This is a genomic window from Sorangium sp. KYC3313, assembly GCF_052075895.1.
Lineage (GTDB): Bacteria > Myxococcota_A > Polyangia > Polyangiales > Polyangiaceae > Sorangium > Sorangium cellulosum_B.
On record NZ_CP197255.1, the window covers coordinates 975,099 to 1,204,060 of the forward strand.

Annotated in this window: 179 protein-coding genes, 2 pseudogenes and 1 CRISPR repeat array (2 of these 182 cut by a window edge); of the genes and pseudogenes, 82 read left to right on the forward strand and 99 right to left on the reverse strand. The window is 71.9% G+C overall.

Features of this window, described 5'->3' with window-relative positions:
* Window positions 1–278 carry the 5' end (the start) of a serine/threonine-protein kinase gene (locus ACSRUE_RS03835; RefSeq protein WP_441289828.1) on the reverse strand. It extends 3,664 nt beyond the left edge of the window, so the window shows 278 of its 3,942 coding nt (coding positions 1–278); its start codon is at window positions 276–278; the stop codon falls past the left edge of the window.
* A 130-nt stretch (window positions 279–408) separates the two neighbouring features.
* Between ACSRUE_RS03835 and hisC (ACSRUE_RS03840) the strand changes: the two genes are divergently transcribed.
* On the forward strand, window positions 409–1,491 hold the full coding sequence (gene hisC / locus ACSRUE_RS03840; RefSeq protein ID WP_441289829.1) for a histidinol-phosphate transaminase: 1,083 nt from the start codon (window positions 409–411) through the stop codon (window positions 1,489–1,491).
* 16 nt (window positions 1,492–1,507) lie between these two features.
* Here the strand turns inward: hisC (ACSRUE_RS03840) and ACSRUE_RS03845 are convergent, their stop codons facing one another.
* Both ACSRUE_RS03845 and ACSRUE_RS03850 read right to left on the reverse strand, forming a co-directional pair.
* Window positions 1,508–2,245, reverse strand: coding sequence for a hypothetical protein (locus tag ACSRUE_RS03845; RefSeq protein ID WP_441289830.1), 738 nt, complete (start codon window positions 2,243–2,245; stop codon window positions 1,508–1,510).
* Between the two features lie 317 nt (window positions 2,246–2,562).
* Entirely contained in the window at window positions 2,563–3,756 is a 1,194-nt protein-coding gene (locus ACSRUE_RS03850) for a cytochrome P450 (RefSeq protein ID WP_441289831.1), read from the reverse strand.
* A gap of 42 nt (window positions 3,757–3,798) precedes the next feature.
* Here ACSRUE_RS03850 and ACSRUE_RS03855 point away from each other — a divergent pair, with 42 nt between their 5' ends.
* Together ACSRUE_RS03855 and ACSRUE_RS03860 are read left to right on the forward strand one after the other, a co-directional pair.
* On the forward strand, window positions 3,799–4,545 hold the full coding sequence (locus ACSRUE_RS03855; RefSeq protein ID WP_441289832.1) for a helix-turn-helix domain-containing protein: 747 nt from the start codon (window positions 3,799–3,801) through the stop codon (window positions 4,543–4,545).
* Between the two features lie 87 nt (window positions 4,546–4,632).
* Window positions 4,633–5,805, forward strand: coding sequence for an aminotransferase class V-fold PLP-dependent enzyme (locus ACSRUE_RS03860; RefSeq protein ID WP_441289833.1), 1,173 nt, complete (start codon window positions 4,633–4,635; stop codon window positions 5,803–5,805).
* Between the two features lie 167 nt (window positions 5,806–5,972).
* Here ACSRUE_RS03860 and ACSRUE_RS03865 read toward each other — a convergent pair whose 3' ends face one another.
* The 5 genes from ACSRUE_RS03865 to ACSRUE_RS03885 all read right to left on the reverse strand — a co-directional run bounded on the left by ACSRUE_RS03865 (window position 5,973) and on the right by ACSRUE_RS03885 (window position 14,787).
* Window positions 5,973–7,220, reverse strand: coding sequence for a phosphatase domain-containing protein (locus tag ACSRUE_RS03865; RefSeq protein WP_441289834.1), 1,248 nt, complete (start codon window positions 7,218–7,220; stop codon window positions 5,973–5,975).
* 83 nt (window positions 7,221–7,303) lie between these two features.
* The gene (locus ACSRUE_RS03870; protein WP_441289835.1) at window positions 7,304–8,644 is read right to left on the reverse strand and encodes a PAS domain-containing protein; all 1,341 of its coding nucleotides are present in this window, start codon (window positions 8,642–8,644) and stop codon (window positions 7,304–7,306) included.
* A gap of 783 nt (window positions 8,645–9,427) precedes the next feature.
* The gene (locus ACSRUE_RS03875; RefSeq protein ID WP_441289836.1) at window positions 9,428–10,837 is read right to left on the reverse strand and encodes a c-type cytochrome; all 1,410 of its coding nucleotides are present in this window, start codon (window positions 10,835–10,837) and stop codon (window positions 9,428–9,430) included.
* The gene (locus ACSRUE_RS03880) at window positions 10,834–13,182 is read right to left on the reverse strand and encodes a PKD domain-containing protein (protein WP_441289837.1); all 2,349 of its coding nucleotides are present in this window, start codon (window positions 13,180–13,182) and stop codon (window positions 10,834–10,836) included. Before ACSRUE_RS03880 ends, ACSRUE_RS03875 begins: the two co-directional genes overlap by 4 nt.
* Window positions 13,183–13,185: 3 nt before the next feature.
* On the reverse strand, window positions 13,186–14,787 hold the full coding sequence (locus ACSRUE_RS03885) for an Ig-like domain-containing protein (RefSeq protein WP_441289838.1): 1,602 nt from the start codon (window positions 14,785–14,787) through the stop codon (window positions 13,186–13,188).
* A gap of 549 nt (window positions 14,788–15,336) precedes the next feature.
* Here ACSRUE_RS03885 and ACSRUE_RS03890 point away from each other — a divergent pair.
* On the forward strand, window positions 15,337–16,653 hold the full coding sequence (locus tag ACSRUE_RS03890; protein ID WP_441289839.1) for a glycoside hydrolase family 43 protein: 1,317 nt from the start codon (window positions 15,337–15,339) through the stop codon (window positions 16,651–16,653).
* A gap of 58 nt (window positions 16,654–16,711) precedes the next feature.
* On the opposite strand, the gene ACSRUE_RS03895 is transcribed toward ACSRUE_RS03890, so the two are convergent.
* From ACSRUE_RS03895 to ACSRUE_RS03915, 5 genes and pseudogenes are all read right to left on the reverse strand, one after another.
* On the reverse strand, window positions 16,712–18,097 hold the full coding sequence (locus tag ACSRUE_RS03895) for a phosphatidylglycerol lysyltransferase domain-containing protein (RefSeq protein ID WP_441289840.1): 1,386 nt from the start codon (window positions 18,095–18,097) through the stop codon (window positions 16,712–16,714).
* Window positions 18,098–18,201: 104 nt separating this feature from the next.
* Window positions 18,202–19,179 (reverse strand): hypothetical protein, encoded by a 978-nt coding sequence (locus tag ACSRUE_RS03900; RefSeq protein ID WP_441289841.1) that lies wholly within the window; start codon window positions 19,177–19,179, stop codon window positions 18,202–18,204.
* On the reverse strand, window positions 19,176–19,766 hold the full coding sequence (locus tag ACSRUE_RS03905; RefSeq protein WP_437762724.1) for an RNA polymerase sigma factor: 591 nt from the start codon (window positions 19,764–19,766) through the stop codon (window positions 19,176–19,178). Before ACSRUE_RS03905 ends, ACSRUE_RS03900 begins: the two co-directional genes overlap by 4 nt.
* Window positions 19,767–19,883: 117 nt before the next feature.
* A pseudogene (locus ACSRUE_RS03910) lies at window positions 19,884–20,016 on the reverse strand (zinc-binding dehydrogenase); the annotation flags it as partial.
* Between the two features lie 7 nt (window positions 20,017–20,023).
* On the reverse strand, window positions 20,024–20,263 hold the full coding sequence (locus ACSRUE_RS03915; RefSeq protein WP_437769929.1) for a helix-turn-helix transcriptional regulator: 240 nt from the start codon (window positions 20,261–20,263) through the stop codon (window positions 20,024–20,026).
* Between the two features lie 299 nt (window positions 20,264–20,562).
* Between ACSRUE_RS03915 and ACSRUE_RS03920 the strand changes: the two genes are divergently transcribed.
* Window positions 20,563–21,342, forward strand: a complete 780-nt coding sequence (locus ACSRUE_RS03920; protein WP_441289842.1) for an HAD family hydrolase — start codon at window positions 20,563–20,565, stop codon at window positions 21,340–21,342.
* Between the two features lie 140 nt (window positions 21,343–21,482).
* On the opposite strand, the gene ACSRUE_RS03925 is transcribed toward ACSRUE_RS03920, so the two are convergent.
* A complete protein-coding gene (locus tag ACSRUE_RS03925; protein WP_441289843.1) occupies window positions 21,483–22,199 on the reverse strand; it encodes an RNA polymerase sigma factor in 717 nt (238 codons plus the stop codon).
* A gap of 282 nt (window positions 22,200–22,481) precedes the next feature.
* Here ACSRUE_RS03925 and ACSRUE_RS03930 point away from each other — a divergent pair, with 282 nt between their 5' ends.
* Window positions 22,482–23,777 carry an ATP phosphoribosyltransferase regulatory subunit gene (locus ACSRUE_RS03930; RefSeq protein WP_441289844.1) on the forward strand — a complete coding sequence of 432 codons (1,296 nt, stop codon included), beginning with the start codon at window positions 22,482–22,484 and terminating at the stop codon, window positions 23,775–23,777.
* Between the two features lie 112 nt (window positions 23,778–23,889).
* Window positions 23,890–25,173, forward strand: coding sequence for an adenylosuccinate synthase (locus tag ACSRUE_RS03935; protein ID WP_437762728.1), 1,284 nt, complete (start codon window positions 23,890–23,892; stop codon window positions 25,171–25,173).
* 85 nt (window positions 25,174–25,258) lie between these two features.
* Here the strand turns inward: ACSRUE_RS03935 and ACSRUE_RS03940 are convergent, their stop codons facing one another.
* Window positions 25,259–25,777: a hypothetical protein gene (locus ACSRUE_RS03940; protein ID WP_441289845.1), complete on the reverse strand. Its 519-nt coding sequence runs from the start codon at window positions 25,775–25,777 to the stop codon at window positions 25,259–25,261.
* A 453-nt stretch (window positions 25,778–26,230) separates the two neighbouring features.
* Here ACSRUE_RS03940 and ACSRUE_RS03945 point away from each other — a divergent pair, with 453 nt between their 5' ends.
* Together ACSRUE_RS03945 and ACSRUE_RS03950 are read left to right on the forward strand one after the other, a co-directional pair.
* Window positions 26,231–26,917 (forward strand): methyltransferase domain-containing protein, encoded by a 687-nt coding sequence (locus ACSRUE_RS03945; protein ID WP_441289846.1) that lies wholly within the window; start codon window positions 26,231–26,233, stop codon window positions 26,915–26,917.
* 454 nt (window positions 26,918–27,371) lie between these two features.
* The gene (locus ACSRUE_RS03950; protein ID WP_441289847.1) at window positions 27,372–28,217 is read left to right on the forward strand and encodes a DUF4142 domain-containing protein; all 846 of its coding nucleotides are present in this window, start codon (window positions 27,372–27,374) and stop codon (window positions 28,215–28,217) included.
* Between the two features lie 18 nt (window positions 28,218–28,235).
* Here ACSRUE_RS03950 and ACSRUE_RS03955 read toward each other — a convergent pair whose 3' ends face one another.
* Complete coding sequence (locus ACSRUE_RS03955) at window positions 28,236–28,904, reverse strand: hypothetical protein (RefSeq protein ID WP_044967360.1); 669 nt, start codon at window positions 28,902–28,904, stop codon at window positions 28,236–28,238.
* 186 nt (window positions 28,905–29,090) lie between these two features.
* Between ACSRUE_RS03955 and ACSRUE_RS03960 the strand changes: the two genes are divergently transcribed.
* The 4 genes from ACSRUE_RS03960 to ACSRUE_RS03975 all read left to right on the forward strand — a co-directional run bounded on the left by ACSRUE_RS03960 (window position 29,091) and on the right by ACSRUE_RS03975 (window position 33,226).
* A complete protein-coding gene (locus ACSRUE_RS03960) occupies window positions 29,091–30,284 on the forward strand; it encodes a hypothetical protein (RefSeq protein ID WP_441289848.1) in 1,194 nt (397 codons plus the stop codon).
* Window positions 30,281–31,324 carry a tetratricopeptide repeat protein gene (locus ACSRUE_RS03965; RefSeq protein WP_441289849.1) on the forward strand — a complete coding sequence of 348 codons (1,044 nt, stop codon included), beginning with the start codon at window positions 30,281–30,283 and terminating at the stop codon, window positions 31,322–31,324. The genes ACSRUE_RS03960 and ACSRUE_RS03965 overlap by 4 nt, the downstream gene beginning before the upstream one ends.
* Window positions 31,325–31,363: 39 nt before the next feature.
* Complete coding sequence (locus tag ACSRUE_RS03970; RefSeq protein WP_441289850.1) at window positions 31,364–32,653, forward strand: hypothetical protein; 1,290 nt, start codon at window positions 31,364–31,366, stop codon at window positions 32,651–32,653.
* Between the two features lie 120 nt (window positions 32,654–32,773).
* A complete protein-coding gene (locus ACSRUE_RS03975) occupies window positions 32,774–33,226 on the forward strand; it encodes a hypothetical protein (protein ID WP_441289851.1) in 453 nt (150 codons plus the stop codon).
* 160 nt (window positions 33,227–33,386) lie between these two features.
* Here ACSRUE_RS03975 and ACSRUE_RS03980 read toward each other — a convergent pair whose 3' ends face one another.
* Complete coding sequence (locus tag ACSRUE_RS03980) at window positions 33,387–38,735, reverse strand: AAA family ATPase (protein ID WP_441289852.1); 5,349 nt, start codon at window positions 38,733–38,735, stop codon at window positions 33,387–33,389.
* A 252-nt stretch (window positions 38,736–38,987) separates the two neighbouring features.
* Here ACSRUE_RS03980 and ACSRUE_RS03985 point away from each other — a divergent pair, with 252 nt between their 5' ends.
* A complete protein-coding gene (locus ACSRUE_RS03985) occupies window positions 38,988–41,609 on the forward strand; it encodes a hypothetical protein (RefSeq protein ID WP_441289853.1) in 2,622 nt (873 codons plus the stop codon).
* Between the two features lie 28 nt (window positions 41,610–41,637).
* Here the strand turns inward: ACSRUE_RS03985 and ACSRUE_RS03990 are convergent, their stop codons facing one another.
* Window positions 41,638–43,590 carry a protein kinase domain-containing protein gene (locus ACSRUE_RS03990; RefSeq protein WP_441289854.1) on the reverse strand — a complete coding sequence of 651 codons (1,953 nt, stop codon included), beginning with the start codon at window positions 43,588–43,590 and terminating at the stop codon, window positions 41,638–41,640.
* A gap of 77 nt (window positions 43,591–43,667) precedes the next feature.
* Window positions 43,668–45,593 carry a sigma 54-interacting transcriptional regulator gene (locus ACSRUE_RS03995; protein ID WP_441289855.1) on the reverse strand — a complete coding sequence of 642 codons (1,926 nt, stop codon included), beginning with the start codon at window positions 45,591–45,593 and terminating at the stop codon, window positions 43,668–43,670.
* A gap of 514 nt (window positions 45,594–46,107) precedes the next feature.
* On the opposite strand from ACSRUE_RS03995, the gene ACSRUE_RS04000 reads away from it, so the two are divergent.
* Window positions 46,108–46,749 carry a mannan-binding protein gene (locus ACSRUE_RS04000; RefSeq protein ID WP_441289856.1) on the forward strand — a complete coding sequence of 214 codons (642 nt, stop codon included), beginning with the start codon at window positions 46,108–46,110 and terminating at the stop codon, window positions 46,747–46,749.
* 263 nt (window positions 46,750–47,012) lie between these two features.
* On the opposite strand, the gene ACSRUE_RS04005 is transcribed toward ACSRUE_RS04000, so the two are convergent.
* Both ACSRUE_RS04005 and ACSRUE_RS04010 read right to left on the reverse strand, forming a co-directional pair.
* Window positions 47,013–47,909: a helix-turn-helix transcriptional regulator gene (locus ACSRUE_RS04005; RefSeq protein WP_441289857.1), complete on the reverse strand. Its 897-nt coding sequence runs from the start codon at window positions 47,907–47,909 to the stop codon at window positions 47,013–47,015.
* Window positions 47,910–48,029: 120 nt separating this feature from the next.
* Window positions 48,030–49,160: an RNA polymerase sigma factor gene (locus ACSRUE_RS04010; protein ID WP_441289858.1), complete on the reverse strand. Its 1,131-nt coding sequence runs from the start codon at window positions 49,158–49,160 to the stop codon at window positions 48,030–48,032.
* A gap of 346 nt (window positions 49,161–49,506) precedes the next feature.
* Here ACSRUE_RS04010 and ACSRUE_RS04015 point away from each other — a divergent pair, with 346 nt between their 5' ends.
* The gene (locus tag ACSRUE_RS04015; RefSeq protein WP_441289859.1) at window positions 49,507–50,508 is read left to right on the forward strand and encodes a hypothetical protein; all 1,002 of its coding nucleotides are present in this window, start codon (window positions 49,507–49,509) and stop codon (window positions 50,506–50,508) included.
* 20 nt (window positions 50,509–50,528) lie between these two features.
* Window positions 50,529–52,160 (forward strand): hypothetical protein, encoded by a 1,632-nt coding sequence (locus ACSRUE_RS04020; RefSeq protein WP_441293054.1) that lies wholly within the window; start codon window positions 50,529–50,531, stop codon window positions 52,158–52,160.
* On the opposite strand, the gene ACSRUE_RS04025 is transcribed toward ACSRUE_RS04020, so the two are convergent.
* Window positions 52,132–52,761: a hypothetical protein gene (locus ACSRUE_RS04025; protein WP_441289860.1), complete on the reverse strand. Its 630-nt coding sequence runs from the start codon at window positions 52,759–52,761 to the stop codon at window positions 52,132–52,134. The two genes, ACSRUE_RS04020 and ACSRUE_RS04025, sit on opposite strands and share 29 nt — an antisense overlap.
* Window positions 52,762–53,127: 366 nt before the next feature.
* Between ACSRUE_RS04025 and ACSRUE_RS04030 the strand changes: the two genes are divergently transcribed.
* Window positions 53,128–53,766 carry a hypothetical protein gene (locus ACSRUE_RS04030; protein WP_441289861.1) on the forward strand — a complete coding sequence of 213 codons (639 nt, stop codon included), beginning with the start codon at window positions 53,128–53,130 and terminating at the stop codon, window positions 53,764–53,766.
* Window positions 53,767–53,839: 73 nt separating this feature from the next.
* Here ACSRUE_RS04030 and comJ read toward each other — a convergent pair whose 3' ends face one another.
* The 5 genes from comJ to ACSRUE_RS04055 form a co-directional block, all read right to left on the reverse strand.
* Window positions 53,840–54,307, reverse strand: coding sequence for a competence protein ComJ (gene comJ / locus ACSRUE_RS04035; protein WP_441289862.1), 468 nt, complete (start codon window positions 54,305–54,307; stop codon window positions 53,840–53,842).
* A gap of 175 nt (window positions 54,308–54,482) precedes the next feature.
* Entirely contained in the window at window positions 54,483–55,085 is a 603-nt protein-coding gene (locus ACSRUE_RS04040) for a DUF416 family protein (RefSeq protein ID WP_441289863.1), read from the reverse strand.
* A gap of 228 nt (window positions 55,086–55,313) precedes the next feature.
* Entirely contained in the window at window positions 55,314–55,904 is a 591-nt protein-coding gene (locus ACSRUE_RS04045) for an SMI1/KNR4 family protein (RefSeq protein WP_441289864.1), read from the reverse strand.
* Between the two features lie 2 nt (window positions 55,905–55,906).
* Window positions 55,907–57,691 carry an RHS repeat domain-containing protein gene (locus ACSRUE_RS04050; protein ID WP_441289865.1) on the reverse strand — a complete coding sequence of 595 codons (1,785 nt, stop codon included), beginning with the start codon at window positions 57,689–57,691 and terminating at the stop codon, window positions 55,907–55,909.
* A 369-nt stretch (window positions 57,692–58,060) separates the two neighbouring features.
* The gene (locus ACSRUE_RS04055) at window positions 58,061–64,765 is read right to left on the reverse strand and encodes an RHS repeat-associated core domain-containing protein (protein WP_441289866.1); all 6,705 of its coding nucleotides are present in this window, start codon (window positions 64,763–64,765) and stop codon (window positions 58,061–58,063) included.
* A gap of 1,007 nt (window positions 64,766–65,772) precedes the next feature.
* Window positions 65,773–66,528: direct repeats of the CRISPR family, unit length 36 nt; unit sequence CTCTCCGCCGCTGAAAGGCGGCGGCCCCATTGAAGC.
* Window positions 66,529–67,367: 839 nt separating this feature from the next.
* Here ACSRUE_RS04055 and ACSRUE_RS04060 point away from each other — a divergent pair.
* Complete coding sequence (locus ACSRUE_RS04060) at window positions 67,368–68,330, forward strand: hypothetical protein (protein ID WP_441289867.1); 963 nt, start codon at window positions 67,368–67,370, stop codon at window positions 68,328–68,330.
* A gap of 646 nt (window positions 68,331–68,976) precedes the next feature.
* Here ACSRUE_RS04060 and ACSRUE_RS04065 read toward each other — a convergent pair.
* Window positions 68,977–69,819, reverse strand: a complete 843-nt coding sequence (locus tag ACSRUE_RS04065) for a Uma2 family endonuclease (protein ID WP_441289868.1) — start codon at window positions 69,817–69,819, stop codon at window positions 68,977–68,979.
* 432 nt (window positions 69,820–70,251) lie between these two features.
* On the opposite strand from ACSRUE_RS04065, the gene ACSRUE_RS04070 reads away from it, so the two are divergent.
* Together ACSRUE_RS04070 and ACSRUE_RS04075 are read left to right on the forward strand one after the other, a co-directional pair.
* On the forward strand, window positions 70,252–72,090 hold the full coding sequence (locus ACSRUE_RS04070; protein ID WP_441289869.1) for a TolB family protein: 1,839 nt from the start codon (window positions 70,252–70,254) through the stop codon (window positions 72,088–72,090).
* A gap of 256 nt (window positions 72,091–72,346) precedes the next feature.
* Window positions 72,347–74,824: a beta-propeller domain-containing protein gene (locus ACSRUE_RS04075; RefSeq protein WP_441289870.1), complete on the forward strand. Its 2,478-nt coding sequence runs from the start codon at window positions 72,347–72,349 to the stop codon at window positions 74,822–74,824.
* 69 nt (window positions 74,825–74,893) lie between these two features.
* Here ACSRUE_RS04075 and ACSRUE_RS04080 read toward each other — a convergent pair whose 3' ends face one another.
* Complete coding sequence (locus ACSRUE_RS04080) at window positions 74,894–75,622, reverse strand: glutathione S-transferase C-terminal domain-containing protein (protein ID WP_441289871.1); 729 nt, start codon at window positions 75,620–75,622, stop codon at window positions 74,894–74,896.
* Between the two features lie 135 nt (window positions 75,623–75,757).
* Window positions 75,758–76,255: a hypothetical protein gene (locus ACSRUE_RS04085; RefSeq protein ID WP_441289872.1), complete on the reverse strand. Its 498-nt coding sequence runs from the start codon at window positions 76,253–76,255 to the stop codon at window positions 75,758–75,760.
* 58 nt (window positions 76,256–76,313) lie between these two features.
* Here ACSRUE_RS04085 and ACSRUE_RS04090 point away from each other — a divergent pair, with 58 nt between their 5' ends.
* Window positions 76,314–76,685, forward strand: a complete 372-nt coding sequence (locus tag ACSRUE_RS04090; RefSeq protein WP_441293055.1) for a transposase — start codon at window positions 76,314–76,316, stop codon at window positions 76,683–76,685.
* A gap of 257 nt (window positions 76,686–76,942) precedes the next feature.
* On the forward strand, window positions 76,943–77,962 hold the full coding sequence (locus ACSRUE_RS04095; RefSeq protein WP_441289873.1) for an SGNH/GDSL hydrolase family protein: 1,020 nt from the start codon (window positions 76,943–76,945) through the stop codon (window positions 77,960–77,962).
* Window positions 77,963–78,223: 261 nt separating this feature from the next.
* Here ACSRUE_RS04095 and ACSRUE_RS04100 read toward each other — a convergent pair whose 3' ends face one another.
* Window positions 78,224–79,042, reverse strand: coding sequence for a hypothetical protein (locus tag ACSRUE_RS04100; protein ID WP_441289874.1), 819 nt, complete (start codon window positions 79,040–79,042; stop codon window positions 78,224–78,226).
* Between the two features lie 551 nt (window positions 79,043–79,593).
* On the opposite strand from ACSRUE_RS04100, the gene ACSRUE_RS04105 reads away from it, so the two are divergent.
* On the forward strand, window positions 79,594–80,322 hold the full coding sequence (locus tag ACSRUE_RS04105; protein ID WP_441289875.1) for a helix-turn-helix transcriptional regulator: 729 nt from the start codon (window positions 79,594–79,596) through the stop codon (window positions 80,320–80,322).
* A gap of 173 nt (window positions 80,323–80,495) precedes the next feature.
* Here ACSRUE_RS04105 and ACSRUE_RS04110 read toward each other — a convergent pair whose 3' ends face one another.
* From ACSRUE_RS04110 to ACSRUE_RS04130, 5 genes are all read right to left on the reverse strand, one after another.
* Window positions 80,496–81,020 (reverse strand): SRPBCC family protein, encoded by a 525-nt coding sequence (locus tag ACSRUE_RS04110; protein ID WP_441289876.1) that lies wholly within the window; start codon window positions 81,018–81,020, stop codon window positions 80,496–80,498.
* The gene (locus tag ACSRUE_RS04115; protein ID WP_441289877.1) at window positions 81,007–81,363 is read right to left on the reverse strand and encodes an ArsR/SmtB family transcription factor; all 357 of its coding nucleotides are present in this window, start codon (window positions 81,361–81,363) and stop codon (window positions 81,007–81,009) included. The genes ACSRUE_RS04110 and ACSRUE_RS04115 overlap by 14 nt, the downstream gene beginning before the upstream one ends.
* A 129-nt stretch (window positions 81,364–81,492) precedes the next feature.
* Window positions 81,493–81,633: a hypothetical protein gene (locus ACSRUE_RS04120; RefSeq protein ID WP_441289878.1), complete on the reverse strand. Its 141-nt coding sequence runs from the start codon at window positions 81,631–81,633 to the stop codon at window positions 81,493–81,495.
* A gap of 147 nt (window positions 81,634–81,780) precedes the next feature.
* Window positions 81,781–82,893 (reverse strand): M23 family metallopeptidase, encoded by a 1,113-nt coding sequence (locus ACSRUE_RS04125; protein WP_441289879.1) that lies wholly within the window; start codon window positions 82,891–82,893, stop codon window positions 81,781–81,783.
* A 122-nt stretch (window positions 82,894–83,015) separates the two neighbouring features.
* Entirely contained in the window at window positions 83,016–83,804 is a 789-nt protein-coding gene (locus ACSRUE_RS04130; protein ID WP_441289880.1) for a Uma2 family endonuclease, read from the reverse strand.
* A 120-nt stretch (window positions 83,805–83,924) separates the two neighbouring features.
* On the opposite strand from ACSRUE_RS04130, the gene ACSRUE_RS04135 reads away from it, so the two are divergent.
* Window positions 83,925–84,710 (forward strand): HAD family hydrolase, encoded by a 786-nt coding sequence (locus ACSRUE_RS04135; protein ID WP_441289881.1) that lies wholly within the window; start codon window positions 83,925–83,927, stop codon window positions 84,708–84,710.
* A 14-nt stretch (window positions 84,711–84,724) separates the two neighbouring features.
* Here ACSRUE_RS04135 and ACSRUE_RS04140 read toward each other — a convergent pair whose 3' ends face one another.
* Complete coding sequence (locus tag ACSRUE_RS04140) at window positions 84,725–85,666, reverse strand: hypothetical protein (protein WP_441289882.1); 942 nt, start codon at window positions 85,664–85,666, stop codon at window positions 84,725–84,727.
* Window positions 85,667–85,700: 34 nt separating this feature from the next.
* Window positions 85,701–86,258: a glycine cleavage system protein R gene (locus tag ACSRUE_RS04145; RefSeq protein WP_437529497.1), complete on the reverse strand. Its 558-nt coding sequence runs from the start codon at window positions 86,256–86,258 to the stop codon at window positions 85,701–85,703.
* Window positions 86,259–86,471: 213 nt separating this feature from the next.
* Between ACSRUE_RS04145 and hisC (ACSRUE_RS04150) the strand changes: the two genes are divergently transcribed.
* Window positions 86,472–87,569 (forward strand): histidinol-phosphate transaminase, encoded by a 1,098-nt coding sequence (hisC, locus tag ACSRUE_RS04150; RefSeq protein ID WP_441289883.1) that lies wholly within the window; start codon window positions 86,472–86,474, stop codon window positions 87,567–87,569.
* A 119-nt stretch (window positions 87,570–87,688) separates the two neighbouring features.
* Window positions 87,689–88,501, forward strand: coding sequence for an alpha/beta hydrolase (locus ACSRUE_RS04155; RefSeq protein WP_441289884.1), 813 nt, complete (start codon window positions 87,689–87,691; stop codon window positions 88,499–88,501).
* Between the two features lie 115 nt (window positions 88,502–88,616).
* On the opposite strand, the gene ACSRUE_RS04160 is transcribed toward ACSRUE_RS04155, so the two are convergent.
* The gene (locus ACSRUE_RS04160) at window positions 88,617–88,844 is read right to left on the reverse strand and encodes a hypothetical protein (protein ID WP_441289885.1); all 228 of its coding nucleotides are present in this window, start codon (window positions 88,842–88,844) and stop codon (window positions 88,617–88,619) included.
* Between the two features lie 52 nt (window positions 88,845–88,896).
* Here ACSRUE_RS04160 and ACSRUE_RS04165 point away from each other — a divergent pair.
* Window positions 88,897–89,608 (forward strand): annotated as a pseudogene (locus ACSRUE_RS04165) (zinc-binding dehydrogenase).
* A 516-nt stretch (window positions 89,609–90,124) separates the two neighbouring features.
* Here ACSRUE_RS04165 and ACSRUE_RS04170 read toward each other — a convergent pair.
* Window positions 90,125–90,532: a hypothetical protein gene (locus ACSRUE_RS04170; RefSeq protein WP_441289886.1), complete on the reverse strand. Its 408-nt coding sequence runs from the start codon at window positions 90,530–90,532 to the stop codon at window positions 90,125–90,127.
* 231 nt (window positions 90,533–90,763) lie between these two features.
* Window positions 90,764–91,006, reverse strand: a complete 243-nt coding sequence (locus tag ACSRUE_RS04175) for a hypothetical protein (RefSeq protein ID WP_441289887.1) — start codon at window positions 91,004–91,006, stop codon at window positions 90,764–90,766.
* On the opposite strand from ACSRUE_RS04175, the gene ACSRUE_RS04180 reads away from it, so the two are divergent.
* Window positions 90,998–91,432: a hypothetical protein gene (locus tag ACSRUE_RS04180; RefSeq protein ID WP_441289888.1), complete on the forward strand. Its 435-nt coding sequence runs from the start codon at window positions 90,998–91,000 to the stop codon at window positions 91,430–91,432. The genes ACSRUE_RS04175 and ACSRUE_RS04180 overlap by 9 nt on opposite strands.
* Here ACSRUE_RS04180 and ACSRUE_RS04185 read toward each other — a convergent pair.
* The 3 genes from ACSRUE_RS04185 to ACSRUE_RS04195 all read right to left on the reverse strand — a co-directional run bounded on the left by ACSRUE_RS04185 (window position 91,429) and on the right by ACSRUE_RS04195 (window position 94,076).
* The gene (locus ACSRUE_RS04185; RefSeq protein WP_441289889.1) at window positions 91,429–92,256 is read right to left on the reverse strand and encodes a helix-turn-helix domain-containing protein; all 828 of its coding nucleotides are present in this window, start codon (window positions 92,254–92,256) and stop codon (window positions 91,429–91,431) included. The two genes, ACSRUE_RS04180 and ACSRUE_RS04185, sit on opposite strands and share 4 nt — an antisense overlap.
* Window positions 92,257–92,283: 27 nt before the next feature.
* On the reverse strand, window positions 92,284–93,300 hold the full coding sequence (locus ACSRUE_RS04190) for an aldo/keto reductase (protein ID WP_441289890.1): 1,017 nt from the start codon (window positions 93,298–93,300) through the stop codon (window positions 92,284–92,286).
* Window positions 93,301–93,425: 125 nt separating this feature from the next.
* Window positions 93,426–94,076: a glutathione S-transferase family protein gene (locus ACSRUE_RS04195; protein ID WP_441293056.1), complete on the reverse strand. Its 651-nt coding sequence runs from the start codon at window positions 94,074–94,076 to the stop codon at window positions 93,426–93,428.
* 120 nt (window positions 94,077–94,196) lie between these two features.
* On the opposite strand from ACSRUE_RS04195, the gene ACSRUE_RS04200 reads away from it, so the two are divergent.
* On the forward strand, window positions 94,197–95,210 hold the full coding sequence (locus ACSRUE_RS04200) for an AraC family transcriptional regulator (RefSeq protein WP_441289891.1): 1,014 nt from the start codon (window positions 94,197–94,199) through the stop codon (window positions 95,208–95,210).
* Between the two features lie 226 nt (window positions 95,211–95,436).
* Here the strand turns inward: ACSRUE_RS04200 and ACSRUE_RS04205 are convergent, their stop codons facing one another.
* A complete protein-coding gene (locus ACSRUE_RS04205) occupies window positions 95,437–96,114 on the reverse strand; it encodes a DUF4336 domain-containing protein (protein WP_441289892.1) in 678 nt (225 codons plus the stop codon).
* A gap of 50 nt (window positions 96,115–96,164) precedes the next feature.
* Between ACSRUE_RS04205 and ACSRUE_RS04210 the strand changes: the two genes are divergently transcribed.
* Window positions 96,165–96,671 carry a MarR family winged helix-turn-helix transcriptional regulator gene (locus ACSRUE_RS04210; protein ID WP_441289893.1) on the forward strand — a complete coding sequence of 169 codons (507 nt, stop codon included), beginning with the start codon at window positions 96,165–96,167 and terminating at the stop codon, window positions 96,669–96,671.
* On the opposite strand, the gene ACSRUE_RS04215 is transcribed toward ACSRUE_RS04210, so the two are convergent.
* The gene (locus tag ACSRUE_RS04215; protein WP_441289894.1) at window positions 96,607–97,251 is read right to left on the reverse strand and encodes an exonuclease domain-containing protein; all 645 of its coding nucleotides are present in this window, start codon (window positions 97,249–97,251) and stop codon (window positions 96,607–96,609) included. The two genes, ACSRUE_RS04210 and ACSRUE_RS04215, sit on opposite strands and share 65 nt — an antisense overlap.
* Window positions 97,252–97,370: 119 nt before the next feature.
* Between ACSRUE_RS04215 and ACSRUE_RS04220 the strand changes: the two genes are divergently transcribed.
* A complete protein-coding gene (locus tag ACSRUE_RS04220; protein ID WP_441289895.1) occupies window positions 97,371–97,751 on the forward strand; it encodes a hypothetical protein in 381 nt (126 codons plus the stop codon).
* Window positions 97,752–97,769: 18 nt separating this feature from the next.
* On the opposite strand, the gene tam is transcribed toward ACSRUE_RS04220, so the two are convergent.
* Window positions 97,770–98,540 (reverse strand): trans-aconitate 2-methyltransferase, encoded by a 771-nt coding sequence (gene tam / locus ACSRUE_RS04225; RefSeq protein WP_441289896.1) that lies wholly within the window; start codon window positions 98,538–98,540, stop codon window positions 97,770–97,772.
* 308 nt (window positions 98,541–98,848) lie between these two features.
* Between tam and ACSRUE_RS04230 the strand changes: the two genes are divergently transcribed.
* Window positions 98,849–99,460, forward strand: coding sequence for an NADPH-dependent FMN reductase (locus ACSRUE_RS04230; protein WP_441289897.1), 612 nt, complete (start codon window positions 98,849–98,851; stop codon window positions 99,458–99,460).
* Window positions 99,461–99,495: 35 nt separating this feature from the next.
* The gene (locus ACSRUE_RS04235) at window positions 99,496–100,902 is read left to right on the forward strand and encodes a sigma-54-dependent transcriptional regulator (RefSeq protein ID WP_441289898.1); all 1,407 of its coding nucleotides are present in this window, start codon (window positions 99,496–99,498) and stop codon (window positions 100,900–100,902) included.
* On the opposite strand, the gene ACSRUE_RS04240 is transcribed toward ACSRUE_RS04235, so the two are convergent.
* The 4 genes from ACSRUE_RS04240 to ACSRUE_RS04255 are packed head-to-tail and all read right to left on the reverse strand — an operon-like array spanning window position 100,895 to window position 105,472.
* Window positions 100,895–102,295: a sensor histidine kinase gene (locus ACSRUE_RS04240; RefSeq protein WP_441289899.1), complete on the reverse strand. Its 1,401-nt coding sequence runs from the start codon at window positions 102,293–102,295 to the stop codon at window positions 100,895–100,897. The two genes, ACSRUE_RS04235 and ACSRUE_RS04240, sit on opposite strands and share 8 nt — an antisense overlap.
* Window positions 102,292–103,503, reverse strand: coding sequence for an FtsX-like permease family protein (locus ACSRUE_RS04245; RefSeq protein WP_441289900.1), 1,212 nt, complete (start codon window positions 103,501–103,503; stop codon window positions 102,292–102,294). The genes ACSRUE_RS04240 and ACSRUE_RS04245 overlap by 4 nt, the downstream gene beginning before the upstream one ends.
* Window positions 103,497–104,732: an ABC transporter permease gene (locus ACSRUE_RS04250; RefSeq protein WP_441289901.1), complete on the reverse strand. Its 1,236-nt coding sequence runs from the start codon at window positions 104,730–104,732 to the stop codon at window positions 103,497–103,499. Before ACSRUE_RS04250 ends, ACSRUE_RS04245 begins: the two co-directional genes overlap by 7 nt.
* 20 nt (window positions 104,733–104,752) lie before the next feature.
* Window positions 104,753–105,472: an ABC transporter ATP-binding protein gene (locus ACSRUE_RS04255; RefSeq protein ID WP_441289902.1), complete on the reverse strand. Its 720-nt coding sequence runs from the start codon at window positions 105,470–105,472 to the stop codon at window positions 104,753–104,755.
* Between the two features lie 149 nt (window positions 105,473–105,621).
* Here ACSRUE_RS04255 and ACSRUE_RS04260 point away from each other — a divergent pair, with 149 nt between their 5' ends.
* The 4 genes from ACSRUE_RS04260 (at window position 105,622) to ACSRUE_RS04275 (ending at window position 110,226) form a co-directional block, all read left to right on the forward strand.
* Window positions 105,622–106,581, forward strand: a complete 960-nt coding sequence (locus tag ACSRUE_RS04260) for a GlxA family transcriptional regulator (protein WP_441289903.1) — start codon at window positions 105,622–105,624, stop codon at window positions 106,579–106,581.
* Window positions 106,582–106,791: 210 nt separating this feature from the next.
* On the forward strand, window positions 106,792–107,508 hold the full coding sequence (locus ACSRUE_RS04265; protein WP_441289904.1) for a DJ-1/PfpI family protein: 717 nt from the start codon (window positions 106,792–106,794) through the stop codon (window positions 107,506–107,508).
* Window positions 107,509–107,757: 249 nt separating this feature from the next.
* A complete protein-coding gene (locus ACSRUE_RS04270; protein WP_441289905.1) occupies window positions 107,758–108,072 on the forward strand; it encodes a DUF3817 domain-containing protein in 315 nt (104 codons plus the stop codon).
* A 234-nt stretch (window positions 108,073–108,306) separates the two neighbouring features.
* A complete protein-coding gene (locus tag ACSRUE_RS04275; RefSeq protein ID WP_441289906.1) occupies window positions 108,307–110,226 on the forward strand; it encodes a hybrid sensor histidine kinase/response regulator in 1,920 nt (639 codons plus the stop codon).
* Between the two features lie 142 nt (window positions 110,227–110,368).
* Here the strand turns inward: ACSRUE_RS04275 and ACSRUE_RS04280 are convergent, their stop codons facing one another.
* Window positions 110,369–111,082 carry a glutathione S-transferase family protein gene (locus ACSRUE_RS04280; RefSeq protein WP_441289907.1) on the reverse strand — a complete coding sequence of 238 codons (714 nt, stop codon included), beginning with the start codon at window positions 111,080–111,082 and terminating at the stop codon, window positions 110,369–110,371.
* Between the two features lie 250 nt (window positions 111,083–111,332).
* Between ACSRUE_RS04280 and ACSRUE_RS04285 the strand changes: the two genes are divergently transcribed.
* Both ACSRUE_RS04285 and ACSRUE_RS04290 read left to right on the forward strand, forming a co-directional pair.
* Window positions 111,333–112,709 carry a monooxygenase gene (locus tag ACSRUE_RS04285; RefSeq protein WP_441289908.1) on the forward strand — a complete coding sequence of 459 codons (1,377 nt, stop codon included), beginning with the start codon at window positions 111,333–111,335 and terminating at the stop codon, window positions 112,707–112,709.
* Between the two features lie 10 nt (window positions 112,710–112,719).
* Window positions 112,720–114,030: a hypothetical protein gene (locus ACSRUE_RS04290; protein WP_441289909.1), complete on the forward strand. Its 1,311-nt coding sequence runs from the start codon at window positions 112,720–112,722 to the stop codon at window positions 114,028–114,030.
* 34 nt (window positions 114,031–114,064) lie between these two features.
* Here the strand turns inward: ACSRUE_RS04290 and ACSRUE_RS04295 are convergent, their stop codons facing one another.
* From ACSRUE_RS04295 to ACSRUE_RS04310, 4 genes are all read right to left on the reverse strand, one after another.
* Entirely contained in the window at window positions 114,065–114,967 is a 903-nt protein-coding gene (locus ACSRUE_RS04295; protein ID WP_441289910.1) for a PfkB family carbohydrate kinase, read from the reverse strand.
* A gap of 144 nt (window positions 114,968–115,111) precedes the next feature.
* Window positions 115,112–116,701 carry a 5'-nucleotidase C-terminal domain-containing protein gene (locus ACSRUE_RS04300; RefSeq protein ID WP_441289911.1) on the reverse strand — a complete coding sequence of 530 codons (1,590 nt, stop codon included), beginning with the start codon at window positions 116,699–116,701 and terminating at the stop codon, window positions 115,112–115,114.
* A 94-nt stretch (window positions 116,702–116,795) separates the two neighbouring features.
* Window positions 116,796–117,047: a hypothetical protein gene (locus tag ACSRUE_RS04305; protein WP_441289912.1), complete on the reverse strand. Its 252-nt coding sequence runs from the start codon at window positions 117,045–117,047 to the stop codon at window positions 116,796–116,798.
* Window positions 117,044–117,907, reverse strand: a complete 864-nt coding sequence (locus tag ACSRUE_RS04310; protein WP_441289913.1) for a LysR family transcriptional regulator — start codon at window positions 117,905–117,907, stop codon at window positions 117,044–117,046. The genes ACSRUE_RS04305 and ACSRUE_RS04310 overlap by 4 nt, the downstream gene beginning before the upstream one ends.
* An 83-nt stretch (window positions 117,908–117,990) precedes the next feature.
* Between ACSRUE_RS04310 and ACSRUE_RS04315 the strand changes: the two genes are divergently transcribed.
* Complete coding sequence (locus ACSRUE_RS04315) at window positions 117,991–118,779, forward strand: hypothetical protein (protein ID WP_441289914.1); 789 nt, start codon at window positions 117,991–117,993, stop codon at window positions 118,777–118,779.
* Window positions 118,766–119,572: a hypothetical protein gene (locus ACSRUE_RS04320; RefSeq protein WP_441289915.1), complete on the forward strand. Its 807-nt coding sequence runs from the start codon at window positions 118,766–118,768 to the stop codon at window positions 119,570–119,572. The genes ACSRUE_RS04315 and ACSRUE_RS04320 overlap by 14 nt, the downstream gene beginning before the upstream one ends.
* 122 nt (window positions 119,573–119,694) lie before the next feature.
* Here ACSRUE_RS04320 and ACSRUE_RS04325 read toward each other — a convergent pair whose 3' ends face one another.
* From ACSRUE_RS04325 to ACSRUE_RS04335, 3 genes are all read right to left on the reverse strand, one after another.
* Complete coding sequence (locus ACSRUE_RS04325; RefSeq protein WP_441289916.1) at window positions 119,695–120,795, reverse strand: hypothetical protein; 1,101 nt, start codon at window positions 120,793–120,795, stop codon at window positions 119,695–119,697.
* A 235-nt stretch (window positions 120,796–121,030) separates the two neighbouring features.
* Window positions 121,031–122,032 (reverse strand): hypothetical protein, encoded by a 1,002-nt coding sequence (locus ACSRUE_RS04330; RefSeq protein WP_441289917.1) that lies wholly within the window; start codon window positions 122,030–122,032, stop codon window positions 121,031–121,033.
* 109 nt (window positions 122,033–122,141) lie between these two features.
* Window positions 122,142–122,786, reverse strand: a complete 645-nt coding sequence (locus ACSRUE_RS04335) for a glutathione S-transferase N-terminal domain-containing protein (RefSeq protein WP_441289918.1) — start codon at window positions 122,784–122,786, stop codon at window positions 122,142–122,144.
* A 398-nt stretch (window positions 122,787–123,184) separates the two neighbouring features.
* Here ACSRUE_RS04335 and ACSRUE_RS04340 point away from each other — a divergent pair, with 398 nt between their 5' ends.
* Complete coding sequence (locus ACSRUE_RS04340) at window positions 123,185–125,329, forward strand: cytochrome C peroxidase (protein ID WP_441289919.1); 2,145 nt, start codon at window positions 123,185–123,187, stop codon at window positions 125,327–125,329.
* A gap of 109 nt (window positions 125,330–125,438) precedes the next feature.
* Here ACSRUE_RS04340 and ACSRUE_RS04345 read toward each other — a convergent pair whose 3' ends face one another.
* Window positions 125,439–126,179: an SDR family NAD(P)-dependent oxidoreductase gene (locus tag ACSRUE_RS04345; RefSeq protein WP_441289920.1), complete on the reverse strand. Its 741-nt coding sequence runs from the start codon at window positions 126,177–126,179 to the stop codon at window positions 125,439–125,441.
* A 109-nt stretch (window positions 126,180–126,288) separates the two neighbouring features.
* Between ACSRUE_RS04345 and ACSRUE_RS04350 the strand changes: the two genes are divergently transcribed.
* Window positions 126,289–126,906 carry a TetR/AcrR family transcriptional regulator gene (locus tag ACSRUE_RS04350; protein WP_441293057.1) on the forward strand — a complete coding sequence of 206 codons (618 nt, stop codon included), beginning with the start codon at window positions 126,289–126,291 and terminating at the stop codon, window positions 126,904–126,906.
* Window positions 126,907–126,940: 34 nt separating this feature from the next.
* On the opposite strand, the gene ACSRUE_RS04355 is transcribed toward ACSRUE_RS04350, so the two are convergent.
* A complete protein-coding gene (locus ACSRUE_RS04355; RefSeq protein WP_441289921.1) occupies window positions 126,941–127,666 on the reverse strand; it encodes an SDR family oxidoreductase in 726 nt (241 codons plus the stop codon).
* A 72-nt stretch (window positions 127,667–127,738) separates the two neighbouring features.
* Window positions 127,739–127,963, reverse strand: coding sequence for a hypothetical protein (locus ACSRUE_RS04360; RefSeq protein ID WP_441289922.1), 225 nt, complete (start codon window positions 127,961–127,963; stop codon window positions 127,739–127,741).
* A 93-nt stretch (window positions 127,964–128,056) separates the two neighbouring features.
* On the opposite strand from ACSRUE_RS04360, the gene ACSRUE_RS04365 reads away from it, so the two are divergent.
* From ACSRUE_RS04365 to ACSRUE_RS04410, 10 genes are all read left to right on the forward strand, one after another.
* On the forward strand, window positions 128,057–128,833 hold the full coding sequence (locus tag ACSRUE_RS04365) for an ABC transporter ATP-binding protein (protein ID WP_441289923.1): 777 nt from the start codon (window positions 128,057–128,059) through the stop codon (window positions 128,831–128,833).
* Window positions 128,830–130,863 (forward strand): TonB-dependent receptor, encoded by a 2,034-nt coding sequence (locus ACSRUE_RS04370; protein ID WP_441289924.1) that lies wholly within the window; start codon window positions 128,830–128,832, stop codon window positions 130,861–130,863. Before ACSRUE_RS04365 ends, ACSRUE_RS04370 begins: the two co-directional genes overlap by 4 nt.
* A gap of 39 nt (window positions 130,864–130,902) precedes the next feature.
* Complete coding sequence (locus ACSRUE_RS04375) at window positions 130,903–132,336, forward strand: DUF3526 domain-containing protein (protein ID WP_441289925.1); 1,434 nt, start codon at window positions 130,903–130,905, stop codon at window positions 132,334–132,336.
* Window positions 132,337–132,398: 62 nt separating this feature from the next.
* Window positions 132,399–133,847, forward strand: a complete 1,449-nt coding sequence (locus tag ACSRUE_RS04380) for a DUF3526 domain-containing protein (RefSeq protein WP_441289926.1) — start codon at window positions 132,399–132,401, stop codon at window positions 133,845–133,847.
* A gap of 3 nt (window positions 133,848–133,850) precedes the next feature.
* Window positions 133,851–134,648, forward strand: a complete 798-nt coding sequence (locus tag ACSRUE_RS04385; RefSeq protein ID WP_441289927.1) for a methyltransferase — start codon at window positions 133,851–133,853, stop codon at window positions 134,646–134,648.
* Window positions 134,649–134,712: 64 nt separating this feature from the next.
* A complete protein-coding gene (locus ACSRUE_RS04390; RefSeq protein WP_441289928.1) occupies window positions 134,713–136,041 on the forward strand; it encodes an MATE family efflux transporter in 1,329 nt (442 codons plus the stop codon).
* Window positions 136,042–136,128: 87 nt separating this feature from the next.
* Window positions 136,129–137,934, forward strand: coding sequence for an asparagine synthase (glutamine-hydrolyzing) (gene asnB / locus ACSRUE_RS04395; RefSeq protein WP_441289929.1), 1,806 nt, complete (start codon window positions 136,129–136,131; stop codon window positions 137,932–137,934).
* A gap of 182 nt (window positions 137,935–138,116) precedes the next feature.
* Complete coding sequence (locus ACSRUE_RS04400) at window positions 138,117–138,953, forward strand: nicotianamine synthase family protein (protein ID WP_437762800.1); 837 nt, start codon at window positions 138,117–138,119, stop codon at window positions 138,951–138,953.
* 53 nt (window positions 138,954–139,006) lie between these two features.
* Window positions 139,007–140,158, forward strand: coding sequence for a methionine aminotransferase (locus ACSRUE_RS04405; RefSeq protein WP_441289930.1), 1,152 nt, complete (start codon window positions 139,007–139,009; stop codon window positions 140,156–140,158).
* A 101-nt stretch (window positions 140,159–140,259) separates the two neighbouring features.
* Window positions 140,260–141,384: an acyl-CoA dehydrogenase family protein gene (locus ACSRUE_RS04410; RefSeq protein ID WP_441289931.1), complete on the forward strand. Its 1,125-nt coding sequence runs from the start codon at window positions 140,260–140,262 to the stop codon at window positions 141,382–141,384.
* 52 nt (window positions 141,385–141,436) lie between these two features.
* Here the strand turns inward: ACSRUE_RS04410 and ACSRUE_RS04415 are convergent, their stop codons facing one another.
* From ACSRUE_RS04415 to ACSRUE_RS04435, 5 genes are all read right to left on the reverse strand, one after another.
* Window positions 141,437–141,793, reverse strand: a complete 357-nt coding sequence (locus tag ACSRUE_RS04415; RefSeq protein ID WP_437762805.1) for a response regulator — start codon at window positions 141,791–141,793, stop codon at window positions 141,437–141,439.
* Between the two features lie 88 nt (window positions 141,794–141,881).
* Window positions 141,882–142,616 (reverse strand): response regulator, encoded by a 735-nt coding sequence (locus tag ACSRUE_RS04420; protein ID WP_441289932.1) that lies wholly within the window; start codon window positions 142,614–142,616, stop codon window positions 141,882–141,884.
* A gap of 38 nt (window positions 142,617–142,654) precedes the next feature.
* Entirely contained in the window at window positions 142,655–144,232 is a 1,578-nt protein-coding gene (locus tag ACSRUE_RS04425) for a sensor histidine kinase (protein ID WP_441289933.1), read from the reverse strand.
* A gap of 25 nt (window positions 144,233–144,257) precedes the next feature.
* Window positions 144,258–144,992, reverse strand: coding sequence for a sensor histidine kinase (locus ACSRUE_RS04430; RefSeq protein WP_437762808.1), 735 nt, complete (start codon window positions 144,990–144,992; stop codon window positions 144,258–144,260).
* A 46-nt stretch (window positions 144,993–145,038) separates the two neighbouring features.
* On the reverse strand, window positions 145,039–145,653 hold the full coding sequence (locus ACSRUE_RS04435) for a response regulator transcription factor (protein WP_437762809.1): 615 nt from the start codon (window positions 145,651–145,653) through the stop codon (window positions 145,039–145,041).
* A gap of 716 nt (window positions 145,654–146,369) precedes the next feature.
* Here ACSRUE_RS04435 and ACSRUE_RS04440 point away from each other — a divergent pair.
* The 5 genes from ACSRUE_RS04440 to ACSRUE_RS04460 all read left to right on the forward strand — a co-directional run bounded on the left by ACSRUE_RS04440 (window position 146,370) and on the right by ACSRUE_RS04460 (window position 149,608).
* Entirely contained in the window at window positions 146,370–146,861 is a 492-nt protein-coding gene (locus ACSRUE_RS04440; protein ID WP_437762810.1) for a GreA/GreB family elongation factor, read from the forward strand.
* A 156-nt stretch (window positions 146,862–147,017) separates the two neighbouring features.
* Complete coding sequence (locus ACSRUE_RS04445) at window positions 147,018–148,145, forward strand: Spy/CpxP family protein refolding chaperone (RefSeq protein ID WP_441289934.1); 1,128 nt, start codon at window positions 147,018–147,020, stop codon at window positions 148,143–148,145.
* A 29-nt stretch (window positions 148,146–148,174) separates the two neighbouring features.
* Window positions 148,175–148,750, forward strand: a complete 576-nt coding sequence (locus ACSRUE_RS04450) for an RNA polymerase sigma factor (protein WP_441289935.1) — start codon at window positions 148,175–148,177, stop codon at window positions 148,748–148,750.
* Window positions 148,743–149,150: a hypothetical protein gene (locus tag ACSRUE_RS04455; RefSeq protein ID WP_441289936.1), complete on the forward strand. Its 408-nt coding sequence runs from the start codon at window positions 148,743–148,745 to the stop codon at window positions 149,148–149,150. The genes ACSRUE_RS04450 and ACSRUE_RS04455 overlap by 8 nt, the downstream gene beginning before the upstream one ends.
* Window positions 149,147–149,608 (forward strand): hypothetical protein, encoded by a 462-nt coding sequence (locus tag ACSRUE_RS04460; protein ID WP_437762814.1) that lies wholly within the window; start codon window positions 149,147–149,149, stop codon window positions 149,606–149,608. Before ACSRUE_RS04455 ends, ACSRUE_RS04460 begins: the two co-directional genes overlap by 4 nt.
* A 40-nt stretch (window positions 149,609–149,648) precedes the next feature.
* Here ACSRUE_RS04460 and ACSRUE_RS04465 read toward each other — a convergent pair whose 3' ends face one another.
* Window positions 149,649–150,572, reverse strand: a complete 924-nt coding sequence (locus tag ACSRUE_RS04465) for an NAD(P)/FAD-dependent oxidoreductase (protein ID WP_441289937.1) — start codon at window positions 150,570–150,572, stop codon at window positions 149,649–149,651.
* Between the two features lie 138 nt (window positions 150,573–150,710).
* Between ACSRUE_RS04465 and ACSRUE_RS04470 the strand changes: the two genes are divergently transcribed.
* The 3 genes from ACSRUE_RS04470 to ACSRUE_RS04480 all read left to right on the forward strand — a co-directional run bounded on the left by ACSRUE_RS04470 (window position 150,711) and on the right by ACSRUE_RS04480 (window position 154,704).
* On the forward strand, window positions 150,711–151,676 hold the full coding sequence (locus tag ACSRUE_RS04470) for a DUF4349 domain-containing protein (RefSeq protein ID WP_441289938.1): 966 nt from the start codon (window positions 150,711–150,713) through the stop codon (window positions 151,674–151,676).
* Window positions 151,677–152,123: 447 nt separating this feature from the next.
* Window positions 152,124–152,975: a hypothetical protein gene (locus ACSRUE_RS04475; protein WP_441289939.1), complete on the forward strand. Its 852-nt coding sequence runs from the start codon at window positions 152,124–152,126 to the stop codon at window positions 152,973–152,975.
* A 346-nt stretch (window positions 152,976–153,321) separates the two neighbouring features.
* Complete coding sequence (locus ACSRUE_RS04480; protein ID WP_441289940.1) at window positions 153,322–154,704, forward strand: PAS domain-containing protein; 1,383 nt, start codon at window positions 153,322–153,324, stop codon at window positions 154,702–154,704.
* Between the two features lies 1 nt (window position 154,705).
* Here ACSRUE_RS04480 and ACSRUE_RS04485 read toward each other — a convergent pair whose 3' ends face one another.
* From ACSRUE_RS04485 to ACSRUE_RS04515, 7 genes are all read right to left on the reverse strand, one after another.
* On the reverse strand, window positions 154,706–155,716 hold the full coding sequence (locus ACSRUE_RS04485) for a hypothetical protein (RefSeq protein ID WP_441289941.1): 1,011 nt from the start codon (window positions 155,714–155,716) through the stop codon (window positions 154,706–154,708).
* Between the two features lie 26 nt (window positions 155,717–155,742).
* Window positions 155,743–156,840, reverse strand: a complete 1,098-nt coding sequence (locus ACSRUE_RS04490; RefSeq protein WP_441289942.1) for a tetratricopeptide repeat protein — start codon at window positions 156,838–156,840, stop codon at window positions 155,743–155,745.
* Between the two features lie 52 nt (window positions 156,841–156,892).
* Window positions 156,893–158,461 carry a serine/threonine-protein kinase gene (locus ACSRUE_RS04495; RefSeq protein WP_441289943.1) on the reverse strand — a complete coding sequence of 523 codons (1,569 nt, stop codon included), beginning with the start codon at window positions 158,459–158,461 and terminating at the stop codon, window positions 156,893–156,895.
* A 168-nt stretch (window positions 158,462–158,629) separates the two neighbouring features.
* The gene (locus ACSRUE_RS04500) at window positions 158,630–159,376 is read right to left on the reverse strand and encodes a cyclase family protein (RefSeq protein WP_441289944.1); all 747 of its coding nucleotides are present in this window, start codon (window positions 159,374–159,376) and stop codon (window positions 158,630–158,632) included.
* Window positions 159,377–159,441: 65 nt separating this feature from the next.
* Window positions 159,442–160,836 carry a pyridoxal-phosphate dependent enzyme gene (locus ACSRUE_RS04505; RefSeq protein ID WP_441289945.1) on the reverse strand — a complete coding sequence of 465 codons (1,395 nt, stop codon included), beginning with the start codon at window positions 160,834–160,836 and terminating at the stop codon, window positions 159,442–159,444.
* 197 nt (window positions 160,837–161,033) lie between these two features.
* A complete protein-coding gene (locus ACSRUE_RS04510; RefSeq protein WP_441289946.1) occupies window positions 161,034–162,761 on the reverse strand; it encodes a helix-hairpin-helix domain-containing protein in 1,728 nt (575 codons plus the stop codon).
* 48 nt (window positions 162,762–162,809) lie between these two features.
* On the reverse strand, window positions 162,810–163,898 hold the full coding sequence (locus tag ACSRUE_RS04515; RefSeq protein WP_441289947.1) for a formylglycine-generating enzyme family protein: 1,089 nt from the start codon (window positions 163,896–163,898) through the stop codon (window positions 162,810–162,812).
* A gap of 213 nt (window positions 163,899–164,111) precedes the next feature.
* Here ACSRUE_RS04515 and ACSRUE_RS04520 point away from each other — a divergent pair, with 213 nt between their 5' ends.
* Genes ACSRUE_RS04520 through ACSRUE_RS04530 form a run of 3 tightly spaced genes read left to right on the forward strand, consistent with a single transcriptional unit; the run spans window position 164,112 to window position 166,623 of the window.
* Entirely contained in the window at window positions 164,112–164,567 is a 456-nt protein-coding gene (locus ACSRUE_RS04520; protein ID WP_441289948.1) for a hypothetical protein, read from the forward strand.
* A complete protein-coding gene (locus ACSRUE_RS04525; protein WP_441289949.1) occupies window positions 164,567–165,289 on the forward strand; it encodes a hypothetical protein in 723 nt (240 codons plus the stop codon). Before ACSRUE_RS04520 ends, ACSRUE_RS04525 begins: the two co-directional genes overlap by 1 nt.
* Entirely contained in the window at window positions 165,286–166,623 is a 1,338-nt protein-coding gene (locus ACSRUE_RS04530; RefSeq protein WP_441289950.1) for an SLC13 family permease, read from the forward strand. Before ACSRUE_RS04525 ends, ACSRUE_RS04530 begins: the two co-directional genes overlap by 4 nt.
* A 596-nt stretch (window positions 166,624–167,219) precedes the next feature.
* On the opposite strand, the gene ACSRUE_RS04535 is transcribed toward ACSRUE_RS04530, so the two are convergent.
* Window positions 167,220–168,323: a 3-oxoacyl-ACP synthase III family protein gene (locus ACSRUE_RS04535; protein WP_441289951.1), complete on the reverse strand. Its 1,104-nt coding sequence runs from the start codon at window positions 168,321–168,323 to the stop codon at window positions 167,220–167,222.
* A 44-nt stretch (window positions 168,324–168,367) separates the two neighbouring features.
* A complete protein-coding gene (locus ACSRUE_RS04540) occupies window positions 168,368–170,041 on the reverse strand; it encodes a thiamine pyrophosphate-binding protein (protein WP_441289952.1) in 1,674 nt (557 codons plus the stop codon).
* A 1,521-nt stretch (window positions 170,042–171,562) separates the two neighbouring features.
* Between ACSRUE_RS04540 and ACSRUE_RS04545 the strand changes: the two genes are divergently transcribed.
* Genes ACSRUE_RS04545 through ACSRUE_RS04560 form a run of 4 tightly spaced genes read left to right on the forward strand, consistent with a single transcriptional unit; the run spans window position 171,563 to window position 174,962 of the window.
* Window positions 171,563–171,859, forward strand: coding sequence for a hypothetical protein (locus ACSRUE_RS04545; protein ID WP_441289953.1), 297 nt, complete (start codon window positions 171,563–171,565; stop codon window positions 171,857–171,859).
* Window positions 171,860–171,863: 4 nt separating this feature from the next.
* A complete protein-coding gene (locus ACSRUE_RS04550; RefSeq protein ID WP_441289954.1) occupies window positions 171,864–173,078 on the forward strand; it encodes a YcaO-like family protein in 1,215 nt (404 codons plus the stop codon).
* Complete coding sequence (locus ACSRUE_RS04555; RefSeq protein ID WP_441289955.1) at window positions 173,075–174,181, forward strand: TfuA-like protein; 1,107 nt, start codon at window positions 173,075–173,077, stop codon at window positions 174,179–174,181. The genes ACSRUE_RS04550 and ACSRUE_RS04555 overlap by 4 nt, the downstream gene beginning before the upstream one ends.
* Entirely contained in the window at window positions 174,171–174,962 is a 792-nt protein-coding gene (locus ACSRUE_RS04560) for a trypsin-like serine peptidase (protein WP_441289956.1), read from the forward strand. Before ACSRUE_RS04555 ends, ACSRUE_RS04560 begins: the two co-directional genes overlap by 11 nt.
* 115 nt (window positions 174,963–175,077) lie before the next feature.
* Here ACSRUE_RS04560 and ACSRUE_RS04565 read toward each other — a convergent pair whose 3' ends face one another.
* A complete protein-coding gene (locus tag ACSRUE_RS04565; RefSeq protein ID WP_441289957.1) occupies window positions 175,078–176,691 on the reverse strand; it encodes a hypothetical protein in 1,614 nt (537 codons plus the stop codon).
* On the reverse strand, window positions 176,688–179,780 hold the full coding sequence (locus ACSRUE_RS04570; protein ID WP_441289958.1) for a hypothetical protein: 3,093 nt from the start codon (window positions 179,778–179,780) through the stop codon (window positions 176,688–176,690). Before ACSRUE_RS04570 ends, ACSRUE_RS04565 begins: the two co-directional genes overlap by 4 nt.
* Window positions 179,781–180,466: 686 nt before the next feature.
* Between ACSRUE_RS04570 and ACSRUE_RS04575 the strand changes: the two genes are divergently transcribed.
* The 4 genes from ACSRUE_RS04575 (at window position 180,467) to ACSRUE_RS04590 (ending at window position 188,241) form a co-directional block, all read left to right on the forward strand.
* On the forward strand, window positions 180,467–182,110 hold the full coding sequence (locus tag ACSRUE_RS04575; RefSeq protein ID WP_441289959.1) for a SulP family inorganic anion transporter: 1,644 nt from the start codon (window positions 180,467–180,469) through the stop codon (window positions 182,108–182,110).
* A 152-nt stretch (window positions 182,111–182,262) separates the two neighbouring features.
* On the forward strand, window positions 182,263–185,319 hold the full coding sequence (locus ACSRUE_RS04580) for a YbcC family protein (protein ID WP_441289960.1): 3,057 nt from the start codon (window positions 182,263–182,265) through the stop codon (window positions 185,317–185,319).
* Complete coding sequence (locus ACSRUE_RS04585) at window positions 185,309–186,742, forward strand: proton-conducting transporter transmembrane domain-containing protein (protein WP_441289961.1); 1,434 nt, start codon at window positions 185,309–185,311, stop codon at window positions 186,740–186,742. Before ACSRUE_RS04580 ends, ACSRUE_RS04585 begins: the two co-directional genes overlap by 11 nt.
* Window positions 186,739–188,241: a complex I subunit 4 family protein gene (locus ACSRUE_RS04590; protein WP_441289962.1), complete on the forward strand. Its 1,503-nt coding sequence runs from the start codon at window positions 186,739–186,741 to the stop codon at window positions 188,239–188,241. The genes ACSRUE_RS04585 and ACSRUE_RS04590 overlap by 4 nt, the downstream gene beginning before the upstream one ends.
* 3 nt (window positions 188,242–188,244) lie before the next feature.
* Here the strand turns inward: ACSRUE_RS04590 and ACSRUE_RS04595 are convergent, their stop codons facing one another.
* From ACSRUE_RS04595 to ACSRUE_RS04620, 6 genes are all read right to left on the reverse strand, one after another.
* Entirely contained in the window at window positions 188,245–188,676 is a 432-nt protein-coding gene (locus ACSRUE_RS04595; protein ID WP_437762836.1) for a hypothetical protein, read from the reverse strand.
* Between the two features lie 330 nt (window positions 188,677–189,006).
* The gene (locus tag ACSRUE_RS04600; protein ID WP_441289963.1) at window positions 189,007–190,392 is read right to left on the reverse strand and encodes an SIR2 family protein; all 1,386 of its coding nucleotides are present in this window, start codon (window positions 190,390–190,392) and stop codon (window positions 189,007–189,009) included.
* 53 nt (window positions 190,393–190,445) lie between these two features.
* Window positions 190,446–191,570, reverse strand: coding sequence for a hypothetical protein (locus ACSRUE_RS04605; RefSeq protein ID WP_441289964.1), 1,125 nt, complete (start codon window positions 191,568–191,570; stop codon window positions 190,446–190,448).
* Window positions 191,571–191,775: 205 nt separating this feature from the next.
* Complete coding sequence (locus ACSRUE_RS04610; RefSeq protein ID WP_441293058.1) at window positions 191,776–193,902, reverse strand: ATP-binding protein; 2,127 nt, start codon at window positions 193,900–193,902, stop codon at window positions 191,776–191,778.
* A 217-nt stretch (window positions 193,903–194,119) separates the two neighbouring features.
* Complete coding sequence (locus ACSRUE_RS04615; protein WP_441289965.1) at window positions 194,120–195,439, reverse strand: FecR domain-containing protein; 1,320 nt, start codon at window positions 195,437–195,439, stop codon at window positions 194,120–194,122.
* Window positions 195,436–196,188 (reverse strand): RNA polymerase sigma factor, encoded by a 753-nt coding sequence (locus tag ACSRUE_RS04620; RefSeq protein WP_441289966.1) that lies wholly within the window; start codon window positions 196,186–196,188, stop codon window positions 195,436–195,438. Before ACSRUE_RS04620 ends, ACSRUE_RS04615 begins: the two co-directional genes overlap by 4 nt.
* Window positions 196,189–196,524: 336 nt before the next feature.
* Between ACSRUE_RS04620 and ACSRUE_RS04625 the strand changes: the two genes are divergently transcribed.
* Together ACSRUE_RS04625 and ACSRUE_RS04630 are read left to right on the forward strand one after the other, a co-directional pair.
* Window positions 196,525–196,734 (forward strand): hypothetical protein, encoded by a 210-nt coding sequence (locus ACSRUE_RS04625; RefSeq protein ID WP_044967283.1) that lies wholly within the window; start codon window positions 196,525–196,527, stop codon window positions 196,732–196,734.
* A gap of 281 nt (window positions 196,735–197,015) precedes the next feature.
* Complete coding sequence (locus ACSRUE_RS04630) at window positions 197,016–198,101, forward strand: hypothetical protein (protein WP_441289967.1); 1,086 nt, start codon at window positions 197,016–197,018, stop codon at window positions 198,099–198,101.
* A gap of 66 nt (window positions 198,102–198,167) precedes the next feature.
* Here ACSRUE_RS04630 and ACSRUE_RS04635 read toward each other — a convergent pair whose 3' ends face one another.
* Window positions 198,168–199,322, reverse strand: coding sequence for a ferritin-like domain-containing protein (locus ACSRUE_RS04635; RefSeq protein WP_437762843.1), 1,155 nt, complete (start codon window positions 199,320–199,322; stop codon window positions 198,168–198,170).
* A gap of 243 nt (window positions 199,323–199,565) precedes the next feature.
* Entirely contained in the window at window positions 199,566–200,906 is a 1,341-nt protein-coding gene (locus ACSRUE_RS04640) for a serine/threonine-protein kinase (protein WP_441289968.1), read from the reverse strand.
* 437 nt (window positions 200,907–201,343) lie between these two features.
* Here ACSRUE_RS04640 and ACSRUE_RS04645 point away from each other — a divergent pair, with 437 nt between their 5' ends.
* Together ACSRUE_RS04645 and ACSRUE_RS04650 are read left to right on the forward strand one after the other, a co-directional pair.
* On the forward strand, window positions 201,344–202,057 hold the full coding sequence (locus tag ACSRUE_RS04645) for a hypothetical protein (RefSeq protein ID WP_441289969.1): 714 nt from the start codon (window positions 201,344–201,346) through the stop codon (window positions 202,055–202,057).
* 7 nt (window positions 202,058–202,064) lie between these two features.
* Complete coding sequence (locus ACSRUE_RS04650) at window positions 202,065–206,339, forward strand: serine/threonine-protein kinase (RefSeq protein ID WP_441289970.1); 4,275 nt, start codon at window positions 202,065–202,067, stop codon at window positions 206,337–206,339.
* Window positions 206,340–206,367: 28 nt separating this feature from the next.
* Here ACSRUE_RS04650 and ACSRUE_RS04655 read toward each other — a convergent pair whose 3' ends face one another.
* From ACSRUE_RS04655 to aceB, 5 genes are all read right to left on the reverse strand, one after another.
* Window positions 206,368–210,315, reverse strand: a complete 3,948-nt coding sequence (locus ACSRUE_RS04655) for a serine/threonine-protein kinase (RefSeq protein ID WP_441289971.1) — start codon at window positions 210,313–210,315, stop codon at window positions 206,368–206,370.
* A gap of 11 nt (window positions 210,316–210,326) precedes the next feature.
* Entirely contained in the window at window positions 210,327–211,169 is an 843-nt protein-coding gene (locus ACSRUE_RS04660) for a hypothetical protein (RefSeq protein WP_441289972.1), read from the reverse strand.
* Between the two features lie 191 nt (window positions 211,170–211,360).
* Entirely contained in the window at window positions 211,361–213,721 is a 2,361-nt protein-coding gene (locus ACSRUE_RS04665; RefSeq protein WP_441289973.1) for a glutamine--tRNA ligase/YqeY domain fusion protein, read from the reverse strand.
* Window positions 213,722–213,917: 196 nt separating this feature from the next.
* Entirely contained in the window at window positions 213,918–215,216 is a 1,299-nt protein-coding gene (gene aceA / locus ACSRUE_RS04670; protein WP_437296516.1) for an isocitrate lyase, read from the reverse strand.
* Between the two features lie 75 nt (window positions 215,217–215,291).
* Entirely contained in the window at window positions 215,292–216,914 is a 1,623-nt protein-coding gene (aceB, locus tag ACSRUE_RS04675; protein ID WP_437762850.1) for a malate synthase A, read from the reverse strand.
* A gap of 211 nt (window positions 216,915–217,125) precedes the next feature.
* Here aceB and ACSRUE_RS04680 point away from each other — a divergent pair, with 211 nt between their 5' ends.
* Window positions 217,126–218,556 carry a helix-turn-helix domain-containing protein gene (locus ACSRUE_RS04680; RefSeq protein ID WP_437762851.1) on the forward strand — a complete coding sequence of 477 codons (1,431 nt, stop codon included), beginning with the start codon at window positions 217,126–217,128 and terminating at the stop codon, window positions 218,554–218,556.
* Window positions 218,557–218,628: 72 nt separating this feature from the next.
* On the opposite strand, the gene ACSRUE_RS04685 is transcribed toward ACSRUE_RS04680, so the two are convergent.
* Genes ACSRUE_RS04685 through ACSRUE_RS04695 form a run of 3 tightly spaced genes read right to left on the reverse strand, consistent with a single transcriptional unit; the run spans window position 218,629 to window position 221,147 of the window.
* On the reverse strand, window positions 218,629–219,000 hold the full coding sequence (locus ACSRUE_RS04685; RefSeq protein WP_441289974.1) for a response regulator: 372 nt from the start codon (window positions 218,998–219,000) through the stop codon (window positions 218,629–218,631).
* Window positions 219,000–219,689, reverse strand: a complete 690-nt coding sequence (locus tag ACSRUE_RS04690; RefSeq protein ID WP_441289975.1) for a histidine kinase — start codon at window positions 219,687–219,689, stop codon at window positions 219,000–219,002. Before ACSRUE_RS04690 ends, ACSRUE_RS04685 begins: the two co-directional genes overlap by 1 nt.
* 27 nt (window positions 219,690–219,716) lie before the next feature.
* Complete coding sequence (locus ACSRUE_RS04695; protein WP_437762854.1) at window positions 219,717–221,147, reverse strand: sigma-54-dependent transcriptional regulator; 1,431 nt, start codon at window positions 221,145–221,147, stop codon at window positions 219,717–219,719.
* Window positions 221,148–221,760: 613 nt separating this feature from the next.
* Here ACSRUE_RS04695 and ACSRUE_RS04700 point away from each other — a divergent pair.
* On the forward strand, window positions 221,761–222,240 hold the full coding sequence (locus ACSRUE_RS04700) for a hemerythrin domain-containing protein (RefSeq protein ID WP_441289976.1): 480 nt from the start codon (window positions 221,761–221,763) through the stop codon (window positions 222,238–222,240).
* Between the two features lie 101 nt (window positions 222,241–222,341).
* On the opposite strand, the gene ACSRUE_RS04705 is transcribed toward ACSRUE_RS04700, so the two are convergent.
* The 4 genes from ACSRUE_RS04705 to ACSRUE_RS04720 form a co-directional block, all read right to left on the reverse strand.
* Window positions 222,342–222,578 (reverse strand): hypothetical protein, encoded by a 237-nt coding sequence (locus ACSRUE_RS04705; RefSeq protein WP_441289977.1) that lies wholly within the window; start codon window positions 222,576–222,578, stop codon window positions 222,342–222,344.
* Window positions 222,579–222,641: 63 nt separating this feature from the next.
* Complete coding sequence (locus ACSRUE_RS04710; protein WP_441289978.1) at window positions 222,642–222,863, reverse strand: hypothetical protein; 222 nt, start codon at window positions 222,861–222,863, stop codon at window positions 222,642–222,644.
* A gap of 47 nt (window positions 222,864–222,910) precedes the next feature.
* Window positions 222,911–223,468: a hypothetical protein gene (locus ACSRUE_RS04715; protein ID WP_437762858.1), complete on the reverse strand. Its 558-nt coding sequence runs from the start codon at window positions 223,466–223,468 to the stop codon at window positions 222,911–222,913.
* Between the two features lie 228 nt (window positions 223,469–223,696).
* The gene (locus tag ACSRUE_RS04720) at window positions 223,697–223,861 is read right to left on the reverse strand and encodes a DUF1328 domain-containing protein (protein ID WP_012241326.1); all 165 of its coding nucleotides are present in this window, start codon (window positions 223,859–223,861) and stop codon (window positions 223,697–223,699) included.
* Between the two features lie 597 nt (window positions 223,862–224,458).
* On the opposite strand from ACSRUE_RS04720, the gene ACSRUE_RS04725 reads away from it, so the two are divergent.
* The 3 genes from ACSRUE_RS04725 to ACSRUE_RS04735 all read left to right on the forward strand — a co-directional run.
* Window positions 224,459–227,296 carry a PAS domain-containing hybrid sensor histidine kinase/response regulator gene (locus ACSRUE_RS04725; RefSeq protein WP_441289979.1) on the forward strand — a complete coding sequence of 946 codons (2,838 nt, stop codon included), beginning with the start codon at window positions 224,459–224,461 and terminating at the stop codon, window positions 227,294–227,296.
* 85 nt (window positions 227,297–227,381) lie between these two features.
* Window positions 227,382–227,798, forward strand: coding sequence for a response regulator (locus ACSRUE_RS04730; RefSeq protein ID WP_437296506.1), 417 nt, complete (start codon window positions 227,382–227,384; stop codon window positions 227,796–227,798).
* Window positions 227,795–228,962: the 5' portion of an ATP-binding protein gene (locus ACSRUE_RS04735; protein WP_437762860.1), read on the forward strand. The gene runs 470 nt beyond the window's last position; the window shows 1,168 of its 1,638 coding nt (coding positions 1–1,168); the start codon lies at window positions 227,795–227,797; the stop codon falls past the right edge of the window. The genes ACSRUE_RS04730 and ACSRUE_RS04735 overlap by 4 nt, the downstream gene beginning before the upstream one ends.

The following is a 228,962-nucleotide window of genomic DNA, read 5'->3' on the forward strand; positions in this document are numbered from 1 at the left end:
CTCTCGCCCTCGAGCCACTCGAGCGCGAGCCAGGGCTCGCCGCTCTCGGTGGCGCCCTGCGCGATGTACCGGACGATGCCGGGGTGCCGCAGCTCGGCGAGCACCTGCGCCTCGCGCGCGAAGCGCTCGCCGTGCTCGAGGCCGCGGCCCGACATGACCTTGAGCGCCGCCGTCTCGCCCGTGTGCCGGTCGAGGGCGCGGTAGACGGAGCCCATCCCGCCCGACCCGGCGAGGCGCTCGATCAAGAAGCGGTCGGCGACGATGTCCCCGGGTTTCATCGGGACGGCGAGTATCACACGGAGGGCGCGCCCAGAGGCCAGATCCCGGCAACTCCCGGCGACGAACCCGCGGCAGGGCGCCGGCGAGCCGGCTCACTCCCCACGGCCAAGGTGTGATAGGGTGCGCGCTATGCCTGCGCTAGTTCTGCCCTCCGTCGAGCTGCTTTCGCCGTACGAGACGGGGAAGCCGCTCGACGAGCTCGCGCGCGAGCTCGGCGTGACGGACGCCGTGAAGCTCGCCTCGAACGAGAACCCGCTCGGCCCGAGCCCACGCGCCCTCGAGGCGGCGCGCCAGGCGCTCGCGAACGTGCACCTCTACCCGGACGGGGCGGCCTACCGGCTGCGCGAGCGGCTCGCGGCGGTCCACGGCGTCACGATGGAGGAGATCGTCCAGGGAAACGGCTCGAACGAGCTGCTCGACCTGATCGTGCACGCCTTCGCGACGCCCGGGTCGCACATCGTGTTCGCCGACCCGGCCTTCGTCGTCTACAAGCTCGCCGCGCTCGCCTACGGCGTCCCGTTCACGGCCGTGCCGCTGCGCGACCTGCGGCACGACCTCGAGGCCATGGCCGCGGCCGTCACGCCGAAGACGCGGCTCCTGTTCATCGCGAACCCGAACAACCCGACGGGCACGCACGTGGGCCGCGCCGCGGTCGAGCGCCTGCTCAGGGAGCTCCCGCCCGAGGTGATCGTGGTCATGGACGAGGCGTACATCCAGTACGCGGACGCGCCGGACTTCCCGGACTCCATGCGCCTCCGCGGGCTCCGCGAGCGGCTGCTCGTGCTGCGCACCTTCTCGAAGATCTACGGCCTGGCGGGCTTCCGCGTCGGCTACGCCGTGGGCCCGGTCCAGCTCGTCGACTACCTGAACCGGGTGCGCGCGCCGTTCAACGTGAGCGCGCTGGCGCAGGCGGCCGCCGTCGCGGCGCTCGACGACGCCGAGCACGTCGAGAAGAGCCGCGCGCTGAACCTCCGCGAGCGCGACCGGCTCACGCGCGAGCTCACGCGGCTCGGGCTGTCGGTGGCGCCGAGCCAGGCGAACTTCGTGCTCGTGGACGTCGGGCGGCCGGCGCGCCCGGTGTACGACGCCTTGCTCCGGAAGGGCGTCATCGTGCGGCCCTTCGGCAACCTGCCGACCAGCCTTCGGGTCACCATCGGCACCGAGCGCGAGAACCAGCGCTTCCTCGACAGCCTGTCCGCAGCGCTGGCCTGACCCGGCGAGCGGCGCGCTACCAGCGCCTCGCCTCCGGCGGCGCGCAGCGCACTGCAGCGCGCAGCATGCCGCCGAGGCGCAGCGGAACGAGCGTGATGAGCCCGGGCTCCTCCGCGGCGCCGGGGCGCGACGAGAGAAAATAGCGCACCGATGGGTTCTCGTGGACGTGCAGGAAATCGCAGCCGCCCGCCGGCTCGGCCGCCATCTGCCCGACCTCGAAGACGAACGGGCTACCTCGATCGTTCGCCTCGGGGTCGAACGAGGAGGCGAGCCTGGACATGAGATCGTCCGCGCCCTCCAGCGGGCTCGTGCGCGCGATGTCGAGGAAGCGCGAGAACAGCGCATAGCTCGACGGGTGAGCCTGCGAGCACAGGCAAAACACGGGTCGACCCGGGTGGACGAGCATGTACCGGATCAGGCGCAAGAGGACGTGGCGGAGGACGACATCGTCGCCGACGTGCTCGCCGAGCGCCCCGGACTCGCCGCGGAAGATCGCGATCTGCGCGCCGGAAGGCTCCGGATCCATGATCTGAACCGCGAAATAGCCGATGATCTGGCCGCCAGCGCCCCTGTGGACCACGACGGCGCCGTGCTCCGCGCCAGCGTCGATGACGTGGGTGGCGAAGCTCTTCTCCCGCCGCGCGCCCTCGAAGATCACGCGGCGTAAGCCATAGAGCTCGTCGATGAGGCGCTGCCTCTGATCCGGCGACATCTCCCGCGGAACAAGAACCTCGACGGAGCTCTGGTCTTTCATCGAATCCTCCATGCCTGCCCATCCCGATCGCCCACCTCGGCCGCGGGACGGCGGTCCGCTGGGCGCCGTCAGCGTCGTTCATGCGGTCGACGCCGGCGCCATCAGCGCCATCGGATTCAGCAAGGGTGGTGCCACCGGTGCGAGGAGCGGCGATGACGCCACAGCTGTCCCGCGTCGCCGGCGTCCGAGCCGCGCGCGGCGCGCTCGCCCGAGCTCGGCGACGCGGCGGATTCAGGCGTCTATCGCTGTACAGGGGCTGCGTTCGCCGGAACGCACGGCGGAGCGGGTGAGGCCGGCGAGCATCAGGCCGGCAGGCATCAGCCTGGAGCGCCGCCGAGGCGCGGCCCCGGCGTGAAGCGGATCGGCAGGCGGGTCGGGCCGTGCACGTGGATCGCCCGGCGCGGCTCCCACGGCGCGTCGCTCGCGAGCTCGAGGCCGCCGAGCCGCGCGACCAGATCGGAGAGCGCGACCCTCGCCTCGAGGCGCGAGAGCGGCGCCCCGATACAGAAGTGAATGCCGTGCCCGAACGCGATGTGCGGGTTGGGATCGCGCCCGATGTCGAAGCGGTCAGGGTCGCAGAATTGCTGCGCATCTCGGTTGGCCGAGCCGATCATCGCCAGCACCGCCTTGCCGGCGGGGATCACCTGGCCGTGCATCGGGACATCGCGCCTCGTCACGCGGAACATCGCCTGGACCGGCGAGCGGTAGCGCAGCACCTCCTCGATCGCGGAGGGCAGCAGATCGGGCGCGGCGCGGAGGCGGGCGAGCTCGTCCGGGTGCTCGAGGAAACACAGCATCGCGTTGCCGATCAGGTTCGTTGTCGTCTCGTGGCCGGCCACGAGGAGGAGCTGGAAGAAGCCGAGGATCTCGTCCTCGTTCAACCGCTCTCCGTCCACCTCGGCCTCGACGAGCCTGGTCAGGAGGTCATCCTCGGGCGCCGCCCGCCGCTGCTCGATGAGGCCTCTCAGGTAGGCCTGCATCTCGGCCGTCACCGCGGCGAACTCGTCGAGCACCCGGGCCGCCTCCCCGCTGCCGGAGGCCGTGGTGCTGAGGTCCAGGATCACGTCGCTCCAGCGCTTGAACCGCGGCTGGTCCGCGATCGGGGCGCCGAGCATCTCGGCGATCACCAGGAGGGGGAGCGGGACCGTGTAGTCCTCGGCGAGGTCCATCTGGCCGCTCTCGATCGTCCGGTCCAGGAGCTCGCGCGACAGCCGGCGGACGCGCGGCTCGAGCCCCGCGACCGCGCGCGGGGTGAAGGCCCGCAGGACGATCGCGCGCAGCTTGGTGTGGCGCGGAGGGTCGGAGAAGATGAGCCACTCGGCGGTCCTGGAGCCCGACGGCGACACGACCGAGCTGAACGCCTCGTGATCGTGGAGCGCCCGCTTCACGCCGTCGTAATCGAAGATCATCCACGCGTCGGACGGCGCGTAGTGGAGCACGGGAGAGCGGCTCCGGAGCTGGTCGTACGCGGGGTAAGGGTTGCGGCGCATCTCTTCCGAGAACAGGTTCATCACTCACGACCTCCAGCGGAGGCCAGGGTAGGATCAGGGTACGTGGGTCGCTTGAACGAATCCCGGATCGGCGCCGTGATCGCGGACGCCTTCGCGGTGCGCGCCTCGACGGCGATGAGGTCGACCCCCCACGCCGAGCACGGCGCGGCGCTCCTTGTGGGGATCGAGCGCGAGGTGATCGTGACCGAGCCGGGCGGCGCGGTCGTGCGCGGGCGCGCGGTCGTGGTGCCCCCCGACCTGTGGCACGCCGCCGCGAGCCCCGGACCGACGCTCGGGTTCCTGTACGACCCCCACGAGATGCCGCACGTGGCGGCTCATGCGCGCTTGCGCGGCGGCCCCTGTCCGCTCGAAGGCCGGCTCCTCTCGCGCCTCGACGGGGCCGTGACGGCGCACCGCGCGTCCCTGTCGCGCCCCGACGTGCTCGGCGGCCTCGCGCGCGAGGTCGCGTCCTGGCTCGCGAGGGAGTCGCCGCGCGTCGCCCTGGATGGGCGGGTCGCCCGCGTCCTCGAGGCGCTGCGCGATCCGGCCGCGGACCGGCGCCACGCGGTCTCGCGCGCCGGGGTCTCCGAGGCGCACCTGCAGGCGCTGTTCGTGCGCGACGTGGGGCTGCCCATCCGCACCTTCCAGCTCTGGCGCCGGCTGCTCGTCGCGCTCGGGGCGTTCGCGCGGCTCGACGCGACCGGCGCCGCCCACGCCGCGGGGTTCGCCGACCTCGCGCACTTCTCGCGGACCTGCCGCCGCATGCTCGGCTACTCCCCGAGCGAGCTGCGCAGCGGGCTGATGGAATAGCCCTCACCGCGCTCCACCGGCGAGCCGCCGCGATTGACGTGGAGCTGCCCAGCCGGCAGCGTGTCGGCCTCTCGAGGAGACGACGTCATGACGATGGATATCGCCGCGCTGCGCCGCGACACCCCGGCCTGCGCCAGCGTCCTTCACTTCAACAACGCGGGTTCCTCGCTGCCTCCGGCCGTGGTGGTCGACACGGTGGTCGAGCACCTGCGCCGCGAGGCGACCCTCGGCGGCTACGAGGCCGAGGCGGAGGCGGGCGAGCGGCTCGAGGCGGTCTACGGCGCGATCGCCCGGCTGATCGGCGCGGCGCCCGGCGAGATCGCGCTGGTCGAGAACGCCACGCGCGCCTGGGACATGGCGTTCTACTCGCTCCGCTTCGGCCCTGGCGATCGCATCCTGACCGCGCGGACCGAGTACGCCTCGAACTACATCGCGTTCCTGCAGGTCGCGCGGCGCACCGGCGCGGAGATCGTCCCTGTCCCGAGCGACGAGCGCGGCGCGGTATCGCTGCCCGCGCTCGATCGCCTGCTCGACGAGCGGGTCAAGCTGATCGCCGTCACCCACGTCCCCACGAACGGCGGGCTGGTCAACCCGGCGGAGGAGATCGGCCGCCGCGCCCGGTCGGCGGGCGTGCCCTTCCTGCTCGATGCTTGCCAGTCGGTGGGGCAGCTGCCGATCGACGTCGACGCGATCGGCTGCGATCTCCTGTCGGCGACCGGGCGCAAGTACCTGCGCGGGCCGCGCGGCACCGGCTTTCTCTATGTCCGTCGCGCGCTGCTCGACCGGCTGGAGCCGCCGTTCCTCGATCTCCACGCGGCCCGCTGGACCGCGCCGGATCGCTACGAGCTGCGGCCCGACGCCCGGCGCTTCGAGAACTGGGAGAGCTATGTCGCCGGCCGGCTCGGGCTCGGCGCGGCCGCGGAGTATGCGCTCCGGCTGGGCCTGCCGGCGATCCGCGACCGGGTAGGTGCGCTGGCCGAGCGCCTGCGCGAGCGGCTCTCCGAGCTCCCCGGGGTCGCCGTGCGCGACCTCGGCGAGCGGCGCTGCGGCATCGTGACCTTCACCCGGGCCGGCGAGGACGCCACGGCCATCAAGGCGCGGCTCGGCGCGCAGGCGATCCATGTCAGCGTATCGACCGCCTCCGGGACGCTGCTCGACTTCGAGGATCGCGGGATTCCCGATCTGGTGCGCGCCTCGGTCCATTATTACAACGACGAGTCCGAGATCGACCGCTTCGTCGCCGCGCTCGCCGCGGCCTGAGGAGGCCCGGTGCTGCGTCTGCTTTTCGCTCGCCGTTCTCGACGCGCCTGATCATGCCTCGAAGAACCACGCAAGCAGACGTCCCTCGCCGCCCATGATGCCTGTCAGTCTACCATTTCGAGGCCCGGGCGGCTCTCGGCGCGGCTAGCCTGATACCCCCTGCCCCTTCACGGCTGTCCTGTCCGCAGCGAAGGCGGCAGCACCTCGTTCAGCCGCGCGACGTCGCGCGCCATCTCGAGGCGGCGCGGCTCCTGGTCCGCCTGCGACGGGAACGGGATCGCGGCGAACGCCCCCGCGGCGGCCTCGGCCACGCGCGCCGCGCCCTCGGGGCCGAGGAGGCCGAGCTCGAGGGCCACGAGCGCGGCGCCGATGTACGTATCGAACAGGTGAACGCCGGAGGTCGCGAGCTCCCTCCGCGCGAGATCGGGTGTCGCGACCACGTCGTGGATGAAGATCGCCCTGACCACGTCCGGCGCGAGCTCGAGCATGCGCTGGCCGAAGTGGATATCGCCCTGCCCGCTGTCGCCGACGAAGACGAAATCGTACTCCGGGTACAGCCGCCGGTACTCGAGGAAGTTCTCGAGCTTCTTCTCCGCGATCGTGCGGTTGCCGATGAGGCGCGTGAACGAGCCCGCGAGCACGTTCGCGGCGAGCTGACCGCGCTCGGCGAGCGCCTTGATGGTCGCGTCCTCGACGAGGCCGAGGCGGTCGCCGGGGCGGGCCGTGACGAAGGTCAGATCGCCGGCCCGCCCGGGCACGGGGCCAGGGCCGCGGTCGAGCTCCGCATAGAACTGCAGGACGCCGGGATAGACGGTCTTCTTCGGGTACCGGGCGTCCTTCCAGTTCGCATAGAACGTATCGTCGATATCGGACAGGATCTTCACCTCGCGCCCCGAGACCGAGCCTGAGGCCGCCTCCTGCGCGAAGTGCGCGAGGAGCTCCTCGCGCAGGGAGTCGTCGTCGATATCGTGGTAGAAGAGCTGGTGAAGGTCGCGGTAGCCGCCGCGGCCGTCGAGCGCGTTCTTGAGCCGCGTGACGTCCGCGCCGCGCGTGCCGAGCCAGAGGCGGCGCAGCGCCTGCTCGTCGAGGCTCCCCGTCCGGCCGCGCTGCAGCGCCGAGACGAGCGCCGCGCGCGCCGGGATCCCGAGGTCGCCGAGGCGCTCGGCGGTCAGGAGAGCGAGCAGCGCCGTGCGGTTGTCGGGGCCGATGAGGCGATCGTCGATGTCTCCGAGCAGGGCGGGCAGATCGAGCTGGAGGAGCAGCTGATCGAGCTCGACGGCGGTCGAGCGCGCGAGGATCTCCAGGATCCGCCGCTCGTCGTCCCGATCGGTGTGGGAGGCCATGCGCAGCCGGATCTCGTCGAGCTTCGACAGCACCGACGGGATGGGCGCGTCGGGAGAGGTGTCGATCGTCATGGGATCCTGACAACGTAACCGATCCGGCGGGCGCTGGTCGCCTCCCGGTCAGGCGGCCCGAGCTCCTGCTCTCCCAGACGGATTCAACCCGCTGACCGCTGGTTCCCCGGGTGGCGGAGGGCGTGCGCGATGCCGCTTTGCAGGGTGCCCAGCGTGGTGATACCGGACAGATCCGCGCCGAGGGTGACCAGCGTCTGCGCCACCTCCGGGCGCACGCCGGTGAGCACCACGCGCGTGCCGAGCAGCTGGGCGGCGCGCGCTGTCCGCGTCAGCGCATCGGCGACGTGCTCGTCGACCGCGCGCACGCCGGTGACGTCCAGGATCGCGGTGTGAGCGCTCTGGCTGCTGATGCCGGACAGCAACGTCTCCATGATCTGCGCCGCGCGCGCGCTGTCGATCGTCCCCACGAGCGGCATCGCCACCACCCGGTCGGCGATCGGGATGAGCGGCGTGGACAGCTCCCGGAGGGCCGCCTGCTGGGCGACGATGATCTTCTCCTGCAGCGCGGCCCGCTCGGCCTCCGCGTGCCTCAGCGAGGTGGTGTTGGTGACGACGCCGCCGAGGCCGATCGGCTCGCCGCGCCCGTCGAGGATCGGGAACTTGACGGTGGAGAAATGAATGCTCGTGTCGCCGAGCAGCAGGACCTCTTCGTACTGCATCGCCTTTCCCCCGGCCATCACACCGTGCTCTCTCGCCGCGACCTCCTCGATGGCCTCGGGGGCCAGGGGGCTCAACTCGAATTCATCCTTGCCGATCACCTCGACGACGTGCCTCTGGAAAACCTCGGCGTGAGCTCGGTTGACGAAGACATAGCGCCCGTCGGTGTCCTTGACGAAGATCGAATTGCGCGAGTGGTCCAGCAGCTGGAGGAGCAGCTGAAGCCGCCCGAGCAGCACGTCCTCCCTCCACGGTGGGTCGCCGGCGTCCTCGACGATCGCCGCGATCTCACGCGCGCCGCCGCCGTCGTCGCGCAGCGCCGCGTAGGTCCACCGGACGAGGCGCGCCTGCCCGTCTTTCATCCTGCCCTCGCTCGTGGCCGAGGCGAACCGGTTCTCCGCCCAGTCGAGCACGAGCGCACGCACCGCGTCCGGGGACACGGGATCTGCGCCCACGAGCTCGGAGAGCCTGCGGCCGACGGCCTCGCCCTCGCTCCAGCCGAAGAGACGTTCGGCGCCATCGCTCCAGCGCGTCACCACGCCATCGGGACGCCAGTGGATCAGCGCCGGCGCCGGGGTGAGCAGCCACGCGAGCGCGCCGCAGGCGGCGTGAGCGTCCGCGCTCGCCGCGTCGGGCCGCGCTGCTCCCCCGGCCGCGCCGCCGCTCGACCGCTCCGCCAGCGCGCTCTCCAGCTCCTCGACGCGCGCGCGCAGCGCCGCGATCTCTGCCCTGAGCCGCCCGGTTTCCCCCAATCCATCCTCTGTCATTCGCTAGATGCTGGATTGTATCCAGAGCGCGCCCGGCGTTGCAAGATCGATATCCCGAAGAGCACGCGAGATCCGTACGCCGGCACACGACGACGCGGCCGATCGCGACATTCCCCAACCGACCGACGGGGTGGGCGCGGGGCTGCGCGGCTCACCACGAAGCCGTGAGATGCGAAGTTCGACAGGAGAGCCGTGTAGCTGGTCACCTGCGTATTGATCCCGGGGCCGAAGAGGATCGGCGCATGCAAGAAGCCGCCCTCACCCAGGCGTTCAGGCCTGAAGATCGTGTGGTTTCCGCTCGGTCCCGCGCTCCGCTCCACCGTCGTCGCGAACGGCCCCTCGGCGGAGTAATCGGTGATCGGCGGGAGCGGCGAGCCACCGGCTCCGCCCGCTCCGGCGCCGCCGTCCCCTGCTCCCCCCGCGCCCGCTCCGCCCATTCCGCCGTCGCTCACGTCGGCGCCGCCGCTGCCGCTGGCAGCGCCACCTGACCCAGCGGTCACGCTGGTCGACGCCCGCTGGCCGCTGACACGCTCGAGCTGCCCGAGCCCGCGGCTTGCGCCGCGCCGCCGCTCTCTTCGCCGCACGCCAGCAACGCGACGCTCGAGAGCAAGCAGAAGACGTGGAAGCGCCAGACGGCGTTCTTTTCGTGGTACACGGTGCCCCTCGGGTACGTCACGCCAGCGCGAAGCGGGCAAGGCAATGCAGGCCCTGGAGCGCCGAATGTGAGCGCTCACATTGCCGGCGTCAATCCCAAACTGGCGCGCGGCGGCTACGCGGACGGCGCTACTTCGCCAGCTCTTCGATGGCCGCGGCGAGCTCCGCGGGGGGCAGCGCGTCGGCGGCGCGCCACGGCGGCATGCGCAGCGGCGAGGTCGCGGGCTCCTGCAAGCGGAAGATGGCCTTGTCCTTCGCCTCTCGCGACATGCCGTCCAGGTCCTTCACGTTGAACTTGGCGCGGTTCAGCGCCGGGTTCCCGCGACCGTCGTGGCAGCGCGAGCAGAGCTGCGTGAGCACGGCGCGCCCGCTCGCCCCCGGCGGCGGCACCAGGCCGAGCTTCACCTTGGCGTCCGCGGAGAAGAGGTCGCGCAAATCGAGCAGGGATTGTCGCGGGGCCGCCCCCGTCACCACGTCGAGGTAGGACCGGGTCCGCTCCGCGCGGAGCGCGGGATCCGTCACGTCCACGAGCGGGTAAGGCACCGAGATCGAATCACCCGCCAGCGACAGGGCGAACTGCGCCTCCCAGATCGAGCTCGACGAGCCGGCCTTGGCCTCCGCCTCGATGCGCGGGTCGAACGCGTTCGGCTGCGCCGCCTGGCCCTCGGCGACGAGCAATGCCTCGAGCTGCGCGCCGCTGCCCTCGTCGATGGCATTCTGGATGGTCGCGGTGGGGATGCCGCCGTACTGCGCGTCCTCTGCGTGGGCTTCCAGGAACTGCGCCGTGAGCACCCGATCGGACTCCGTCCGCTGCACGAAGCGCTGCGGGAACCAGTGCATCCAGGGGAACTCCAGCTCCTGCATGCGCAAGATCTTCTTCGTGCCATAGCCGCCGGGCTGGTGGCACGAGCGACAGTCGAACGACGTGTTCTCGACGTCTTCCTCGCTGTAAACGCTGAACGCGGTCCAGCCGTGCTCCATCTCTTCGGTGAGCAAGCTCGCGAGATCGCAGCTGCCGTCGTAATCACACGGCCGCTCGAACGTGAACAGGTAGAAATTGTAGTCACCGGTCGAGAGGTCGCGGCTCACGATCTCGACGAAGGGCTCGCCGCGAACGAAGCCGAGCGCGGTCATTTCAGCCGGCCTCTCGCGCATCTCGGTCACGCGCGGAAAGACGATGAGGCGCGGATTGACCGCAGAGACGGCGCCCTTCACGAGCGAGGTGGAGTTGCCGGTGAGCGCGAAGGCGCGATCTTCGTCGAGCTTCGCGACGCTGAGCAAGCTGGCGAAGTCGGTGATGTTCGGCCGGGGCGTGGCGCACACCGCCTGCCAGAAGCTGTCGCCGCGCGGCGTCGCGCACAGCGCGCGGTGCTGCGCCTCGCGCCTGGGTAGGGCCGACAGCTCCGGATCGGGAGCATTCACGGACGGCAGCGTGTCCCAGTCGGTCATCGCCTCGTCCGTGGCAACGCCCCCGCCGATCTCGCCGACGCACGCCGCCAGCAGCAGCGAAACCACGCACAGGCTCTGCGTGCGCCTCACGCGGGCCTCCCTCGGCGGGCGCCGAGCGTCATCAACCCCGCCACGAGCGCGAACGAGAGGAGAGGCGCGTGGCGGTCGCCGCGCCCGCCCGCCGCGCTGCAGCCCCAAAGGCCCTCCTCGCTCGGCTCCTCACCCGCGCCGTCCTCCTCGCTCGGCTCCAGGTCGACGGTGCCGTCCAGCTGCTGCACGTAGGCGATGAGCTGCCCGAGCTCGGCTTCGCCGAGCGCGCTGGTGAAGGCGTGACGATCTTCGGGGTTGGCCGTGACGAGGACATCGCGCAGCGTCGGCGCGGAGCCGTCGTGCAGGTACGGCGCCGTCTCCCAGACGCCGTTCAAGGTCGGCGTGTCGATGCCGAACAGCGGCTCACCAGCGCGCATCCCCGACGACGCCTTCACGGTGCCGACGTCGTGCAGCTTGCCACCCGCGCTGTCGGTCCCGTCGGCCCCCGTGTGGCAGAAGCCGCAACCCAGGCGCTTGAAGATGGCGCGACCCGCGACGCCGTCCTGGGTGAGCGAGCCGTCGGCGTTGCGAAAGGGGCTCGGGGGGTACGTGTCGAGCGAGCCGAGGAACGCCGCCAGCGCGTCGAGCTCGGGGCTCAGGCCGGCCTTCTTGTCGCCGCGCGGCGTGCCGACGGTTCCCACGGCGAGTTGCTCGTCGGTCAGGAAACCCTTGCCGCCGAACAGGTCGCGGATGTTGTCGTCGGCGTCCTGGATCTCGTCGAAGCTGCCGCTCCAGTTGACGTTGCCGTGGCCCGTGCCGCGCCGTCCGAGCAGCGAGACGGTGTTGCGAAGCCCCTCCCCCACGCTGCCGAAGTCCCAGACTCGCCCATCCTCCGCGCCGTCGAAGTGACACGACGCACAGCTGATGTAGCCCTGGTCGCTCATGCGTATGTCGGCTGAGTTGAAGAACAGCTGCTTGCCGCGCAAGACCTGCGCATCGAGCTTCTCCGCAGCGATGGTCGGAATGTCGGCCAGCTTCTTGGTGATGAGGTCGTGCGAGCTGACGATGTCGGCGACGTCGTAGACCGCCACCGTACGGCTGAGCGATGCGTGCACGAACAGCCTGTCGGTCTCGGTGAGCGCCAGCCCGCGCGGAGCAAAGCCCGTCTCTTTCAGCGCGGTCACGAATTCGCCCGTGTAGGCGTCGCGAACCTCCACCAGGGCCGAGCCGGCGACGCTGACGAACGCATAGTCGCCGAGCGGCGTGAACACGACCTGGTTGGGCAGATTGCGATCATCCAGATCGATGCGCCGCGCGGCGTCCTCGACGCCGTCCGCGAGGTTCAACAGCGCCACGAGCGGCCGCACCGTGTTGTCGTCTGTGAGATCGAGCTGATCGCGAAATGGACCACGGAAGATGTTGTCCTTCTTGCCCGGCACCCACGCGAACATGCCGTCGGGCGAGAGCCCCACCGAAAACAGGTAGTTCGGCAGACCACGCCCTTGTTGATCCGTGTCCTCCGTCGTGGTGTCCGCCGCGAGCTCGAAGCGCGTGCTCACCTGGAAGGTCGCCGCGTCGATGCGCGCCACCTCGCCGTGACTGTCGCCGGAGAGGAAGCGCGTGACGTAGATCTGCGAGCCGTCGTGCGACACCGAGACGCCCCGCGGCGTACCGCCCAGCGAGAGCTCGGCCACGACGGCGCCGCTCGCCGCGTCCAGCTTCAGCAGCTTGCCGACCGCCATCAGCGTCACGTACGCGGCGTCCCCGGCCGGGCTGATCGCCAGGCCCATCGGCTGCGACGCGTACGGCAGGCTGACCTCGCTCTCCACCGCCAGCGACGTGGTGTCGATGATGGAGAGAGCGTGCGCGTCGCGGTGCAGCACCCACAGCTTGCCTTGCGCCGTGAGCGCGACGCCGACCGGGCCGCGCGCCACCGGCACCTCCGCGAGCTTGGTCAGCGCGTTCGCGTCGACCACGCTCACGCTGTCGTTCTCGTAGTTGGCCGTGTAGACCTTCGCGTTCGGCCGGTCGTAGACGAGATCGGTCGAGCCCGCCGCGTTGCCCGTGACGAGCGGCCGGTGCACCGTGTGCACGAACGCGACGCTGGTGAACCCGACATCGTCTTTGACCGTCGCCAGCACCGGGTAGTGGCCCGGAGCGGCGTAGGTGTGCACCTGCTGCACGTCGTCGACCGTGAACTCGGTGCGTGTCTCGTCTCCCATGTCCCAGCGCACCTGCACGGGGCCGACCGCGTCGCCGATCGTCAGGTCGAACGTGACGGCCTCGCCGGCGACCGAAGGCACGCGCTCGGCGACGCTGGCCGTGATGGCGTGCGCCAGGGTCGGCCAGGCCGCCACGGAGCAGATACCTCCGAACAGGCCGAGGAGCTTCGGGAGCGAGCGCATGGCTCAGGGACCAGTCGTGAACGTTGACTTGAACTCGGCCGCGATGCCGTTACCGACGAGATCCTTCATACCGTCCTTCGGCAGGACGACCTCGTAGGTGGTGTTCGGCATCAGATCCTCGTCGGGGTCGAAGTTGACGATGCCCATGTACAGGCCGAACTTGCCCTTCACCTGCTGCCCGCCCACCGGCCTTACGATGAAGCTGCCGTTGTGAACCGTGGCGATCTCGACGTTGTCGGTGAGGCTGAGGCCGATGCGCGACTTCCTGGACAGACCCGTCGCCCCGTTCTTCGGCAGCACCGTGTCGACCGCCGGGGGCGTGGTGTCCGGCTCGGTCGAGTGCGCGGCGATGACCATGCCGCGGTAGGGCAGCTCGTCGTCGGCCAGCACCACCAGGCTGCCGACCGGGATCGAGAACTGGTCGTCGCCGTTCGTGAACTCGAGCCGCCCCCAGACCCGGCTCTTGATCGACATCTTGTGGATGTCGCGCACGTCGATCTTGGAGACGCCGGCGTCCGGCCGCAGGTGACCGAGGAACAGAGTGCCGTCGGAGAAGCTCATGTACTCGGACCCGGCGGGGTAGCCCATGGCCCTGAACGCCGAGTCGGGCAGCGTGGCGATGGGTGAATTGGCCGAGCCGATGTCGGTGGGGTCGGTCAGCACGTCCCACACGCGCAGCGGCGACTGCACGTAAACGTGCTTGCCGTACAGACCGCAGATGTAGCTCTTGCTCGGGGTGATGAAGTCGAGCGCGACCGGGTTCATCGGATCGCTGATGTCCATCGTCGCGATGCCGCCGTTGTCCTTGGGCGTCGTGATGACCAGCGTATTGCCCACGGCCCACAGCGGACCGGCGCTCACGCCGCCGAACTGCGAAATCGGGATCTTCTTGACGAACTTCACGTCCTCGGGATCCGCGGCGTCCAGGATGTGCAGGCCCGTGTTGGTGCCGCCGACGTAGATGACGCTGCCCTGCCAGTACATGCCCCAGACGGCGTCGGTGAAGTCCCCGTAGTTGATGCCGTCGAGCTTGACGAGCCTCACGTGACGAGGCGCGCGGGCGTCGGTGACGTCCCAGATGTCGACACCGGTGCCCGAGGTGGTGACCTGGTAAAACTTGTCGCCATAGCGGCCGAGCGAGGTCTGGTGCGACTCCGCCTCGCCGACGCCCTTGGGCCCTCCCCTGGGATCGAAGCCAGGGCTCTGGATGCGCGAGAGCATCTTCGGGTTGGTCGGATCGGCGATGTCGTAGAAGACGATCTCGGCGTTGCCGGCGCCCTGAACGTAGCCGTTGATGACGATCGGCTGGTTCTGGTGATGGCCCGCCTCGAGCGTCGGCGACACCAGGCCGTCTCGCCAGCTGTTGCGCGGCAAGTTGGTCTTGTTCGCCGGCATTGGCATGTTCGGAATCTTGCCTTCCGGCGCGATGGTCATGTCCGGGTCGATTCCGCCCGAGCCGCCGCTTCCGGTCGTTGCGCCTCCACCCGAGCCGCTCGTGGCGCCGCTGCTCGTGGCGCCGCTGCTCGTGGCACCGCTGCTCGTGGCGCCGCTGCTCGTGGCACCGCCGCTCGTGGCACCGCCGCTCGTGGCTCCTGCCGCCGGCATCGGGGCTGCGCCGCCGCTGCCCGCCACCACGGATGTGGTGTCGCCCGAGCCACCGCCGTCATTTCCTTCCGGTGAGAGGGGGTCCCCGCCGGAACACGCCGCGAGTAAGGCGGCGAACGAAGGAAAGCCGAGCCAACGTAGTCCCATCCTCGTCGAACGCATGCCTGACCTCTTCCGTAGCGTGTGGGTCATGATAGGTGGCCAATTCGCCGGAAGGTGGAGTCGACAGCCCCCACCGCGATCGCGCGGACACACGGGCACACGAACGCGCGATGCGCCCCATTGATGAATCGGTTAAGCCTGTGGCGACTGTGAACGCTCACATTTGGAATGTCAAGCGCGATCGGCCGCACGCCTTTTGACGCGATCCGGCGGCGCGAACCCTCAGGCTGCGGCGCGGAGGAACGCTGATTTTCGATTGACGCTACAAATGTGAACGCTCACATTGACTGGCCGGGGACTGGACTTCTGAACGGTACAGCCTGGCGTGGTGGTGCTCACCGTCGCCATGGTCGTCGTGTTGGATAGGCTGATGTGGAGGTGCTCGATATGGACTACGCTCGTTCGAAGCTGATTGCTGGTCTTGTACTTTCGGCATGGATGGGGGCTTGCGGCGGTGGTGAGGAGAAGCCGGACACGGCGGCCTCTGGCCCAGGAACGTCGTCATCGAGCTCCAGCAACAGCTCGAGCAGCAGCGGCTCGGGCGGCAGCGGCGGTGAGGGCGCCGGCAGTGGCACGGTGGGCAGCGGCGGCGCGACGGGCAGCGGCGGCGCGACGGGCAGCGGCGGCGCGGATGGCAGCGGCGGCGCAGGCGGCAGCGGCGGCGCGGAAGGCGGCGGCGGCGCAGGCAGCACGCCGCCCCCGACAGAGTTCGACAACCCCATCATCAAGCACGATGCGCCGGATCCGACCAGCGGCCCCGGAGACTACATCTTCACCGCGGACGGCGCGGCCATGGTCTGGAACAACAAGGTCTACCTCTATACCGGCCATGACGAGCAGGCCGAGGGCGCAGAGGGCTACCGCATGTTCGACTGGCGGCTCTGGACATCGTCCGACATGATCCACTGGGAGAACAAGGGCGCGGTGATGCGCTACAATGTGTTCTCCTGGGCTCACGGCGGCGACTCGACGGGCAACGCCAATGCGGGTCAGGTGGTCGAACGCGACGACGAGGACGGCAACCCGAAGTTCTACTTCTACGCGCCGGTGGAGGGCGGCCAGTCCAGTTATGGGATCTCGATCGGCGTCGCGGTCGCGGACAAGCCGGAAGGGCCGTTCAAGGACGCACGGGGGATCCCGCTCGTCTTCCTGGCCGACACCGCCGGCACGGCGGACCATTCGTGGCGAAACCTCGATCCGACGGTGTTCGTCGACGACGACGGCCGGGCCTACATGTACTGGGGGAATGGGGTCTTGTACTGGGTCGAGCTCGAGGACGACATGATCCACCTGAAGGGTGAGACCTACACGACCGACGGCAGCGGGAAGATGCAGAACCGCAGCCTCGGCGACGCGCAGATTCACGTGCTCAAGAACATCCCCGGCTACACCGAGGCGCCTTTTCTGTCCAAGCACGGCGGCCTCTATTATTTGACCTACGCTTCGGGGTTCCCGGAGAGCATCTCCTACGCGACCAGCACGTCGCCGGAGGGGCCGTGGCAACATCGGGGCGTCATCCTGGATCCGGTGCCGAACAGCAGCACCATTCACCAGTCGCTCTTCGACTTCAAAGGGGCCAGCTACCTCACGTACCACAACGCCGCGCTGCCGACCGGCGGCAGCTACCGGCGATCCACGTGCGTCGATCGCGCCTACTACAACGACGACGGGACGATCCGGAAGATCGTCCCGACACACAGGTGATTCGCACGGCGCGAGCCGGCTCTGACGATCCTGGAATAGCCCTCATCGCCGTAAGAGCCTATCCGAAGCGCCGCTCCGGCTTGTGCATCCGCGCGCTCCACAGCAGCGCCGCCGCGACCGCCGGCGCCGCCACCGCCGTCGCCACGACCGCGGCCTCGAACGCCCCCCGCGCCCGCGGCACGTTGAACAGCAGCGCCTGCGCCAGCGTCAGCGCCGCGTCGCAGGTCACCAGCGCGGCCAGCGCCAGCGAGAGCCTCTGCCCGTACCGGCGGCTCAGCCGCAGCATGGCGGGCGCGAGGCCCACGTCGAACGCCACCCACGCCCATTTCACGGCGGGTGACGGGAACCACCGCGCCGCGGGCGCGAGCGCGAGCAGCGCCGTCCACGGGACGAGCAGCCAGCCGAGCACCTCGAAGATCACGGCCGGCCCGCGCAGCAGCGTCGCGAGCCCGAAGCGCAGGAGCCCCCCGCGCGAGAACGCCGCGAGCGTGTCGTAGATGGCCACGAGGCCATGGCCGCCCGGCGGGACCGCCAGGTAAATCGGCGCCCATCCGTCGGGACGCAGCTTCGCCTTGAACGCGTAAAGCCCCTGGAAATCGTACAGGCGAGCCCCGATCCGCCGCGCCGCGCGCAGCCCGCGCCGCACGGGCCCGGCGAGCGGCGCAAGGCCGAGCGTCACATACAGGCACTCCTCCGCCGCGGCGGCGCGCATCGCCTGATCGACGAGCAGCTCCGTGGTGCCGTTCGGCGCGGACGGGTCGCGGAGCAGGTCCTCCAGAAAGAGGCCGCGCCGCGCGTACACGGGCACCGCTGCGAGGAAGCCGACCACGGCGCCTCCGGCCTCCGCCACGACATAGCGCCGCTCGCCCGCGAACGAGAACGGCTCCAGCTGCACGAGGAAGCCCATGGGCGCCATCGGCCGCGACGAGGCCCAGCGCGCCATGAGGCGCTCCACCTCGCCCCGCAGCGGGCTCCCGGGGTCCTCGAGCTCGCCGCGGCTCACCGAGCGCGCGACCACGCCCTTCGCGCGCGCGCGGCGGAGCTGCTCGCGCAGGCTCCGGCTCGACCGGAGCACGCCGCCCCAGCGCGCCGGTTCCCACACCGGCTGCTCGCCGACGAGCATCGCGCTCCACGAGACCCGCTCGCAGAACCGCGCCTCCGCGCCGAAGAGGCACGCCCGCCGCCCCTCCGCCGCGGCCGCCTGCACGAACGCCTGCGCGACCTCGGCCAGGTGCTCGGCCGCCGTGATCGGCGCGCCGGCGGCGACCCAGGCGCCGCCGGTATCGACGTAAGCGACGCAGGCGTCGTCTCCATGGAACCAGTAGCGAAAGTCGGACTCCAGGGTCTGGAACGAGGTCGCGTTCCATCCGTGGCGTTTGAGCAACGCAAGGACGCGCTCGCGGTCGGAGCGCTGGTTCGGCGGCGGCACGGTCCGTCGGAGCATACCTCAGGGGCGCGTGGCCGGCGCCGCGCGCGCCCGTGCTCCCCGAGCAACAGCAGCGCATGGACGCGGTTTTGCGCCGCGCGATGGCGAGGCCCCCTCCGGTATCAATCTGAGGGGCCATTCCTCCGGTGCGCGGATCCTTCGCTCGCGTCGAGCCCGGCGGCCGACTCGACGCGAGCGGCGTGAGGGCTGCCCGGGTGTGCCTCGAGGAAGCGCCGCGCCGCCGCGTGTGCGCCCGCGCGATCTCCCTTGCTCGCCAGCGCCTCGACGCGGATCGCGGCGGCCTCGTCGGAGAGCTGAGCGCTCGGGAACTCGCGCGCATGGCGAGCCAGGAGCGCGAGGGCGGCCGCCGGATCACCGCGTCGCAGCGCACGCCGCGCGGTGTCGAGCAGCGCAAGCTCGGCGGCCAGCGTCGGCGCGTTCCTTTCGCGTGCGCGCGGGCTGCTCGCCGCCGCGGCAGCAGGAGCCGTTGCGGCGGGCGCGGCCATGGGCGGAGCCTCGTCCGCTCGCTCCTCCGGGACGCGCTCGTGCAGCTCCGCCTCGGCCGCGCCATGGACGCGCGGCGCGTCGAGCGCCCCCGGCGCGCTGGCCGCCTCCTGAGCGCGCCTCGCGGGCATCGGCGCGTCGACGTGCGTCCATTCCGCGACCCCGAGCGTGAGCACCCCCGCGAGCGCGCCGATCCCGAGCGCGCTCAAGATCCCGCTCCCGCCCGCCACGCCCGCCACCTTCAGCGCGGCGCTCGCCCCCGCCGCGGCCGCGCCCCCCGCCGCGGCCGCGCCCCCTGCCGCGCCCGCGCCCCCTGCCGCGCCCGCGCCCCCCGCCGCGGCCGCGCCCCCCGCCCCCGCGGCCGCGCCCCCTGCCGCGCCCGCGCCCCCCGTCCCTGCCGCGGCCGCGCCCCCCGCCGCGCCCGCGCCCCCCGCCGCGGCCGCGCCCCCCGTCCCCGCCACGGCGGCCCCGACGCCGACCGCGACGAGCATTCGCCGGGTCAGGCCGCCCGGCGGACTCTCGTCGAGCGCCGCGCGGAGGAGCGTCGTTCGCAGAGCACTCCCCTTCTGGTCCAGAAGGCGCTCGGGATCGGTCATGGCGATTCACCTCGGAAATGGGCCCGCGCCTCTATCCGCCTCACGGCGGCCTGGAAGTGCTCGCGCGCCCGGCGGAGGCGAGACGCGACCGTGCCTGGCGGAAGATCGAGCAGCGCGGCGATGTCCGCCGTCGTCATCTGCTCCAGCTCGAACAGCACGAAGACAGCGCGCTGCTCGAGGGCCATCGTGTCGAGGATGGCATCGAGCATCGCGCGGGCGCGAGCGCGATCCATCATCTCCTCGGGGTCCGGCGCCGGGTCGACGCGCTCGCAGGGCGCTTCCTCCAGCACTTCCCGCCGCCGCTGCTGGGTTCTCCGCGCGCGCGAGGCGATCCGCAGCGCCGTGCTGAACAGGAACGCGGCCTCCCGGCCCGATTCGATGTCCCCGAGCCGCCGGGCCGCCACGAGGAAGACCTGCTGCGCCGCGTCCTCGGCGTCGGCGCGCGGAACGCCGAGCCGCACAAGCGAGCGCCAGACGAACGCCGAATGCTCCATCACGAGCCCGGTGAGGCGCCCGGCCGCCGCCCGGCTGTCGGGCGGAACTGCGGCGGGGAGCTGCATCAGGGTCAGCGCTTCACCACGGCTCACGCCTTGTGCAATCTCCGGATCGAGGCAACTCGATCACAAAATCGACAGGTCAGCGCGGAGCAGCGACACCCGGTGACCGCGGGCACTTCGCGGATGAGGCGGTGGAGCCCTCCCGGCGTAGTCGATGACGTGATCGGCCCCCACGGACTCCACGAGGTCCAGGTCCGCCGTGCTGCAGACGCCGGTGACCTCCGCGCCAAAGGGCCCTCGCGAGCTGCACCGACACAGCGCCGACGCCGCCGGAAGCACCGTTGTTCTCAGCCCCGCTCGCCCGGCGCGCCACCTTTCCACTGAAAGACGTGCTCGAGCGGCACGCCGAAGGCCGCCGCGATGCGGAAGGCGACCTCGAGGGAGGGCGAGTAGCGGCCCTGCTCGATGGCGACGATGGTTTGACGGGTGACGCCGACCTTCTCGGCCAGCTCCGCCTGGGTCATCTCGCCCGCCTGAAACCTCAGCGCGCGGATGACGTTGGTGATCTGAGGCTGCCCCTTGCCCATGCCGCGTTCCATTCCTTGAACGTCATCTCGCCCTCCGAGGCAACGCGTCCTTCCCCATCCGCAGGAGGCGAGCTCCGCGTTCCACACATCCGGCCGCGGATGGCCGGACGTCTGCGCCGCTTCACGCGCGCGGCCCCGGCTCTATTTCCTCGGGGTTTCGCCCCGCGCCGCGCCCCGGCGCCCGCTCTCGGCCGCGCTGGTTCGAGGCGTCAGCGATCCCTGGCGGGGCTGCTGAGACCTCGAACAGGTAACTGACCGGCGAACCAATGTCAAATTTACAATACATAGAGTCGTGATTAATGGACATCGAGTCCGGTTTCTATGACATCTGGGTGCTCGCCATACCTTCCGTCAACGAGGGCGCCAGCGTAGGCTCTCTGGCGATGCTCACTCCCACGGTGGTCGTATTCGACCTGGACGGTACGTTGATCGACAGTCGGGGCGACATCGTGGCGGCGGTGAACCATGCGCTGGTGGCGACGGGCCGGACCCCGCTGCCCGGGCAGGTGATCGTCCGGTACGTGGGCGACGGCGCGCGCGCGCTGTGTGCGCGCGCGGCCAGGCTCCCCGAGACGTCCGAGAGCGTCGAGGACGTCCTCCGCAGCTTCCTCGACTACTACGCGCGGCACCCGCTCGACTTCACCCGCTGGATGCCCGGCGCGCAGGAGATGCTCGAGAGGCTCTCTGACCTCGGCGATCTCGCGCTCTGCGTCTGCACGAACAAGCCGCGCTCGACCACCGACGCGGTGCTCGCCGCGCTCGGGGTCGGCCCGCGCTTCCGCGCGGTGGTCGCGGGCGGCGACGTCGCCGCCAAGAAGCCGGATCCGGCGCCGCTGCTCCACCTCGCGGCGCGCCTCGGCGTCCAGCCGCGCAAGATGGTGATGGTCGGCGACGGCCCCCAGGACATCGAGTGCGCTCGCCGCGCGGGCGCGCGATCGATCGCCGTCCTCGGCGGCTTCGCATCGCAAGACGAGCTCCTCGACGCCCGCCCCGACGTGCTCCTCCGTACCATGGGAGAGCTCTGGGACGTCCTCCGCCGCTGGCGCGACGCGACGGTCAGGCTCTCCACCGTTCGTTAGCTGCACACCCCCCGGGTGGTGCGCGTCGGATCTGCGCGCGGCCAGCCTCCCTCCCCGCACGCGCAGGACGTCGCCGCCTGCGCGCGCCTCAGGCCGTCGCCGCCTGCGCGCGCCTCAGGCCGGCGCCGCCTGCGCGCGCCTCAGGCCGCGACGCCCTCGGCGATCTCGCGCCCGAACGCGGTCGCGTTGAGGATCGCGCGCAGGCGCACGCGCGCCCGGTGGAGCCGCGAGCGGACGGCGCTCTCGCTCACGGCGAGCTTCTGCGCGATCTCCTGGAGGCCGAGGTCCTCGTGGTAGTGCGCGAGCACCACGTCGCGGTAGTCGTCCGGCAGCTCGCAGAGCGCCTCGCGGACGTACGCCTCCCGCTCCGCCGCCGACGCGGCGTCGTCCTCGCCGATCGTGCTGCGCATCGTCGGCAAGAGGCCGAGCTCCTCGAAGTCGAGCCCCTCGACGATGCGCGCGCGCTGCCGCCGCTGCGACCGCATCAGCATGAGCGCCTCGTTCGCCGTCACGCGGAAGAGCCACGTCGTGAAGCTCGAGTCGCCGCGGAACGAGCGGATCGTCCGCACCACCTGCAGCAGCGTCGACTGCACGAGGTCGAGCCGATCCTCGTCGGACACGGGGTAGCGCGCGAGCTGCCGCTCCACGTGCGGGCGGATGAGCCGCGTGAGCTCGTCGAGCGACTCCCGATCGCCGTCCTTCGCCCGGCAGATGACCTCGGCGAGCGGCCCCGCCGCGGCGCGGGGCGAGGGGCGCGACCCGACCGCGCCGGGCGGGGTGAGACCGCAGGGCGCCAGAGGAGTCTCAGGCCTCGTGCTGGCGCTCGGTACATCGGTCGGAACGGCGGTCAGAGCCATGAGCCATCTCTCCGTCGGGGGCGCCGCGTGCGCTTCCGGCCCACGGGCCCGGTGGTGCGCACCGACCAGCAAAGGCCTTGCCACGGCAAGCTCAACGGACGTGCGCGCCGCGTGCGCACCGCGTGCTCAGCCGGTATAAGCGGGGCCACGATGTCCAGCGACGCTCCGCGATGGGAAGCCCCCCGAGGGGGAAACAGCCACGTTCCGACGCCCGCGGTGGACCGGCCAGCGCCGTCCGCCTCCGCCCCGCCGCGTGCGCTGGCCCACCCGCTGCCGGCCGGGATGCGCGATCTGCTCCCCGAGGAGGCGCGGCGCCGGCGCGCGCTCGCCAAGCGCGTGCTCGATCACTTCGTGCTCTGCGGCTACCAGCCGGTCTCGCTGCCCGCGTTCGAGTTCGCCGAGGTGCTCGAGCGCGGGCTCGGCACGCTCGACGCCGCGGACGTGCTGCGCTTCATCGAGCCCGAGTCGGGCGAGGTGGCGGCGCTCCGCCCGGACATGACCCCGCAGATCGCGCGGCTCGTGGCCACGCGGCTCGCGGACGCGCCCCGCCCCATCCGCCTCTGCTACGAGGGCACGGTCCTCCGCCGCCGCCAGGGGCGGGCGCGGCGCCACCGGCAGATCCCGCAGGCCGGCGTCGAGCTCTACGGCGTCGGCACGCTCGCCGGTGAGCTCGAGATCCTCCGCCTCGCCGCCTCCGCGGCGCGGGAGGCCGGCCTGGAGCACTTCGTGGTGGACCTCGGCCACGCGATGATCGCGCGCGCGCTGCTCGACGCCGTCCCGGCGGGGCTCGCGGCCGAGCTCTCGGAGGTGCTCGAGCTGAAGGACGCCTCCCGCCTCGCCGCCGTGCTCGCGAGCCCGAAGGCCGCCGACGTCCCGCGCCGCATCGTCGCGGCCATCGCCGCGCTGCCGGACCTCGCGGGCGGCGGCGCGGCCGACCCGGACGGCGCCGCGGTCTTCGACCGCGCCACGCGCCTGCTCACCGGCACGCCCGCCGAGGCGCCGCTCGCCGAGCTCCGCGCGCTCTGGGACGCGGCGAGGGCGAGCCCCGAGCTCGGCCCGGCGCTCCGGGTCGACCTCGGCGAGCTCCGCGGGCTGGCGTACTATACGGGTGCAATTTTCCATATACTGGCCGATGGCCCCGGGGAGGCGATCGCGGCGGGCGGGCGCTACGACATGCTGCTCTCCCGCTTCGGCCTGCCGATGCCGGCCGTCGGCTTCGCGCTGAACCTCGACGCGATGGCCTGGGCGCGCGACGTCGCGGGCGCGGCGGACGAGCCGGCGCTGCGGGTGCTCGTCGCCGTGCATCCGGAGCGCGCCGCGTCGCTCGCAACGGCGCTGCGGGGGCTGGGTGTCCCGGCCGTGACGCACGCGCCGGACCAGGATCCGGAGGGGTACGCGCTGTCCTGGCGGTTCTCCCACCTGGTGCGGGAGCGGGACGGGGCGCTGGTGGTCGAGGCGACATCCGGCGGCGGCGAGGCCGCGACGAGCGCGAGCGCCGTTCCGGCGACGCTCGACGACGCCGCGGCGGCCCAGGCGATCGTGCTGAAGACGGGGGCAGGACGTCCGGGCGGCAAGTAGACGCTCGCTCGGCAAGCGAGCCTGGGGTAAAGGCGAACCTGGACCTGGACGGAGCCGCTCGGAGTGACGAGCGGGCCGAGGCCGGGCCACGTGATTCAAGAGGAGCTTCGGAATGACCGCGATCGTGATCGTCGGCGCACAATGGGGCGACGAGGGCAAGGGCAAGGTCGTCGACCTTTATACGGAGAGCGCCGACCTCGTGGTGCGCTACGCCGGCGGGCCCAACGCCGGCCACACGCTGGTGGTGGGCGGGGAGAAGCTCATCGTTCGGCTCATCCCGAGCGGCATCCTCCGCTCGAACGCCCGCTGCGTGATGGCGCAGGGCATGGTGGTCGATCCCGGGGTGCTCGTCTCCGAGATCGACGCGGTGGAGGCGCGGGGCTGCTCGACGCAGGGGCGGCTGTTCGTGTCGGATCGCGCGCACCTGATCTTGCCGTTCCACCCGCTCATCGACTCGCTCCGCGAGGCGGCGGCGGCCGACGGCGTGCGGCTCGGGACGACCAAGCGCGGCATCGGCCCCTGCTACGAGGACAAGGCGTCGCGGCGCGGGGCGCGGCTCGGCGATCTGCGCGACATGAAGCGGCTCGCGCAGCTCGTGTCGCGCTCGCTCGAGGCGTGGACGCCGACGCTGCGCGCCCTGGGCGGCGAGCCGCCGTCGCTCGACGCGATCCTCGACGAGCTCACGCCGCTGGCGAAGCGCATCACGCCGCTGCTCGCCGACACGTCGCAGCTCATCGACGGCGCGCTCCGCCGCGGCGAGCGCGTGCTGCTCGAGGGGGCGCAGGGGACGCTGCTCGACATCGATCACGGCACGTTCCCGTTCGTGACGTCGTCGTCGGCGATCGCGGGGGGCGCGTGCGTCGGCGCCGGGGTCGGCCCGACGCGCATCCGCCGCGTGCTCGGCCTGGCGAAGGCGTACTGCACCCGCGTGGGCGAGGGGCCGTTCCCCACCGAGCTCGACGGCCCGCTCGGCGAGCGGCTCCGGTCGGTCGGCGGCGAGTACGGCTCGGTGACCGGCCGGCCGCGGCGGACCGGGTGGCTGGACCTGCCGGCGCTGCGCTATGCGGCGCGGGTGAACGGCCTCGACGGGATCGCGCTCACCAAGCTCGACGTGCTGACCGGCATGCCGGAGCTCAAGGTGTGCGTCGCCTACGACACGCCGTCGGGCCGCACGCGGGAGTTCCCGATCGACGACATCGCGACGGCCAAGCCGGTGCTCGAGACGGTGGCCGAGTGGAGCGAGCCGATCGACGCCGCCCGCTCCATGACGGAGCTGCCCGCGGCCGCGCGGCAGTATGTGGAGATGGTCGAGAAGGAGACCGGCGTTCCGGTCGACGTCGTCTCGGTCGGCGCCGACCGCGAGGCGACCATCGTCCGGCGCAACGCGTTCGCCTGAGCGGCGGGACCTCGGCTCACCGCAGCGGGCGATGACCCGCCGTCTCGTCCCGCGGGATGCTCGTCCGGACGTTCAGCTTCGATGATTACTGGCCCGAGCCGCCGCCCGGCGTGTGAGAGCCGCCGCTCTTGCTGCCGCCGCCGGGCGTGCCGCCCCGCTGGCCGCTGCCGCCGCCCGGCGTGCTGGTCCCGCCCGGCGCGCCGGTTCCGCCGCCCGGCGGCGCGATAGATCCGCCGCCCGGCGTGCCGCCCGTGCCCGGCGTGCCGCCCGTGCTCGGCGAGCCGCCCGTCGTGCCGCCGGTGCCCGGCGTGCCTCCTGGCGTGCCTCCTGGCGTGCCGCCGGTGCCCGGCCTGCGCTGGGTGCCGCTGCCCCACTCCTGCGTGCCGCCCTGGGTGCCTTGCCCGCTCTGGGCGCCTCCGCCCGGCTCTCCCATCTCTCCTCCACCTTCAGGCATCGTACCCGTGCCGGGCGTCCCGCTCTCGGGCGCTCCCGGGGTCTCTCCGCCCGGCGGTGCGGGCGCCGGCGAGGCCGCCTCTCCGCCTCGATTGCCCCCGCAGGCCATGAGCGGCAGCGCGGTCAGGACTACCAGAAACATGCTTCGCATGATGTGTCTCCCAGGTCGTTTGCGTTTGCGGCTCGTGCCGAGCCGCCGGCGATGCGGACGCGCCCGTGCGCGCGAAGGCCGCCTCCGGAGCCTGGCGGCGTAGCGTCCCGCGCTCGTCATGCTGGGGCCGGATCCGGCCCTCGGGATCGAGACGACGCCGGAACGGCGCATCGGGCCGCTCCCGATCGAGCGCCGATATACCGTCAGGACACGAATAACGCCTGACGCCGGCCGGCGCGCCATCGTTCACCTGGCACGGACGCCTCGGCGAGAGATCTTCGTGGGCAGGGAGAAGTTCGCTTTTCCTCGATGGCATCGACTATTCTGTCCATTCCTATGGCCGAGGACAGCTACGTGTTTGCGGGTTCGGAGCGTGCGCGAGAGCTGGAGCGTCTGCGGCGGATTGAGGGCTTCTTCGACCCCGGCAGCCGGCGCCTTCTCAAGGCGTCCGGGATGGGGCCCGGCTGGAGCTGCCTCGAGGTGGGAGCCGGCGCTGGGTCGATCGCCTGCTGGATGGCAGAGCGCGTGGGCCTCGAGGGCGAGGTGGTCGCGGTCGATCTCGATGTCGGGTTCATGGACGCCTCTCCGCCGCCGGGCGTCCGGATCATCGAGGGCGACATCCGCCAGCTCGACTTCCACGGGGCGCGCTTCGATCTGGTGCACGCCCGCTACGTGCTCGTCCACAACGCGGATTTCCAGGATCTCCTCGACGCCATGCTCGCGGCGCTGAAGCCCGGCGGCCACCTGGTGCTCGAGGAGCCGGATTTCACCGCGGCGAGGGGCGCCTCCGGTCCGGATATCGAGGCATTCGATCGGGTCAATCGGTCGATCCTCGCGATGTTCGAGGCCGACGGCAAGGACCCCGGCCTCGGCCTGCGCCTTCCCGCGATCCTGACGTCGCGAGGGCTCGCCATCGAGGCTGTCGAGAACGAGGTGCCGCTGTGCCCGGGCGGTCACCCGCTGTCCGAGATCATGAGCCTCTCAGCCACCCAGCTCCAGCACAGGTACCTCGCGACAGGGCGGGTCAGCGCGGAAGATCTCGACGGCTACGCCCGGTTCGCGGCCGATCCGTCGGCGTGGGGTGTCTACTATGGCACCGTCGGCGTCCTGGCCCGCAAACCGGCCAGGAGCTCCGACTGACGTCCTTCTCCCCCTGGGCGGCCAGGTGACGGGGACCGAGCGCCCGACTCCGGGCCCGTCCTCCAGCAAAGCGGCGAACTCCGTCCTGCGCTCTCCGTCGAGCTCGGACATGGCACCACGCTGATCCTCCGACAGCGCCGCTCCCGGCCCCCGCCCGCGCTCGCGCGGGGATTCCAGCGCCGCCGCCCGGGCGGCGCCCGCGTCCGTTCATCGACGTCGAGAGGTGGCACCTCTGCGCCGGTCCGTCGCGCGGCACGGACGATTCAGCCGATCCTGCGCGCTGGTGAGAATTGCCTATTTGATGTTCTCGCGGCTTGCGTCTCCCAACAACAGTTCAAGATACGTGACGGGGCGGGCCAGGCATCACCGCCGAGCGCTCCAGCGCCGGCCCCGCTTCCGTCAATGACATGGGGGAATTATGAACATTCGAGTCGACTCTCTTCGTTTTGCATGGATGGCAGCCCTCGCGCTCGCGGGGACCAGCGCGTGCTCCGTCGCGGCGGGAGACGGTGTTCTGGTGGCGGCGGACGAAGACAGCTCGGAGGAGGCGGTCGAGTCCACCTCACAGGCCTTCTCGCTCACCATGCCGCAGCTCGCCGCGGTGCTCGCCGCCTTCAACGCGCTCGAGATCAGCGACGCGCAATTGGCCCGGGCCAAGGCGTCGGACGCGCACGTCTTCGAGCTCGCCCAGACGCTGTTCGATCATCACACCGCCACGAGCGAGCAGCTCGCGCTCGCGCTCACGCAGATGGGCATGGCGCCGGTGGACAACGAGATCAGCCTGGCGCTGATCGAGCAGGGCGCGGCGGATCAGCAGCAGCTCACGGGGCTCGCGGGGCCCAGCTTCGACTGGACGTTCGTCAATGTTCAGATCTATCGACACCGGGAGTTCCTCGCCCATCTCCAGGAGCAGATGGCCATCGTGGGGCCCGAGCTGCACCCGGGGCTCTCTCACCTCGTCCCGGAGGTCCTGAGCGCCACGAAGCGGAACCTCTCGTTCGCCACGTCGCTCCTCGCGCTCATCGGCAGCCCGTACATTCCGGAGGGCGGCTATCCGCCTGGCGTCCCCTATTTCGGCAATTACGGCACCTACGGCAGCTACATCGACTACGGCAATTACGGTAACTACGGCAATTACGGCAACTACGGGGGCGGCTTCGCCAGCAACGCGCCTTCCTACGGCCCCGTCTACTTCGGCGCCAACGGGCCCTACTCGCCCGCCGTCTCCCCCTACTACGGGGTGTACGGCCGCAGCACGCCGTCTGGCTTCGGCGCGCCCAGCCCGTACCCCCGCCCGTGAGCCGAGGGGCGCGGCGCGCTACAGGCGGCGCCGTGCCCGGCCGCGATCCGGGATGACCGCGTGGATCTCCGCCTCGCTGAAGCCAGCCGCCCTGTAGAGACGCTTCAGGTGCACCAGCTCGATGTGCGCGCTCTTCGCCACCGAGGCGCGGATGCGGTCGAGCACGCTCAGCCGCTCCAGCGGCAGCCGGGTCGCCTCGACCGTCGAGCGCACCGCCGCCGCCGCCGACTTCACCTCGGCCGCCGCGGCCTGCGCCTTGTCCAGGCTGAGCTTCGGGTGGATCCCCGAGCCGAGCAGCTGCGCGAGCACCTCCAGCCGATCCGGCTGCCCCGTGAGATCGCCGTCCTCGTCGTCGGCGAAGTAGGCCACGCCGCCCGGGAACAGGATCGACAGCGCAGGATCCGCGGAGGGGCGCCCCACGGCGTTCCAGACGTCGTCGGCGACCTTGCCGAGCGCGTCGTCGGCGCGCGCGGACTCGGCCTCGACCTTGGCGAGCAGCGGCTCCGCCTCGGAGCGCGCGGCGTTGCGCTGGGCCTCCACCCCGTCGAAGAGCGTCAGCACGGGCACGAGCCGCTGCTCGGCGAGCTCCCGGAGGGGCCCGCCCTTCGCAGAAGCGCTGTGGAGCGTCGCGCGCACGTCACCGATGATGTCGTCCGCTGGCGCATCCTTGCGAATTACCTCGCCCATGATGTCGATCCTCCTCAAGCTCCAAGGCTGCGGAGTCCAGCGAAACACGACCCGCGAACGCCCCCCGTCGACGCTGTCACCTCGGGCACCATAACGGACCAGCGCCCACCCGATCAACCGGATCGCAGCCCTGCGCCGCCGGCCCCGGCGTGAGCCTCCAGCGCGCCTCCCTGGTACACTCTCGCCGTGCACCTCGGCCCGCTGCTGCTCACGGCCCTGCTCGTCCTCCCGCTCGCCGCGCGCGCCGGACAGGCTGGCGATCTGGTCGCCGCCGCGGCGGCGGCGGGGCGTCCGCCCGAGTGCGCGGCGCGATCCGGCCGGGCCATCGCACGGGGGCCCACCGTCTGGGAGCGCGCGCGGGCGCCTGAGCTCCCGCGCTACTGCGACCTGCTCGCGCGCGGCCATGCGCAGCTCGGCGGCGACGCCGGGGCGGCGCGCGAGTCGGCGCGCCTCGCCGACCAGCTCCTCCCGGGGCACGCGGCGCCGCAGGTCCTGATCGCCCGCGCCGCCCTCGCGCTCGGCTCGCCCGAGGACGCCGCGCGCGCCTTCGAGCGGGCGCGGAGCGTCGATCCCCGCAGCGTCGAGGATCCGCAGACGATGCACGACCTCGCGCGCTCGCTCGCCCGCACCGGCAAGCGCGGCGAGGCGATCGCGATCTACCGCGCGCTCGTCCCGCGGATCGATCTGCTCGGGACCGCGGACCAGCGCGCGCTCGTGCTGCTCGAGGCGGCGCACCTGTCGATGGCCACCGCGGGCGCGGCGTCCGTCGCCGGCGCGAGCGCGAGGCCGCCCGCCGGCGCGCACAGAGACGCGCACAGAGACGCGCACGGAGAGGCGGCCGCCCGCGGGGACCTCGACGAGGCGATCGCCTACCTGCGCGAGGCGCGCCTGCGCGCGCAGACGCAGCTCGCCCGCGACGTCACGCTGTCGCTCGCGCTCGCGCTGGACCGCTCCGGCGACAAGGCCCAGGCGGACGCCGCGCTCGAAGGCGACGCGGCCGCGCTGGAGCCGGCGCGCCCGCGCGGCGAGGGTGCGCGCGGGCGCGCGGAAGACCGGAGCGCCGGCGCGGCCGCGCGCGAGCGGACCGCGGACGACCTCGCCAGCGCGGCGGCGCGCCTGCGCACCGTCGAGTACCTCGCGGTCCCGGAGGACAGGCTCGCCCTCGAGGCGCTCGCGCTGGAGCGGGCCATGACGGGGGCCGCGATCGCGCGCTGGGAGGCGTACCTGTCGGGCGCCGGCGGCCAGGGGCCGTGGGCCCCGGCGGCGCGCGCGCGCCTCGACGCGCTCCGGCGAGGCGCCGGCGGCGGAGGCCACCGGCCCGCGCGCGCCCCGCAGGAGCGGAGCGCGGCGCCGCGGCCAAGCGCGGGAGGGGCGCGGTGACGCGGCCATCGCCCCCGCCCCGGCGGTCGCCCCTGCCGCGGCGCTCGCGCCCGCCGGGCGTCGCGGCGCTCCTTGCGTTCGCGCTCGCGGCGGGGCCCCTCCACGCAGCGCCGACCGTCTGGTCCCGCGCGCTCGATCCGGCGGCGGACGAGCGCGAGGAGCTCATCTCCCAGGCGGACGCGCTCCTCGCGCGGTACGACCAGCTCCGGCGCTCGCCGCTCCTGGAGCGGGTCGAGGAGATCGGCCCGCTCTGGCTGCGCGAGGCGCGCGCCCTGTACGAGCGCGCCGGCGCGGCGACGTCGCGCGCCCCTTCGGTGCGGCTGCGCTACGCCGACATCCTGGAGCACCTCGGCGACGTGCAGGGCGCCGTCGCGACGCTCGAGGGGCTCCTGCGGCTCCAGCCGCCGGCGCCTTTCCGGGCCGACGCGTGGCACGCGCTGGCGGTCTGCTACGCGCGGCTCGGCAGGTACACGGACGAGATCGAGGCGTACGACGAGGCGCTGGTGCTCGAGCCGCACGCGGTCTCGCGGGCGCTGCTGCTGGCCAACCAGGCCGAGGCCTACATGGCGCTTGGCGACGTCACGTCGGCGGTCGAGGGGTACCGCGCCTCGCTCTCGACCCTCGGGTCGCTCGATATGGTCCGTTACGGCGTGACCACGCTCTGGGGGCTCGCGGTGGCGCTCGACCGGTCCGGCGACCTGGAGGGAGGCATCGAGAACATCCGGCTCGCGAGGACCTACGACCGGGCCGACCAGCAGATCAACGGCGCCGGCTGGTTCTACGTGCCTGCCCACGACGAGGCCTGGTACGCGGCGCTCGGCCACTGGGCCGCGGCGCGGAGCGCCGAGCTCGGCGCCGCGCGCGCGGAGGCCTACCTGCAGGCCGTGGCCGCGTGGGAGTCCTACATCGCCCGGGCGCCGGGGAACGATCACTGGCTGCCGCTGGCGAAGGTGCGGCGGGCGCAGTGCGAGAGGGAATCGGAACAGACGTTGAAGACGTTGAGGCGCCTGCGCAAGCTCGCGGCGCCGCAGCGGCGCTGAGCCGAGGCGGCGCGCGCTTCAGCGTCTGGACGGCCGCGCGTGCGCGTGGTGCGCGTGGTGCGCGTGGTGCGCGTGGTGCGCGTGGTCACCGAGGGCGCTCTGGTCGTACAGCGCACAGCGGGCGATGGCGAGAGCCCCCTTTACGACCCCGGCCGGCAGGTTCACCTTAACGTGGTCGCCCTCGCGCGCGGGGGCGGCGCCGGCCAGCTCACCCCGGACGGAGGATCCATCGAGATGCGTGACTCGGTGTTCGATGAGCATGTGCTCTGGTCCGGGCGTCCCAAGGTCGTCGCGACGCCGATGCTCTACCTCGTGGGCGCGGCGGTCTGCGGCGTGACCTCCGCGATCAGCACCGCGTCCGCCGTCGTCGTGAGCAAGGCGCTCGACGCGTCGCCGAACCAGCTGCTCGCCTTCGCGGCCTGGATGGCGAGCCTCGCGGTGGCGTTCAGCTACCTGCCGCGCTGGTGGCGCTCGGAGCTGGAGTACATGCTCACCGATCGGCACATCGTCGTGCAGCGCGGGAAGCTCCGGCGCTCCATCGAGCGGCGGTCGATCAGCTACGCGCGCATCCACTGGAACCCGAAGCACCCCGGCGTCGGCGACCTCGAGCTCGTCAGGGCGGTGCCGACCGGCGCCCTCCGGCGGCGGCTGTCGATCGTGCTGACCGGGGTCGTGGCCCCGGATCGCGTCTGGGCGATCCTCCGGGGCGTGGTCCCGTCGGCGCCCGCGGGCGACGGTCACCGCCTGCTCTCGCAGCGCCTCGACGAGGGCGAGCGGGTGCTCTGGTCGGCGCACCCGGCCGACGGCTGGCACAAGTGGCTCCCGAGCGGCCTGCGCGGCGTCGGCTCGGTGCTGCTCGGCGTGCTGCTCGGCGGCTTCGCGGTGGTCACGGCGGTGCACGCCGTGCGCAGCATCCGCATCGTGACCGCGGCGGGCATGGATCCGGAGAGCGTCTCCTTCGTGGCGCTGGTCGCGTCCCTCTCGCTCACGATCGTGCTGCTCGTCGCCGCGGGCGCGGCGATGCTCTACATGTCGGTGGTGCGCCCCGCGCGGCTCTCGGCGCGGACGCGGTACCTCATCACCGATCGGCGCGTGCTCATCCAGCGGGGCGACGAGGAGCTGCACCTCGATCGCTCGCGCATCGTCGACGTGATCGACGCGCCGGGCACCGGGGGCCTGAGGGACGTGTTCCTCGTGCTCGACGGCCCGCGCGCCCGCGCCGTCGCCGCGAGCGGCGCCTTCGGCGAGGCGCCGGGCGCCGGGCTCCAGCCTGTGCTGCACCGGGTCGCGGACGTGGACTCGGTGCGGCAGATCCTGCGGCCGGCGTAGCCCGCTGCGCGGTGCCGTTCAGACTGGATCTCGAGCGCTGCCTCACACTCGAGCCTCGATCCTGCGCCTCCGCGCTCGGCGGTGTACCCCGCGCACGCAGGATCAGGGTAAGGACCCCTCATGCCGATCGTTCAGATCTCCGATCCGCAGCAGCCGACGCCGACGAGCTGCGGCGTCATCCTCTTCCGCCTCGATCTCCAGACGGGTGATGTCCACGGCACCTTCGCCCTCGCCCTCTACGAGGGGGAGCTCGCGCGCGAGACCGGAGTCAAAATCAGCGGCCCGCCGGGAGATTTCGCGGGCGAGTACTCGGTCACCACCCTGCGCCCCGACGGGACCACGTTCGCCCGAGGCCGCATGATCGCTCATCGGCTCGGCACGCAGGGCGTCTACCTGGTCCGCTGGGACCTCGACCCGGTCCCGGAGGCGCTCCAGGATCTCGGCTATGTCCCGGGGACGCGGCTCATCTACGAGGCGATAGGGATGACGCTCGGAGGCGGCGCGGAGATCGCGGTCGCCTGGGACAACAACGTCTTCGCGCGGCGCTGGCCCCAGGGATCCGCCCCGCAATAGAGCGGTTTTCAGCTGAGCCTGGTTCGAGCGTCGCAGAGCGGCGGTCACCCGCACAGGAGACGGGTCCAGATCGGCGTTTTCGGCGCGGAAGCGCACTCCAGTGCGCTGAGCACCGAAAACGTCGAGATGGGCCCGTATCCGAAGCGGGTGACCGCCGCTCTCAGCCAGGCAGCGCGACGATGAACGTCGCGCCCTCGCCCTCCTGGCCATCGACCCGGATCGTGCCCCGGTGGGCCTGGACGATGTCGTAGCTCAGCGACAGCCCGAGGCCCGTGCCCTGGCCCGTGGGCTTCGTCGTGAAGAACGGGTGGAAGATCTTGTCCCGCAGCGCCTCGGGGACGCCGACCCCGTTGTCGCGCACCCGGATCTCGACCTCGCGCCCGAGCCGCCGCGTGCTCACCATCAGCGTCGGCACGTACGGCCCGGCCGTCGAGCGCTGCTTCTCTCGCAACGCGTGGAAGGCGTTCGTCAGGAGGTTCACGAACACCCGCCCGATCTCCTGCGGCACCAGCTCGATCGCGCCCACCGCCGCGTCGTAATCGCGCTCGATGATGACGTTCAGATCGAGCTTCTGCGCCCGCATCCCGTGGTAGGCGAGGCTCACGTACTGATCGAGCAGCCCGTTCAGCCCGACGCTCTGGCGCTCCCCCGTGCCGCCGCTCGCGTGCTGCATCATCCCCCGCACGATCCCGTCGGTGCGCCGCCCGTTCTCGGCGATCTTCTCGGCGCTCTGCTTCAGGCTCACCACCAGATCCTCGATCTCGGCGACCCGGAGATCCCGGTTCGACGCGAGCCCGTCCAGGATCTCGGCGGCGATATCGACGTTCGCCTCGGCGAAGTTGTTGATGAAGTTGAGCGGGTTCTTGATCTCGTGCGCGATGCCCGCGGTGAGCTGCCCGAGCGAGGCCATCTTCTCCGATTGCACGAGCTGGAACTGCGTCGCCTTGAGGTGATGCAGCGCCTCCTCGAGGTCGGCGTTCTTCTTCCGCAGCTCCGCCGTCCGCTCCCCGACCCGCTGCTCGAGCTGCCCGTAGAGCACCGCGTTCTCGATGGACACGGCCATCTGGGCCGAGAGCAGCCGCAAGACCTCCAGCCGCTCCTGCGTGAACGCGCCCGTGGCCAGGTTGTTCTCGAGATAGAGCACGCCGATGAGCTTGCCCTGGTTGAGGAGCGGCATGCACAGGACCGACCGCGTCTGGTTCCGCGTGATGTAGGGGCTCTGGGTGAAATCGCCCTCGTGCGCCGCGTCGCCGAGCAGCACGCTCTCGCGGGTCCGCTCCACGTAGACCGCGATGCTCTCCGCGAACTGCCCCCCCTCCACGGAGGACACCAGATCCAGCTCCGTGACCGCAGGGGCGGCCCGCGGGTCGGCCGGATCCACGCGCGCCTCCACGCTGGGGATGAGCTCCTCGCCCTGCGCGAGCAGCAAGACGCCGCGCTCGGCCCCCGCGTTCTCGACGACGATGGTCATCAGCTTGGTGAGCAGCCGCTCCAGCACGAGCTCGCTGGCGATCGCCTGCGACGCCTTGAGCACGCTGCCCAGATCGAGCACCCGCGACGTCTGCTGCCGGGTGCTCGTGGTGGTGAGCGTCGTCCGGTCGAGGGGCGCCTCGGCCAGCGGCTGCGGCGGGTTGAGCTCCGCGTCGAGCAGCGCCACCTTGCGCCGCGCGCCCCAGAGCTCGAAGCCATAACGCGCGTCGGCGAGGTAATCCCTGCCGAGCCGCTCCTTCCCGCGCCGGAGCCAGAACCTGCCGCAGAGCTCGCTCGCGAGCGCCTCGTCCTGGAGGAACCCGTGCGCCCTCGCCGAGGTGATCGCGCGCTCGTACAGCGCGATGGCCTCCCCGGTCTCGCCCGCGAGCCGCGCCAGCTCGGCCCCGACCAGCGCATGCATGTGCGAGAACGTCTCCGGGCAGACCTCCGCCCAGCGCCCCAGCTGATCCCGCCTCGCCGCGGCGGCCTCCTGGAAGGCCCGCCGCTCGTCCGCCCCGGCGCCGTCGGCCAGCGCCGCGAGGCACAGCGCATGATGAAACTGGTGCTCCGCCGACGCCACGTTGCCGGTGACGGCCGAGATGAGCGCCTCGGCCCTGGTCGCCGCGGCGCGCGCCCCCGCCAGATCGCCGTGCAGGTACAGCGTCTGCGTCTTCAGGATATGATGGTAACAGAGCGCCATCACGCTCTGGTTCGCCTCGCATGCGGCCAGGTAGTCGGCCTCGGCGGCGGGATCCGGCGCGGCGCCCCCGGCCCTGCCCGAGAGGTCCGCGAGCGCGAGCTCCAGCCCGCGGATGATGTCGATCGCGATCTGGTTCTTGCTCTTCTGGTTGAAGTGCAAAAACTCCGGCAGATCCGCGAGCACCTGGGCGAGGGGCCTGCCCTCGTACAGCTGGTTGAACAGCTTGTAGATGAGGATGTAGCCCGCGTACCGCAGCTCCCCGGCCTCGAGCCCCGCCTTGTACCCGGCGTCGTTGACCGCCTGGGCCGCCGGCAGGTGCTTCACCCACGGTAAAAGGAAGTTGCCGAGGGCGAAGCAGCTGTTGCAGACGTCGCCGGGGCTGTTGAACCGCTCGCCGAGCCGCACCGCGAGCACCCCCATCTCGTAGCCCGCGAGCTGCTGGCCCCGGAACCCCGAGAGCACGATCCCGAAGAACGCGAAGATCGAGCAGGCGCCGGGGGCGAGCCCGTACTGGAGGCTCAGGCCGACCGACTTCGTGACGGTGAACGCGTAGAGTTGCCGGTCCACGTAGAACGTCGCCGAGAGCACGTTCGAGAGCAGCTTGAGCGCGGCCTTGCCGGCGGGGTCCTCCACGGCGGGCGCCTCCAGCAGCGACTCGAGGGGGCGATCGCCGAGCCGGCGGTCGACGTCCGCGAGCTCCGCCTCGAGCGCCGCGCCGAGATCCCGCTCGGGCAGGCCGATGCCGAGCAGGGCGAGCCCGCGCCGGGCCACGTCGATGGCCTCCGCGTACCGCCCGACCATGGTGCAATGGCTGACCAGCGCGTCGTAGACGCCGGCCTGCTCGAGCGGCGTCCGCGCATGATCGAGCAGCGCCCGGGTGAGCGCCTCGGCGCGCTCGTGGTTGCCGTTGAGCCCCTCGGCCTCCGCGAGCGCGCGGTGGAGATCGGCGGTGAGATCGTGGTGCTCTCCCCAGGAGCCCTCGGGCAGGAGCTCGAGCCCCGCCGCGAGGTACTCCCGCGCCGCGGCATAGGCGGTGGAGCTCTTCGCCCGCTTCCCGGCCTCCAGGTTCAGCCGGGCGATCTCGAGCCGCTCGGCCGGATCCGTGACGAGCCCCCGCCCCTGGTTCAGGTGCGTCGCGAGCTGGAAGATCCGCTCGGCCCGCTCCGGCCCGCTGATCTTCGAGAGGAGCAGCCGCCCGATCCTGAGGTGCACCGCGGGCCGCTCCGCCTCCTCGACGAGCGCATACGCCGCCTGCTGCACCCGGTCGTGCAAGAACCGGTAATGCCGCACGAGCAGCGAGGGATTCGTCGAGTCCTGGACCACCTCGAGCTCGGAGGCCGGGAGCAGGAGCCCCTCCAGCGCCGCCGCGAACAGCGCCTGGGACAGCGCCTCCTCGGACCTGCCCGCCACCAGCGAGAGCGCGCGCCCGTCGATCTCGCTGCCCATGCAGGCGCCGAGGCTGAGCGCCTGCTGGGTCGCGGCCGGCAGGCTGCGGATCTTGCCGATCATGAGATCGATGATGCCGTCGGTGACGCCCTTCGCCTCGATCCGGCCGAGGTCCCATTGCCACCGCCCCCGCTGCCGGTCGAAGGCGATGAAGCCTTCCTTGTGGACCGCCTTCAGCAGCTCGCTCACGAACAGCGGGTTGCCCTCGGTCTTGCGCACGATGAGCTCCGCCAGCGGGCGGACCCGCTCCGGCTCCGCGTGCATGGCCTGGCCGAGCAGCTCCTCCACGTGCTCGCGCGCGAGCGGCCCGAGGTGGATCTCGCGCACCGCCGTCCCGTACGCGCGGATGGCCGCGAGCGTCATCGCGAGCGGGTGAGCCGGCCCGACCTCGTTGTCCCGGTACGCCCCGATCAGGAAGAGGTGCGCCAGGCGCTCCTCCCCGAGCACCCGCTCGAGCAGCCGCAGGCTGGCCGCGTCGGCCCATTGCAGGTCGTCGAGGAAGATCACGAGCGGGTGCTCCGGCTTCGCGAAGACCCGCAGGAAGCGCTCGAGCACCAGGTTGAAGCGGTTCTGCGTCTCCGTCGGCCCGAGCTCGGGCACGGGCGGCTGCGGCCCGAGGATCGCCTCCACCTCGGGGAGCACGTCGAGGATGACCTGCCCGTTCTGGCCGAGCGCGCCGCGCAGCGCCTCCTGCCACCCCGCGAGCCGCGCCTGGCTCTCCCCGAGGATCTGCCGCACCAGCGACCGGAACGCCGCCACCACGGCCGCGTAGGGCGTCGCCCGCTGGAGCTGGTCGTATTTCCCGCCGATGAAGTACCCCCGCCGCCGCGTGATCGGCTCGTACAGCTCGCGCACGAGCGCGCTCTTGCCGATGCCCGAGGAGCCGGTCACGAGGAGCAGCTCGGCCGCCCCGCGCGCCCCCTCGACGGCGCTCCGCGCGCCCTGCGCGACCCGCTCGAAGGTCGAGAGCAGCGCCTCCACCTCGCGCTCCCTGCCGTAGAGCCGCTGGGGGATCTGGAACCGCTCCGGCACGTCGCGCGCCCCGAGGTCGATCGCCCCCACCGCGCCCGTCTCGCGGAGCGCCGCGATGCACGCCTCGAGATCCGCCTTGATGCCGTACGTGCTCTGGTATCTCGCCTCGGGCGCCTTCTCCAGGAGCCGCATCACCACGTCCGACACCGCCCTCGGCACGCCCTTCGCCCGCGCGTGCGGCGGCGCCGGGAGCCTCGCCAGGTGGCAATGCACGAGCTCCATCGCGTCCTGCGCCGGGAAGGGGAGCGCCCCGGTGAAGAGCTCGTAGAGGGTGACGCCGAGCGAGTAGAAGTCGGTGCGGTAATCGATCGCCCGGTTGGTCCGGCCGGTCTGCTCGGGGGCGATGTACATGAGCGTCCCGTCGAGGACGTCCGGGCTCTTGAGGACGGGGTTCTCCCGCGAGAGCACGGTGGAGATGCCAAAGTCGATGATGGCGAGCCGCTCCCGCTCCGCGCTCCAGACGATGTTCGAGGGGTTGATGTCCTTGTGGATGATGCGCTGCTCGTGGAGCTGCCCGAGCGCGTCCACGACACGGACGGCGATGTCCAGCGCCTCGGCGAGCGGCGGCGTCCCCTGGCGCAGCAGCCTGTCCAGCGACTCCCCGCCGAAGTCCTCGATAGCCATGGTCCAGCCCTGCAGCTCGAGCCCGAGGCCATAGGCCCGGGGGACGCAGGGCAGCTCGAGCCCGCGCTGCATATCGTATTCGCGCTGGAACCAGGCGAGCCGCTCGGGAGACGGGCGGAGCGGCTTCAGGATCTTGAGGATGAGGGGCTCCCCGTCCGCCTTGCGCAGGGCGCGGCAGACGCGGGTGTTGGTGCTGTCGTAGACCTGAGCCTGGTTCTCGTACCCGGGCAGGACCATGCTGGATCTAGCCTCGAAGCGCCGCGGGGCAGCGGGGCGAGTGGCGGAGGGCGGCGCTCATGGGAGCGGATTGGACCACGGTCCGCGGGACAAAGCCATGTCCCCGCCGGGGCAGGCGCTGATTCGACGCGGATTCGACGCTCTCGACCGGACGCGCGCGCGGCGCCTCCTCCCGCCGGATGTGGGCGCGAGGCGCCCCACATTGACGCCCACATTGCGGTGCTGATAACAAGACCCCTCATGCTCCGCTCAATGAGGGAAAGGGTCCTCGCGCCGTGGATCCTGCTGGTGGGCCTCGGAGGTTGTTCCAAGCCGCCCCCGTGCGCCCCCGTCCAGATCCACGAGCGGAAGCACCCGTTCATCGCCTTCGATCGCCACGACATCCCCGCCCTGCGCCAGCGGGTCACCCAGGACCCTTACAAGACCTGGATGGACGATGTCCGCCGCGGCCCGCCGGGGCAGGGCCACCCGTGCGGGGCCCCCTCCACGAATACGGACGTACAAGAATACCAGATCTCCAACTGCGCGCTGTACGGGGCCCTCTCCTGGGTGGTCGAGCAGCGCGGCGACGGGTTGAAGGCGGCGCGCGACGCGCTGCTGAAGGCGGGCGACACCAGCACCGGCTGGAACCAGACGCCCGGCGCCTGGTACTGGGGCGGGGCCCTGCTCAACTATGCCTACGCCTACGACCTCGTGCAGCCGGCGCTGAGCGCGGACGACGACGCGGCCGTCCGCGACAAGCTGGAAGACGCGCTCGGGAAGACGATGGGGGTGTACGAGGAGTTCAACACGACGTACGTCACCAACTTTCGCTATCGCGTGGGCAGCGGCGCGGCCACGCTGAGCTACGCCCTCGGCGAGCACGGCCACGCCTGCACCGTCGAGCGCGATCTCTTCGGCGACGCGCCGCTGGACTCGCTCGTCGCCCTCCGCTCCTACGGCCCTTACGTGCAAGCCTGCCTCACCCAGGACGGCACCTACGTCGAGGGCCCGAGCTACCAGGACGACGTGTTCTCGGTGATGCTGCCCTACCTCCAGGCCATGAAGAGGCTCTCCGGCGGGGCGCACGACGGCCGGGATTACATCAACGCGGTGAACACGCCCGCTGCCTGGGGCAATGACACCCGCATCGCCCGCATGCTCCGCTACGGGGCCGCCCTCTCCATGCCGGACGGCAACGCGGCCACCATCGAGACCGGCTGGCGCGAGCCCCTGCAGCTGAGCAGCATCGCCGCCAGCATGCTCAGCGAGAAAGAGGGGCGCCGCGACGCGAAGGGCTTCTACGGCTGGCTCAGCGCGAAGGGCAAGGCCGCCGTCAACAACCCTGTCTACAGCATCCTCTATACCGATCCCGACATCGCCAAGGCCGCCGCCGGGGACCAGGAGCCCACGTACACCTCGATCGTCACCTCGGACATGACCTCGCTGCGCTCCGGCTGGAGCGCAGACGCGGTTCACCTGCTGATGACGACCGAGCACGAGTACCGGCCGTCCTCGCACAGCCAGCCCGACCAGACGAGCTTCCTCCTGCACGCGAAGGGGCAATACCTGATCATCGATCCGGGCGACGGCCGCAACTACGATCCCGCGGGCAGCCCCCACACCTCGCTGTTCTACTGGGTCAACTTCAGCCCGGAGTCGCACAACCTGGTCACCGTCGACAGCTACAAGGGGATCCGGGACACGTACCAGACGCCCGCGTGGCGCCAGCTCGGCGTCTTCAGCAGCCTGACCCGGCCCGTGGACGATCCGGCGATCCTGCAGGCCTCGTTCCTGACCGGGGAGCTCGACTCCTCGACGGTCACGATCGACGACTACGTCAATGTGCCCGACGTGTCCACGCGGCGGACGGCGGCGCTCGCGCGAAAGAGCTACGTGGTCGTCTTCGATCACATGATCTCCGCGGGCGTCGGCTCGGCCCAACCGATGCTCCACTATTACGACACCCACCTCCATTACAGCGGTTGGCTGGGGTGCCGGCCGGGCGCGCCCGCCATCTGCACCGACTACGCCACCGCGAGGCCCACCTCGCCCAGCACCCAGGTGGACTGCGGCGACGTCTGCGGCGAGGTCCGGATGGCCAGCGACCTCGCAGCGGAGGCAGCGACCGGGCTCGCCCCGAGCGAGCCGGTGACGCCGGGCGCCGGCGGCCGCGCTCCGTCCGCTCCCACGGCGGGGCGGCTGGCGTGGGCCACCCGGACCGACGACGGCAAGCGCGAGCTCGAGCTCGACGTGGTCTACGTCCCCCGACCCGACGCCTTCTCGGTCGATCGAAGCGGCTTCACCAACTTCTTCCCGAACATGACCTTCCGGCACCCGTTCTCGGTGGCGCGCTACATCGCCTCCAGCACGCAATGGCTGACCGTGCTCTACCCGCGCGACCTCACCGCGGGCGAGCCGAAGCCGGCGATCGAGGCGCTCAAGGTGAGCGGCGGGAACGGCTCGGCCGCGCTGGTCTCCATCGCGGAGCAAGGCACGCAGGATCTCGCGCTGGTCTCCGACGGCGCGCAGCCGGTGGAGGTGGGCGACGGTCCGCGCGTGCCCTCCGCGAAGCTGCAGGGTCGCAGCGCGCTGCTGCTCCTGCGCCACGGGGCGCTCGAGCGCGCCCAGGTCGACGCCGGCACCTCGCTGAGCGTCGGCGGCCGCGCCCTGCTGCTCGCCACGTCGCCCGTGTCCGCGTCGCTCCGGCCCGAGGGCGCCGGCGTCGCCGCGGAGCTGGTGCTCTCGATCCCGGCGCAGGTCGGCCTCGCCGTCTCCCGGAAGGACGCGCAACTCTATCTCGACGGCAAGCCCGCGCCGACGCGCTACGACGCTGCCAGCGGCACCGCCTCGACGAGCGTGCCCCAGGGCCGCCACCGCCTCGCGGCGCGCTGAGGCGCTTCGCGCCGGCGCCTTCGCGGCCTCATCGCATGGTGGTCGTCGAGTGGACTCCGACGGTCGGCTCGCACCCTGGGATGACGTCGGCCGGAACGCGCTTGACCAGGTTGAAGACGCTCACGGGAGGGGCCCCCGGCAGCAGGCTCCTCGCGCCGACCTCTTCGAAATCGAAGAGCTGCTGCGCGGCCTCGCGGACCGTCGCATCGACGAGGATCTCCCCGGGCCGAGACGCCCTGGCGAGGTGCGCGGCGGCGTTGACCACCTCGCCGAGCACCGTGTAGTCGAGCCGGCCGTACGCCTGCGATCCGACGCTGCCGGAGAGGACCTGCCCCGTGGAGAGCCCGATGCAGATCCCCTGCGTATACGGCGAGCCCTCGCCGGCGCGGCGCGCCACCGCCGCCATCTGCGCGCGGACGGCCACGCACGCGCTGAGCGCCCGCGACAGGTGATCCGGCCCCTGGAACACCGTCATCACCGCGTCGCCGAGGAACTTGTCCACGACCCCCCCCTTGGCGACGAGCTCCGGGACGATCACCTCGAAGTTGGCCCGGAGCAGCCTCATGGCCTCGCCGGGCAGCCTCTCCCTGGTCACGGGCGTGAACTGGAAGATGTCGATGAACGCCACCGTGGCCATGACCGCCTCGCTCGCGAGCGCGATCGCGGGGCCCATCTCCCGGATCCGCTCGATCAGCGCCGCGCTCGTGAACTGCCGGAGGATCTTGTTCTCCTCGTCCGAGCGGGCGTTCCTCCGCAGCTCCGCGACGTGCTTGATGGTCTTGTCGATGGTCGCCTCGAGATCGCCGCGCTGGATCGGCTTGAGCAGGAAATCGAACGCGCCCTGGTTCATCGCGCTCCGGATGTTCCCCATGTCGCCGTAGGCGGACATCATCACCGTCCTCGCAAAGGGGCTCACCTCCGGGACGCGTCCAAGGAACGTGAGGCCATCCATCACGGGCATGTTGATATCGGTGACGACGACGTCGATGTCGGGGTGGCGCCGGAGCTCGTCGAGGGCGTTCTCGCCGTTGTCAGCGAAGATGAACTCGTAGACCCGGTCGCGGATCTTCTGCCGGAAGAGCAGCTTCATCATGAGCGCCACGTCGGGCTCATCGTCGGCGATGAGGATCTTGGCGGGGCCCCCGCTGGCCTCGATCACCGCCGCGAACGCCGCCACGAAATCGGCCGCGGACTGGAACCGCTGCGCCGGGTCCTTCGCCAGCGCGTGCTCGAAGAAGCGGTCGAAGCCGGGCAGCAGGCCGGGCACGAGGCTCGACGGCGCCGGGAACGGGTCGGTGCAGATGCTGATGAGCAGCTCCCCGATCCCGCTCGCCGCGAAGGGGAGCCGGCCCGTGAGGGCCCTGTAGGTGATGACGCCGAGCGACCAGAGATCGCTCAGGTGATCCGGCACGACGGCGCGCACCTGCTCGGGGCTTATGTACGACGGCGTGCCGACGACCCTGCCGAACGAGCCCTGCTGTTCCTCATCCGACTCGAAGACCGTCCACACCACGCCGAAATCGAGGAGCTTCACGCACTCTCCTGGCTCCTTCCGCGCCAGGAAGACATTCGCCGGCTTGAGATCGCGGTGGACGATCCCCGCGGAGCTCGCCACCTGCAGGCCAATGGCGATCTGCCGGAGCAGGGCGAGCGCCGCCGGCGGCGAGAGCTGCCGCTCCCGCGTGAGCCTGGCCTCGAGGTCCTCGCCTTCGAGCAGCTCCATGACGATGTACGGGCAATCTTCGTCGATGCCGTAGTCGTGTATCTGGATGATGTGCTCGTTCTGGAGCCGCGCGATCGCCATCGCCTCTCGCTCGAATCGGCGTCGCGCGGAGTCCGAGCTGACATGCTCGGGCGTCATCACCTTGAGCGCCACGGGACGTCGGAGCACCTGATCGAACGCCTCCCAGATGACCCCCATCCCGCCGCGTCCGATCTCTCGTCTCAGCGAGTACTTCCGCGCGATCGTGCGATTCAGCATGGTCAGCGCAGTGTAGCGAGCTCCCAGCGCGCTTGCTCAGGTTCGAGACGCGGGAGCTCGTCGGCGGCAGCTGCGCATCATCGAGGAGACGGCCGCTTCACCCCGAGGACCTTCATCCGGTAGGACAGCGTGCGCACCGGGATCCCCAGCCGGCGCGCGGCCTCGGTCCGGTTCCAGCCCGCGGCTTCGAGCATGTCCTGGAGCAGCTTGGCCTCGTACTGCTGCACCTTCCCCCGGACCCGCCCGCCCTCGGGGGGCGCCTCCTTCGGGGCGGACGGCGTGGGGCAGAGCACGGCCACGTCCGGCGGTGCGCCGCCGAGCTCGGTGTCCGTCCCCCGGTCCGCGGGGCGCTCCGACGCGTCGCGCGCCGCCGCCGCGCGCACCCGCGGGGGCAGATCCTCGAGGCCGACGAGCGCGCCGGGCGTCACCACCACCGCGCGCTCGATCACGTTGCGCAGCTCGCGCACGTTGCCAGGCCACGCGTACGCGCAGAGCACGGCGAGCGCCTCGGGGGTGATGCCCTCGACATGTCGCCCGTTGGCCGCGCAGGCCGCGCGCAAGAAATGCCGCGCGAGCGGCTCGATCTCGTCCGTTCGAGCGCGCAGCGGCGGGATGTCGATCACGACGCCGCCGAGCCGATAATACAGGTCGGCCCGGAACGCGCCCGACGCGGCCATCGCCTCGAGATCCCGGTGCGTCGCCGCGACGACGCGCACGTCGACCTCGATCTCGCGGCTCGATCCGACGCGGCTGAACGACCCCGACTCGAGCACGCGGAGCAGCGCTGCCTGGGCCGGCGGCGGCAGCTCGCCGATCTCGTCCAGGAACACCGTGCCGCCGTCGGCCTCCTCGAACACGCCCTTCTGCTGCTGCAGCGCGCCGGTGAACGCCCCGCGCTCGTGGCCGAACAGGGTGCTCTCCACGAGGTCCTTCGGGATCGCCCCGCAGTTGACGCGCACCACGCGCCGCCCCTTGCGCGGGCCGCCCTCGTGGATCATCCGCGCGACGACCTCCTTGCCGGTCCCCGTCTCGCCGTGAAGGATGACCGGGATGCGCGAGGCGCCCACGCGCCTCACCGTCTCGATCACCTCGCGCATCTGCTGGCCGGCGATGACCCCCCCTTCCTCCGGCTCCTCGCGCGCGAGCACCGAGGTCGCGGCGGGGCCGCACGCCACCGGGCGCTCGGGCGAGGCGTGGCGGGCCGCCTCGCGGGCGGCCGCGAAGACCTCGTCCGCGGTGCTGCCGGCGTCCGGGTAGAGGGCGAGGCCGACGAGGAGCCGGGCGTCGCCGCCCACGAAGGAGGCCGCGATGGCCTGCGCGGTGCGGCTCGCCTCCTCGGCGCCGGCCTCGGGCAGCAGCACCTGGGCAGCGGAGGTGCCGTAGAGCGCCACGCGATGCAGGGGCTGGAGACAGGCGCGCACGGCGTTGACCCAGCCCTCCGCCGTCACCGCCGCGCTCATGCGCACGTGGAGCAGGGCGAAGGGGCGGCGAAAATGCCGGGCGCGCGTCAGCTCGTCCTCCACGCGACGCAAGAGCTTCTCCTCGCCCTCGAGATCGAGGGACTCGCCGCCGGCGCCGAACGCCTGCACCCGCAGCGCGACGCTGCCGAGCACGACCTCATCCCCTACCCCGATCCCGGCGCGCGAGACGCGGCGGCCGTCGAGGAACGTGCCGTTCTTGGATCCCAGGTCATCGACCCACACCCGCCCGCGCGAGAGGAGGAAGCGGGCGTGCTCCCGCGACAGGGTACGATCGTCGATGCAGAGCGCGGCAGGCGCGGCGCGCCCCACGACAAGCGGCGAGTCGGGCGAGAGCAAACGTCTCTCCGTCTTTCCGGCGTATTGCCAGACGAGCGCGATGCCCAGCGCCGCGGTCTGCTGAATGGCAGACATCGACCTCCCCGCCAAGGTCCAGGTCTTCGTCGCGTCGTCCTGCACCGACTTGCCCGAGCGCATGCACTCCGCCTCGCTGGTCTCTATATCAGGCTCCTTCGGGAGGTCCAAGAACCACCACGGACCTCGCCGCTCATGAGTCTCCGCCGCGCCGCGCCGCTGCTGTTGGTGTCGCCAGGCCGACGCAGGCGGTCGATCCTTTTCCACGTCCATTGCGCGCAAACGTTTACCGGCTCGCCCGGTCATGCACGGTGGGCCGGGGACCGGGGGCTCTGGCCGGCTCACGTGCCGGGCGGAGCGACCATCTGGACGAGGGCCGCGGTCGCCGGAAGGACGCCGCTGGAACGCTCGGCCCGTCCTTGCCGGCAAACTCTTGCCGGGCAACTCGCGACGGCGATCGCTCGCGGGCAAGGTCTTGCCGAGGCGGCCGTCGGCGGGCGCGCCGCGCTCCCGGAAACGCGCGGGCGCCGCTCGCATTCTGCCCGCTGACATAGACGGCCTGGCGCTTCCGAGGAGAGCGCGCCCTCGTGGCACGCACGCTGCAAACAACCGAAACCAGAAGCTGACGGGCGGCGAACATCGCGACCCAGGACATCCACCAGACCGACCACTCCAGGAGCCGACCATGAACACGAAACACATCTTCTCCGGACTCTTCACCTCCAGCGCGCTCGGCATCATGCTCATCGCGGGTTGCAGCGTGCCGATGGACGAAGGTGACTCCGAGCAGGCGTTCTCCGGCGAGGAGACCGTCGAGGAGGCGTCGCAGGCGCTCGGCCCTGCGTGCGTCGCCAAGAACCTCGCGCTGGAGGCCGGGCCCATCTGGAGCACGAGCGATGCCCAGACCAAGTGCCCGAACGTCTGCAATCCGCAGAACATGAACTGGAACGGGCAGTGGTGGACCACCGTTCCGGGCGCGATGTCGGTCTGCGAATGCGCCCCGCGCCCCGCCGCCGTCGTGCAGGCCGGCCCCATCTGGAGCAACACCCATGCTCAGACGCAGTGTCCGAGCACCTGCGCCGCGTACAGCAGCGCGACGAAGTGGAACGGGCAATGGTGGACGACCGTCCCGGGCCAGATGTCCGTCTGCGAGTGCGCCTACAAGCCGCCGGCGTCGGTGTCGCAGGAGGCCGGGCCGATCTGGAGCAACGCCGACGCCCCGAGCAAGTGTTCGGCCGCCTGCGGCACCGACCGAACCTGGAATGGGCAGTGGAGCACGACCGTCTCGGGCCAGATGTCCGTCTGCAGCTGCGAGTGCACGCCCTGACGTCACGACGACCCGTTCGGCGGCCGCGCCGGACCCAGGGCGTTCCTTAGGGGTTCAGCGTGTCAGGACCTAGTTCCGCCTGCCAGAGGTCCGGTCAGGGATCCGGAGAGCCGTCGCGCCGGAAGTGAACAACCAGGCCTTTGATGCTCATCGCGGCCCCGCTCTCCGGCCGAAGTCCGCCATGGTAGCTACTCAGTTTCCATAGCGCCGGCATGCCCGCCAGCAGGCGCCTGATGGCGTGTCGCTGCGAGGCAAGGCGGCGCTCACCCATGGCTCCCTACGCCCGGAAGCGTCGTGTTCAGCGGCGAGCGCTCTGCTTCCTCCCAATCGGATCCGCTGGCGGAGCTCGCCCCTCCTTCATCAGGCTGTAGCGGGAAGCTCGTCAGGGTGTCAGCACGACGGGCGAGCTCTTCCCCCGGGACGGCACGGACAGGGCGCGGCGACCGAAGCCGCGGCAGCGGAGGCGGCGGGAGCTTCGCCCGCGGGCTCCTGGCCGCAAGCTCGGGAGACGGCACCACGGGCGGAGGAACGTCGAGCGCGCGGGGAGGTGTCGTCGGCGGAGTCGGCGGCGCCGAACTCGGGGCCGGCGACGACGCGGGACGCGCCGAGCTCTCGCGCTTGGCAACGGGCTCGCCCACCTGGATCACCACGGTCTCCTCCGCGTCCGATCGGTGGTCGTCGTGTAGCCGCCAGAGGCGCTCCCAGTACCGCGCCGGCGTGCCGGTGAAGGACTCCAGCTGCCGCGCGAGGCCGGGCGTCATGGGGAGGTCGCTCCTCAGCAACCGCTCCACCTCCCTTGGTTCCAACCCCGTGCTCTCGCCCAGCTTTCTCCTCCACGAAGGCGTCGTCGCACAGAACGACTCCAGGACCCTCCCCGGCCGGGGAGCGGGGCGCGCTCGGGTGTCTGTCAGCTCTGCAAGCGCCGCGTCGACGTGACAGTCCAGAAGGCGCCGATATCGGTCGCGCTCCCCCGCTGCCTGCTCCTTCGCATCGGTGAGGGCCGCCTCCTCGTCATCATGCGCGTGCTCGCGCGCCTCGCGAAGCCCGCGCTCTCGTCCCAGCGCTTCGCGCGCGGTGACCGCGAAGCCGATCGCGACGCACGCGATCATCGCGAGCCCGAGCGGCGACACGAGCCACATCGCAGCCAGCATATCTTCCATGAACTTTCGCCTCCTGGACGTGAGCGTCCTTGTCCGACACAACGCGGATCTCGGCCTTGTGCTGCGCGAAAGCAGCACCGCTATCCCCGCCTGCCTAGCTGTTGATGGGTAGCCGACGATTCAGCGAAGCTGCCTGAGCAGCGCTTCGCGCTCCGCGGCGAGCCGCCCTCGCGGGAACTGCCGCGCGTGAGCCTCGAGCAGCCGCCGAGCCTCGACGTCGGCCATGACGTCGTTGGCCTCGATGGCCCTTCGCGCCTGGTTGACCAGGCTCCTCTCGACCTCGCCGGCGGTCGGTCGAACGGCGCTCGCCGGAGGCGCGGCCCGGTAACCTCTCGTCTTCGCGTTCGAGGGAGCGGGCGTGCCGGTCGCCGTCGCTTCGCCGCGCGCGCTTCCGTGTTCCGTGCGCGACGAGATCTCGTGCGCGGGCGCCGCGGCGCGCGCCGCAGCGTCGGGCGCCCCATCTCCGCTGGAGGGCCCCGCGGCGCCCTGGGCGCCATCTCGCGCGGGGGGCGCCACGGCGTCCCGCGCCGCGGGCGCGGTGGCAGGGGCGCGGACCGCCGCCGCCCTGATCCACGGTTCCAGGTCGGGCAAGGGCGGCACAGCGGAGACGAGCGCGCCGGTCAGCAGGACGAGCGCGGTCTGAACGACGATCCTCAGGCCCAGCCGGCGCAGCGAAGCCACCCACCACGCGCGACGGCCGAACCCCAGCGCAAGCGGCACGCAGATGCTCCCGTCCCTTCCCTGAGAGCGCTCCTGCGCCTGCCATCGTCCCCCCTGCACCTCGAGCTCCTTGTGCGCCCGCCGGTATCGCGTCTTCACCGTGTCCAGCGGGAGCCCCTGCTCGGCGGCGATCTCGGCGAGCGGGACCTCCTCGAGGTCGTGCTTGATCACGAGATCCCGGTACTTGGGATCGAGTTGGTCGATCAGCTGCCGGGTGAGCTTTTCCCGCTGCCGTCTGCGGAGCAACTCTTCCGGCGTGGGGAGCTCATCTCGGATCTCGTGCTCATCGAACGACGTGAGCACCTCGCCGCGGCAGCGCGCGTCCCGGACGTGATTGCGCGCCTGGTTGACAGCGATCGTGACGCGGTACGGCCCCGGGTCGCCGCCCGGCTCGATCCGTTGGTCGGCGTCGAGCCCCCGCAGCAGCGCTTCCTGGGCGATATCCTCGGCGTTTCTCCCCGGTACACCGTGGCGCCTGGCCAGGCGCCGGAAGAGCTCGAAGCCGGGGGAGACGGTCTCTGGCTTGGCCACGGTAAGCAGCACACGCGAGGCGGCCCAAAAGGTTCAGAAAAATGAGTCGAGGAGCAACTTCGGTCGGACAGTGTGCCGCCGTGTAGTCGCTCAGGCCACGCTTGATCATGTCTGATGCATGCTTGAACGCATTCCCTCATCCGACCGTCAATTCTCGGCCAAGCCGCCGAGACGTGCCGATTTCTGCCGGTTGACGCCGAGCAGCCGGCGTCGGTACCGTCGCGGCATGCGTTGCATTGCGCATTCGCTCTCGATTTTTCTTGCGCTCGGGGCCGCAACAGGCTTCCCGAACTCGTCCAGCGCGGACGACACCCATCCGAAGGCGGGACCGGGCGACGGGTCGACGGTGAAAGAGCATGTTCGCCGTGGTCAGAAAGCGCGCAAGGCCGGGCAGTGGACCGAGGCGACTGCTGAATACAAGGCAGCTTTGGAGGCCGCGGACGCGGCGACCAGCACCGAGGTGGAGCGCGCGGAGCTCGCCGGCGAACTCGGCCTTTGCGAGCTCGCGCTGCACAAGTACCGCGACGCGGCCGAGCACCTGGCCAGGAGCCTGGAACAGCGCGAAGCTTTGCCGGAAGCGCTCCAGCGGCGATTCGAGGCAGGGCAGCGCAAGGCAGCGCCGCACGTCGCGCGGCTCGTGCTCGGCGTCGATCCGCCCGACGCCGAGGTGCTCGTCGACGGCAAGCGCATCGGCCGGACCGCGCGGACCTACACGCTGTTCTTCGAGCCAGGCCAACACATGGTGCGGGGCCGTGCACCGGGCTGTAAGGACGCTCTTCATTCCTTGCGCGCCGTGGCAGGCGCGGAGCACGAGTTCACGATGCCGTTGCTGTGTGCGGCGGCGAGCGGCACCAAGGAGGCGAGCGGCGCCAAGCAGGCCGCGTCGACGACGCAGACGCCCATGCGCGCTTTGCCCGCTGCGCGCGGCCAGGCCCCCAGCCCGTGGGCCTCGTGGCCGGGCACGCTGCGTGTCGTGGGAATCTCGCTCGCGACGGGCACCGTATCGGCAGGCGCCATCCTCATGATCAGCGCCAGCAAGCTCGATCAGGACATGAGCGCGCGGCGTGACCAGCTCGAGAGCGACCCGAGATCGAGCTCGTCCATGTGCTGGCAAGCGCCGGAGCGCTCGCCGTGCGGCGAGCTGCGGCGCCTGCGCGACGCGCGCAACCTGTCCGACCGGGTGGGCATGGCCCTGGTCATCACGGGCGGTGTGATCGGCGCGGCCACCGCCGCGTCCTTCTTCACGGACTTCTCCTTCCTGGGACGCACGCCAGCGCAGGATCGGGTCCAGATATCGCCCGTCGTGACCGGGCACGAGACGGGCGTGAGCATTGAGGGGGTGTGGTGACCATGCCGGGTACCGAGGGGATGCGGCCACGGGAAGACCGAAGAGCGGTGGCCGCCGCCGTTGCTGTCATGGTCTGTGCGTGGGGCGCGAGCAGCACGCTGGTAGCTTGCACTTCGTACCGCGACGATTGCTGGGAAGTGATGGAGTGCGCCCCTGCGCCCGAGCCGACTATGTGTGACGGCGACCCGGCGACGACAATGGCGCTCGATGAGTGCGGGGTATTCGTCAGCGAGCACGGCGATGACAACAGCCCCGGAACCAAGGACGCGCCGGTGAAGACCCTGCAACACGCGATCGGGCTCGCCGCCCATGGGCGAAGCCACGGCGAGGAGCCGACCCGGCGCGTGTACGCGTGCGGCGGGTCGTTCGAGGAGAAGATCACGCTGCCCTCGGGGGTTGACGTCTGGGGCGGGCGCCTGTGTGACGGCGGGGATTGGTCGTATGAGGGGTCATTCGGCGGGCCGGATCACCCGACGATCATCGCTCCGCCGGGGGGGATCCCGCTGAGGGTCCTCGGGGAGGAGGGTATGGCGCTCGCGGGGGACGACGCGACGTCGGTGATCGCCGGCGTGCGCGTCGTGGCGGCGGACGCATCGGCGCCGGATGGAAAGTCGTCGATCGCGATGATTCTGAGCACGGGGGCCACGGCGATCGTGCAGGACAGCGTGATCGTCGCCGGCAATGGCAAGGACGGGGAGCCGGGAGAGGACGCGGACACCGAGCGGGCGCCGGACGGCATGGTGGGGAACGACGGCGTGGACGCCTGCAGCACGGACTCCCCGACGGGCGCCCTCCCGGTCGTGACCGTGTGCGACGATGGCATCGAGTCCATCGGTGGATATGGGGGCGACGGCGGGCTCGAGGCGGGGAGCGACGGGACCTCTGGACAGCCGACCCTCGCGACGATTTCTGAGCGCGATGGCCACCCGGGGCTCGGCGCGGACCTCATGCGATGCAGCGAAGGGGGTGATGGCGCAGACGGTCCCGACGCCGGTCGCGCGGACGGCGCGGTGGGCGTGGGCCACCTTGGGAAGGACGGATGGATCGGCGTCCAGGGCGAAGACGGGAAGCCGGGCGGCACCGGCCAGGGGGGCGGCGGCGGTGGCGGCAGCAAGTCGCGTGGGGAGATGGTCGCGTGTCGGGCAGGCCTGCCCCAGGGGGGCGCCGCCGGAGGCTCGGGAGGGAGCGGCGGCTGTGGTGGTCGGGGCGGCTATGGCGGCGGATATGGCGGGGCGGCCATCGGCATTGTCGTGCTGGACGGCGCGGAGCTGACGATTGGGGCCAGCGACGTGATCACGGGCAAAGGCGGCCGCGGCGGCGTGGGCGGGAGGGGCCAACCGGGCGGCTTGGGTTGGACTGGCGGCCGAGGTGGCGGAGCTATTGGTGACATGTGGCCTGCGTGCCGCGGAGGCCAAGGAGGCAACGGTGGTCGCGGAGGTGACGCCGGCGGCGGGCTCGGAGGCGCAACCATCGGCATTGCCTACGTGGCGCCCAACTTCGCCGTTCGACCCGGGACCTACATTCAGGTCGGAGACGCCGGTGATGGCGGCGATGCGGGGAACGCCGGCGCCGATGACGAGGTGGGCCGAGGGCAGCTCGGCCCCACGGGTGAAATCCATGCGTTCAGCGTGGGGAACGAGCCGCCCCATTGACTCGTGCCTTGCGAGACGTCGCCAACGAGGGATGCCCATGCGCCTGAATTCCGCGATCCTCCTGCTGTTCCTTCTTCCGCTCGCCGCGGCCGGTTGCGGCACCGCGCCGGGGGTGGACGGCCCTGGCGGCGCGCCGCCGTGTGACGGTCCATCGACGTGTGCAAGCGATCCCGTCCCCGAGTCGGTCTGCCTGGAGCATCTTGCGGCGGGTCGAGCGATGGACGGCTGCGGCGTGTTCGTCATCAATCCGTTTTTCGGCGGTGACGACGCGAATCCCGGCACGAAGGACAGGCCGGTTCGTTCCGTCCGGCACGCGATCGAGCTTGCGCGCACCGGGCGCGGTCGCGTGTTTCTTACCGACGATGGGTTTCAGGAGACCATCACGCTCCCCTCCGGGGTGGATATCTACGGAGGCTTCGAAACCGCCATCGGATGGGAACGCCAAAGAGGCCTGGAAAACCCGGTGCACATGATGGCCAAGGTCGGTGCCGCCGAGGCCGGGCTCATCGCGTTGACCGTCGAGCCGGCGCGCGCCGGCGACACAGGGGCTGCGGATGGTGTCTCGATCATCGACCACCTGTCCATCCTGAGCACGACGCATGTCGGGATGCTCGTTCGGTCGGGCACCGCGGTGGAGATCATCGGAAGCCAGGTCAGAGCCGCCGTCGCATTGGGGGGTCGCGATGGGGAGAAATGGCCGGGCCGGGCAGCCACGGGGCCGGACGGGCAGTATGGGGAAGACGCATGCTCCGCAGCGACGGTCCCGGGTGGGGCTCCGCCGGTGAACTCCTGCGAGGGAGGGATCCCGAGCGTCGGTGGCAAGGGAGGCGACGGGCTCGCGGACGGCGCTCGCGACGGGGAGGATGGCGAGCCCGTACCCCAGCCGAACGCCAACTACGATGGGGAAGGAGGACGTGGCAACCGGGCAGATGGTGGTTGTAGCAACGGCGTCGCGGGGAGAAGCGGTATGTGGGGTGCCGCCGGCGCGCCGGGCAAGGGCCACGGGCGGATCGATGAGACCGGATGGCACCCCGACAGGGCCGGCGACGGCGCCCGGGGGATGCCGGGCCAAGGCGGCGGCGGGGGCGGCGGCCGCAGGGGCGGGCTCGCGGTGTGCGACGTGGCCTCGAAGGGGGGCGCCGGCGGCGGCTCCGGAGGCGCGGGCGGCTGCGGGGGCCGGGGCGGCCGAGGGGGCGAGAACGGCCAGCCGAGCATCGGCATCCTGGCGCTCCATGCCAAGGTGACGGTGCGCGATAGCATCATCATCGCCCGCGACGGGGGCCAAGGCGGCGAGGGCGGGAAGCCGGAGCAAGGCGGCGAGGGCGGCTGGGGCATGCCAGGCGGCGCCGTGGGGGACGGCACGTGGTCCTGCAAGGGTGGCAGCGGAGGTCTCGGAGGCGACGGCGGCTACGGCGGCCCCGGACGCGGCGGCGACTCGATCGGCGTCGCCTACCTTGACGAGGACCAGCTCACGCTGGAGGCGGTCACCTTCGAGCTGGGGCTGCCGGGCCCAGGCGGCACGAGCTGGGATTGGTCTGGCGAGGAGATCACGGGGGAGGACGGCATCCAGGTCAAGACGCTTCGATTCCCCGAGTCGCAGGAATGAAGCCCATTGTCCTCCGCGCTGTTCACCACCTGGATGGACCACTCCGTCGGTATCCCCCCGAGTGGATCGCGTGCTACGGCGCCGCTGGTTGCGCGTCCATCAGAAGATCCTCCCCTGGAGAAAGCTCTTCATCCCTACGAACAACCCGGGGTGCGGTGGTTCCCGGCACGAAACGAAACTTGCACCACATTCGCGAATCATGGCATCGGCCGTGCTCGAAGAGAACCGTATAATCGCCCGGCTCCAGTTCCACCACGACCGTTCCGGCAAGGGTGCCTATCTCGACATCAACACCGACCGGAACGTGAAACGGCACCTGGATAGCTCTTGTTGCTGAGAGCGAAACATCAAGCATTGCTCCCTTCTCCACGATGACCGATGCTAGCCCCTCTGCATCGAGAGTACGGAAAGACACGCTGCCCGGTCTCCATGAGAATCCCTGTGCGACGTGCATGTTGGTCCAGTCGTTGAAGGGATCTCTTAGGCACGACTGAAAAACAGAGATCTGTGAATATGCAACTTCCAAACTGAACGGGTCCATGTCCTACTCCACGATGATCCTGATGCGTGTACTGTCGGGCATCCCTCGGTACTGGTTCCCTGTGGACGACGACTGTGCCCGGGCCGCCAGCGCCGGCGTTCTCGGGCGAGACAGTCACCGGCTGCGGCACGTAGCCCAACGCGGTTCCGGTCGTGCCCACGTCGCTCGTGTGCCCTTACGACGACACGGCTAAGTTGGACTCACGTTGTGCTCGGGTCCGGAAGGCGAGCAGGGCAGTCCGATCGCCTGGCGCGACCTGGCTTGCTTCTTCGAGATCCCGCCGCTGTCGCAAGAGCTCCTGCTGCATCAGTGGATGTGCGAGAATTTTGTGCTCCAGAAGGGGATCCCGAGGGTCCATGGCCTCGCGCTCCTGAACGATCAAGTCAACCGAATCGATGGAGAATCGGGCAGCGCTGACCACACGAGCCACATCCCCATCGAGAAGGAAGTCCAGCAGAGAACAGATCGCGAAGACGGCGTCTTGAGCTGACGAGGTGTAGAGCGAGGTGAAGTTCTCCGAGTTCGGCGCGCACTCCTCGCACTTGGAAAGCATTTCCCCCAATTGGGCATCCGTAACGCGTTCAGACTCACAGGCGACCCACACCGTGCCGAGCGCTTCCCGCAGCGGGGCAACGTCTCCCCAGCCCACCTCCCGCATGAAGGTTTGGTAGTTCGGCAGCATTCGCTCACAGCATACCGCACCAAAGGCGAGTTGTTGATGAGGCGCCATCCTCGACATCATTTCGAGAATTCGTTCGTCGCTGAATGTGGCTTCCATCGCTTCTATCCTCCAGCTTATCTCAGCGGACTCAGCGGAACTACCCCCTGCTGCTCCAGGGACATTGCGCACTCCGGGTAAATGGGCCTGCTAGCTCCCACACCGATCAGTGTGAGTCCCATCTGCCTGGCAGCGTTGTTCTCTGTGATCTCGGCGTGCCCGATTCCCACACCTTCGACTTCGCCAGATCTGAGTGTAGCCCGTTGGGCGGGTGTTAATGTGCAATGTTCAGCTGGTCCGCCCGCGGTAGGGCGTGCCGATCGGACGGCTTCGAAGCCTCGCAGTCATCGGCATCTTCGTGAAAGGATTGATGCCTGAGTGCTCCTTGAACGTGAACAGTTTCTCGGCGAGCGGAATGCCATTGACCCAATCGATCATCCAATCATGAAGCGACATGTCTGTGTCGGTAAGACCGGCCTCGTCCAGCATTAGCACGTGTCCGGTGTCTTCATCAACACACGACCATACGCCGTCGCCCCAGTCGCATAGGGGAACCACCTGAACAGGCACACCCGCGCCTGTGTGATCGGCGAAGAGTTGCTCGCGGAGTTCCACGACCGACCGCCCATCGTTATCAACCCTACCTCCCGGTATGCCGATCAGGCCATCGGCTGGACCGAATCCGCCGTTCCCGACCTCTTGGAGCAGTCTTCGATGCAACGGATGGATCCTGCAACTCAGTACCCGCTCGGCTTGCTCAACTTGCTCCGGCGTGGCGCAGGGAGCCAACTCAGGCACCCCCCGGTCCGCCGAGTCGGTCCGGGTCATCGGATCCGCTGCTCGCTTTGCCACTGCGACGATGAGGGAGTCTTCTTCCATGGCTAGAACTCGAATGTGTATTTTCCGGTCACGCGACCTCCGATGCCTTGGATGAACTCAGTGCAGCCGCCAGGTCCCGTGCAAATCGTACTGGTGGTCACGCGCCGTGTAGGCGTCAGACCGAGCTTCCCAGCCCCAAAGATCGCGGTTGGCTCCGCATGGACTCCTGGCATTGGATGCACTGGTGTCAGCCCGAGCTTCTGAGCCGCTGCGATCTGAGCGGCAGAGAGATCGCTTGCGCCTCCAGCAACCAGCGTCGGCCATTCCGCAGTTTCAACGAGCGCAACCGTTCGCCTGAAGTTCATCGGCACACGCTCGACATTCGCAATATGCTGAGCGAGCTCGCGAGCGGCACTCGCAGCCCTTGCGGCGCCCGCCGCAGCCGTCGACCCCTCCGCGAGCGCCCCGAGCCCTCTCCCCGCACCGTACACCGTTGCCGCGCCGAGGAGGATCGTCTTCACCCCCGCCGAGCCCGCCGCCCGATAGTCGCTCCGGTCGATGGCGAGGGCCGTGTCCGCCCCGTGGCGCCCAATCTCATAGAGCGGGTTGACGGCGTTGAGCGCGCCGAGGAAGCCGTCTTGCTGGTAGCCGTCCCACATCGCGCGGCCGTGCTGGTAGGCGCCGTAACCGCCGAGCGTCATCGCATTCAGGACCAGCGATTGCGCGAGGCCGAGCGCCAGCTCGCCCGTCCCCTCGGCAGCGCCGAGCAAGGTGTCGCCGACCAGGCTGGTGGGGCTCGTGGCCTCCGCCGACGACAGCACCGGCTCGGGCACGAAGCCCGCGCTGGTCCCGAGCACGCTGACGTCGCTCGGCGGCGTGGCGCCGCCCGTCTTGGCAGCCGTGGTGTTGGTATCGGCGTCGGCGCGCGCCTCGTGCTTCGGCAACGGGGCGACGCGCAGCTCGAGTCCGATCGGCGCCAGGTCGAGTACTTCCCACCTGAGCTCCGCGCCGGGCGGCGGCGGTGAGCGAGCCCCGTCCTCCGGGGGCGCTTGCTGAAAGCCGCCCGGGTCGATGTAGGCGAGCGGGTTGTTCAGCACGTAGCTGTACGGATTCCAGCTCTGCCCGAAGAACGGGATCGACACGATCGGGTCCGTCGTCAAGAACCGCCCGATCCTGGGATCGTAGATCCTGCCCTTCATGTTCACGAGCCCGAGTTCGTCGTCGCTCTCGTGCCCGGTGAACCCCTGCGTCGTCTCGCTCGGGAACGACGCAGGCGGGCGCTCTCCCCAGACGGGGTTCCTGCGCTGCCCGAACGGGTCGTAGCTCCGCCGCTCGATCACGTCGCCGTCCTCGTCGGTGAGCGCATCGATCGAGCCGAGGTGATCGACATGCACGTAGCGCGTGCGGTCGTCCGAGCCTCCCCGGGTCACGATCGCCACCACGCGCTCCGGTGAGTGGACGTGGTACCGATGCTCTACGGCGCCTGACGCCGCATCGGTGACCCGTTCGTACAGGTCGCCGAAGTAGAGCGTCTCCTTTTCCGGGGTGGTCTTCCGGATCCGCTGCTGGTCGCCGCCGTAGCCGAACCTGATGGTGGTCGCGCCCTGCGTGATGTGCTCTGGCAGGTCGAACGGCGTATAGCGCACCGTCGTGCCGCCGGGCCGCGCGATCTGGTCGCCGACCGCGCTTTCGCCCGCCTGTCCGTTACGACGACGGAACTGAAACGCCTTCAGTTCCATGGGCATCCGCTGGCCGGCATGGATCGGGCTGATGAGTGTCTCATCGAAGCACATCTTCCACGACCCGCACCAACTCTCCTGGGTCTTCGAGAGCCGCGATGGCTTCATAGATGGCCTCGTGAAGTTGTCCTGGTTCGGCAGTCAGGGCGAACGCCAAGGCTGACACTGCGCGCCCTTTCGAGAATAGCCGCAGAGCCTCAGCCTTCTCGGACTCGTTCCCCTCCTCATGGAGCCGAAGGTACTCGTCGTCAAAATGAGCAGCTAGAAGTTCGAGTCGCTGCCGAAGCTCTCGCGGTCCGGTGGCTCCACCACGGAGGACACTCAGGGCGAGGCCGACATCTTGCCCCGCAAGATCAGTCGACGAAGCCGCCAGCTCACACGCGGCGACCGCTGCTTGTCTGCGCTTGGCCGGCGATGCACCGCGAAATCGTTCAGCCAATATCGGAGATGCCGAATCGAGCCGAAATACTGGTTTCATTATGGCACCTTCATGGGAGTTGTGACGCGCGCTCCCGCGCCTTCGATGAGGGATGCACAGGAAGGGCAGATCGGACGAGTTGCACCAACTTCGAGGAGACGCAGCCCATTCTGCCCCGCGAAGTTCACGATATCGGCTTCGGCGTGACCAAGGCCCGGAGCCAACGTCTCGCCCGGCGCTAGCGTCACTCCTGGTCGCAGGTAGCCGCGAGGCTCGCTTGTGCCGATCAGCACACGCTGTGCGCCGCTTGCATCTTCCGCCAGCCCAACGCCCATCGTGATTCGTCCCTGTTGAGGCGATGGAATTGCACTCCGAAGCTCATTGACCCTTGCGACCGTGCCCCCCCGCGCGGTTCCCACCGCCGCCGCCTCCTCGGCCGCCGTCCCCAGACCCCTTCCCATTCCAAGGACGGTGGCCGCGGCGAGGACCATCGCCTTGGTCCCCGCCGCGCCCGCTGTCCGATAGTCATCCCGATCGATGGCGAGGGCCGTGTCCGCCGCGCCGCGGCCGATGTGGTAGAGCGGGTTCACGGCGTTGAGCGCGCCGACAACGCCGTCTTCGTCGTAGCCGTCCCACATCGCGTTGGCGAACTCGTAGCCGCTGTACATCCCGAGCGTCAGCGCATTCAGCACGAGCATCCGCCCGATCCCTGCTCCGAGGTCGCGCGTCCCTTCCGCGGCGCCCAGCAAGGTCTGGCCGACGACGGTGCCTGGGCCGCCGGCGCCCGAGTGCTCCGGCGAGACGGTCACCGGCTGCGGCACGTACCCGGATGAGCTTCCGGTCGTGCCCACGTCGATAGGCGCCGTCGTGGCGCCGACCTCCACGGCCTCGCGCGGCCCTTCTTCAGGCTGGTTTGCTTTCGGCGGCGAGTAGAAGATCTCTACGGCGTAGTGTTCCGGGTGCACCACCGAGTAGACCGGCAGGATCGGCGCCTCCACCGGCTCTTCCTGGAACCCGCTCGGATCCACGTGATTGAGCGGGCTGTTGCGCACGTAGCTGTACGGATTCCAGCTCTGTCCGAAGGACGGGATCGCAATGATCGGGTCCGTCGTCAAGAACCGCCCGATCCTTGGATCGTAGATCCTGCCCTTCATGTTCACGAGCCCGAGCTCGTCGTCGCTCTCGTGCCCGGTGAACCCCTGCGTCGTCTCGCTCGGGAACGACGCAGGCGGGCGCTCGCCCCACACGGGGTTCCTGCGCTGCCCGAACGGGTCGTAGCTCCGCCGTTCGATCACAGCGCCGTCCTCGTCGGTGAGCGCATCGATCGAGCCGAGGTGATCGACATGCACGTAGCGCGTGCCGTCGTCCGAGCCTCCCCGGGTCACGATCGCCACCACGCGCTCCGGCGAGTGGACGTGGTACCGGTGCTCCACGGCGCCTGACGCCGCCTCGGTGACCCGCTCGTACAGATCGCCGAAGTAGAGCGTCTCCTTTTCCGGCGTGGTCTTGCGGATCCGCTGCTGGTCGCCGTCGTACCCGAACGTGATGGAGCTCGCGCCCTGCGTGATCTGCGCCGGCAGGTCGAACGGCGTATAGCGCACCGTCGTGCCACCTGGCCGCGCCGTCTGATTGCCGACTGCGTCATGCGCGTAGCTGTCCGTACCCGCGCCGGTGATCGCATGCGGGTGCAGCGGGTCGCCATACGAGAGGTCACCGACGTCCGACTTGAAGGTGAGATTGCCGTTCGGGTGGTAGTCGTAGCGGAGCGCGCAGGGCGCCGTCGCGCTCTCGAGATCGCCGAAGTACGCGCAGGTCAGCCGATGGATCGAATCATACCGGAAGCGCTCCGTCGTGTTCTCTGGCTGGAGCGCGTCGGCGCGGTGCGTGAGATTCAGGAGATCGTCGAACCCATAGTCCAGGTCTTGCACCTCCCCCGCGCGGCTCTGCGTCGCCATGTGCCTCAGGCGCTGCTTGTCGGCGAAGTAGCTCCGCTCCGTGACGGCGCCGTTGCCGAACACCTCCTCCCGGAAGCGCCCCGCGTCGTCCACGTCCGCCAAGCGCCAGTAGGCGAGGTTCGTTCCGCTGTCGCGCACGGCGATCACGTGGCCGTGCGCGTCGCGATCGTGGGCCACGACGAACGGCGCCGCGCCGGTAGGCGCCGGGTACGTGACCGTCTCGACGCGGCCGAGCGCGTCGTAGCCCAGCCTGGCCTCCAGGGGAGAGCGCTCGCCGTCGATGCGGAGCGAGATCGTGTCGAGCTGGCCAAGGCCCGTGTACCCGTACGTCTTGTCCCCGTCCGGGCTCGCAAGCCTGTGGAGCTTGCCGACGCCGTGCGCCGCGGTGTCCCAGGTCCACGTGGTCGTCAGGCTCTCCGCGCCGTTTTGGTCCACGCGCGAGCGGGGTCGACCGAGCGCGTCGTACGTCCACGTGACCTTTCGATCGAGCGCATCGGTCGACGAGATCTGCTCGCCGAACCCGTCATGGATCGAGACCGTCGTGCCCCGATCGGGGTCGTCGAGCTGCCGGACACGGCCGAACGCGTCGCGCGTCGTGCGCGTCACCGCCTCGCCCGGATCGGTGACCGTGTGCAGCAGGCCGAAGGGGCCGTACGCGTAGCGGGTGATCCCGTCGGCCGCGTCGGTGATGGTCTTGATGCGCCCCAGCGGGTCCTGCTCGGTCACCGTCACGTGATCGAGCGGGTCGGTGACGCGCACCTGCAGGCCATCGTACGCCGTCGTCGTGACCGCGTTCCACGGCATCGTATGGCGCACCTCGCGGCCCGCCGCATCGTACTCGTAGCGATCGTACAGGATCGCGCTCTCGGGCGTGTCCTCCCTGATCGGCACCGAGCGCCGCGCGATGTGCTCGCCCAGCGCGTCGTACCCGATCTCCTGCATGATACGCTTCGCGCCGCCCGAGCCCTCCGACGGCTCCGGTTCGGGCCCGTATCCCAACCATCGGATCGGGCGGCCGAGGCTGTCGAACTCCACCGTATCGTCGGCCCCACCGGTCGTGATGCTCTGCCGCCTCACCCGCCACGCATCCTGCTCCGGGCCACCATCCTTGCTGCGAGCGAGGGAGACGGTCGTCGTCGTGCCGTCCGGGCGCCTCTCGACGCCGAGCCGCCCGAAGCCGTCGTGCGCCCACGTCGTCACGAGCTGATTCGGATCGACCCGCTTGAGGAGCACGCCGAGCGCGTCGTCGAACTCCACGAGCGTGGCGTGCCCGGCCGCATTCACGTACTTCTCGGGGAACATGCCCTCCTCGTCGAAGCCCGTGCTGGATGTGCGCCTGTGCCCGAAGGCGTCCTCCGCCGTGACGCCGGTGATGTTCCCGAAGTCGTCGCGCGCATAGGTGAGCTTCAGCTTCGTGTCCGGCAGGCCGTCGTCGCTCTCGGTGGATTCGGTCTCCACCTCGCCGTGGATCGTGTTCGTTCGCTTGAGGGTCCGGCACTGCGACATCCCCGCCGCGGCGCTGCACTCCTTCTGCGTCTCGAGCTGGCCGAGGACCCAGCGCTCGGTGTCGTTCTTGACCGACCGCGTGACCTCGAGCGTCAGGTCGACACCATCCGTCGAGACCTCCTCGGCGCGCACGTTGCCGAACGTATCGAAGTCCGTCACCTTCGAGACCGAGTCGCGCAGCAGCGTCGCTCCGTCGCCTCCGCCCTCGACTTGCCGCACGTACGCCTCGACGGAGGGCACCGCGCCGCCCGGGGGCGGATAGACCCCTTGCGCTCGCCTCACCCGGCGCTCGGTGGGCAGCGTGAAGTACGTGGCGCCGTCGCTGGTCGGCACGAGCGTCCGCGTCACGTCGCGGAACGAGAGCTCGATCAACTCCGGTCTGGGCTGGCCGGGCAGCCCCGGAGCGCCGTGCCACGTCCGCTGGACGCTCCCCGCGAAGGGAAAGACCTGGAGCTCGTCGTCGAAGGTGCCGTGGTCGTAGACGTCGATCGTCACGGCACCCGTGTCCAGGTCGGTGACGATCCGCTCGCCGAACCCGAGAAAGCCGCGACCCAGCCGGTGGTAGCGCCCGTCGCGGTAGCCGACCTCGAAGCGCCTTGCTCGATCCGCGCCGTTGTTGAGCGCGTACGCGCTGACCACCCGGCGAGGGCCCACGACGCAGCGCCGCGGATAGCCGCAGTCGTCCGCCGCGCCGGACCGCGCGACGTAGAGCGCGCTCCTCCGGTCCGGATCCTCTTCCGCGCCTCCGCTCGTGACCGGCGCATCGGTCAGGTGGCCGTACGAGATGCTCACGTTGGGCACGAAGCCCGGTTCGGTCGGCTCGTGCGCGTTCATCCCGTCGGAGACCGCGACCAGGAGATCCTGGTCGGCCGAGAGGTTCTGGAAGACGTTGAACACGCGGCCGAGCGACAGGATCACGTCCTGGGCCCCGTCCCCGTTGAGATCGCCGGTGCGCGGCCCGCGCGGATCGGCGAGCGTGATCGCGTCACCGAGCTTGGCCTCGAAAGGAACCCCTGCGTCGACGAGCTTGAACGGCGGCCCCGCCAGGTCGCCCGTCGCTTGCAGGACGGCCCAGGAGGGGAGGACATCGGAGCCACCCAGCAGCATGCCTGGTGGGACGGGCATGAGCAGATCCTGCCGTCCATCGCCGTTGAAGTCGAGCGGCACCGCGAGGCGGAAAAGCGCGTCCTGATCCGGGATACCCAGCAGATCGCCGAAGCTGAACGCGTTGACGGTCCGGAAGGGCGACATCACGAACGTCGACCCCGTGTTGAGGTAGGTGTAGAGCTCACGACTACTGAAGCCGGATTCGACGGCATCGGGCAGGCCGTCGCCGTTGACGTCGAGAAAGACGACGCGGCCCCCGGGCCGCACGACAGGGAGCTTGGTGTCGACGACCTCCCAGCGTCCTTCGCCCCGGCGCATGATGGCCTCGTAGCTTTCTCCGATGAGGACCGCCCCGGCACCAAACGCCTTCACGGAGGGCACGATGAGATCGATCTTGCTGTCGGCGTCGATGTCGAGCGTGTGGAGCTCGATCGCGCAGGGAGTGCCGGTGAGCAGCTCGATCGACTCGCCCGTGGGGTCGAATCTCGCGGGCGTCGCGCCGCGCGCGGGCCTCCAGAGGTGGACGGTCCACACGGCGGAGAGCGGGTCCGGTACCAGCTCCTCGGTGTGGTCCTGGCACTGGATCAGATCCGGCACCGCGTCGCCGTCGAGATCGGCGAGGTGCACCGAAGCGCCGGGGCGTCTCAGGCTCGGCGGCGCAGGCGTGACCCCGAGCGGGAACGGCCGGCGGATGCCCGTGTCATGCAGCGCGAAGGTCCGGTCCGGCTGGGACAGGAGCACGTGCGATGTGGTCCTGGTGTCGAAGACGTCGTGGAGAAAGACGTCCATCTGCCCATCGTCGTTGTAATCGAGCACCGTCCCGAGCTCGGGCTGAAGAAGGGCCGGGTCGGACGGTCCATCCGGATCGGCGACGAACAGCCAATCCTGGAGGAAGGCGAGCTCCGGCGCCGCGAGAAAGGACGGCGACGCACGGGGCCCGAGGTTGCGCGCCACCTGCCACGCGGTGATCGGATGCGACGGCGTGCTGGACCCCGCGACGATGTCCGGAAGCACGAGGTCGTCGAGGCCGTCGGCGTCGATGTCGAACACCATCGGGCTCGTCTTCTCGGAGACCGGCTTGTCGATGTCCGTCGTGAGCCGCTCGAATCCGGGTTTTCCGCGGCTGTACTGAAACCGTGTCGGAGGCTTGCAGCCCCCGTCGCTCGCGCACTCCTCGACCTGGGTCAGGAGCGTCCGGCTGGTCGTCGGGCTCAGCTCGTAGCGAAAACCGTAGCTCCGGACCAGCGCGTCGCCCGGACCGAGCATCTGGATCTCCTCCAGGCGAAGCGAGCGCTGGAGCGCCATGCCGCGCGAGTAGCCCGTGCGAACCGCGGCCGAGTCCTTGGTCCCGTACACGAAGCGCACCGCCCGGGAAGGCTCGAGCGACGGCGTGCCCGCGAAGCTCGTGTAGCGGATCTCGTCGATCGCGTACTCGGCGGCATGACCGTCCGCGGCCTCGGCGAGGCAGTACGCGTACGACATGGCGTTGCCGCGGCCGTCACGGGCCTCGTTCGCGAGCCACGCGCGTGGGACGCCGCCCCGCGCGAGCGGCTTGCTGCCCTCGGCGCGCCCGTACTCGACGACGCGGCCGGTGGGCAGATAGGCCTCGAAGAAGAGCGCCTCGGCGGGCGCGCCGCCTTCCGGAGCGTAGTGACCGACCACCTTCACGAACGTATCCGGAAACGTCCGGTACTCGATGGTTCCCGGCCCCTCTCCCACGGGGACGAGGCGCTGGCCGTCGAGGCAGAGCGCGTCGTCGCCGTCGTACCGCACGCCGCGGATCTCCCCATCTTGCGCGAGGCTCTTCGGACATCGCGTGATCGCGGAGAGCCCGGTGATGGAGAAGCCGTTGCCGAGCACGCCGTCGCCGCCGTCGCTGCGATAGACGATCTGGAGCCCAGGACCCATGCCCGCGCGCGACGGCGGGGAGGCCAGGTCCATGGTGTACACGGCCTCTCCGGTGCTCGTGATGGAGAACGCCCCGGGGACGGTGCCGGCGGCGACGGTCTCGACCTCCGGCGCGGGGCGGGCCGTGGCAGGGCTGTGCGCACGCGGTGTCCGGCAGGCGACGAGGCCAGGTGGCTCCGGAAGCGGCTCGCCGAAGGTGCACTGGCACCCGCCCGACGCGAGCACGCAAGCGAGAAACATCCAGAGCGGGATCAACGCCCTGCGCGACCAACGCGGAACTGGCGACATCGCAGCCTCCCCGGCGAACAGCAGTGCCACGGCGCTGCATCGCGCGTCAAGCGCTGCGCTCATGCCGAACCGCGCCATCCATGCCGAGGTCGAGGGATTCGTGACTGCATCCGTGCCGATTCGGTGTGCGCGCGGCGGGCGACACAGCTGCCCTCGCCGAGGTTCGAGTGGCCGTCCGTGATGAAACCGCGGCGAGGAGAGAGCGAGCCGGGTATGAGAGCGCTCGGCTCGGGCGGCGTGCGCAGCGCCTCGACGACCATGAGCGCGGAGTTCGGCTGAGCCTGGTACAGCTCGATCTTGAATGGATTGAGCCGGTACGGGAGGACAGCGCGCACGACGGCGTGATCAGGAGGCTCCACGCCGGCCCAGGCGCGGCGGCGATCCGATCGGCATTGGCTACCTCGACGAGGACCAGCGGACGCTGGAGGAGAACCTACGATCTGGACGCCGGGCAAGGGCGGCATCCGCTGGAGCCACGATGGCCGTAGGGTGTTCGAGCAACATGGCGACCGCGTCGAGACGATTCGCTCCCCCGACAGGAGCAGCGCACATCAGCCGGGCACGCACGCGCGGCAGGACCTGGCGGACGAGCTGGGCGGCGGAGCGGTGGCGCCAGGAGGTCATGCGGCGAGGGGAGCATGGGCGCGGGCCGCCGTGGTGGTGACTGAGGCGGCTGCGCCCATGGCCCTGATTGAAGCGCCCGCGGTGCTCCATCAGGAGCCGGAGCTCACGCCGCCGGGAACGGCTGCTTGACGGCTGCCCACGAGGGACTGGACGGCGGGGGGAGGTGCCGTGTAGAAGGGGGACGGCAGACCGGTTGCGAGAGGGGGAGTGACACGAAAATCCCAGGAGGCGCTCGCAACGCTGGCAGGTGTTTGAAATGGCGACGAAATTTGGGACGACCTGGGTGTGCGGAGCGCCTCCGGTGCCCGGAGCGAGGAATGGATCGGGACCCTCTCGCAAACCGGGTCGCAAGTGCGCGAAATGTATCGTAGTCTTCGTGACCACTCTCCGCCGCTGAAAGGCGGCGGCCCCATTGAAGCACCACGAGGAAGCGCTTGTTGTTCGCTCCGCGGTCCACTCTCCGCCGCTGAAAGGCGGCGGCCCCATTGAAGCTTGAGCCCGTCCACGCCGGTCATGCCCATCGCCTGGCTCTCCGCCGCTGAAAGGCGGCGGCCCCATTGAAGCACCATCTCGGAGATGAACGCGGCCTCTCGGGTCGCGCTCTCCGCCGCTGAAAGGCGGCGGCCCCATTGAAGCAGTGCCTCCGCGCGCCAACTGCATCGCGTGCAGCGGCTCTCCGCCGCTGAAAAGCGGTGGCCCCATTGAAGCCCCGCATCGGCCGCGCTCGTCACCAGGCCAGCCCGCAGCTCTCCGCCGCTGAAAGGCGGCGGCCCCATTGAAGCACGGCACATGCTCCTCCGCGGGGCGCACCGCACGAGCTCTCCGCCGCTGAAAGGCGGCGGCCCCATTGAAGCCAGAGCGGGGCGATCCACCGAGAGAACGTCGAGGCCGCTCCGCCGCTGAAAGGCGGCGGCCCCATTGAAGCGACGAGATGATCGAGGTCATCGACATCGCAGGCCTGACTCTCCGCCGCTGAAAGGCGGCGGCCCCACTGAAGCATCCGGCAGTGGACGCTCAGCTCGACGTGTCGGTCTCTCCGCCGCTGAAAGGCGGCGACCCCATTGAAGCATGGACACGTTCGCGGCCTCTGTCCCTGGCGTCGACTCTCCGTCGCTGAAAGGCCGGGGTCCCATCGAAGCAGCGCCCGCTTGTCATCAACGTCCAGCCAGATGACCAGTCTACCAGGGCTCCCGGTCGTTCAGTCTCGACTACGGTCCGGAGGGGTCTCGAGTACAGTCCGAAGTGGTCTCGAGCACAGCCCCGGAGGGTCTCGAGCGCAGTCCGGAGGGGTCTCGAGCACAGTCCGGAGGGGTCTCGAGTACAGTCCGGAGGGGTCTCGAGTACAGTCCGGAGGGGTCTCGAGTACAGTCCGGAGGGGTCTCGAGTACAGTCTGGAGCGGGCTCCGCCACGGTCCGAGCGCCCGTGACGGCAGGTCGCACCGCTCGTCAACCACACCAGACCCCCGGGGCCTGCACACGGGACCGCGCCCATCGCGGTCGAGCCCGCCGCGGTCGTCCAAAGCCTGACCCGCCGGCAACGCCAGCGCCCGCACCGACGCGGTGCCAGGCCGCCCGTCCCTCGCGCCGCGCGGTCGGGCAACGGCGGCGACCGTGCGCGAGCACCTCGTGGACCCGCGGGTAGCCGGTGAGCGCGTTCACGATCTTGTCGGTGTCGTTCCCGTTCGCGCGGAAGCTTGTGACATGGAGCCTGTCGTCGGGTCCGAAGACGACGGCATTAGGGCGGTATCGATCGCACCCCCACAGGTCATCGACGTTTTCGCCGTTGTTGCTATCGACGACGACGCCGAGGAACGCACTGGTGTCGGGGTCGAAGCTCGGGATTCGACCGTCGAGGATGGTTTGCTTCCCGTCTTCTCGCCTTCATGCGGACTCTCTCTGGGCAACGTCGACCACCACCGCGCGCCGGGGGATGACATGAGCCCGCTCGTCGGTGTAGCCTCCCATGCTGGAGGATCTCATGAGCAAACCCAAGACATCGAAGTCCCCGAAAACCCCGAAGGCAACGAAGGCCGAGCGCACCGAGGCCGAGGCGCTCACGCCGCTCGACAAGGCGCTGGAGGACGCCAGTCCGACGGAGCTCGACGCCGAGACGACGGCCTTCCTCGCCCGCGTCCACACCTTGCTCTTCAACGTCCCGCGGTACCTCGCACGGGCGAGGCGACACGGATACACGCAGAAGGAGCACGATCTGGGTTGGGAGCTGTACACCACGGCTTCCGGCAAGAACCGCCGCTTCGAGCACTGGCTGGCCGAGGGCGATCAACGCGAGGTCGCGGCCGGCGGCTCCGTTGAGCGGATGCGCTTGCTTCAGGAGATCGACGACTTCGAGAACCTCTGGTTCCCGCGGATGCGGATGATCATCCCCCGGGTGATCCCGCGCGAGAACGCCGCTCGATTCACCGCCGCATTCTTCAAGAACCTCTCGCAGCAGCCGCTCAGCCCCGCGGTGGTGGACTCGGTGAAGACGTTCCTGAACCGCATCGACGAGCTCGCGTCGAGCGCCGAGCCCGGCGCGCGGGAGCTCTACCGGACGCTCGGCGAGCGCGGGCTCACGCCGAAGAAGATCGAGTCGATGCGCCGGCTGATCGCCACCGCGGAGGAGCACCGGACTCCGGACAGGACCGCGCCCGCGGTGGGCCCGGCGGAGATCGCGAAGGCCAAGGAGGCGCAGCTCGCCGCGCTCCAGTCGCTCCGCCTCTGGTACAACGACTGGGCCACGACGTTCCGCGGCATCTTCAACACGCGCGAGCAGATCACGCTCGGCCTGACGACGCTCAAGCGACGGAAGAAGGATGCCGAGGCGGAGGATGCGGAGGCCGAGGCCGAGGCCGAGGACGACACAGAAGACGAGGAGGACGCGGGCGACGAGGAGGACGCGGGAGACGAGGAGGAGGACGACGACGGCGCCGCCGACCAGTAACGGCGCCGGCGCTCGGGATGCCCCTGTGGCTCGAACCATCCTCACCCCCGGTGAGCGACGGCAGCCACCCGGACCGTGAGCCCGGGAGCCCGGAAAGTGTCACCTGGTTCCGCCCATCAGGGATCCGGAGAGAGAGCTCAGCGCAAAGGCACAAGGGCGCAAAAGAAAGAACACATGTCGTGCATTTTTGCGTCTTTGCGTTCAATCTCTCTCCGCTCGCGACACAGATCCCTGGCAGCATTTCTGACCCGAGGTACCAGCGTCTCGACGGCGGCGACGGAACGCTACCAGCACAAGGCCCATGGCGACGGCCGCTGCGTACGAGCTCTTCGGCGTCGCATCGCCGGCTACCACTACTGCGGGAAGTTGCTCCGGATCGGCAGAAAAACCGCCATGGCGCCAAGGTCGCCAAGGGGAGAGAGGACGTGCCGTCCCGGCATCTTTCCTTCCCATTTCCCCGGTTTCTTGGCGCCCTTGGCGTCATGGCGGTTCGCTTCCCCGTCTGACTTCCCGCAGTAGTGCTACGATCGCGCACCCGCCGGATTCACCGGATTCACCTGAAGAATCTGAGCCCGCGCCGGCGCCGGCGCTGCCACCGGTGCCGCTCGGATCGCTGCCGCCCGTCGTGGCGCGTGAGCCACCGCGCTCACCTCCGGGTCACGCGGGCCTCCAGGTCGCGCACCCGCGCCTCGAGCTCGCGGACCCGCGCCTCGGCGGCGGCGCGGGCGCGCTGCTCCGCGACGCGGGCGCGCTGCTCCAGGGCGCGCGCCTCGCCCTCGGCGCGGAGGGCTTCCTCCTCGGCCGGCACGAGATCCGTCGCGCGGGAGCTCCGCGCGACGCGCAACGTCGGGTGCGGGCCGTCCTTCAGCACGACGAGGTGCGCGTCGAGCGCCTCGATCCTGACGGGATCGCCGCTTCCGTGGACCCGCAGGTAGGTGCCGTCCGCGTCCCGCCGGTACAGCTGGAGAGGCACCCGCTCCTCCGCGAGCGGCGCGCTGGCGGCAGCCGCCTCGGGATCGAAGAGCAGGAGCTCGGGACAGCCGAGCTGCCAGTACTTCGCCGGCGCATCCTCGTACATACGGCGCCAGTCGCCCGCGACCACCTCCAGCGCGAACCGCGGCGGACGATGGCCCGGCAGCCAGGTCTGCCACTGCCGCGGGATGGGCGGCAACGGGCGATGATCGAGGACGTAGAGGTCCGGCAGGACGCGCACGAACGGCTCGCCCCGTACCCACGCGAAGAAGTGCCCGGTGCCTGCGTACCAGTCGGCCCAGCCACGCTCGCGCGCGAGCTGCGCGATCACCGACAGCAGCAGGCGGGCGACCTCGGACCGCCCGGCCTTGTCAGGACGCTCCGCGTCATCGGGCAGATACCAGCCGGACCAGTCGATCGCGGCGCCGGCCTCCTCCGGCGACAGATCGCGGAGCACGAGCGCGCGGGGAGAACGCCGAGGGGTAAGGGGGAACCCGATGCGATTCGGCGATGCCACGCGAAGAAACTAGCACTGCCTACTGCGGGAAGTTGCCCCGGAGCGGCAGAAAAACCGCGACGCAACCGACGCAACCGACGCAACCGACGCAACCGACGCAACCAAGCCACGCGACGTGCCCTTGCCGGACGCTTGACAGGAACAAGGGTCCATGTCCTCCTACCTGCTCGAACCTTTCTTCACGTCGTCAACGACGGCAACGGCGGCAGCCTCGCGCTGAGCGATCTCGCGATCCGCTGCTGGTACCCCCCGAGGCCCGGCGCGACGAACCAGCAGCACCGTGACCACGCATCCATCGCGTCAGCCCGGGCTCGGGCGCGTCGCGCGAGCGTCCGGGATCAACGCCGGCCGCGACCGCGAGATCACGGCCGCACCTCACGGTGTGCTGGTCCGGGAGCGCCGCGCCTCGAGCGCGCGCACGGAGGAACCTGGATGAGAACCTTGCATCGACGGATTGGGACGCTGGTGATCGGCTCTGCCTGCGCGATCGCCTGCTCGGCAAGCGCGGATCGGCCCCCGCAGCAGGCCCAGGGAACCGGCGGCGCGGGCGGCATCCCGGACGACATCGGCGGCGGAACGGGGAACATCTTCGACGTGGGCAGCGGCGGCCCCGTGGAGCCGCCTCCCTGCGAGGTGTGCGAGGACTTTCCCGCGGCCCCGGTGCTCGACGACAGCGGGACGCCGCCGCCGGCGAACGCGGCCGAGCTCTTCGGCGCCCCGGGCAGCGGCGGGACAGGCGGCCCGTGCCTCGCCGAGCCGGAGATCGGGGCGCTCTTCCCGAACAACTGGCTGCGACCCAGGTTCCGCTGGATCGCGCCGCAGGGACAGGACCTGTTCGAGATCCGCGTGCGCGCCGACCGGGAGAAGAACGATCTGGTCGTCTACACGACGAACAGAGAGTGGAAGATGCCCAAGGACATGTGGGAGAAGCTGGCCGCGCACGTCCGCGGCGAGCCGATCACCATCACGATCCGCTCCGTGTCGACGAGCGCGCCGGGCGCGCCGCTCGTGGGCTCCTCCGGGCCGATCACCATCGCGCCGGCGCCGGCCGGCGGCAGCATGGTGTACTGGGCGGCGATCGGCGAAGGGCCCGCGGACGCGTGGCTGGCAGGCTTCGGCGTGGGCGAGGAGGGCGTCGTCGACGCGCTGAAGGTCGACCAGGTGCAGCAGGGCGGCCGGCGCGACGAGAACGGCAACGTGAGGGGCGACGGCAAGGCGCGGTGCATCGGGTGCCACACGTCGACGCCCGACGGCGAGGCCGTCATGTTCATGGACCACTGGCCGTGGGATCTCGCCATCGCGTCCGTGCAGGAGGACTCGGTGGGCGCGGTCCCCGCCTATGTGACGCCCGGCGGCTCGGAGGCCATGAACCAGGCCTGGCTCGGGCCACCCAAGATGTCGCCCGCGCATTTCTCCCCCGGAGACCGGATCTTCATCACCTCCTATGGCCGGGACAAGGGCAGCGTCTGGGATGGCCAGTCGCACACCAGCATGCCGAACGCGCGCCTCGCATGGTTCGACCTCGAATCGCCCGCGCCGACCTACGCCGAGGGGACCAACGCCACGGTGGCCAAGACCGAGATGGCGGCCGCGGAAGGGACCGCCTTCGGCTTCATCGAGCGCGGGGGCGACCCGCGCGGGGCGATGATGCCGGACTGGAGCAACGACGGCCAGACCATCGTCTACGTGTCGACCGACACCGGCAAGGACGGGCGCCTCGCCGCAGGCGCCGGCGATCTCTACACCGTGCCTTACAACAACAGGCAAGGCGGCGCGGCCACGCCCCTGCCCGGCGCCGCAGAGGCGAATTTCAACGAGTACTACCCGGCGTTCGCGCCCGACGACGAGCTCATCGCGTTCAACAGGGCGCCTGGTCCGGGGGAGATGTACTACAATCCCGACTCCGATATTCATGTCATCCCCGCGGCCGGCGGCACGCCGACGCGGCTCGCGGCCAACGACCCGCCCGCTTGCCTCGGGGTCACGAGCCCTGGAATCCACAACAGCTGGCCTCAATGGTCGCCCGAGGCGACCACCGTCGACGGCAAGACCTATTACTGGGTCATCTTCTCGTCGTCGCGCGACGGCTATACGCTCCAGAAGACACCGAGCAAGAAGGCGTCGCAGCTCTACGTGACCGGCGTGGTCGTGGAGGGAACGACGGTGCACACGTATCCGGCCATCTACCTCTGGAACCAGGATCCAGGCACGAGCAACCACACGCCCGCATGGGACGTGTTCAAGATCCCTCCGGCGCCCGTCCCGCTCTGATCCAGCGCCAGACTCACACGGCTCAGAGCGCTCACCCCACAAGGTGGGCTGTCCGGGTCCCATGAACGTCGGCGTCATCCCGCACTGACGGAAACCAACAGCCCTACCATCCGCCTGGCACACGTGTGCCAGGCGGCCTGCGGCGAGTGCTTGCATGTCGTGCTCTCCGCGGCGCGACAGGCGCGGCGCGCGGGCAAAGCGCGGCGAATCGAGCGAGCGGGCGGCTGGCGCGGGCCTTGCGAACGCAGCGGGCACCATGCGAACCCACCGCACCCATTCCTCCCTCTGGCTCCTCCTGGCAACAGGGCTCCTCGCCGCCGGATGCGAGACGGCGTCCGCGCCTGTCGACTCGGTCGGCTCTCAGCGCGCGGCGCTCCACCGGGCTCAGTCCTGCGACGACCTCGGAGCGCTGCTGAAGCAGGACGCGCTCGCCAAGATGAACGCCCAGATCGACGCCACGATCGCGAGCTACTCGGCGTACGGCTACCCCCGCGGCGCCCTCGGCGGCGTCGACAACGGCAGCGTCGGCGTCCCCGGAGGGGCCCAGGATCCCACGGACACGCCCGCCCCGGTGCCGCCCAGCGCAGACGACGGGGGAGCCGGCCAGGAGACCTCAGGGGAGGACAGCGGCAGCGGCGCCGACCCTGCCCACTCCGAGACGAACACCCAGGTCGCCGGCGTCGATGAGGCGGATATCATCAAGACCGACGGCAACAACATCTACGTGCTCCACGGCCAGAGCTTCTACACCCTGACGGCGTGGCCGGCGTCGTCGCTCGCGGTGGGCAGCTCGCTCGCGATCGAGGGCTCGCCCCTCGAGATGTTCGTGGCAGGCGACAAGGTCGTCGTCTATTCGTCGGTCAACGGGGCCGCGATCTACGAGCAGGCGGGCGTCACGCCGCGGCCGGGGTATTACGACTACCTGCTCATCGACACCATGATCGGCGGCGGCGGCGTCGCGCCGACGCCAGGAGACCCCGGCGCGCCGAGCGGCGCGCCGGGGACCCCCGCCGACGGCGGAGACGCGAGGCCGCTGCCGCCGGACAACACCGAGCCACCGTCCGGCGGCGACACGCCGTCGGAGGACGACGCGCCCCCCGACGCCGACGCGCCCCCCGACGCCGACGCGCCGGCGCCCCCGCCTCCGGACGGCGGCGGGGCCGATGAGACGCCGCCCGACGAGCCGGGCATCGACGTGCCCGGCTCGGGCGGCGTCTGGGCGCCGCTCACGAAGATCACCGTCCTGAGCCTCGCCGACGGCGCTCCCAGCGTGGTCAAGGAGGTCTACTTCGAGGGAGGCTACAGCTCGGCGCGGCGCACCGGCCCGAACGTGCGCACGGTGCTGACCGGCGGCGCCCACGGCCCCGCGCTCCGCTACTGGCCGTCGGGCCTGACCGAGTACCCCGAGACCGCCGAGGCGTGGACCGCGGCGTTCGAGCAGCTCCGCACCGAGAACGCGGCGCTCATCGAGGACGCCCCGCTCTCGACGTGGCTGCCGTACCGCTTCGAGAAGCAGGGAGAGGCGGTCACGCTGCTCGACGCGAGCTGCTCGGACTTCTATGTTCCGGAGGCCGGCACGACGTCGTACGGCCTGACGCAGATCGAGTCGATCGACCTCGCCGACCTCGCCGCGGCGCCGGAGTCGACCTCGATCGTCGGCGCGACCGACACCGTGTACGCGAGCCACGACGCGCTCTACGTCGCCGCGCGCTCCTGGCAGCAGCAGGCGGCGCCCGGCGAGATGTTCGTCGGCACGAACCTCACCCACCTGCACAAGTTCGATCTGATCGCCGACCCGAGCCAGCCCGGGTACGTCGCGTCAGGCTCGGTGCCCGGCCACATCGTCAACCAGTTCTCGCTCGATGAGCACAACGGCAAGCTCCGCGTCTCGACGACCTCGCAAGTGCCGGCGGAGCCCAGGTGGACGACCAGCAACAACGTGTTCGTCCTCGAGGCGCAAGGGACCGAGCTCGAGCAGATCGGCGCCGTCACCGACCTGGCCCCCGGCGAGACCATCCAGTCCACCCGGTTCGTCGGGGATCGCGGCTATGTCGTGACGTTCCGCCGGGTCGACCCGCTGTTCGTGATCGATCTCGCGGACCCGGCGTCCCCCTCCGTCGCGGGTGAGCTCAAGATCCCCGGCTTCAGCGAGTACATGCACCCGCTCGACGACGGGCACCTCCTGACGATCGGCAGGGACGGCGAGGAGGACGGCACGGTGACCGGCCTGGCGCTCCAGATCTTCGACGTCACGAGCGCGTCGGCGCCCGCGCTCCTGCACAAGGAGGCGCTCGACGGGGCGGAGTACATGCACTCCGAGGCCGAGTACAACCACAAGGCGTTCACGTACTACGGCGAGCTCGGCGTGCTCGCCTTCCCGCTCGTGAGCTTCGACGGGGAGACCGGCGCGATGTCGAGCACGCTGGAGCTGTTCAGCGTCGATGTCGAGGACGGGTTCAGCCGGCTCGGCGCGGTCGACCACAGCGGCTTCTTCAGCAGCGTGCCGTCGGGGTGCTATTACGGCGGGGCCGCTGTGCAACGCGGCCTGTTCATCGAGGACTACGTCTACTCGTACTCCCAGGGCGGCGTGCTCGTGAACGCGCTCGACGACCTCGCGACGCCGGTGGCGTCGCTGCCCCTGCCCACCCCGGACTCGGTCGGGTACGCGTGCGCCGGCGTCGACGGCGGCGTCGCGGAGCCGGCGCCGGCGCCCGAGCCGGCGCCCGAGGAGTAGCGCCGAACAGGCAGCGATCGGCCGCAGCGCCGCCGCGCGTCGCACGACGGCGCGGCGGCGCGGCGGCGCTCAGGCGCCCGGCCGCGCCGCCTCCCACGGGTGATCCGGGTAGAACTCCTTCATGAGCCGCGCGGCGTACGCGGTGAGGCTCGCGAACCCCTCGGCCCTGCGCCGCAGCGGCGAGTCGAAGAACGGCGTGAGGAGGCCCGCCAGCACCGCGAACGCCGTCGCGTCGACGCCCGCCGGGCGCGCTCCGAACAGGTACGGCTTGTCCCCGAGCAGCGCGGAGAGCGCGGAGAGCGAGCGCGCGCCGAGCTCGACGATCTCGGCGTCCGAGTGCCGCCCGATGCCCATCGCGCGGAAGTTCTCACGGACGCGCGCGAGGAGCTCCTCGCGCAGCTTCGGTCGCGCCTCCTCCGGCGCGCCGTTGACGAAATTCGCCGGGCCCTTCGCGAAGTTCTCCGGGATGAGCCAGCGCGCGCAGCCCGAGGCCGCGGCGAGCTGGTGCTCGATCATGCGCTCGATGGCCCACGCCTCGGCGCGCTGCCGGGCGTCGAGGCCGGCGTCGAGATCCTTGCCGTGCTTCTTCTCGAGGTGCTCGCGGATGAAGTGCGAGTCGGCGATGCGCGCGCCGCCGTCGTCGATGAAGGGGAGCTGCCCCTTCGGCGACAGATCGGGCCGCGCGCGCTCCTTCGTGTAGGGCAGGCCCAGCAGCTTGAGCTGGACCTCGGTCTTGGTAACGTAGGGGCTGGCCTCCGGCAAGCCGAACATGGGGCCGAAGCAGTGGAGGGTGATCATGTGCAATCTCCGAGCGGTTGTGGGTGCGCCGTGGACTGCGCTTAATGTAGCCCCGCCCTGCTGACAACCTGGTGTCAGCATCCCGCCGGAGAAGCCGGGCGATGGCGAGCGGCCACCGGAAACATCGGCATCACGTCAGAATAGACCGCCTCCGAGGACGGTCGCCTCGAAGGAGCCCGTGACCGGCGCTCCCGACTCCGTCGAGGCCTCGTCGAAGTGGATCTTGCCGTCGCCGAAAAAGCCCGTGAGCACCGGCTCCGACTGCGTGAAATCAAGCGCGAACGCCATGACCGTTTGCCAGTCGTACGGGCCCTCTTTTCCGGCGGCGAAGACCTCCGGGTCCACGACAAACACGAGGGCGCGCACCGTCCCGTCGGGGAAGCTCCCGACGACCGTCACCTGGGCGCGGCCGCTCGTGATGGACTCGACCCCTGGCTCGGAGCCTTCATAGCCCGCCGCGGAGCCGACGGTCCCGGCCGATTGCGGGTCATCCGCAGGGAACGCGGCGTCGAACGTCCCCGTCCCCGCGGCGAAGGGATCCGGCTCGGTGAGCGACCCCGCGTGACACGCAATCTTGCGCCATAAGCGGCGCTGCGCGATGCATCTCGCGATGCAATGCGTCGAGGTGCTCACCCGTGACGGCATGGCCGAGATCACGCTGAACCGACAAAGGTCCGACGTCCTCGCAGCGATGGAGCGCATCTTCGCGGAGGAGATCGCCCGCGTGACCACGCGGCTCGCGAGCATCGCCGGCGCACGGACGGGCTCGGTCGGGTTCCCTCAGAGATTCGGCTCGAGCTTGAACGTTCACGTCCATTTTCACACGCTGTCAATCGACGGCGTTTTCGAGAAGACCGCCGCTGTCAATCGACGGCGTTTTCGAGAAGACCGCCGCTGGCAATCGACGGCGTTTTCGAGAAGACCGCCATGGGCGTGCGCTTCCACGATGCACCGCCGCCTTCAAAGGACGATGCCAGCGAGGTGGCGCGACGGGTGCCGCGGCGCACGCGCCTCTTCCCGCCGCGCAAGAGCCGTCCATCGCGCGGTCACCAGCAAGCATTAGCACATTAGCAAAAACTGGGCCGGGCCGTGCCCGGAGGGTCGGACCGAGGCGGACCAGGCGTGGGCCGTCGGGCGCAGAACCGAATACGAGGTGCGCCTGTGTAACCGCCGCTCGCGCTCGGGCGCCGCGTGGCCGCGAAGAGCGCCACCGCCCAGACGCACTTCCCCTCGCGATGAAATCGTTCAACGACGACGGCAATTTCGATAAGCTGCGCTTCACGATCGCGGTGGAGCACGCGATCGTGCTATGCGCAGCACATGCTCGTACACCGCCTGAAATTCTCTTCATCCGCCGTCCTCGCGTGTGTGGTGCTGCTCGTCGCAGCGTGCAGTGATGACGCCGACTCGCCTGGCACGACGACGGGCGGAACCGCGAGCACGACCAGCTCCGGGGCCACGAGCGGCAGCGGCACAGCGGCGGGTAGCGGCGGCTCGCCCGACACTTCCGGCTCGAGCGCGACCAGCGGGGGCGCAGGAGGCACGGGCGGCGGCGGCACCGGGGGCGCCGGCGGAGCGGGCTCGGGTGGCATGGGCGGCGGATCCGACGGTGTCGGAGGTACCGCGGGCGAGGGAGGTGCCGCAGGGGGCAGCGCTGGCGCGGGCGGCGGCCCGTCATTCCAGCCCTGCCCGGCGAGCGGCCCCTGTAAGATCATGCCCTTCGGCGATTCAATCACGCAGGGTTTCAACGTCGCCGGCGGCTACCGCGCCCCGCTGTTCCACCTCGCGCTCGAAGCGGACCGCGACATCACCTTCGTCGGTTCCGCCAATGATTACAGCGTGCCCACGGTGGACGGAGTGACGTTCCCGAGGAACCACGAGGGTCACGGCGGCTGGACGATCGAGGGCAACAACGGCATCGCGCAGCTCGTGGGCACCAGCATTCCGAATTACAAGCCCAACATCATTACGTTGATGATCGGAACGAACGACATCAACGGTAACATCAACGTTGCGGACGCACCGAATCGCCTGGGCAAGCTGCTCGACTCGATTTTCACGCGTGATCCGAACATCCTCGTGGTGCTCGCGCAGATCGTGCCGTCGAGAACGGACGGCACGAACAACGCCATCAGGGCCTACAACGCGGCCATGCCCGACCTGGTTTCGACGCGCGTCAGCAAGGGGCAGCACATCGTGCTGGTGGACATGTACACAGCGTTCACCAACGACCCGAACTACAAGCAGTCCCTCTTCGCCGACAATCTCCACCCGAACCAGGCAGGGTATAACCGCATGGCCGAGGTCTGGTTCCAGGCGTTGAACCCGTACCTCCGCTGAAATCGAAAGGCGAACGCCGCCAGCGCTCGATCAGATTGGCGGCGCACGCCGTTCGAGCCGAAATCGAGGAGCTCGCGGCGTAACCCCGGCTATTGGTTCGCCCCGGCGCGATCACCTCGCCTGGTATCGAAGACGAATGGCAGCACGACGCGGCCTCCGCTCGGCGAGCCGACCGATATTCCAGCACGCTGTCCCGACCGAGGGCCACCGCAAGACCGGGCCCGAGCCGCGCCGGCGACGGCTGGGACTACGGAGATCCTTTCAGAGGGCGCCGCACAGCGCGTTGCCCAGGGTCCGCGTATCCGAGTCGCGGATCGCGCAGCCATAGCCGGGGCCGTCCATCGAGCCGCCGCCGTCCAGACGCGCGATGTCCCACGTGCCCAGCTTGCCGCACAGCTCCGCCTGCCGCGCCCGCGCCTCCTGCGGCGAGATGAGGGCCGAGCCCGCCGGGCACGGCTTGTCGCCGACTGGCCTCACGAAATCGAGCTGCACGCAGACCGTGTTCCCGAGAGAGCGGCTGTCGGCGTCGCGGATCCCGCAGCCGTAGCCGGGGCCATCCATCGACCCTCCGCCCGCGAGCCGCGCGATGTCCCACGTGCCCAGCGTGCTGCAGATGGACGACTGATTCGCCCGCGCCACCATCGAGTTTGCGACCGTGTAGCCGCTCGGGCAAACGCCGTCGCCGATCCCCCTCGTGAACTGCACGGCCTGCTTGCAGACCGAGTGGCCGAGGCTGCGGGTATCGGTGCTGCGGATCCCGCAGCCGTAGCCGGGGCCATCCATCGACCCTCCGCCCGAGAGCCGCGCGATGTCCCAGGTGCCCAGCTCGCTGCAGACGGCCGCCTGGTTCGCGAGCGCCTCGGCCGGCGTGGCCAGGCTATAGCCGGTGGGGCAGGCGGTATCGCCGACGACCCTGGTGGCCACGCCGAGCGCGAACGACGCTTCGGCCACCTCGCGCTCGCTGTCCACATCGTCCACGCCCACGCTCTCCTCGAGGGAGCCCGAGCTGTCGGTCGAAGCGGCGCAAGCCACGGCGGAGGCCATCACGGACGCGAGGAAGGCAAAACGAACGAGCTTCATGTGAATCTCCATTGCTCCTGCGTGTTTACCCAACGTTGCAGGGCCCGCTCTCCGGCAGGATCGGCGAGCAATTTCATCGATGCGACGCGGGGCAGCCATCGCAGCGATCGTGCCAGGGGCCTCTCGGGGCGCTGGCGCAGTTCACCCCGCCGGGCTCGTGTGCACGCGCCCGATAGGTCAGCAACTCCTTGCCGGCGGGCAAGACCTTGCCGGCAATGGGTGGCCGCGGTGGATCTCCGGGAGCGAGATGGCCAGGACAAGGAGGAGCACGCCGCGGACGGCAAGCAGGGCCTCGGCAGGGCCGATCACGGCGGCCATGGGCAAGCGCGGGGAGAGCACGCCGCGGCGCGCGAGGGGTGGTACGCATGGTGCACACGAGGCGTCCTGAGGCACGCAGGCGGATCCACGCGGGCGCACCGCGGCGGGCTCTCTTCGCGCCTCAGGCCCGGCGCGCGCCGCCGCTTCCCCGCGAACTCCGAGCTGCCAGGGGTCCGCCGTGGACTGCGCTTGATGTAGCCCCGCCCTGCTGACAACCTGGTGCCAGCATCCCCGTGCGACGCGCCGATCGCCTGTTCCAGATCCTGCAGATCCTGCGCCGGCAGCGGGCGCCCATCACGGCGGCGGCGATCGCCGAGGAGCTCGAGACGTCGAAGCGCACCGTCTACCGCGACATCGCGGACCTCCTGGCCCAGCGCGTCCCGATCCGCGGCGAGGCCGGCACGGGGTACGTGCTCGATCGCGGCTTCGACATGCCGCCGCTGATGCTGACGCCCGACGAGATCGAGGTCGCGGTCCTCGGCGCGCAGTGGGTCGCCCAGCGCGGGGACGTCGCCCTGCAGCGGGCGGCGCAGGACCTCATCGCGAAGATCGCCGCGGCGGTCCCCGAGCGGCTGCGGCCCTTCGTGTTCGAGCCGGCGACGGGCGCGCCGGTCGGGGGGGTCCAGACGCCCGACGCGCTCGACCTGGCCGAGGTGAGGGCGTCGATCCGCGCCGGCACGAAGATCGCGCTTCGCTACCGCGACGAGACGGGGTGCGAGAGCGAGCGCGTCGTGTGGCCGGTGCTCGTGGGCTACCTCGACTCGACGCGGCTCCTCGCGGCGTGGTGCGAGCTCCGCCAGGACTTCCGCCACTTCCGCACGGACCGCGTGACAGGCGCCAGGTTCCTCGACGAGCGCTACGCCGAGAAGCCGAGCGCCCTCCGCGCGCGGTGGCGCGCGCACATGCGCGCGCGCAGGGAGCTGCGAGAGCGCGACGGCGCGACGCCCGCCAGGGCGCGCTAGCGCCGCACACCTCGTCGCGCCGCGATCGCGCCGCGATCGGGCTTGTTTTACTTACGCGCCGCCGCGCAGGAGGACTCCGGGGCTGCGCAGGAGGGGTCCGGGGCTGCGCAGGATGTACGAGCGGAGGCCTGGTAACACTTCAGACCGGGAGCCTAGGTGACACTTTCTGGGCTTCAGGACGATCGCGCGGTCGTACCCAGCGTGACGAGGAGCTCATCGAGCTGCTCGAACGTCTCGCCCATCCCGCTGTACGCGCCCGAGGCCAGGGCCGCGTCGCGCGCTTGCTTCGATCGATAGAGCTCGTGCAGCACCTGCAGCGTCTTGCCGCCTTTTTCCTCGAGGGTCACGGTCGTGACGGCGCCATCGTCGCCCGCTTCGTCGTTCGTCCACACGATGCGGGAATGCGGTGTCACTTCGAGGTACGTGCCGAAGAACGCCATCGGCTGCGCGGCATCGTGACCAAAGACCAGGCGGTAGCTGCCGCCGGCGCGAATATCCGCTTCGTAGGAAAGTAGAGGCACGGGCATCGACTTCGGTATCCACCACCGCCTGAACAGCTCCGGCGTGGTCCACGCCTGGAACACGATGCGCGCCGGGGCATCGAAGGTCCGTGTGACGACGATCTCGCGATCGGACCTCGGCTCCACCGTCGTGCGATGACTCGTCAATCTGGGCTCACTCTCTTTACTTGCATCCATCGACGTTCTCCTTTCGTTTCAGCTCCTCGATGACCTTGTCCAGCTCGTCGAAGCGTGCGGCCCAGAGCTGGCGGTACCTCTCGATCCACGCCGTCTCTTCGTCGAGACGGCGCGGGCCGAGCTTGCAGGTACGCACGCGGCCGACCTTCTCGGTGGTGACGAGCCCGGCCCGCTCGAGGACGCCGACGTGCTTCTTCATGCCCGTGAGGGTCATGTGAAACTTCTCGGCGAGGTCCGTGATCGAAGCGTCGGATCGTCCGAGCTGCTCCAGAACGCCGCGCCGGGTCGCGTCGGAAAGCGCGGCGAAGGAAGCATCGAGGCGGGCACTCGAATACTGAACCATGTGGTTCAGTATCTAACGCGCGAGTCGGCGTCGTGCAAGGCGAACGCGGGCAAGAACGACCGCGGCGCCAAGCTGCGCGCCACCTGGGAGGCGACCGGCAAGGCGGCGCCGTTGCTCACCCCTCCGGTGCTACCGGCAGCCCGAGCAGCCGACCGAGCGCGTCCGGAGCCCGACCTGGCGGCCGTGGCGATCGCGCTCGTATCCGATGACGCCCCCGAGCGCCGCGCCCGTGACGATCCGGATCAACAGGTCGACGTGCATGGTGACCATCCGTGCTTGCACCTCCCGAGGGTGGCGGAGGCTTGCGGCGCGCTTGCGCCCGCGCGCCTCCTCGCCGGACGCGTAGCGACGCGTCCCCGTACATAGGGCTCGCCGACGCGCGGGGGAGACAAGGCCGCCGGGCGGCCTCGCCGGCGGTCACCGCCGCTGGCGCCGGGCGCCCGACGCCGCCGCGCGCGGCTGTGACACCGAATCGTTCGCCGGCGACGCCGGCTCGCCCCCGCCTCCGGGCCGCGGCGCGGTGGGGAGCGGATCCCCGATGTCGTCGAGCTCGCGGTCGAGCTCGCCCTTCTCGGCGCGGAACGCGTCGCGCTGATCGGCGGGGAGCTCCTGCAGGCGCATCGCGAGCAGCGTCTCCGCGTCGAAGTAGACGCCCTTGCGGCTCGCGCTGAAGTGCAGGTGCGGCCCCGTCGACCGCCCGGTCGACCCCACGTAGCCGACGAGCTGATGGGTCGCCACGTGGTCCCCGCGCTTCAGGCCCGCCGCGAACCTCGAGAGGTGCGCGTAGCCTGTCTCGACCCCGTTGTCGTGCTGGATCGCGACCCAGTTGCCGTGACCACCATGCGGCCCCACCCAGGAGACGCTGCCCTCGAGCGCGGCATAGACCGGGGTTCCCGACGGCGCGCCGTAGTCCGTGCCCTCGTGCGGCCTCACGCGGTGCAAGACGGGGTGCATCCGCTTGGGGTTGAACGGCGACGTCCGACGCAGCGTGGCGAGCGGCGCCTGCCACGGGTTCGGCGCCGGCTCGCGTCCTTCTTCGTCGACCAGCCGCCCCGTGGCGTTGCCGTCGAACCGGTAGAAGCGGGCTTCCGGCTGCCCGGCCGTCCGCACGCCGAGCGCCAGAACACGAGGCTCGTTCGGCGCCCTGGCGGCCTCGGCCACGGCGCGGATCACCGCCCCGCGACGGAGCCCGTGAGGGAGGCGCCGCGCGAGCTGCTCCTCGGCTGCCCGCCGCACGCTCGCCAGCGGCTCCGCCGGCTCGCCCGGAGCTCCCACGGTCCAGGCCAGCGCGAGGTGCGGTTCCGCGACCACGTCGGGAGCCGGCGCGGGCGGCGGCGGCGCGTCCGGAGGCCCGGCGCTCGCGAGCTGCCGGCCCGCGACGTCGAGCGACCTGTCGATCTCGACGGCGCGCACCGTGAACCACACGACCCCGACGCCGAGCAGCCCGAGCCCGAGCCACACCGAGGCCTCGGTGCGGGGCGACCAGCCGTCGAAAGTGGGCTCGGGTCGCTTGGGGCTTCCACCGGGCATCAGAGATCACCTTGCGCCATGGCGCCGGCGAGCCTTGGCGGCAGTGACAGGAGCACGAGACATGCCGACGCTATGCGCGAACGCCGCTCGCGTCAACCTCGGCCGCCCGGCGGGTCCGTGCGTTACCCGTGCTCCAGCTGCTCCAGCTCGCGCACGCGCGCCTCCAGCTCGCGCACGCGCGCCTCGGCCGCCTCCCTCGCGCGGGCCTCGATCGCCGCGGCTTCCTCCTGGGTGGGCACGAGCTCGCCCTTGCCGCCGGGGCGCGTGAGGCGGAGCCGGGCCTCGGCCCCGCCGCCGATCACGCAGAGCCAGCTGTCGAGCGCGGGGCTCCACACGCGACCGGCGCCGGCATACACGCGGACATACGCACCGTCGGGGTCGCGCCGGTAGGCCTGGAGCGCCACGCGCCCCGCCGGCGGCCGGTGCGTGGCGGCCAGCGGATCGAAGATCGCGAGCTCGGGGCAGCCGAGCTGGCAGTACTTGAGCGGGACGTCCTCGTAGGCCTTCTGCCAGTCGGTCGCCACGATCTCCAGGGCGAAGCGCGGGGGCCGGTGGCCGGGCAGCCAGGTCTGCCACTGCTTGGGCAGCGGCGGCGCGGGGCGGTGATCGAGGAGGTAGACGTCCGGCGAGACGCGCACGAGCGGCTCCTCGCGCACCCAGGCGAAGAACCGATCCGTGCCGGCGTGGTGGTCGGTCCAGCCGCGCTCGCGCGCGAGCTGCGCGATCGAGGACAGGAGGAGGCGGGAGATCTCGTCGTGCTCGCCCCACGCGCCGATGCCGTCCGCGTCGTCCAGGTACCAGTCCGACCAGTCGATGGTCGCGCGGAGCTCCTCGGGCTCCGGGTCGCGGACGACGAGCGCGCGCGGCAGGCGCGTCGCAGGGGGAGCGGCTCCGGAGCGGGCAGGCAGCACGAGCCCACACGGTAGCACCCCGAGCGGAGCGGCGGGAGCCACAGGCGGGCGCGACCGCGCGCCGCGTCGTCGGGGCGCCGTGGGGCTCCCGTTCCGGCGCGCCGGCGCCATGTCCGCGGCATGCGTCCTCTCGGGGGAGTCCTCTTCGACGTGGATGGGGTGGTGGTCGACTCGCCGCATGAGCGCGCCTGGCAGGAGGCGCTGGAGGCGCTGATGGCGACCGAGTGGCGCGCGATCGCGCCCGAGACGCGCTACGCGCCCGAGCGGTTCACGACGGCCGCCTACCAGAGCGAGGTCGCCGGCAAGGCGCGCGAGAGCGGCGCGCGCGCGGCGCTCGACTACTTCGGCGTGCCCGACGCGGCGGAGCGCGCCGGGGTCTATGCCGAGCGCAAGCAGGAGGTGCTGCTCCGGAAGATCGCGGCAGGGCAGTTCGTCGTGTTCTCTGACGCGACGCGGCTGATCCTGGAGCTCAAGGCGCGCGGCGTGCTCCTCGCGGCGGCGTCGTCGTCCAGGAACGCCAGCGAGCTCCTCCGCAGGATCCGCGTCGACGCCTTCGTCGAGCACCAGAACCCCCGCCGCGCGCCGGTCTCGCTGGGCGCGACGCTGCGCGATCTGTTCGACGCCGACCTCTGCGGCGCCGCGGTGGCGCGCGGAAAGCCGGCGCCGGACCTGTTCCTGGCCGCCGCGTGGGCGCTCGGGGTCCCGCCGGCGCGCTGCCTCGTCATCGAGGACGCGCCCTCCGGGGTGCAGGCCGCGAAGGCGGCCGGGATGACCTCGATCGGCGTGGCGCGGCTCGCCGACGAGGCGCTGCTGGCGGCCGCGGGGGCGGATCGCGTCGTGACGACGCTCGACCAGCTCGATCCGGACGCGCTGGTCGACGGGCGGATCGCGGCGCGCGCGGCGTGAGCCGCGGCGCCCCCTCAGCCGCCCTGCTTGCGGACGATCGAAAGGCTCCAGATCTCCCCGGCGCTCGTCCCGACCCACAGGGTCGGCGACCCCTTGCCTGCGACCGCGAGCACGGCCGGCTCGCCGCGGGCGCCGAGCGTGACGCTCGCCGTCGGGGCGAGCGGCGCGCCGGACGCGGCCTCGATGGCGGCGCCGTCGAACAGCGCGACGCGGCCGTCCGCGAAGGCGGCGAAGAGGCTCGACTCGAGGACGGCGACGTCGGCGACGGGATCGGCGAACGCGAGCATCTTGGCCGCGAGCTTGCCGGACGACCTCACGACCGCGCAGACCGCGCTCGCGCCGCGCTTGTACACCGCCGTCAGCTTCGGGCCGCCGCGCACGCGATCGAGGTTCTGGGCCGCGCGCGGCAGCGAGGCGCGGAGCGTCGGGCCCGGCTCGGGCGTCGCGCCGGGGTGGACGCGGAGCTCGCCGCCCTCCCCCGCGCCGTCCATCACCACGTGCGCCTCGGTCTCGGTCAGGTCGAACGCCCGCGCGGCGCCGCGCACCGCGAACGTGCGGCCGTTCACCTCGGTCTTGTCGAGCTTGAGCTCCGTCGCGCTGCCGTCCCAGCCGAGCGCGAGCGCCGTCTCGCCCGACGGCCGCGTGGCGAGCTGCCGCGCGTCCCGGCCGACCTGATCGAGCTTTGGGCCGTGCGTGATGCCGAGCAGCGCCCACACGGCGTCGTCGCCGCTCCGCACCACGGCGACGTCCTTCGACAGGAGCGCCACGTCGTGCGCCGAGGACAGCGACAGGTTCGTCGTCTTCGCGCCGGAGCCGCCGACAGGGCAGACGCCGAGGCGCACCGGATCGGTCGAGACCATCGCGACGAGCCCGGGGCTCGCGAGGACCGCGGCGCCTCGGATCTCCGCGTCCAGGCCGTGCACCTTGCGGGGGGAGCTCAGATTGCTGAAGGGCATGGGCCGCGAGGATACCGGTTCTCGCGCGACGCGGTCAGCCCTTGATGAGCGAGCGGACGTCGATGTCGAGGTTCTCGGACTCCGCGACCGCATCCATCGCCTTGCGGAGCTGGGTGACGGTGACCCCGGCGGGGACGTCGACGCGGGCCTCCATCCGGAAGAGCTGCGAGCCGGTGACGGGCGCCTCGTAGGCCGAGGTCTCGAGCGAGACGATGTTGACGCCGACGCCGTGGAGCGCGCGCGACACCGCGCGCACGATGCCCTCGTGATCGAGCGCGTCGACGGAGATGACGCAAGGGATGGTCGCCGCGCGCCGGTGCGACTCGGGGCTCTTGGTCCTGCGGCTCTGCACCGTGAGCCCCGTCGCCCGGGTGAGCGACTCCGTCTCGCGCTCGACCGCCTCGATCGCGCCGGGGGGCCCCGACGCGAGCAGGAGGATGCCGAACTCGCCGCCGAGCACCGCCATCCGGCTGTCCTCCACGTTGGCGCCGCGCTCCGTCAGGTAGTGGGTCACCTCCGCGACGATGCCCGTCCGATCAGGGCCGAGGCAGGAGAGGACCAGGAAGACTTCAGGCTCGGACGTCGTCGTCATGCGGCGCATCTTAGTCCGATCGGCGCAGCCAGCGCACCTCGCCGCGCGCGCGCGGCGAGGTGCGCGTCCCGGACGACGAGCGCCCGGGCAACGCCGTCCGTGTCCTCCGGCCGAGCTCCCCCGAGGGCGGCCGGAGCGAGCGCCGCGCGCGCGTCATGCGGACGACGAGGCGCTTGTCTCCGGCGGGCCAGTGGGCGAGAGACGGCCATCCCCATGCTGTACGAACGCGACAACATCCATCGACTGACGCCCTACACGCCCGGCGAGCAGCCGCAGCGGGCCGACGTGGTCAAGCTCAACACGAACGAGAACCCGTACCCGCCGCCGGCCGCCGTGCTGGAGGCGATCCGGGGCGTCTCGGCCGATCAGCTCCGCCGGTACCCGCCGCCCCGGGCGCAGCAGTTCCGCGAGACCGCGGCGCGGCTCCATAACCTGTCGCCCGAGCAGGTGATCGCCACGAACGGCGGCGACGAGCTGCTTCGCATGGCCGTGACGGTGTTCTGCGAGCCCGGCGGCCGCGGCATCGGCGAGACCTACCCGACCTACTCGCTCTACGACGTGCTCGCGGAGATCCACGGCACGACGATCACCCAGGTCCCCCTCGCGGAGGACTGGTCGGTCCCGGAGGATTTCGCGCAGCGCCTGAACGAGCACGGCTGCCGGCTCGCGCTCCTCGTCAACCCGCACGCGCCGTCGGGGCGGCAGGAGCCGCTCGACAAGCTCGAGCGCGTCGCGCGGGCGTTCCGCGGCGTGCTCCTCATCGACGAGGCGTACGTCGACTTCGCGGAGCTCGACGCGACGCCGCTGCTCGACCCGGCGCGGGGGCTCGACAACGTGCTTCTGCTGCGGACCCTGAGCAAGGGGTACTCGCTCGCGGGGCTCAGGTTCGGGTACGGGCTCGGGCACCCGCGGCTCATCGAGACGCTCGACAAGGCCCGCGACAGCTACAACACCGATATCCTCTCGCAGGCCGCGGCGACCGCGGCGCTGTCCGCGCGGGACGAGGCGAGGAAGAGCTGGGAGAAGGTGATCGCCGAGCGCGCCCGGCTCACGGGGGCGCTCCGGCAGAAGGGGTTCACGGTGGAGCCGAGCCAGAGCAACTTCGTCCTGGCGAGCCCGCCGGGAGGAGGGCTGTCGGCGCAGGCGATGTACCGGGCGCTCTACGACCGCGCGATCTTCGTGCGCTACTGGGACGCGCCGCGCATCCAGGACAAGCTGCGGATCACGGTGGGCACGCCGGAGCAGAGCGACGCGCTCCTCGGGGCGATCGACGAGCTGTCGCGCGCCGCCGGGGCCGCGAGCGCGCCATGAGCTGAGCCGCTCGATTCACGGACGAAAAAGAAGGACGCTCTTGCGTCACCGGAGCAGCCCTCGCGGTGCGCTGTCGTCGAGCGGCGCTGGTCGGCACCTCAGCCAGGGGAGAAGCACAGATGAGCCAAGAATCCGAGCGAGACAAGATGATGAAGAGGACGGCGGTCCTCGAGATCCCCGGCATGGATGCCGTCATCCTCCGCAGGGACATCGCGTACCAGACGACCGACGCAGGCGCCCAGACCTTCGACCTCTACGCTCCACCAGCCTCGGTGGCCGTGGCGCGGGCGCCAGCCGTCGTCTTCGTGTCCGGATATCCGGATCCGGGGTTCGAGTCGGTGTTCGGCTGCAAACGCAAGGAGATAGGGCAGTCCACCTCGTGGGGACGGCTGGTGGCCGCATTCGGCCTCGTGGGCATCAATTACACGAACCGGGAGCCGTCCGATCTCCACGCGCTGCTCGATCACCTCCGGCAGAACGCCGCTGCGCTCGGGATCGACGAGCGCCGGATCGGCCTGTGGGCCTGCTCCGGCAACGTCCCCATGGCCCTGTCGGCGCTGATGCGGGGAGCGAGCGGCTCGCTCCGGTGCGCTTCCCTCTGCTACGGCTTCATGCTCGATCTCGGCGCGTCCACCCGCGTCGCGGAGGCGGCGGCGCAGTTCCGGTTCGTCAACCCGTGCGCCGGGAAGTCGCTCGACGACCTCCCTCCGGACCTGCCCCTGTTCATCGCCAGGGCAGGACAGGACAGGATGCCTCACCTGAACGAGACGATCGATGACTTCGTCGCCGGAGCGCTGGCCCGCAACCTGCCAGTGACGCTCGTGAACCACGCCGCGGGGCCGCACGCGTTCGATCTGCTCGACGACAGCGGGGCTTCGCGAGAGACGATCAGGAGCCTCCTGGGGTTCCTGCGGTTCCATCTCCTGGGATAGCGCGATCCGGCCTGCGCGCTCGGCTCATCGGGCGCCGCCGGCGGGCGACGAGCCCTCCGGCGCCGCAGCCGAGCACGGCCGCGACGCTCGCGGCGGGGTCGGCGGGCATGTCCGCTCAGGGATCCACGCGGGCGAGCTTGCCGAAGATCGCCGCCGGGGAGATCCAGCCGTTCACGTGCCCGTGGTTGTTCGCGATCTGGAACCGTCCGTCCCTGATGGCCTTCACGAGGTGCAGGTACTCCGCCCCGCGGACCTTGCAGAGGACGATGTCGCCCACCTCGACGGTCGCCGGATCCACGGGCTCGACGGTGCAGAGCTGCCCCGACCGGATACGCGGCGTCATCGAGCTCCCCCGCGGGCGGAAGGTGACCGTCTCCCCTTGTTGAAGGCGCGCGATCGTCGCCCGCCCCGTCGCCGGCAGAGGCCAGGTGCTGGTGCGGATCAAGGCGAGTGGGGTCAATCCGCTCGATCTCAAGATCCGAGCGGGCCAGGCGACGCACGCGAGGATGCCGCTGCCGGCCGTCCTCGGCATCGATCTCGCCGGCGTCGTCGAGGGTGCTCATTCATGGGGGGGCGGGCGGCGTCGGCCATGTCGCCGTCCAGCTCGCCCGAGCGCGCGGAGCGGAGGTGTTCGCGACCGGCTCGGCGGACAAGAAAGAGCTCCTCTCGAAGCTCGGCGCGACGGCGATCGACTACGCCACGAGCTCGGTGGAGGATTACGTCGCTGCCCACACGGACGGTGAAGGCTTTGACGTCGTCTACGACACGGTGGGCGGCGCCGTTTTGGACGCCTCGTTCCATGCGGTGCGCCGCTATCATGGCCACGTCGTCAGCTGCCTGGGATGGGGGACGCACGCGCTCGCGCCGCTGTCATTCCGCGGCGCGACCTACTCGGGCGTCTTCACGCTGCTGCCGCTGCTGACCGGGAAGGGGCGAGCCCATCACGGCGGCATCCTGCGCCAGGCGAGCAGGCTCGCCGAGGCCGGCGCGCTGAGGCCGCTGCTGGATCCCCGTCGCTTCACCCTGGGGACCGCCCACGACGCCCATGAGGCGATCGCGGCGCGCTCCGCCACGGGCAGGGTCGTGATCGATATCGCAGAAGGATGACGGGATCACCGCTCCGCTCTCTCGGCGGAGCCAAGGCTCGCCACCTCGGCAAAGCCATTCCGACCCGTCAAGCTCCCTCACCTCCTGGTGCCTCGGGGGCAAAGGAGGGGTCGACAGCAACCTGGGCTCGATTCGAAGAGGGGGAGAGCAGAGACCTGATTTCGATTCAGGCTCTGGATTCGACTCAGCTTTCCGCTGAGACCAGGCGTAGTCGCGCCGAGGCAGGCGACGCCGCGGGCGGCTCTCACAAGCTCTGCTTGGCGAACCCCACCCACAGAACACCGAGCGTCACGCGGCCGCCGACGAACGCGGCAAAGCGAAAATGGGACGAAGTTCCACCCGATGTGGATGAGGGCGTGCAGCGCGCGCAGGGCCACGGAAACCCGAGCAGGTCTTGCCACTCCTGCCACGGCCGACCGGATCGAAGTGCCAGGGGACGACGGCGTCGTGGCACACTCGAGCACCGCACGTGATGGCCTGATCGAGCCTGGTCCGCGGCCATCGGGCGCGCCGAGATCAGCGCGCGCAGAACAGCAGCTCGACGCAATCGACAGGGAGGGCGGTGCAGGGGCCCTCGACGGCGCCGTTCACGCACGCCTCGACCACGCCGATGGTGGCCGCGCAGGTGTCGGCGGCGGCCTGATAGCTGCGGACGCACTCGGCGCGGCTGGGCGCGGACGAGACGAACGCGCCGCCGCCGCAGTCCACGCGCCGGCCGTAGCCGCCGAAACGACCGGCGACCCAATCACACAGCGTCGCGGCGTCCGCCTCCGGCAGGTCGACGAGCGGCAGTTCGGGGGAGAGCCCGGAGCTCGGCCCGGGATCCGGCAGATCGTCGCCGTCGCCGTCGCCGCAGCCGGCGGCGGCGGCGAGCGCGAGCGCCGCGACGACGCGGGCAACCCTCTCCCGCGCCGCGGACGTCACGGCGCCGGGGCGCCTCGCGCGCGCCGCGGGCCCGGCAGCGACGCTCGCCCGCTCCCTCGATCCGACGCATTCTGTCCTGTTGCTGGCCTCGATGCCCGCTCGCAGCGGCGACCCCGCGTCCATGGGCGCGGAGTGAACCATGGCGCGGCAGGGGGGATCAAGGAGGGAGAAGGCATCGCGCGAAGGTGGCGTCTTACGAGGGAGCGCTCCGGGAGCGCCCTCGTCTCGGCGTCACGCTCTGATGGACGACGGCTCGGCCGCGCCGCGCACCGCGTCGCGGAACCATTGCTGCGCCGGATCGCGGTGGTGGCGCTCGTGCCAGTACATGCGCACCTCGAAGCCGGGGAGCTTCACCGGCGGATCGACAACGCGCAAAGGGAGGATCTCCGCGAAGGCCTCGGCCATGCGCGCGCCGACGGTGACGACCAGGTCCGAGCCGGCGACCACGTGCGGCGCGAGGAGGAAGTGCGGCACCGCCAGCGCCACGCGACGGCGCTTCCCGAGCTGCGCCAGCGTCTCGTCGACGACGCCGCCGGGCGTGTCGTGCTCGACTTCGTGTGGGGCGAGCCGGCCGTCCGCGTTCTCCAGGCCGCGACGAAGGACCGTGGGTCCAGGGCCGGCGAGCCGCGCCTGCGCTTTGTTCAGCTGGGGACCGTGGCTGGCGACGAGATTCCGATCCGGGGTGACATGCTGCGCAGCACGGGGCTCGAGCTCATCGGCAGCGGTATCGGGAGCGTTCCCGTGAAGGAGCTGCTGGCCGGGGCCGGCGAGCTCTTGGCAGCGGCCCCGGCGGCCGGCTTTCGTGCGCCGTTCAAGAGTCTGCCGCTCAGCGCAGTGACCGATGCCTGGAACGAGGAGCCCGATGTGCGGTGCCTTCTCCTGCCGAACGCAGAGGCCTAAGTTCGATCCTCAGCCTGCATGCAAGGAGAACCGGTCGTCCGTCCGCCCGCGCGTTTGAAGAACGCGCCCGGGGTGAGCCCGACGAGCCGACGGAAGTCGGCGATGAGGTGGGCCTGGTCATAATAGCCCGCGTCCGTGGCGATGCGCGCCCAGTCGCACGAGGTCGCTGCCATCCGCACCGCGCGTTGCAGGCGGACGGTCCGCGCGAACTCCTTCGGGCCGATGCCGACGTTCTCGATGAAAGCGCGGCGAAGATGCCGCGCCGTGACGCCGAGCCGATCGGCGACACGCTCCACCCGGACCTCGCCCCCTTCGAGCAAGCGAACCGCACGGCGGGCAAGCTGCCCCGATGCCGCCTCGAAGGGTTGGCCGGCGCGAAGGGCGAGCGCCCGGGTGACGCGGTCGATCACGTCCGCGCGGCTCCTCGCGGCGAGGAGCTCACCGCAGAGCTCGCGCCCCGCCCGGCCCCACACGTCCTCCAGCGGAACGATCCGGTCCGTGAGCTCGCTCGCTGCCACGCCGAGCAGCGGAACCGACCAGCCAGGCTTGAACCGAAGGGTGACCGTCCGCGCGAGGCCGGTCTTGCTCTTGAATATCGCGCGCGTTCGGGGGCCCGCGACCCACACGTCCCCCTCGTTCCCCCCCTCGAGCGCTCGAAAAAAGAGGCCCGTTCTGCCGTCGGGAAGCCACTCGACGTCGAACACCCGACCTGGGGGTGCCGCGACATCACGGACGTCCTCGACGAAGCGCGGGAGCGCGAGGGTGGGGAGATCCATCGCTGCGGCCACGTTCGGTACTCTTACGCCTCTCGTGGGGCCGTTCAAGCCGACGCGGGTGCTCGCGTCGATCGGCTACCGCTCGCTGTCGAGCGCCTTCATGTGCTGGGCAGGGTAGCGCGTGCCGCCGATCGCGTCCGCTGGCACGATGCTCTCGAGCGCCGCGACGTCGCTCGCCGACAGCGGCTTGTCGAGGGCCACGAGGGCGTCGTCGAGCTGGGCTCGCGTGCGGGCCCCGACGATCGGCACCAGCGTGGGCTGCTTCGCCAGCACCCACGCGAGCGCGACCTGAGCCGGCGTCATCCCGCGCTCGCCGGCGAAGGCGTGGAGCTTCTCGACCACACTCGCGTTCTTGGCCCCCTGTTCGCCTGCGAAGCGTGGCATGTACTGCCGGAAGTCCCCCTTTCCCGAGGGCTTGCTGCCGGTGAGCAGCCCCCGCGCGAAGACCCCGTAGAGCGTCGCGCTCATCCCGAGCTCTGCGAGCGCGGGGAAGATAGACGCCTCGGGCCCGCGCGTCGCGATCGCATACTCGATCTGCAGGTCCACGATCGGGTGCACCTTGCTCGCGCGCCGGATCGTTTCGATACCCACCTCGGACAGCCCGACATGCCGGACGAAGCCGGCCTTGATGAGGTCGGCGATCGCCCCGACGGTGTCCTCGATGGGCACCTGAGGGTCGAGGCGCGCGGGGCGGTACACATCGATGACCTCCACGCCCAGCCGATGCAGGCTGTACGCCGCGAAGTTCTTCACGGCCGCAGGGCGGGCGTCGATGCCCAGCGCGGCGCCGTCCGGGCCGCGCATCGCGCCGAACTTCACCGACAGCTGGACCTTGTCGCGCACCCCCTCGATCGCGCGCCGGATGAGGAGCTCGTTGTGCCCGTTGCCGTAGAAGTCTCCGGTGTCGATCAGGGTGATCCCTCGCTCGATGGCGTGGCGGATCGTCGCCACGCTCTCGGCGTCCTCGGCCGGGCCGTAGGCGCCGGACATCGCCATGCAGCCGAGGCCGACGGGAAAGACGCTGGGCCCGGTCTTGCCCAGCGGAGTCGATAGGAGCGGGGAGCGGCCCATCGTGGCGTCGAGGTGGGTCATGGGGTGTTCATGCCACGCGCCCGCGGCCTCCGATTGGAGAAACCGGACATTTCGTGGACCCCGGCTTCTCGTTCCAAATGGGCAGCAGACCCGTGGATCAAGCCCACGGCAGGCGGCCTCCTCGGTCATGGAGTGGCCCCGAGCAACGGCGTCATGTCCGGATCCGCCTTCTTCATCGCGCGCTGATACGCGGGGCGTGCGCCGATGCGCTGCAGATAAGCCAGGATGTTCGACCACCGCGAGAGATCGTACGGCTTGAACAGCCGCATGGTGGTCAGCGAGAACACCGTCATGATGTCCGCCGCCGTCAGCTCCGGACCGGCGAGATAAGGCGCCTCCCCCAGACGCTTCTCCAATGTGGAGAGGATCAGGTCGAACCGCTCCTTCGCCGCATGCAGCGCCGCATTCTTCTCGGACGCATCGACGCGCTCCAGGTACCACACCCGCAGGACGGCCGGCTGCAAGGTCCCGTTGGCAAAGTGGAACCAGTAGAGATAGTCGGCGAACCCGGGCTGGCGGCGCTGCACGGCGAGCCGCCCCTCGCCATGGGTCGCGATCAGATATTCAGCGATCGCGCCGGATTCGCCGAGCACCAGCTGCCCGTCGGTGAGGATCGGCGCCGTCCCCATCGGGTGAAGCGCCTTGTATTCCGGCGGCGCCATCCTGTTGTCCTTTCGACGCTCATACCGTTTCAGCGCATAGTCGAGCCCGAGCTCCTCGCAGAGCCAGACAATCCGCTCCGACTGGGAACGACCGAGGTGATGCACGGTCAGCATGTTGTTCGCCATGAGCTCAACGTACGACCGCACGTCGCGAGATGCTTGCCGGTAGCTCTCTGCTTCTTGCTCGATCCTCTCGCCGGGGACAGAAAAGCGTGAGGGTGCTACGCTCGCCGCATGAACCTGGCGGCGCTCGCCGAGCTCGCTGCAAGCCAGCTCCCTCGCCCGAAGGACCGCGCTAGCCAGTACGTGCGACCGCTGAAGAACCTCGGCATCCTCCGGCACCACCAGCCGACCTCGTTCGAAGCCGCGGTCTACGAGCCGGTCATGGGCCTTGTGCTCCAGGGGCGAAAAGAAACGCTCCTGGGAGCCGATTCGTTTCCGATGGGCGTTGGCGAGTGTCTGCTCATCAGCCACGACCTTCCGGTGATCGCGCGCGTCACGAAGGCCCCGTACCTCGTGCTGCTGTTCGATGTCGAGCTGGAGACGCTGCGCGACCTGGTCGAGGCGATGGCCGATTCGCCTCCCTCCGCCGCGGGGTCTCGCTCGCTCGCGGTCCACACCTGCGATGCCAGGCTCGTCGACGCGCTCCATCGCTATCTCGCGCTCGTGGGCACGCGGACGGACGCAGCGGTGCTTGGTCCGCTCGTCTCGCGCGAGATCCACTACCGGCTCGCGACAGCGCCGTTTGGCGGCATGTTGCGCGACCTGATCCGCCGTGACAGCCACGCCAGCGCCATTGCGCGCGCGATCGCACAGCTGCGGCGTGACTTTCGATCGCCCGTCGAGATCCCCAATCTCGCGCGCAGCGTCGGGATGAGCGCGTCTTCGTTTCACAAGCACTTCAAGGCGATCACGGCGTCATCACCGCTTCAGTATCGAAAGGGCCTCCAGCTCCTCGAGGCCCGCCGCCTGTTGCGGGCCGGCACGCTCTCGGTCTCCGCGGCGGCGTTCGACGTCGGCTACGAGAGCGCGGCGCAGTTCAGCCGCGATTACACGCGCAAGTTCGGCGCATCGCCGAAGCACGACATCCCGGCAGCATCGCTGCCCCGCGGCGGCTCACCGCGTTGGCCGGGCGCGGGCCGGCGGTGGCGAAGCCGTGGGCGGCGGGCGTGGCCGCGAGCAGCTCGGCGAGCTCGGCCTCGTCCGGGCAGAACTGCCGCACGTCGCCGAAGCGCGGCCCGCGGGTGATCGCTTCCGCCTCGCCCTGCCCCTCCCCCGCGCGCGCCAGGATGCCCCGCGCGAGGGCCCACTCCAGGAACTCGCCGCCGGGCGCGCGGCCATGGATCTCCCGCAACGTCTGCACGTCATGCCCGCTCGTGTCGACTGGGCGCCCATCGCCGGACCGTCCTGATCTTCATGGCCAGGCCACAGTCCTACCGCACCGGCGCCCGCGCGCCGCTCCACGTCAGGGACGTCAGAGCACCCGCTCGAACGCGCCCTGCAGCGCGTCTCGACCGCCGCGCTCGACGACGTCGCCGTGCGCCACCACGATGCGCTCCGGCGCCCACGCGAGCATCCGCTCCACCGAGGCGCGCACCGCCGCGCGATCGCGCATCATCGAGCGCGCGATGCGCGACGGGCCGAAGCGCCCGTAAGCGCCGTTCAGGCGCATGAAGAGGCGCGTCGGGAGGTGCTCGCTCTGCGCGATGTGAAAGCAGAGATCCCAGACGAAGAGCGTCCTGCTCGGCCTGTGGAAGAAGACCGTCTCCTCGAGCTTCGGCATCCCGCCGACCGCCGCCTGGTCAATCTCCGCCGACCAGAGCGGGTCGGACGCGCCATCGAGCGCGCCGGTGAACGTCACGTCAGGGCGCTTCTCGCGGAGCCCCCGTGCGCCGAACAGCCGCGCCCCCGGGAACAGCCGCGCCGCCGGCGAGAGGCCGAGGTGGTGCAGCAGGTTCGGCGCCACGATCGCCCGCACCTCGCCGAGCGCGCGGATCTCGTCCGCCTCCCGCTCCACGCTCGGGAGCGGCGAGAACAGCAGCAGCCCGCCGTCCTCGAGGCGCACGACCGGAGATCGCACCGGAAACCGGAGAAACCCCACCTTCAACGTGTCTTCCGCAACCCAGAGGGATTGATCGAGCCGTCGCAGCATGTTTCAATTGGTAAACCAGCTTGACCATTTGGTCAAGCAAGTTGACCATCATGAACAAGCACGACTTCGATCCATGCGACGTCGCCGAGCTCGAGCGGCGCAAGCGCGCGAGCCTCGGGCAGCTCCTGCTCCGCTCGGCGCGGCTGCTCGACGAGCGGGCGGTGGCGCGCGTCGCCCGGCGCGGCGCGACCGGGGTGCGCCGGGCGCACACGGCGCTCATGCCGTACATCGACCTCGAGGGCACGCGGCAGATCGACCTGGCGGAGCGCGCCGGCGTGACGAAGCAGGCGGTGGGTCAGCTCGTGGAGGAGCTCGAGGCGGCGGGCGTGGTGGAGCGGACGCCCGATCCGGACGACCGGCGGGCGAAGCGGGTGCGGTTCACGCCGCACGGGCTGAAGATGCTCCTCCACGGGCTCGGGGTGCTGCAGGAGCTGGAGGAGGAGCTCACGCGAGCCCTGGGGGAGAAACAGATGGCCTCGCTGAAGAAGGGGCTCACCGCGCTCCTCGCGGCGCTGGAGGCGCCGGAGGCCCCGGAGACGCCGCCGGAGGGCCGGTGACGGCGGGGCTCCCGGGAACGCCGGCGGGGTGGGGCTCGAGGCCCAGCGCGTGCGGAAGGAGCCGCGCGATGTTGCGCGCGTCGTCGATGGCGCGGTGCTGCGTCCCCTGAAACGAGAGGCCGACCCGGCGCAGGGCCTGCCCCACGCCGAGCTCGCGCTCGGCGCCGAGGCGGCGGGCAAAGGCCCGCTTGAGGTTGAGGTGATCGCCGCCAAAGGGCAGCGCCACCCCGTGGCGGCGGGCATCGCGCTCGATCTGCCGCTTGTCGTAGCCGCCCCAGGAGCAGAAGAGCGCCTGTTTTCCGCGCACCAGCTCCCTCAGCCGCGCCGCCGCCGCGGGGAAGCGCGGGGCGGCGTCGACGTCGGCCTGGCGGATGCTCGTCAGCCGCATGCAGAACGCCGAGAGGCGCGGGTGTCGGATCGGGCGCACGAAGCACTGCAGCTCGGCGGCGGGTCGCAGGGTGCCGGCATCGACGAGCACGGCGCCGACCTCGATGATCTCCATCTCGTCGCGGGGGAAGGAGGGGTCGTCGCTGCAGGTCGCCTCGAGATCGATGACCAGGTAGTGCGTGAGGGAAGACATCGGCGTTCTCCTTGAATTCGTTGCGGGTAGTCTGCGGTCGCGAGGACCGGAGGACCCGGACACGATTCCGGACACGCCGAGGGCTTCCCGTGGCGGCGCCGCCGCGATAGGACAGGGCCGTGACACGCACCATCGCACGGTGGATACCCCTCCTCGCAGCGCTCTCCGCCGGGTGCGCCCCGGCGCCGCCCCCCGCGGCCCCGACGGCCGAAGAGGTCACCGCGAAGAAGGCCGCCAGCATGGCGCTCACCGCGCTGTTGAACCGCAAGTTCGACGTCCAGGGCTGCGACGCCTCCGGGGCGCGCGTGGTCCAGGAGGCCGAGGCGCGCGCGGGCGCGCCCCAGGGCGAGCGCTGCGCCATCCTCGTCGCGCGCAGGAGCGACCGGACATGGCTCGTCGCCGTCCGCTCCTCGCTCTCGTCAGCGTCCGTCGGAGCGCAGGCGCTCGTGACCGTGCTCCCCGAGGCCGAAGGCGTCGGCGCCATCGAGTACACGCGCTGATCCGCGCGGCGGCGGCGCTCACCGCGCCGTGGCGACGAGGAACAGCCGCCGGAACGGAAACGGCGTCTTCCCGTCCGCCGCCTTCGGATACGCCGCCGCCACCCGCCCGCCGTACTCCTCCAGGAACTCGGCCCGCTCCTGCTCATCGAGCGCCGCGAGCAGCGGCCGCAGCGCCGTCCCCTTGGTCCACTCGACGACCGGATTCACGCCCTCGAGGACGTGCAGATACTCCGTCTCCCAGATGTCGAGCCGCGCCGCGTGCGGCGCCAGCATCCCGTAATACGCCGCCGGCGCCGCGACCGGGCTCTCCCTCACCACCGCCGCCAGCCTGTCGCGGAAGCGAGGCAACCGGCTCGCCTCCACCATCGCCGTGTGCGACGGCGCGCCGTGGTTCCTCGGCATCTGCACCGCCAGCACGCCGCCGGCCGCGAGCCGCCCGAGCAGCGCCGGGAACAGCGCCTGGTGGTCGTCGAGCCAGTGCAGCGCGGCGTTGCTGAAGATCAGCGCGGGCGGCGCGGACGGAGCGAAGCGCGCGATGTCCCCCTCGACGAACCGCGCCCCGGGCAGCGCGGCGCGCGCCTGCGCCAGCATCTCCGGAGAGCTGTCGACCCCGAGGATCCCCCGGCCCGGGAAGCGCTGGGCCACGAGGCGGGTGATGTTGCCGGCCCCGCACCCGAGATCGACGATGTCGCCCGGCACGGTGAGGTCGACCCGGCCGAGCAGGTCAATCGGAGGGCGCGCCCTCTGGTCCTCGAACTTCAGGTACTGCGCAGGATCCCAGTCCGCCATCGCGCCCTCCATCGCTCCAGCGCGGCAGAGCGTGAGCCCACCCGCCGCCGTTTCCCTTCCCTACTTCCAGCAGATCCGGGCGCGCCTGTCGACGCAGAAACCGAGGACGCCCCCGGCGGCGACAGCGCAGGAGCCGCCGAGCGTCGCGCTGGACATCCCCGCACGGGAGCGGCCCCCTCGCGCCGGTGGATGCTCCGGAGATCTCCGATTCCTCGACCCGCCGCGCGAGCGCGGGGTAGCATCGCGCCGCAATCCACCGATCACCGAGGAGCGCCGCGCGATCCGTCGCCGGCCGCACGCAAGACCCTATGAAGCTCGCTGTCATCTCAGGCAGTCACCGCAACGGCTCCGAATCGGGGAAGATCGCCCGCCACGTGCAGCAACAGCTGTCGTCGTCGGCGGACGTGTCCTCCACGTACACGCTCGATCTCGCCGACAACCCGCTTCCGCTCTGGGACCCGGAGGTCTGGCAGCCGTCCGAGAAATGGGAGCGCGTCTGGGCCCCCATCTCCGCCGAGCTCAAGACGTCCGACGCCTTCGTGATCATCGCGCCGGAGTGGGGCGGCATGGTCCCCGCCGGACTGAAGAACTTCTTCCTCCTCTGCTCCCGGGGCGAGCTCGCGCACAAGCCCGCGCTCATCGTCGGGGTCTCCGCGAGCATGGGCGGCGCCTACCCGATCGCGGAGCTGCGCATGAGCAGCTACAAGAACACGTACCTCTGCTACATCCCGGACCACGTGATCGTGCGCAACGTCCGCGGCCTCCTCAACGACCCGGAGGCGCCGCAGTCCCCCGACGACGAGCGCATCCGCGAGCGGCTCCGCTACGCGCTGGGCATGCTCCTCCAGTACGGGAAGGCCCTGCAGCAGGTCCGCGCGAGCGGCGTGGTCGACCTGGCCAAGTACCCTTACGGGATGTGACGGGCCCCCGGGGGCGAACACGCTAGTCTCGCCGGGTGCCGAAGATCCTCGTCATCGACGATCAGCCCGCCGTCTGCGTCGCGCTGACGACGCTGCTCGAGCTGCACGGGCACGAGGTCCGCGTCGCCGCCACGCCCGACGAGGCGATGGCGGCGGTGCTCGGCGACGAGCTCGGCGCCGTGGTCCAGGACATGAACTTCCGGCAGAGCGCCACCTCGGGCGAAGAGGGGTTGGAGCTGCTCCGCCGGATCAAGGCCGTCGACCCCGAGCTGCCCGTCGTGGCCATGACCGCGTTCACGTCGATCGCGGGCGCGGTCGAGCTGATCAAGGCCGGGGCGAGCGACTACGTGCCCAAGCCGTGGGACGACCAGAAGCTCGTCGCCACCGTGGGCAACCTCGCGCGGCTGCGGGCGCTCGAGCAGGAGAACGCGCGCCTCCTGGCCCAGCGCGGACGCGCGCGGCACAGGCTCGCCGAGCGCCACGACCTGGCCGGGCTCGTGTACGCGAGCGACGCGATGCACGAGGTCGTGAGCCTCGCCGTGAAGGTCGCGCCCGCGGACGTGCCCGTCCTCATCACCGGGCCGAACGGGACCGGGAAGGAGCTCCTCGCCACCATCGTTCAGGCCAACTCGCGGCGGCGGGGCCGGCCGTTCGTCAAGGTGAACGCCGGGGCCCTCCCCGACGAGCTCGTCGAGGCGGAGCTGTTCGGCGCCGAGCCAGGCGCGTTCACCGGCGCGACCCGCCTCCGCGCCGGCCGCTTCGAGGAGGCCGACGGCGGCACCCTCTTCCTCGACGAGATCGGCACGCTGTCGCTGAACGGCCAGAAGAAGCTGCTGCGCGTCCTCCAGACCGGCGAGTACCAGCGCCTCGGGAGCAGCGTCACCCGCAAGGCCGACGTGCGCGTGCTGAGCGCGACCAACCGCGATCTCCCGCGGGCGATCGCCGAGGGATCCTTCCGCGAAGACCTGTACTTCAGGCTCAACGTCATAGAAGTGGCGATCCCTGCGCTGCGCGATCGCCCCGAGGACATCGCGCCGATCGCGAGCCACCTGCTCGATCGCCTCGCCGCGCGCGCGGCGGGCGGCGAGCGGGTGGCGCTCGGCCCGCGCGCGCGCCACGCGCTCGCCGAGCACGACTGGCCGGGCAACGTCCGCGAGCTGGAGAACCGGCTCACGCGCGCGGCGCTGGTGCGCAAGGGCGAGACGATCGAGCCGCACGACCTGGGGCTCGACGCGGGTGCGCGCGTGCCGCCGGCGCCTGGGGCGCACGCCGCGTCGTCCGTGCCCTCCGCGACCTCCTCCGAGCGCCTCGAGATCGAGCGCGCGCTCGTCGAGGCGCGGGGCGTCGTCGCCAAGGCCGCGGCGTCGCTCGGCCTGAGCCGGCAGGGGCTCTACCGGCGCATGGACCGGCTCGGGATCCAGATCGAGCGGAAGCTCAAGTAGCGCGCTCGTCCGGCGCCGGCGGCAGGCGGCACTCCGCCTCGGCCCCGCCCCCCTCGCGGCGCCGCAGCGCGAGCGCGCCGCCGTGCGCGGTCGCGATCTCGCGGCAGAGCGCGAGGCCGAGCCCGCGGCCCTGCTGCTTCGTCGAGTAGAAGGGCAGGAGCGCCTTGCCCGGGGCGTCGTCCGGGAGCCCGTGGCCGCGGTCGGCCACCGTGAGCGCGAGCTCGCCCGTCGAGAGGCGCCGCACCGAAACCTCGATCCGGTCGGGCGGGCTCCCGGCCTCGACGGCGTTCTTGAGCAGGTTCAGGAGGAGCTGCTGGATCTGCGCTGGATCGAAGAAGCCGGGCTCGTCCGGCGCGTCGCCCAGCGTGAAGGGCGCGAGCCCGCGCAGCCGCTCGAGGAAGGGGCGCCACGGGACCCGCTCGGGGGCGGGCGGCGGGAGGCGCGCGAGCTCGGCGTACGCGGCGAGGAAGCGGGCGAGGTGCGCGCTCCGCTCCTCGAGGGTGTCGAAGACGACGCCGAGGCGCTCCCGCTGCTCCGGGCGATCGAGCAGGAGGCGGCCCGAGTGGAGGAGCGAGGAGATCGGCGCGAGCGAGTTGTTGAGCTCGTGGCTGATCAACCGGATCGCGTTCCTGTGGAGCTCCGCCTCCCGGCGCGAGATCTCGCGCGTGAGCGACCGGACCGAGACGAGGACGTGCGCCTGGGTGTTCAGGCGGAACGCGCGGCGGGCAACGTACAGCGTCTCGATCTCGCCCCGGCGCTCGACGGACACGAGGGCGTCCCGCCCGGCGATCATCGCGGCGCGGAGCTCCTCGGGCTCCCCGGCGAGCAGCGCGGAGAGCGTCCTCTGGCCGACGCGCTCGCCCGCGGCGAAGAGGGCGCGCGCGGCGCCGTTGCCGTACACGATCCGGCCCGCCTCGTCGTGGAGCACCATCGCGACGGGGGTGGCGTCGAGCGCCGTCTCGAGCAGGAGCTCCTTCTGGTAGAGGTCGTCGCGCTGCGCACGCAGGGCGTCCCCGAGGCGGTTGTGGCGCTCGACGAGATCCCCGAGCTCGTCCCGGCGGTCGTGCCGGACGCGCTGCGTGTAGTCGGACTCGGCGAAGCTCGCGAGGCCGTCGGTCACCGCGCGGAGCAGGCCGACCGCGCGCCCGAGCAGCGCGCGGGAGGCGAGCGCGCCGGCGACCAGGGCGAGCCCGAGCCCCGCAAGGGCGGACACGGGCAGGGACGCCTGCGATCGCGCGGCGACGAGGCTCCCGGCGCAGGCGGCGGCGGCGGTCAGGACGACCACGGCGGCGAGGCGGACCTGGAGGGGCACGCGGAGCCTCGCGTGGAGCGCGCGGAATGAGCGGAGCACGTCGAGCCTCTGCGACCCGCGGAGCAGATGAAGCCGCCTCATGAGCGTGACGCCTCCGCGGGAGAGACAGCGCTCGCGCGGCGTGCGGGCAGGAGCGCCGCGGCCATGCCGACCAGCCAGACGGCCGCGGCGACGAGGCCCACGACCTTCGGATCGAGGGGCACCTCGAGCTCGGGGGCGACGGCGCGCGCTACCGCCCGGAGCGCCGCGAGGGCGGCGGCGCCGACGGCGAGGCCGGCCGTCGTGAGCAGCGCGTTCTCGGCGAGCACGAGGCGCGCGACGTCTCCGCGGGTCGCGCCCAGGGCGCGACGGATGCCGAGGGCCTGGCGGCGCTCGGCCACGAGCAGCGAGGCCATCCCGATGCGCCCCAGGAAGACGACGACGAGCATCATCCCGATGATCACGAGGGCCAGGCCGCCCGCGCCGCGGTTCGTGCCGGTGTCGAGATCGGCGCCCTCGTCGAGCCTGCGCACGAGCGCGACGCGGCGCGGATCGGCGCGCTCGAGGGCCTCGCGTACCGCCGCCGCGGCGCCGTCGCCGGCGTCCGGGCCGAGCCGGACGAGGTACGTCAGCGTGCGGCCGAGCTGGGGCCCCTCGGCCGCGAAGAGGACGCTCTCGGCGTCGGGATCGGGCCCCATCGAGGCGCGGAACGGTGGCACGACGCCGACGATGACGAGCGGCCTTTGCCGGGCGCTCCGGCGCACGATCTGCCCGACCGCGCCGCCGTCCGGGAAGAGGCGCGCCGCGAGCACCTGCGTGACGACAGCGGGCGTGGCGTCCACGGCGGCCATCGCCGCGGACGCGGCGTCCCCTGGGGCGAGCGGGCGCCCCGCGAGCGGGGCGAGACCGAGGACCGCGGCGACGCCGCCGCGGTCGTCGAGCATCCAGGCGAGGGCGCGCCGGCCGCCCGGAGAGGTCGTCTCGACGGTCTCCCGGTGCGTGAGGTTGAACGGCGCCGCGGTCGCCTCGGCAGCGCCGCGGACCCCGGCGACGCGCGCGAGGGCCTCGGTGTCGCGGCGGACCGCGGCCGCGTGCTCGCCGCGGGACGCGAGGTTCGGGCCGTCGCGCTCGGTCACGGCGAGCAGCAGCGAGCGCGTCTCGATGCCGCGCGGCACGGACGCGGCGCGGGTGAAATGGAGGGCGAGCCCCGAGGCGTGCACGGCCACGGCGAAGCCGAAGCCGGTCTCGAGCACCATCAGGAGCGCGGGCATCTTCTGGCGCGCAAGCGCCCTGACGAGGGGGCCTAGCACGATCGCCGGAGCCCTTCGGCCGGGGGTGTCCTCGCCGCGCGCCAGGCCGGGTACGCGCCGGCGAGGAGGCCGGCGGCCATCGCGGCCACGAGCGCCGCTCCGGCGGAGCGCGCGTCCAGGTGGAAATCGACGGGCCGGAGGTGGATGACGCGGTTGACGAGCGCGAGCGCCGCCGCGGCCAGGCCGACGGCGAGCGCGGCGGCGCTCGCGGCCACGAGCGCCACCTCGGTCAGGAGCCCGAGGAACACGTCGCGGGCGCTCGCGCCGAACGCGCGGTAGACGGCGATCTCGGCGCGCCTCGCGCGGAACTTCCCCTCGATCAGCCGCGCGACGTTGAGCGTGCAGGCGCCGAGGAGCACGTCGGCGAGCAGGGCGAACAGGGTCGTGCCGGGGTCGTCGGCGCGGAGCGCGTGCAGGCGCTCGCGCGGCACGAGCTCGGCCCCGAGGACGCGCCGGCCGCGCGCGCGCTCGCGCTCGACGTGGGCGTCGAGCTCGGCCTGGAACGCTGCGCGGCGGGGCTCGTCGCGGAGCTCGACCAGGAGATCCAGCCAACCGTTGTCCGAGGCCGCGAGCGCGTCGAAGCTGCCGCCCGGATCCTCGGTCTCGCGGACCACCACGGGCCGCACGCCGAGCGCGATGCCGGCGGCGCTCGGCGCGAAGACCAGGGGGATGCGCGGGGACCGCGCGCCGGCGGGGGCCGGGACCGCGACGACGCCGACCACCCGGAACGGCTCGCCGAACAGCCGGAGCGTGCGGCCGACGCCGCTCGCTCCGACGAACAGCGCGCGCTCCGCCGTCTCGGAGAGCATCAGGGGGCGCTCCCGCCCGGCGCCGTCCGCCGGCGACCAGGTCGCGCCGCTCTGGACCGAAGCGCCCACCATCCCGAAGAGATCGCGGGTGCAAAAGACGACCCGGATCGGGACGAGCGGACCGTCGTCCGCGCTCCCAGCGGCCACGACGGCGTAGACGTCCGACGCGCGCGAGGGGTGGGGGCTCTCGAGGAGGACGCGGTCGCGCAAGGCCGGGGGATCGATCGCCCTCGGGTCCGTGGGCTCGCCGCGCTCCCGCCGGATGGACACGTGGTAGATCCCGCGCACGGAGGCGAGCGGGTCGGACGTGCGCTCGTGGAGGACCGCGCGCGACGCCGTCCACGCCGCGAGGCCGAGCGTGAACGCGAGCAGCATGATGGCGGTGTGCCCCGGCTGCCGGCCGAGGCTCCTGAGGGCCATCCGGAGCGCGTCGCCAGCCGTCACGGGAGGCCCTCGGGCGAAGCTTCCGAGGGCGGCGCCGGCGGCGCGGGGGCCCAGGGATCGATGAGCTTGCCGTCGAGCACGTGGACCCTGCGGCGCGCCCGCGCCGCCAGCTCGGGGTCGTGCGTGGTCATGACGATCGTCGTGCCGCCGGCGTGGATGCGCTGGAGCAGATCGAGGATCTGCCGCGCCGAGCGGGAGTCGAGGTTGCCGGTGGGCTCGTCGGCCAGGAGGAGCGAGGGCTCGCCGACCAGCGCGCGCGCGATCGCGACGCGCTGCTGCTGGCCGCCCGAGAGCTCGCTGGGCCGGTGGCGGAGCCGCGCGCTCAGGCCGACGCCCTCGAGCGCGCGCAGGGCGCGCTCGCGCCGCACACGCGCGCCCAGGCCCCGGACCCGCAGCGGCACGTCGATGTTGTCGAACACATCGAGGTCGGCGATGAGCTGGAAGCTCTGGAACACGAAGCCGATCTTCCGGTTCCGGATCGCGCTCGCACGGGCATCGGAGAGCCCCTGAATCGGCTCGCCGTCGAGGAGGTACTCGCCCCCGTCGAATGGATCGAGCAACCCGGCGACGTTGAGGAACGTCGTCTTGCCGGAGCCGGAGGGGCCCATCACGGCGAGGAACTCGCCGCGCGCGACGTGCAGCGTGAACCCGGCGAGCGCGTGGGTCTCGAACAGGCCGCGCCGGTAGACCTTGGTGACGTTCGTCATCCGTATCATATCGGCCTCTTTGGCAGGAAATGCAGGTACTTTATCTTCACGGCCATCGGCCAGCCAGCTACCGTCGTCGCGTGAAGCGGCTCCCTGCATCGAAATCCGCTCCCTCTGCCACGCCGCGCGCGCATCGCCATGGCCCGACGCGCAGGGTCGTGGCCGTGGCCTACGACGGCGCGAGCGCCATCGACGTGGTGGGGCCAACCGACGTATTCGCCCTGGCCTCGGACATCGCCAGCACCAAGGTGCCCGGCGCTCCCCCCGCCTATGCGGTCGAGATCGCGGCCGTGGACGGCGGCGTGATCCGGACGCTGTCGGGGGTGCAGATCGTCGCCCACAAGGCGCTCGCGGATCTGGCCCCCGGCATCGATACGGTGCTTGTCGCCGGGGGCGAGACCCGTGAAGCGACGCGGGACGCCCGGCTGCTCGCCTGGCTGCGCGCGACGACGCCCGAGGTGCGGCGCATGGGCGCCGTCTGCACCGGCGCCTTCCTCCTCGCCGCCGCGGGGCTGCTCACGGGGCGCCGGGCGGCCACCCACTGGCATTCCGCGGCCGCGCTCGCGCGCGAGTTTCCCGGCGTCGAGGTCGACCCCGACGCGATCTTCGTGCGGTCCGGGAAGATCTACACGTCGGCGGGCATGACAGCGGGCATCGACCTCGCGCTCTCGATGGTGGAAGAGGATCTCGGATACGACATGGCGCTCATGGTGGCGCGGGGGCTCGTGGTCTTCCTCAAGCGCCCGGGTGGACAGTCCCAGTTCAGCCGCCCGCTCCTCGCGCAGACGGTCGCCACGGGCCCGCTGCAGGGCGTGATCGACTGGATCCTCCGGCACCTCGACGCCGACCTGCGCGTCGAGGCGCTGGCGGAGAGGGCCGGGATGAGCCCGCGCAACTTCGCGCGGACGTTCACCCGGGCCATGCGGATGACCCCGGCAAAATTCGTCGAGGCGGCCCGCCTGGAGCAGGCGCGCTCCTGCCTGGAGGGGGGCCGAGCGTCGATGAAGGAGCTCGCGCGCGACTGCGGCTTCGGCACGGACGAGCGGATGCGGCGCGCGTTCCAGCGCACCCTGCAGGTCACGCCGGAGGACTACCGGAGGCGCTTCGGTCGAGCGTGAGCGGGCGCCGGGCGCGCCGCCCTGCGCCTGCGTGTCCTGAAAGCAGGGGACGATGTCCTTTCGGCCCCCGCCGGCGTGGCTCACAGTCGGGTCGACGAAGCGCGTTCAGCCGCGCTCGTGAGCGCCACGCGCGGAGCTGCGTCGAGACGAAGCTCCGCCATCGAGGCGCTCCTCCGCAGGTCGACAAACGAAAGGGATCAGGGACGAAAGATGACGGACGCCTATGAGTTCAAGCTGCCAGATCCTCAGCCGCCGCTCCAGGTCGGCATGGTGCTCTACCCGGGCCTCACGGCGCTGGATCTGATCGGCCCTCAAAGCGTGCTGACCGCTCATGCGACGACCTATCTGCTCTGGAAGACGCGCGACCTGGTCATGACTGACTCGGGGATTCCTATCCAGCCGACGGCGACCTTCAGCGACTGTCCGGACGACCTGGACATCCTGTTCGTGCCGGGCGGCATGGGCACCCCCGACGCCATGGTGGATCAGGAGATCCTCCGCTTCCTGAGGGATCGGGGCGCCCGCTCCAGGTACGTGACCTCCGTGTGCACGGGGTCGCTCATCCTGGCCGCGGCAGGTTTGATGGAAGGATACAAGGCCACGACACACTGGTCCACGCGCCACATCCTCGAGGCGTTCGGCGTGGAGAGTGTCCGGGCGCGCGTGGTGGTCGATCGCAACCGGATCTCGGGCGGCGGGGTGACCGCAGGCATCGATTTCGGGCTGGCGCTGCTGGCGCTGCTGCGCGGAGACGATGCCGCGAAGCTCACGCAGCTCATGCTGGAATACGACCCCGCCCCGCCCTTCAACGCCGGGGTGCCCGAAGCTGCGGGCCCCGAGCTGACGCAGCGCATATTGAGCGTCCTCGATCCCTACGATCGGCAGATGCGGAAGATCGCCGCCGAGAGGAGCGGCAGAGCGAGCTGAAGCGCGCCGTCCGCGCCGCGGCCTCCCGGGGGCTGGTCGTCACGTGGATCGCGGGATACCTCTTGACCGCGCTGCTGCAACTCCCCATGACAGAGCGGAGATCGCCCCGTCGCTGGCTTCGCAGCTCGCCCTCGTCCACAGCGCCGCGCGCGATCGACGGACGGTCGGCGCGTTCGTAATGACCTTTACCCCTCTCTTCGTGGTGCTGCTGATGATGGTCTTTCGCCCCGCCTGGTCTGGTGCCGGACGATGAACACGCTCCGCACCCTGCGCCTCGTCGGCTTCCTGGAAGGGCTGTCCTTCCTGGCCCTCCTCGGCGTCGCGATGCCGCTCAAGTACCTCTTTGAGCTGCCGATCGCCGTACGGATCGTCGGCAGCGCCCACGGGCTCCTCTTCCTCCTGTTCGTCGGCGCGCTGATTCGCGCGGCCAGCGAGCGCGACTGGCCGCATCGCCGCTCGCTCGCGGCGCTCGTCGCGTCGCTCGTCCCCTTCGGGACGTTCGTGCTGGACCGCGCCCTGAAGCGCGAGATCGAGGGAGACGCGCAGGCGGCCGGCGATGGCTGACGCCGGCGCGTCGCGTCCAGGTCACGCGCGCCGGCGCTGCGCGCGGATGCGGCTCAAGGACACGGGCGTGATGCCCAGGTACGACGGACAGGCCAGGGCTGGCTGAACTTGCGAGGCGGTTGCACTCGAATCGCCCCGGCACGCTCGCCTGCTCGCGAAGCCGCTCGTCCGCCGCGAGGTCGCGACGCGCCGACGGCGCCGATCGCGCCGGTGCGCTATAGGGTGTCGTCGCGGATGAAGCAGCAGCAAGAGCAGCTGTGGCTCGACGACGTCATCGGGGGGCTCCCCCTCCCCGTCCTCGTGCTGAGCCCGGCTGGCGTCGCGACCCACGAGAACCCGGCGTATCGAGCGAGGTTCGGCCCGCGCACCGACGAGCGCGGCGAGATCGCGTCCGCGCTGCGGGGCGGGCACGCCTCGGCGCTTTGCGCGGCGCTCGACGGCGTCTCGCGCGCCGTGCCGCTCGGCTCGATCAGCGGCGCGCCGTTCACCGGGCACTACTTCCCGATCCGCGACGCTTCAAGCGCCGTGGCGTTCGTCGGGATCCTGTTCGTCGAGGAGCGCGCCGCCCCGGTGCCGGCCGCCCCAGCGCTGACCTCGGAGACCCACGACATCCCGGAGGTCGAGCGCAGCCTTCGCCGCATCCTCGACATGATGCCGCAGCTCGTCTGGTCGACGCGGCCCGACGGTTATCACGATTTCTACAACCGCCGCTGGTACGACTACACCGGCGAGACGCCCGACGCCACGCGCGGCGCCGGCTGGAACGACCAGCTGCACCCGGACGATCAGCAACGCGCCTGGGAGCGGTGGGTTCGCTCCGTCGAGACGGGGGAAGACTACCAGATCGAGTACCGCTTCCGGCGCGCCGACGGCGCATACCGCTGGTTCCTGGGCCGCGCGCTGCCGATGCGTGACGAGGCAGGGCGCATCCTCCGCTGGTTCGGCACCTGCACCGACGTCGACGATCAGAAGCGCCTCGAGCAGCAGCGGGCCGAGGTCCTGGCGCAGGCCGAGGAGACCAGCCGGCTGAAGGACGAGTTCCTCGCGATCGTCTCGCACGAGCTCCGCACGCCCCTCACCGCGATCCTCGGGTGGGCGCGCATGCAGCGCTCGCGGCCGGAGCTCGCGCCCAAGGCGATGGAGGTCATCGAACGCAACGCCGAGGCGCAGGCCAGGCTCATCGAGGAGATCCTCGAGAGCTCGCGCATCGTGACCGGGAAGATCCGCCTCTACCCCAGGAACGCGAGCGTGAACGAGCTCGTCCGCACCGCGGTCGACGCCATCCGGCCGGCCGCTGACGCGAAGGCCATCGCCCTCGACGTCAGGCTCGATCCCGGTGTCGGGGAGATCGTCTGTGATCCCGATCGCCTCCAGCAGGTGGTCACGAATCTGCTGGTCAACGCCGTGAAGTTCACGCCGGGCGGCGGGCAGGTCGGACTCCAGACGGCGCTCCATCCGGGCGGCGTCGAGGTGACGGTGACGGATACCGGGAAAGGCATTTCGGCCGCCTTTCTCCCGCACGTGTTCGAGCGGTTCCGCCAGGCGGAGGCGGCCACCACACGGCAGCACGGCGGACTCGGTCTCGGGCTGGCGATCGTCAAATACCTCGTCGAGCTCCATGGCGGCGCCGTCCGCGCGCGGAGCGACGGCGAGGGGAAAGGGGCGTCCTTCTGCGTGCGCTTGCCGGTGCGGGCCGTGGCCCTGGCGCAGGGCGAGAGCTCCGAGGTCTCGTCCGAGATCGAGCATCCCTCGGCCGGGACGATCCCCCGGCTCGACGGGCTGCGCGTGCTCGTCGTCGACGACGAGCCGGACGCGCGGGAGCTCGTCACCATGGTGCTGCGCGAGGCAGGCGCCCAGGCGGACGAGACCGGCTCGGCCTCGGCAGCGCTGGAGATGATGAGTCGCGCTCGGCCCGACGTGCTCGTCAGCGACATCGCCATGCCGGAGCAGGACGGCTACGCCCTCCTTCGCGAGCTCCGATCCCGCGCTCCGGACCTCGGCGGCTCCGTGCCGGCGCTGGCGCTCACCGCCTTCGCCCGGCGCGAGGACATCGTTCAGGCCCGCGACGCCGGGTTCCAGCTCCACCTCGCCAAGCCGGTCCAGCCGGGCGAGCTCGTGGCGGCGGTCTATCGGCTCGCGCGCAAAGGCGCCTGATACGAACCGGGCGCGGAAGCGAGGAGAATTCACAGGGAGGCGGGGAGACGGGGAGGAGCTCTTCAAATGCTCCCTGTTTCCCCACCTTTTCTGTTCAATTTCCTCGCTGAAAAGGGCTACAAATGAGCGGATTCCTCGGAGGTCAGGCGGGAGGGCTCCAGTCGGCATAGTAGCGTTGCCGCATGCGCTCACAGTAGGCAACGAGGTTGGGCTGGGCCTCGGCGTGGCGCTTCAGCGGGGAGTCGACGGGGAAGCGGAGCACGCTGGCGAGGAGGGCGTACACGGTCGCGTCCACCGAGCTCGGCTCGGTCCCGAGCATGAAGGGCTGGTCGCCGAGCAGGGTGGCGATGGCGCCGAGGTCCGCCTTGCCCTGGGCATAGATCTCCTCGCGGCTGTGGCGCCCCGTGCCCTGCGCGCGGAGCATGCCGGTCATCCGTTTGCGCAAGAGCTCGACGATCACGCCGCCGACGACCCGCGGCATGAGCGGAAGGAAGATGGGGCGGTAGGCGGCCCACCCCTCGGGCTCGCTCCAGCGGACGAACACCACCATCCAGTAGAACGCCTCTTCGAGCATGCGCCGGATCACGTGGCCTCGAGCGCGCGCCTCCGCGGTGAGGTGGGCGTCGAGCTTGTCGCCGTGGGCGCGCTCCATGTGCTCGATGATGAGCTGCGAGTCGCCCATGGTACAGCCGTCGATGTCGGCATACGGGATCTTGCCCTTTGGCGCGCGGCGCGGGTCGGCGGAGCGCACCTCGTAGGGGAGGCCGGCCATGCGCAGCCAGGTCTCGAGCTTGAGGCAGAACGGGCTGATGTTCGGGACGCCCCACGCGGCAGGGGCCTGATAGAGGGTGATCATGTCGGCGCTCCTCGTTGAAGTTCCAGCACGTCATGTCATCTCCCCGAGGAGCGGCGCGGCGTCCACGTAGACGGATGAAGGACGGAATCCCTCGCTCGTCCCCCGCACGAAATCGACGCCGGACCGCGGGCGCAAGACACCTGTCCGCCTCCGCCGCGGACACCTGTCCGGACGCGGACACGCGCCCTCGCGCGCCGCCCGCCGATTGCGGCCAATCCTCTCGGGCACGCCCGCTGCTTGGGCGCCCCGCATGCGTCTTCTCATCCACTTCGTCTTGCCCTCCGCCACGGCGCTCCTCCTCGGCTGCTCCCCCGAGGCGGCGCCGGGCGCGAGCACCCCGACCTTCCACAGGGACATCGAGCCGCTGCTCCAGAAGAGCTGCCTCGGCTGCCACGCGCAGGGCGGCACCGCGCCGGTGAGCCTGGCCTCGTACGAGAGCGCGAAGGCGCTCGCGCCGGTCATCGCCGACGAGACCGCGGCGCGGCGGATGCCGCCGTGGGGCGCCCTGCCGACCGACGAGTGCGCGCCCCCTCGTCCGTTCCGGGGGGACCTGCACCTCTCCCTCGACGAGATCGCCCTGCTCCGCGCCTGGAGCGACGCCGGCGCGCCCGAGGGGGATCCCGCGGACGCCCCGGCCCCCACCACCCCCGTCGCGGCGGGCCTGTCGCGAACCGACCTCGAGCTCTCGCCCAGGGCCCCCTTCGCCGCGGCGGAGCGCTCCGACAGCTTCCGCTGCTTCGTCCTCGATCCGGGGCTCACGGAGCAGGCGTGGGTCCAGGGCTACGACGTGCTGCCGGGCAACCGCGCCGTGGTGCACCACGCGCTGCTCTTCATCGACGTGAACCGCGAGAGCGAGGCGCTCGGCGGCGAGAGCGGCAGCTACGAGTGCTTCGGCGACGCGCGCCTCTCCGAGACATCGCTGCTCGGCGCCTGGGCGCCCGGCACGCAGGCGTTCGAGCTGCCGCCGGACATCGGCATCTCGGTGCCAGCGAACGCGCTGCTCGTGATGCAGGTCCACTACCACCCGAAGCCCGGCGAGGCGCCCTCGCCCGACGCGACCCGGGTCGCGCTCCGCCTCATGGACGAGAAGCCGCGCCGCGCGCTCTCGCACCTGATGCTCGGCAACGCCGAGGCGCCGCTCCGGGACGGCACCGGGCTCCTGCCCGGGCCGGGCGACCGCGGGAGCGTCGAGTTCCGGATCCCGGCCGGCGCCCGGGGGCACGTCGAGCGGATGCGGTACACCATCGACTTCCCGATCCCCGAGATCTCGATCTACGGCGCCAGCGGCCACATGCACCGGGCCGGCGTCGACCTCAAGGTCGACCAGATCCGCGCCGATCCGCGGGGCGACGAGGCCGACCGCGCGTGCCTCGTCCAGACGCCCGCGTGGGACTACAACTGGCAGCGGCTCTACAGCTACGACGCGCCGATCGACGAGCTGCCCACGCTGCGGTCGGGCGACACGATCGAGCTGCGCTGCACGTACGACAACACCACGGAGAACCCGGCGCTCGCGGCGCAGCTCATCGAGGAGCGCCTGCCCGCGCCGCAGGACATCGTCCTCGGCGAGTCGACGCTCGACGAGATGTGCGTGGCGTTCCTGCCTGTCGTCCACCCGAACCTCTGAGGAGACGCCGATGCCTTCGAACCATTGCCACGCACGCTTCGGTCTCGGCGCGCTCCTGCTCGCCGCCTGCTCTTCACCGCCGAGCGCCGCGCCCTCCGGACGCACGGCGCCGCGCGAGGACCTCTGCCCCGAAGGCTTCGCCGATTGCGACGGCGACAGCGACAACGGCTGCGAGGCCGCCCTGCTGACGAGCGTCGAGAGCTGCGGCGCGTGCGGCGCGCGCTGCGCCGGCGGCGACGGCGCGACAGCGCTCTGCTCGGCGGGCGCCTGCACCCTCGCGTGCGACGCCGGGCGGGCCGACTGCGACGGCGACGGCGGCAACGGCTGCGAGGCCCTCGTCGCGGAGGATCCACGCCATTGCGGCGCCTGCGGCGTGACCTGCGCCGACGCTTGCTGGAACGGCACCTGCGACGCCGCCGTGCTCGCCGGCGAGCTCCGGCTGCCCACGTTCCTCAGGATGGACGCGACCGGGCTCTACTGGACGAACCAGGGCTCGGGCGACGCGCCGGACGGGAGCGTCATGCGGCTCGATCCGAACGGCGGGGCGCCGGCGGCGCTCGCGCCGGAGCAGGAACTCCCGGGCCCGCTCGCGCTCGGCGAGGCCGCTGTGTACTTCGCGCACGCGCGCGGCCTCGCGGCCGTCCCGAAGGCCGGCGGCGAGGTGGCCGAGCTCGCGCCCGACGCCCGCGGCGTCACGGCGCTCGCGGTCGACCAGGGCGCGCTCTACTGGGTCGAGGCGGGGACGCCGCCGGCGTTCGAGGACGGCGGGCTGTTCACGCTGCCGCTCGGCGCCGAGCCCGGCGCGGCGAAGGTGATGCTCGCGGCCATCCCGGGCGTCGCCAGCGGGGTGGCGCTCGACGCCGGCCACGTGTACGTGACCGCGCAGGGCACCGGCGCGGCCGGCGGCGCGATCTACCGGGTGGCGCGCGACGCGGCGCCGCCGAGCGCGCCGGAGAGGCTGCACGAGGCGCTGGTCGCCCCGCGCGCGCTCGTGGCGCGCGGCGGCGCGCTGTGGCTCATCGAGGGGCGCGGGATCGCCACGTTCTCGCCCGGGAGCCCGCTTCGCAGGGTCGTCCCGGATCTGCCGCAGATCCCAGCGCAGCTCGCGTTCGACGACGCGCGCGTCTTCTGGACGACCGCGCGGGAGGCCGACGGCCAGGTGCAGAGCGCGCGGCTCGACGGGAGCGATCTCGCGACGCACGCGCGCAACCTGAGCTACCCGTGGGGCATCGCCGTGGACGGGACGAACGTCTACTTTAGCCTCGCGTGGGACGGCGGGCCAGCGACGGGGGCGCTGGTGCGCGGGCCGAAGGGCCCGTGACCGCGCTCTCCGCCGGGGCAGCCCGGCCTCAACGTCAACGCCGGCCGACCTTCGCGCTCGCCGCGGCGTGACCGCGCTGGATCGCGCGGGTCCAGAGGTCGGGGCGCTCCGGGCCGTGGTCGCCGGCGCGGGCGAGCTCGGCGCAGATCGCGGCGGTGAAGGCGTCGCCCGCGCCGGCCGCGCGGGTCTCGGCCACGACGGGCGGGGCGAGCGCGATCTCGCCGAAGGGGCCGGCGGCGCGGGCTGCGCCTGCGCCCCGGGTGAGCACCAGGGTCGCGCTCGGCCGCATGGCGGCGCGCACCTGGGCGTCGTCGAGCCCGAGCCCGGCGAGGTCCGCCGCGCTGCACCGCACCACGTCGGCCTCGCGGAGCAGGGCGTGGAGCACGCGCGGATCGCGCCCGGCCCAGAGGCGCCATCGCGCGTTGAGGTCGACGACGACGACGGTGCCTGTGCGGCGCGCGGCCCGCGCGGCCCGGCAGAGCGCGGCGATCGGCGCGAGCGCCGGAGAGATCCCCGAGAGCAGCAGCACCGGCGCCGCCCACCCCTCGGGCACCGAGAGGGGCAGATCGTCCTCGGCGCGGTGGGCGACCATGTGCCGCGCCCCGCCGGTGTCCTCCAGCACGATGAGCCCCTGGCGGGCCGGGATCAGCGCCACACCCGCGACATCGACGCCGAGCGCCGCGACCCTCGCCAGGAGCGCCCGGCCCGGCGCGTCGTCGCCGAGCGCGGCCGCGAGCCCGACACGCAGCCCGCTCCGCGCGAGCGCGACCGCGGCGTTCACCGCGCCGCCGCCCGGACGGAACCGCAGCGAGGCCCCGCCCGGAGGCGCGAGATCCCAGAGGGCCTCCCCGGCGCAGATGACGTCCAGGGTCGCCACCCGCGACGGCGCGATGCGCGCCGCCGTGGCCCGCCCAGCGCTCGCCAGCATGGATGCCATGGGGTTCCCCATCTTACACCACGGGGCTCTCAGCAGCGCGCCGGCTGCGACGCTGGCTGTCGCAACCGCCACGGGAGGAGGGGCACCTCGCCGCTACGGCCTTGGCACATCACCAAGAGGCCCTCAGGGGTCGGAAAGAGGCCCTCAGGGGTCGGATCGACCGCGCTCCCCCGCGTCCGGCGGGGAGGACAGCGCGTCGACCTCGCCGCGCGTCACGCGCTTGTCGCCGTCGCGGTCGAGCGCCTTCATCATCTCGCCGACGACCACCTCGGACGGCGTCTCGGAGCTCACCCTCGACGCGGCGGCCCTCAGCTCCTCGGCCGAGACGCGGCCGTCCCCGTCGGCGTCGATCGCCTCGAAGGGCCCGAGCTGGCGGACGAGGTCCGCGGCGAACGACTCCACGAGGACGAGCTTCGGATCGCGCCCGCTGTCCGCCGGCGGCACCTTCTCCGGGTGCTCCTGGGCGAAGCGGACCAGCGGCGCGATGTCATCCATGCCGCCGAGGAGCCCGCGCGGGAGGGCGATCCGGTACTCGCGGCCATCGACCAGCGGGAGGCCGTCGATCGCGCTCAGGACGCCTCGAGCGTCCGTCGCCATCCGGTCGTCGATCTGGAGGTAACCGCCGTGCTGGGCGGGGGCGCGCGACCGCGACGCGGCGACGGCCTCGCGGACGACGCGGCCAGGCAGGAGGGTCGCGACCACCTCGTTGCTGAAGGGCACCTCGGCCTTGAGATCCCCGTACGTGAAACGCTCCCGGTACGCGCGACCGCCGCGGATGCCACCGCCGTTGAAGAGGCACCCGTCCGCCCCGAAGGCGTCGCGGATCCGCGAGCAGAGCAGCGCGCCGAGCGACGTCTGCTGGGCCCGCGTCCCGACGGACGAGAGCTCGCTCCCCGGCGGGAGCCGGAGGAGGGTGGCCGCGTCGAGGTCCCGCACGATCTGCATGTGGCGGTCGACGCGCGCGCGCATCGCCGGATCCTCGGGATAGGCGCCGACCTCCTCGATCCGGACAGCGACCGCAGGCAGGTCGGGCACCCCGGCAGGCGGCGCCATGGCCGGCCACACGAGATCGATGATGGCGGCGCTCTCCGCGTCCGTGCCGGCCTTCACGACCCAGCAGCCGCCCACGTCGTCGAGGGTCACCTCGTGCTCGTGGCCGCCCAGGATCACGGGAAAGCGCGGATCGCGCTGCGCCCGCGCGAGCGCGAGGTCCTGATCGCGGCTCTGGTGCGTGATCGGGATCACGCAGGCGCACCCCTCGTCGCGGAGGAGCCGGCGGGTCCAGCGGAGGGCCGCCTCGTTCGCCGGCTCGATGTCGATCCCCCCGAACGCATCCCGCCGGTACAGACCCTTCACGTGCACGAGCAGGCCGAGGAGGCCGATCCGGACAGCGCGCCCGCCGGGGCTCGAGACGTCGAGGATCTCGTGCGTCGGCAGCGCCGGGGCGAACGAGGGCATGTTGGTGTTGAGCCATGTGCCCCGGAACTCCTGCACCCGCGCCCTGAGCTCCGGGAGCTCGACGTCGGCCTCGTGGTTGCCGAAGATGGTGTGCGTGATCGGCAGCGCGTTCATGCAGTCGACCATGCCCCTGCCGTGATCGAGGCTCGACAGCAGGCTCGGCGCGAGGAAGTCGCCGGCCATCACCGCCAGGAAGCGATCCGCGGGCGCGGCGGCGTGCCGCCGCACGAGGGTCGCGAGGCGCGGCAGGTTGTCGAGCAAGTACACGTCGTTCACGCAGACGATCCGCAAAGAAGGGCCTCTGGGCAGGGCGTGTGCGGCGGCGGTCATGGCCGTCGAAGATAGCCCAGCCCGCGGGCGCGCGACGCCGTCAGCGCCGAGCGCCCCTCGCCTTCGGCGGGCGCCACGCGCGCAGGCTCTCCGCGAGCGGCTCGAGCACCGCGCGCACCCGCGGAATGGCGCGGGCGCTGCGCGGGAGGTAGTCGTCGGACGCGAACGACGGGCGCCACCCCGGGATCAGGCGGCCGAGCGCGCTGTTCGGCGAGAGGTCGCCACCCGTCGATACAGGTGCGCCTCGGGCACCAGTCGCTGTGAGCGTCGACCCTTCCCGGCGGGCGCTCATCCGTCGGAGGTGAGCTCCTTCTGGAGGTGCCGCTCCAGCCGCTCCAGCACCTGGCGCGCCACGCGCCGGAGCCGCCGGGGGTAGACCACGACGAGGGGCGGGCTCGGCAGCGGGAGCCTGGGCAGGAGCCGGATCAGGCGCCCCTCCTGGACCCGGCGCGCGACCAGCCAGCGCGGGAGCACGCTCACGCCGAGCCCTGCCTCCACCGCCCTGAGGTTCGTCTCGATGTCGTCGGTCGTGAGCCTGACGGTGAGCCCCAGCTTCTCGAGATCGCGCACCCCGCCGCTCGCCACGACCCGCACCGCGGCGAGCTCCGACATGGAGGTCGGCGCCGGCTTGCCCGCGAACAGGCCGGCGCTGCCGACGAGCCACTGGGGCGAGGTCCCCAGCGTTCGCTCGATGAACGACGGCTCGCTGCGGACGCCGACGCGAAGCGCGAAATCGAACGCGCCTGCCACGAGGTCGACCCGCTGATCGGTGAGCGCGGCGTCCACGACGAGCCCCGGCGACTCATGCATGATCCGCACGAGCTCCGGCAGGAGGAGCCGGCGGCCGAGCGCCCCTGGCGCCGAGAGCTTCACGCGGCCCGCGAGGTCCCCGAAGCCGGACGCGGCGCGGAGCTCCGCGTCCTCGAGCGCGCGCACGTGCTCCTCGATCTGCTCGTAGTACGCGCGTCCCTCCAGGGTGAGCGCGACGCGCCGGGTGGTGCGCTCGAACAGCCGGAGACCCAGCCGCGACTCCAGATCGGCGATCCCGCGGCTCGCGGCCGATTGCGTCATGGAGAGCTCGCGCGCCGCCCGCGAGAAGCTGCCGCTGTCCGCCACCTTGCAGAACACGCGCAGCGCGAGGAACCGATCCATGGCTCAATTTATTCTGAATTGAAATAACTGTAAGCCGTATTCTATCGCTACCGGCATGAGCGGGCGCTGACCATCCTGCGTGCATGCTCGTACGCCACACGTTCGATGGGCCGAGGCGGGGCCGTCTGCTCCGCCTCCTCGCGTTCTTGAGCGCGCTGCTGCCGCCTCTGGGCGCCCGCGCGGCCGAGGCCACGGGGGCATCCCCGCCGCCGGAGGTCGCGCCCCGCGGCGCCGATTCCGCGGGTCCGGGGCCCGCGGAGGCTCGCCTCGTCCTTGGATCACGCCTCGTGGGCAGGGACACGGGCGGCGGCCTGGAGCTCGACGGCCGCGTACGCCTCGCGGGTGGGGCGCAGCTCGGAGCCACCGCCTCCTTCTGGGCCCTCGATCGAGCGTACATGGGGGGGCAAACGGTGAGAGGCGCGAGCGGCGCCTCGGGCGCAGCGGTCTTGCTGATGCCGCTCGTGACGCACGGCCCGATCGAGCTCGATCTACGCCTCAAGACGGGGTTCCTGGCGCTGCGGGATGTCGGAGGCGGCACCGGGGGAGGCGGCGACGCGCCCGCGTCGGCGCTCCGGCACGTCGACGAGCTATCGATGGTCGCTCACGTCGCGCTCGGCGAGGCGTGGCTGCTCCGCGCCGGGGCCACCGTCGGCTTCGAGCTGGAGCTCGATCCGACCACGGAGCTGGCCGACCTGGCGCAGGTCCTGACGGCGAGCGCCGGCTACGCCGTGTCCGAGCACGTTCTCCTCACCCTCGACGCCAGCGCGGGAGGCAGCTTTGGATTCAACGGCGACAACGGCAAGTTCCTGCTCGAGGGCGCCTTCGGAGCGCGCTTCGCTCTCGGCCAAGGAGGCTCGCGTGTCGCTCACTGACCGCCGCGGCCACCGCCTTCACCTCATGACGCTCGCGTCGAGCGCGTGCCTCGCGCTCCTGCTCGGGGCCGCCCGGGCCGACGCGCAGGCTCCGGACGCAGGGTCCGGGGCCGCCGTGCGCGCCGGCGCGGGCGCCTTCGATGCCGGGCCGCCCGGGGCTGCGGATGCGCGCAGCGCGCGCCGGCCCGCGCCGGACGTCCCGGTCGGCGGCTTCGTCGACCTCGAGTGGCGGGTGATGGGCCTGGGAGGACACGTGTCGCACGGGCCGGCGTTCGCCGCCGGCGTGACCCTCGCCAACGGCCTGGTGCGCCTCGGCCTGGGTGGGCTCGGGCGGCCGGGACCCATGAATCCGGCCACGTTCGAGGTCGCGCTGCCCGGAGGGCAGACCTACAAGGGGCAACGCACGCTCGAGCTCAAGTCCGACGGATCCATGCTGGGCGCGCACGTGGGGCTCTCGTTCCGGCTGCCCTTCGCGCAAGCGCTGGCGGTCCAGATCCCGATCACGGTCGGCTACGGCGGGTTCGGCTTCTACTTGCAGGGGAACGATCGCAAGACGCCCGACGGACGCCGCGTGAGCGCGTGGGAGGACGAGCTCTTCGCGGGCAAGGACTCCTTCCTCGGCCTGGTCGTCGACACGGGGCTGCGCCTCGGGTACCAGCCGGACGACGCGCCGTGGTTCAGGCCCTACGTGGGCGCGAGCTTCACGGCGGTCCCCGGCTTCGACACGGTGGCGCGAGACGACTACCTCGGGTTCAGCGGAGTCCTCGGCGTGGAGCTCGGCCACGGCATCTGAGCAGGCGCCTTCGCCGGTGTCGTCGGGCGGTCCACGCGTCCCCGACGCGCGAGCGAGGCACTCTCGATCTCGCGTCGCCCTGATGCGCGAGCGCGCTCGATGAACGCCCGCTTCTCCGGTATTCAGTTCGGATCCGCCCCGACTCCCATCTTCCCGGCGACGGCCCGGCTCGCGGAGGTCGCGCGCATCGGCGCGCCGAGGCCGAACGTGATGGTCACGCCCGGCGCCTTCCTCAGCGCGCCGCCGTGCCGCGCGACGAGGGCGGCGAGCTCGGTCGCAGGCACCCTCGCGGCGGCCTTCTGGAGCGCCGCGAGCTCGTCGTGGTGGTCGATGTTGGCGAGGACTGCCCGGTTCACCGCCGATCTCTCGCTGAACATGCCCATCTGGTAGACGAGCGCCGCCGCCGCGCCGGCCGCGTCGGCGCCACGGAACCACGACCCGAGCTCGTGCGTCTTCAGGTGCGCGCACTGGCCATAGAGCGCGCCCATCTCGGCGCCCGTGGCGGTGAGCAGCCGGTCGGCGAGCGCGACGAAGCGCCTTCGAGAGGCATCTTCGAGGTAGGCCCGCGCGTATCCTCCCCCCATCCGGATCGCCGCGGCGCGGAAGGCCGGCGCGGCCTTCACCGCGTCGGGCGCGAGCCCATCGGCGAGCTCCGCGGTGCCGTCCGTCACGGTCGCGAGCTCCTCGTCCGCATCCGCCGTCAATCGGCCTCTGGACACCGCGGCGACGAGCGCCGGGTGGTCGTGCAAGCTCTCGCCTTTCGCGCTGGCCAACCACAGCGTGACCTGCCAGCCCTCGGTCGCGAGCGGTGGAAACGGGGCTCCCCTGTAGATCTGGCTCCGCGCGGCCTCGCACGCGCGGCGGAGCGCCTCAACCCGCGGCAGCTCCTGCGCTCTCGGTGTGTCCGCCGTCACGCTCGGTGGAGGCACCGACGCTGGCAGAGAGGATGCGGCCTCCGCGGACCGACCCCCTTGCCCGAACACCCGTTTGGCACCTCCGGCCCCGGCGGCGAGCAGCGCGCCGGCCATCACGATGATGAAGGGCTGCGCCTCGTCGCCCTTCCGATGAACGACGACGAAGAGGAGGGCGCCCCAGCACGGCAGGAGCAGGACGACGACGCCCCAGGCAGAGTTCGTCTTGAACGCGCTGATACAGAGCCAGATCTGGCCCGCGACCATCACGATGAGACCGAGGCCCATGAGCACATCGAGGAACGTCGCCATGGAGGGATGCTACGCGGCTGACGCCGCGGGAGGCAGCGCCGCACGTCTTCTCGACGACGCGGGCTGTTTCTGCGCGCTCAACCACCCGAAATCACGAGTCAATTGCCCGTGTGGACGCGGGTGGAGCGCGTGCGCAGGATGACGTCGCGTCGTTGCGCCGCGCCGATTCGGCTGCTGCATGACGTGCCTGCAGAACGGCGATCGCGCGCCAAGCGTTCCATGCTCCTGCGGGCACTCACGAGCTCCGCACCGGCTCCGCGAGCCAGCGAACCAGCGCCTCGCTCTCTAGATCGAGCAAGGCATCCTCGACCTCGCCCGGACCGATCGCGCGGGCTCGCTCGATGATCGAGCGCTCTTCCTCCGCCGTCGGCCGTCGGCCGATCCGCCGCGCGAAGAGGCGACCGAGCAGCTCCGCGATCGCCTTCTCCTCCCCGCGCTGCTCGCCCCTTCGCTCGCCTCGTTGCTCGCCCCGTTGCTCGCCTCGTTGCTCGCCCCGTTGCTCGCCTCGCTGCTCCCCTCGCCGCTCGGCCTCGATGATCAGCTCCCCGATGATCGGGGTGCGCCGGAGCAGCCCCTCTTCCTTGTCCTCCACCATGTCGACGAGCTCCTTCATCAGATTATGGCCCCAGGGATCGATGGCCGCCATCACCAGCAGCGCCGTGTACAGCTCGGCCCGCTCCGCGGGCGTCGCCGCCCCCGCGTGGATCTCCGCGACGACCTCCCGCAGCGCCGCCGCGGTCGCGTTCCGCGTCAGCGGGGCGAACACCAGCCAGAGCACGCTGCCGCGCGCCCGGAGCTCGCCGATCGTGTGCTGGTAGACGGCATCGATCCTGAAGTGCACGCCGCTGAACCGCCGCCCCGGCCAGGCGGTAGAGCGCTCGCCCGTCGCAGGCAGGCGCCGCCTTCTGCCCGAGAGGACCACGACGACGCTCTCGATCGGCGGCACCGGCTCGCCGGGGGCTTCGAGGCGGAGCGCGGTGAAAAGGAAGCCGAGGTATTCGAAGACGCGATCCGGTACGTCGTCACGGAGCGCGAAGCAGAACTCGACATGCAGCACCCGCGGCTCGCCGTCGACCCGCAGGCGCAGGGCCTTGTCGACGCGGCGCTCGAGGGTCGTGACCTGGCTGTCGATCCAGCCGAGGACCTCGGTGCAATGGCCCTCGGGGACGAAGGCGCGCACCAGGTCCCCGGGCCTCCTCCGGGCGAGGTGGCGCAAGGTGATGTCGGCGTCTCCCATGCGTGGCGTCCCCGGCAGATCGCATGCCAGGGAGGAGAAGGCCGGAATCACGGGCTTCCCGCATGAGGTATGCGCGTCGGTCGGGTGGCGGCGCCATGGCGGGCTGCGCTCAGGGGTCGAACCGGTAGGTGGTCTCGCCGGCGGACGCCCGCGCCGCGAACTCTCGACAGAAGCCGTTCAGCGCCGGATAGGGATCGGTCGGCAGGACGCGCCGGAACTCCAGATGCGTGACGAGGCAGAACAGCGCAACCTCCAGGTAGCTCAGATCCCGGTCCGACGGGAGCGCGGCGAGCACGTGACCCGCGTTGTCCTCCAGCCATGACATGGTGTTCATAAGGCTCTTTCGCTGCTTGGCCTGGAGCGCGCTTCCGTCGCCGGCCCCGGCGGCACCGGCCATGATCAGCGCGACCTCCGTCGCCATCGCGTGAACGACGAGCTCCTGGGCGTTCGCGAGGAGGGGTTGATCGAGGTCCTCCGGCCATACCGTGCGTACCGCGCGCTTCGACTGCCGCGACAGCTCGCGGCAGACATTGAGCGCGCCGAACCACACGCCGCGGGATGTCCGGAGAGCCGGCAGCTTGAGCGCGGGGTTGCCCCCGTAGTCCGCCGCGTTGGACGACATGAGGTCCCGCACGACCTCGAGCGAATGGTCGACCCCCATCTCCGCGGCGAAGATCCGCGTGACACGCGTGAAGTGCGAGCTGGAACGGCCGACGATGACGGGCTTGACGAGCTCTCCTAGAGCATCTGACATGCTTGCTTCTCCGATCCGGGAACCGTTCTGTGTCGATGCGGGCCTGGCGCGTGGAGCGCCTTGAGCGCCAACCCCGCCCCGTCGCGCCGCTCCCACGCATCGTGGATAAATAGCGTATCCGACGCCGGACCCGCGCTGTCAAGCGTCCCAGGCAGCATCCCAGTCGGCCACCCGAGTCCCCGGATCCACGATGTCCACGCGCTCATCTGCTCCATGGAACGCGCATCCTCGCAGCGGGGATGTCGTCGCCGAGGGGCATGCATCCGAGTGTACACCTTTCGCGAGAGCAGGCTGGCTGATACTCCGGCGCTCCAGCCCGGTCAGGCCAGGCCAGGCGAGCGACCATCCCGCGGCGACGCCTCTGTCACACTCTCGCCCGCTGGGCCGATGGTCCAGGCATGAGAGCCGCCGCTCCGACCGCCCTCGTCCTCGTCGCCCTCGCCTGCACCCCCTCCCCGCGCGACCCGGCCCCGGCGCCGCCGCCCAGCCCCCCTGCCGCGGCGGAGGCGCCGCCGCCACCCACCTGCGCCCGGCGCGCGGCGGGCCCCGCGCCTGCGCCCCTCGACGCGACGCACGCCGGCTCCGGCGTCGCCCTCGCGGAGCTCGGCGGGCGCACCCTCGCCTTCGTCGCCGACGAGGACGACGCCGCCCTCCACACCGTCGACATCGACGCCCGCGCCGCGCTCGCGCGCACGCCGCTCGCCGGCCGGCCCGCCCAGGTGATCGTGCTGGGCGACGGCCGCGTCGTGGCCTCGCTGCGCGACCGCGCCCTGCTCGAGGTGCTGGAGCCGGTGGGCCCTGCCGCCCCGCTCGAGCGAAGGTGCCTGGTGCCCGTCGCGAGCGAGCCGGTGGGCCTCGCGATGACGCCGGACCGCGCCACGCTGCTCGTCGCGAGCCGCTGGGGCCACGCGCTCACCAGCCTCGCGACCGCCGACCTCCGGCGCACCGGCGAGCTCCCGCTCGCCCGCGATCCCAGCGCGGTCGTCGCGTCGAGCGACGGCCGGCGCGCGTTCGTCTCCCACGCGGTCGGCGGCCGCATCAGCGTCGTGACGCTCGGCGAAGGCGGCGCGCCGACCGGCGCGCGGGAGCTGTCGACCGACGGGGTGGAGCGGCGCGCCCCGAGATCGACGTCGAAGCTCGCCAAACCCTTCCCGCGCAGCTCGAGCGGGCCGTCGCGGAAAGCGCCCTTCGAGCTCGAGGACGGGATGCCGTTCCAGATGCGCCGCCCGACGGTGAACGTGGATCGCCGCGGCTCCCAGGGTTTCGCGCTGGCGCGCGCGGCGAGCGGCGCGGTCTTCGCGCCCATCGCGCTCGTCGATCCGGGGCCCGCGACGGGCGCCGGTGGTTACGGCAGCGCGCTCGTCCACACCGTGATCGAGCACATCGCGGTCGTCGACGCGATGGGCGAACGCGCGGAGGTCCCGCAGGTCTCGGCCCACCTCGGGCTCCGCGGCTGCCGGCTCCCGCGGGCAGCGGCGATCGAGCCCGGGGACGAGGTCCTGCTCGTCGCGTGCCTCGGCCACGACAAGGTGATCGCCTACGACGCCCGCGCCCAGATCTCCGGCGAGCCGCAGCGGACCGGATCGGTGCGGGAACGCGAGCTCTTCCGCGCCCGCGTGGGCGCCGGGCCCACCGCCATCGCGGTCGACGGCGCGCGCCGGCGCGCCGTGGTCTTCTCCCGGTTCGACGGCGCGCTGACGATCCTGCCCGCCGCGCGCGACCCGGGGCCGGCCGCGATCGGCGCCGCCGGCAAGGAGCTCGCGGGCGAGCTGCCGGTCATCACCCTGCCCCGCGCGTCGCGCCTCGACGAGCAGCGCGCGGCGGGCCAGCGGCTCTTCCACGCGGCCGGCGGCCGTCGCGTCGCGTTCGACGGGCGCGCCTGCGCCAGCTGCCACCCCGACGGCCGCGACGACGCGCTCACCTGGTCGACGCCGGAGGGCCCGCGCCAGACGCCGATGCTCATGGGGCGGCTCGACGGAACCGCGCCGTACGGCTGGGAGGGCAGCAAGAAGGACCTGGAGAGCCACTTCGCCCGCACCATGTCCCGGCTCGCGGGCACCGGCCTGAGCGCGAAGGAGCGCGACGCCATCTTCGCGTACCTCCGCGGCATGGATCCGCCCGCCGAGGCGGCGGTCCTCACGGCCGAGGAGCGCGCCGCGCTCGCGGCGGCGCCGGCCGGCGCCGCAAAAGCGGCAGCCGCAGAGCCGGCAGCCGCGGCGGCCGGCGCCCGCGCGGCGCTCGCCGCGCGCGGCGAGGAGCTCTTCCACGCCCGCGAGGCGGGCTGCTCGAGCTGCCATGTCGGCGACGAGCTGACCACCGACGGCGCGCGGCACGACGTGCGGAGCGCGACGCGCTTCGAGACGGAGCGCTCCTTCGAGACGCCCTCGCTGCGCTTCGTCGGCCGGTCCGCGCCGTACTACCACGACGGCCGCTACCCGACGCTGCTCGCGCTGGTCGAGGGGGTGGACGGCGCCATGGGCCACACCGCCCACCTGTCGGCCGGCGATCGGCGCGCTCTGGTCGCTTACCTGGAGTCGCTCTGAGGGAGGCGCGGCCGGCCTGATACGCACGCGACGGCACCGCGCCGTACCTCCCTTGGAGTCGCCCTGGTGGCCGCGCGACCGGCGCCCGGCGCGGGCCGCGCGGCCCCCCTCAGGCCGTGAACCCGCCGTCGATGGTGATCGTCGCGCCGGTGATGAAGCGCCCGCTTTCGCCGGCAAGGTGAGCGACCGTCGCGGCGATGTCGTCGGTGCTGCCGTAGTGGCCGAGCGCGAGCATGCTCCGCTGCAACTCCGCTCCAGCGCCGTTGGCCGGGTTCATGTCCGTGTCGATCGGGCCGGGCTGGATGAGGTTGGCGGTGATGCCGCGCGGCCCGAGATCGCGGGCGAGGCCCTTCGTGAGGCCGACCAGCGCGGACTTGCTCATGGAGTACAGCGCGATTCCCGGCCCCGGCACCCGGTCGGCGAGGCAGCTGCCCATGCTGATGATGCGCCCGCCGGCGCCCATGTGCCGCGCCGCGGCCTGCGAGGCGAGGAAGACGCCCCGCACATGGATCCCCAGCGTCTTGTCCAGGTCCGCGAGCGTCACGGCCTCGATCGGCGCCATGATGGCGACACCGGCGTTGTTGACGAGGATGTCCAGCCTGCCGAGCTCGGCCACCGTCCGCTCGACCGCGCCGACGATCGCAGCCGGATCCGCGGTGTCCGCCGCGATCGCCATCCCCCGCCGACCCGCCGCCTCGACGTCGGCGATCACCGAGCGCCCCTTGTCCGCGGCGCTCACGTACGTCAGCGCCACATCCGCCCCGCCCCGCGCCAGCCGCTTGACGATCGCCGCGCCAATCCCGCGGCTGCCCCCGGTCACCAGCGCCACCTTGCCTGCGAACTCCGCCATGAGTACCTCTTTTCTGTACAGATCGATACAGAATATGTACTCTGTCCCGCAACCGGTGGTCAATCGGTTTTTTTATCGATCGTCACAGAAACACAGAAAGGTCTCGATGATGGTCGGACGGGGTCGCCCGCGCAGCTTCGATCGGGACGCCGCCTTGCGGCGGGCGATGGAGGTGTTCTGGGAGCGGGGCTACGAGGGCACTTCGCTCAGCGATCTCACGGCCGCGATGGGCATCAACTCGCCGAGCCTCTACGCCGCGTTCGGCTGCAAGGAGGCGCTGTTTCGCGAGGCCGTGGCGCTCTACAACGAGGTCGAGGGCGCGGCGACGAACCGGGCCATGAGCGACGAGCCGACGGCGCGCAGGGCGGTCGAGGCGATGCTGCGCGGCAACGTGGAGGGGTACGCGACGCCGGGCAAGCCGAGCGGCTGCATGGTCGTGCTCGCCGCGACGCTCGGCACGCCGGAGAACGAGCGCGTGCGCGCCTACCTCGCCGGGTGCCGGCGGGCGGCGCTCGACGCGCTCCGGCGCCGGCTGGATCGCGGCGTCGCCGAGGGCGACGTGCCGGCGGGCACCGACACGGCGGCGCTCGCCGCCTTCTACACCACCGTGCTCCAGGGCCTCTCCCTGCAGGCCCGCGACGGCGCCTCGCGCGAGGCGCTCCAGGCGATCGTCGACTGCGCGATGGCAGCATGGGAGACGCTGGCGAGGCCGCGCGCCGCGGTCTGAGCGCGCGCGGCGGCGCGCGAGGCGAGCCTGCGCGCTACGTGGCTTCGTTCATCGGCCGCATGACGATCTGCACGATGCGCGAGCGGTCCCGCGGCAGCGCGGCGAGCACCACGGCCTCGGCCACGTCCTCCGGCGTGGAGAAGCCGCGCATGCGCTCCGAGCCGGCGGTGCGCCCGTCGCCGAGGGCGAAGTGGGTCTCGACGCCGCCCGGACAGACGGCGCTCACCTTGATGTTGTCCTGCCAGAACTCGCGATCGAGCGCCTGGGTCAGGCCCATCTGCGCGAACTTGGAGGCGCAGTAGATGGCCTCGCTCGGATAGCCCTGCAGGCCGGCGACGCTGGCGACGTTGATGATGTGGCCGCCGCCCTGGCGGCGCATGTGGGGGATGACCTCGCGGCAGAACAGCCATGTCCCCTTCACGTTCGTCGCCATGATGCGGTCGTAGTCGTCCTCCGACCACTCGAGGAAGGGCCGGTATCCGCCGATGCCCGCGTTGTTGACGAGGATGTCGATCCTCCCGAGCTCGCGGACCGCCCGCTCCACGCACGCGGCGACGGACGCGGCGCGGGTGACGTCGGCCGCGATCATCAGCGCGCGTCCGCCCGCCTCGCGGATCTCCCGCTCGAGCGCGTCCAGATCCGCCGTGGTGCGCGCCACGCCGACCACGACGGCCCCCTCCCGGCTCAGCGCGAGCGCGCTGGCCTTCCCGATTCCCCTGCTCGCCCCGGTGATGAGCGCGATCTTGTCCTTCAGCCGCACGGTGTCCCCCTCTCTCTCCGCCGCGCGCAGAGGAACGGAGCGCCGCCCCCCGCGCCGGCGGCAGGCACGCTATCACGGGCGCGGCTCGCCGGCGCGGAGCCGATACACGACCTCAGCCGGAGCGCCGGCCTCGAGCCAGGCCAGGGCGCGGCCGCCCTCGCTCCCCGGGTTGACCCACACGATCGTCCGGAGCGCACGGACACGCCGCGACGCCCCGGCGAACAGGCCCCGCGCCGCGTCGTCCAGGGAGGGGGCGGCCTTCGGCCTCCACCCCGCCGACCGGTCTCCCCTCGGCACTACAGATGCAATTGCATCACATTTGCAATTGACTTTCCGATGCATCGATCGCATACGGTGCGCCGCCGGCGGCGATGTCCCGGCGGACCAGCCATGCTCACGGCGAACAAGCTTTCGAAGTCCTACGGGGGCGTCCCCGCGCTCGACGCGCTCGATCTCGAGGTCCCTGCCGGAGAGGTGTTCTGTCTCCTCGGGCCCAACGGGGCGGGCAAGACCACCACGCTGAACCTCTTCCTCGGCTTCACGCGGCCCTCCTCCGGCGCCGCGTACGTGGGCTCCGCCCACGTGGAGGCCGATCCGATCGAAGCGCGGCGGAAGATCGCCTTTGTCCCCGAGCAGGTGGGGCTCTATCCGCACCTCACCGGCTGCGAGAACCTCGCCTATTTCCTCGGCCTGTCGCGGGCGCGCGTGCCCTCCTCCGCAGAGCTCTCGCGGCTGCTCACCGCAGCTGGGCTGCCGGAGGGCGCCGTGCACCGCCCTGCGAGCGGTTACTCCAAAGGCATGCGGCAGAAGGTCGTGCTCGCCCTCTCGCAGGCGAGGCGCGCCGCCGCCCTGCTCCTCGACGAGCCGACGTCGGGCCTCGATCCGAGCGCCGCCCGCGAGCTCTGCAGCGCGATCCGGCGCGAGAGCGCGCGCGGCGCCGCCGTGCTGATGGTGACCCATGACCTCGGCGCCGTCGCGAGCATCGCGCGCCGGATCGGCGTGATGAAGGCCGGCCGGCTCGTCGAGGTCACGAGCGCCGCCGGCGTGTCCGAGGCCGAGGTCCTCGCGCTGTACCGCCGGCACTTCGACCCCCCGGGCGACGCGGCTCCCCCTCTCCCCTCGCGCAGCAGCGCGGCCGCCGCTCCCGCGCCCGAGGTCCTGTCATGACCCCCCGCGCGCGCACCTCCGGCCTCGCCGCCGCCCTCGCCGCGCTCCTCTCGACCACCGCCGCGGTCGGCGAGGAGATCCTCGTCATCGGCCAGCGGGTCGGCCCCCTCGACAGCGCCGACGTCGTGGCCTCGGTCGATGTCCTCGGCGCCGAGGAGCTCCAGAAGCAGAGCGCGGCCGAGCCGCTCGAGCTGCTCCGGCGCGCGCCGGCGGTCACCATCGAGTCGTTCAACCAGGGAATCATCAACGCCGACGTGGGGCTCCGCGGCTTCAACACGCAGGGCGACGTCGCCCACACGAAGCTCCTCATCGACGGCATCCCCAGCAACCACCACGTCGGCCTCCCCGACATGAAGGCCGTCTTCCCGCTCGAGATCGAGCGGATGGAGGTCGTCAAGGGCACGAACGACCCGCGCTACGGCCTGAACAACGTCGCTGGCAACATCCATGTCATCACCCGAAAGACGGGCAATGAGCGCATCGCCCGGCTCCTCACCGGGAGCTTCTGGACCGTCGAGCCCCAGGCGCTCGTCGCGACCGAGCACGGCGCGCTGAGCCAGACCTATTTCGCCGGCTACCGCGGCTCGGACAACCACCGCGATCACGCGAGGACCGACAAGGTCGCAGGCTCGGCCAAGTGGTTCTACGAGCCGTCCAGGGAGCTCCGGGTCGGGCTCATCCTGCGCGGCATGCTCCTCGACGCCGACGCCCCAGGCTACCTGTCCGCCGGGGACGCGCGCTCGCGCCCCACGGCGTCGCCCGCCCAGTCGGCGACCGACGGCGGCCGGCAGACGACCCTCCACGCCAGCGTCCACCTGGATCACGAGCTCACCCGGGGCCTCTCGTGGCAGCTGAAGGGCTACGGGCAGGCGTTCCTGAGGGACCGGTGGGTGAAGTTCGACCCCGACCTCGACCAGCAGCTGCGGATCGAGGACGATCGACAGTACGGCGCGATCTCGGTGCTCACGTACCGCACGCGCGACCCCCGGGCGCTCGACCTCACCGTCGAGTGGGGCGTCGACTACCAGCTCCAGGACAACCGGTACCAGCGCATCCCCACGGTCGCTCGCGAGCGGCGAGGCCCGGCGTTCCGCGACGAGAATTTCATGCTCCACGCCGCGGGCTCCTACGTGCAGGCGAGCGCGAGCCCGATCAAGCCGATCAAGCTGGTCGCCGCGCTGCGGGCCGACCGCCTGGCCGGCGCCGGCAGCTTCCTGGAGCAGCCCGAGGGCGAGGCGGCCCGCATGGTCGACCACGATCTCAACGACTACGGCTTCATCTGGCAGCCGAAGGCGAGCGTCATGGTCACGCCGGTGAAGGGGCAGAGCCTGTATGCCAACTACGGGCGCACGTTCCAGATCGGCACGGGCAAGGGTGCTTATGCCGTTCAGGGCACGCCGCTCGATCCCTCGATCAACGACGGCTGGGAGATCGGCTATCGGTCGAGCGTCTTTCCGTGGATCACGAGCCACCTCGCCTTCTGGGAGCAGCGCGCGAGCGGCGAGGTGCGGGACAAGGGCGACGGCTCCGGCGACCTCGAGAACGTCGGTGAGACGGTGCGCCGCGGCTTCGACGTCGAGCTCACGCTCCGGCCGTACGATTTCCTCTCCGTGTGGGGCGCGTTCAGCCGCACCTTCTCCGAGCAGGTCGAGCCCGGACCGGCGCTCGCCGCGAACAAGGGCAAGGAGCTCAATCACGTCCCGAGCTTCAGCGCCAAGGGCGGGATCGACGTTCACCCCGCGCGGGACCTGCTCGTCTCGCTCTTCTTCTACGCGCAGGGCGATTACTACCTGAACAAGGAGAACTTCACCCCCGAACAAGGCGCGCGGAAGGTCGGCGACTACGTCGTCGTCAACGCGAGCGCGGCCTACGACGTCACGGAGGCCATCTCGGTCGGCGCCGAGGTGAAGAACCTGCTCGACCAGTCCTACGACACATCCATCTGGTACAAGGACTTCGGCGCCACAGGGGCCCAGCACAACCCGGGCAACGCTCGCTCGGCGTACGTGACTGGCACCTTGAGCTTCTGACGCTGCCGCTGTCCGACGAGCCCCTCAGGGAGTCAGCGCATGAGAGCCCTCTTCACAGCGGCGCGGCACGAGGCGATCCGCGCGCTGCGCAGCCGCACCGTCCGCATCGCCGCCGCGCTCGCCGCGGCGCTCCTCGTCGCCGCCTTCCTGCTCGAGGCGGCGCGGCACACCCAGGAGGCCCGCCAGCGCGCGGCCTTCCAGGAGCTGGTCCATCGCCAGTGGGTCGACCAGCCCGATCGCCACCCGCACCGCGCCGCCCATTACGGCACCTTCGCTTTCCGCGCCCCGAGCCCGCTCGGCTTCTTCGATCCAGGCCTCGAGTCCTTCGCCGGCACGTCGATCTTCCTGGAGCCGCACCAGCGCAACTCGCTGAGCTTCAGCGAGGCCGGGCAGTCGAGCGAGCTCGCGCGCTTCGGGACCCCGAGCGCCGCCTTCGTCCTCCAGGTGCTGCTTCCGCTGCTCATCTTCTGCATGACGTTCGCGAGCGTCGCCGGAGAGCGCGAATCGGGGACATGGCGCATCGCCGTCTCCCAGGGCGTCGACGCGCGCGTCCTCGTCGCCGGGAAGGTCCTCGGCGCGCTGCTCGCCGTCGCGCTGTGGCTCGCGCCGCTCCTCGCCCTCGCGCTCGCGGGCGCGCTGCTCACGGGCGCGCTCGACGCGTCCCGGGACACGCTCGTCCGCGCCGCCGCGCTCGCGGGCGGCTACGCCGTCTATCTGACGGCCTGTACGGCGCTCGGCGTGCTCGTCTCGTCGTTCCACCGCCGCGCGCAGGGCGCGCTCCTGACGCTCCTCGGCCTCTGGGTCGCGCTCTGGATCGTCATGCCGCGGCTCGCCACCGAGGCCGCGAGCCGCCTCCACCCCACGCCGTCGCGCGCCCAGGTCGAGCTCGACCTCGCGCGCGCGAACCGCGAGGTCGGAGACAGCCACGACCCGAACAACCCCCATTTCCAGGAGCTCCGGCGCCGCACCCTGGCCGAGCACGGCGCGTCGCGCGTCGAGGACCTCCCGGTCAACTACGGCGGCGTGGTGATGCGCGAGGGGGAGAAGGTCACGACGGCGGTGTTCAACGACTACACCACGCGGCTGTTCGAGGCGCACCGCGCCCAGGACGCGCTCGCGCTCCGCGCCGGCCTGTTCACGCCGCTGCTCGCGATCCGGTCGTTCTCGATGGGGATCGCCGGCACCGACGCCCACCACCTCGTCGACTTCGAGGAGCAGGCCGAGGCGCACCGCTATGCCTTCATCCAGCACCTGAACCACCTGCACATCACGAAGATCCGCTGGCACGACGACAAGGCGCAGCGGGTCGATCGGGCGGAGTGGAGCGAGCTCGACCCCTTCCAGCACAGGAGGCCTCCCGCGGCGTGGGCGCTGTCCCGCGTGGCGCCCGCCGGCCTCGCGCTGCTCGCGTGGGCGGCGGCGCTCTCGCTCGCCGTCGCGCTCTTCACCCGCCGCCAGGGAGAGGCGTCATGAGCTCGTTTCCCGCACGTCTCCTCGTACGTCTTCCCTCACGTGCGCGCCTGGAGCTCCGCCAGATGCTCCGCGCGCGGATGGTCCTCGTCGCCGCCGCGCTCCTGCTCGCCGCCGGCGTCGCCGCCATCGTCGACGGCGCGGCCCGCGTCGCCCGCGAGCGCGAGGTCATCGCGGCGCTCGAGCCGGCGCTCAGGGAGGAGGAGAGCTACCTCCGCGAGACGCACGCGCCGGAGGACGATCTCGGCCTCGTCCTCTACTACCTCGCGATGCCGGTCGCGCACGAGCCGAACGAGTGGACCGCGCTCTCGACCGGGCTGCGCGACGTGCACCCGTACAGCCGGCACCTGCGCTTCATCGGCCTCGTGCCGCAGCTCTACAAGACCGACATCGCCAACCCGCTGAAGCAGCTCTCTGGCAGCTTCGATTACGGGTTCGTCCTCATCTTCCTCGTCCCGCTCTTCATCATCGGCGTGAGCTACGACGTTCGCTCGCGCGACGACGACCTCGGCACCGAGCCGCTCGTCTGCTCCCAGCCGACGCGCCTGTCCCGCGTGCTCGCCCTCCGGCTCGCGCTGCGCGCCGGGCTGGTCTCCGCCGTCGCGCTCGCGCTGCTCGCCTTCGCCGTCGCCTGGCTCGGCCTCCCGCTCGACGCGCGCGCCGGCGCCTTCGCGCTCGCGTCGCTCGCGTACATCGCGCTCTGGTTCGTCCTCGTGTTCCTCGTGGCCTCGCTGCGCCGCTCGTCCGCGTGGAACGCGATCTCGCTCGTGGGCGTCTGGATCGCCTGGTGCGTCCTGCTCCCCGCGCTCGTCAACCTCGCGATCATCACCGCCTCTCCCGCGCGCGGCGGCGTCGAGCTCACGCTCGCGCAGCGGCAGGAGATGAACGCCGGCTGGGACCGGCCGAAGCGCGCGACCCTCGACCCGTTCTTCGCGCGTCGACCCGAGTGGGCCCAGACCCCTGTACCGGAAGACCGCTTCTCCTGGCCCTGGTACTACGCCATGCACGAGATGGGCGACGCGCACGTCGCCCGGCAGGTCGAGGACTACCACGCTGCGCTCGCGCGCCGTGAGCAGTGGACCGCGCGGGCCGCGCTCGCCCTGCCGCCGCTCGCGCTGGAGCTCGTGCTCGACCGGATGGCGGGCACGGACATGGCCACGGAGCTCGCCTTCAGGGACAGCATGGTGGCCTACCACGAGCAGCTGAAGCAGTACTTCTATCCGCTCGTCTTCAATCACAAGGGCCTCGCCGCGTTCGGCATCGACGACGTCCCGCGCCACCGCTTCGATGGCGGCCCGCGGCCCTTGCACCTCTCCGGCCTCGCCGGCCTGCTCGGCGTCCTCGCGCTGCTCGGCGCCACGATCCCGCTGGCCGTCCGCCGCATCGACGCGACGCCGTGGCTGGAAGAGGCGAGCGCCTCGCGCGAGGCCAGTGCCCGGCCGGCCGCCCACCGGGGACCGTCGAGCGAACCTTGCACGCTGCTGACCCGCGACCGGAAAGCACGGGAGACCTGAGCCATGGACAATCGAACGCCGCGGATCGAGGACATTCACGGGCTGGCGCTGGCCCCTCGCGAGATCGCCGCGCTCACCGAGCCGATCCGACGATTCTATCTCTCGCTGCCGCCCATGCTCTCCGCCGAGGAGATCGAGCAGGTCAACCGGGGCACCAGGGTCCTGGGCGGCGATTACGTGTACCGCGGGCTGAGGTTCGCGGTCCCGTCCGGCGTCCTCGTGCCGGGCGGGACGAGCGAGGTGATCTTCGACGCCCTCCACGACGGGCTCGTCGAGACGCAGGGCGCCTCGGTCGTCGTGATGGGGTGCGGGGCAGGCGTCGAGCCCATCCTCGCGCGGCAGCGCGGCGCCCGCGAGATCTACGCGATGGACATCCATCAAGCGAGCGTCGCGTCGAGCCTCGCGAGCTTCGAGCGGCACACGGGCGCGCGCGACCCCGAAAGGCATCACTTCCTGGTCTCGGATCTCTTCTCCGCGCTTCCGCCCGGGCGGCGCGCCGACGTGATCGCCTTCAACCCGCCCGCCAACCCGCTGCGCTCCGACGATCCCGATCTCACGCGGGTGAACTTCTCGGGCTCCGCGATCATGGCGCGCTTCTTCGACGAGATCGCCTCTCGAGAGCTGCTCGCGCCGGGAGGAAAGGTCATCACCGTGCTCTCGAACGCAAGCAACCTCCAGGGCATCACGGGGCACGCGCTCCGCCGGGGCTTCAAGCCCGAGCTCCTGAGGCGGAAGACCTGGTCCGCTCCCTACGACGAGATCCTGACACACCTCCTCTCCTTCACGTTGGAGTCACGCTGAACCTCACCTTGTGCCGAGAGCTCGACCGATGGCCCAGCACCGCACGCAGCCCCGAAAGGAGGCCTTGAGCTTCGGATCGTACTGGAAGCTCGCCCTCCCCCTGACCCTCGCCGGCCTGTCGGGGCCCCTCATGAACGCCACCGACACCGCGGTCATGGGGCACTTCGGCGACGCGGCCACGATGGGGGGAGTCGCCGTCGGCAGCCAGATCTTCAACACCCTTTACTGGCTCCTCGGCTTCTTCCGGACGAGCACGAGCGGCTTCGCTGCCCAGGCGCGCGGCGCCGAGGATCGCCAGGAGGCGGCGTTGCAGCTGTTTCGTCCGCTGGTCTTCGCGGGCCTGGTCGGCTGCGCCTTCGTGCTGCTGCAGGGCCCCCTCGGGGCCGCCGGCATCGATCTGATGGGGGCCCGCGGACAGGTCGAGTCCCACGCGGCGGCCTATTACGAGGCGCGCATCTGGGGGGCTCCCGCCGTGCTGATGGGCTACGTGGTCGCGGGCTGGCTCATCGGCATGGCCGAGGTGCGCTGGGTGACGCTGCTCTACATCGGGATGGACCTGCTCAACCTGGTCCTCACCGTCACCTTCGTCACGGCGCTCGACCTCGGGGTGAGCGGCGTCGCCTGGGCCACCGTGCTGGCCGAGGTGACGAAGGTCGTCGTCGGCTTCCTGGTGATCTGGCGCAAGGGCCACCTGCGCGGCGTCCAGCCGAGGTGGCAGCACCTCGCCGATCTCCACGCCATCACCCGCATGTGGCGCGTGAACAGCGATGTCCTCGTGCGCACGACCTGCCTGCTCGGCGTCTTCGGCTGGATCACCCGCCAGAGCGCGCTCCTCGGCCCCGAGGCCCTGGCGGTCAACGCGATCCTGATGCACATGCAGCTCGTCATCTCCAGCGCGCTGGGCGGGCTCGGGAACACCGCGGGCATGCTCGCAGGCCAGGCGATAGGGGCCCAGTCCCGGGAGCGCTTCCTCGGCACGATCCGGCTCTCGTTCTGGACGGCATCGCTGTCCGCGCTCGCCATCAGCCTCGCCTGCCTCGCCGCGCAGCCGGCCATCCTCGCGCTGTTCACGCCGCTGGAGTCGATCGCGCAGACGACGGGCCGCTACTTCATCTGGATGGTCCTGTTCCCCCTCGCGATCTTCTGGAGCATGATCCTCGAGTGCGTCTTCACGGGCGCGACGCGGGCCGGCCCCGTCCGCAACTCGCTGCTCGCCGCGACCCTGGTCTTCTTCGCCATCTGGCCTGTCGCCTCGGCCCGCTGGGGCAACCACGGGCTCTGGATGGCCTTCCTCCTGTTCAGCCTGACGCGCTCCGTCTCTCTCCATCTGGCGCTCCCGAGGCTCATGCCCCTGGCGTTCCCGGCGCGCCATCGGGAGCCCGTCACCGCCTGACGCCCGCCGCTGGGTCGCGCGCCGCGTCGCGGTGCTCCACGTCACGTTCCACGTCACGTTCCGGTCCCAGCTCCAGGAGAGTGCTCGATGTGTTCGATCGCTGGCATCTTCAACAAGAAGCATCCCATCGGCGCCGCGCAGCGCGACGAGATGGCGTCGCTCCTCGAGGCGATGCACCACCGGGGGCCGGACGCGCGGGGCGCCCTGCAATGCGCGAGCTGGGCCCTGCTCGGCAGCAACCGGCTGCGCATCACGGACGCCGGGAACCCCGGCGCGGACATGCCGCTCACCTCGGCCGATCAGCGCCTCGCCATCGTCTTCAACGGCGAGATCTACAACCACCGCGACCTGCGCGCGCGGCTGTCGGGGTTCCCGTTCAGGACCGCCTCGGACACCGAGGTCATCCTCGCGGCGTATGAGGCATGGGGGCTCGCCTGCGTGGAGCACCTCGAGGGCATGTTCGCCTTCGCCCTGTTCGACAGCGCGACACAGACGGGGCTCATCGCCTGCGACCCCACCGGACAGAAGACCGTTTACCTGTGGGAGGACGACGACGCCCTGGTCTTCGCCTCGGAGATCGACCCGCTCATCAAGGACCCTTACCGCAGGAAGGACTGGGACCTCGACGGCCTCGCGGAGTTCACCGCGCACCGCTTCATCCTGGGTAGCGCCACGCACGTCCGGCAGATCCGCAAGCTCGAGTCCGGCACCTGGCTGACCAGGACGCCCGAGCGGCAAGCGACGGGGCGCTTCTACCGGATCCCGCGCGGCGACCCGGCGAGGACCGACGTCCCCGCGATCCGGCAGGAGATCAGGGACGCGGTCATCGACGGATGCCAGAGGACGTTCGACCTCGAGGTCCCCTACGGTCTCCTGCTGAGCGGCGGCATCGACTCCACGGCGGTCCTCGCCGCGGCCCGCCGCGCCGGCCTGCCGATGAGGACGTTCTCCATCGGCTTTCAGCCGACGGGTCAGCTCCTCCCGAGGAGCAACAGCGTCTTCGACGAGTTCGCCTATTCGAGGGCGCTCGCCCGCGAGCACGCCACGCAGCACACCGAGATCACCCTGTCGGACACCGACTACTGCGCTTACCTCGACCGGTGGATCGAGACCGCCGGTGAGCCGCTCGGGTCCCAGGAGGCGCCCTGCCTCATCCGGCTCTTCGAGGAGGCCGGGCGAGAGGCGCGCGTGATCTTCTCCGGGAGCGGGCCTGACGAGATCTTCGACGGGTACTCCTACGGTCGGGCGATGGCGGACGTGCCCCTCGCCGAGCTCGCCGAGCGCTACTTCGCCGCCTTTCACTGGTCCGGCAAGGCCGACCTGAGGCAGCTCATGCCGCGCCACGACGCCGCGCGCCTGACGACCCGCAAATACCGCCAGATCCTCTCGCTCTACGGCGACTGGCCGCTCGACAGCCTGCAGGCAGTCCAGCTCCTGCACTTCCACGGCCGGCTCGTCGTCTACGAGTTCCGGCAGATGGATCTCATCAGCATGCGCCACAGCGTCGAGGCCCGCTCGCCCCTCGCAAGCGCCGAGCTCGCCCGCGTCGCCTTCGATTTCCAGAGCGAGCTGAAGCAGCAGGGCGGCTCCGAGAAGGGAATCTACAAGCAGGCCCTCGTCGATCTCGTCCCTCCGGCGATCGCCTCGCGCAAGAAGCAAGGGTTCCCCATCCCCGCGGAGATGTGGTTCTCGAGGCCGTTCGCGGACAGGGCCGCCATCCTCTTCGACCAGGGCTGCGTGCTGAGCGGCGCTGGCCTCGTCGACCCGAGCTACCTGAGGAGGCTCTGGGAGGATCCGGACCCGGCCACGCGCAACCTGTTCTCGCGCCTGTACACGGCCGAGGGCATCCTCCGTCGCCAGGCGCCGCACCTCGCGCCGTCGCGGGCCGCCTGATCCCAGGCGCATCGGGACGGGAAATGACGGCCCCGGCGCAGCGCTCGCGCCCGTTAAATGCAATTCATTTGCAATTGACATTTCAGGGTTCATGACGCACAAGTGGCCTGCCGGCGTCGGCGAGGCCGCCGAGGGCCCGCACACCGATCCTGACGAGCGGGTCCGCTGATCTGGAGTGCCTCATGAACACGATCATCGACTCTTCGCTTCCGACACGCATTCACCGCATCTACAACGAGCTCGCGAGCATGGGCTCCCTCGAGCCGAGCCAGCGGGTGAACCACCTGTTCAGCGAGCTCGTGAGCATCTCCATGTCGCGCTCGCGCGGCGAGGCCGATGAGGTGCTCGGAGATCCGGCCGTGAGCGCGATCCGGGAGGGCCTGTGGCGCGTCTGCTCGCGCGGCGAGTACGAGCTGGAGCGCCACTGGGCGCGGCGCATCGCCGCCGCGGACGACCCGGCGGCCGAGCTCCGGAGCTTCCCGTACGCCGTGAATTACGAGAAGCTGACCCGGCTCGAGCTCTCCGGCCTGCGGGGCGTGCGCGACGAGCCGCCGCGGCGCGTGCTGTTCATCGGCTCCGGTCCGCTGCCCTTCACCTCGCTCCTGCTCGCCGAGCGCCTCGGCGTCCAGGTCAGCAACATCGACGTCGACGAGGAGGCGTGCGCCGACGCCCGCGCGCTCGCGCGCCGGCTCGGGCTCTCGGAGAAGCTCGGGTTCATCTGCGCCGACGCCCTGTCCTGCTCCGACCTCTCGGAGTTCGACTGCGTGTTCCTCGCCGCGCTCGTCGGCATGAACCGGCGCGAGAAGAGCCGCCTGCTCCACCACCTCCACGGGGTGATGCGCCCGGGCGCGCTGCTCCTCGTCCGCAGCTCGCAGCGACTACGCACGCTGCTCTACCCCGAGGTCGACATCCATGGAATGGCGCCGTTCGAGCCGCTCCTGGAGCTCCATCCGCACGACGAGGTGATCAACTCGGTCATCATCGCGGAGCGGCCGGGGCGCGACCGGATCACCGGCTGAAGCGGTGACATGCTAAGGTCCCGGCCTGTCAGGACCCGGCCGAGGAGCCCATCATGACCCCACCTGCGATCCCATCGAAGCTGCCGTCGACCGGCGTCAGCATCTTCACCGTGATGACGCGCCTCGCGAACGAGCACAGCGCCATCAACCTGTCGCAGGGCTTCCCGGATTTCGACTGCGCGCCGGAGCTGGTCGAGGCGGTCGCGCGCCACATGCGCGCCGGCCACAACCAGTATGCCCCCATGCAGGGCGTCCTGGCGCTGCGCGAGGCGCTGTCCGCGAAGATGGAGCGGCTCTACGGCCGCCGCTACGACCCGGCGACCGAGATCACGATCACCTCGGGGGCGACCGAGGGCATCTTCAGCACGCTGACCGCGTTCGTCCGACCCGGGGACGAGGTCGTCCTGTTCCAGCCTTGCTACGACTCGTACGCGCCGGCCGTGCTGCTGAACGGCGGCACGCCCGTGTTCGTCACGCTCCGCTTTCCGGACTACCGCGTGGACTGGGACGAGGTGCGGCGCGCGCTCACGCCGCGGACCCGGCTCCTGCTCATCAACTCGCCGCACAACCCGACCGGAACGATGCTGTCGGCCGACGACATGCGCGAGCTCGCGCGGGTGCTCGAGGGGACCGACGCCCTCGTCGTCGGCGACGAGGTGTACGAGCACATCCTCTTCGACGGGCGCCGGCACGAGAGCCTCGCGCGGTATCCGGAGCTGGCCGACCGCTCCGTGGTCATCAGCTCGTTCGGGAAGACGTACCACACGACCGGCTGGAAGGTCGGCTACTGCGCGGCGCCGCAGCCGCTCTCGGCCGAGATCCAGCGGGTGCATCAATTCGTGACCTTCGCGGTGAACGCGGCCATCCAGCTCGCCTATGCCGAGATCGTGGCGCGCGATCCGCTCGCCGCCGATCTCGCCCCCTTCTACCAGGCGAAGCGCGACCGGTTCCTGAAGCTCATCGAGGGCTCGCGGCTGCGGCCCCTGCCGTGCGAGGGCACGTATTTCCAGCTCGTCGACTATTCCGCGATCACGACGGAGCGAGACGCCGATTTCGCGCAGCGCCTCCTCCGCGAGCACGGCGTCGCCTCGATCCCGATCTCCCCGTTCCTGTCCGGCGTGGAGCCCGGGCCCGTCCTGCGGTTCTGCTTCGCCAAGCGGGACGAGACGCTCGAGCGCGCGGCCGAGAGGCTGCGCCGGGTCTGAGGGCCCGCCGCGGCGGACCTCCGGGGCCCCACTTTCCGTCCACCCGGCTTCGTTGACAGCCGGGCGAGCTCAGTGTCTCGCAGCCACAGGGGAACGACCTCATGAATGCAGAGAAGAACGACGCATCTCAGGCCCACGAGCTCCTCGCCGAGGCCGAGCGGATCTCGGCGGTCCTCGCCGAGCACGCGGCCCGGCACGACCGGGACGCCACCTTCCCGGTCGAGGGGCTGGCCGCCACGATCCGCTCCCCGATCAACACGGCGCTGCTCGGCGGGGCCGCCGGCGAAGGCGGCGCCCGCGCGCCCTGCTCGTGGCTCACCTTCGGCCGCATCGTCGCCATCCTCGCGCGGGGCGACGCGTCGTTCGCCACGGCGTGGCTCATGCACCAGGGCGCCCTGTCGGTGTACCGCGGCCTGGTCGACCCCGGCGAGCGGTCCCGCTTCGAGCAGGCGATCCGCCGCGGCGCGTGGGTCGGCAACGCGCTCTCCGAGCCCACCAGCGGCAACATGTTCCTCGTGCCGCGCCAGGTGGCCCAGAAGGCCGAGGGCGGCTATCGCCTGACCGGCGAGAAGCGCTTCGTCACCGGGTGCGAGCACGCGGACTTCTTCTTCACGGCCGCGGTCTGCGACGGCCAGCCCGCGTTCTTCCTCATCGAGAGGGACGACTCGATCGCCATCGAGCCCGTCTGGGACACGCTCGGCATGCGGGCCACGCGCAGCCAGATCGTCCGCTTCCAGGGCACGCTCCTGCCCGAGTCGCGGCGGCTCGCTGTCGATCCCACGGCGCCCAACCCCATCCCCAACGGCCTCGGCTGGCTCTCCGTGGGCATCGCCGAGGCCGCCATGGCCGCGGCCGTGGCCTACGCCAAGGAGCGCGTCCTGCCGCCGGGAGACCGGCCCATCGCCGAGCTGCAATGGGTGCAGTTCGCCGTGGCCGACATGAGCCTGCGCCTCGAGGCCGCGCGCGCCCTCGCCACGCGCACCGCCGCCGCCCTGGACGCGGGCGACCCGAGCTACGGCCTCCTGCAGCTGCAGTCCAAGGTCGTGGCCAACGAGGCCGCGGTGGCCATCGCCACCTCGGCCCTGGAGATCGCCGGCGGCGCCGGGTACATGCGCAGCCGCCCCATCGAGCGCCACCTGCGCGACGCGATGAGCGGCCCCATCATGGCCCTGTCCGGCCCCGCGATCCGCGACATCGTGGGCAAGGCCCTGCTCGGCGTCGCCTGACGCCGCGCGCGGCCATCCCGCGCCGCGCGGGCCCGCGCGGCGTCGGAGCGCGTCAGCCGAGCAGCCGCCGGATCCGATCGAGCAGATCCGGAAAGCCGATCCCCTTCGAGAGCACCGCGTCCGGCGGGGGCGCGTCGCCGAGGGCCTCGTCGCCGCTGCCGCTGATCAGCACCGCCTTCGCGCGCGGCAGGCGCGCCCGCAGCACCGCCACGAGATCGGTGCCGTGGCCGTCGCCGAGGTTCTGATCGAGCAGCGCGAGGTCGTACCGCGCGCCCTCCGCCGCGATCTTCCGCCCGGCCTCGGCGAACGAGCCGGCCTCCTCCACCTGGAAGCCCTCGTCCTCCAGGAGCGTCGCGAGCACGAACCGCGAGGACGCGTCGTCGTCGACGAGGAGCACGGTCACGCTCACGCCGCCCTCCTCCGCCCGCGCGGTCGGCGCTGTCGCGGCCGGGCAGGGCGCAGCGCCCGCCCCTGCCCGGCGCCATGTCCCGCGGCCCTCAGCACGTCCCCGGGTCGCTCCGGGCGCGCGCGATCGTGAGCATCAGCTCGCGCACCTCGAACGGTTTGTGGAGGCAGGCGTACCCGCCCTGGCTCGTGAACGCGTGGATCATCTCCGGCGTCGCGTGGCCGGTCATCGCGATCACCGTGATCCCGCGGCTCAGCCGCCGGATCTGCTCGTGGGTCCTCACGCCGTCCAGGGAGGGCATCCGGAGGTCGAGCACGCATACGTCGACCGCCGCGTCCCGCGCGCGCTGGATGGCCGTGTGCCCGTCGTACGCGGCCTCCGCGCGCAGCCCGGCCGCCGTGAGCCCCGCCACGATCGACTCCGCGACCGCGGGGAGATCGTCCACCACGAGCACGCCGCGCGACGAGAGGGCCCGCGCGATGATCCGCATGAGGTGCTCCATCGAGAAGGGCTTGTAGATGACCGCATAGGCGCCCTCGCCGATGCCCTGCTCGATGAGCTGCTCGCGCGCGAAGCCGGTCATCAGCACCACCGTGAGCTCCGGCTGGAGCCGCTTGATCTCCCGGAACGTCGCGACGCCGTCGAGGCCGGGCATCCTCACGTCGGTCAGCACGAGCGCGAAGCGCCGCTGCCTCACGAGCTCGAGCGCATGCGCCCCGTCCCGCGCCTCGACGACCTCGTACCCCTCGAGCTCGAGGTTCGCGGCGAGCGTGGCGCGCATCCCCTCCTCGTCGTCCACCACGAGCACCGGTCCGGTCCCTTGCATCGACGGCCGTCTCCCTCTGCTGTCACGCTGTCACGCTGTTATGCGAGCTTCAGGGAGTGTACCTCCGGCGCCGCGGCGCGCGGTAACCGGATGGTGAACGTCGTCCCCGCGCCTGGCGCGCTCTCCACCGCGATCGTGCCGCCGTGCAGGCGGACGATCCCCGCGGTGATGGCGAGCCCGAGGCCCGTCCCCTTCAGCTTCGTGCTGAAGAGCGGCTCGAAGATCTTCGCGAGGTGCTCCTCCTCGATCCCCTCCCCGTTGTCGGCCACCTCGAGGCGCACGGCCTCGTCACATGCACGTCCAACCACACGCACCCACCCTTCGCGTTCGACCGGGATCGCCTCGGCCGCGTTCTGGATCAGGTTCACGAGCACCTGCCGGAACTGGTCCTTGTCGAGGCTCAGGACCGGCAGCGCCGCCGGCACGAGGTTCTCCAGGCGCACGTGCGCGGGCGGCTCGACGACCGACATGGCGTCGTCCACCAGGGGCGCGAGCGGGCAGGCGGTGCGGCGGAGCCTGCGCTCACGCGCGAAGTCCAGGAGATCGCCGATGATCCGGTTGCACGAGAGCAGCTCCTTCTCCATCAGGCCGAGGAACTGGGCGACGCGCGGCTCCGCGCCGACCTCCGTCCCGGCGAGGCGCTTCTTGAGGTAGTGCGTCGCGTTCCGGATGGCGCCGAGCGGGTTGCGGAGCTCGTGCCCGACGCTCGCCGCGAGCTGCCCTATCGCCGCGAGCCGCTCGACGCGCACGCTCGACGCCTGGGCCTCGCGCAGGCTCTCGGCCATGTGGCGGAGCGCCGCGCCCATGCGCCCGAACTCGTGCTTTCCCAGGTCGGGCACGCGGTGCTCGAGGTCGCCTCCGGCGATGCGCCGCGAGCACTCCGCGAGCGCGCCGAACCCGCGCGCCATCGAGCGCAGGAGCCCGCCGAGGAGGACGACGAGGAGCACGAGCGCCGCCGCCATCAGGGCGATGCTCGCGATCCTGATCCTGGCGCCCGCGCGGCCCGCCTGCTCCGCGTTCCGCGCGACGTCGCGCCGCGCGTCGGCGATGGCCGCGTCGATCTGGGGCACGAAGCCCTCCTCGTACTCGGCCTCGGGGCGCTCCACGAACCTCCGGTAGGCCGCCGGATCCCCGGCGCTCGCCATGCGGGACACGTGGTCGACGCCCCCGGCGATCGCCGCGAAGCTCGCGCGCATCCGGCGCAGGCGCTCGTCGCCCTCCTGCGCCTCGCGCAGCGCCTCGGGGGCGCGCTCGCCCTCGATCAGCGCCCGCTCGAGCGGCTCCCACGCCCGCTCGAGCGGCTCCCGCGCTCGCTCGAACGGCCCCCGCACCCGCTCGATCGCCTCCGCCGCGGCCAGGTCCCGCGCGACGAGCCCGGCCAGGTGGTGGAGCTCCTCGGAGTCGCCGCCGCCGAGGGAGATCTCCGCGGCTTCCCGCATGTAGCGGCCGGCGTGGTTGGCGAGCGTGACGTGGCGGGTGAGGTCCTCGTAGGACAGCTCGGCGCGCCGCTGGAGCCGCGTCATGCTGGCGGACGTGACGTGGAGCGCGCCGGTCGCGAGCAGCACGACGGCCGCCGCCACGGCGAAGATCAGCGAGAGGGCGGCCCGGATGCTCATCGCGGCGCCTCGGCCGCGCGCGCCGTCACAGCCGCTCCTCGGCGCCCGCGCCGGGCGGCTCGGGCGCCAGCGCGAGGGGCAGCTCGATGCAGGCCAGCGTGCCCGAGGGCGCGCCGCGGCCGACGGTGAGCGCCCCGAAATAGCGGCGCGCCACGCGCCCGGCGATGTTGAGCCCGAGCCCGAGGCGGCCCGGCTTGGTGGTGTAGAACGGGCGCGTGATCGCCTCCCGCTCCTCCTCGGGCACACCCGTCCCCGCGTCGCCGACCTCGATGCGGTAACGCGCGCCCACCACGCTCCCGCGCAGCGTGACCACCCCGCCCCCGGGCATCGACTCCGCCGCGTTCTCGACGAGGCACCGGACCGCCAGGGCGAGCTCGGCCGGATCGAGCTCGACCACGCCCTCCGCCGCGTCGACGTCGACGCGGATCGCCGGCTCGGCGATGCGCGCGCAGGCCGCCGCCGTGAAGACGCACTCGCGGGCGCTCGCGCTCACCGGCCGCCGCCTGAGGCTCGGGTTCGCGTCGACGGCGCCGTCGACGAGCGCGCTCGCCGCGATCGCCTCCTCGTCGATGACGTCGAGGAACTGCTCCACCCGCGGGTCGTCCCGAAAGGCCTGCTCCCGGGCAACCTTGCGCCGGATGAAGAACGCCGCATTGCGGATCGTACCCAAGCAATTGCGCAGATCGTGGCGCAGCGTGGCCACGATCTCCTCGGCCGTCGCGGTCTGCTCCACCGCGCCGAGCGGATCTCGGCTCGTCATCGTGGGGGATGGCCTCCTCGGGTGCCGCGTTCGCCGCCGCGGGCGATCACTTGAGGGTCCGGGCCGGGAGCCCTGCGTCTCCGACCCGCGCCGTGTCCAGGTAGCTCGACGCCGCGCGGGAGGACGGGGGCGGGTACGCGCTCACCCGCTCGCGCGGCGAGGACGCCGGCGCCTCCTGGGGGGCCTCCCGCGGCCTGAGCGACGGCGCGGCCCCCCTCGTCTTCGAGGCGGGCGCGGCGGCCTCGCGCGCCGAGGCGGCGCCCGCGCCGGCGTCCGCGGACCGCCGCGCGTGGGCGAGGCGCGCGAGCTCCAGGACGATCCGGGTGACCCGGGCGGGCTCGAACGGCTTGAGGATGACGTAGTGGCGGCTCGCCTCGCCGGAGCGGATGTACTCCTCGTCGCCGGTGACCAGCAGGCAGCTCGTGTAGAGCGGCAGGCCGGCGACCCGCTTGAGGAGCTCGTCTCCGTTCATCCCGGGCATCTTGTAGTCGGAGCAGACCACGTGGAACTGGCCTGTCTGCAGCAGCTCGAGCGCCCGGTGGGCGGACGTGCAGGTCTCGACATCGACGTCATCGTCGAGGATGGCCGCGATGCTGTCCAGCATCCTCCGCTCGTCGTCGACGACGAGCACGCGCAGCCGCTCCTGGGCATACAGGCTCACGATTCTCCTCTTGTGTGCTCGTGCAGTGATCGGGACGCAGCCCGGGCGAGCGGCGGCAGGACGCCTCGCGTCATGTCGCGCGCGCTCGGCCCGCGCGCTCCAGGCTGTGCGGCGGCGCCGCACGACACCCATGCTCTCGTGTCGATGCGTTCCAGCCCGGAGCAGCGGCGCAGCAGATTAGGAATCTACACGACTCACCCTTCCCCGGCAACGAAGATTCCTGAACGATTCCTGAGCGGTTCTCCGGTTCGCCGTTGTGGGGCGTCTTCGCGCGTCTTTGCGCGTCTTTGCGCGTCTTTGCGCTTCCAAGTCACCGTTTTGAAACATTCGATTTACACGAACGATAAGCGCGTCGGCAGTCCGCCGCGCGCGACGCGCATGGAATTGCACATCTGCAAGGAGCGGGGAGAGCTCGACGCGAAAAGGCGCCATGAGCTGCGACTCTGTGCGAGAGGCATCCATCACAGAGCTGCAATCAGCGCAGGTGTGCGCTCGGCGCCGCTCGCCGGCGGGTTCGCCGGCGGGCAGGCGCGCGGCGCGCGGCCTCCCCGGAGGAGCCGGGCCGCCTCCCTTCTCCTCCTCTGCGACCGGCGGCGACGGACGCGCGCCGGGCGGCGCCGAGGACGGCTGCGCCCCTCGGCTGTCTTCAGCGCCGCGCGGCGCCTGACGACCGTGGAGTGACCGCCGCGATCCCGTCTGGTAAGGTGTGCGTGTCTATGCCACCGGCCATCGACAAGCGCGCGTTGCTCGCGGCCCTGAAGGACCAGCTCGCCCGTGAGCTCGAGCGCTCCACCGAGCGGGCGCGCGACGCCGCGAGCGCCGTGACGCACGAGGAGAACCGCGCCGAGGGCGACAAGGACATGCGCGCCACCGAGGCGTCCTACGTGGCGCGAGGGCACAGCGAGCGCGTGCTCCAGATCGAGCAGGCGCTCGCCAGGCTCGGCGCCGTCACGGTGCGCGACTTCGGCCCTGGCGCGGGCATCGAGAGTTCGGCGCTCGTGGAGCTGGAGAGCGGAAAGCGGCGCGCGCTCTACTTCCTCCTGCCGGCCGCGGGCGGCGAGCGCATCCATTTCCAGGGGGTCGAGCTGCAGACCCTCGCCACGACGAGCCCCCTCGGCGCGTCCCTGCTGGGCCTCTCGGAGGGCGACGAGGCCGAGGTCGCCACGCCGCAGGGGACGCGCACCCACCTGATCGCCAGCGTGCGGTAAGGCCGGGCCGATCCGGCCCGCGCTGGCCCCTCCCGCCTCCCTGCGGAGCTCGCCTCCAGAAAAAGTGGCTCGCCCTCGTAGGGCCCCCCTGCCCGCCGGCGTCACAGGGATGAACGACCCGCTCGGCACGACGCGGGCGACGCAGGAGAAGAGTCCATGACGCAGTCTCGTTGGTGGAGGCTTGGTGGGATATTGCCGCTCGTCGGCGCGCTCGTCGGCGCGGCCGGTTGCACGGCGGAGACGGGGCAGGGCGACACGTCCCCGAGCGACGAGGCCGCCGAGGCGGCGCTCGCCAAGGGCCCGTCAAGGGCGGGCGGTCCTCGGGAGGGCTTCGGCGGGCATCACGGCGGGCCGCGCGGCCCCGAGCACCTCCTGCGCGCGGCGCTCCACGAGCTCGACCTCTCGGACGCGCAGGAAGCGACGATCGAGGGCGCCCTCGAGGGGCTGCGCGACGGCGCGAAGGAGCGCCCGAAGGACGGGGCCGTCTTCGCGGCGCTCGCCGAGGGCGTGCGCGCCGGCAAGATCGATCGGGCGGCGATCGAGGCGAAGCTCCCCGACGCCGGCCGCGCGGCCGAGGAGCGCCGCGCCCGCGTCGCCGGGGCGCTGAGCACCCTGCACGCCACGCTCACGAAGGAGCAGCGCCGGCAGCTCGTCGATGGGATCGCCGCGAAGATGGACGGGCGAGGAGAGCGCGGCCCGCAAGGCGGCGAGCACCACCGCGGCCCGCGCGGCGGCAAGCACCACCGCGGCCCGCAAGGCGACCGCGGCGGCATGGGCGGCCCCGGCATGCGCGGCGGTCCGCTGGACCACCTCCTCGCCGGCCTCGACCTGCGCGACGAGCAGCGCGCGCAGATCGACAAGGCCCTCGAGGCCGCGCGCCCGGGCGACGCCGACGGGGTCGGGCGGAAGGAAGATCACGCGGCGAGGCGCGCCGAGATGCGCGCGCGGCTCGAGACGTTCGCCGCGGATCGCTTCGACGCGAACGCGTTCCTGCCGCGGCCGCCGGCGGGCGAGAAGATGGGCCCGCGGGCGCACCTGGACCGCATGGTCGGCGCGCTGGCCGCGATCGTCCCGATCCTCGACGAGGCGCAGCGCAATGCGCTCGCCGAGCGCATCGAGAAGGGGCCGGCCGCGGGCAAGCCCGAGCGCAGCATGCGCGGCCCCGGGCATGGCATGCGCGGCCCCGAGCACGGCCCCGGGCCCGGCATGCGCGGCCCCGAGCACGGCCCCGGGCATGGCATGCGCGGCCCCGGGCCCGGCGGGCGCGGCTTCGAGCGCCGCTGAGCGCCCGTCCCGGTAGCGCGCGCGATGCCATGGGCGCAGAATCGCGGGGGAACGTGATCGTCGACCTCAGGCTCGTCGCAGCGCGCGTCGCCAGGGGCGATGACGCGGCCTTCCGGCAGATCGTCGAGCACACGCGCGCGCCGATGTACCGCCTGGCCGCGCGCCTGGTCGGCGACCTCGCGGAGGCAGAGGACGCCCTGCAGGAGGCGTTCGTCGACGCCTACCGCGCCCTGCGCGAGGGGCGCTACGACGGGAGATCGAAGGTGGAGACCTGGCTGTACCGCATCGTGACGAACGCCTGCCTCGACGCCCTCCGGCGCCGCCGCGACACCCCGCGCGAGGCGCGCGAGGCGTCGACCGAGCCGCGCTTCGACGGCCTCGTCTCCGCCGAGGCGCGCGTCGCGCTGCGCGAGCTCGACGCCCTGCTCGCCGCGCTCCCGCCCCAGGAGCGCGCCGCGCTCGTCCTCGTCGCCGTCGAGGGCCTGCCCGCGAAGGAGGCCGCGGCGGCGCTCGGCTGCTCCGAGGGCGCCGTCGAGCAACGCCTGGTGCGCGCCCGCGCCGCGCTCCGCGCCCGGCAGATCGAGAAGGAGGCGCCGCATGTCTGACCGCGACGACGACCGGACCGGACCCGATCGGGACCTCGCGCGCCTCGCGGCCGCGACCGCTCGCATCGACGCCGACGACCGCTTCACGGCGGCCGTGCTGCGCGCTGCGACGGCCAGCGCGGCCAGCGATCCGCTCGCGCGCATCGCGGCCGCGACCGACGGCCTCGCTCCGGACGCCGGCTTCACCGAGGCCATGGTCCGCGCCGCCAAGGCCGCGCCTCTCCCCCTCCCCCTGCCCGCGCGGCCCGCGATCGCCGACGGCATCGTCCGCTCGGGTCGCCCCGCCCTCGTCGTGACCGCCCTCGCGGCGGCCGCGAGCGTGCTCTTCTTCCTGCAGACGCAGCGCGACGTCGACAGCGCGATCATGGCCTCCGTGGAGGCCCTCGAGGCGAGCGAATGACAGAGCGCCCCGCGTCCCCGCCCGCCCTCGCCCGCTGGAAGCCGCTGGCCGTGCTCGCCGCGGTCTTCCTCTTCGGCGGCGTCGCCGGCGCGGCCATCGGCCGCGTCACGGCGTTGCGCGACCTCGAGGCCACCTTCCGGGGCCCTCCGACCGAGGTGCGCGCCAAGTTCCGCCTCAAGGCGATGCGCCGCCACCTCGACCTCACCGACCGCCAGGTGCGCGAGCTCAGGGCGACGCTCGCCGAGGCCGAGACCGAGCGGGACAGGCTCCTCTCCGAGTGCCGCCCCGCGCTCGACGCCCTCCGCGATCGCACCGACGCGCGCGTGAAGGGCGTGCTCACGCCCGAGCAGCTCACCCGCTACGAGGAGCTCGAGGCCGAGCGGCGGCGGCGCCCGGGCCCGCCGCCGTTCGGGCCGGGGCCTGGCCGCGGCCGCGGGCCGGGCGGTCGGGGCGACTGAGCGCCTGTCCGGGCAGCGCCGGCGAGGGCGCGCTGCCCCGCTACGCGAGCTCCTCTTCTTGCAGCGCGCAGTTGATCCCGAACGCCGCGGCGGCGCCCTCGGCGGCGGCCACGATGGCGAGCAGCACCTCCTTCGAGGCGTCCCCGGCGACGAAGACCCCTTCCCGGGTCGTCTCCTCGTGCTCGGCGACCGTCTCGACGCCCCGCTCCTCCGTGACCGTGCAGCGGAGCCGCTCGGCCAGATCCGACCCCTGCTCCTGCTTCGCCTTGAGGAAGAGCGAGCGGCGCTCCACCGCGCTGCCGTCCTCGAGCACCACGCGCTCCAGCATCCCGTCCCTGCCCTCGAGCCGGGCGACACGCTCCTCGCGCACGCCGATCCGGTGGCGCGCGAGCCGATCCGCGTCCGATCTCGACAGGGACGCTGGTCCGTCCGTGAACAGGACCACGTCATCGCTCCACGTCTTCATGTTCACGGCGAGCGAGACCCCTGTGCTGCCCTGTCCGTAGACGCCGATCGCCTGATCACGCGCCTCCCATCCATCGCAGTAGGGGCAGTGGTGCACGCTCTTGCCGTACATCGCAGGGAGCCCCGGCAGCTCCGGCAGCCGGTCGACGAGCCCGGTGGCGAGCAGCAGCTTGCGGCAGCGCACGCGCTCGCCGCCTTCCAGCGTCACCTCGAAGCGCGTCGCTCGGCGGCGGACGTCGGTGACGGCCGCCTCGCGGATCTCGACGCCGTACGGCGCCAGCTGCTCGCGCGCTATCCGCCGGAGCTCGGGAGGCGCGATCCCGTCGCGCGACAGGAAGCCGTGCATCTCGCGCGCCGCGTGGTTGCGGTACCGCCCCGAGTCGCACACGAGGACGCGCCTCCGGCAGCGCCCCAGGATGAGCGCCGCGCTGAGGCCGGCCGGCCCTCCGCCGACGATGATCGCGTCGTATCCCGGGATGTCCTCTTCGCGTGTCGACATGGTCGGCGCCCGCCTCGCAACGGGCGGGCCCGCCACCGGCGCGCACGGCGTGTCCGCGTCCTCGGCCCGGGGGTGGGCTCGCGGGCTCCGCTCGCGGTCGTTCGCTCGAACCGCTATGGTCACCGCATGCGCTCCTGCATGAGGCTGCCTGCCGTGCTGCTCCTGGCAGTGACGCTGACGAGCGCCTGCGCCAGAGGGGACCGTTCCGAGTCGGCCCCGCCCGCGCAGGCCGCGGCGCTGGATCAGCGAGCGCAGGGCCCATCACCTGCGGCGTCGCCGCTCGCCGGGCGGGCGATGCGAATCACCGTCGAGACCGCGATCCTTGTCGACGCCTTCGAGCCGGCAATGCATCGGCTGCGGACCGCGGTCGAGGAGCACGGCGGCTACGTGAGCGAGGCCCGGGTGCACGGCGGCCTGCGCCGGAGCGCGTCGCTCGAGGCGCGGGTCCCCTCGGCGAAGGTCGGCGCGTTCCGCGCCGCGGTGGCGTCGGTCGGCGAGGTGGTCGACGACGCGGAGAAGGCCGAGGACGTGACCGAGCAGCGCGCGGACATCGGCGCGCGGCTGCGGAACGCCCGCGCCCAGGAGAAGCGGCTGCTCGACCTGCTCTCCGACAGGACGGGGAGCCTCGCGGACGTGGTCGCCGTCGAGAAGCAGCTCGGGAGCGTGCGTGAGACGATCGAGCAGATCGAGGCGCAGGAGCGGTTGCTGGAGGGGCAGATCGCCTATGCGACCGTGAGGATGTCGATCACGGCGCGCGGCGAGGAGCAGACCCTGGGCGCCGGCGGCAAGATCGCCCGCGCGGTCAGCGAGGGAATCGAGAACGCGGGGGTCGTCGCCGTGAAAACAGCGGTCCTCGCCGCGTCGATCGGCCCCACGTTGCTGCTCCTGGCGGCGTTCTTCGGGGCGCTCTACTACGCCCTTCGCGCGATCGTCCGGCGGCAGCGGCGCACGACGGCCAGCTTCCGTCCGCCCTTCCAGGCGGGCCCGACGCACGCTTACCCGAGCGGCGCGCCGCCGGTGCAGGGCGCGCAGCCTTCCCCGGAACCGACCTCGCCGCCTCCGGCGCAGCGCCCGCGGGGCGACGGCGAGATCGGCCCCGGGTGAGCCGGATCGCAGAGCCGAGCAGCTCGATCACCGCCTGCTCGGCCCCTGCGCACGAGATCCCCTGACAGCGCGTGCCGGGGCGCTCGGCGGCGCGCTCGTCAGCGGCGCGCCTCGCGCCATTGCCCCCGGCCCCGCGCACGCTCCTATCGCCACACTGCACATTGCAACGACACGCAGGCCGCTCGCTGCCGTTCTGTCGCGCCTTCATGCAATGTGAGATTTCGATCATCCATCGCTCCTTACTGGGTGTCAGATGGCGTGCGACGCGCGCGACACGCGGCCTTGCGCTCGCCCGGCACGCCGTGGACAGAGCACCCCTGACTCCAACGACCTGAGAATTCTACACAAATCGCCTGTTGAGTACTGGACATGACGGCTAGTCATCGGTACACCCCATGTGACCTTCGACGAGGGCACGAAGGGACGAACCCGGGGGGGGGAACGACGATGTACCGGATCAGCATCGCTGATTTCGCAGCGCTTTCGCTCGCGTTTTTGGTCGGCTGCGTCGCAGTTCAGGAAGAGGAGGAGGACTCCGTAGGAGCCGCCGTTGGCGCCCTCGAGTTCGTCAACGCCCTCAACCCCAACGCCCTCAACCCCAACGCCCTCAACCCCAACGCCCTCAACCCCAACGCCCTCAACCCCAACGCCCTCAACCCCAACGCATTGAGCCCGGCGGCCCTGAGCGCGATCCAGGATCCGGGCGCGGCCGGCGATCTCTCGCGCCAGCTCCTCAGCTATGTGGTCGGCTGTGCGCTCCTCCCCTCGCAGTCGTTCAGCTTCTCGTGGACCGACGGCTCGGGCACGGTGCACAACGAGCAGTACTGGGGAATCATCGGCCTCGCGCCGGACTGGAGCACCAAGGCGCTCGGCCATAACGACCAGCAGTGGATCTCGGCGTGCCTCGCGTCGCGGACGAACTGGTACGGCGTCTCCGTGACGATCTCCTCGCGGGGCACTCCCTCGGCTCTCGACAAGACCGGCACCCTCGAGCTCACGACCTACACGCATCTGGAAGGCGCCTTCTGGGGGAATCTGTTTGCCCCCTCTCCTTACCTGAACGCCTGCTACGACGAGGCCAATCGCACCTATTCACGGTCGCTGATGCGGGAGTGCGCCGCCGGTCACCTCACCAGCGGCGGGGCCGTCCAGCAATGCGGGATGCTCAGCATCCGCGGGTCGTGCACCGCCTACTGCCAGCAGCTCAACACGAACGGCATGTACTACCCGAGCTGCGTCAACAACCTCACCGGCATCCCGGAGTCGACCCCCCGGGTGATCACCACCTTTCTTCCCTAACCACGGGCGGCGAGCCCGAGCCGCGGGACCTACCGCTGGTTGGCAGGACATTCTCCGGGAACAGGAGCCACGCAAACACGAAGCGGCGTCCGTCCGGATCGAAGATGTCTTTCACCGTGTCGATAGCGTCTCCGAGATGCTCCGATGTACGAGGTGGCGAGCGCGAAGGGCAGGTCCCGGTCGGTGGTGCGCGGGGCTGCGATGAGGGCGAATCGGTCGTGCGTGGGAGTGCCGCTGTCGACGGTCGACGCGCCAGCCCGAGAGAACGAGCCAGCCCCGGCCGATTCAGTACTTCACGGGGCCGGCCCGATGGTGCACCATTTCAGCGCAAACGATATCCCGGACGGTGCGGGCGGAGAGCGGCGCGCAGGGCGCAGAGGGAACGATGGAGATCGATCGGCAGAGCGACGAGCGAATCAAGGCAGAGAACGCGCGGCTCCGGGCGCGCGTGGAGGAGCTGGAGCGGAGGCTCGGCTCGGGCGCGGCGCCGCGCGACGCGCAGCGCGAGCTCGCGGACAGCGTGCCTTACCGCGCGCTCTTCGATGCGGTGCCCCTGCCGCTGGTGGTCCACCGCGCGGACGGGCTCCTCGTCGCGATCAACCGGGCCGACTGCGCGCGGTGGCGCATCAGCCCCGAGCAGATCATCGGCAAGTACAACGCTCTCGAGGATCCGCAGGCGGTGAAGACGGGCCACGCCGAGGCGTTCCGCCGAGCGCTCGCCGGGGAGGTGGTCACGCTGCCCCCGGTCCCGTACGACACCGAGCCGGGCGAGCTTTACAAGGATCGGCGTCGGCTCTGGACCGAGCCGAGCTACGTTGCGTTCGAGGACGCGAGCGGGAACCGCTTCGTGGCGGTGGTGAGCATCGACGTCACCGCGCGCGTGGAGTCCGAGGCGCAGAGGCGCCGGGGCGCCGCGCTGCTGGAGGCCTTCATCCAGAACGCGCCGATGCTCATGTTCGCGCGGGACGGCGAGGGCCGCCACACGCTGCTGAACCCGCCGGTCGAGGCGCTTTTCGGCAAGCCCCGCGAGGAGCTGATGGGGAAGACCCAGCACGACCTGTTCCCCGCGGAGATCGCCGACCGGCTCGCGACGCAGGACCGGGCGGCGATGGCGTCGTCCGAGCCCATCACCTCCGAGGACGAGATGGAGCTGGCCGACGGGACGCACGTGTTCATGAGCACCAGGTTCGCGCTCCGCGACGAGGAGGGCAGGGTCTCCGGATGCGGGGCAATCGCGGTGGACATCACCGGGCGGGTGCGGGCCGAGGCGAGGACCCGGCAGCTGCAAGAGAAGATGCTGCTCGTGCAGCAGGAGACGATACGGGCGATCTCAACGCCGCTGTTGCCCATTGCGGACGGGGTGCTGGTGGCGCCGCTGGTCGGCGAGCTGACCCGCGAGCGGGGCGCGCAGTTCACCGAGACGCTGCTGGACGGGATCTCCCGCCAGCACGCCCGGATCACCATCCTCGACGTGACGGGGGTTCCGCAGGCGGGGCCGGAGGTCACGGACGCGCTGATCCGGGCGGCGCGGAGCGCGCGGCTGCTCGGGGCCGAGGTGGTGCTCACCGGGATCCGGCCGAGCGTGGCGCAGGCGCTCGTGGAGCTGGGGGCCGATCTGGGGGGGATCGTGACGCGGGGGACGCTGGAGCGCGGGGTGACTTATGCGCTCTCCGGCCGCGAGGGCGCGCGGGCGCCAGCGCGACCCCGGAGCGGGCGCGGCGCGCACTAGCTCACATCCCGGGGCCGTCGTCGCTCTTCGCCAGCGTCGCGGCGTTGTCCTTCACCTGCTCGGGGGTCAACGGCTTGCCGTACACCGCGGCATACTGGATCGAGCCGCGAAGAGAGCGCCCGGCCTTCCGCGTGTTTCCGAGCACGAGATACCACGTCGGCTCCGCCCACGTGAAGACATAGTCGGCGGGCGGCCGCTCCGCGATCGCGTTCGTCCGCACGTCGCCGTTCACGTAGAGATCGACGACGCCCTCGGCGGCGTTCAGCACGAGGTGCAGGACGCACGGCCGCTCCATCTCCTCGAGGGGAATGAACCACTGCCCCACGAACTGCGTCTTGGAGCCGGCGTAGATGTGGAACTGCAGCTCTCGGTTTCCCATCCCGTCGGAGTCGCCCGCGCTCAGCGAGTACTTCCCGAACTCTCCGGTGTCGGTCCCGAGGTACAGAATGCGAGACGGCACGCCCTCGACCGCCGCGGCCGTCACGCTCACCACGGTCTCGAGCGTGAGCGCCGCCTTCGAGACGAGGAGCTTGCTCGGGGGCGTGGCGGTGGACGGAAACGCGGCCTCCACGCGCGCATTGCCGCCGAGGGTCGTCCAGCGGAGGCCCACGCGCCCCGCCTCGCCTTCCAGCGTGAGCCTCTCTCCCTCCGGCACCACGTCGAGCGGGAGCCCCGGCGCCGGTCCCGAGTCGACGAGCTTGCCATCCGCGTCGTACGCGTCGAGGAAGTACCGCGCGAGCAAGCCATCATCGACAAGGCACGTCGAGATATGGCTCCCCGGCCCATCGCAGCCCTCCTGGGGCGCCCCGCCGCAGCCGCCGCCCCCCTGCCCGCAAGGCGCCACGGTGCCCCCGGCGCCGCCGCTCGTTCCGCCCGTTCCGCCGGCTCCGCCCGCGCCGGGGACGACGTCCTCGTAGCTGTAAAAGACGCAGCTACCCCCGGTGAGCGCGACCAGCGGGACGATCGTCGAGAGCGCCCGGCCCATCCACGTCCAAGATACGATGCGCACCATCGGGAAGAGCCCTCTCCTCGGAAACCTCACCAGCGCTTGCTGATCACGAGCCCGCCCGGCAAGGGGCTCACCGACAGGCCGGTCGCCGTCGCGTCCCGCGCGTCGGGCTGCCCTGTCAGGAGGACGTACGCCGCCGTGCCGAGCCCCGCCGCGCCCGCGGCCAGGAAGCTCCAGACCGCCGCGTTCGCGAGGTCTGCCTTGGCGTGCCCCAGGTCGTTGTACGCGCGCAGGTCGAGCCCGGGGCAGCGCGCAGGGTCCGTGCAGGCCGGCTCCAGGAGGCGCTGCTGCGAGCTCGACTTCCCGTTCGAGAGGAGCACGAACGCGACGCCGAGCCCCGTCCCCGCGGCGGTCGCGGCGAGCCCCGTGAACACGACCGCGGTGCTGCGCGGGCTCGGGCGTCCATCCGCCGCGTCGCCGCCGTCGGCCGCGCCCTGCCCAGGGCCCGGCGGGCCGCCGCCCTCCTGGGCGCCGCCGTCGGCCGCACCCTGCCCAGGGCCGAGCGGCTGCGGCTCGCCGCCCGGGTCGCGCCCGGTCCTGTCGCTCTCGATCCGCACCTTTCCGGCCGCGAGATCGACCTCGACCTTGGCCCTCATCCCCTCCTTGAGGACGATCTCCTTCGTCAGCCCGCGCCGTCCAGGCGCCCCCACGGCGAGCGTGTGGCTGCCCGGATCGCGCGCGACGGGCGTCGACGGCGGCACGTCCAGCCCGCCGAGCGCCACCTGCACGCCCCCGGAGCCCGCGCCCGTCACGGTGATCTCCACGGTCGGGATGCGCGACGAGACGGCCTCGAGCTCCGTCCTCGCCTCGGCCTGCGCCCGCCGGAACGCCTGCGAGGCGTCGGCCGGGAGCTGTTCGTCGACGATGACCTGGTAGACCGAGCGCGCCTCGGTCAGGCGGCCGAGCTTGTGGCAGGAGCGCGCGACCATGATCAGGAAGGTCGGCGCGTGCACCGTGGCCTCGGCTCGGCGGAAGGCCTGGAGCGCGTCCCGGTACCGGCGCGCTCGGTAGGCCGTCCACCCCTGGTTGGCGTGCGCGACGGCCGCCTGCCGCGCCTTCGCCGACGGGGGCGGCGCCTGCGCGGACGCCTCCGCGCCGGCGAGCGTGACAAGGAGGAACGTACCCATCACCGCCGCTCGGAAGCGCATTCCTGCTCTCTGGGGACGCGGAGCCACCCGGCTAGAGCCCCCAGTCCGGCCTGCTCCCGCCGGACTTCTTGCGAGGAGCCGGCAGCGCCTTGCGCGGCGCCGCCGTCGACGCGGTCCGAGCGGTGGCCGGGGATGCGGGGCGCGCGGGCGCGGGGCTTCGCGCCGCCGCCACGGAGGGGGCGGCGGATGCCTGTGCCGGCGCCAGGGAGGCGGCGCCCGGCGCGCCCGCGCCCGGATCGAGCGGCAGCGGGGCCGGCACCACCGCGGGAGTCGCCGCGGCGCGCGCCTCGGGAGCGCTCGCGACGGCGGGGACCGCGGCGAGCCCGGCCGGCGCGCCGCTCGACGGCGCGGCGTCCGCGGGCGCCGCGGCGGCCGCGGACGCCTGGATCGTGGCCTGGTCGCCGTCGGTCGATGCGCCCCTGAGCGTGGCGACGAACAGGCCGACCCCCACGACGGCGATCGTCGCCCCGATGGCGACGCGCCCCGCGACCCGCGCGATGGCGCCGCGCGCCGTGTGCGGCGCCGACAGGTTGATCGCGCCGGTCAAGGTGCCCGGCAACGATTGCGGGTTCGGCGTCGAGGCGCGGACATCGTTCGGGTCCGAGCGCCGCTGGATGGGCATCGTCGTCAGTTGCGCCACCGGCGGCGCGCCGGGGTCGGCGAGCCCGGGCTCCCCGCCGGAGCCCCGCGATGACCACCCGGCGCTCAGCGAGGTGTCCCCCGCGAGCGAGAAGAACGGCGGCGCGCCCGCGACGCGCGCGAGCTCGTTGATCATCTCGCGCACGTTCTGGAACCGCTTGTCCCGATCGCGCGCCAGCGCCCGCGCGAAGAACGCGTCGATGCCGCTCGGCAGATCGGGGGCGAGCTCGCGCGCCGACGGCACCGTGCCGAGGATCACCTTCGTGACCACGCGCCCGATCGCGTCGCCCGGGAACGGCAGCTGCCCCGTGAGCATCTTGAACAGGATGACCCCGAGCGACCAGAGATCGCTGCGCGCGTCCACGTCCCGCTCGCCATAGAACTGCTCCGGGCTCATGTAATTGGGCGAGCCCATCACCTCGCCCGTGGCCGAGATGTCGGCCGCGAGCACCGCCGAGACGTCCTTCGCGATCCCGAAGTCGAGCAGCTTCACGATCTCGCCATCCTCGCCGTCGACACGCGCCAGGAAGAAGTTGGCGGGCTTGAGGTCGCGGTGCACGAACCCCGCTTCATGGACGCTGCGGAGCGCCTTCCCGGCCTGGACGATGATGTGCAGCGTCTCCGGGAGCGAGAGGCGGCCGCACCGCTGGAGGCGCTTGCTGAGATCCTCGCCTTGCAGGAGCTCCATGACGAGGTAGGGCACCTCGTCGTCCTCCTCGAAGCCGAAATCGTGGACCTGCACGATATGAGGGCTCTTGAGCTGCGCGGCGGCGCGCGCCTCCCGCTCGAAGCGCGCCCGGAGCACCGGCAGCCGCGAAAACGAGTCGCGCATGAACTTGATCGCGACGAGCGTGCCGAGCTGTACGTGCTGCGCCACCCAGATCGAGCCCATCCCGCCGTGCGATAGCTCTCGCTCCAGGCGGAATTTGCCGGCCAGAAGGACGTCTTTTTCGAACTTCATACGCCCGGTCACCTCCCGAGGGGGGAGCCAAGAGGATACCGAATCCCGGGCAGGACGCGAAGCTTCGTGTGGTCGATCCGGCGTGGCGAGCAGCACCTCGTACGACCGTGGCGGCGGGCGGTATGCAAACAGGCGACACCGCGCCAGAGCAGGGCGAGGCGCGCCGCGCTATCCCGCCGGCCCGCCGTGGGTCGGCACCAGCGCCAGCACCCGGGCCGGCGCGCCGCTGCCGCCCGCGAGCGGGAGCGGCGCGACCACCACGACCGCCCCGGCCTCCGGCAGCTGCTCCAGATTGGCCAGGTTCTCGATGTGACAGCCGCCCGCGCCAAGGAAGGCCCTGTGCTGCTCGAATGTCTCGCTCTGCCCCGGGTCGGTCGACAGCGTATCGATACCGATGCAGCGCACGCCGCGCTCGCGCAGGTAGCGGCTCGCCTCCACGGACACCCCGGGAAAGCGCATGACGCCCTGGGCGTCCTGGTTCCGGTACTTCACCGGATCGGACCAGCGAGCCCCCCAGCCCGTCCGGATCAGCACGATATGCCTCGCGCCGAGCGCGCCGTGCCGCGCCTCCCAGCGCCGGAGATCATCCACCGTGACCCGGTGGTCCGGGCTCGCCGCCACGGCCGCCGTCACGTCCACGACCGCCGCCGCCCCCACGAGCTGCTCCGGCGCGATCTGCTCGACGGTCGCCGCCCCGGGCGTGAAGTGCGCCGGCGCGTCCACGTGCGTGCCCGCGTGCTCGGCCATCGAGAACCGATTGGCGCAATACGCGTCCTCCTCGATGGTGCTCAGCGTCTCCGACGCATAGGGCTCGTCGCCGGGAAACAGCGGCATCTCCGGGGTGATCGGGTGCGTCAGATCGACCACCCGCGCCGTGGCGAGGTCGATCACGAGAGCTCCGTGCGCCTCCTGCATGGCGCACAGCTCACCACGAGCCCGCCGCCCGCACAAGGCACGGCGGGCCGGTGCCCGCGCGCGGCTCACACCTCGTGCAGCTTCACCCGGCGTCGCAGGTAGTTGATCAGGTCGATGCGGGTGACCAGCCCGACGAACTCGTCACCATCGGTCACGATCGGCACGAGCCCGGCGTCGAACATCGGAAGGAGCTCCCGGATCGGCGTCCGCACGTCGACCGTCCGGAGCCGCGTCGTCATCGTTGCCTCGACCGGCTGGCGGAAGCGCGTCACGTCGTCGACGGCCGCGAGGAGGAGGTCGGACTCGTCCAGGATGCCGATGATCTTTCCGTCCTCCAGGACGGGCAGCTGCGACACGTCGTAGAGCTTCATCCTCGCATAGGCCACGAGGAGCGCGTCCGACCGCTGCACCGTGACCACCGCCCTGTCGGCGTGGCGGCGCGTGATCACGTCGCGCAGATCCCCTGTCGGCGCGCGGTCGGTGAAGCCCTGATCGGCCATCCAGAAATCGTTGTACATCTTCGACAGGTACTTGTTGCCGCTGTCGCAGACGAGGGTGCAGACGCGCTTCGGCGACGACTGCTCGCGGCAATAACGCAGGGCCGCCGCCAGCAGCGTCCCGGACGACGAGCCGGCGAGGATGCCCGTCCTGGAGAGCAGCAGCCGCGCCGTCTCCAGGCTCTCCCTGTCGGAGATCGTGTAAGCGCGCTTGACATGGGAGAGGTCGAGGATCGGAGGAAGGAAGTCCTCCCCGATGCCCTCCACGAGCCACGAGCCCGCCTTGCCGAGCTTGCCGGTCTCGACGTAGCCCGCCAGCACCGAGCCCTCCGGATCGGCGAGCACCATCTCGCAGCGCGGCTGCGCCCTGGCGAAGTAGCGCGAGAGCCCTGTCATGGTGCCGCCGGAGCCGACGCCGCACACCATCGCGTCGATCCTTCGATCGAGCTGCGCGTCGATCTCGGGGCCCGTCCCGGTCTCGTGGGCGAGCGCGTTCGCCGGGTTCTCGAACTGGTTCACGTAGAACGCGCCCTCCTCGCGCGCGATGCGGGCGGCGAGGTCCTGGTAATAGCTCGGGTGGCCCTTCTCGACGTCGGAGCGCGTCATCACCACCTGCGCGCCGAGCGCCTTCAGGTGGAACACCTTCTCCTGGCTCATCTTGTCCGGGATCACGAGCGTGAGCCGGTACCCCTTCTGCGCCGCGACGAGCGCCAGGCCGAGCCCGGTGTTGCCCGCCGTCGCCTCGACGACGTGGCGCCGCTCGCCCCCGAGCTGACCGGCGCGCTCGGCCGCCTCGATCATCGACAGGCCGATGCGATCCTTGATGCTGCCGCCCGGGTTCTGGCTCTCCATCTTGAGGAAGAGCTCGCACGGGCCGGAGTCGAGCTGAGTCACCTGGATCATCGGCGTGTGCCCGATGAGAGCGACGATGTTCTCTGCGGGCGCAGGGGTCGGCGAGGACATTGGCATGACAGCTCAACGGTCACACGACGCGCACCGTCTGTCGAGGTGGTGCCAGCGATGACGCGCGCGTCACGCGCGTCGCATGGGCGGCGTGGGCCGCGCGGGGTTGCCGCGGACGGCCGACCTCTGGACCGACGCGGCCTTCGCGGCGTCCGGGCCGCACGCTGCCACGCTCAGAGGCGCGATCCGGGAGGCGATCAGGCGGGCCGGACCGCCTTCTGGAACGCAGCCGGGCCGAGCGTGTTCAGCACCTCGCCCCGGCGGAGGCCGCCTCGCCGCGCGGTCCCCACGCCGAACCGCAGGTTGCGGAGCGCGCGCGTCGAGTGTGCGTCCGTCGAGATGACAAAGCGGATACTGCGCTTGCGCGCCTCCTTGATCCACCGGGGCTCCATGTCGAGGCGGTACGGGTCCCCGTTCACCTCGACGGCGGCCCTCGACTCGGCCACGGCGTCGAGCACCTCCTCGACGCGGCACGCGAACGGCTCGCGCCGCTGGATGAGCCGGCCGAGCGCGTGTCCCCAGATCTTGAAGACCGGCAGCCGCATGGCGCTGACGAGCCTGCGCGTCATCTGGTCCGCGTCCATCTTCATGCGCGAGTGGATGCTCGCGATGACCACGTCGAGCTGCTCCAGGATCGCGTCCGGATAATCGAGCTTCCCCGACTCGAGGATATCCGACTCGGTGCCTCGGAGGAGCTTCACGCTCACGCGCTCCTGGACGCGGGCGATCTCGTCCCACTGCTGCTTCAGCCGGTCGAGGCCGACGCCGTTCGCGTAATGGGCGGCGGGCGAGTGATCGGTGATGGTGAGGTATTTCATCCCCATCGCCTCGGCCTCCAGGGCCATCTCCTCGATCGTGTTCTTGCCGTCCGAGTACACCGTGTGGCAGTGCACCATCCCCTGGATATCGCCCTCCTCGACGAGCTCGCCCTCGCGGCCCGCCCGCGCGGCGCGCTCGATGGCGGCGACGATGTCCTCCGCGCCCTCGCGGAGCTCGGGCGCGATGTACGGGACGCCGATGTGCTCGTAGAGGTCCTCTTCCGTCTTCACGGAGAGGCGTTTCTTGCCCCGCGAGAGCCCTCTCTCGTCGAGCGTGAGCCCCAGCTCGCGCGCGAGCGCGCCGAGCGCCGAGAGGTACTCGGGCGCCCCCGTCCGGTGGTGGAGCGCGGCCGCGTAGTCCCGGGGCGGCACGCAGAGGAGCTCGCCGCGCAGGCCGCCCGAGAGCCTCACCCTGCAACGCGCGTCGCCGCGCTCCTCGACCTCGGCGACCTGCGGGGACCGGACGAAGCAGTCGATCACCCGCGCGGCGTCGTCCGCCGCGGCCACGAGGTCGATGGCCGCCACCGTCTCTTCCCAGCGCCGGATCGAGCCCGCGAGATCGGCCTGCTCGGTCGCCTCGCAGCCGCGCACGTGGGCGAGGAGCGGCTCGGCCGCCTCGAGCGCGTCGACGAGCAGGACGCGCTCGTCGCGCGCCTCGTGGCGGGCTATCCCCTCGAGCAAGCTCGCCTCGGTCTTCGCCCCGAAGCCCTTCACCGCCCGGACCTTCCCGGCGAGACAGGCCCTCTTCAGCTCCTCCACGCTGCCGATGCCGAGCGCCTCGTGGAGCGCCTTCATCCGCTTGAGGCTCATGCCCGGCACCTGGGCGAGCTCCAGCACGCCGCTGGGCAGCTCGGCGCGGAGCTCCTCGAGCTGCCCGGAGCGCCCCGTCTGGTAGAGCTCGGCGATCTGGGCGGCGAGCGCCGGTCCGATGCCCTTGACGCCGGTGAGCTTCTTGCTCCTGACGAGCGCGCCGAGGTCGTCCGTGAGCTGCTCCAGCGCCTCGGCCCCCGTCTCGTAAGCGCGCGCTCTGAACGGGTTCTCCCCCTTGATCAGGAGGAGCGTGCCCGTCTCGCGGAGGGCGCGGGCGATGTCGAGCTTGTCGAGCATGAATGACGGCAACTCTAGCACTCGTGGGCCGCCGGAGTCATGGAGGGTTCACGGCCCTGGCAGGTCGCGCGCACACATCGCCGATACATAGTAGTGGCGGCCGCTCGTCTCGTAGGGTGCGCGGTAGGTCGTTGTCTGCCGGTATCCGGCGGCGACGAAGCTCCCGCCGTGCGTGACGCGCAGGGCAGCGTGGTTGTCCAGGCGGGAGCAATCGTCGCACGGCACGAGCGGGCGATCGTCGTCGGCGGCGTCGCGCGTGATCTTGTAGGCCTCGCCGGCGAGATCGAGCTGGCCCCAGCGCCCCGCTCCGCTGGGAAAGGAGCCGACGGGCGCGAGATCGTCGGTGGTGCAACGGATGAGGCTCCACGGGGGAAACGCGTCCTCGCAGGGCACCGACGTCGAGCCTTCGCCCTGGCAGCAGTAGGCCGCGTCCTCGGAGGTGATGGGGGAAGAGCCCCACGGATACAGCCGCTGCTCGTCGCCGCCTGCGGCCGCGTAGTTCATCTCGGCCTGGGTCGGCAGGCGCCCGCCGTCCCACGCGCAGAACGCGAACAGCTCGAGCCATGTCGCGCACACGATGGGTTTGTCCTCGTTCGCGGCCGGAGCGTCGGTCCACGTCGGCCAGCCGTAAGGATCGCAGACGAGCGCCCGCTTCATCTCGGCCGTGGTCGCCGGGAGCATCGTGTTCCAGGCCGGGTCCCACCCGCTGTCCGGGATCTTGGGGTGCGCCCCTGCGCCGGCCGGCGGCGGGCTCGCCTGCGTCGGGCCGCCGGCCTCTTCCAGGTAGCGGCGAAACCGCCCGACCGTCACCATGTACTTGTCCAGGTGGAAGCTGCTCACGCTCGCCGGATACCGCGGATCGTTGAGCCGGTTGAACGTCCCGCCGGGCACGAGCAGGCTGGCGCAGCAGTCGTCGTCATGGCCGAGGCCGCAGCGGTCGTCGGCGCCGGGCGTGCCGCCGGCGCAGCTCGGCGGCACGCCCGGCGCCTGCGCGCGGTCGCGCCCGGCGTGAACGGAAGCATTCGCGTCCTGCTCCGCAGCGCCGCCGCTGTACGCGTGGCTGGGTCCCAGGATCGCCGCGAGCGTGCAGAGGGCGAGGAGGATCGAGAGCGGCTGTCGAGGCGGTCGCGTGGCCATCTGAGCGATTAGGTGCGAGCGCCGCCGCTCTGGTTGTGCGACACGGCGGAAGGCCAGCACGAGGCGGCTCGGGCGCCCGGGCGCGCGGGGCGCCGGCGCGCGAGATCAGGCCTGGATCCGGGCCCTTCCGGGCAGCTACGCTGAAGTGCCCTCATGCCTCCGCCCCGACCGCCTCGCGACCCTGGCCATCGCTACCCTTCATTGCCCTCGTCCGTGGTGTCCGCGTTCATCCGCCCCGCGAGGCTCGACGCGCTGCTCGCCCCGTGGATGCCCGACGCGGAGGAGCGCGCCTTCGTCGTCCGGTGCATCGTCGGGGAGGGCCCGGTCCATCACCGCGGCGCGAGCTACACGCTGGTCTGCCTGCTCGGCCTCCTGCTCGAGGAGCTCGGCCCGCCGGAGGGCGGCGCGCCGAGCAGCGAGTCGCTGCCCGTCCCGATCCGCCTGCCGCCGCACCTCGCGCGCGGCAGCGAGCACGACTACCCGCTGGCCATCCCGCTCGCGCCGCTGGCGCGCCTCGCCCCGAAGGGCTCGCCGGAGCTCGCGGCGCTCGTCGACTGCCTCACCGACGGCCCGCCGCACCACGCGCTCGCCAACGCCGCGATGGTCTGCCTGCTCGACGCCCTCTTCGCGCGCGCCGAGCGCGCCCGCGCCGGGGCGGAGCCGGCCTGATGGCGCTGCCGCCGGCGCTCGGACAGGCGTTCCGGATGGTGGCCGCCGAGCTCGGTATGCGCTCGGCGGCGCGGCTGTTCCTGCGCGAGCTGATGGGCGCAGGCGGCGCCCCGCTCGCGCGCGAGGCCCGCGACCAGCTCGGGCGCGAGTTCCCCGTCCTCGACTTCGTCGCCGAGCAGTGGCTCTCCGGCGGCGCCGAGGCGCCGCTCGACGTCGCGGGCGTCCTCGACGCGCTCCGCGGCGTGACGCGGCTGCTCGTCGTGGGGCTCGAGGCCGACTGCCTCGACGCGCTCGTGCCGCGGCTCTCCGGCATCGAGGCGGGCCTCGTCACCGACGCGGGCGGGCTCGACACGGACTTCGGCCGCGTGCTCGCGAACTACGACGGGCTCATGGAGCCGGTGGGTCTGTCCGAGCTCCACCGCTGGGCCGGGCGGAGGAGCGCGCTGCTCACGTTCGTCTACGGCACCGACGGGCACGCGGCGCACGTGAGCCCCTCGTGGCTGCGCGTCTCGGGCCCCGACGTGCGGACCCAGTTCCGCTCGCTGATCGGCTGGGACATCCTCGGCCGGCCCATGACGGTGTACCCGCGCTGGATGGTCGAGACGAGCTCGGCCGATTTCTCGTGCCTCGTCGGGCCGGCCCCGCGCGGCCCCGCGCCCGAGGTCGCCGCCGCCGGCGCGGGCGACCCGCGCGCGCTCGCGCCGGCGATCGAGGCGACGTGACGGCCCCCCAGGGCGCGCTCTTCGCCGTCCTGCTCGGCACGCTGCTGCTCCAGGCGCTCCTGCCGTCGCGCCGCGTGCTCATCGTGACGGGCGGCGCGGGCCTCGCCTGCCTCGCGTCGACGCTGCTCGGGGTCGCGACCACGCCGCTCCTGCTCGCCGAGGTGCCGTGGGACGTGCTCGTCATCCTCGTGACGCTGGGGCTCCTGTCCCAGCTCTTCGCCGCCTCGCGGGTCTTCGATCGCCTCGCCGTCGCGGCGACGCGGCTGAGCGGCGCCGAGCCGTTCCGCGTCCTCGTGGTGTTCTCGATCGCGATGTACGTCGTGAGCGGCGTCGTCAACAACCTCACGGCGCTCGTGCTCGTCCTGCCGGTGCTGCACGTCCTGCTCAGGCTGATGGGCACGCGCCAGCGGTACGTCTCCTGGCTGCTCGGCCTGCTGCTCGTCGCGTGCAACCTCGGCGGGGCCGCCACGCCGATCGGCGATTTCCCGGCCATCCTGCTGCTCGGCCGGGGCAGCATGACGTTCGGGGCCTACCTCTCGAGCGCCGCCCCGGCGACGCTCTGCGCGCTCGCCGCGCTGCTCCTCGTCGTGCGCGCCGTGGTGCGCCCGACCGCGGGCGTGCCGCGCGATCCGGTCTCGGCGCGGCTCACGCGCGCGGCCATGGAGGCGCTGCACCGGCGGGTGCGGGCCGACCGGCGCCTCCTCGTGCCGGCGGCGGCGTCGCTCGGCGCGATGGTGGTCGCGTGGCTGTTCCTGCCCGCGGAGCTCGGCGTCGGCCCCGAGCTCGTGTGCTGGCTCGGCACCGGCGCGGCGCTGCTCATGTCGCGCAGGCTCGGCGAGCGGCTCGCGCGGACGGGGCTCGACATCGAGGCGGTGCTCTTCCTGCTCTCGCTCTTCGTGATGGTCGCGGCGGTGCGGCGCACCGGCCTGTTCGAGGAGGTCTCGCGCTCGCTGGCGCGGCTCCCGGTCGCCCCGTCGCTGCAGCTCGTCGCGTTCCTCGTCCTCGCCGGCGTGCTCACCGGGCTGTTCTCGGCGGGCCCCAGCATGGCGGCGCTGCTCGACGTGGCCGAGTCGCTCGCCCAGCGGCTGCCCGGGCCCGCCGTGTATGTCGGCCTCGCCCTGTCCGTCTGCGCGGGCAGCTCGCTCTTCCTGACCGCCGCGACGTCGGGCCCGCTCGCGCAGGCGCTCACCGAGCGGGCCGACCTGCGGGACGTCGACGGCAGGCCCATCCGGTTCGGCTTCTTCGATTTCCTGCCGACCGGGCTCCTGAGCTTCGCGGTGATCCAGGCCGTGGCGATCGCGTACGCGCTCCTCGCCATCTGGGCGGCGCGATGAGGACGCCCGCCGGGGGCAGGAGCTGGCTCGCCGCCCATGCGGGAGATGGGTCGCACCCGCGTCCGGGTGAGTGCGCCTCCAGCATGAGGACGGGTGGCAGCCGTCTCCGGCTGGCTTCCCCTCCAGCATGAAGACGGGTCGCAGCCGTCTCCCGGTGGACGTGCCTGCAACAAAACACGGGTCGCACCGTCTCCCGCTGGCCCCTCTCCAACAAAAAGATGAGTCGCACTCGTCTCCCGCTGGACGTGCCTCCACAAAAAGATGAGTCGCACTCGTCTCCCGCTGGACGTGCCTCCACAAAAAGATGAGTCGCACTCGTCTCCCGCTGGACGTGCCTCCACAAAAAAATGAGTCGCGCTCGTCTCCCGCTGGACGTGCCTCCACAAAAAGATGAGTCGCGCTCGTCTCCCGCTGGAGAGGCGCACGAGAGGAGCAGGGCCGAGTACGTCGAGTAAATGCTTTAGCCTCCCGCGATAAAGATCCGGGCGGCGAATCACCTTCACATGTTCCGGATACTCCTCGGCCAGCTTGTCCGAAACAACCCGCTCAGCGAACTCGGCTGCGCGGCGCGCGCGACGCCGAGCCCTCCGGCTCGCTCACGCGTGCCATCTCAGCATGATGCCCCCGAAGGAGGCCCCGCCTCCATGGCTCATGAGCATCACGAGGTCCCCGTCCCCGATCCGGCGCTTCTCCAGCGCCGTGAACAGGCTGATGGGCAAGTTCGCTGCTCCCATGTTCGACAGCGTGAGGATGTTGTCCTCGATCCGCTCCCGTGGAATGCCGAAGATCCTGGCGATCACCGGCGAGTACCAGACCATGGCTGCGTTGGTCACCAGGAGATTGACCTGCTCGGGCGCGAAGCGGCCTCCTCCGAAGAACTCGGCCCGGAGTCGCTCTCCCCAGAGCGGGACGGCCGCCACGGCCGCGCGGGCGACCTCCGGCTGATGCATCGTGAAATAGAATCGCTCCTCCGTCTGGGTCTCCCCGAATGCGTATGCGCGCGCCTTCGGGCGCAGGGGCGCCCTGCGCAGCACGAGCATCGAGTCATGGAAGAAGCTGTCCGTGAACTGCCGCGAGAGCAGGACCCCCTTGCCTTCCGGACAGGGCCCCATCACCGCCGCAGCCGCCCCGTCGCCCGCGGCGACCGAGATCGACGAGGTGTAGTCCATGATGTCGCTGTATTTCGTCGAGACGACCAAGAGCACGCGCTCTAGCGCGCCGCTCGCGATGTACTGATGGGCCATATCCATCATCGTCATGAAGCTGTGACAGAACGCGTTGATCCCCATGCTCCGAGCGTTCTTGAGACCCAGCGCGTGCTGGACCCGGAAGCAGGTGGACACCGAGACCGTGTCCGCGGGCAAAGAGAAGGTGAGGAGTAGGTCGATGTCCTCCGGCCTGACCTTCGCTGCCTCCAGCGCCCGTCTGGCGGCGAGGATCTCCATCTCGCTAGGGCGCATCTCCGGCGAGGCCACCCGGCGCTCTCGCATGCCCGCGAAGGGATCCCCCTCGATCTTCGCGGTCTCCTCCGCGAGCACGGGGTGCATCGCCGGGGCGTCCCCTGGATCGACGCCTGGGGTGACGATCCTCTTCTCCCACCGGTGCCACGTCTTCACGATGGAGTCCGGCCAGAAGGCGTTGGTCCTGACCTCGTCGGGGATGTAGGCCCCGAGCCCGAGTATCGTGCTGCCTCGTATCACGGTGCAGTCCTCCGTGTAGTGGTGTGCTCGCCGGCCGCCCCGCTCTACGCGGGGCTCGACAGGGACGACATCTGCTGGAGCGCCTCGACCCGGCCGGCGCCTTGGATCCTGATGTCCGCGTCATGCCGGATGTCGAGCACGACGGGCAACCCCCTCGCGGTAAGCCGATCGAGCAACTCGGCGGTGATCTCGCCGGGTCGTTCGATGAGCGCGGCCGTGGCGCCGAGCGAACGCGCCCACGCGACCAGGTCGACGCACGGCGTGTCCCAGCTCGCGTTGCGGCCGAAGAGCTGGCGATAGCCGTGATAGACCATGTTGTATCGAGCATCGTTGAAGACGGCATACACGATTCGCAGGCCCAGCTTGATCGCCACGAGGAGCTCGCTCCCCGCCATCTGCATGCCGCCGTCGCCGCAGATGCAGACGACCTTCCGCGAGCGATCGCCGAGCGCGTATCCGATCGCAGAGCAGATGCCCGACGCCATGCTCCCGAGGCCGAGGTGGATGAGGAAGCGATCCGGTCCAAGCGCCGTCAGGTAATGAAGCGCAAAGAGCATGTGCTCGCCGATGTCGGTGATGAAAGTGGCGCCGGGCGCGGCCCTCTCCAGGTCGGCGATGACGCGGTGGGGCGCGACGCGCGGCGACGCGTCTTCCCGGAAGCCCTCGGCGTCGAACGGCGAGCACCGCTTCGCCTCGGCGAGTGGCGCCGCGGCGTTCAGGCTCCGGAGATTGAGTCGCTTCGCGACGTCATGGAGCTGCCGCGCGAAGGTCGCGAGATCGCCGGCGATCATGAGCTCCGTCGGGATGTTGCGGTTGAAGACCCGTGCGTCCGTGTCCACATGGATGAGGACGCCGCCCGGGCCGATGGGGTGCGTGGGTCCGATCGAGCAGTCGTCCAGGTCGGTCCCGAGCACGAGCGCCGTGTCGACGCCCCCGGCCGTGTAGCGGCGCGCCCACCAGGAGGCCGCCATGCCGGCATTGCGGAGGGAGAGCGGGTGCTCCTCACTGAGGATGCCCTTGGCCTGCGGCGTCGTCATGAAAGGGATGTTCAGCGCCTCGACCATCCGCTCCACTGCCTCCGCGTGGGGACGGCACGCGGCGCCGATCACCACGAGGGGGCGGCGCGCGCGCGCGAGCCGCTCCGCGGCGTCGATGATGACCGACTCTTCGACGTGCTCCGCGGTCGAGACCGGATTCCACGCGATCCGCGCCGGCCCGGTCGTGGCGACCCCGTGGTTCATCGGCAGGACGATGAGGGACGGGCCCGGATGGCCTGGGTTCCTCGCCGCCCTGAGCGCGGCCATGGCCTGGGACGCGGCAGCCCGGGCCGACGTGACGCGCACCATGGCGCGCGTCACGTTGCGCAGCATCTCCTCGATCCCGACTCCCTCTCTGCCCATCGACTGCAAGAGCCTCGCCCCCGAGCCCTCCCAGGCCACGTCGCCGCAGATGATCAGCATGGGCACGCCCTCCAGATGGGCCGAGACCGTGCCGGTCACGACGTTGGTGGCGCCCGGTCCTGCGGTGACGACGACCGCGGGCACCTTGCCCGTCGCGCGCCAGTACCCCACGGCCGCGAAGGCAGCGTGCGTCTCTTGCCGCGACTCGACGAGGCGCGCCCCGGGCGATCGGAGGATGGCATCAAACAGCGGGATGATCGGCCCACCGGGGACACCGAAGAAGGTGTCGACGCCGGCGGCGAGCAGCGCATCGAGCAAGGATTCCGATCCCGTCCGATCCGATGGAGGCGCAGCGCTCACAGCACCGATTCCCGGGGCAGGCGCTCGCGCGCCCGACGGGGGGACACGCTCCAGCAGTTGCGAGTTTCGGGTCGGTGGCATGGCGGTTTCCGACAAGCGAGACGAGTTTCTTGATACCGAAATATTATTACATTGCTTCACGAGGTCGCGCGCGCTCAGGCTCGTACCGCGGCCCCATGGTTGTCGCATATCATTCTTTTTTCTTTCTTCCTATGCAGAAGTCGCCGCAGCGCGGCTACGAAACACGCAGACCTGAGTTGCCCCGCAGGCTGTGGAGTGAAAGCGGCCCCTTAGATGGGATGAGGCAGCCCAAGCGGCGCCTGGACCCATGATGCCGACCGCACCGACCCGAGCCTCTGCTCGACGCGTTCGCGCGGCGGGGCCTGCGAAGGCAGCCCGCAGCACCGTGGAGGTCGGCCCATCGACAGCCGAGGGTGCTGGAGTGCTCGGAGGCGTCAAGGGTTCGCGAGCGGAGCTCGCCGGCTCCGCCGCCCTTGACTCCCCCTGCGGTGCGCCAGGAAAGCCCTGGTGAGGAAGAAGCCATGTCGACCTTGATCTGAAGCTGAAACCTCACGAAGGAACCCTGCGGGTTCAAGTCCCGTCCGGCAAGGCTGGCCCACCGGTCGGAAGCGAGTCTTGCGTGGTCCAGGGGTGACCCTGGCTGCGAAGCGTAGACAGCGAGCGCGCGGGCTGCGTGATGGAGCCTCGAAAGGGGTGAGTCGCGGGAGCCGACGCCGTCGCAGTGGGCAGAAGGCAACACCGCCGCGCCAAGGAGTAGGGCGGCCTGCCAGAAGGGCCTGACGCGGCGGTCTCGTGCAGTCCGACTGTATGAGCTCATTGACAGAACGGGTCTTATGCGATCAGGCAGGTCTCCCACGCCTGAAACGCCTGGGATTACCGCGACGTAGCACCAAGCGGAAGGCATCCTACCGTATAGCTGTATCCTACTGGCGCGCGAGAACACCTCCTCGCTTCGCTCCTCGCGGTCGATTCGCACCTCCTCCGGTAGGTCGTGGCCCATCTACGCCGGTGGACTACCAGGGCTCCACCCTCGACGAGGGGCGCCGCGGCTTCGCTTTCGGCGTGCGCCCATCGACCGATGCGCGATGCACGCGTGGGTCATGTCACGCTGCGATTCGTGACATGTCACGCTGCGATCCGTGACATGTCACGCTGCGATTCGTGACATGTCACGCTGCGATCCGTGACATGCGACGTTGCAGTCCATGACATGTCACAGAGAAATGGGCCACATTTCACGGCGAGCGGCTGATTCTGCCGGCGCGTGGAACGCGACATCTCGAGACATCGAGCGCCCTCTGCCCCTGGCACACGGCGTGCGTTGACCGCTCCAAGCGGACCTAGGACGACAAACCGGTCCATCTCGTGCGGTCGAGTCGGTGCGCCGGCGGTGACGCGAGTTCTGCGCCATCGTCGAGCGATGTGGAGAGGTTCCAACGCGTTTCTCAGGAGGGTGACATGAAGAAGATGACGGATGATCCGTTCACGCTCGTCGTGATCAACGGCGAGGGAGATGGCTACTACGTGATCGACAGCAGAGATCTCGGGCCGCCGAAGCGGCCGCTCGAGCCGATCTGCAAGGAGCTCGTCGAGCAGCGCGTCGCGACCCAGCACGTGCCGTACGCGGATGCGCCGCCGGCCCACCTGCTCGTCGAGCAGGAGCTGGCGCGCGGCGCCGCCGCCGAGCACGTCGGGCCCGCCGAGTTCTGCGGCACGTTCTACTTCAACCTGAACGCGTTCAAGCCGCAGGACTAGCGCCGTGCCCTGCACCGAGAAGGCGTACTGGCGCGGCACGCAGCGCCGGATCAGCCCGGTCGACACGCTCGCCCGGGTCCGGCCGCTGCTGCGGCGACTCGGCATCACGCGGATCGCGGATGTCACCGGGCTCGACTCGATCGGCATCCCGGTCGTGATGGTGTGCCGGCCGAACGCGCGCTCGATCTCGGTCTCGCAGGGCAAGGGGCTCGACCTCGAGGCGGCGCGCGCGTCGGGCGTGATGGAGTCGATCGAGCAGTGGCATGCCGAGCACATCCTGCGACCGATGGTGTTCGGCACCGCTGCCGAGCTCGCCGCGACGCGCCGTCTCGTCGATCTCGCCGGGCTGCCGCGGCTCGCGATCGGGGCGTTCCAGCCTCATCGCAAGCTGCTGTGGCTCGACGGTGTCGACCTGTTCGACGGTGCGCCGCGCGCGCTGCCGCTCGAGGTGGTCACCACCGACTACACCTCGCCGCGCCCGCCGGGCAGCGGCTGCTTCTTGACCACGTCGACCGGGCTCGCGTCGGGCAACGACGCGCTCGAGGCGACGCTGCACGGGTTGTACGAGGTGATCGAGCGCGACGCGGTCGCGATCTGGCGCGCCGGCGGCGCCGAGGTCCGGCGGCGCACCCGGATCGCGCTCGATACCGTCGACGACCTCGACTGCCGCGCGCTGCTCCAGCGGTTCGAGCGCGCCGGCGTCGCGGTCGGTGCGTGGGACGCGACCAGCGACATCGGGCTGCCGGTCGTGGTCGCCGAGATCGCGGATCGCGATCCGGACCCGTGCCACGCGCTGTGCGTGAGCGGCGGCCAGGGCTGTCACCGATCGCGCGCGATCGCGCTCGCCCGCGCGCTCACCGAGGCCGCGCAGAGCCGGCTGACCGCGATCTCCGGCGCGCGCGACGACATCGTGGAGCCGTCGTTCCAGCGCGTCCGCGCGGCGGACCGGATCGCGGCGGCGCTCGTCGAGCTCGAGGCGCCCGCCGCGCGCTCGTTCGCAGAGCTGCCCGATGCGGCGAGCGACTCGTTCGACGACGACCTCGCCGCGGTGCTCGGCGCGCTGCGCGACGCGGGGCTCGCCCAGGCCGTCGCGGTCGATCTGTCCCGGCCCGAGCTCGGCGTCGCGGTGGTCCGCGTCGTCGTGCCGGGGCTCGAGAGCATGTGGAACGCACCCGGCTACGCGCCCGGTCCGCGGGCGCAGCGAGCGAGGCCATCGTGATCGTGCTGTTCACCGGACCGAGCCTGCCGCCGGCCGACGTGCCGGCGGTGCCCGACCTGCGCGTGCTGCCGCCGGCGGCCCAGGGCGACGTCTACCGGGCCGCGCGCGAGCGGCCGTGGGGCATCGGCCTCGTCGACGGGTTCTTCGAGCACGTGCCGGCGGTGTGGCACAAGGAGATCCTGTGGGCGATGGCCGAGGGCGTGCACGTGTTCGGAGCATCGAGCATGGGCGCGCTGCGCGCGGCCGAGCTCGCCGACTTCGGCATGGTCGGCGTCGGCTGGGTGTTCGACCAGTTTCGCGCGGGCGCGCTCGACGCCGACGACGAGGTCGCGCTGACCCACCTCGCGGCCGACCACGGCTATCGCCATGTCTCGGAGGCGCTGGTCGATATCCGCGCCACGCTCGACGCGGCGGTCGCCGCCGGCGCGTGCACCCGCGCGGTGGCCGATCGGCTGGTCGCGCTCGCGAAGCAGCGGTTCTATCCCGACCGCCGGTGGCCCGAGCTGCTCGCCGAGGCGCACGCCACCGGCTGCGACGTCACCGCGCTCGAGCGCTGGCTGCCCGGCGGCCGCGTCGACCAGAAGCGCCGCGATGCGCTCGCGCTCGTCGACGCGATGCAGGCCGCGCGCGCCGCCGGCGCCGCACCGAAGCGCGTCGACTACGCGTTCGAGCGCACCGACGCGTGGGACCACGCGCTGCCGCGGATGCGCGCGGCGCGCGGCGCGACCGCAATGCCGCTGCTCGACGCGCTGCGCGCGCTCGACGACGCGTCGCTGTACGCGAGCGCGGTCCACGGCGCGCTCGCCCGCGCGCTCGCCGAGGACGCGGCGGCGCGCCAGGGCCTGTCGGTCAGCGCCGACCTCGTCGAGCGCACCGCGCTGCAGTTCCGCCGCGAGCACGGCCTGTACACCGCCGCCGAGACCCGGGCGTGGCTCGCCGAGCAAGAGCTCGACCCGGCCGCGTTCCTCGAGCTGATGCGCCGCGAGGCGGCCCTGCGCTGCGCGCAGGCCGCGACCGAGCCCGAGCTCGAGCACCACCTCGCCGATCAGCTGCGCGCGATGAGCTGCTACGGGCGCGTGCGCCGGAGCCGCGGTGCGGAGTGAGCCGGTCGAGCACTGCCCGCCGCCGCTGCGCACGTTCACGGCCGCGCACGAGGGTGCGGTCGGCCAGCTGCGCTGGAACGCCGACCTCGCACGCCGCTACGCCCGGCCCGGCACCGCGAGCGGCGTCGCGTGGGGCTCGGGCACGCTGATCGCGCGCGACCTGTTCCTCACCGCGGGGCACTGCTTCGACCGCACCGGCGGCCGCTGGCTGCGCCCGCTCGACGACCGCACCGGCGACGTGATCGGCTCCGCCGAGATCGCCACGAACATGCACGTCGCGTTCAACTACCAGCTCGATCCCGCCGGCGAGCTGCGGCCGACGCACTGCTACCGGATCGTCGAGCTCGTCGAGCACCGCCCGGGCGGGCTCGATTTCGCGATCGTGCGGCTCGCCGGCGCGCCCGGCGCCGCGTGGGGCGTCGCCGAGCTCGCGCCGACTGGCGCGCGCCCGGGCGAGGCGGTGTGCCTGATCGGCCACCCGCTCGGCTTCACGAAGCACCTGGTCGCGGGCCGGTGCGTGGCCGCGTCCGGCACCGCGCTCCGCTACCTCGGCGCGGCGACGTTCGAGGGCAGCTCGGGCTCGGGCGTGCTGCGGATCTCCGACGGCCGCCTGGTCGGCGTCCACACGAACGGCCGGAGCAGCGCGGGCACGAGCTCCGGCGTGTGCGTGAGCGCGCTGATCGCGCGCTCGCCGACGCTCCAGCTGGTTAGCCGGGGGACGGCAGCAGGCGGAACAGCAGCGCGTCCTTGTTCTGCGCCGCGGTCGCGACGCAGCCCTTGAGGTCGGCGAGCGCGCGGATCGCGGTCTCGGCGAGCATGCGGCCGCCGTCGCGGCGGCGCCTCGGGGATCGACTGGATCGCGGGCGGTTCTGATCGTGGCAGGTGGGGCGAGCCAGCTAGTTGCATCCCAGCCGGCACACCATGGCCGCCGTGTAGGAGCACCCGTGGTCGCCCCACAGCGACGAGCTCGGCCCCGTGCACCGGAACGCGCACCCCCGCCCGTCCGCGGTCGCCTCGGCCGTCAGCCGGTATCCCTCGGCGTTGCAGCTCCCCGTCGATGACAGGCAGCTCGCCAGCTGCGGCTCGCACTGCTCGACCACGTAGCCGGCCGGGCACGTCCAGTCCACGCTCGCCCTGCCGTAGTCCGGCGACCGCCCCGTCTCGGTCGCGATCGGCTCGTGCTTCGAGAAGGTCGGCATCCCCGTCGTGACCTGGAGGGGCACCACGACGGCCCGCTCGCGCGGCACCACCGGGGCGGACGCGTCCTTCGGCTGCACGACGAACGTGTCCCGCCGCGTCTGCCGCTCGCACCCGGCCGTCGCGCCCTCCGGCGTCCACGAGAACGTGAGCTCCGCGCTCCCGTGCGCGGGCACCTCGACCGTGCGCTCGCCGTGGGTCACCCGGACATCGACCTGCGCCCGGTTCGTGATGAGCGCCTGCGCCGTCCCCGCGGCGCCGTACGGCACCACGCCGAGGTCGACGGGCAGCGGCGCGATCTCCGGCTCGGCGAGCGAGAACCGGCACACGTCCGCCACCGGGTAGATCGCGTACGCCAGCGGCACCGCCTTCTTGACCTCCATCCGCAGCGCGCCGAACGCCTGCCCGCCCCCCTTCGCGCCCGCGACCGGCGCGCCCTCGACGCCCTCGATGGCCAGCTCTCCGACCGAGGTCATCGTCACCCGGCGGTCGCCCGCCTCGAGCCGGGCCTTGAACAGGCCGAGCGCCGTGCCGTGCGCCTCGCCGGCCGTCACGTCCGTCTCGTAGGCGACCATCGCGCCGCGCTTCACGGCCCCGATGAAGTGCGTCGCGCGACCGCAGGCGCAGCCGCCGGCCGCCGCCGGCACCACGCTCTCGGTCGGCTCGAAGAACTGAGGATCCTCGTCCGCGACCAGCGCCATCGCCACCAGCCGCAGCCGGCGGCGGTCGAGCGTCCCTCCGGCGCTGAAGTACGCCGGCAGCTCGACGTCGGCGCCGACGAGGACCGAGTCGACGGCGATGCCCACGTAGCGGAAGTCGATCGCCCGCTCGCCCGGCGCCGGCGCGGGTGCGCCCGGCGCCGCCGTTGCCGCGGGCGCCGCCGTGATCGCGGCCACCGTCTGCGCCGCGGGCGCTGCCGCCGACCCGGGCGCGCCCGTCACCGCGGGCGCTCCCGCCGCCACGGGCGCCGCCGGCTCCGCCTTCGGACGGGCGCAGGCGAGGCCGACCGGCGAGTACGCGCCCGCCGCGCTCCTCGACAGCCCGCGGCCCGGCACCATCGCGCTCGACGTGTCGAGGAGGTAGTCGTGCCGCACGTCGCTGAACGCCCGCGCGGCCGCGAGCAGCGCTCCGGCCTGAGAGCAGCCGCTGTCCTTGCAGACCGGCAGCGCCGCCGCGCCGGCCAGCTTGCGCGGCGGCGGGACCAGCACCTCCGGCGGCCCGGGGCAGCCGAGCGCGGAGGCCAGCGCCCCGAGGAGGAGCCCACCCGCGCGCAGCGGCGCGACGCGCCGCCGAGCGCGATCTGCGCCGCTCACGGCCACGCGATCGTCATCCACCGGACGCGCCCCGAGCCGCTCACCGCGTCGTCCGCGAAGAACAGCGAGGTGCCGGACCGCCCCGCGAACGCCGGCGACACGTCCTGCGACGCGCCGCCGGTCAGCCACACCAGCGGCTTGAGGGAGGGCGCCGACACGTCGCCGGGCGCCAGCGTGAAGGCGTTCAGCTCCACCGAGTCCCCCGGGGCCGACGCGAGCACGCCGCGGCAGATCTTGTCGCACGCGAGCGCGAGCGACGACACCGCCGCGCCGTCCGGGCCGCTCACCACGACGGGCGAGCCCTGCACCGCGCCGTTGCCGTCGACCCGCACCAGCCGCGCGCGCCCGCCGGCCGTCGCGTTCCCGCCGGCCTCGTCGGCCGGCTCGTCGATCCAGCCGACGAAGAGCCCGCCTTCGAGCGGCGCGAGCACCGGGCTGCGCGAGTGCTCCGAGGATGCATGGAGGCGCGATTCGTCGCCGATCCGCTGCAGCGTCTTCGCGTCGAGCCGCGCGAGGAAGATGTCGCCGCCGGGCTCGTCGCCCTGGCCAGCCGCGCCGCCCGCAGCCGCGCCGCCGCTCACACCCGCGCCGCCCTGGCCAGCCGCACCGCCGCCGGCAGCCGCGCCGCCCGCAACCGCGCCGCCCGCAGCCGCGCCGCCGCTCACACCCGCGCCGCCCGCAGCCGCGCCGCCGCCCGTGCGCGCGTCGGACCACACGAGCCACACCTCCTGGCCGCGCACCGCGATCTGCACCTCCGCCGCGTCGAGCGGCGCGTTCGTGATGCGGCGGTCCGGCGCCGTCCGGTTCAGCGCGCGGTCCACCCGCGCCGCGTACACCTCGGCGTTGCCGTCGCGCGTGTCGATCCACGCGACGATGAAGCCCCCCGCGCCGTCGTAGGCGATCGCCACGTCGGACGCCTCGCTCACGACGCGGCCCTGCTTCTTCCGCGGCGCCGTGGAGAGCTTCTTCTGCGCGACCTTCGCGCCCGTCGCGTCGACCTTGGTCAGGTAGACCTGCGTCTCACCCCGCTCGCGCGCGACCCACGCGATCACGCTCTCGCCCTGCGCCGCGCCCTTGCCCTTCGCGTCGGCCGGGAGCGGCGGCGCCGCCGCGATCGCGACGCCGCCGAGCGACGACGCCTTCTGCGAGAGGACGCTCAGCTTGCCGAGGCCGCCCGGGGACACGGCGCGCACCGCCAGCGTCGCGGAGACCTCCTGCCCGCGGGGCGCGGCGTCCGACGCACCCTCGACGAAGTACGTGACCCACGCCGAGAGCGCCGCGCCGCCGTCGAGCTCGACCGCCGCGACCTTGGCGATGGGGTCGCCCTCGGCGAGGGCGCGCACCGCGGTCGCGCGCGGCGGCGGGTCCTTGTCCTCCCGGAACGCGGGCGCGCGCCACGCGCTCTCGCGCACCGGGAGCGACACCAGCGCGAGCGGCGCCCGCGCGCCCGCCGCGCCCGCCGCGCCCGCCGCGCCCGCCGCGCCGCCAGGCTGCGGGCCGGGCGCGGCGCTCGCCAGCGTCGCGCACGCGCCCGCGTGGCACGTCAGCCCGCGCACGAGGTACGGCACGCCGTCCGTCGCCGCGAACGGCGCTGCGCGCACCGGCTCTGCCGCCCGCACCGAGAGATCCGGGCCGAACCGCACGAACGTCGGCCAGACCGGCGGCGCGGCCGCCCCGTCGCGCGCCATCTTGAGCGTGGCGGGCGCGAGCGTCACCGCGGCGAAGCCGTCGCCGTCGGCCACGATGTCGGGCGGCCCGCTCGCGCTGAAGACGAGCGCCGCCCGCTCCGCGCCGAGCGTCCCGTCCGGGCCGACCGACGCGAGGTGGATGAGGCGCCCCGGCCCGCGCGCGCCGCCGGCCTCGCCGCCGCGGGTGCGCAGCAGGTCCTCCCACGCGAGCAGCGCCCGTCCGCCTCCGCCCTGGGAGGGCGCGACGAGCGACACGAGCGCCTGCTCGCCGGACGGCGGCGTCGCCTGCCGCGGCGCCACCACCACCTTGCCGCCCGGCTCGACCGCCGCGAGGTAGACGGCGCCGTCGATGTCCCGCTCGTCGGTCCAGGTGAGCAGGTAACGCCCACCGAGGGAGGCGATCTCGAGATCGATCTGCGCGGTCGGCTCGGGGCTGACGACCACCGGCGCCGACACCTTCCCGGCCGCGTCGATCTCCAGGAGCGCGATGGATCCGAGCTTCCCGTCCTCCTCGGCGTCCTCCGCCTCCGCCTTGCGCGCGGGCTTGCCCTCGCCTCGGCCGCGCGGCGCGGCCGGCGGGAGCACGAGGGCGACCGCCGCGCCCCGCTCGGTGGCGACCGCGTGCCACCCGAGCACCTCGCGCGCGACCGACGCGGGCGCCGTCGGCTTGATCGCGGCGCCCTTGCCCTGCGCCACGACCGTCATGACCACGTCGACGCGGTCGACGCCGGGGTGGGCGACGCCGGCGCGGGCCGCGTCGCCCTGGGCCTCGCGCGGCATCTCCCACAGCACGAGCGCGCCCTGCGCGTTCGGGAGCACGTCGAGCCACGAGATCTCCTCGGCCGTCTGCGCGACGAGGCTCGCCGGGGCGCTCGGCTTGCCGGCGGGGTCGAGCGCGAGCACGCGCACCGCGCGGCTCCCGTCGATCTGCTCGATCCAGGCGGCGAGGTAGCCCTGCGGCGTGGCGCGCAGCGCGGCGACGGGCACGTCGGCGGCGACCGGCCCCGCGTCGACGGCGTCCCCGCGCGGCGCGCCGTCCGCGCCGAGAGCGCGCGTCCTCCAGCGCCCTCCCGCGGCGTAGAGCAGCAGCGCCTCGTCGCCGCGCCGGGCGAAGTAGGACGTCGCGTCCTCGTCGTCGAGCTCCGCGATCACGCGGGCCGGCAGGAGCGGCGGCCCTTCCGGCGCCCTCGGCTGCGCGGGCGGCGTCTTCACGACCCGCGGCGGGCGCGCGACGGGGGCCTGCGGCGCGGCGGAGCACCCGAGCGAGAGGGCGAGCGCGGCGCCGAGCAGCAGCGGCGGCGCGCGGCGCGCGAGCGCGGGGCCGGTCAGGCGGCGTGCGTCGCGCCGCGGACCGCGTGGAACCGAGGGGAGAGCGCTGCGGACGAGCATGGCGGCGACCATGCCAGAAGCGAAGAGCCCCCGCTACAGGGCGCCGCGCGCAGCCCACGCCGAGGCTCGGCTGCGCTGGTCGAACGGCCCGATCCGCGGACCGACGGGCCCGGGCGGTGGACCCAAGGAGCGCCCCTTCGAGGAGCGGCAACCCTCGGTAGGAGAGCTGAGCGCGCTCGATGCTCGCGCCGAGGCAGCGCTGCGTGGAGGGCGGGTCGCGCGGCTCGTTCAGGAGGGGGAGCACGACACCGACGCCGTCCTTGGCCGGGATCAGGGACTATTTGCGCCCCATGCGAAGCGCCGGAGTGCCGTGGTGCCCGGGCCAGATCGGACTCGGTGTGCCGGTGATCTGGGTATCTGGGTATCTGGGTAGGGGACAGGCATTCGCGCGCAGGCACGGCGCGCCGATTCGTTTGTGGTGAAATGATGTGGCGCGGGTGCGTCAGGGCGGCAACCCCAAATTTCGTGTGGTCCGGTGCTGGACACGAGCCACCCCGTTTCCTAGGAACGCGTCGCCCGAGTTCGTCCGAGGTCCGCCGCGAAGGACCGGCGTGGAGACGAGCCGCAACAGCGGCTCGCCGGCGCGCTGGCCACGTGTGCGACGAGCCTGAACGAACCTGGGCGACAACCCACCAGCGGTCGGAACGGCGACTGCGGGACTTTCGTCCTGCCCGCGCATCCGAAGGTCGAAAACCACCATGCCCGTGCCCAAGATCCCGGACCCACCACCAGAACCTGCTCTATCCACGTGGAAGAGCGATCTCGTCTCGGGGTTCCTCGTCTTCTTGATAGCGCTCCCGCTCTCCCTCGGCATCGCCATGGCGAGCGGATTCCCCCCCATCGCAGGCGTGCTCACCGCCGTCGTCGGCGGCGTGATCGCCACCTGGCTCGGCAGCGCGCAGCTCACCATCAAAGGCCCGGCAGCGGGGCTCATCGTCATCGCGCTCGGCGCGGTTCAGGAGCTCGGCGACGGGGACAACGCGACGGGCTACCGCCGCGCGCTCGCGTGCATCGTCGTCGCCGCCGTGGTGCAGATCGCCTTCGCGCTCGCGCGCGCCGGCACCCTCGGCGACTTCTTCCCCACCTCGGTGGTGCACGGCATGCTCGCGGCCATCGGGATCATCATCTGCTCGAAGCAGATCCACACGCTCCTCGGCATCACCCCGACGGCCAAGGAGCCGCTCCCCCTGCTGCTGGAGATCCCGGCGAGCGTGGTCCGGCTGAACCCCGCGATCGCCCTGATAGGCGTCCTGTCGCTCGTCCTCCTGTTCGGTTATCCGGCGCTGGCCAGGAGAACACGATGGATGCAGAAGATCCCGGCGCCGCTCCTGGTGCTCGCGGCCTCGATGCCGCTCGCGCTGGTCTTCGACCTCGAGCACAGGCACACGTACACCTTCTCGGTGACGGACTCGATCTACACGATCGGGCCAAAGTTCCTCGTCAACCTGCCGGGGAGCCTGGTGCAGGCGATCGCCTTCCCGGACTTCAGCCAGGTCGCCTCGTCCGCGTCCCTCAAGTATGTCCTCATGTTCTCCCTGGTGGGAAGCATCGAGTCGCTGCTGTCCGCGAAGGCGGTCAGCTCCCTCGATCCCGAGCGGCGCAGCGCTGATCTCGACAAGGACCTGCTCGCCACCGGCGTCGGCAACCTCGTCGCGGGCATGCTGGGAGGGCTGCCGATGATCTCGGAGATCGTCCGCAGCTCCGCCAACATCGGCTACGGAGCGAGGAGCCGGCTCTCGAACTTCTTTCATGGCGCGTTCCTCCTGGTCTTCGTCGCCTTCGCGCCGGGGCTCATCCACAGGATCCCGCTCGCCGCGCTGGCCGCGATGCTCACCTTCACGGGCGTCCGCCTCGCGTCTCCCAGGGAGTTCGTGCACACGTTCCGCATCGGCAAGGAGCAGCTCGTGGTCTTCGTCGCCACCGCCGTGATCACCATCGCGACCGATCTGCTCGTGGGCGTCGCGGCCGGCATCGCCGTGGAGATGTTCATCCACGTGCTCAACGGCGCGCCGCTCCGGAGCCTCTTCCGGCCCGACATCGAGGAGCGCGTCGACGGCGGGCGGCTGGTGCTGCGCGTCAAGCAGGCCGCCGTCTTCAGCAACTACCTCTCGATCAAGCGGAGGCTCGCGCGGCACCCCGACGCCACGGCCGTCGAGATCGACTTCGCCGACACCCGCCTGGTGGATCACACGGTCATGGCCAACCTGCACGATCTCAAGGCCACCCTCGAGCGCGAGGGACGGATGCTGACGCTCTCGGGCCTCGACGACCACGGTCCGATGTCGTCGCACCCGCTCTCCGCGCGGAAGAAGGTCGTGCTCGCACCCGCGATGAGCCGCTGAGCTTGCGCGGCGGGCACGAGGCAACTCACGAGGCAACTCACGAGGCAACTCACCAGGCGACCGGCGTGCATCCGGTGAACCACGCGCGAGATGCGCGAAAACTGCGCGTGCGCGCCGCGGATTTTGGACGATAACAACACTCCACGATTGACATGAACGAGCCAAGTTCGACATCCGGCGCAGGCGAAGCTCCAGAAGAGCGACTGCGCGCCCTCCTCCAGCACGTCGGTCATTTCCTGCCAGCACAGGGGCCGATCGGCGTGTTCGTCCACCACAACACGCTGCACGCGTTCCAACACCTGCCGTTCCACGACGCGCTCGCCGCGGCGAGCGCGCTGTTCGAGGCAGAGCCGTACCTCTCCGAGGCGGAGTTCCGCGCGCACATCGCGTCGGGCCGCATCGACGACCAGGACATCGAGGCGGCGCTCGCCGAGCGCTTCGCCGAGGTGCCTGACGAGCGCCGAGGCCCGCTGTCACGCATCGAGATCGAGCGCCTCGCGCTGCGCTTCCCCATCGAGACCGCTACCCAGGCGGGGCTGGGGTGGCGCATCGCCGAGACGGGAGCGACGCGCGAGCTCCGGCCCGATCTGCCGTCCGGGCCGTACCACCGCCTCCTCGTCTATACGGAGCGCTGGCTCGCCGAGCGTCCCCACGCCGCCGCGCGCCTCCTGGACCAGGGCGGCCGTGACCCGGAGTCCCGCGCCGCGCTCGCCCTCTGGGACACCTGCCGCGGCGTGCCGCTGCCGCCGACGGAGCCCGCCGAGCCCCCGCTCGTCGATCGCGTGGGCGTCGATCGATCGCACCGCGATCTCCTGCTCGCGATCACGGGGGAGGATCCGGCCGAGCTCATCGATCCGCCCTTCATCCGGCTCCTCGGCGCCTACCTCGACGAGGGCGTCGCTCACTGGGCGATGCCGGACCGCGCGCAGGGGCTCTTCCGCGCGTTCCGCGGCCTCGTGCTGGAGGGGTCGAGGCCGGCCGGCGCGCACTTTGCCGGGCTCGACGCGGAGCTCCGCGCGATCGGGGCGAACATGCCGCCCGCCGCCGTGGCCGTCGCCGCCCTGCGCGACCTCGGCGTCACGGAGGACCACTGGGAGGGCTACGTCACGCGCGTGCTGCTCGAGCTGCCGGGCTGGGCGGGCATGGTCCACCGCTTCGAGCACACGCCGAGCGACCGGCCCGCGGGCGCGCCGCCGGCGTCGCTGCTCGAGTACCTCGCCGTGCGCCTGACGCTCGCCCGGTACGCGCTGCGCGACGTGGCGCGCCGGAGGCTCGGGTACCGGGGGCCCCTCGCGGGGCTCGTCGGGCACGCCCGGCGCGCCGCGAGGCCCGTCGAGCCGCCGCCGCGCTCGCCCGACGGCGACAGGCCCTTCCGCCTGTTCCAGCTCGCCCAGCTCGCTGGGCTGTCGGTCGCCCAGGTCCAGCCGCTCCCGGCGGCGGATCGCGTCTGGGCGCTCGAGGTGCTCGAGGGCCTCGACGAGATGGCGCGGCGGCGCCTCCTGCACGAGGCCTACGAGCACCACCACCGGGTCGAGGTGCTGCACGGCATCGCGACGAACCTGCGCCGTCCGGCGGACGAGCGCGCGGTCCGCTCGCCCCGGTTCCAGGTCGCGCTCTGCATCGATGACCGCTGCGAGGGGCTCCGGCGGCACTTCGAGGAGCTCTCCCCGCGGCACGAGACCCTCGGCATCGCCGGGTTCTTCGGCGTGCCCATCCGCTACCGCGGGCTCGACGACGCAGGCCACGCGAGCCTCTGCCCTGTCAACGTCGCGCCGGCGCACGAGATCGTCGAGCGACCCCGCGAGGAGGGCGCCGGGCTCGTCCGGAAGGCGCGCCGCAGGCGCTGGGCGCGCTTCGTCCATGCGCTCGGGCACGGGACCCGGACCCTCTCGCGCGGCGTCTTGCTCACGCCGACCCTCGGGCTGTTCTCCACGATCCCGCTCGTCGGCCGCACCCTCTTCCCGCGGGCGTACGCGCGGCTGCGCCGCGCGTTCGAGCGCCGCCTCCTGCCCGCGGTGCCGACCCACCTCCACAGCCCGCACGAGGAGCGGACGGCGCAGGGCCGCGGAGGCGCGGCCTTCACGGCCTCCGAGAAGGCCGCGCGGGTGGCGGCGACGCTCGAGATCATGGGGCTCACGCGGCGCTTCGCGCCGCTCGTGGTGATGCTCGGCCACGGCTCGAGCAGCGTGAACAACCCGCACCAGTCCGCGTACGACTGCGGCGCGTGCGGCGGCCGCCACGGCGGCCCGAACGCGCGGCTGTTCGCCGCCATGGCCAACGATCGGGAGGTGCGCGCCCAGCTCCGCGAGCGCGGCATCGACATCCCGGACGGGACCTTCTTCCTCGGCGGGATGAACAACACGACGACGGAGGAGATCGTCCTCTACGACGAGCACCTCGCGCCGGCGTCGCACCGCGGCGAGATCTCCGCGCTCAAGGACGCCCTCGGCGAGGCGCGCAAGCGGCACGCGCACGAGCGCTGCCGTCGCTTCGCGTCGGCCCCGGAGCGCCTGAGCCCCGAGCAGGCGCTCGCGCATGTCGAGGCGCGCGCCGTGGACCTCAGCGAGGCGCGGCCCGAGCTCGGCCACGCCACCAACGCCGTCTGCGTGATCGGCCGCCGCGAGCTCACCCGCGGGTTGTTCCTCGACCGCCGGGTGTTCCTCGTCTCGTACGACCCGACGCAGGACCCCTCCGGCGCGATCCTCGAGCGCGTCCTGCTCTCGGCCGGGCCGGTCGGGGCGGGGATCAACCTGGAGTACTACTTCTCCCGCGTCGACAACCTCCGCTACGGCGCCGGCACCAAGCTCCCGCACAACCTCGCCTCGCTGCTCGGGGTCATGGACGGCGCGCTGAGCGATCTGCGCACCGGCCTGCCGAAGCAGATGATCGAGATCCACGAGCCGGTGCGCATGCTCACCGTCGTGGAGACGAGCACGGAGACGGCCGCGGCGATCTGTGCGCGGCAGCCGGCGCTCCGCGAGCTCATCCACAACGGCTGGATCCAGCTCGCCTGCGTCGATCCGGCGACGGGCCAGATCGCGCGCTTCACCCGCGGCGCCTTCGCGCCGTTCACGCCCCCGGAGCGCCCGCTGCCCGAGGTGGCGCGGTCGCTCGACTGGTACGCGGGCAAGAGCGGCTTCGTCCCGCCCGCCATCATCCGCGCCACGCCCTCGCGGCCCTCCCTGGAGATCGCCGACCATGCTGCCTGACCTCGTCCTCGGCAAGCTCACCGCGCTCGCGGTGCTCTCTCCGGCGGCGGCCTTCGCCGCGCTCGGCGCCTTCCTGCTCCTCCTGCGCACGCCGGGCGAGCGGGTCGTGTCAGGCGTCGTCTTGTCCTCGCTCTCGATCTCGCTCGCCGCCTCGCTCGTCGTCTGGGGCTCGTCCGTCCTCTCGCCCTACGCCTTCCTCCCGGTGGAGCTCGGGCACTGGTTCGAGGCGTCGGGCTACGCGTTCGACGTCGTCCTGCTCGTCGACCGGCTGTCGGCGACGATGATGGTGCTCGTCTCGATGATCGCGCTCGTCGCCGGCAGGTTCTCGGTCGCGTACCTGCACCGCGAGGCGGGGTTCGCGCGGTTCTTCCTGCTCCTCGCCCTGTTCTCGGTGGGCATGCTCGCGCTCGTGTCCGCGGGGAGCCTCGACCTGCTCTTCATCGGCTGGGAGCTCGTGGGCGTGACGAGCGTGCTCCTCGTGGCCTTCTTCCACGAGCGCGCGGCGCCGGCGCGGGCGGCGCTCAGGGTCTACATCACCTACCGGCTCTGCGACGTGGGGCTGCTCGTGGGCGTGGTGCTGATGCACGAGATCGCGGGCTCCTCCCGCTTCGGCGAGGTGTTCGGCGGGGCCGCCTGGCCCGGGCCCGCCGCCGCGATCAGCGCCTCCGGGGCGACGGCGCTCGCGCTGTGCCTCTTCCTCGCCGCGATGGGCAAGAGCGCGCAGTTCCCCCTCGGCAGCTGGCTGCCGAGGGCGATGGAGGGCCCGACGCCCTCAAGCGCGCTCTTCTACGGCGCGATCTCGATCCACGCGGGCGTGTACCTGATGCTGCGCGCGGCGCCCGTGCTCGAGCGCTCGCCCGCGGCGAGCGCGGCGGTGGCCGTCGTCGGCGCGCTCACGGCCGTCCACGGGACGCTGGTGGGTCGGGTGCAGGCGGACGTGAAGAGCGCGCTCGCGTACGCGACGATGTCGCAGGTCGGGATCATCTTCGTGGAGATCGGGCTCGGATATTACAGGCTCGCTCTCGTGCACCTGTTCGCGCACGCGTGCCTGCGGTGCCTGCAGATGCTGCGCGCGCCCTCGGCGCTCCGCGACGCGCAGGAGATCCGGGCCGCGCACGCCGGCGACCCGCTGCCGCACCTCGGGATCGCCTCCCGCCTGCTGCCGGCGCCGCTCGTGCGGCGCGTGTACTGGCTGGCCCTCGAGCGCTTCCACGTGGAGGCGCTGCAGCAGCGGTTCATCGCGGCGCCGTGCATGCGCCTCGGGCAGGCGTTCGACCGGTTCGAGCGCCGCTGGGTCGCCGCGCTGAGCGGCGTCGCCGAGCGTGAGCCCGGCGGCGCGGTCGCCGGGAGCGCGCGGGGCGAGCGCGCGGGGGCGGCGGCTCCCGCGGCCGCTCCGGCCGGCGCGAAGGGGGCGCGATCATGACGATGTTCCTGCTCCTCTCGGCGCTCGTCCTCGCGCCTGCGCTCGCCGCGCTGGCCGCCTCCCGCGCGCGCGGCGACGATGCCGCCCGCCGCGTGGCCCTCGCCGGCGCGGCGCTCACCCTGCTGCTCGCGCTCGTGGCGCTCGCGGTGTTCCACGCAGGCGGCGGCGTCGCCCTCGACGCGATAGGCCCGGCGGTGCCCCTGCTCGGCGTGCGCCTCCGCCTCGGCCTCGACGGCTTCAGCGCCTCGCTGCTGCCGCTGCTCGGCTTCATGCTGCTCGCCCTGATCGCCTCGGGCCCGCGCGCCGCGCTCGACCGGCCGAACCTCGCGGCGCTGCTCGCCACGGGCAGCGCCATCCTCGGCGTCTACTGCGCGACCGACCTCGCGGTGCTCGCCGTGGCGTGGGTCGCCGCGCTCCTGCCGGGCGCGCGCCTCACCTCCGGGAAAGGCGCGTCCGATCAGCTCCTCCGGCGCACCTACCGCATCTTCCTGATCGGCGGCGCGGCGCCGCTCGTCCTCGGGATCGGCATCATGGCCGCGCTCGCGGCGCGCCGCGGCGCGGCGCTGCCGTTCGACATCCAGGAGGTCGCCCGCGCCGGCATCCCAGAGGCGTGGCAGTCGCCGCTGCTCGCGCTCGTCGGCATCTCCGTGCTGATGCGCATGGCCGCCGTGCCGTTCCACGGCTGGCTGCCGGTGCTGCTCGAGCGAGGGCCGATCGGCGTGACCGTCCTGCTCGCCGAGATGCAGGTCGGCGTCTGCGTGCTGGTCCGCGTGGCGGTGCCGCTCCTGCCCGATGCCTGCGCCGAGCACATGCCGTTCCTCGCCGTGCTGGGGCTCATCAGCGCCGTGCACGGCTCGATCCTCGCGCTCACGCAGACGGATCTCCGTCGGATGATCGGGTACCTCGTGGCGAGCCAGAAGGGGCTCGTGCTCCTCGGGATCGCGTCGATGAACCCGCAGAGCGTGAGCGGCGCGCTGATCCAGAGCTTCGGCCTCTCGATCGCGGTCACCGGGGTGGCGATGGTCGTCTGGGCGATCGAGGCGCGGACGGGCACGGCGGACATGAGGGAGCTCGGCGGCCTCGTGGCGAGGACGCCGCGCATGGCCGCCTTCTTCTTTCTGCTCGCGTTCGCGGCGATCGGCTTCCCGGGGGCGCTGACGTTCATCGGCGAGGATCTGCTGCTGCACGGGGTCCTGCACGTGCACGCCGTGCCCGCGGTGATGATGCTGGGCGCGACGGCGCTCAACGGGATCACGATGTTCCGCGCGTTCCAGCGCACCTTCCTGGGCCCGATCCCGCGCGGCCGGGCGAGCGCCGCGGCGATCACGCCGCTCCTGTTCCGGGAGCGGGCCGTCCTGCTGTCGGTCCTGGCGCTCATCGTGACCCTGGGCGTCGCGCCGTCCCGGCTGCTCGCGCAACACGCGCCGGTGGTGGAGCGCGTCCTCGCGGCGGTCGGCGACGGCCCGGCGAAGGTGTCGCCTCACGCGCGGGCGGAGTGAGCGCTAGAACGCGAGCAGGCGCCCGAGCAGCGTTCTGTACCTGCGCAGGGCGAGCCGGAGCTCCTCCGTCGACGCCTCTTCTCGCCCGGGCTCACCGTCGATGAGGCGCTGCAGCGCGGCGCGCTCCTCCCGGAAGCTCTGCACGACCCGCTGGATCACCTCGTTCACGAGCGAGTCGGCCTGCTCGACCGAGAGGCGGGGCGCTTCGATGAAGCCCGCCTGGATCGCGCCCCAGCGCTCGGACAGCTCGCGCGCCTCTTCCGGCGTGAGCACGGGCGCGCGCTCCGGCCAGGGCTCTCCGGTGGGCCCGCCGCGCGCCGTGTACACGGCCGGCTGGCGGCCCGACTCGGGTGGGATCTCTTCGTCGGCGAACCGCGCCTCGGGCTGGCTGCTCTCGCGCGCCGTCACCATCCGTTCTCTGTGCAATGGGCTCACGATGGCCACCTCTCCGCTCGTTCGCGCTGTGCGCCCAGCGGACATAGCAAGCCGCATGCGCGTCCCGATGTGCATCCGCGCCCGCTGCGGCGCGCGCAGCGCGACAAGGCCAGAGGCCCGGAAGAGCGCGTGAAAATCCAGAGAGCCCTCCGGGCACGCGGGGCTGCCCGGCGCCGATCGCGCGGAGCGGCGATCCCTTCACGAGCCGATGAGGCGGAAGAGTACGGAATACGCCCGGCGCCGGCCGAGCCGCCGCTCGCGCACGCTCGCACATGACGGAGCCGCCGCCCGAGCGCGGCAGGGCCGCCGCTCGGGCGCGGGCGCGCCGCTTCACCTCAGCGACGGGCGCAGCTTCGTCACGACCGCGCGGATCTCCCGCACCACCTGGAGGAGCGCCTCGTCCTCATCGGGCCACTTGGTCACGGGCCTCTTGTCCCGCGGCACCGCCTGGAGCTCGGCGAAGCGCGTCGCCTCCCAGTCGCAGGGGCGGAGCAGGATCGGCACGACCACGGCCTGCCCCGCGGCGCGCCGCTCCATCGCGCGCGCCACCTGCGCGTCGCCCTGCTCGGACGCGAGGTAGCTCGCGCTCACCAGGAGGAGGATGAGGTCGGCCGCCTCGAGCTGCTCGCCGATCGCGCGCTCCGTGTCCTCGCCCGCGCCGAGCTTCCCGCTGTGCCACAGCGCGATCAGCCCCTCCCGCCTGAGCGGGGTCATCTGGGCCTCGAGGCGCGCGAGGAGCTCCTCGTCGCGCGAGGCGTAGGAGAAGAAGACGCGCACCGGCCGCGGCGCCGCCGTCGCGCCGTGCGCGGACGGCGCCACGGTCGAGGACGGCAACGTGGGCGACGACGGCTGCGCGGCCCGCGGCGCGGCGTGCGGCGGCGCCGCCGCGTGCGGCGGCGGAGGCGCCGCGCCAGGCTCCAGGCCGAGGAGGACCTGGGCGACCTCCGCGTGATCGCCCGCCTGGTTCTCGTAGACGAGGAGCCGGACGCCCGACTCCTCGAGCAGCCGGCGGCGGAACGGCGGCACCCCCTTCGGGAGCAGCGCGAAGTGCACCGGCGGCTGCCCGCCGGAGAGCGCGCGCACGCGGGCGAGCGTCTGGTCGATGTTGTCGTCGGCGAGGCCGAAGCCCACGAACACGATGGAGTGCGTGCGGTAGAGGGCCCCGAACGCGTCCTGCAGCAGGGGCGAGCCGAAGATCGCCCGGTCGTACTGCTCGCGCGAGAACACCCAGGTGTCCCACGCCCGCAGCGTGCCGTGCAGCTTCAGGATGAAGCCCCTGTCCATGGCGACGTCGCCCGCCGGCCGATCGACCATGCGCCACTCGCCCTGGAACGCGCGCTCCAGGAAGCGGTCGATGTTCGTGGTGAGCACGGCCTTGAGCTTCGGCTTGAGCGCGGCGATCGCCCGCGCCAGCTCCGGCACGTCGCGGCCTGTGTCGTCGAGCTCCTTGTCGACGGTCCAGTTGAAGTCCTGCGGCCCGAGCGCGAGCCTCGCGGCGGAGAGCGCGTTGATGAGCTGGTTCGAGGAGATGTACTGCTGGATCTCGTCGATGACCGCCGGGTCCGCGCTCCGCCGCCGCGCGCGGTCGCGCAGCTTCTCGGCGAGCTGCTTCCAGGTGGGCATGCCCGCGGCCGCCGAGACGCCGGCGCCTGCGAAGACGATCAGATTCCCTGACGTGTAGCGCTCGCGCAGCTGCTCGAGGATCTCTTCATCCATCGGCGATCACGATACCGCGGATCTGCGGCAGCGGGCGGCGCCCCGCCGCACCCTCACCGCGGCGGCGCGGAGCGCCGCTCGGTGGCGAGCGAGAGGCCGACCCCCAGCCAGGCCCCCTCGACGGCGCCCGCCTCCCCGCGGGCGCCCTCGTAGGGCGCAGGCCGGAGCACGATCCCCGGGTCCAGCGTGAGCCCGAGCCACACCGGACCGCCCAGCCGGGTCTCCACGCCGAGCCCGAGGCCAGCGCGGGCGGACCACGTATCGCGTTCGCCCGCGATGCCATCGACGGAGACGGCGGCGGGCAGCCTGAGCGACGCGACGGAGGCGGTGGCGCCGATCGACAGGCGCCACGAGGCGGAAAGCCAGAAGCGGTAGTCCCCCGAGAAGCCCGCCTCGATCCAGCGCAGCGGCTCGCCGCCGGACGGCGCGGCCAGCAGGCGGGCGAACAGCGACTCCGTGAGCCGCAGGCGCCGCAGGCCGAGCGCGAGGCCGGCCCCGCCGAGCACCCGCGGCCCGCCCGAGACGACCGCCGCGTACGGCCCGGCCGAGACGGACAGGGTGTCGAGATCGCGCGAGGCGAGCTCGACCTCGTCCTGGGTGGGGCGCCGCGGCGACGGCGGCCGCCGCGGGGCGCGCGCGCGGCGCATCTCGGCGAGGATCATCTCGGAGGCGGCGATCGCGACGAGCCGCGCCGCCACGTCCGAGGTGAGGCCGGAGACGGCGATCTGCCGCCGCACGACGGCGCGGCCGTCGAGGCGCACCTGGATCTCGAGGCGCGCCGCGGTGGGCCGGTCGACCCACACGGCCACGACGCGGTCGCCGAGCGGGCCGACCGGCTCGGCGGCGAGCGCCGCGCCGTCCGGGAGCTCGATCTCGAGCAGGCGCCGCACGCGGTCGCTGGAGACCTCCTCCGCCGCGCCGCGCGACAGGGCGACGCGCACCTCGACGGGCGCCGCCGCGGCGGGCAGCCGCGGCGCGACGGGCGCGGCGGCGCGGCCGGTGATCGCCACGACGGCGCGCGGCTCGGCGGCCGCGGCCGGGAGGGCGAAGCTCAGCTGGACGACGACCGCGGAGGCGGCGAGCGCGGGGAGATCCCAGCGCGGGGCGCGCGCCGGGGGCAGGCGGCCAACGCCCGTCCTCTGCGGCGGCGTCCGCGCCGGAGATGATCCGCTGGGCATCCTCGCACGGGCCATCGGGGTACTGGCCCCATACCCTGTTGCGATCTGAATTGCCTCTTTCTTGTGGCCCGAGACCACCTCACCGTGGCTGCTCTGGCCGGACGTATCCGCCGCGGCGCGCTGTCGGGCGAGAGCGGCCGCGCGTTCGCGGATTATTTCGCTGCCAGCGCTCACCCCACAGGGGAGCGCGGCGGGCCTGCCCGGGTCACGCCTCCTGGCGGAACGCGGCCACGAGCCAGTTGACGTGACGTCCGGTGTCGTCGTCGCTCGAATGGCGCTTGAACAGCGGCATCCTCAGGATGCGCACGTGATCCTGGAGGTTCGTCTTGAAGGGCGAGCCCTGGATGGGCGTCCCGTCGGGCCGCACCTGCCGCCCCTCGATCTTCATCTTCTTCAGCACCTCGAGGGACGCGAGCCGCAGGAGCTCATAGGCCCTGTCCGGGTCCTTGCAGCTCACGGAGACGATGAGCTTGCCGAACGTGGGGTCCTTGTTCACGAGGACGTCCCCCGCCTCGAAGCCGCAGTCGAAGCGGACCTTCAGGTCGGTGAGGCCCTTCTCCTCGAGCGCCTCGCGGATCGCGTCGGTGTCGGGCAGCGCGATGCGATCGAAGATACCCGCGTTGGGCAAGAACAGCCCTTTGCCGCCGTCCCGCGAGTCCCTGAGATCGGGATTCCAGCTCTCCGCGTTGATGCGGAACTCACGGCTACAGTGGGTCTGCACCACGTGGTCCTGCTCGAAATCGATGGGTTGCCCGTCCGCGATGCGCATCTGCCACGCGACGAGGTTCACGGGGACGCGGCTGCGCTTCCGCTTGATGGCGTAGCTCTCCTCGCTGACGGGGTGCTCCACCTGGATCCGCGTGTTCATCTCCAGGAAGTAGAACTTCCCTTCCTTGAACATCAGCTCGACGGTGCCCGCGCCCACGTAGCCCACGCGGTCCGCGATCTGCACGGCGAGCCCGCAGATGCGGTCTTCCAGGCCCGGGTACCGCCGGAGCAGGGCCGGCGGCGCCTCTTCCTGGATCTTCTGGCTCGCGCGCTGCTCGCTGCAGTCGCGCATGCCGAAGTGCCGCGCGTTGCCGTAGCGATCCCGCAGCACCTGCACCTCCAGGTGGATCGTCTCCGGGATGTTCTGCTCGAACATCACGCCCGGCTGCCAGTTGTACGCCTTGATCTCGCCGAGGACCTTCTGGATGGCCTGAGGCACCTGCTCCACCGTCGGGATGACGGCCTGCCCGCGGCCGCCGCCGCCGTTGGCGGCCTTCAGCCGCCCCGGGAACGTGAAGCGCCCAGCCGCGTGGGCCTCCAGGACGATCCGCTGGATCTCGCCCGGATCGTCGCTGTCGATGACGATGCCCGGCGTCACCGCGGTCGGGTCGAAGTCCTGGGCCATCAGGCGGAATTTGCGCTTGTCGCCGGCGCTCTCCACCACGTCCTGCATCGGGCCGACGAAGACGATGTTCTTCTGGCGGAAGTGCCGGATGGCCGCGGCGTTCTCCGCCAGCGGGCCGTACCCGGGGTAGAGCCCCGCGCGCGACAGCTCCTCCTGCCAGCCGTCGCCGAAGCGCCGCTCGAACTCGGCCCTCACCTTGTCCGCGATCTGGGTGAAGTTCGCGTAGCTCTCGCGGAAGCTCCCCTCGAGCCCCACGCCGAACCCGCCGCCCTCCCGCGCGATCCGCAGCTGCAGCGCGTTCGCGTCGTCCTGCAGGCTGTAGAGGACCACGGGGATCTTGCCGAGCACGATCGCCTCCCGCGTCGCCCGCACGCCCATCTCGCCCTTGTCCGCGACGAGGACGTACTTGAGCTGGCCCGCGCTCACCGTCGTGGCGGGGTAGCTGTCCAGGCGATGCACGGCGGCGTACAGGAGATCCAGCGCCTGCGCGTCCTCCCGCAGGAGGTCGCCGGCCCGGGAGCGCAGGAGCTCCGCCGCCTGGTCGCGGAGCGAGGGCTCGTCCTGCTCCAGGATCAGGAACTTGAGGAGCCGCTCGTCGTCGAAATCACGGCGCTTCAGCGCGCGGAGCAGCCCGCCCTCCAGGTAGCGGGCGAACCCGTCGCGGTCCGCGGCCGTGAGCGCCGCGCGCGTGTCCCGGATCCGCGCGAGCAGGCCCTCCGCCGCCGCGAGGAGCTCCTGCACCTGCTCCTCGTCGAGGAGCGCCCTGCGCAGCGCGGCTTCCAGGGGGCGCTGCCAGCCGAAGTGCGCCCGCCACACCTCGCCGTTCGCGATGAGGTACCGCAGCCCGAGGAGGCGGTGCGCGTCCTGGCCGCCGGCCAGCGTGCCCAGATCGAGCAGCACGAAGCCAGGGACGCCCATCGCCGTCGTGAACGCCTCCATCGAGGACACATAGCCGCCTCGAGGCAACACCAGCTTCCACGACGGGAGCGATTGAACGTCGTTGCGAGCGGGTAGAGAGCTGGTGCGGACGGCGGTGGTCATCCTGAGCGGTTCTCCGGCGCGGCGAGCGACCAAGCAAGCGCAGAACCGCCGGGGGTGTCAAGCATGTCCACCGCGCTCGGCGGAGCGCGATCGACGAGGACGGGCGCACCCCGCTCTACGGCGTCGGGCTCGCGTCCGGGGCCGGCGGAGGCTGGGGCGGCGGGGCGGCGTGCTCCTCTTCCTCGGCCGGCTCCTCGCCGGACTCGCCGGAGACGATCCGCTGGACGTCCTCGCACCGGCCGTCCGGGTACTTGGCCACATACTCCCTGGCCATCTGAGAGGCCTCGTCCTTGTGGCCGGCGACCACCTCGGCGCGGATGCGCTTGCAGAACGAGTCCTCCGCGAGGTTGCCCTCGGGCGACAGCGAGCGCGCCTGCTCGTAGTACCTCGCCGCCAGCGCCTGCTCGCCCATGCTCGCGTGCATGTCGCCGAGCTTGTAGGCCGCGATCGGCGCGTTCGCGTCGCTCGGGAAGCCCTCGACCACGCGCGCGAACGCGCGCATCGCCGCGGCGCGATCGCCGCCCTTCCCGCGCAGGAGGTCGCTGAGGTCCATCAGCTCCCTCGCCGTCTTCGCGGAGGCGATGGCGCCGTCGATGCCGCCGCTCTGCTGCTGCAGGCTCTGCAGCGCCTCGGCGGCGTTGCCCGCGTTGTACCGCGCGCGCCAGTCCGGCGCGGAGGCGGAGGCGGAGGCGGCCGGCGCGGCGGCCGCCGGCGGCTCGATCGGCGCCACCTCCGCGCTCGAGCGCGGGAGCGACGAGGCGCGGGCGCGCCGGGGCTCCGGCGGCGCCACGACCGCGATCCGCTGCCGGATCGGCACGCCCTCCTCGGCGTCGCCGCGCCCGAGCTCCCGCGAGCCGGCCGGCGACGTGAGCTTGACCGAGCCATCCGCGACGTTGACGTCGATCGCGTCGACGTTGTGCTTCACGCGCAGCACGCTGCCCGCCGCCGCCGCGAGGCGGGCCTCGCCGGCGACGATCGCGAGCGCCGCCGTGCGCGTCCCGCTCACGGTGTCGAGCCACGCCTCGCCCTGCACGAGCCGCAGCGTCAGCGCGCCGCCGTCCGCCTGCTCGACCTCGACGGTCGTGCCCGCCGTCAGCGAGATCCTCCCGCCGCCCGGCAGCTGGAAGGTGCGCCCCTGCGAGCCCGCGGCGAACACGTCGACCAGCGACGGCGCGTCGTCGGCCGGCGCCACGGCGGTGGGCGCGGGCGCCGCGCGCTCGTCGCTCCAGATCGCCTTGCCGAGCCACAGGCCGCCGCCGAACGCCGCGAACGTCGCCGCCGCGAGCATCGCGGCCATGCCCGCGCGCCGCGGCGACGAGCGCTCGCGCGCCCCGAGGTCGTGCTCGATGCGGTCCCAGACGCGCGCGATCCGCTCCTCGGTCGCGTGGTCGCGCAGATCTGCCGGGGCGATCCTGGGTAGCCCTCGCCGGCTCATGATGAGACCTCGTTGCTGGTTGAGTCTACAAAGTGACCGTCGAGGAACTGCTGCGCCCGCGAAATCCGCCGCTTGACGGTCGCGAGCGAGCAGTCCGTCATCTGCGCGACCGTCTCGAGATCGTGCCCCTCCACCGCGCGGAGGATCCACGCGATCCGGTCGTCCGCCGGCAACGTCTGGAGCAGGGCGTAGATCTGCGCGATCTGCGCGCGCGCGTGGGGCGACGCGGCCGGGCTCGCCAGCGCGTCGAGATCGACCGGCTCGCTCGACTTGCCCATCCCGAGCACGCCGAGCAGCCGCGCGCGCCGCATCCGCGAGCGGACCTTGTGGACGATGATCGACCCGAGCCAGGCGCGGAACGCGGCGGGATCCACGAGATCGTCGAGGCGCTCGAAGGCGCGGAGGAACGCGTCGTGGGCGATGTCCTCCACGTCGCGCGCGGAGCCCTCGATGCGCGTCGCGAGGTGGATGGCGAAGGCGGCGTGCCGCCGGTAGAGCTGCTCGAGCGCGCCCACGTCCCCGCGGGCGCCGAGCACCACGAGCTGCGCGTCCGGCAGCTCCGCGAGGCCCGCGCCGCGCTCGGCCGGCCCGGCCGCGGCGGAGGACCGCCGGTCCCGCGCGCGCGCCCCCCCGAACCGGCCATCGCCGCGGCCGCGCTCCTCCGGAGCGAACGCGGACCCGGCGTCGCCCATGCCCTCCTGGGCCTCCGCGGCCGGGGCAGCCGGGGCGACCGGTTCGACAAGGCGCAAGCGCCCTCGCTGAGGTCTCAGAGCCATGCGTTCGTACCAGGGGACATGACTGGAAATGTACAGCAGACGGTGATCGCGATGCCCTCGCGGGAGGCGCGGCAGCGGCCCGGGCGGAGCGCCGCGCCCTGGGCTCCTGTCCAGAGCGGCATCAGGAGCGCCCCGAGCTTCCCACACTTTTCTAAGACGCCTGGTCGGGCCCGGGCGGCTCATCGAAAAAACTGTGAGCCGTTCTGGCCCCCCGCGGCGTCTGGGTGGTGGCCGCCGGATTTGCGTGCGGCTCACACGCCTGTTTGGTTGTGAGGGTGGCCTGACCGCCCTCTTTTTCGGAGGATTCCCATGAAGAAGCTCGTTCTTGCGCTCGCCGCCGTCTCGTCCCTCGTCGTCGCCTGCGGCGGCAGCGCCCCGGCCCCGACCGACCCGGGCGCGGCTCCGGCGGCTGACCCGGCGGCGGCGCCGGCGGCCGACCCGGCGGCGGCCCCCGCGGCCGACCCGGCGGCGGCCCCCGCGGCCGACCCGGCGGCGGCGCCGGCCGACGCCCCCAAGTGAGCTCTCTGCGCGGCACGCCGCTTCCTGGGTGAAGCGCGCACCGCGGAGCGCTTTGGGCGACGCCTCTCCGGAGGCGCCGCCCTCTTTTATTTTGTGCCCCTCGTCCGGCATGCGCCCGCGGCGCCGGCGCGCCTGTGCTTTGGCGCCATCCGCGGGCCGTCTCCATGTATGTTCCGTCCGCGCGCGTTCCCGTGGACGGCTCATCGCGGCGCCCCTGCAGCCCGCGAGCCGGTCCCGCTCCTTCTGACGACCCGACCTCTCGTGTCCCCGGGGCTGATCGTATGGGTACCACAAGCCGGCTGAGCTTCCTGCTGCGGTCCGGGCGGCATCGCCCTGGCTTCCTCTCCTCGCGCGCCTTCGCCTGGTCTGCGCTCGTCGCCCTCGCGGGGGCCTCGCTCGGGGCGGGCTGCGGCCGCACCGAGACGTGGGAGTACGACAGCTCGTCCGGCGCCGAGCCCTCGGCGTGCGGCGACGGCGCCTGCAACGGCGCGGAGGACTGCCGCTCCTGCGCTTCCGACTGCGGCCCGTGCCAGGGCCAGGGGTGCGGCGACGGCGCCTGCTCGGGGACAGAGACGTGCGCGACGTGCGCGAGCGACTGCGGCCCGTGCGGGGGGTGCGGCGACGGCGCCTGCAACGGCGCAGAGGACTGCGGCAGCTGCGCCGAGGACTGCGGCCTCTGCCCGCGCTGCGGCGACGCCGCCTGCGATCCGGCGAGCGAGTCGTGCTCGACGTGCCCGGGCGACTGCGGGGTGTGTCCGAACTGCGGCGACGGCGTGTGCAGCGGCGCCGAGACGTGCGCGACGTGCCCGGGCGACTGCGGCGTCTGCCAGGGCTGCGGCGACGGCGTCTGCTCGCCGCGGGAGGACTGCCGCTCGTGCGCCCCCGACTGCGGCGTCTGCGAGGCCTGCGGCAACGGCGTGTGCAACACCGGGCTGGAGAGCTGCTTCTCTTGCCCGGACGACTGCGGCGCCTGCGCCACGTGCGGCGACGGCATCTGCTCGGGGACGGAGACGTGCGCGTCCTGCCGGCGCGACTGCGGCGTGTGCTCGGTGTGCTCGAACGGCGTCTGCGAGAGCTTCGAGACCTGCGGCATCTGCCCCCAGGACTGCGGCGTGTGCGAGCCCATGGACTGCCAGGAGGTGGTCACCTGCGCCGCCCGGTGCATCGACAGGGAGCGGATGCCGCCGGAGTTCAGCGTCGCGTGCGTCTCCAGCTGCGTCTCGCGGGGCTGCCCCAACGCTCAGTTTTTCGCCGATCAGGTCCTCTCGTGCGCCTTCAGGTCGCTCGCCGCCTGCAACGGCGACTTCGCCTGCATCCAGAGGCGGTGCGGCGTCGAGCTCTCGGCCTGCGCCCGGTCCACCTGCTGATCTCCCCCCGGGGCCGGCGCGGGCGTCCGCCTCTTTCGCCCCCGGACGCCCCCGGGCGCCCTCGCCTCACGCGTCGTCGAGCAGCTCCTTGGCGGTCAGCTCGCTGGCCGCCCGCCCGTGCTCGTACTCGAGCAGGCCGAGCGAGGCGTAGCGCGGCCGCATCCGCGGGGACAGCAGGCCGATCCGCTTCAGGTTCGGCACGATCCGCCTGAACATCGTCCGGCGGAAGAACCCCATCAGGTCGCTCTGGAGCATGAGCTCGTCCCACGCGCAGCGCGTCATGCGGTGAGCGTAGAACTCGTCATAGAACTCGTGCGCCAGGAAGCGGTTGCGCAGGAGCACCGACAGGTCGAACGCCCAGTCCTCACGCTCCCTCCGCGCCCGCTCGTCGATGCCCTCGCGGTAAAACCTGCTCAGCGCGAGCACCCCGTAGTGGACGTGGCGCGCCTCGTCGGTGATCACCGACCGGAGGACGTCCTTGAGGAGCGGCTCGCTCGTCATCTGTCGAATCGAGCCGAACGCGCCGAGCGCCAGGCCCTCGATCATGATCTGCATGCCGAGGAACTTCATGTCCCACCGGCCGTCGCTCATGATCGCGTCGATGACGACATAGAGGTTGTCGTTGATCTCGTAGAGCTTCTCCAGCTTCTGCGTCAGGTAGGCGTGGAACACCTCGACGTGGCGCCCCTCGTCGGCGACCTGCGTGCTCCCGTAGAGCTTCGCGTCGAGCGACGGCACGCACTCCGTGATCTGCGAAGCCGCGAACAAGGCGCCCTGCTCGCCGTGCAGGAACTGGCTCAGCATCCAGGAGAGCAGCCCGTGGCGCTGCGTCGCGCGCTCCCGCTCGGAGAGCCTGCCCCAGGCGGGCAGCTTGGACGGCGGCATCCAGCTGTCGGGCAAGAGCGGCGTTGCCGGGTCGAGCCAGTCGACGCTCCGCGACCAGTCGAGGTCTGTCGCAGCGTCCCACTGGGACGTCTTGGCGAGGTGGTAGAGCCTCGCCATGTCGGGGTCGTCCCGCCCGTAACTCCAGTTAAAGCTGGCCTCGTATCCAACCGAGATATCGGTCGAGACCACGCCCTTGCCCCGCCGCTGGACGAAGCCGCGGAAGGCGGGCCCGAGGAGCGAGGCGAGCACACGGACGTTACCGCTGCTCGATGCGTCGCGAAGGAGAGGGGCGGAATCGAGGAGGGTCTGGAGTGCTTGCTGGAGGCGTATGGACATGAGAGCTTTCCGGAGCGGCGAGGCGCGGGCGCGAGGCCGAGCGACCCGCGGGCGGCCCTTATAATGGCACCTATCATCGAGCGGCAATCGCCCCTCGCTCGTTTTTGCGTCGTCATATCGACTCCGGGAGCTCCCGAGTCGGCCATGGGGTCCACGCCGAGCGCGCGCCCGTCGCCGACCTGACATCGCGCGTCGCGGGGGCGCGGCGCGCGCATCTCCGGCGCTGGCCGCGCGCCCTCCGCGTCAGAGCGCGCGGCACCGCAGCGTCGGCGCCGGCGAGGAGCAGTGCCCGGAGAGCTCGCCGATCAGCAGGAGCCCGGGAGGCCCCGCGGAGAGCTCGAGTCCGCCGATCCCGCGGACCGCCGCCTCCGTCGCGCAGAGCGCGTGCACCGCGTCGACGGGCGCCCACGCCCCGACCCGGGCCAGGTCGCCGCCGATGATCTCCGGATGGATCGCCGAGCGCACCACGACCTGCGCGGCGTGCAGGCACAGGTTCGTGTGAACGCGCGTGTCCGGGCCGCTCCTCAGCGCGATCTCCTCGTGGAGCGAGGCGGCGATCTCGATCACCGCCGCGCGCTCCAGCAGCGACTCGCGCAGCTCGCTGGAGAGGAGGCGCACGGCGAGGATCTCGCTGCCGGTCACGGAGACCAGCGTGAGCCCGGCGTCCCGGAGGCGCTCCTCCGCGAGGTCGAGCACGAGGCCGAGCTCCTCGGCGAGCGCGTCGTCGAGATCGTCGGCGTCGGTGCGCACCCGGAGATCGAGGTAGATCGCGATCGCGTCGGTCTGGAGCTCCGGCATGCTGCTCCGCCCCGACGTCGGCTCGCCGACCGCCTCGCGCAGCGTGTAGAGGAAGCTCTTCACCGAAGGATAGCGGTGCTCCGGCTGCTTCTCCATGCAGCGCAGCACCACCGCGTCGAGCGCGGGCGGCAGCGGGGTCCGCCGGCTCGGGCGCGGCGCGGGCTCCTCCAGGTGCTGTCGGAGCAGCTCGGTCGCGTCCGGCGAGTAGAACGGGAGCTTGCCCGTGAGGAGCCTGTGCAAGAGGACGCCGAGCGCATACACGTCCACGCGCGCGTCGAGCACGCCGCCGAGGATCTGCTCGGGCGCCATGATCGTGAGCGTGCCAGGCGCCCTCCCCGCCGTGGTGAAGCCGCTCGCCCCCTCGTCCGGCTCCATCAGCTTGGCGATCCCGAAATCGAGGAGCTTGACCGCCCGCGGGGCGCCCCGCGAGACGAAGATGTTGCTGCCCTTCACGTCGCGATGGATGATCCCGGCCGCGTGCGCCGCGTCGAGCGCCGAGCAGACCGGCTCGAGCAGCTCGAGCGCCTGCTCCGGCGAGAGCCGCCCCTCCTGCCGGAGGAGCACGTCGAGCGTCACCCCGTCGAGGTGCTCCATCACATAAAATGGCCGGCCGTCCGCGAGCTCGCCGGCGTCGTGAATCTCGACGATCCCCGGGTGATTGAGCAGCCGCACCACCTCGATCTCGCGCAGAAAGCGCTTCACCATCTTCGGCGACGCGGCGAGCGTCCCGTGGAGCACCTTCATCGCCACGCGCGCGCCGGTCCGGAGGTGAATTGCCTCGTACACGGCCCCGCATCCGCCCCGGGCGATGGGCGACACAACGCCGTACTCACCCGCCCGCGTGCCGCACTGCAGCTCGCCTCGGGAAAAGGACCTCTCCTCCAGTGAAAACGCCCGTGTCTCGTTATCTCGTGTCGCCAAAGCATCCATCGTCATACCCCCCCCGATGCGACTAAGGGCTCACCCGAGCTAGGATTTTCTCCGCGCCAGACGGCCGGGTTGGCGCTACACGCCGCTTCGCCAAGTGGTACAGTAAATCCATCGTTATCCTTACGGTAGCCTATTCCATCTGCTAGCAGAACGGGCGGGGAGGGGGACAGATGAAGAGGCGAATTCGAGCGCTGTGCGCGCACACGTTTCTGTTGGCTTCAGTGCCGTGCTGCGGTGGCAGCGACGGATTTCCAGCGGAGTGGGGGTCGGTCGACGAGGTCTCAAGTGCGCTCGTGAATCACAACGCGCTCAACCCGAACGCCCTCAACCCGAACGCCCTCAACCCGATTGCGCTCGCCCCGAACAGACTCGCCTCGAACGCCCTCTCGGCGGCGGTCCGCGCCTCCATCACCCGCCCCGGGGAGCTCGGCGCGATGTCCAGGCAGCTCCTGCAATACATCGTCGGCTGCGCGCTGACCCCGTCGCAGTCGTTCAGGTTCTCGTGGCGCGACGAGCTCGGCGAGCTGCGCGAGGAGGTCTACCCGGGTTACCTCGGGCTCGCGGCGAGCTGGGCCATCGCGCCGCTGAGCGAGTCCCGGGAGCGGTGGGTCTCGGCCTGCGTGGCGTCGCGCGCCAACCGGGCCGGCGTCTCCGTGATGATCTCGTCGCGCGCGGCGCACCTCGCCCTCAGGCACCCCGACGCGAGCGAGGTCGAGTCGTATCCGATGGAGGAAGGCGCGTTCTGGGGCGATCTGTTCGCGACCCCGCCCCGCCTCTATGCCTGCTACAACGAATCCAACGTGGAGCGCTCTCGGGCCCTCAGCAGGGACTGCGCCGCGGGGCTCCCCGAGCCCGGAGGGGGCGTCCGAGAATGCCCGAACATTCACATCGTGGGCTCATGCGATCTCGCGTGTGACGCGCCCAGCGCGGCCGACGGCTATCGCCCGAGCTGCACCGACGATCGAGGCGAGTCGTGGCCCGCGGTGATTACGACGTTCCTGCCATGAGGCCCCCATGTTGCCCGATGCTCGTCGAGGCGGAAGCGCGGCTCGCTCCGGGGCGCCCACCGCGCGGTGCAAGGAGTGCGGCCGGCGCGTCGCGCACGCGGATCCGGGGTGCCCGGAGCACGGCCCCGTGGTGCGGCAGGCCAGCCCGGAGCCCGGCGCGCCCGGCGGCGCGGACGAGCCCAGCGGCAGCTGGCTGAGCGCGACCGCGCTGCCCAGCATCGAAGGCTACCGGGGCGTCCGGCTCGCCGGCGCAGGCGGGTTCGGGGCCGTGTTCTCGGCCGAGCCCGAGGAGGGCGGCCCGACCGTGGCGATCAAGGTCGCGCGCGCCGGCCAGCCGGACGCGAGCGCGCGCCTCGTCAAGGAGATGCGGGCCCTCTACGACGTCGGCCCGCCCCACGTGCCCGCCGTCTACGGGTGCGGCCAGCTCGCCTCGGGCGCGCCGTACTTCGTCATGGAGTACCTCGACGGCCCCACGCTCGCCGACCGCCTCGTGGCGCGCGGGGTCGCCGGGCCGATGCCGGCGCGCGAGGCGTGCGCCCTCGCGCGCGCCGCGCTCCGGGCCCTCGAGGCGATCCACGCGCGCGGCTACGTGCACCGCGACGTCAAGCCGGAGAACATCTTCGTCTACGGCGCGCCGCTCGCCGCGCGCGCCGGGGACGGCGGGCACCGCGCCACCATCATCGATCTCGGCCTCGCCGCGGGGAGCCGCGAGCCGTCGCCCGGCCTCACCGCCGAGAGCGACGCGCCCGGCACCGCCGAGTACATGGCCCCCGAGCAGTGCGACGGCCGCGGCGACGTCGACGCGCGCGCGGACGTGTACGCCCTCGGCGCCGTGCTGTTCGAGCTGCTCACCGGCAAGCCGCCCTTCTGGGGACCCCCCGCCCTGGTGCGGCAGGACCACCTCAGCCGCCGCCCCCCGCGGCCCTCGTCGATCGCGCCGATCTCGCGCTCGCTCGAGGAGATCGTGCTCCGGTGCCTCGCGAAGGACAGGGGCCAGCGCTTCGCGAGCGCCGCGGCGCTCGGCGCCGCCCTGGAGAGCTTCGAGCGCGGCCACGAGCGCCGCCCGGGGCACCTCCGGCGCCCCACCACCGATCCGCCGCCGCCGAGCGCCCGCAGCGTCGAGCGACGCGCCGTCGCGCTCCTCTTCTTCGAGGCCAAGCTCGACGTCGTGGCCCTCCAGCGGAGGCTCAGCGCGCTGGGCGGCGAGCTCGCCCACGCCGCGGGCGGCCGCTTCGTCGCCGTCTTCGATCACGCGGACGGCGCGAGCCCGCTGCGCCGCGCGGCGCACGCCGGCCGCGAGCTCGAGCAGCAGCGCGTCCTCTCCCGCGGGCTGCTCGACCTCGCGACCGTGTCCGTCCAGCCGCGGCCCGACGGCACGCGGCGGTTCCTGAGCCCGCTCTTCCACCGGGAGGATCGGCTCGCGGCGGGCGGCCCTCCGGGCCTCGCCCTGTCGCCGGCGGCCGCGGCGGCGCTCGGCGACGACGCCTCCCAGACCCCGGGCGACGGCCTCCCCCCGCCAGGACCGGCCTCCGCCCGGCCCATGCTGGCCGCCGCCCTGCCCGACGCCGACACCGCGTTCGACTCGAGCTCCCAGCCGCTGTTCGGCCGGAACGACGTGCTCGACGCGCTGGTCGCGGGCGCGCGCGACGCCGTGGCGACCGCGACGCCCACCATCGCCAGCGTCATCGGCGTGGCCGGCCACGGCAAGAGCCGCCTCGCCGGCGCGCTCGCGCAGCGGCTGCGCGCGCTCGAGGGGCGCGCCGAGGTGATCGAGCTCCGGACCGGCGAGCCGGTCGCGGGCGGGGCCGATCGCGTCGTCCGGGAGATCCTGCAGCGGGCGCTCGCGCTGCCCTCGTCCCCTCCGGCGGACGGCGGCAGCGCGCTCCTCCGGCGCCGCCTCGCGGGCGCGCAGCAGGCGCGGCTCGGGGCCGCCGTGGCGCTCGCGCTCGGCTGGATCAGCGACGACCCGCTCGCCGAGGAGCGCTACCCGGAGCTCCGCGCGCTCTCCGCGGCGCCCGGCGCGCTCCGCGCCGCGCTCTCCGTGGCCGCCGGCGAGGCCCTCCGCCGGCGCTCGCGCCGGACGCCGCTCTTCGTGGTGCTCGACGACGCGCACGTGGCCGACGACGCGGCGCTCGCCGCGCTCGAGTACGCGGCGCTCGCCGAGGCGCAGGCGCCGCTCTTCATCTGCGCGTTCGGGCGGCCGAGCTTCGAGAGCGCGCGCCCCTCCTTCGGCGAGCGCGCCGCGCGCCACGAGACCTACCGCCTCGAGGCGCTCGATCGCGAGAGCGCGATCGCCCTGTGCCGGCGGCTGCTCCTGCCCGCGGAGGACGTGCCCGAGCCCGCGGTCGCGCACCTCGTCGAGCGCGCGCAGGGCGTCCCGCTCCTGCTCATCGAGCTCGTGCGCGGCCTCAAGCGCGGGGGCGTCGTGCGCCGGCACCCGCGGGGCGACGCGTGGTACCTCGCCACCGACGAGCTGGATCGGCTCCCCGACATGCCGCTCCTCGACTGGCTGGCCCTCGGCGAGATCGACGCGCTCCCGCCCGCGCTGCAGGCGCACGCGCGGCTCATCGCGCTGCTCGGCCCCGACGTCGCGGTCGCCGAGGCGGCCGGCGTGCTCCACCGGCTCGACGAGCACGGCGAGGCCGACGACCTGCCGCTCGACGCCGCGGTCGCCGTGAAGCGCCTGATCGCCGCGGGCCTCCTCGTCCAGGACCGGCGAGGCCGGATCGGCTTCCGCCACGCGCTGGTCCGCGAGGCGGTGGCCCGCGCCGCGCCCGAGCCGCTCCGCCGGCGCGTCCACCTCGCGGCCTTCAAGGTGCACCGCGACGCCGCGAGCGACGAGGCCGGCGAGCGCGACGCGCCGCACCTCAAGAACGAGCGCCTCATCCCGTTCGCGTACCACGCCGCCCAGGCGGGCCTCGGCGAGATCGCGGAGATCGCCTACCTCACCCTCGCGGAGCGCGCGCGCGCCCGGCACGCCTACCTCGACGCGGAGACGCTCTACAGCCGCGCCCTGGAGCAGCCGATCGAGCCGACGGCGCCGGGCGGAGGCCCGCCCAGCCGCCGCGCGCCGGGCGGGGTGCGCCCCGACCGCGCGGCCGCGCACCGGGGCCGCGGCCTCATGCGCTACCGCCTGGGCCGCTACCACGACGCGCTCGCCGATTTCGCCAGCGCGCGGGCCATCGCGCGGGCGCGCGGCGACGTCCCGGCGCAGATCGACATCCTGCTCGACGAGGCCACGGCGCTCGACTGGATGGACGAGTTCAAGAGCTCCGAGGAGCGCGTCGAGGAGGCGGGCGTGCTCGCCGAGGAGATCATGCTGTCGCCGGCGCTCGCCGCGCGCCTCGCGCTCGGCGCCGGGCGCACGCTCCACCGCTTCAGCCGGGAGGAAGAGGCGGCCGCCGCGCTCGAGCGCGCGGCGGCGTCGGCCGCCTCGCTCGGCGACGAAGGGTACGAGACGCTCGTCATCTCGCTGCTCATGCTCGGCTTCGTCCTCCAGGGGCTCGGCCGGCTCGACGACGCCGAGGACGCGCTCGGCCGGGCGATCGCGCTCTGCGAGGCGCACCACGACACGCTGCACCTCTGCGTCGTGACGAACAACCGCGCGCTCCTCTGGGCGTGCCGCGGCGACAAGGCCCGGATGATCGCCGACCTCGAGCGGGTGCTCGCGCTCGCGCGCGACCTCGGCCAGGGCGCGCTGGAGCGGGTCGGCGAGTACAACCTCGGCGAGTACCTCTACCTCATGGACGACCTCGCGGCGGCGGGGCCGCACATCGATCGCGCGCTCGAGATCGAGCGGCACCGTTTCTGCGGGATGTGCCGGCCTGTCGCCCTGCTCCTCAAGACCCGGTTCCTCTTCTTTTGCGGCGAGCAGGCCGAGGCGCGCGCGCTGTTCGAGCAGATGCGCGGGATGCAGGAGCGCGCCCTCGACGAGGGCCAGGCCGACGCGCTGATGGTCCCCTCGGAGGAGGTGCTCTGCGCCATGATCGATCTGGCCACGCAGGACAGGGGCGCCGCGGACGACGCCGCGTGGGACGCGCTCGTGGACCGCTCGGCCCAGAGCTCCGTGGGCCAGGAGCACATCGAGGTCCTCGAGATCCGCGCGGTGACCGCGCTGCGCCGCGGCCGGCTCGCCGCCGCGCGCGCCGCGCTCTCGGCCGCGCTCGCGGCCTCAGCGCGCATCCCGAACGTGATGGGCGACCGGCTGCGCCGCCACGCCGCCGCCATCGCCGAGCGCGAGGCGGCGGAGGCCGCCCTGGATCAGCCGACGCAGCCGGCGTAGGCGGGCCGCGCCGCCGCCCCGTGAAATGTCACCCGGCGGCGGCGAGCGCGAGGGTCTTCGCGTTGTCGGGCACGCACGTCAAGAACCGCTCCCGGAAGGACGCGTCGCTGATCTTCGCCGCGCGGTCGAGCAGGTGCTGGCGCGCGACGGCGAGCGCCTCCGCCGCCTCGCGCGCGGCGCCCGCCGCCGCGAGCGCCTCGGCGTAGGCGAGCCGCACGAGCGACTCGCCCTCCTCGAGCGAGCCCGCCTCCTCGAGCTGCACGAACGCCTCGCGCGCGGCCGGCAGCGCCTCTTCCGGGCGGCCCTGCGCGAGCAGCGCGCGCGAGAGCACCGCCACGGCGGCGGCGCGGAGCGGAGGCGCCACGACCAGCGCCTCGACCGCGGCGCGCGCCTCGCGCTCGGCGGCCGCGGGATCGCCCGACAGGAGCATGATCTTCGCCATGTACGTCAGCGTCACGCCCTCCATGCGCCGGTCGCCCTGCTGCTGGAACGCCGCGGCGGCGCGCTGCTCGAGGAGCTTCGCCTCCTCGAGCTGCCCCAGGTGGGCGATGACGTAGCCGAGGTTCTGGAGCGCGGCCGTCTCCAGGTCGTCGAGGCCCATGCGCTGCGCCCCGGCCAGCGCCGTCCGGAGCTCCGACTCGGCCACCTCGAAGTCGCCGAGCTCGCCGTACAGGAAGCCCAGGTTCGAGCGCGTCGCGCAGGCGTTCCGGCGGTCGCCGGCCTGCTCGAACGCCGCGCTCGCCGCCGTGAACCCGCTCAGCGCGGCCCCGATGTCGCCCCTCGTGTGCGCCCGGACCGCGCGCGCCTGCTGGTACTGCCCCGCCGCCTGCGGCTCGAGCCCGGCGGGCTCGCTCGCGGCCGCCTCGAGCATCTGGATCAGCGCGTCGGCCGCCGTGTAGCGACCGCCGAAGATCAGGTACATCGCGGCCTCGCACAGGCACATGATCCGCGCGCTGATCGCGCCGGCCGCCTCGGCCGCCCGCGTCGCCCAGGCCTCGACGCGATCGAAGTGGCCGAGCTTCCCCTCCGCGATGATCACCTGCCCGATGGCGCGGAACCACGGCGAGCTCCCGGTCCGCACGAGGCTCGCCGCCTCGGTGCCGCGCTGCACGGCGAGCGCCGTCTCCTGTTGCCACAGGGCGATCTCGGCCTCCACGAGCCGCAGCCGCCCGAGCTCCTCGTCGGCCGCCCCGCACTGGACGCCCATCTCGGCGCGCGCGAGGGCGCTCGCCAGATCGTTCGCCTCGAGCGCCTGCTCCGCGGCCCTCCGGTACCACCGCACCGCGCGCCCCGGCTCGCCGCCGCGCCGGAAGTGCTCCGCGAGCGCCATCGCGTCGGTGTGCCCGCTGCGCTCGAGCCACTCGCCGGCCAGCTTGTGGCCGAGGGCGCGGTCCGGCTCCGTGAGCATCGCGTACGCGGCCTCGCGCACGATCGCGTGGCGGAACACGTAGTCCGTCGGGATGAGCCACCCCGGCGTCGAGACCGGGGCGATGAGCTCCCGCGCAGCGAGCGCGTCGAGCCACGTCTCGGTCTCCTTCACGCGCGTCGCGCCGCCGAGCAGCGCGGCCACCGCGAGCTTCGAGAAGCGGTCGCCGAAGATGCTCGCGGCCCGCAGCACGCGCTTCGCCTCGTGCCCCTCGGCGTCGAGCCGCGCCTCGACCGTGCCCAGCACCGAGTCGGGCAGCACGTCCCCCTTGCCCGTCGCGACCGCGCGGATGAGCTCCTCCAGGTAGAACGGGTTGCCGTCGGCCCGCTCCACGACCCGGGCCACCGTCTCCGCGGGCGTGTCCTCGCCGAGCGCGCTCCGCACCATGCGCTCGCTCGCCTTGGCGGGCAGCGGCCCGAGCTTGATCGTCTGCACCTCCCGGTCGGTCCACAGCCCGGGGAACTGCTTGCTCACCTCGGGCCGGGCCAGCGCGAGCAGCATGAGCGGCAGGTCCCGGAGGTTCCGGAGCGTCTGATCGATGAGGCGCACGGTCGCCGGATCGCCGAAGTGCAGGTCCTCGAGCACGAGCAGCACCGGCTGCGCCGCGCACTCGGCGGCGAGCCAGTCCTCCCACGCCGCGCGCGTCGCGTCGGCCATGAGCATCGCGTTGTCGCGCGCCGCGCGCAGCCCGCTCGTCTCGCCGTCGGGGAACGGCGTCCGCGAGAGCTCGCCCAGGAAGGCCGCGATCCGGCTCAGCGCCTCGCCGCTCAGGTGGCGCCCGAGCCGGCGCGTCAGCTTGCGCCGCCGGGCCTCCACCGGCTCGCCCTCGCGCATCCCCGCCGCCTTCTGGATCGCGTCGGCGATGAGGCCGAACGGGGACCCCGCGGCCATCGACTCGGCCCGCCCGGAGAGGATCTCGACCGACCCGAACTGGCGCCGCACCCGGGTGAGGAACTCCAGGCGGAGCCGCGACTTCCCGGACCCCGCCGCGCCGATCACGAGCACCGCGCTCGCCAGCGACTCGCTCACGCACCCGGAGAACACGCCCTCCAGCATGGACAGCTCGCGGATGCGGCCGACCCAGACGCTCGGCTTGCCGAGGAGCACGGGGACGCTCTCGTCGGCCGCCGTCTCGGTCGCGAGGAACGGCCCGTTCTCGTCGCTCTCCACCTTGAGCCGGCCGCCGACCACGCTGGCCGTCACGTCGTCGAGCCGGACCGCCCCGGCGTGCGCGGCCCGCAGGGCGCGCACCCCCCGGTCGATGACGTCGCCCTCGATGAGCTTCGCCGACGACACCCCGCGCCCCGTGGCGACGGCGAGCGGGATGCCGGGGAACCGCGCGCGCAGCGCGAGCGCGCACCGCGCCGCCCGCTCGGCCCGGTCCACGGCGCTCCCGGCGCCGGCGAGGATCGCGATGAGCGAGCCTCGCGAGATCTCCGTGATGTGGGCGCCGTAGGGCTCCACCGCGGCCCGCACCTCCGAGCGCGGCACCGCGGAGCCCGGGCCCTCGCTCGAGAGCTCCTGCAGCACGCTCGAGACGTCCGAGGCGCTGGGCACGCCGCCGGCCGCCGCGACGCTCATCTGCACGTCGTCCGGCTCGCCGGCGAGCACGAGGGACACGAGCCGCTGCTCGCTGCGCGTGAGGAAGCCGTCGGGCCGCGCCGAGCGCATGGTCGCGTCGCGCGGGGAGGCCAGCGTGGCGGGCCGCGGCGTCGCCCAGCCGTCGAGCACCTCCGCGATCTGCGCGAGCTCGACCCCGACGTCGCCGCAGTCGCACGGCCGGTCCTCGGGGTTCTTCGCCATCATCCGGTCCATGAGGCGCTCCAGCGGCTCCGGGACGTCCGCGCGGACCTCGCGCAGCCGGGGCGTCGTCTGGAACAGGAGCTTGGCGAGCGCCGCCATGACGTGCGCCCCCTCGAAGGCCGGGCGGCCTGCGATGCACTCGTAAAAGACGCACGCGAGCGAGAACACGTCCGCCCGCGCGTCGAGGGCGCCCCCGCCCTCGATCTGCTCGGGCGCGATGTACCCCGGGGTCCCGAGGATCCCGCCCGTGTAGGTGAGCCGCCGAGACTCCCCGTCCGGGCGCGCGATCCCGAAGTCGACGAGCCTGAGCTGGCCGACGTCGCCGGCGACGAGGAAGATGTTGCTCGGCTTGACGTCGCGGTGGATGATCCCGCGCGAGTGCGCGAAGGCGAGCGCGTCTGCGGTCCTGCGCAGCACCGCCAGGCTCTCGGCGAGCGCGAGCTGCCGGCGCGCGAGGCACGCCGCCAGGTCCTCGCCCTCCAGCCACTCCATGGCGAGGTAATGCTCCCCGGCGCCGGTCCGCCCGTGCGTCACGTACCGCACGATCCCCGGATGGCTCAGCTCGGCGAGGATCTGCGACTCGCGCTCGAACCGCTCGACGTCGAAGGCCTCGCGGCTGTGCAGGACCTTGAGGGCGACCGGGCGGTCGTCGAGGCGGTCGTGCGCGCGATAGACCGTCCCCATCCCCCCGGCCGCAACCTGCTGCCCGACGACGAAGCGGTTCGCGAGGACGGCGCCGGAATCCACGCCGCCCGATGCTACTCGAGGAAGACGGACACCGAAGCCTTGTAGCGGTCGGCGCCGCGCGGAAAGACGCGGGGGCCGCGGCCGCACGGAACGTCGAGCGGCTCACGATCGCGGCAGTTCAGGAAGCTGCCGTCCGACCTCGGGCCATCGCACACATCCTCACATTCGCCCACGACATCGATCGGGCACCGGTCAATCGAGGGCCCGCAGACGCGCGGGATCTGCTTCTTGCCCGGCGCGAGGCAGGCGAAGAGGCGCTGCGGCTTCTGGAAGACGTTGCCGAAGTAGGTCGCCTCCGCCTCGTCGTACCTCGCCAGCTCCCGCTTCGTGGACGAGAGCGCTTCGTTCTGTCCGCGGAGCGAGATCATGACGTGTTCGCCCCGGTAGTTCACGCGCGCGAGCAGGCACGCGGAGACCCACTCCTGGCAGTCTTCATCACACGAGCCACGCTTCGAGCCCCACTCGGGCGCGAGGCCGAGATCCCCGACGAAGCTGTAGGGCACCCCATCGATCTTGACGTCGAGGCGGGCCTCCTCGGGGAGCGCGCAGCCCACGATGAAGCGGAGGAGCTCCCTCGACTCGGGAGTACGGAGCGCGTCTCTCGTCAGCGAACTACCCATCAGCGAATTGACCGTCAGCGCGTTGACCGTCAGCGCGTTGACCGTCAGCGCGTTGACCGTCAGCGCGTTGACCGTCAGCGCGTTGACCGTCAGCGCGTTGACCGTGATGGCCGCCTGCTGGACCTCCTCCACCGCCTCATCGTCCCCTTCGAGCTCGGCAGACGCGACGCAAGCCGCCTGCGAGAACGACACCGCCACGCAAGCGAGGAGAGCGAACTGGCGTGCAGATTCCATAGTACCAATCAGATCTACACCACTCCAGCTATCAAGCTCAATTGATTTATGGACATTTTGCTGGACATGTTTCTGCACACCGCCACGACACGCAACACCTAGTCAGGTGCCGGGAGTGGGATAACGCAGAGCGCAGCACTCGGGCGCACCCCGCGTCGGGGGGGAAGCGAAGCAGCGCGTGGGTGGGAGATTTACGCCAGCTTCCTGGCCAGCAGCGCATTGACCAGGTCGGGGTTCGCCTTACCGCCGGAGGCCTTCATGACCTGACCGACGAAGAACCCGATCAGCTTCGAATTCCCCGCGCGGTAGCGGGAAACCTCGCCTGGATGGCCGGCGATGATCTGGTCGACGATGCGCTCCAGGGCGCCTTCGTCGGCGACCTGCCGGAGCCCTCTCTGCGCGACGATCGCCCTGGGGCTACCGCCCTGCTGCATTATCTCAGCGAGGACATCCTTCGCGATCTTCCCGGAAATCGTCCCGTCATCGATCAGCGCCAGGAGCTCGCCGAGCTGCGCCCCCGAGACGGGGAGGTCGCCTGTCTTCCTGTCCTTCAGCTCGCGGGCGAGCGAGTGGATGACCCAGTTGGCGGCGCCCCGGGGGTTGTCGTGCACGGCGACCGTCTCCTCGAAGAGCCGGAGGAGGCCGTCGTCGTCGGCCAAGACCACCGCGTCATCGCCCGGTATCCCGCGTGTATCGATGAGGTGTCTGGCCTTCTCGGCCCGCGCCGGGTCGAGCCGCGCGAGGCGCTCCTCGAAGGGCGCGCGCTCGCGCCGAGGCTCCGGCGACGGCGCCTTCGCGGCCGGGCTCTCGGGCGCGGGCCCGGGGGCCCGAGCGGGCTTCTCGGCCGAGAGCCTCGACCACGAGTCCTTGAGCGCCACCGTGCGGTTGAAGACGGGCGCGCCGGGCGCGGAGTCGACGGGGTCCACGAAGAAGAACCCCTGGCGCTCGAACTGGACATGGCTCCCCTTCTCGACCGTGGACAGGCTCGGTTCCACCTGACACCCGCGCAGGACAACCAGCGAACCAGTATTCAAGTTCTCCAGGAAATCCTTGCCCTCCTCGACCGCGTCGGGCCGCTCGGCCGCGAAGAGCCGGTCGTAGAGCCGGACCTCGGCGGTGAGCGCGTGGGCGGCCGAGACCCAGTGCAACGTTCCCTTCGGCCTGCGGCCGTCGGGCGCCTCACCGCTCTTCGTGGGGCGATCGTACGTGCAGCGGAGCTCGACGACCTCTCCTGTGGCCTCGTCTCTCACCACGTCGCGACAGGTGATGAACCCGGCGTAGCGGAGCCGCACCTGCTGCCCGGGCGCGAGCCGGAACCACTTCTTGGGGGGGTCCTCGAGGAAGTCGTCGCGCTCGATGTAGAGCACCCGGGACAGGGGGACCTTGCGGGAGCCTTCCCTCGGCACGTCCTCGGGCCAGTAGGGCGCGTCGATCTCCTCGACCTGCCCCTCGGGGTAGTTCTCGAGGACGACCCGGAGGGGGCGCAGCACCGCCATGACGCGCGGGGCGCGGACGTTCAGATCGTCGCGGACGCACGACTCGAACTTGGCGATGTCCACCATGCTGTTCGTCTTGGCGACGCCGATCTCCTCGCAGAACGAGCGGATGGCCTCGGGCGTCACCCCGCGGCGCCGGAGGCCGGCGATGGTGGGCATGCGCGGGTCGTCCCAGCCCTTCACGAGCCCGCCCTTCACGAGCGCGAGCAGCTTTCGCTTGCTCATCACCGTGTAGCTCAGGTTGAGCCGAGCGAACTCGTACTGGCGAGGGCGGGACGGGACGTCGAGGTGCTCGATGATCCAGTCGTACAGCTCCCGGTTGTTCTCGAACTCCAGCGTGCAGATCGAGTGGGTGATCCCCTCGATCGCGTCGGAGAGGCTGTGAGCGAAGTCGTAGAGCGGGTAGACGCACCACGCGTCGCCCGTCCGGTAGTGGCGCGCGCGCTTGATGCGGTAGATCGGCGGGTCGCGCATCTTCATGTTGGGAGCGGCCATGTCGATCTTGGCCCTGAGCACGTGCGCGCCCTCCGGGAACTCCCCTGCTCTCATCCGGGCGAAGAGATCCAGGCTCTCCGCGACGGACCTGTTCCTGTAGGGGCTCTCCCGACCGGGCTCCGTCACGGTGCCGCGGAGCTCGCGGGTCTCTGCCTCGCTCAGGCTGCACACGTAGGCGCTGCCCTTCTGGATGAGCTCCACCGCGAAGGCGTAGAGCCGCTCGAAGTAGTCCGACGCGAAGAAGAGCTTGTCGCCCCAGTCGCCGCCGAGCCAGCGCACGTCCCGCAGGATCGACTCCACGTACTCCATGTCCTCGGCGGCCGGGTTCGTGTCGTCGAAGCGCATGTGGCATGCGCCCCCGAAGTCCGCCGCCAGCCCGAAATTCAGCAGGATCGACTTCGCATGTCCGATGTGCAGGTAGCCGTTCGGCTCGGGCGGGAACCGGGTCACGACCCGCGTCTGCCTGCCGGCGGCGAGGTCTTCAGCGATGATGTTGCGGATGAAGTTGGACGCGGCGACGCTGCTGTCAGCGTCGCTCGCTCTGGGGCTCTGCGTTGTCACAGCTCTTTTCACCTCGGCTCGGGCGGCGCCGCCCGCGCCGAGCCTACTCAAACCGCACCCGTCGGGCCACCGCGGAGACGGCGCCCGGCCTTCATGGGAACTCTCTCGGGGCAAAGGTGAGCCCCCTGCGGGGGGGGGGCGCCGCGGCGGACAGGCGCGGGCGTGCGCGACGGACGGCGCACGCCCGCGCGGGCGCTCAGAACTGGGCGGCCTCGGTGGACTCGTGGAGGGCCAGCGTGGACGCAGCGCCGCCCGAGATCACCTGGGCGACCTCGTCGAAGTAGCCCGTCCCGACCTCACGCTGGTGGCGGGTCGCGCTGTAGCCGAACTGCTCGCCGGCGAACTCGGCCTGCTGGAGCTCGGAGTACGCCGCCATCCCCCGGCGCTGGTACTGGCGGGCGAGCTCGAACATGCTGTGATTCAGCGAGTGGAACCCGGCGAGGGTCACGAACTGGAACTTGTACCCCATCGCGCCGAGCTCGCGCTGGAACCGGGCGATCGTCGCGTCGTCGAGGTGCTTCTTCCAGTTGAACGAGGGCGAGCAGTTGTAGGCGAGCAGCTTGCCCGGGAACTGCTTGTGGATCCCCTCCGCGAAGCGCTTCGCCTGATCGAGGTCCGGCGTCGAGGTCTCGCACCAGACGAGGTCCGCGTAGGGCGCGTACGCGAGCCCGCGCGCGATGGCCGCCTCGAGGCCGCCCTTCAGCACGAAGAAGCCCTCGGGCGTGCGCTCCCCGGTGACGAACGGCCTGTCGCGCGGGTCGACGTCGGACGTGATCAGCTTGGCGCTGTCGGCGTCCGTGCGGGCCACGAGGACGGTCGGTACGCCCATGACGTCGCTGGCGAGGCGGGCCGCGATCAGGGTGCGGATGAACTGGCTGGTCGGGACGAGGACCTTGCCGCCCATGTGCCCGCACTTCTTCTCGGAGGCGAGCTGGTCCTCGAAGTGTACGCCCGAGGCGCCCGCCTCGATCATGGCCTTCATCAGCTCGAACGCGTTGAGCGGCCCGCCGAAGCCCGCCTCCGCGTCGGCCATGATGGGCGCGAGCCAGTAGCGCCCCGCCTTGCCCTCGGCGCTCTCGATCTGGTCGGCGCGGAGGAGCGCCTGGTTGATGCGGCGCACGAGCGTCGGGACGCTGTTCGCCGGGTACAGGCTCTGGTCGGGGTACATGGTCCCGGCCTCGTTGTTGTCGGCCGCCACCTGCCACCCGCTCAGGTAGATGGCCTTGAGCCCGGCCCGGACCTGCTGCATCGCCTGGTTGCCGGTGAGGGCGCCGAGCGCCGCCACGTAGGGCTCGGCGTGCATCAGGTTCCAGAGCCGCTTGGCGCCGAGGGTCGCGAGCGTGTAGTCGATACGGACGGTGCCGCGGAGGCGCGCGACGTCCGCCTCGGAGTACGGGCGGACGACGCCGCTCCACCGGCCCGGGACGGTGTCGCTCGGCGGCGCGTGCAGGGAGTCGGCGGAGATCGGCGTGTTCAGCGGGAAAGCAGCGGACATGACTGGGCTCCTAGTGTGTTGGGGTTGGGGGCGGCAGCGGCCGCTGTGTCGACGTCAAACGAAGCGCGCCGGGCGTCACGAGCGCCGCTCTCCGGCGCTGGAGATCAAGAGCTCGTACGCAGGCAGCGTGAGGAACTCCTCGAAGGTCTCCCCGACCGACAGCCGCTCGAAGAGCGCGCGCGCCTCGGCGAAGCGGCCGCCGTCGAAGCGCGCCGGGCCGAGCGCGCCGCGGAGCGCGGCCATCTCGCCGTCCACCGCCGCGCGGAAGCGCTCGACGGTGAGCGGCTGCCCGTCGTCGAGCGTCGCCCCGTGGCGGATCCATTGCCAGACCTGGGTGCGGGAGATCTCCGCGGTGGCCGCGTCCTCCATCAGGTTGTAGAGCGGGACGCAGCCGAGGCCGCTGATCCACGCCTCGAGGTACTGGACGCCGACCCGGATGTTGTGGCGCAGGCCGGCCTCGGTGCGCGCGCCCTCCGGGACGCGCAGCAGGTCGGCCGCCGAGACGCGGACGTCCTCGCGCTTCCGCTCGATCTGGTTCGCAGCCGGCATGTGCGCGTCGAACACCTCGCGCGCGAGCGGCACGAGCCCCGGGTGCGCGACCCAGGTGCCGTCGTGTCCGTCCTTCACCTCGCGCAGCTTGTCGGCGCGCACCTTGTCGAGCGCCGCGCGGTTCGCCTCCGGGTCGCTCTTGATCGGGATCTGCGCCGCCATGCCGCCCATCGCGTGGACGCCGCGGCGGTGGCACGTCTTCACGAGCAGCTGCGTGTACGAGCGCAGGAAATGCTGCTCCATCGTCACCTGCGAGCGGTCCGGCATCACGCAGGCGGGGTCGTTCCGGAGCTTCTTGATGAAGCTGAAGATGTAGTCCCAGCGACCGCAGTTGAGGCCGGCCGAGTGCTGCCGGAGCTCGTGGAGGATCTCGTCCATCTCGAACGCCGCGGGCAGCGTCTCGATAAGGACCGTCGCCTTGATCGTGCCGATGGGGAGGCCGAGCGCCTCCTGCGCGAACACGAAGACGTCGTTCCAGAGGCGCGCCTCCAGGTGACTCTCCATCTTCGGCAGATAGAAGTAAGGCCCGGTACCGCGGCGGACGAGCTCACGCGCGTTGTGGAAGAAATAGAGTCCGAAATCGAAGAGCCCGCCTGGCAGCGGCTTGCCGTCGAGCTCGACGTGCTTCTCGGGGAGGTGCCAGCCGCGCGGGCGCACGAGCAGGGTCGCCAGCCTGTCTCCGAGGGCGTAACGCTTGCCGGTCGCCGGGTCGTCGTAACGGAGCTCGCGCCGCGCCGCGAGCCGCAGCGCCGCTTGCCCCTCGATGAGGTTCTTCCACGTGGGCGACGTGGCGTCCTCGAAATCGGCCATGAACACGCTCGCGCCCGAGTTCAGCGCGTTGATGATCATCTTGGGATCGACCGGCCCCGTGATCTCCACGCGCCGGTCGAGCAGGTCCTCGGGCAGCGGCGCCACCGTCCAGTCGCCGTCGCGCACATCCCGCGTCTCGGGGAGAAAATCGAACCGCTCGCCCGCGTCCAGCCGCTCTTGCACGGCGCGCCGCCGGGCGAGCAGGGCAGGTACCCGGTCAGCGAACTTGCGCCCAAGACCGGAAAGGAAACGGAGGGCCTCTGGCGTAAGGACGGACTCGTCGCCACCGACCCGAGGAGCGAGCAAGCGGACGCTTGCGGTCTCATGATTCTGGCTCATCCACATCTCCTGCAACGCTGCGCGTCGTTACAAGCAACCTATGTTTGTCGACGAGGTTTCAGCGTCAACTTCGCTCTGAAATGCAGGCGGATAACGATGTAGACGAAAGGGCTTTACAGCGTGTCAACGTGTAAACTATTGTAAATTTCCACCAGGGCGAGCTGCGCCTACATCTCATCCAGGTTGTCCCAGTTACGTCGGGAGGGTCCCCATGGCCGATGCACCTCTTCTCGGAGCCAAGGTCCGCGCGCTCCGGCGTCGCGAGCAGATGACGCAGGTCGATCTGGCGGAGCGCCTCGGTGTCTCGGCGAGCTATCTGAACTTGATAGAGAACAACCGGCGTCCGCTGACTGCGCCGCTGCTCATCCGGCTCGCCCAGGTATTCCAGCTCGACCTCCAGAACTTCGCGTCGGAAGAGGACGTCCGGCTCACGGCCGATCTCCACGAGGTGTTCGGCGATCCCATCTTCGAGAGCCACGGGCTGACGAACGCGGATCTGCGCGAGCTCGTCGCGGCGTCCCCGAACGTCGCGCGCGCGGTGCTCACGCTCTACCGGAGCTACGCGACGACGCGCGAATCGCTGGATACGCTGGGAGAGCGGCTGGCGGGGGACGGGTTCGTCGGGGTCGACAACTCGCGGCTACCGTCCGAGGAGGTCAGCGATCTCATCCAGCGCCGGATGAACCATTTCGCGGAGCTCGAGGAAGGCGCCGAGGCGCTCTGGCGCGAGGCGGAGCTCGACGCGGACGACGTCTACCGGGGCCTCGTCCGGTACCTCCACGCGACGCGCGGCATCGAGGTGCGCATCGTCCGGGTCGCGGACGAGCGCCAGGCGATGCGGCGGTACGACCCCGACAGGCGCGTGCTGAGCATCTCCGAGGTGCTGCCGCCCCGGAGCCGCAGGTTCCAGCTCGCGCACCAGCTCGGCCTCTTGACGCAATCGACGGCCATCGACCGCATCCTGCGCGACGAGAACCTCACGACCCCGGAGTCCCGCGCGCTCGCCCGCGTCGCGCTGGCCAACTACTTCGCCGCCGCGATCCTCATGCCGTACCAGCCCTTCCTGGAGGCGGCGCGCGCCGAGCGCTACGACATCGAGCTCCTCGCGCACCGGTTCGGCACGAGCTTCGAGCAGGTGTGCCACCGGCTGACGACGCTCCGCCGCCCGGGCGCCGAGGGGGTGCCGATGCACATGGTCCGCATCGACATCGCGGGCAACATCTCGAAGCGCTTCAGCGGCTCCGGCATACGGTTCGCGCGGTTCAGCGGCGCGTGTCCCCGCTGGAACGTCCACGCCGCCCTGATGACGCCCGGCATGATCCGGATCCAGCTCTCGCAGATGCCTGACGGCGCCGTCTACTTCTGCATCGCGCGCACCGTGCGCAGCGACCGCGGCGGCTACCACGTCCCCCACACGGTGCAGTCGATCGGCATGGGCTGCGACGTCCGCTATGCCCGCGAGCTCGTCTATGCCGACGGGATCGACCTGGACAACATCGGCGCGGCCGTGCCCGTCGGCGTCACGTGCCGGACCTGCGAGCGCCTCGACTGCGCGCAGCGCGCGCTGCCGGCGCTGCAGCACCCGCTCCGCCTCGACGAGAACCGGCGGGGCGTCTCGTTCTACGCGTCAGTCGACAAGTGAGGCGAGCCCGCGGCCGCCCTGCGCCGCGCTCCGGGGTGGCCGGCGCGCGGCGCGGGATCGCCGGCCGCCCGCTCAGCCGGGCCGCCCGAGCAGCTCGTTGAGCGTGGCCACGAGCCGGACCACGTCGATGGGCTTGACCATGTGCGCGTGAGCGCCGGCCGTCCGGCTCTTCTCACGATCGCCGTCCCCGCCGAACCCGCTCACCACGATCACCGCCCGTGGCCTGTCCGCGAGCGACGCGACCAGCTCGACGCCGCTGCCGTCGGGCAGCGACACGTCCGTCACCAGGGCGTCGACCGCGCTCCCGGCGAGCATCGAGCGCCCTTCCTCGCACGAGCGCGCCACGAGCACGCGGAAGCCGCGGCGGCGGAGCGCCATGCCGAGCAGCGCCGCCGTGTCGTCGTCGTCGTCGAGCACCAGCACCTGCGGCAGCTCCGCGCTCATCAGGCCCCCGCCTTGCGGTCGGCGTTCAGCGGCCACTCCAGGGTGATCTGCGTCTCCGCGCCGACGCGGTCGGCCCGCGCCTCGCCGCCGTGCGCCTTGAGCACGCCGTCGATCACCCGGACGGGCAGCCCGCCGTCGGCGAGCGGATCCGCGTCCGGCGCGAGCGCCGCCTCGAAGAGCTTCTCCACCGAGGCCGCGCTCGAGTCGCACGTCAGCACCACCCGCGCGCGATCGCCGTGGGCCGCGAGCGCCACGACGACCCGCGCGCGGGCGACGTTCAGGGCGAGCATGAGCGCGTCCGAGAGCGCCGCGGTCATCGACGCGGCGTGCGCGAAGCCGCGCACAGGAGCGAGGTCGAGCGCGACCGTGACGTCGCGCCGCCCGTAGACGAACGACGCCTCCGCGACGGCCTTCTGGACGAGCGCCTCGATGTCGAGCGGCTGCGCCGGGGCGTCGAGCTGCCGCGACAGCTCGGACGCGGCGGTGTAGCGGTCGGCGAGGCGCAGCAGGCGGCGCACGCCCCGCCGCGCCATGGTGAAATACGCCGCGTTCTGGGCGGTGGCCTCGCCCCCGAGCACGCTCTCCAGCTCGTTGAGCGCCGTGGCCACCACCCCGGCGGGCCCGCGCACGTCGTGCCCCGCGCGCGCGAACAGCCTGTAAATCGAGTCGGACAGCGCCTTTTCGCTCATTCGTTACGCCTCGCTCCGCGCCCCGCCTCAGCTCAACGACGAGCTCGCCGAGCCCGGCGAAGAGGCCGCCTTGTCCGGGCCCTCGTCCCCGCCCGAGGAGCCGTCCTGCTCCCCGTAGCGCTCCAGCTTGCGGTAGAGCGTCCGCCGGTCGAACCCGAGCATCTGGGCGGCGCGCGACTTGTTGCCGCCGACGAGCGCGAGCACGCGCTTGATGTAGCGCTTCTCGAGCTCGTCCATCGTCATGATCTCCGCCGGCTCGTCGACGGCGACGACGAAGCGGTCGGGCCGGTAGGCCTGGACCTTCTCCGGCAGGTCCTCGACCGTGATCTGCTCGAAGCGAGCGAGCGCCACCGCGCGCTCGATGCTGTTCTCGAGCTCGCGCACGTTGCCCGGCCAGTTGTACGCCGTGAGCTTCTCCGCGGCCGCGGTCGAGAGCGAGAGCACGCCCTTGCTGCTGCGGGACGAGAACTTCTCGAGGAAGTGCATCGCGAGGTGGAGCACGTCGGTGCCGCGCTCGCGCAGGGGCGGCAGGTCGATCTTCACGACGTTGACCCGGTAGTAGAGGTCCTCGCGGAACCGCTTCTCGTACACCTCGGTCTCGAGGTCGCGGTTCGTCGCCGTCACGATGCGGGCGTCGAAGGGGATCTCGGCGTTCGAGCCCACCGGCCGCACCTTGCGCTCCTGCAGCGCGCGGAGCAGCTTCGGCTGGACCTCGAGCGGCATCTCGCCGATCTCGTCGAGGAAGATGGTGCCGCCGCTGGCCTCCAGGAACAGGCCGGTGCGCTGGGTCTTGGCGTCGGTGAAGGCGCCGCGCGCGTGGCCGAAGAGCTCGCTCTCGAGGAGCGCCTGGGGCACCGCGGCGCAGTTGACCGCCACGAAGGGGCCGGACCGGCCGCTGGCCTCGTGGATCGCCCGCGCGATGAGCTCCTTGCCGGTGCCCGTCTCGCCGTGCACGAGGACCGAGGCGTCGCTCCGCGCGACGCGCCCGATCAGATCGTAGACGCGCTTCATCGCGGGGCTGCGCCCGACGAGGCCCTTGGTCTGCTGGACGTCGTGGGCCGCCTCGCGCAGGCGCTTCACCTCCGAGCGGAGGCGCCGGTGCTGGACGGCGCGCGAGACCGTCAGGCCGAGGAGGTTCGCGTCGAGCGGCTTCGTGACGAAGTCGAACGCCCCGGCGCGCATGGAGGAGATGGCGGTCTCCATGCTCCCGAGCGCCGTCATGACGATGACGAGCATGTCGGGGCGCGCGCCGAGGATGCGCTCGCAGAGCTCCAGGCCGCTCATCTCGCTCATGCCGACGTCGGTCAACACGACGTCGAAATCGTCCTCGCTCACCAGCTCGAGCGCGCTCTTGGCCGATGTGCGCGCCGCGACGGAGAACTCCTGCCTCTTGAGGAGGGCCTCGACCAGATCACACGTCGCTTCGTCGTCATCGACGACGAGTATCCTGCCGCTCATCGCGTGTCCTTCCCCCGGCAGCTCTTCTAAAGGTCGACCGCTGCCTGCAGCTGCAGGGAACGTGCCACGGAGAGTCCGCGTCATCAAGCCCAGTCCGCTCCTCGCCGACGTCCTTCGAACGTGACGTTTCGCCACAGGTGCGCGTTCTTGCCCCAACCTGGATGGCACAGGCCGCGCGCAGCGGCCGAGCGGTCCGCCGCCGACGGGGGCCAGCGAGCGCCGCTGCGCCCGAGGCGCCGCGGCCGGTAGGGGGCTCACCCACCCGCCGGATCGGCGTGGGCCGTAGCGCGCGCCTCTTCGCGGCGCGTGTCGCGCGCCTCGGGCAGGCCACGCGGGGGACCGCGGCGCTGCCGGGGCACCGCCGCGGTCCCCCGCGGGCGCCGCGCCTCTCTCGATCAGGAGACGACGCCTGCCGGCAACAGCCGAGTTCGCCCGGGCTCCGGGAGCCATGTCGAGAGGCGAAATTGGACATCGATATTCCCTGTCCGGCGCCCAGCGTCTCTTCCTATCCGGAATAAACCTAATCGGCACGGTGATTGCTTGAGTGCGCCTCATGCGGAGGAGGGGGCGGGAGGGGGGCTAACCTGACGTCCGGTCGTTGAGAGGAGAATGCATGAAGGTGACACAGCTCTTGAAGAGGCAACACCGCGAAGCCGAGAGGCTGTTCGATCTGGCCCTCTCGACCACAGGCGATGTCCGGGGAGCGACGGACGAGCTGACCAAGCACCTCCTCGCCCACATGCTCGCCGAGCAGGTGGTCCTCTTCCCGGAGCTGCTCGCCGTCGAGCCGGACCTCATCGGTGGAGCCTGCGAGGAGCATACGGTCACGCGGTTCGAGATCCGCCGCGTCGTCGGCACGGCGCCGGAGGACCCGGGCTTCAAGGCCAGGCTCGCCACCCTGAGGGAGCTCGTCACGCACCACGCCGAGCAGGAGGAGCGGGACCTCTTGCCGAGGATCGAGGCGGAGCTGACCGAGGACACGAACGAGCGCCTCGGCCGGCAGATGCTGGAGCTCTTCGAGGCGCTCATCGCCCACTCCCGCCGCGCCAACGCCTCGAGCCACGCCCCGCTCCGCACGGCGAAGGCGGCCTGACGGCCGGCGCCCTCCCTCCGGCGGGGTGATGGTCAACCTTGCCCGAGAAAGACCGGAGGGAGGGGCGCCCTGCGCGCGAGGCGCGGGGCGCGCTCGGTGGATCAGGAGCCGGTCGCGGGCGCGTCGCCGGGGCCCGTCGGGCCGCCGTGCGCGGGTCCGTATCCATGGGACTCGCCGTAGCCGAGATCCTCGGGGACCATGGGGTCCGCCGGGCTCGACGGAGCGGTCGCGTCGAGGCTCCGCGCGTCGCTCGTGGCGAGCTCGTGAACGCCGCGCTCGAGCTCCACCTCGTCGAGGGCCGAGCCGCAGGCCCGGCAGGGCGTGGCCGCCGTCGACACGAAGACGAACCGACGGCCACAGGCTTTGCATCGGAGCTCGCGGATCATCGCTGCTCACCCGGCTCAGCTGGGTTGACCTCGCCGCGCCGCTTCCTCGGCTTCGCGCAGCTCGTCGCCCTCGGGTCCGTCGAGCGCGCGGGCGGCCTCCTCGGCGTGCTCCTTGATCTTGCCGGCCTCCACCGACTTCTCCACCCCTTCTCGGTAACGCCGATCGGCCGTGCGGTTGCCCTCTCCCTCGATGTCCGCCGACGGGGTCTGCTGAGTGGCCTTCTGATTCGCCATCATGTCCTCCTCGTGTCGAGCTTTGCTGGGCCCGGGCGAGCGAGCTTGCATCAAACGCGCCGCTTCGCCGCCTGGATCGCGCGATCCAGCTCCTCCACGCGCTGGTAGACGCCTTGTTTCACCCGGTCGAGGGTCTCGCCGGTCGCCGCGTCGAGGTCGCGCAGGCTCCTGCGGACCGCCTCCGACTTGTCCTCCACGTCCTTCATCAGCCTGCCGACCTCGTCCTTGGGCAGCTTCTTCTCGGCCTTTTCGCGGAGCTCGACGGCATCCTTCTCGAGGTCCTCGATCCTGCGCGACGTGGACGCGCGCACGTCCGCGCGCGCCTTCGCCAGCTCCGCCTCGGCCTCTGCGGTCTTCTCCTGGGCCTCGACGGCGGCGTTGTTGAGCTTCTCCGCGGCCTCGCGGAGCGCGTCGTCGGTGGCCCGCTCGGCCTTCTGGTCGATCTCGGCGACCTTCTTGTCGAGCTCGGTGGCGACCTCCGCCGCCTTCTGCTGCGCCTCGCGCTGCGCGCGCTCGGCCTTGGTTTGCGCGTCCGCCGTGGGGGACTCGCAGCCCACGACGGCGCTCATGACGATGGCGATAGGCAGGAATGTTCGGACGGTCAACATGATGTTCTCCTCTGGTCTGCGATCGACGCGCGACCTCGCGTCCGGGCGAGCGCCCGGCGCGACACGGACGCCTTATCGACGCCGCCCGGGATGGGCCTCATGGCGCGATAGATGGGTCGATTTGCGTGTATTGCGACAGGCGTGCCATGCGGAAGCATGGATACCGCTCGGCCAGGCGAGGCACGTCGCCCCGATCGTGGCCTCCGAGCACGTGCGACCCGCATGGCGTCATGTCGGGGCGCGTCGGCCGAGCGCGAGGGAGACGACCGCCAGGACGAGGAAGATGACGAAGAGCAACTTCGCCACCGAGGCGGCGCTCGCCGCGAGACCGCCGAAGCCGAGGATCGCGGCGATGATCGCCACGACGAAGAACGCGACACTCCAACTGAGCATGATAACCTCCTCATTGGGTGAAACATCGTGTGAATCGGTGTTCCAGCGCTTCGATGCTGCGGTGTTGCAGCGATTGCAGCGCTTACGTCGTTACGGCGTCACGGCGTTGCAGCCGACGTGCCGCGACCTCGCGAGTTGCCCGGATCCGCGGGGCGCCCGGGCGCACCGGCGGCTCGCTGCCGATGCCGCCGCTGAACACGGGCGGGCGGGGTAGCTGCGGCAAATTGCCTCACTCGTGACGTCGCGCACCGCGCATCATCTCGTTCATCGGCTGGCCGATCTCGGCACAACGCTTGCTCGCGCCTGGGCTTGTGCGGGCGAGGTGGAAGTCAGGCTCAGCGCAAGGCCGGTGTCGAGATCGACGCCGACGGAGAGCCGGCCGCGGCACTCTCAGGAGGGTGGCGGCCGGCCGTCCGAGGCCGGATGAGCCGCACTGGCGGCAGTGCGCCTTGTGGCGGTCGGTCAGCTCTCCGAAGATACCGTGCTCGCCGGTGCCACCCGCGCCGCCGATCGCCCACCGTCGCTCGCCGCTCGCTGCACAGGCCTCCTGACGGCGACGTCTGCCGGGGCCGGGCTCCCGACGCGAACGATCCGATCATGACGATCCCGCTCTCCACGCTCATCAGGACCCGCCGCGAGGCCATCATCGAGCGGTTCGTGGGCGAGCTGCGCAAGCGAAGCGCGGCGGTGCGGCACATGCCGAAGCCGCTCATCATCAACTCGCTGCCGAGCTTCCTCGACGAGGTGGCCGCCAGCCTGGAGCAACGCGCATCGACGGCCGGCAGCAAGGAGGCCGCGCGCGAGCACGGCGAGATGCGCTGGGAGCACGGGCTCGACCTGGGCGTGATGGTCCGCGAGTACGGCGTCCTCCGGCAATCCATCCTCCGCGAGCTGGAGGAGGCCGGGATCACGCCGGATGTGCGGCAGATCGAGGCGCTCTCCGAGCGCGTGGACGCGGGCATCGCCCAGGCGGTAAGCGAGCACGCCCGGCTCCAGCTGGAGGCGATCGAGACCGAGCGCAGGCGCACCGAGATCGAGCGAGGCAGGAGCGGCTCGCTGCTCTCGCAGGCGCCCGCGCCGATCTGCTTCCTCAAGGGCGCGGCGCTCGTGTTCGAGCTCGCGAACCCGCTCTTCTGCCGCATGGTCGGCCGCGACGATCTGCTCGGCAAGCCGCTCGTCGAGGCGGTCCCGGAGCTGCGCGGGCAGCCGCTGCACGCGCAGCTCGAGGCCGTCCTGGCGAGCGGCGAGCCGAGCGTGGCGAGCGAGATCCCGGTGCGGATCACGCGCTGGACCGGCGAGACGGTCGAGCGGCTGTACAACGTCCTGTGCAAGCCGGTGCGCGACGTGGGCGGCGCCGTGGAGGGCGTCATGGTGACGGCGTTCGACGTGACCGAGCAGATCGGCGCGCGCCGGAAGGCGGAGCGGCTCGCGCTCGAGCTCCAGCAGAGCGTGACCCAGCGCCTGCACGCGGAGCGGGCGCTCCGCGTGAACGAGGAGCGCTTCCGCAAGGCGCTCCGGGGGTCGCCGGTCATGGTGTTCACCCAGGACCGGGACCTGCGCTACACGTGGATGCACAACTCGTTCGGCAAGTCCGAGCGCGAGGTGCTCGGGAAGACCGACGGGGAGGTGCTGGAGGACCCGGAGGCCGCGAGGTCGCTCGATCGGACGAAGCGCGACGTGCTCGCCAGCGGCGTCGGCCAGCGGCGCGAGCTCGCGGTGCGCGCCGGCGAGCGCACCCAGCACATCGACGTCTCGATCGAGCCGCTGGCCGATGACACGGGCGAGATCATCGGCATCACCTGCACGGCGACGGACATCACGGAGCGGAAGTCGATCGAGCAGGCGCTGCGGGCGAGCGAGGCGAGGTTCCGCACCGTGCAGGAGGCGTCGCCCGACGGGTTCATGATGCTGCGCAGCGTGCGCGGCGCGTCCGGGGCGATCTCCGACTTCGAGTGGGTCTACGTGAACCCGGCCACGGGGCCGATCGTCGGGGGCCGGGGCAAGGATCTGGAGGGCAAGCGGCTCTTGATCGAGGTCCCTGGCAGCGCGCTCGCGAGCGCGTTCGACGCGTACGCGCGCGTCGTGGAGACCGGGGAGCCCGCCCGGATCGAGCTCTTCTGCGCGCACGAGGGCGCTCCGCGGACGTTCCGCGCCATCGCGGTGGCGCTGGGCGACGGCGTCGGCCTCTCGTTCCACGACATCACGGAGGAGAAGCGCACCGACGCCGAGCGCGCCCAGCTCCTCCAGCAGGAGCAGCGCGCGCGCCAGCACGCCGAGCAGCTGAACCGGCTCAAGGACGAGTTCCTCGCGACGGTGTCGCACGAGCTCAGGACGCCGCTCCAGTCGATCCTGGGCTGGGCGCGGATCCTCCGGACGGGCGAGGTGGACGCCGAGTCGCTCGAGCGGGGGCTCGCCACGATCGAGCGCAACGCGAAGGCGCAGTCGCAGCTCATCGAGGACGTCCTCGACGCCTCGACGATCCTCGCGGGGAAGCTGCAGCTCCGGACCGATCCGGTCGACGTGCGGCAGGTGCTCGCCACGGCGCTCGACCTGGTGCGCCCGGCGGCGCTGGCGAAGGGCGTCGCGGTCGACATCTCGGTCGCCGACGACGTGGGCATCTTCCTCGGCGACGCGGAGAGGCTCCAGCAGATCGTCTGGAACCTGCTCACGAACGCGGTGAAGTTCACGCCGTCCGGGGGCCAGGTGCGGGCCCTCGCCCGGCGCGTCGAGGCGATGCTCGAGGTCGAGGTGGAGGACAACGGCGAGGGCATCCCGAGGAGCTTCTTGCCGTTCCTGTTCGAGCGGTTCCGGCAGGCGGACGGGGGGATGACCCGGGCCCACGGCGGGCTCGGGCTCGGCCTCGCCATCGTCCGTCACCTGGCGGAGGCGCAGGGCGGCAGCGTGCACGCCGAGAGCGACGGAGAGGGCAAGGGCGCGCGCTTCCGGGTCCGGCTGCCGATCCGCGCCGACGCGCCCGCGGCGCCGCCGTCCCCGCAGCGCCGGGGCGGCGAGGCGCCGGGGGGCGCTGCGCGGCGCGAGCTCGAGGGCATCCGGGTCCTCGTGGTCGACGACGAGACCGACGCCCGCGAGCTGCTCGGCATCATCTTCGTGCGCGCCGGGGCGACGGTGCGCGAAGCGGCCTCGGCGGGCGCGGCGCTCGAGGCCCTCCACACGGGCGAGTTCGACGTGCTGGTGAGCGACATCGGCATGCCGGGCGAGGACGGTTACGCGATGATGCGGCGGCTGCGCGCCCTGGGGGCCGACGTCCCCGCGAGCGGCATACCGGCGCTCGCGCTCACCGCGTACACGCGCATGGAGGACCGCCGCCAGGCGATCGCCGCCGGCTTCCAGATGCACCTGGCCAAGCCCATCGAGCCGAACGGCCTGGTGACCGCGGTCGCGCACCTCGTCGGCCGCGCGGGCAAGGCGTGGTAGCTGGCCGTGGCGCCGTAGCCCCTGCGCGCGGCCTGCGGTTGATGCTATCAACGAGCCTCCGCTTTGCCCCTCCACGAGGACGAGGATGGACGGTAAATTCCTGAATATTATCCTGGTCGAGGACGACACCGTCGACGTGATGAACGTCCGGAGGGCGTTCGAGAGGGGCAAGATCACGAACCCGCTCTGGGTGGCGGGCGACGGCGTGGAGGGGCTCGATCTGCTGCGCGGCAACCAGGTGCCCAGGGATCGGCGCCTCGTCCTGCTCGACCTGAACATGCCCAGGATGAACGGCATCGAGTTCCTCCGCGAGCTCCGGGCCGACGTCTCGCTGCGGGCGACGCCCGTCGTCGTGCTGACGACCTCGAACGACGATCGAGACAAGGTGGACGCGTACGATCTGAACGTCGCGGGCTACCTGCTGAAGCCGGTGACGTTCATGAGCTTCGTCGAGCTCATGACGGCGCTGAACCGGTACTGGACGCTCGTGGAGATGCCTTGAGCCCGAGGTCGGTTCGCCTGCTCGTCGTCGACGACGACACGGTCGATCGGATCGCGATCTTGCGTGCGCTGCGGAGCGGCCGCGTCGACGCCGAGATCAGGGAGGCCGATTCCGTCGATTCGGCGCTCGCGGTGCTGTACGAGCAGCAGGTCGACTGCGTGCTGCTCGACTATTACCTCCCCGGGGGCGACGGGCTCGCGGTGATCGAGGCGGCGCGCAAGGCGAAGCTCACGGCGCCGTTCATCATGCTGACCGGGCAGGGCGACGAGTCGCTCGCGGTCGATCTGATGAAGCGGGGCGCGGCGGACTACGTGCCGAAGAACCTGCTGACGCCCGAGCGGCTGGTGCAGAGCCTGCGCCACGTCCTGCGCCTGAGCGAGGCGGAGCGCCGCGAGGAGGAGGCGCGCAGGGCGCTCGCCCGCCACGCGAACCAGCTCGCGCAGCTCACCGAGGCGACGCTGCGCATCCACCGGTCGCTCTCGCTGAACGAGCTGATCCAGCGCACCACCGACGAGGCGCGCGCGCTGCTCGACGCGGGCGTCGCGGCCTCGCGGCTCTCGGCGCGGGGCGTGGAGCATCGGCCTCTGACGGGCATCTCGCTGTCCGAGGAGTACGCCGCGCGGGAGGACCGCGACGGCGTCCGCGAGATCGCGCTCGGCCTGATCGAGCGGAGGAGCACCGGCGTCCGGCTGACGGGCGACGAGATCGCGAGCGATCCGACGTGCGCCGACGTGCTCTCGCGCGCGCCGGCGGAGCTCCACCCGTGCTCGCTCCTCGCGGCGCCGCTGCGCGGCCGGGACGGCCAGTGCATCGGGAGCATCCAGCTGCTCGATCGGCGCGACGGCCCCTTCGTGGAGAGCGACGAGGTGCTGCTCACCCAGCTCGCGCAGTCGGCGTCCGTCGCCCTGGAGAACGCGCGGCTCTACAACGAGGCGCAGGCCGCGACGCGCGCCCGGGACGACCTCCTGGCGATCGTGTCGCACGATCTCCGGAACCCGCTCAACACGATCGCGATCACGGCGTCGCTGCTGCGGAGCGATCTGCTCCAGCGGAAGGACGGCGACGACGACGACGCCGTCCAGCTCGTCGACCGCATGGACCGCGGCATCCAGAGCATGACGCGGCTCATCGAGGATCTGCTCGACGCGTCGCGCATCGAGGCGG

What these genes read in the sequence shown, in the direction of transcription:
- hisC (WP_441289829.1), top strand. Translation starts at nt 409, where the DNA reads ATGCCTGCGCTAGTTCTGCCCTCCGTCGAGCTGCTTTCGCCGTACGAG.
- ACSRUE_RS03845 (WP_441289830.1), bottom strand. Translation starts at nt 2,245, where the DNA reads ATGAAAGACCAGAGCTCCGTCGAGGTTCTTGTTCCGCGGGAGATGTCG.
- ACSRUE_RS03850 (WP_441289831.1), bottom strand. Translation starts at nt 3,756, where the DNA reads ATGAACCTGTTCTCGGAAGAGATGCGCCGCAACCCTTACCCCGCGTAC.
- ACSRUE_RS03860 (WP_441289833.1), top strand. Translation starts at nt 4,633, where the DNA reads ATGACGATGGATATCGCCGCGCTGCGCCGCGACACCCCGGCCTGCGCC.
- ACSRUE_RS03865 (WP_441289834.1), bottom strand. Translation starts at nt 7,220, where the DNA reads ATGACGATCGACACCTCTCCCGACGCGCCCATCCCGTCGGTGCTGTCG.
- ACSRUE_RS03870 (WP_441289835.1), bottom strand. Translation starts at nt 8,644, where the DNA reads ATGACAGAGGATGGATTGGGGGAAACCGGGCGGCTCAGGGCAGAGATC.
- ACSRUE_RS03880 (WP_441289837.1), bottom strand. Translation starts at nt 13,182, where the DNA reads ATGCGCTCGCTCCCGAAGCTCCTCGGCCTGTTCGGAGGTATCTGCTCC.
- ACSRUE_RS03885 (WP_441289838.1), bottom strand. Translation starts at nt 14,787, where the DNA reads ATGCCGGCGGCAGGAGCCACGAGCGGCGGTGCCACGAGCGGCGGTGCC.
- ACSRUE_RS03890 (WP_441289839.1), top strand. Translation starts at nt 15,337, where the DNA reads ATGGACTACGCTCGTTCGAAGCTGATTGCTGGTCTTGTACTTTCGGCA.
- ACSRUE_RS03895 (WP_441289840.1), bottom strand. Translation starts at nt 18,097, where the DNA reads ATGCTCCGACGGACCGTGCCGCCGCCGAACCAGCGCTCCGACCGCGAG.
- ACSRUE_RS03900 (WP_441289841.1), bottom strand. Translation starts at nt 19,179, where the DNA reads ATGACCGATCCCGAGCGCCTTCTGGACCAGAAGGGGAGTGCTCTGCGA.
- ACSRUE_RS03915 (WP_437769929.1), bottom strand. Translation starts at nt 20,263, where the DNA reads ATGGGCAAGGGGCAGCCTCAGATCACCAACGTCATCCGCGCGCTGAGG.
- ACSRUE_RS03920 (WP_441289842.1), top strand. Translation starts at nt 20,563, where the DNA reads ATGGACATCGAGTCCGGTTTCTATGACATCTGGGTGCTCGCCATACCT.
- ACSRUE_RS03925 (WP_441289843.1), bottom strand. Translation starts at nt 22,199, where the DNA reads ATGGCTCTGACCGCCGTTCCGACCGATGTACCGAGCGCCAGCACGAGG.
- ACSRUE_RS03930 (WP_441289844.1), top strand. Translation starts at nt 22,482, where the DNA reads ATGCGCGATCTGCTCCCCGAGGAGGCGCGGCGCCGGCGCGCGCTCGCC.
- ACSRUE_RS03935 (WP_437762728.1), top strand. Translation starts at nt 23,890, where the DNA reads ATGACCGCGATCGTGATCGTCGGCGCACAATGGGGCGACGAGGGCAAG.
- ACSRUE_RS03940 (WP_441289845.1), bottom strand. Translation starts at nt 25,777, where the DNA reads ATGCGAAGCATGTTTCTGGTAGTCCTGACCGCGCTGCCGCTCATGGCC.
- ACSRUE_RS03945 (WP_441289846.1), top strand. Translation starts at nt 26,231, where the DNA reads ATGGGGCCCGGCTGGAGCTGCCTCGAGGTGGGAGCCGGCGCTGGGTCG.
- ACSRUE_RS03950 (WP_441289847.1), top strand. Translation starts at nt 27,372, where the DNA reads ATGGCAGCCCTCGCGCTCGCGGGGACCAGCGCGTGCTCCGTCGCGGCG.
- ACSRUE_RS03955 (WP_044967360.1), bottom strand. Translation starts at nt 28,904, where the DNA reads ATGGGCGAGGTAATTCGCAAGGATGCGCCAGCGGACGACATCATCGGT.
- ACSRUE_RS03975 (WP_441289851.1), top strand. Translation starts at nt 32,774, where the DNA reads ATGCCGATCGTTCAGATCTCCGATCCGCAGCAGCCGACGCCGACGAGC.
- ACSRUE_RS03980 (WP_441289852.1), bottom strand. Translation starts at nt 38,735, where the DNA reads ATGGTCCTGCCCGGGTACGAGAACCAGGCTCAGGTCTACGACAGCACC.
- ACSRUE_RS03985 (WP_441289853.1), top strand. Translation starts at nt 38,988, where the DNA reads ATGAGGGAAAGGGTCCTCGCGCCGTGGATCCTGCTGGTGGGCCTCGGA.
- ACSRUE_RS03990 (WP_441289854.1), bottom strand. Translation starts at nt 43,590, where the DNA reads ATGCTGAATCGCACGATCGCGCGGAAGTACTCGCTGAGACGAGAGATC.
- ACSRUE_RS04000 (WP_441289856.1), top strand. Translation starts at nt 46,108, where the DNA reads ATGAACACGAAACACATCTTCTCCGGACTCTTCACCTCCAGCGCGCTC.
- ACSRUE_RS04005 (WP_441289857.1), bottom strand. Translation starts at nt 47,909, where the DNA reads ATGGAAGATATGCTGGCTGCGATGTGGCTCGTGTCGCCGCTCGGGCTC.
- ACSRUE_RS04020 (WP_441293054.1), top strand. Translation starts at nt 50,529, where the DNA reads ATGCGGCCACGGGAAGACCGAAGAGCGGTGGCCGCCGCCGTTGCTGTC.
- ACSRUE_RS04025 (WP_441289860.1), bottom strand. Translation starts at nt 52,761, where the DNA reads ATGCGTCGTGCTCAGGATGGACAGGTGGTCGATGATCGAGACACCATC.
- ACSRUE_RS04030 (WP_441289861.1), top strand. Translation starts at nt 53,128, where the DNA reads ATGTGGGGTGCCGCCGGCGCGCCGGGCAAGGGCCACGGGCGGATCGAT.
- comJ (WP_441289862.1), bottom strand. Translation starts at nt 54,307, where the DNA reads ATGGACCCGTTCAGTTTGGAAGTTGCATATTCACAGATCTCTGTTTTT.
- ACSRUE_RS04040 (WP_441289863.1), bottom strand. Translation starts at nt 55,085, where the DNA reads ATGGAAGCCACATTCAGCGACGAACGAATTCTCGAAATGATGTCGAGG.
- ACSRUE_RS04045 (WP_441289864.1), bottom strand. Translation starts at nt 55,904, where the DNA reads ATGGAAGAAGACTCCCTCATCGTCGCAGTGGCAAAGCGAGCAGCGGAT.
- ACSRUE_RS04050 (WP_441289865.1), bottom strand. Translation starts at nt 57,691, where the DNA reads ATGAAGCCATCGCGGCTCTCGAAGACCCAGGAGAGTTGGTGCGGGTCG.
- ACSRUE_RS04055 (WP_441289866.1), bottom strand. Translation starts at nt 64,765, where the DNA reads ATGTCGCCAGTTCCGCGTTGGTCGCGCAGGGCGTTGATCCCGCTCTGG.
- ACSRUE_RS04060 (WP_441289867.1), top strand. Translation starts at nt 67,368, where the DNA reads ATGAGCAAACCCAAGACATCGAAGTCCCCGAAAACCCCGAAGGCAACG.
- ACSRUE_RS04070 (WP_441289869.1), top strand. Translation starts at nt 70,252, where the DNA reads ATGAGAACCTTGCATCGACGGATTGGGACGCTGGTGATCGGCTCTGCC.
- ACSRUE_RS04075 (WP_441289870.1), top strand. Translation starts at nt 72,347, where the DNA reads ATGCGAACCCACCGCACCCATTCCTCCCTCTGGCTCCTCCTGGCAACA.
- ACSRUE_RS04080 (WP_441289871.1), bottom strand. Translation starts at nt 75,622, where the DNA reads ATGATCACCCTCCACTGCTTCGGCCCCATGTTCGGCTTGCCGGAGGCC.
- ACSRUE_RS04090 (WP_441293055.1), top strand. Translation starts at nt 76,314, where the DNA reads ATGGAGCGCATCTTCGCGGAGGAGATCGCCCGCGTGACCACGCGGCTC.
- ACSRUE_RS04095 (WP_441289873.1), top strand. Translation starts at nt 76,943, where the DNA reads ATGCTCGTACACCGCCTGAAATTCTCTTCATCCGCCGTCCTCGCGTGT.
- ACSRUE_RS04100 (WP_441289874.1), bottom strand. Translation starts at nt 79,042, where the DNA reads ATGAAGCTCGTTCGTTTTGCCTTCCTCGCGTCCGTGATGGCCTCCGCC.
- ACSRUE_RS04110 (WP_441289876.1), bottom strand. Translation starts at nt 81,020, where the DNA reads ATGGATGCAAGTAAAGAGAGTGAGCCCAGATTGACGAGTCATCGCACG.
- ACSRUE_RS04115 (WP_441289877.1), bottom strand. Translation starts at nt 81,363, where the DNA reads ATGGTTCAGTATTCGAGTGCCCGCCTCGATGCTTCCTTCGCCGCGCTT.
- ACSRUE_RS04120 (WP_441289878.1), bottom strand. Translation starts at nt 81,633, where the DNA reads ATGGTCACCATGCACGTCGACCTGTTGATCCGGATCGTCACGGGCGCG.
- ACSRUE_RS04125 (WP_441289879.1), bottom strand. Translation starts at nt 82,893, where the DNA reads ATGCCCGGTGGAAGCCCCAAGCGACCCGAGCCCACTTTCGACGGCTGG.
- ACSRUE_RS04135 (WP_441289881.1), top strand. Translation starts at nt 83,925, where the DNA reads ATGCGTCCTCTCGGGGGAGTCCTCTTCGACGTGGATGGGGTGGTGGTC.
- ACSRUE_RS04140 (WP_441289882.1), bottom strand. Translation starts at nt 85,666, where the DNA reads ATGCCCTTCAGCAATCTGAGCTCCCCCCGCAAGGTGCACGGCCTGGAC.
- ACSRUE_RS04145 (WP_437529497.1), bottom strand. Translation starts at nt 86,258, where the DNA reads ATGACGACGACGTCCGAGCCTGAAGTCTTCCTGGTCCTCTCCTGCCTC.
- hisC (WP_441289883.1), top strand. Translation starts at nt 86,472, where the DNA reads ATGCTGTACGAACGCGACAACATCCATCGACTGACGCCCTACACGCCC.
- ACSRUE_RS04155 (WP_441289884.1), top strand. Translation starts at nt 87,689, where the DNA reads ATGAGCCAAGAATCCGAGCGAGACAAGATGATGAAGAGGACGGCGGTC.
- ACSRUE_RS04160 (WP_441289885.1), bottom strand. Translation starts at nt 88,844, where the DNA reads ATGACGCCGCGTATCCGGTCGGGGCAGCTCTGCACCGTCGAGCCCGTG.
- ACSRUE_RS04190 (WP_441289890.1), bottom strand. Translation starts at nt 93,300, where the DNA reads ATGACCCACCTCGACGCCACGATGGGCCGCTCCCCGCTCCTATCGACT.
- ACSRUE_RS04195 (WP_441293056.1), bottom strand. Translation starts at nt 94,076, where the DNA reads ATGCTGACCGTGCATCACCTCGGTCGTTCCCAGTCGGAGCGGATTGTC.
- ACSRUE_RS04200 (WP_441289891.1), top strand. Translation starts at nt 94,197, where the DNA reads ATGAACCTGGCGGCGCTCGCCGAGCTCGCTGCAAGCCAGCTCCCTCGC.
- ACSRUE_RS04205 (WP_441289892.1), bottom strand. Translation starts at nt 96,114, where the DNA reads ATGCTGCGACGGCTCGATCAATCCCTCTGGGTTGCGGAAGACACGTTG.
- ACSRUE_RS04210 (WP_441289893.1), top strand. Translation starts at nt 96,165, where the DNA reads ATGAACAAGCACGACTTCGATCCATGCGACGTCGCCGAGCTCGAGCGG.
- ACSRUE_RS04215 (WP_441289894.1), bottom strand. Translation starts at nt 97,251, where the DNA reads ATGTCTTCCCTCACGCACTACCTGGTCATCGATCTCGAGGCGACCTGC.
- tam (WP_441289896.1), bottom strand. Translation starts at nt 98,540, where the DNA reads ATGGCGGACTGGGATCCTGCGCAGTACCTGAAGTTCGAGGACCAGAGG.
- ACSRUE_RS04230 (WP_441289897.1), top strand. Translation starts at nt 98,849, where the DNA reads ATGAAGCTCGCTGTCATCTCAGGCAGTCACCGCAACGGCTCCGAATCG.
- ACSRUE_RS04240 (WP_441289899.1), bottom strand. Translation starts at nt 102,295, where the DNA reads ATGAGGCGGCTTCATCTGCTCCGCGGGTCGCAGAGGCTCGACGTGCTC.
- ACSRUE_RS04250 (WP_441289901.1), bottom strand. Translation starts at nt 104,732, where the DNA reads ATGGCCCTCAGGAGCCTCGGCCGGCAGCCGGGGCACACCGCCATCATG.
- ACSRUE_RS04255 (WP_441289902.1), bottom strand. Translation starts at nt 105,472, where the DNA reads ATGATACGGATGACGAACGTCACCAAGGTCTACCGGCGCGGCCTGTTC.
- ACSRUE_RS04265 (WP_441289904.1), top strand. Translation starts at nt 106,792, where the DNA reads ATGACGGACGCCTATGAGTTCAAGCTGCCAGATCCTCAGCCGCCGCTC.
- ACSRUE_RS04270 (WP_441289905.1), top strand. Translation starts at nt 107,758, where the DNA reads ATGAACACGCTCCGCACCCTGCGCCTCGTCGGCTTCCTGGAAGGGCTG.
- ACSRUE_RS04275 (WP_441289906.1), top strand. Translation starts at nt 108,307, where the DNA reads ATGAAGCAGCAGCAAGAGCAGCTGTGGCTCGACGACGTCATCGGGGGG.
- ACSRUE_RS04280 (WP_441289907.1), bottom strand. Translation starts at nt 111,082, where the DNA reads ATGATCACCCTCTATCAGGCCCCTGCCGCGTGGGGCGTCCCGAACATC.
- ACSRUE_RS04285 (WP_441289908.1), top strand. Translation starts at nt 111,333, where the DNA reads ATGCGTCTTCTCATCCACTTCGTCTTGCCCTCCGCCACGGCGCTCCTC.
- ACSRUE_RS04290 (WP_441289909.1), top strand. Translation starts at nt 112,720, where the DNA reads ATGCCTTCGAACCATTGCCACGCACGCTTCGGTCTCGGCGCGCTCCTG.
- ACSRUE_RS04295 (WP_441289910.1), bottom strand. Translation starts at nt 114,967, where the DNA reads ATGGCATCCATGCTGGCGAGCGCTGGGCGGGCCACGGCGGCGCGCATC.
- ACSRUE_RS04305 (WP_441289912.1), bottom strand. Translation starts at nt 117,047, where the DNA reads ATGAGCGCCCGCCGGGAAGGGTCGACGCTCACAGCGACTGGTGCCCGA.
- ACSRUE_RS04310 (WP_441289913.1), bottom strand. Translation starts at nt 117,907, where the DNA reads ATGGATCGGTTCCTCGCGCTGCGCGTGTTCTGCAAGGTGGCGGACAGC.
- ACSRUE_RS04315 (WP_441289914.1), top strand. Translation starts at nt 117,991, where the DNA reads ATGCTCGTACGCCACACGTTCGATGGGCCGAGGCGGGGCCGTCTGCTC.
- ACSRUE_RS04325 (WP_441289916.1), bottom strand. Translation starts at nt 120,795, where the DNA reads ATGGCGACGTTCCTCGATGTGCTCATGGGCCTCGGTCTCATCGTGATG.
- ACSRUE_RS04330 (WP_441289917.1), bottom strand. Translation starts at nt 122,032, where the DNA reads ATGGGAGACGCCGACATCACCTTGCGCCACCTCGCCCGGAGGAGGCCC.
- ACSRUE_RS04335 (WP_441289918.1), bottom strand. Translation starts at nt 122,786, where the DNA reads ATGTCAGATGCTCTAGGAGAGCTCGTCAAGCCCGTCATCGTCGGCCGT.
- ACSRUE_RS04340 (WP_441289919.1), top strand. Translation starts at nt 123,185, where the DNA reads ATGAGAGCCGCCGCTCCGACCGCCCTCGTCCTCGTCGCCCTCGCCTGC.
- ACSRUE_RS04345 (WP_441289920.1), bottom strand. Translation starts at nt 126,179, where the DNA reads ATGGCGGAGTTCGCAGGCAAGGTGGCGCTGGTGACCGGGGGCAGCCGC.
- ACSRUE_RS04350 (WP_441293057.1), top strand. Translation starts at nt 126,289, where the DNA reads ATGGTCGGACGGGGTCGCCCGCGCAGCTTCGATCGGGACGCCGCCTTG.
- ACSRUE_RS04365 (WP_441289923.1), top strand. Translation starts at nt 128,057, where the DNA reads ATGCTCACGGCGAACAAGCTTTCGAAGTCCTACGGGGGCGTCCCCGCG.
- ACSRUE_RS04370 (WP_441289924.1), top strand. Translation starts at nt 128,830, where the DNA reads ATGACCCCCCGCGCGCGCACCTCCGGCCTCGCCGCCGCCCTCGCCGCG.
- ACSRUE_RS04375 (WP_441289925.1), top strand. Translation starts at nt 130,903, where the DNA reads ATGAGAGCCCTCTTCACAGCGGCGCGGCACGAGGCGATCCGCGCGCTG.
- ACSRUE_RS04380 (WP_441289926.1), top strand. Translation starts at nt 132,399, where the DNA reads ATGCTCCGCGCGCGGATGGTCCTCGTCGCCGCCGCGCTCCTGCTCGCC.
- ACSRUE_RS04385 (WP_441289927.1), top strand. Translation starts at nt 133,851, where the DNA reads ATGGACAATCGAACGCCGCGGATCGAGGACATTCACGGGCTGGCGCTG.
- asnB (WP_441289929.1), top strand. Translation starts at nt 136,129, where the DNA reads ATGTGTTCGATCGCTGGCATCTTCAACAAGAAGCATCCCATCGGCGCC.
- ACSRUE_RS04400 (WP_437762800.1), top strand. Translation starts at nt 138,117, where the DNA reads ATGAACACGATCATCGACTCTTCGCTTCCGACACGCATTCACCGCATC.
- ACSRUE_RS04405 (WP_441289930.1), top strand. Translation starts at nt 139,007, where the DNA reads ATGACCCCACCTGCGATCCCATCGAAGCTGCCGTCGACCGGCGTCAGC.
- ACSRUE_RS04410 (WP_441289931.1), top strand. Translation starts at nt 140,260, where the DNA reads ATGAATGCAGAGAAGAACGACGCATCTCAGGCCCACGAGCTCCTCGCC.
- ACSRUE_RS04420 (WP_441289932.1), bottom strand. Translation starts at nt 142,616, where the DNA reads ATGCAAGGGACCGGACCGGTGCTCGTGGTGGACGACGAGGAGGGGATG.
- ACSRUE_RS04425 (WP_441289933.1), bottom strand. Translation starts at nt 144,232, where the DNA reads ATGAGCATCCGGGCCGCCCTCTCGCTGATCTTCGCCGTGGCGGCGGCC.
- ACSRUE_RS04430 (WP_437762808.1), bottom strand. Translation starts at nt 144,992, where the DNA reads ATGACGAGCCGAGATCCGCTCGGCGCGGTGGAGCAGACCGCGACGGCC.
- ACSRUE_RS04440 (WP_437762810.1), top strand. Translation starts at nt 146,370, where the DNA reads ATGCCACCGGCCATCGACAAGCGCGCGTTGCTCGCGGCCCTGAAGGAC.
- ACSRUE_RS04445 (WP_441289934.1), top strand. Translation starts at nt 147,018, where the DNA reads ATGACGCAGTCTCGTTGGTGGAGGCTTGGTGGGATATTGCCGCTCGTC.
- ACSRUE_RS04450 (WP_441289935.1), top strand. Translation starts at nt 148,175, where the DNA reads ATGGGCGCAGAATCGCGGGGGAACGTGATCGTCGACCTCAGGCTCGTC.
- ACSRUE_RS04455 (WP_441289936.1), top strand. Translation starts at nt 148,743, where the DNA reads ATGTCTGACCGCGACGACGACCGGACCGGACCCGATCGGGACCTCGCG.
- ACSRUE_RS04460 (WP_437762814.1), top strand. Translation starts at nt 149,147, where the DNA reads ATGACAGAGCGCCCCGCGTCCCCGCCCGCCCTCGCCCGCTGGAAGCCG.
- ACSRUE_RS04465 (WP_441289937.1), bottom strand. Translation starts at nt 150,572, where the DNA reads ATGTCGACACGCGAAGAGGACATCCCGGGATACGACGCGATCATCGTC.
- ACSRUE_RS04470 (WP_441289938.1), top strand. Translation starts at nt 150,711, where the DNA reads ATGAGGCTGCCTGCCGTGCTGCTCCTGGCAGTGACGCTGACGAGCGCC.
- ACSRUE_RS04475 (WP_441289939.1), top strand. Translation starts at nt 152,124, where the DNA reads ATGTACCGGATCAGCATCGCTGATTTCGCAGCGCTTTCGCTCGCGTTT.
- ACSRUE_RS04485 (WP_441289941.1), bottom strand. Translation starts at nt 155,716, where the DNA reads ATGGTGCGCATCGTATCTTGGACGTGGATGGGCCGGGCGCTCTCGACG.
- ACSRUE_RS04490 (WP_441289942.1), bottom strand. Translation starts at nt 156,840, where the DNA reads ATGGGTACGTTCCTCCTTGTCACGCTCGCCGGCGCGGAGGCGTCCGCG.
- ACSRUE_RS04495 (WP_441289943.1), bottom strand. Translation starts at nt 158,461, where the DNA reads ATGAAGTTCGAAAAAGACGTCCTTCTGGCCGGCAAATTCCGCCTGGAG.
- ACSRUE_RS04500 (WP_441289944.1), bottom strand. Translation starts at nt 159,376, where the DNA reads ATGCAGGAGGCGCACGGAGCTCTCGTGATCGACCTCGCCACGGCGCGG.
- ACSRUE_RS04505 (WP_441289945.1), bottom strand. Translation starts at nt 160,836, where the DNA reads ATGTCCTCGCCGACCCCTGCGCCCGCAGAGAACATCGTCGCTCTCATC.
- ACSRUE_RS04510 (WP_441289946.1), bottom strand. Translation starts at nt 162,761, where the DNA reads ATGCTCGACAAGCTCGACATCGCCCGCGCCCTCCGCGAGACGGGCACG.
- ACSRUE_RS04515 (WP_441289947.1), bottom strand. Translation starts at nt 163,898, where the DNA reads ATGGCCACGCGACCGCCTCGACAGCCGCTCTCGATCCTCCTCGCCCTC.
- ACSRUE_RS04525 (WP_441289949.1), top strand. Translation starts at nt 164,567, where the DNA reads ATGGCGCTGCCGCCGGCGCTCGGACAGGCGTTCCGGATGGTGGCCGCC.
- ACSRUE_RS04545 (WP_441289953.1), top strand. Translation starts at nt 171,563, where the DNA reads ATGAAGAAGATGACGGATGATCCGTTCACGCTCGTCGTGATCAACGGC.
- ACSRUE_RS04570 (WP_441289958.1), bottom strand. Translation starts at nt 179,780, where the DNA reads ATGGTCGCCGCCATGCTCGTCCGCAGCGCTCTCCCCTCGGTTCCACGC.
- ACSRUE_RS04575 (WP_441289959.1), top strand. Translation starts at nt 180,467, where the DNA reads ATGCCCGTGCCCAAGATCCCGGACCCACCACCAGAACCTGCTCTATCC.
- ACSRUE_RS04580 (WP_441289960.1), top strand. Translation starts at nt 182,263, where the DNA reads ATGAACGAGCCAAGTTCGACATCCGGCGCAGGCGAAGCTCCAGAAGAG.
- ACSRUE_RS04585 (WP_441289961.1), top strand. Translation starts at nt 185,309, where the DNA reads ATGCTGCCTGACCTCGTCCTCGGCAAGCTCACCGCGCTCGCGGTGCTC.
- ACSRUE_RS04590 (WP_441289962.1), top strand. Translation starts at nt 186,739, where the DNA reads ATGACGATGTTCCTGCTCCTCTCGGCGCTCGTCCTCGCGCCTGCGCTC.
- ACSRUE_RS04600 (WP_441289963.1), bottom strand. Translation starts at nt 190,392, where the DNA reads ATGGATGAAGAGATCCTCGAGCAGCTGCGCGAGCGCTACACGTCAGGG.
- ACSRUE_RS04605 (WP_441289964.1), bottom strand. Translation starts at nt 191,570, where the DNA reads ATGCCCAGCGGATCATCTCCGGCGCGGACGCCGCCGCAGAGGACGGGC.
- ACSRUE_RS04610 (WP_441293058.1), bottom strand. Translation starts at nt 193,902, where the DNA reads ATGGAGGCGTTCACGACGGCGATGGGCGTCCCTGGCTTCGTGCTGCTC.
- ACSRUE_RS04615 (WP_441289965.1), bottom strand. Translation starts at nt 195,439, where the DNA reads ATGAGCCGGCGAGGGCTACCCAGGATCGCCCCGGCAGATCTGCGCGAC.
- ACSRUE_RS04625 (WP_044967283.1), top strand. Translation starts at nt 196,525, where the DNA reads ATGAAGAAGCTCGTTCTTGCGCTCGCCGCCGTCTCGTCCCTCGTCGTC.
- ACSRUE_RS04630 (WP_441289967.1), top strand. Translation starts at nt 197,016, where the DNA reads ATGGGTACCACAAGCCGGCTGAGCTTCCTGCTGCGGTCCGGGCGGCAT.
- ACSRUE_RS04635 (WP_437762843.1), bottom strand. Translation starts at nt 199,322, where the DNA reads ATGTCCATACGCCTCCAGCAAGCACTCCAGACCCTCCTCGATTCCGCC.
- ACSRUE_RS04650 (WP_441289970.1), top strand. Translation starts at nt 202,065, where the DNA reads ATGTTGCCCGATGCTCGTCGAGGCGGAAGCGCGGCTCGCTCCGGGGCG.
- ACSRUE_RS04660 (WP_441289972.1), bottom strand. Translation starts at nt 211,169, where the DNA reads ATGGAATCTGCACGCCAGTTCGCTCTCCTCGCTTGCGTGGCGGTGTCG.
- aceA (WP_437296516.1), bottom strand. Translation starts at nt 215,216, where the DNA reads ATGTCCGCTGCTTTCCCGCTGAACACGCCGATCTCCGCCGACTCCCTG.
- aceB (WP_437762850.1), bottom strand. Translation starts at nt 216,914, where the DNA reads ATGAGCCAGAATCATGAGACCGCAAGCGTCCGCTTGCTCGCTCCTCGG.
- ACSRUE_RS04680 (WP_437762851.1), top strand. Translation starts at nt 217,126, where the DNA reads ATGGCCGATGCACCTCTTCTCGGAGCCAAGGTCCGCGCGCTCCGGCGT.
- ACSRUE_RS04685 (WP_441289974.1), bottom strand. Translation starts at nt 219,000, where the DNA reads ATGAGCGCGGAGCTGCCGCAGGTGCTGGTGCTCGACGACGACGACGAC.
- ACSRUE_RS04690 (WP_441289975.1), bottom strand. Translation starts at nt 219,689, where the DNA reads ATGAGCGAAAAGGCGCTGTCCGACTCGATTTACAGGCTGTTCGCGCGC.
- ACSRUE_RS04695 (WP_437762854.1), bottom strand. Translation starts at nt 221,147, where the DNA reads ATGAGCGGCAGGATACTCGTCGTCGATGACGACGAAGCGACGTGTGAT.
- ACSRUE_RS04700 (WP_441289976.1), top strand. Translation starts at nt 221,761, where the DNA reads ATGAAGGTGACACAGCTCTTGAAGAGGCAACACCGCGAAGCCGAGAGG.
- ACSRUE_RS04710 (WP_441289978.1), bottom strand. Translation starts at nt 222,863, where the DNA reads ATGATGGCGAATCAGAAGGCCACTCAGCAGACCCCGTCGGCGGACATC.
- ACSRUE_RS04715 (WP_437762858.1), bottom strand. Translation starts at nt 223,468, where the DNA reads ATGTTGACCGTCCGAACATTCCTGCCTATCGCCATCGTCATGAGCGCC.
- ACSRUE_RS04720 (WP_012241326.1), bottom strand. Translation starts at nt 223,861, where the DNA reads ATGCTCAGTTGGAGTGTCGCGTTCTTCGTCGTGGCGATCATCGCCGCG.
- ACSRUE_RS04725 (WP_441289979.1), top strand. Translation starts at nt 224,459, where the DNA reads ATGACGATCCCGCTCTCCACGCTCATCAGGACCCGCCGCGAGGCCATC.
- ACSRUE_RS04730 (WP_437296506.1), top strand. Translation starts at nt 227,382, where the DNA reads ATGGACGGTAAATTCCTGAATATTATCCTGGTCGAGGACGACACCGTC.